Here is a 227,287-nt window from a genome sequence, read left to right on the forward strand (position 1 = left end):
GATGTTGTGGGTCAGTTCCAGTGCCCGAGCGAGACGCATAAAAAAATCCGATGCCAGTACAGGCATCGGATTTTGATTTCTTGCGGCCAAAGGTCAAGCGAGAAGGCTTAACTGATCGGCATTAGCCTCTGGAGCGCCCTTTTTTGGGGGGGACTGTTTTGGAAAGACACGGTCCCCTGTAGGAGCCAGCTTGCTGGCGATGGTCGTTAACGATAAAGCGTGTGAACTGGATAAACGCGGCGCACTTGTGTCCATCGCCAGCAAGCCGGCTCCTACAGGTGAAGATCAACGCTGACTTTTGTAGGCGCTGGCTTGCCAGCGATGGTCGTTAACGATAAAGCGTGTGAACTGGATAAACGCGGCGCACTTGTGTCCATCGCCAGCAAGCCGGCTCCTACAGGTGAAGATCAACGCTGACTTTTGTAGGCGCTGGCTTGCCAGCGATGGTCGTTAACGATAAAGCGTGCTAACTGGATAAACGCAGCGCACTTGAGTCCATCGCCAGCAAGCTGGCTCCTACAGGTGAAGATCAACGCTGACTTTTGTAGGAGCTGGCTTGCCAGCGATGGTCGTTAACGATAAAGCGTGCTAACTGGATAAACGCGGCGCACTTGAGTCCATCGCCAGCAAGCTGGCTCCTACAGGTTTCGTGTGCCATCCGGTCGGCCAATCCCTTAAAGCGCCAACCCTTGTTGCACCACGACAAGCAGATCGGTTTCCGTCAGCGCCACCGCATCCAGCTGCGCGGTGGCCTGCTCGATCGTTTGTAGCCACCAGTGCGTTTCGCCGTGTTCGTCCACGGTGCGCAACAGGGCGAACTCGTTGCCTGCGGAGTGAATCTCGACCCGCCCCTCGCCATCTGCCGTGAAGCGCGCAACCGGGTCAAGGGTGAGGCTGTGTTTGTTGCCGGTGATCACCAACTGGTCGATGGCGTAGTCGTAAGCGTCGCCATCGGGGTGACTTTCGTGAACGTGGGTGGAATTGCGCCGCAGGACCAGGCCAACCTCGGTCAGGGGCAACAGCCACTGTTCGATCCGTTGATACAGCTCGTAGACCTGGCCCGGCCAGGCGTCGATCGCTTGATCCGTGCCGGTCAGCCGGGTCTGTTTCAATTTTGCCGCGAGCTCGTCTGCCTTGCTCATGTCGATTCCCTGTATTGAGGTCTGTTTAATCCTAGCTCGTTGACGCGCAGGCAGCGCTGCCCTGGGTCATGTTTGCCGCACTGCCCGGTGGGTGGGATATCGCTGGACAAGTGGCTGCCCATTTATCATGGATAACCCCGTAAACTACGTCCCACAAAGACTGAGGGCTTTGCGGCGTTGCCCATGCCTTGCCCCGACAGGACTAACTTTTGCCCACACGCTTTAGCCACCCGGACCACACCCCAGTTGTCGCATTGAAACGCATCCCGCTGCGCAAGGCCGCGGTGTTGTTCATTGCCACGGTGTGCCTGTGCCTGTGCGGTTTGCTCTACCTGCAACTGGAACAGTCCCGTCGCCATGACCTGAGCCTGGCGCAAGTGGCGTCTTCGAACCTGACGCGAGCCATGGCGCAGCAAGCCGAAGACACCTTCATGAAGGCCGACCTGGTGCTGACCAGCCTGGTCGACTGGATTCAGGCCGACGGTTTCGGCCCGGCCCAACGACCACGCTTGCAGCAGACCTTTGCCCGGAGGGTGCTGGCGCTGAATCAATTGCACGGCATCCTGCTGTTCGACCAGAAGGGCCAGTGGGTGGTGACCTCGTTTGAAAACCTGCCCCGGGGGGCCGGGGTCGCGGACCGTGAGTACTTCAAGTATCACCAGCAGAACGCATCGTCGCTGGTGCACATCGGCCCGGCCATCCGCAGCCGGGAAAACGGCGAGTGGATCATTCCGGTCTCCAAGCGGATCAACGACAGGAACGGGCATTTCCAGGGCGTGTTGCTGGCCGGCATCAAGATGTCGTACTTCGACCAGTTCTTCAAAAGCTTCGACCTCGACGACAACGGCTCGATGTTTCTCGGCCTGACCGATGGCACGTTGTTGGCGCGGCGACCTTTTGTCGAGGCGCAGATCGGCGTGTCGCTGGCCCAGAGTGAGATATTCCGGAAGTCCCTGCTGCTGGCCACTTCCGGCAATGCGATGTTCACGTCCATCATCGACGGTGTAACGCGCCTCTACGGTTACCGACAGCTGGAGGGGTATCCGCTGGTGGTCGCCGCTGCGTCGTCCACCGAATCCATTCTCGCGGGCTGGTACGACACGGCGTTTCGCTCCAGCCTCATCGTTGCCCTGGTGTTGCTGGGCGTGGGGTTGTTCGGTTGGGTGTTCATTCATCAGGTGCGTGTTGGTGAGCGGGTCGAGTCGGATTTGCGCAGGGCCCAGGAAGCGCTGGAGCTGATCGCCACCCATGACAGCCTGACCGGGCTGGCCAACCGCCGATTGTTCGAGCGGGCGCTGGACATCGAGTTCGGGCGCGGCGCCCGGCAGGCCAGCCCCTTGAGCCTGATCATGCTCGATATCGATTACTTCAAGCGCTATAACGACACCTACGGCCATGTGGTGGGGGATCATTGCCTGGCCGAAGTGGCGCGCGCGCTGAAGAGTTGCTGCCATCGCAAGGCCGATCTGGCGGTGCGTTACGGCGGCGAAGAGTTTGCGGTGCTGCTGCCTGACACCGACCTTCACGGCGCCATGACGATTGCCGAGCAGATCCGTCGCAGCGTCATCGACAAGAACATCACTCACACCGGCTCGCCCAATGGCTATGTGACGGTCAGCCTGGGTTGCTATTCGTTCGTACCCTCGGGCCGTGACAGCATGGACGTGTTTGTCGAACGGGCGGATGCGGCGTTGTATCAGGCCAAGCATTCGGGGCGAAACCGCGTGGCAACGTTGTCGATGGCCGGCGGTGGCGAGGCGTTGATGCGTTCTGATCGTTGAGGTGTTGTGCCTGCCGGTGGTCCGTCTTTCGGGCCCGGCTGGATTGATCGTCTAGAGTTCCGTTAGCTCTGCCGATCCGGGCAGACTCCCTTACGCACGGATGATCGCCAACATGTTGCTACCACCAACATTGACAGCCGTTGCTTTGACCGTTGCAGCCGCTGCCTTATTCCCGCTGTCCAGCCACGCGCAATCGAAAATCTCCGCCGAAGAAGCGCATGCCATTGGCGTAGATGCCTACATCTATTTTTACCCGCTGCTGAGCATGGACATCACCCGCAAGCAATTCACCAACATCGAGCCGGGCAAGGAATTCGGCAAGGGCCCGATGAACATGTTTGTCAGTGTGCCGCAGTACCCGCCGGCTGATTTCAAAGGGGTGGTGCGCTCCAACTTCGACACTTTATATTCGATTGCCTGGCTGGATTTGACCAAGGAGCCGCTGGTGATCGCCGCGCCGGATACCGACGGGCGTTTCTACCTGCTGCCGATGCTCGACATGTGGACCGACGTGTTCGCGTCGCCGGGCTGGCGCACCACGGGCACCGAGGCCGGGCAGTTTCTGGTGACGCCGCCGGGGTGGACCGGTACGGTGCCTGCCGGGATGAGTCATCTGCCGGCGCCAACGCCCTTCGTCTGGGTGATCGGCCGGACCAAGACCGACGGCGCGGCGGATTACGCCGCGGTGCACAAGATCCAGGCCGGCTACACGGTGACGCCGTTGTCCCGGCTGGGCAAGGAGCCTGAAGCCGTCAGCGTGAAAATCGACCCGGCGGTGGACATGAAAACGCCACCGAAGATTCAGGTCGACTCCATGTCGGCGGCCAACTACTTCACTTACGCTGCCGAGTTGCTGAAGGTGAACCCGCCGCATAGCACCGACCAGCCGATGCTGGCACAGATCAAGCGTCTTGGCATCGAAGCCGGCAAGCCGTTCAACATGGACGCGCTGGACCCGCAGATCCAGGCCGCGCTGCAAACGGTGCCGCAGGATGCGCAGGCGTTGATGACCTGGAAAGTGCCGACCCTGGCGCGGGAGGTCAATGGCTGGTCGATGAACACCGACACCATGGGCGTCTACGGCAACTACTACCTCAAGCGCGCCATCGTTACGCAGGTGGGACTCGGCGCCAACCTGCCCGAGGACGCGATTTATCCGCTGAACATCGGCGACAGCAATGGCAAGCCACTCGATGGCGCGAACAAGTACGTGCTGCATTTCAGCAAGGGCGAGACGCCGCCGGTGAGTGCCTTCTGGTCGGTCACCCTGTATGACCCGGAAGGTTTCCAGGTCGGTAACTCGCTCAATCGTTTTGCGGTCAGTAGCTGGATGCCGTTCAAGAGCAACGCCGATGGCTCGCTGGACCTGTATTTCCAGAACGAAAGCCCCGGCAAGGATCTGGAGGCCAACTGGCTGCCGGCGCCTAAAGGCTCATTCAATCTGACCATGCGTTTGTATGGCCCGAAAGCCGAGGCGCTGAATGGCAAGTGGAACCCACCGGCGATCAAGCGGCTGTAAACCCCGGACGACAAAAGGCAGCCAGCGACGGAGTGTCATCGGCTGCTTTTGTTTGTCCAGCTGCCCGTCCCGCCGCCAGCGCCACCTGTTCCACCTCCGGGGGCGCCAGTGCCACCGCCCGCGCCGCTGCCCGGACCATTGACGCCGGTGCTGCCGATTGACGAGCTGGGGCCACGACTGCTGCTGTCGTTACCCGAGGGTTCGCTGGGCCTGTTGTTGTCTGGATGCATGGTTGAGTTGCGGGTGGCGCCCGATGTCGTCCCCGTCGTGACAGTGCCATCGCCGGACGCCGCCAAGGTGGCCAGGGGCAGCGTCGATAACAATCCCGCCAAAAGCAGCGAAGTCATTCTGATGTTCATCATGGTCGTCTCCAGGGGTGAGTCGTTACCTGATGACCGCAGTGGGTCACGAACCCTGTGGGAGCGGGCTTGCTCGCGAAAGCGGTTGGTCATTCAAAAGTGATGTCGACTGACACTTCGCCTTCGCGAGCAAGACCGCTCCCACATAGGTCTCGGCGTCAGCGAACCCCGTCACCGCCCAGCTTCTGCTCAAGGTTGTGCCGCACCTGCGGCCACTCATCGTCGATGATGCTGAAGCGCACGGAGTTGCGCTTGCGTCCGTCGGGCATGATCCGCTCGTGACGCACGATGCCTTCCTGCTGTGCGCCGAGGCGCAGGATCGCGTTGCGCGATGTCTGGTTGTTTTCGTCGGTGGTGAATTGCACCCGCACGCAATCGAGCACCTCGAAGGCGTAGCGCAGCATCAGGTACTTGGCCTCGGTGTTGACGAAGGTTTTCTGCCAGCGCGTCGCAATCCAGCTACTGCCTATTTCAAGTTTGCGATTGATTCGGTCAATTTTCCAGAAGCGCGTCGAACCAATGACCTCACCGGTATCCTTGAGCACGATGACGAAGGGCATGACCGTACCGGTTTCGCGGCCATCGAGGGCTTTTTTCAGGTAGGCGTCGACGGTGTCGGCAGAGGGTACGATGGTGACCTGCAGGTTCCACAGTTCGCCCTCGGCGGCGGCCTGGATCAGCGCGTCGGCGTCGGCGTATTGCAGCGGGCGCAAGCCGATCCGGCTGCCTTCCAGGGGAGTATCCATGAGGTTGATGTTCTCGGTAGGGCGGGCGGATGTGGGGCGTCTATTACGCCGCACCCGGGACCACCGACGCAACCACCGGCACGTGCAGGTGTCACACGTCAGGCACCTCGTCCCCAGGAGTGTCCGTTCATGAAGAAGCTGCGGATCGCCACATTCAACGTCAATGGCCTGCGCGCACGGCTGCCGAATCTGCTGGCCTGGCTTGAGCGGGAAAAACCGCACATCGCCTGCCTGCAGGAGTTGAAGGCGGTGGACAGCGCATTCCCGGCGGCAGAACTTGATGCGGCCGGCTACGGCGCGATCTGGCAGGGTCAGGCGTCATGGAATGGGGTGGCGATCCTGGCACGGGATGCGCAGCCGCTGGAAAGTCGGCGCGGGTTACCTGGCGATGACAGCGACAGTCAGAGTCGTTATCTGGAAGCCGCCGTCCACGGGGTTCTGGTGGGTTGCCTGTACTTGCCCAACGGCAATCCTCAGCCGGGGCCGAAGTTCGAGTACAAGCTGGCGTGGTTCGAGCGGCTGATCCGTCACGCGCAGACGCTTCAAGGCAGCGAACATCCGGTGGTGCTGGCGGGCGACTACAACGTGGTGCCTACCGACCTGGACATCTACAACCCGCGCTCGTGGCTCAAGGACGCCTTGCTGCAACCGGAAAGTCGCGAGTGCTACCAGCGGTTGCTGGACCAGGGCTGGACCGATTCATTGCGGCATTTGTATCCGCAGGATCGGCTCTACACCTTCTGGGATTACTTCCGCCAACACTGGCAGAAAAACTCGGGACTGCGCATCGACCATCTGCTGCTCAACCCGGCCCTGAGTCCGTATCTGCAAGACGCCGGGGTGGACGCGTGGGTACGCAACGAGCCCCACGCCAGTGACCACGCGCCGACCTGGATTCAATTGGCTTCTCGCAAGCGGCGTTGAGTATTTTTATGCCGGGTGATTGGCTAAATCAATTGTCGGCGGCAGTGCCTGATCCCGTATACATAACGGCCACTGGCGGAGCAATCCGCCGCTTGCGTGCAAAAGGATTGAACGATGAGCGAGCCACGTCTGACCGACCGTGCTTTGTATCTGCGCCGCCTGGGCTTCGATGCACCCCCGGCACCGACCCTGGAAACCCTGCGCCAACTGCAACTGCGCCATACCGGCGTCTTCCCGTTTGAAAACCTCACCACGTTATCCGGCGAACCGGTGCTGATCGACTTGCCGTCCATCGAGCGCAAGGTCTTGCACGATGGCCGTGGCGGTTACTGCTACGAACTCAACAACCTGTTTCTGGCCTTGCTGCAAGAGCTGGGTTTCGACGCTCGAGCCATCAGCGGCCGGGTAGTAATGGGCCAGCCGGAAGGCGCCTGGACCGCCCGTACCCATCGCCTGAGCCTGGTGATCATCGACGACGTGCGCTACATCACCGACGTCGGCTTCGGTGGCATGGTGCCGACCGCGCCACTGCTGCTCGATTCCCGCGCCGAACAACTCACCCCGCACGAACCGTATCGCATCGACCTGCATGTCGACGGCTTTACCCTGCGGGCCAACGTTGCGGGCGAATGGCGAGCGATGTACATCTTCGACCTGCAACGCCAGGAAGATATCGATTTTGCAGTCGGTAACTGGTACGTCTCGACCCATCCCGAGTCGTCTTTCGTCAAGCAACTGATGGTGGCACGCACCGGGGAGGGGTGGCGCCGTACGCTCAACAACGGCAGTTTCGCGATCCACCGCATTGGCCATGACAGCGAGCGGCGGCAGGTGGCGGATGTGCAATCGCTGATTGAACTGCTGCACCGTGAGTTTGGCATTCAGGTTCCGGAGCATGGGCAGTTGAACTGCGTGCTCGAACGCTTGGTTTCAGAGCCAAAGTAGGTCTTTCATTGTATGCACTGTAACGGGGCCGAACGTATCGATCGGCCCCGTTTTTGTTTTCAGTATGGTGCTGAAAAATAGCCACCGTCTTCACCGACGCTCCAGTCGTTCCGATGATGCAAACAAGCGGAAGACCCCTGTCATTGCTGGTGGTTACGGCATTTAGTCGATCATCTCCGGCGTCCTGTACTGCATTCAATTGTCCATGCCAGCCAATAGCGGCGCGTTTTTTGCCTTGTGATTGGCGTTTCTGGCAACGCTGCGCCGGTCGTCAGGAAATCCATGGATTCGTATGCAAAAAAGCAGGCAATGGAGTGACATGTTTAAAGGTTTTTCAAGACGTGATTGCCCGCTGGCGCTGGGCTGAATGGCCGTTCGGCCATTATGTGACTGATAAGTTGTATACAACTCTATAGACATTTGTCCTGACTATTGAATACAGTGTGCGCATAACAAAAACCAGGGAACCCCCTACCATGAAAACGCCCCATGTTTCACACCAACGGCCCGAGGACGAAAACCTAGGGATCGGCGCGAATATGGCTTATGGCCTGCAACATGTTCTGACCATGTATGGCGGTATCGTCGCGGTGCCATTGATCATCGGCCAGGCGGCCGGTCTCTCGCCGGCGGACATCGGTTTGTTGATTGCTGCTTCATTGTTTGCGGGGGGGCTGGCGACGCTGCTGCAAACCCTGGGTCTACCGTTTTTTGGTTGTCAATTGCCGCTGGTACAGGGCGTATCCTTCTCCGGCGTCGCGACCATGGTGGCGATTGTCAGCAGTGGCGGGGAGGGCGGGTTTCAGTCGGTGCTGGGGGCGGTGATAGCGGCGTCTCTGATCGGATTGCTGATAACCCCGGTGTTCTCGCGTATCACCAAGTTCTTCCCGCCGTTGGTGACCGGCATCGTGATTACCACCATCGGCCTGACGCTGATGCCGGTAGCCGCGCGCTGGGCCATGGGCGGCAACAGCCACGCACCGGATTTCGGCAGCATGGCGAACATCGGTCTGGCGGCGGTAACGCTGGTGCTGGTGCTGCTGCTGAGCAAGATCGGCAGTGCGACCATCTCTCGCCTGTCGATTCTGCTGGCTATGGTCGTCGGTACGGTGATCGCGGTGTTCCTTGGCATGGCGGATTTCTCGTCCGTGACCCAGGGCCCGATGTTCGGCTTCCCGACACCTTTCCACTTCGGCATGCCGACTTTCCACTTCGCTGCGATCCTGTCGATGTGCATCGTGGTGATGGTGACGCTGGTGGAAACCTCGGCGGACATCCTGGCTGTTGGTGAGATCATCGGCACCAAGGTTGACTCCAAACGCCTGGGCAACGGCCTGCGCGCCGACATGCTGTCGAGCATGTTCGCGCCGATCTTCGGTTCCTTCACCCAGAGCGCCTTCGCCCAGAACGTCGGGCTGGTGGCGGTGACTGGCATCAAGAGCCGCTACGTGGTGGCCACTGGCGGTGCGTTCCTGGTGCTCCTCGGCCTGCTGCCATTCATGGGCCGGGTCATCGCCGCCGTGCCGACCTCGGTACTGGGTGGCGCCGGCATCGTGCTGTTCGGCACTGTCGCGGCCAGCGGCATTCGGACCTTGTCCAAGGTCGACTACCGTAACAACGTCAATCTGATCATTGTCGCCACCTCCATCGGCTTCGGCATGATCCCGATCGCTGCGCCAAACTTCTACGATCATTTCCCAAGCTGGTTCGCGACCATTTTCCATTCGGGCATCAGCTCGTCGGCGATCATGGCCATCGTGCTGAACCTGACCTTCAACCATCTCACCGCCGGCAACTCCGATCAGCAATCGGTGTTTGCGGCCGGAACCGAGCGGGTGCTGCGTTATCAGGATCTGGCGGCGTTGCGTGAAGGGGACTACTTCAGCGAAGGTAAACTGCACGATTGCGACGGCAAGGAGATTCCGGTGGTTGAGGCGGACCACGGGCATGGCGAGCCACGCGCGGTGCATGCGAAAAATAGTGAGCATGTCTGACAACAAGGCTTGATGAACGAGGCCGATTTACCAACAGGTAGATCGGCCTTTTTTTTGTATTCGGGAAATGCATCGGTATCGCTGGTTGTTAACCAGAATAAGAATGTCACCTGGGTATACCGAGTGTTTCGCAGGCAGACTTGATTTAATGCTATTTGTATTAATGTGTTGCTTCGAATTGTGTAAAAAAAATTGCAGCTATTAAGTCTGGTTTCCTACGTGCGGAGTTGAATAATTACATTTCGCTGTTTCTTTTAAGTGGTTAGCATTGTCTGGCAGTTTTCAAGGTCTGCTCTCAAAAAGTTGATAGCTCCTCTCGAAATTGAATGTAATAACTTGGACGTGGAATAATCATGGAAGATATCGAAATTTATAGTCCGGCCAGTCATGAGGGCGCTCAACCTTCGATTGACGTGAATTCAGGGAAGCGTGAGGAGTCGGTTTATCAACCAAGGCTAGTAGTCACGCCAGAGCAGTTGCTGGAAATAAAGCAGTATGTACGGCTTGGGCGAGCGCTACCGACTGAGCGAGAAGAAATAGAGAAAAACCTGGGAGGGGTCATTGATCATCCGAATTTTGGGTGGTTGGAAGTTCAGGATTTGAATGTAAAAGTAAAAGATCACGCTGCTGGGTGGCCTTCTATAGAAAATGGATTGATTCAGGTCGGTAGTGGATTGAGCGGATTAGCAAAGGATCTGGTTAATTTTAGTCAGAATCTGGTCCGCGACATTGAGCAGATGCCCATTGTCGAGCGCCTCAAGCCATATAATGATCTGGAGGTCGAGAGCGCGCCATTCATGGCATTTGACCAGAGCGATGTGGCTATTCATGCGCAGCTTGGGTTGGTGTTCGAAGATCTTAAAGGAAGTGTGGTTGTTGCCAGTAAGCCAACATTGGAATTGAAAGTTGAAATCGAAAATTTCAACAGAGTATTGAATGATAAGCTCATTCCATTGATAAGTGAGAAGGTCGCCAGGCTCGATACCGTTGATTTTGCGATTGATCTTGACAAGTTTCGTGCGGAACTTGATCGTGTTGAAAAAAATATCGATCAGACAAACAAGGAGTTGGTTAAGCATAGTGCGATGCAAATTGTGAAGGGGTTCGATGTTCTTGGGCTGCTTTTGAATACGCTTTTCTCCAGTCCTGAAGAGGCAGTCCTGGGTAAGGCGTTCCTTGAGAGCCAGGAAAAGCTCAATAGTTTCATCATGGAAAAACAGAGGCTGTTGAGCCAAATTGACGGTCAGGAGAAGTTGCCTGGGTTGATTCTTTCTCACAGCAAGTCGCTGGACAATCTATCCGCTCACATGGCGGCTGCCGCAAGGGCGTCGAACGCGTTGGTGTTAGTTTGGAATTCCATCGTGGCCGAGATCGACAGGTCGGCCACTGAATTTTCACTGATAGAGGATGGCGTCAGTCTGATCCGATTTAAGCAGAGTTTCAATCGCGGTATTTCCCCTTGGAGTGAAGTTCAGAATGTGGCTGATGCACTGCTGAGCTCCCTGAGGAAGGCGATCAAGGGTTTTAATGAGCAGAGTACTCTTCAGGAAGAGGGGGTGGTATGAATATGGACGGTGCAGTGATGACTCATGAGCAGCGCATGCCAGATTATTCGTTGATGAAGGCTAATAAAAAGGCTATCAATAAAATTGTTGCTCAACTGAATCTGGATTTTTCCGATTATTTGAAAGCAAAGCTTGGACGGCTTGATCATGCGATCAATGATACGCATGCAAATATCTTTGGAGTGGCAGTGGCAGTAATGCCTATGTTGAGGGAGGCTAATTTCAAGAGTTTCATGATCGAATTTCAGCGGTTGAGCAATGAGCCGGATTTGTCGGGTGATTTGCGAATGAAGACCCTGGAAGGTCTTAAAGCTGATTATATAAAAAGTGTGAATGCCGATGCGGGGAAAATTCGAGGGTTCGCGCTTGCAGTGAATGCTCATCTCATTAGTCTGGACGATATCGATATCCTGGGGGAGGGGCAAAGTGACTCAAGTATTTTGCTTGGATTCGATGAGGATATTGTGAAGGCGCTCAGTGATCTGGACAGGCGGCTTGAAGAGGTTGAGGTGCAATGCAGGATTTTAGATGATTTGATCAGTGTGATAGATGATAAAAACCTGATCGATCACCTGTTGCCATGGATTCCGGATGGCAATTTTTTCAAGAGTTTTGAGATATCTGCTCCGCAGGCTGAGCTAGTGAAAAAAGGATTGGAACTGCTGCGCAAGCTCCTTGAACAGGCTTCTGAATATATAAGGTACACCGAGATGGTGCGGGCCCGAGACGGTTTGCGGATTAAGCGTGCGCATTATTTTGAACAAAAAAATGAGTACCAGAAACTGCAGGCAGATCACGAGATCAGAGTTGATACCTTGCGGCAGGTAAAATCGATAGAAGGCCTGAAAGTCGATTATTTGTATGAAGCCAATACGTTTCTCCGTAACATCAACAACTATGCAAGCCTTTTTGATCTTGCTCCACAGACCACGATCGACAATTTGAAGGTGATCACCGACGCCGCTGTCAGCTTGTCCAAAACCCTTGAGCCAATTGCCTCGGCCTGGCGAACCTAAGAGGCGCCATAGCGAATGCCGAGCCAGATGGTCGGAGTGCGTGAATAACCGGCGATTCATCGTCCACAAAAAAGCCCCTGAGTCTTTCGACTCAGGGGCTTTTTGATGTTGCTGTCTGGCTCCACGACCTGGACTCGAACCAGGGACCCAGTGATTAACAGAGACTTGTTTTGAAATTTAATGAGGCTTCATGAAATTTCAATATCCCTGTTTATCAGGGGTTTTAGGTGTTTTGGCGTTCTTGAAATATCAAAATACTTGGTGGACATTCATTCATTCGTTGAGCAAAGTGTTGAGCAATTATAGGCTGCTCAACGATGGATGGTGTTATGGGTTACAGCGATACAGCTTTGCGCAGCTGGCGTAAGACCGGCGTGATCAAGAAGCAAGGTCAGGAGGTCATAGCGAAAACAATTTCTGAGCCGGCTGGGCCGAAAGGTGCAGGAAGCCTGCTGTTGGAGCGCAGGAGCACGGAAGCTGTCGAGGTCTACCTGGCAATGCGGGTTCGAGGCACTCAACGGCGAATCAAGCTTGGAGGCCTTTTCGACATTGGGGCTGGCGGTCGAGATTTAGGTATTGCGTATTGGCGGGAGGAAGTCGCGAGAGTATCGGGTGAGGTTCGTCAGCATGGCGATATTGATCGCTACGAGGAGCACCTTCGTCAGAGCAAAATAACAATACAAAAGCGTATCGATGCCGAGGCTTCGCGGGCGTCATTAGCAGATCTTTTTGCTGACTATATTGAGGATCGCCGCGATAAAGTATCCGCAGATCAGTTGGCGAAGTTCGAGCGATTTTTGGAAGTCGATCTGCTGGAGCGTAGCGCTTCAATATCCAGACTGAAAGCACGAGATGTTCTTCCAGTGCACGTGCTAGAAATCTTGAGAAAGGCATGGGATCGCAGTGCAAAGGGGCTTGCAGACAAGCAGCGTGCTTGGCTTCACGCTGCATTTGCCTTCGGTCTGAAAGCGGAGTATTCACTAGCTCGCACGAGCGCCAAGACATTCGGACTGACATCTAACCCGGTTGCTCTTCTCCCTAAGGAGTATGTACCCACACCAGGCACTCGTACCCTAACAGATCAGGAGCTACAACACTTCTGGGCTACCATTACCGAGATATCGACAGTCGGACCGGTTATGGCTCGACTCTTTCAGTTCATCATCGCGCTAGGTGGGCAGCGCGTCGATCAGGTAACTCGAGAACCGTGGGAGAGCTATGACTTCGAAGCTCGTACTCTTCGCTTGATCGACGCCAAAGGGAGGGGTGGGGTACGGCGCGTGCATCTAGTGCCTTTGACCGAGCGTGCTCTCGCAATTTTGACAGAGGTTAAAAAGATAACTGGCCAGCACAAATGGCCTTGGACGACCACCGGCCGCTCTCCGATTAACGTGAGCAGCCCCGTTCATGCGGTTTCAACTTGGCTAGACACTGAGTACGGTAAGCTGGATGACAAGAAAATTGAGAAGTTTGGGCCGCGCGATTTGCGTCGGACCTGTAGTCAAATTATGCAGCGCAATGGTGTGGAGGATCGACTAAGCGACCTGCTTCAGTCGCATGGTGTAAGTGGGGTTGTTGCCGATCACTACCGGAACAATCCAGCAGCTTACTTGCCGGAAAAGCTCAAGGCGGTAGAGTTATTTGATGGGGCTTTAGAGAAAATACTCAGTGCGAAGCTCATTGTGGAGTCATCTAGCGGAAAGTGACTACCGTTCGTCGCCGAGCGTAAAATGTTTGACGTTGATCGTATTTGATTAATGGGTCAATGAGGCAATGAGAAAACAAGTGGGGAGTTAACTAAAGGTCTTGTTTTGCAAGGGGGGGCAGGGCTTCCAATCATTTTTTCACCACTACATACTTAAGTTATTGGAAGGTTCTCGAACATTCCTGAAACCTACTTTTCGAATCTTTTTGGTGACTGAGTGAGGTATGTCATGAGTTTGGAACTTATAGATGCGTGGCGCCCTGCATCTTTTTTTTATGGTCGTTATCAAGTGAGTGCGACCACATGGTGGCGCTTAAGTAAAGATGAGGGGTTTCCTGCGCCGATTCGAATTGGTCGGCGAGTACGTTGGAATGTTGCTGAGTGCGATTCGTTCATTACTAACAGAAGTTAGTCGGGACATTACATTTCAATAGTCAGCGTCATAGCTGGCCCGGTCTTGGTCAATCGGTGTGAGTAGCAGGTCTCCGTTATGCGGAACCTACATGGTGGACGCTTCGTGCGTGCAGGTACTCCCCCTGTTGGCCAACCCCTATGCAGGCCGCACCCACTCGGCTCGAGTGGCAAGGAGATACACCATGCAAGCCCAGCACCCCTATCCCCCGCGCCAGCCTGCTCAATCCCCAGGCTCTACTCCAGGTCTCAGGGTTCAGTGCCTGATCAGCTCCGAGGTTCGTGCATGCTGCCTCGGGTTTGAGAGTTTCGACGGAGCCATCGCTGCGCTTGAGCGTGGTGAGCTTGGCCGAGGGGTGTGAGATGAACCTGTTCGAAGGCCATCCAGAGTTCACACCGGACCTCATCAATCGCGCCAGGCGCATCGCCAAGACCCACGGCTACCGGATACTCAAGCCACATGGGCGTATGTCGCTTTATGAATGGGGGCTGGGCGCGTTTCGCCTGATCGACGCTGAGGGCAACATCGCCGCTGGCGATAGGCATCAGCTCACTCCACGCGATGTTGCTCGGCACTTCGGAGAGATCCTGTGAGCCCACTGGCGGCCCTGCGTCGAGATGTGCTCGCACTGACCCCGGCAAACATGTTGATCGTAAGCATGACCTTGCTGGGAGTTCTCGCACTGGCATGCGTGGCGATATTCCCTGAGAGGTTCTTTGCCTGACCTGCAAGCGCGCAGATCGTCGTGACAGACAGAATGCGACATCTTTTGAATCGACATCGAGCCAGCATGAGGATCCACAATGAACCAATTTATTCGCATTGAGGAGGTCGCCACGATGATTGGCGTGTCTCGGAGAACGCTGGAGCGCATGGTCGCTACCGGTAGCTTCATCAAGCCGATCAAGCTGACAGCTCGCACATTGGGCTGGGAGAAGACAATGTTGGAAGAATATCTGAAGGAGCGCCAAGCATGCGCCCAACAATAGTGCCAGACGTAAAAAAACCGGCTGGCGGGCCGGGCTCTTCACTCAAATTCACTTCGGCAGAAACCTCGATGAACCAATCCAATTTGCCCAATGAGATTGGCACCACTACCACAGATGCGCAAGCCATCTTAGCCCCACTGGTCGAACTGATTGATCAATTTCGAAGCGTTCAGCACCTTGGCTATGTGGGGCGTTTCGAGGTAATCGTAGTACGCAGCAAGCCTGAAGAGTTCTCGTGTTCAGATGCCGAGTTCCTACGCGAGGCGATCGTCTTTTGCGGTGGTCAGGACTTGAAATTATGCTGTGCGCGCGGTCCGGACGGACATCAGTTTCAAGTCGTCGGGGCATCACACCGCCTGACAAAAGCGCTCAGGGACAAGCGCTCCGATGGTTTGGGCACAGGTCTGCCAGTCGTGTGGATCTGCCCGGTAACAGGAAGCGCATTTCCGATCAGCTCGCTCGGGCACCTTTTGGATGTGGTCGCCAGCTACGCACATCGTAGCGCTCGCAAGGCGGCGTCCCTATGAATGCCGCCATCGACGATCTGTTCACCACGATGCGTGAGCGCGGTATTGAACCTTCCGGCCAGCTGAAAATGGATGGCACCCTTGAGCGGTTCCACATCCAGGGCGACCGCGTGGGTTCCACCAACGGTTGGGCCAATATCCACCTGGACAAAAACCCAGCCGGCGCCTTCGGTTGTTTTAAACGCTATGGCGACCAAAAGTTTTCATGGAAGTCCAAGCAGCAAACAAAACCCATGACCGCCGCCGAACTGCAACAGCAGCGCGAGGAATGGGCGCGCCGTAAGGCCGAACAAAATGCCGCCACCGCCAAGCGTCACGCTGATGCATCGACGCGCGCCCAGACGATCTGGGACGCCGCCAAACCAGCGGGGGATGACTTCCCGTACCTGGCCCGTAAAGGCGTCAAGGCCCACGGCCTGCGCATTGGTCCTTGGGAATTCATCAACACCGACACTGGCGAAGTCCGCACGCTGACCAATAATGCGCTACTAGTGCCGCTGGGCGACAGGACCCGAAAGATTCACAGTTTGCAGGCCATCCTTCCAGACAAGATCTTGAACAACGGTACCCGCGATAAAGATTACCTAAAGAACGGCGCAAAAATCGGCCTGTTCCACGCCATCGGCAAACCGCACCTGTTTGACGGGCGCCCGGTGTTCATCATTTGTGAAGGCTACGCTACTGGCGCAAGCATTCACGAAGCAACTAATCACCTTGTTTTGGTCTCGTTTGATACAAGTAATCTGATGGCAGTCTCTGAAGCGATCCGCGAAAGCAAGCCCGATGCGATCATCCTGCTGGCCGCAGACAATGACCAGTGGACCACCACCCCGATCAGCAACCCAGGCGTGCACTTCGCCAAGGCCGCGATCAAGGCGGTCAATGGCTTGATCGCGGTGCCTCCCTTTGTCCAAGCCGATGGTGTTCAGGACGAAAAAGGCAAATGGTCTGGCCCGACTGACTTCAACGACCTGGCCCAGCGCGATGGCAACGATGCGGTCGCGGCGATCATCGCCGCCACACTGAACGCCTTACTGGTGCCAGCCAATGAGCCGGAATATATCCCGGACGATATTGACCTGCCGTGGGATGACATGGGCACTCCGGTCGGCTTCGATCAGTCCAACTTGAGCGCCGACTTGCCCCCAACCAGTGAACTGCCGCCGGAAAAGCCGCAGCCACCCAGCACTCCCGAAAAGCCGGGCGATGAAGACCCGCTGACCAACAACGGCTATTTCACCATTCTGGGCTACGACCACGACCGTTACTTCGTGTACGTCCACGGCAAAAACCAAGTCATGGAGTACACGGCGGCCAAATTGTCGACGGCATCGAGTCTGATCGAGCTGGATAGCCTTCAGCACTGGGAGCTGGAATACCCGAAGAAAGGCGGCGGCATCAATGCCTTGGCTGCCGCAGACAAGATCATTCAGCTCGCCCAGCGCCGTGGGATTTACACTCCCGATCGCATCCGTGGCCGTGGCGTGTGGCTCGACAAAGGTCGGCTGGTGTTCCACCTCGGCAATCGCCTCAGCGTCGACGGCGAGGCCACCCGGCTGTCTAGCATCCAAGACTCCCGCTTCGTGTACGAGGCCGGCGGCGCGATGCGCGCACCTGCCGAAGTGGCGTTGACAGACGAGGAGGGCGCATGGCTTGTCGAGACAGCTGAGCTGTACAACTGGGAACAGCGGGGCGCCGGCATCCTGATGGCGGGCTGGGCGTTTCTGGCCCCGATCTGTGGTGCCTTGGACTGGCGGCCTCACGTCTGGATCAGTGGTGAGGCTGGTACCGGTAAAAGTTCGCTGCAGAAGCAGTATCTACTAAGCCTGATTGATAAGGGCTGGGCTCTCAACGCCCAGGGCGACAGCACCGAGGCAGGCATTCGTCAGTCCCTGGGCCTGGACGCTCGTCCGGTCTTAGTCGACGAAGCGGAAACCGGGGCAGAGAATAAATCCCGAATGCAGGGAGTACTGACCCTGATCCGCCAAAGCTCGTCCGAGGGCGGGGCACAAACGTTTAGGGGCACAGTTAGCGGCCGGGCCATGGCCTATCAGGTGCGCTCGATGTTTTGTCTGGTAGCCGTGGCGCCGAACCTGACTCGTGCGACCGACATCGACCGCTTGACTCGCCTAGAGATGGTCAAGGGCGACACCTGGAAAACCAACGGCCTTTCCGACCGCCTGGCTAAGATGGATGCCGACGAGACACTGAGTCAGCGGGTTTTCGCACGAGCCATGAAGATGCTGCGGGTCGTGCGCGAGTCGGCTAAGGTTTTCGCCCGTGTGGCGGGTCAGCACTTCGGCCGCCAGCGTGATGGCGACCAGTTCGGTACGCTGATGGCGGGTGCTTGGTGCATGCAGAAGAGCTACGTGCCTTCCGAGTTGGAGGCCATGGTGATGATCAGAGGTTGCGACTGGGCCGCTCTGGGTGCTGGCATATCGGTCGACGGTAACGATGCTAGGGTCGCGCTGAACGCCATTCTCAGCTCGCACATCAAGGTCGACAACCGTCCCTACAGCGTGGGTCAGTTGCTGGAGATCATCTTCGCCAGGCCACCCACGAACCACTCAGGCGGCCTGCCAAGCTACGAGATGGCCACCCATGCCCTCACCCTGCACGGGATCCGCCTCTCCGATGGAGAGTCACCGCGTCGGCTGCTGTTCTCGATGAACTGCCGCGAGCTGGCGGTGCTGGTCGAAGGAACCGACTTCGAAACCGACTTGATCGGCCGTCTGGCCCGCCTGCCAAGTGCGTGGAAATCTAAGGTCAAGAAGAAGGGCGAGCTAGGGCCAGTCGAGAAGGTCAGGTTTGCAGGTGCTCCGACGCGCTACGTGTCGGTGGCGTTGGATGTGGTCCTCGGCACCGATGAACCAGAGGACGATGGCAAACCATTCTGATCAACAAGCTGCAGAATTGAGCCTGCCTCGTGCGTTTTTTTGCACCTGGTGATCAGCCGTCACCTGGGCAGCGTCGGTGCCACCGAGCAGATCCATGTTGCCGGTGGACAAACAGCTCGCCAGTTGAGCGCATGGCCCTTCGGCAGGGGTCAATCATCAGACTCGGCGCAAAGGCGGTGCAATTCTCATTTGTGTGATTTAGGGGAAGTTTCTGTTCCCACTTCGAGACGTGTTCCCACACCTGTTCCCAACCCATGGGAACGCTGGAGACCTTGTATTACAAGGGATGCGGCGATTTGTTCCCATGTTCCCAGCAATCCTGAGGACAGACCTATACAAAATAAATATATACCCTCCTAGCCAGAAATATAGATAGCATGCTAACGGCATGACTCTCCTATACTTCTATCTGTTTTTTATATGGGAACATGGGAACAGGAGGGTGGAAAAGCCCGTTTTCATTGGGCTTTGGCTGTTCCCATCTCCAAAAGCTGGATGGGAACAGGGTGGGAACATGGGAACAAGCCTTAGGGCAGCAATTGAAAGCCCAGCCACTCACCTGGCGAATGGGGATTTCGCGCTGACCCGAGCCATATGGACACCAGCGGCCCTCTCCACAGAAGTTTTTCGGGTGACAAGGTGACAGCGCTCCCTGGCGTGACGCTACGATCATGGGACGCCCATCGTAGGCCCGCAAGGCCGTAACCATGACCGCCGAAATGCTTGACTTACCCCAACCAATCCAGATCCGCCGCGAGGCCGCACGGACCCTGTACGTGACCACCCCAATGACTCTGGCGGAGATAGCTGCCCAGGTCGATTGCAGTGAACGCACGATGAAGCGCTGGAGCGCTGCTGATGGCGGTTGGAAGAAGGCTGGCGGGCCGAAGTTAACCGAGCGAGCCCATGGGATCGCCGACCGCATGGCAAAGGCTGCAGCGGAGTTGGAGGCCGCCCAGGTGCCGGCAGAGGATCGCCCAGCGGCCATGGCAGAGGCCCGGGAGGATATAGCTGCCGAAGATCGTGCTCAGTTGCTCGTGGCGCACCGAAATCAGCTTAAAGTCGTGGACGGCCTACTAAGCGAGGCGGTTCGATCCAGGAGCGATAACGGAGCTCGGCTGGCCTGGCGAGTGGCCCAGACGCTCGCTATCAAACAACGAGCCGAGCGCTTGGCCTGGGGCCTGGATAATGGTGAGCAGGACCACACCATTGTGATCGAGCGCATCTGACAGCCAACGAACTTCGATGATCCAAGACGATGAGGCCATCAGCGTTTTACACACGCAGGGCCGGTTGCCGTCCTTCGCGACAGGCAAAAAACGACCCATGCCGCCGGTGAGCGTCGGCAGATTAGCTGATAGCTATTTTTCGAGAAAATATAGATCCGGCTATAGGCGGTCATGTGGTTGGCTGCTTGCATATGCTTACCGATGAGTCGATTTGGTAATTATCTTGTATGGCGGCATCTCAAACTTACGGCCTGTTGAAGAAACCAGCAGTCTGGGCAAAGTCGACAAAACGCTTGTTCGCCAGGGATAGGTATTCGTTCGCTCGCCAACATAACCTGAAGCTCATGGCCTGGGCTGGTTTGAACGGCACTCCAACGATCCCCGGCTCGCGTTCCTGTACTGAGCGTAGGAGCGTGGATATCCCCATTCCGTCGAACGTCGCTTTTGTCACAAGGGATACAAAATTGCTTTGCAGTGCAATCCGATAGCTGATGCCAGAGGCCTTGCAGAAGGCATCGAGCAGATGGCGCTGCAGGAATGTCTGATCGAACACCACCATCTCTGCGCCTTGCAACTGATGAGCCTCGAGGTGTGGCTCAGCAGCTAGTGAATGATCCTCCCTCATGCACAGCACCATCTCGTCGTTGCCAAGCAGTACGGATTCCCATGCACTTCCCACTCGGCGAGATTCGAGCAACGCCACGTCGATTTCGCGATTTTCGAGGCGCTGGCTAATCGCGTCCGCGCTGCCTTCGATGTGGAACCGACACCAGCTCATCGCACGGCCGAGGTCGAGAGCACCAAGACCATGATCTCTCGCGTTGAAGCGCAGTTCGACATCAAGCCGGAACGCCTCATCGGCGATACCGCGTACGGCACCGCGCCGATGCTGGCCTGGATGGTGGAGGAAAAAGACATCGAACCGCACGTGCCGGTGTGGGACAAAACCGAGCGCAAGAACGACAGTTTTTCGAGCAACGATTTCCACTGGGATGAAGAGGCTGAGGAATACCGCTGCCCGGTCGGCAACGCATTGCGCAGCGAATGGCGAGCCTTCAAGAACGAGCGCTCACACGTCACCAAAGCCAACACCATCATCTTCCGATCCCGGCAAACCGACTGCGTTGCCTGTCCGATGAAAGCCAAGTGCTGCCCAAACACATCGTTCCGCAAGATTGCTCGCAGCGTCCATGAAGCCGCGCGTGATGTGGCTCGGCGCATCGCAGCGACGCCGGCATATCAGCGCTCTCGCCACGAGTGTAAGAAGGTCGAAATGTTGTTTGCTCACCTCAAGCGCATCCTGAAACTGGATCGCTTGCGGCTACGTGGCATGAGTGGCGCGACCGACGAGTTCACGCTGGCCGGCCGCGGTGCAGAACCTGCGACGGCTGGCCAAACTGACCTCTCAAGGGCCACCGCTCACGGGATAGGTGCGTCTGCACGAAGCAAAAAACCTCAAATTAACCCAATAACCGAGCAGCAAAGGTCAACGAAGCGCCGAAAAACCACGCAACGTGGTGAATAGGTTCTCCAGAGGTGGCCGTGCCTGAGTTCAGGCGAGCTGAAAATCCGACTGTTTCAACAGAATCGGCCGATGGCGGTCGCTCGAGAGTTACTGCATGTAAGGCAGCAGCCTACTCATCCGTGTATCGGATTGCTGTGCCGCTAAAAGTGATCTTTTCCCAGCCCATCGAAGAGCTGACGGTGGTGGCGTAAGCGTTGGCGTTGAGGCCAGTAGCCGTTGCGGAACCGTACGCCGAGCCAGTGCTGTTACCAACCGTTACTTGGCCATAAGGCTTGGTGCCCTTACCGGTTAGTACAATTGCGTTTGCGCCAATCCTTGCGGCTTCTTCCTTCATGGCCGTAATCGCAGCGGCCTCAGTCTTTGCTTTCGTGAAGTAATCATCTGTTGCCGCGACGCCCTCAACCAGCGCAATTACGCTGTGCTTTTTCTGCGGTGGTTCCAGGAGCAGCGAGATCGAGCCTGGGTTTGTGGGGGGTAGCACACCACCTTCACCGATCAAAACGGATGTGCCGCTTGTAGAGCATCCAGTGATCAGAGTCGCGAGCATTAAAATCAACACTTTTTTCATAAAACCTCCCTTGGCCAACTCAAAATATGCCCCGATAACTACTCAGCTGACGAGAACTCACTATAGGAGCTGTCTACCGTTGATTAATTTCGATCTTCTGAGTCGGATCGGGGCTGTATTTTTGACGCTTCAGATTCGGATCACTCAAGGCTAGGCAAAAGAAAAATATCTCTGCTTCCCCACAGCCGCCGTGTAGTGCGCATTCGTTCGCCTGCATATGGTCGAGGAGGATTTCCCTTCCCTGGGACACACAAAACGCGTTCGCCTCCTTCAACGCTTGCCCTTTCGCGGAGGCAGGACCACCGAATGGAACACGCGTTGAAATCGTGTAGGTGTCTGGGCCAACTTTTATGGGGCCAGAGTCAGCACAACCCGCCAACATCGCCACCACCAAAGCACCTACGAACAATTTCATATCGTTCCCTCGTTAAGATGTGGCGAGACTCTATCACCAACGCGAGAGCAGCACGAAAGCCGCGTAGGAGTGGGGATCTTCAGGTTCTTGGTCAGCTCTCTATCTAGGAGAAATGTCGATTCCGAGTGACGGCAATTGGCCGGTTGAATCCACATCCGATAGCCGTCACTCCGGCGTCATCATCACCGCGAGCGTCATCTTGATGAACTCCTCGTTGCGGTCGATCGCATCCAAGGCTCCGCGTACGTTTTCAGCGACATCTACAGCTCCCCTCTGCTCGACCCAATTCGTGAGTTCCATGATGGCGGCTTCTAGGGCGAGTTGGTTTTCATTGATCTTGAAAAGAAGGGAAGGGAGCAAGTCTGAATTGGGCATCGTAATTCCTCAGTGAAAAGGAAAGCGTAGCAGCATGAAAAACTCATCGAGCGAATCGATTGATGGAGGCTGGACACCTGTGTGCAGGGTGATTGGACCGCTGTGATAGTGTTCGGGATTGGAGCCGAAAACGGTTGCTTAAAATTTGCTACAGGGGGTGAGGGAGAAGGTGGAATTTCGTTGTGGTCGACCGGCAGCAGGCGACCCATGCGCCGGTCGTGACCGGTGGAATTTGCGTGATACAAACCTTTGACGTCGTAATTTGGTTAGCAAGTTGAATCCAGCGCGCTTCGTCGTCCTCCTAGTGACTGCACCTACTCTCAGCATCCAAACCTGCATGAGATTAAGTGTAGGTAGACTTAAAAAATATGGTTTGAAGCTCTTACCCCCTGCTAATACATTTCGGTCAACAAAAACAACTCAGGGGTACAGTCTCATGTCGTCGCTTAACGCGCAGTTGGCCACCGTTGACGCTTCCAATCCACGCAACGCGTGCTGGAATGCTTATCGGGAACGAGCACTGGCCGCTGGCCAGGAGTTTATCAAAGCTGTTGATTTGGCTGCGTCGACAATTCGCGAACGTCGCTTCGAGTCAGAAGCCCAAGGACTTGTGACCGACGAAACCATGCAGGCGATGGTCGAGGCCGGCGTGTTCCGCACTTTCACCCCGTTGCAATACGGCGGCTTGGAAGTGGATCCAGCATCCTTCTTCGAAGGCATCATGAAAGTCGGTGAGGCGGACAGTTCTGCCGCGTGGATCGCTGGTCAATTGAACTGCCATGCTTTTGAAATTGCGCTGATGGACAAGCGTATGCAGGATGAGTTCTGGGCGGACGGCCCGGACACTCGTGCCTCCAGCTCATATGCACCGATTGGTAAACCAGAAAAAGTAGAGGGTGGATATTTGCTCAATGGCACCTGGACGTTCTCCAGCGGTGTCGACCACGCGCAATGGGTCATTCTCGGCGGCGGCGCGCGCAACTTCATCGTGCCGATCAGTGACGTCAGTATCGACCACAATAGCTGGGATGTATCGGGACTGAAAGGCACTGGCAGCAAGGCCGTGACCCTCAAAGACGTCTTTGTGCCAGACTATCGTATCCATGAACTGGTCGACACCTACAACGATGCCAACCCGGGTTGGGAGGTGAACAACCGTCCGCTTTACTGGATGTCGTTTCTGGGGATTTTCAACTCGACTGCCACCAACACAGTGATCGGTACCGCGATGTGCGGTGTGAATACCTTCATTGAGCAGTCCCGGGTGCGCCTGACTCGTCAGGGCACGGGCGCGCCGATTGCACAAAACCCCTTCTTGCACCTGAAACTGGCCGACGTACTCACCAAGGTCAACGGTGTGCGTGAGCGCCACCTGAATAACTGGAAAGCACTGTTCGAAATCGCCTGCCGTGGTGAAGAAGCCTCCCCGCTGGAGCGTATGCGCGTGCGTTTCGAGTCGGCCGATGCCAATGCCACCTGCTTCGAAAGCATCGCTTTGCTTTGGCCGATTGCCGGTGCGGCAGCCTCTGCTTCAGACAACATCCTGCAACAGGTTTTCCGCGACCTGATGGCTGCGCGTAACCACGGTTCGGCAGGTCGTGAGCTGGCGGCGGGTCAGTACATCAAGACAATGTTTGGTATGGCGCCGGCACCATTCAGCGATTTCGGCACCTTGGCTTACTACAAGTAAGCCTCGCGGTTGCGCCAGCCTGGCTGCGCGCAACCGTTCCCCATTTTTGCGAGCATGCTCGCGTGCATGCTGCCTAATATCTTGGCCCTCAGCTAAGCAAGGATATCTAAATGACTACTATCAACGCGCTCGCTGCGGATTCTCAGGTAATTGAGCACGGCGATCCGTTGGCCGATGGCCGCGCTTTTCGCCGTTGTCTTGGTCAGTACCCCACCGGTGTGTCGATCGTTACCGCGCGGCATGGAGAAAAGACTGTCGGCATGGCCGTCAACTCCTTTGCCGCCGTGTCGCTTGATCCTGCATTGGTGCTTTGGTCGATCCGTTGTGAGTCGGGTAGCGCGGCGGCCTTTCTGGAAGCGAGCCACTTCGCGATCAGCGTGTTGTCTTCCCGTCAGGTTGAAGTGTCGCAGCTGTTTGGCTCTGGCCATGAGGACCGTTTCAAATTGACCTCCTGGACGGCCGGTATCGGCGGTGCGCCATTGATTGACGGGGCCATTGCGCACCTGGAGTGCCGTTTAGCCAAGGTGTATGAAGGCGGCGATCATTGGATTCTGATTGGTCAGGTTGAGCGTTACACTCGTTCTACTGGAGAACCGCTGGTGTTTGCCCAAGGGCAATACGCTGTTAGCCAGAACCACCCGCAGTTAGCTGCAGCGGCTCGTGCAGCCGGCACCTATGAGCCGACGCGGGAAAATCCGCTATTCACTAGCCTGTTGACCAGCACGAGTCAGCATATGTCACGACTATTCCAGGAACACCGTCAGGCTCTGGGCGTAACGCCGGCCACCTCGCGTGTACTGAACTTCCTGTCTCAAGGCGCGGCCAGCATTGATTCGCTGGAACACGATACATTGCTTGGTCGTGGCGCGATTGAAGATGCCCTCAGCGAGTTGATCAAGCAGGGTTTTGTCGAGGTAAACGCCGGTGAGTACTCGCTGACAGCCGCGGGCCTTGAGAAGCGTCTGGCCTTGACTCAACGGGCCGTTGAGTTCACTGCAGAACAATTGGATGGTATCTCGGATGCTGATCTCGCCGCTGCAACGCGGGTGATGGGCAAGTTATTAAGCAACTGATCCGGCGGTTCGAAAGCACTATTCAACCAGGGCGAAGTGTCCTGGTTTTTTTTGTCTGTGTACTTAGACTGTTTTCCAGATGGCTTCAGTTTGTTGATGACAGTCTTCAGCTTCGCGCATTAACCATTGCTTGAATACACGAACTTTATAGTCGTGTGCCGCACCTGTGGCATGAGTGACGTAATAGCCGCGCGCTGAGGTGAACGTCTGGTTGATGGCCTGCACCAAGCGTCCTGAGTTCAGTTCGGCCTGGAAGAGAAACAGCGGGACCAGTGCAAATCCCATCCCACCCATGGCCGCTTCCGCCAGCAATAGCAATTGGTGAAATCGTGGAGCCAGCGCCAGATCGGGCTGCGCCAGACCATAATGCGTAAAGTACTCTGCCCAGAAGCTGGTATCAGCACTGGCGGTATGGGTCAGCAACGGGCGGCCGAGAAGATCGGCGGGGCTATTGAGTGTTTTAACTGCCTTGAGTTCAGGGGAGCACACCACTCCCATCAGCGTGCCAACTGGCAGTGCTTCTGCGCTTATGCCCGGCCAGTTACCTTTGCCATAACGAATGGTGAGTTGCGATGTTTCGGCATGGGCACCCGATTCGGCTTCGCTGCTTAGTATATGCACGTCAATGTTTGGATGTTTGCGCTGGAAGGCTGGCAAACGAGGCATCAGCCAGCGGATCGCGAACGCTGAGTTCACCACCAGTTGCAGTGCCTGCGCACGCTCTGCCTGTTGGATCTTGCGGGTGGCCGTAGCGATGAGTTCAAGCGCATGACTCACCTCTTTGTAGTAACCCTGGCCTGCCTGCGTCAGGGTGATAAAGCGGCCATTACGGTTGAATAGCTGTAAGCCAAGCTCTTGCTCAAGAGCTTGCACCATGCGGCTGACCGCACCTTGAGTCACGTGCAGTTCCAGTGCTGCAGCGGTGAAACTTTGCAGGCGAGCGGCAGCAACGAAACTACGTACAGCATTGAGGGAGGGTAATCGTTCCATAAATCATAGTACCCAGCCTGCCAGGGTAGGAAAAGCAAAAAGCCCACCCGAGGGAAATCGGGTGGGCCTGTTTAAAAGCGATTTACGCTTAAGTCGGCTGCACTTCCATCTGTGCTTCTTGCTCACGAGCGCGGCCTTCCAGAACCGGGCGTAGATAACGCAAAGAGATGCGCAGGGTAATAAATGCAATCACGCTGGCCACTGAGGTGACCAACATCAGTGACTTGCCCAATGCTTGTTTGTCGGCAAAGACGAAGTCAGTCAACGAGGCGACGATGGTTGGAGCGATACCGGCCGCGATGGTTGCGGTTACAAACATAAAAATCGCGGTGGTCTGGCCGCGCATACGGTTAGGCATCATCAGTTGAAGAGTCGCGGCGATGTACAGCAAGAAGGACACCAGTACCACGTCCACAATGGCGTACAGGCCCATGAACCAGTAGGGGTCCTTCATGCTGAACGCGATGATCGCCAGAGGGGCGGACGTTGCCAGCAACCATGTGTAGAAACGCACGTGAGCATCGGCGACGCCGCGCTTGTACAGCCAGTCGATGATCACGCCTTTGCACAGGATGCTCGAGGCACTGATGATGTTGATTACACCCATGATCGGGGCGTACTCCTTGGGTGACCAACCAAACTCGCGTGTGATGTAGGTCGGTACCCAACTGATCAGGCTTGCGGCTGCAACGGCCGCAAAAGCAAAGCCTACCAGCAAGGTCGTGAATAGCGGTTTGTTCTGGCCCATGTACGCGAAGACGTTGGCGTCGGTTGCCGCAGGCTTGACGTGATTCTTGCGCGCAGGTTCTTTGAAGGTGAAAGCCAGAAGGGCCAGGAGTAGACCTGGCAGGCCAATCATGATCATCGCCAGGCGCCAAGCGGTGACTTCACCGATCAGCGGTAGGGTCATGCCGCCGTGTGCCGCTGCATAGGAAATCACCCAGCCGCCGACGCCAAAGGCGAATGCCGTACCGACTTTTGGCCCCATGCCAAAGATCGACAAGGCTGTGGTCATACGCTCTTTGGGGAATTTATCGGCGATCAGCGAGTACGCAGCCGGCTGGAGGCTCGCCTCTCCGGCACCGACGCCCATACGAGCAGCAAACAGCATTGGGAACCCTTTGGACAAGCCGGTGAGGACGGTGGCGACGGACCAGAAAATGATGCCACCAAACACTACGCCACGCCGCGAGAAGCGATCGGTGGCCCAGCCTAGCGGGTAGCCACAGATGCCGAAGCAGATTGCGAATGCGGGGCCCAACAGCAAGCTGATTTGGAAATCACTCAGACTCAACTCCTGCTGAATCGGAATGACCAGCATGTTGATCACTAACCGGTCCAAAATGGAGAGCACATAAAACATCAGCAGTACACCGACCATCCACCAGGGTTCTATTCGGGACCACAGGCTGGTTTGGCCTAATGGCCTGGATTTGCTGAGCATTTGCTGCCTCCACTATTTTTAGTGTTATGGCCACGCTGGTGGCGTGGCATATGGGATGTGTCGATAACAATCAGAAAAATTTAATGGTGTACTCAGTGGTCAGACGTGTCTCGGTCATGTCGCGAACCCCTGGAACATTGCTGTTGAGTATTCCCTTGTCGAAACGGATGGAGACGTCCTTGAACGGGCCGCTTTGTATGGTGTAGTTAACGGAAACGATCTTCACTTGTTCCGTTTTTGGGCCCTGGACTGTACGGGCGTTGGAGCCCTTCAAATAGATGAGGTTAAGGTTCAGCCCCGGTAGTCCCGCTGCGACAAAGTCATATCCGTAGCGCGCTTGCCAGGTACGTTCGCCGGCCCGGGCGAATTTATTGACCTGAATGTCACTAGTAATAGGTGCGATGCTGCCGTCACCCTGATTCGGCCACACGAAATCGCTCTGGCCTTCAGTATGCTGGTAACCCAGTCCAAAGGTGTGGGCCTGAATCTGGTAGCTGAGCAGGGCACTGGTTAAGCGATTGTCGACTTCGCCCACGGTGACGCCGTTGCCGTAGTAGCCGCTTGCAAGATAGCCCTCTTTTTGCCCGGCAAAGCTGCTGTTCTTGCCATTGCCAGAGCTGTTGTAGTGGCGCAGGTCAGTCGTGAACACTCCATTGCCGATTCGGTGCTTGGTTAGCGCCCCGATCATGTGCTGTTCGTAGAAATTGTCCAATTGGCCGTAGTAGTAGCGCAGAGTAATGTTTTTGTTCAGTGCGTACTCACTGCCGAAGAACCAGAAGTGATTGCTGTCCTGAGGCGTGCCAGGAAGGTTGGAACCGTATACCGCACGATTGTAAGCGTTACCGAATTTACCCCGGGCAGCACTGGAGCCATCAATGGTCATTCGAATGCCATCGCTGGAGGCTCGGCCCTTGGAGCGGTCGAACATCCCCGCCTGCAGGCTCAGGCCTTCTATCTCATTGGAGGTAATCACGGTGCCTTCGAACAACTGCGGAGCGATGCTGCCGGTTGATGCCTGTAGAATTGGCATACGGGGCAAGTGTGCTCCGTAGCGAACTTCGGTTTTCGAGTAACGTATTTTCGGGCTCAGGTACGCCCAGGAAAAATCATCCACCGAGCTTTCATCGCTTTCCCGCGGGAACAGCAGGGCAGGCTGGCGTGAAGAGTTGATATCACCGGCCTTGCCTCCGGAGTCGAGTTTCAGACCCTCGAAAGCCAGTAAGTCGGTACCGAAGCCAACCGTGCCCTCAGTGAAGCCCGACTGGGCATTGAGCATGAAACCCTGTCCCCACTCGGTCATGCGCGATCCTCCCGCACCATGCCCTGAGCGAAAATCATTGTCGTAGTAGAGGTTGCGTAACCGCAAGTTTGCCTGTGCGTCTTCGATGAAGCCTTGAGCTTGAACCGTTTGCACACCGTGCGCAGTCAAAAGCATAAGACCAATGGACGTGTTCAGAGCCACTTTGCAAGCGGCAGGCGAAGATACTGGCATAGTTTTTCTCTTATTTTTGTTAGCTCGGCGATGGGCACAGATGTTCTTTCCCATGCCTTGTTCGGCTTCTCGTCTTGTTTGCGAGTTGCTCGGATATCCAGTATCAAAATCGCCATCGGACAGCGCAACGCAAAGCTGCAAGTCGGTGCACTTGGTGCACAAGATGATGAGTGGCGCGTGCCAGAAACGGGCACTACTGATAAATCTATTGGCCAAGAATTCGAGGCTTTTCAAGCGAGAGTCTTTCGGCGTGATACCTGGGTGTAGATCAGAGGGAGGACCTTGCCTTTGTGAGGGTCAAACGCATGCCGTCGCGCGCGTTTTGCCGAGCGAGTTTTGGGTGCTTCATCTTTGTCCGCAGAGGACGGGTGTGATGGGGGGCCGCTGTAATTTCTTCTGCCACTAACAGTCCGTTGGTGGTGTTCCTTAACCTTGCATGACCTTATTGGAGATAATCACAATGCCGCTTCCACAAGGCCGTTTTCGCCACATTGGCGTCCCTGCATTTGATCCAGATGAACTGGGCAAGTTTTACACCCGTTGGTTCGGGTTTGTTGTCTCTGATACCGGTTCGGGTAAGTCAGATAACGCTCGCGTGGTGTTCATGACTGGCAGCCCGGACGAGCATCACCAAATCGCTTTTGCCAACCTGCGCCGTGAAGGTCATCCGGCCATGCAGCAAATATCTTTTGTCTACGACAGCCTCGAAGAGCTAAAAACCATGGCCGTGGAATTCCACAAGGCCGGTGTTCCGATTCTCCAGCAAAAAGACCACGGCAACACCTGGAGCGTCTACGTTTCTGATCCGGAAGGTAACCGCGTCGAGTGCTATGCCCCTTCGCCATGGTACGTGCAACAGCCGACCTGGTGGGAGATGGATCTGGTGACCGAGTCGGTCGAAGCGGTGTTTGCCCGTACTGAAGACAAGGCCAAGTCGCTGCCAGGTTTCTGTTCACGTGAAGAGTGGCAGGCGCGTATCAGCGCTGGGGTCAAAGCGAACCTCGAAGCTTTCTGATTACATTCACTGCCAAGGCATCAAAAAAACCCACGACCTGTTCAGGCGTGGGTTTTTTTATGGGACGGAGCAGGCCAGCTCGGGTCGCTCGCGTTGTGGCGAGCGGAGCTATTCAGTGCAGGTTCTGGGTGATCTGCGTCACGTCGTCCAGTGTTTCCAAGTTGAGGAGGGCGTTCAGGGCGCGTTGCGCTTTTTCCTGGGGCACGCTCTTGGCGAAGTTGAGGTTGCGCCAGTACTTGTCGATGATCTGTGCCTTGCCCACCGGGTTTTCTATCCAGCCCAGCGGTAACTGGTTACGTTCTGCACGCAGCACGCGGCCGTCCTTGAGGTGCACGACCAGACGGGTCAAGTGATTGGTCAGGTCGGTGGCGGGGAGCATCTTGACCTTTTCGGTCAGGGCCATGACCACCGGGTTGTACACATGCTCATGAGTGTAGTGCTCGATTTCCACTGACTTGTTGAGCATCACGTTGGTCACTGCATAAGGAATGCTGAACAGTGAACGCGCTTGGGTGTCTTGCTCTTTCATGGTCTGGTTGAGGAAGTGCACCAGACGATGGGGCGGCACGTCCATGGTGATCTGCTCGATATCCTCGGCGGCAAACTCATGAGCGCGGACGATATCCAGCGCGCACTCGATCGGGTTGTGGTTGCCGTAGCAAGACGGGTGCAGCTTGTGCATGCCCTTGGCGTAGAAGGTTTTGCCCAGGTCGGCGACCAGGCACTCGGGGAAAGCCTTGACGGAGAACAGGTTGTAATAACCCATCGGGCTTTGCAGCGCATCTTTGACCCCGCCAAAGCCACCTTGCGAGAGCAGGGCCGCGACAACCGCGTTATAGGCGGCCAGTGCGCCCGGTAACTTGAAGCTATCGGCGCCGTCCCAGAGTGACTGGTAAGAGCCGGACATCATGTGCAGCAGGATGCCGTAGGCGTTGACGATTTGTGCTTCATTCAGCTTCATCAGGCGCGCCACCACGGCTAGGGCGCCGAAGGCGTTGGCGGTGCCACAGACCTCAAAGCACTTGTCAAAATTGAACTCCTCAGACACCGCCAGGCGTGCGCCAATATCTCCGCCCAGGATCACGGCTACGATTAATTCCTTGCCACTGGCCCCGAGAAATTCGGCCACGGACAGCGCTGTCGGGTCCGTGGTGCTGCACACGTGGCCGACCATCTTGCCCTGGTTGATGCCTTCTGGTGCCGGGCCGCAAACCTCGAAATCAAACGAGCGCCCGGTCAGGCAGTTGATCAGCGCGGCTTGCGGTAGCGGCAGCTTGTCACCATAGCCCAGCACGGTGGCCTGAGGCGCGCCACCCCAGCTGCGGTAAAGGTTGATAAAGGCGTTATTGCTGGGGGCGCGGTAGCCTGCCACCGAGCAGCCGAGCGCGTCGATCAGTCTGAGTTTCGCCGCTTCGATGGTCTCGCTGTCGAGGTCGTCGTAGCGGGTGTCCAGAATGTGCCGTGCCAACTGATTAATAAGCATGCGAGGTCGCCTTGAGCAATGGTCGTTGTTGTAGTTATGAGCCTGTATAGGCTGTTTGAAACGACTCTATCGGCGTCGGCAAAGTACTGACAACCTTGATGTGGGATCTCGTGCATAGAGTGCACGCAATGCCATTTTTCGATGTTCGATGATAAAAACTCATGCTTATGATCTGTTCGCTATCCCTCGAAGGACGGCCGCTACTGTGTCCCCTGTGACGATGATCACGGGGGCGGGACATTACAAATATAAGAATGGTGAGCTATGAAAACGGATAACAGGTCGTTCCTGAGCCTGTGGGACCATATTGAGCCATGGTGGATGGTACTGGTCCTGCTGATGTTCTATGTCATGTCGATTCTCGATCGATTGGTATTGAACATGTTGGTGGTACCTATCCAGCAAGAGATGGGCTTAAGTGATATGCAAATAAGTCTGATCATTGGTCCGGCCTTTGCCGTGGCCCATGGTTTGTTTGCTTACCCCTTGGGATGGGCCTGTGATCGTTTCTCGCGGCGAAAAGTATTGTTTGGTGGCTTTGTCATCTGGTCGTTGGCGACCGTCAGCGCCGGCTTATCGAAAACCTTTGGTATGTTGTTTGTCAGCCGCGTCTCTGTGGGCGCTGCCGAAGCATCGCTAATGCCGGCGGCGTATTCAATGATTGCCGACCGTGTGCCGCGTCACCGCATGACTACCGCCATGTCGGTTTTTGGCATGGGGCCCAAGTTGGGTAATGCCTTTGCCTTCGGCGTGGGTGGCTGGGTGATTGCCTATACCGCCAGTGTGGGCAGCATGAGCTTTCCGTTGATCGGTGAGATGAGCCCGTGGCGTTCGGCGCTGATCTTGCTCGGCGCCCCGGGTGTGCTGTTGGCGCTGCTGGTGTTCAGTTTCTCCGAACCGCTGCGCCGTGGTGCCAGCGATGTGTCGATTCGCACCCAAAGGGCAGTGGTGCACCTGGGCCAGGTTAGCTTTAAAGACTACGTCACCCAGCGCAAGCTGCTTTATGCGCTGCTGCTCTTAGGTTTTTCCTGCACCACCATGGCCGCCTTGGCGTCATTGTCCTGGGTGCCGACTTACATCACCCGACACTTCGGCCTGAGCCCCAAGGACTATGCGTCGGCTTTGAGCATTGTTTATGCGGTGGGCGCCTTGACCATGATCCTCAAGGGGCTGTTCATCGACTGGATGATGAAGCGTGGCTACAAAGATGCGCACATCCGCTTCTATAGCTTCATTCTGATACTGGCGCTACCGGCCATTGGAATCGCCTTTACCACCGATGACTTTAAGGTGTTCGTGCTGGCGTATGCGGTGCTCGATATCATTTTGCTTAACTCGGTATTCTATGTGTCCGCCACCATCCAATTGATGTCTCCGACGCATTTGCGTGGTCGGGTCATGGGCATGTTTATCCTGGTAGTCGGCACTGTCGCACCGACCCTGTCACCACCGCTGGTGGCCGCCCTTACCCAGTACGTATTCAAGGATCCGGCTCTGCTGGGTTACTCCTTGATCTGTGTCTCGGCAACAGGCGTAGTGCTTGCCATTGGCGTGTTGGGTTTCTCCCTGCGCTACCTGAGGCCGGAAATGGACAAGGTAGCCCGGGAGTATGATGAAGCGGCCGCAGCCGAAGCCAAATCCCAACAAGCAGACTTGCAACCTTCATTAGCGCGTTAAGCGTTCAAACAGCGAGAATCAAAAAACCCGCAACCAGTGCGGGTTTTTACTTTGCACTTATATCGAAAGGCACATGTATTTGATTTCCAGGTAATCCTCGATGCCGTACTTGGAGCCTTCACGGCCCAGACCCGACGCTTTGATGCCGCCGAACGGAGCGACTTCGTTTGAGATCAGGCCCGTGTTGACACCGACCATGCCGTACTCCAGGGCTTCACCCAGCCGGAACACGCGGCTGATGTCACGGGAGTAGAAGTACGAAGCCAGGCCGAACTCGGTGTCGTTGGCGCGTTCGATGACTTCAGCTTCGTCCTTGAAGCGGAATACCGGGGCCAGTGGGCCGAAGGTTTCATCCTTGGACACCAAGGCGTGGTGCGGTACGTCGACCAGGATGGTCGGCTCGAAGAAGCTCCCACCCAGGGCGTGAGGTTTACCACCCAGTAACACACGCGCACCCTTGGCGACTGCGTCATCAATGTGCTCTTGCACTTTAGCCACGGCCTTTGCGTCGATCAGCGGGCCGGTGCTGGTGCCGCTGTGCAGGCCGTTACCGATCTGCAGTTTGGCCACCGCCTCGGCTAGCTTGGTTACGAAAAGTTCGTATACGCCGTCCTGCACATACAAGCGGTTGGCGCAGACGCAGGTCTGGCCGTTGTTGCGGAATTTGCTGATCAGCGCGCCCTCAACGGCAGCGTCCAGATTGGCGTCGTCGAACACGATAAAGGGTGCGTTGCCGCCCAGTTCAAGCGACACCTTTTTAATATCCTTGGCGCACTCAGCCATCAGCTGGCGGCCGATTTCGGTGGAGCCGGTAAAGCTGAGCTTGCGCACGATCGGGTTGCCGGTCAGTTCACCGCCGACTTCGCCAGCGCTGCCGGTGACCACGTTGAACACGCCTGCGGGGAGGCCAGCCCGTTCAGCCAATTCGGCCAGTGCCAGAGCCGAGTAGGGGGTTTGCGAGGCAGGTTTGAGCACCATGGTGCAACCGGCGGCCAGCGCTGGACCGGCTTTGCGGGTGATCATCGCGCAAGGGAAGTTCCACGGCGTTATGGCCGCTGTCACGCCGATAGGCTGTTTGATAACTAGCAGACGCTTATCGACCTGGTGCCCTGGAATGGTGTCGCCGTAGACGCGCTTGGCTTCTTCGGCGAACCACTCGAAGAAGGAGGCTGCATACACCACTTCGCCCACTGACTCATGCAGCGGCTTGCCTTGCTCCAGCGTCATCAGACGGCCCAGATCGTCTTTATGTTCTAGCATCAGCTCGTACCAGCGGCGCAATTTGGCACCACGCTCTTTGGCGGTCAGGGCACGCCAGGACGGCAGGGCGCGGTTGGCCGCTTCAATGGCGCGAGCGGTTTCGGCACGGCCCATTTTCGGCACGCTACCAAGTATCTCACCGGTCGCCGGGTTATTGACTTTGAGGGTCTGGTCGTTGTCGGCATCAGCCCATGCGCCGTCGATATAGGCTTGCTGGCGGAACAGTGAAGGGTCTATCAATTGCATCATCAGACTCCAGCGCGCAGGTATCCCTGCAGATAGAAAAAGTAGTGACAGGCTCGACGTAACGGGGGGGGCGAAGGGTTAATCAGTAGAAGGGTGGCTGCGCCGAGGGACCAGGAAAAAATCTCCTGCGAGGCGATGATATTTCCTGGCGCCAAAGCCAACTTGCCCCGGCACTGAAGACCTGGCCCTTTTGCAGCTGGCCCGCTACGGAGTAAGCCAGCCAGGGGGATTAGCGTTGTTTGAGCAGATCCAGCGCCACGTCGACGATCATGTCTTCCTGGCCACCCACCATGCGGCGGCGTCCCAGTTCAACCAGGATATCCAGGGTCTTGAGGCCGTACTTGGCCGCTGCCATTTCGGCGTGACGCAAGAAGCTGGAGTACACGCCTGCATAACCGAGACCGAGGGTTTCACGGTCAACCCTTACCGGGCGGTCTTGCAGCGGACGTACCAGATCGTCGGCAGCATCCATCAGGCAGTACAGGTCGGTGCCGTGGTTCCAGCCCATGCGCTCGGCGGCAGCGATGAATACTTCCAGGGGCGCGTTGCCAGCACCTGCACCCATACCGGCCAGGCTGGCATCGACACGGTCACAGCCTTCCTCGACCGCGACAATGGAGTTGGCCACGCCCAGGCTCAAGTTGTGGTGGGCGTGCATGCCGGTCTGTGTTTCAGCGTTCAGCATGGCCTTGAAGGCCCGCATGCGGTCACGGATGTCGTTCATGCTCATAGCGCCACCGGAGTCGGCCATGTAGATGCACTCGGCACCGTAGCTTTCCATCAACTTGCCTTGGGCGGCCAGCTGTTCCGCCGGGATCATATGACTCATCATCAGGAAACCGACGGTGTCCATGCCCAGCGAGCGCGCGTATTCGATGTGCTGTCTGGACACGTCGGCTTCGGTGCAGTGGGTGGCCACGCGCACGGAGCGAGCGCCAGCGTCGTAAGCGGCCTTGAGGTCATGAACCGTTCCGATACCGGGCAGCAGCAATACGGTGATCTTGGCATTTTCAATCACATCGGCCGCCGCTTCGATCCATTCCAGATCGGTGTGGGCGCCAAAGCCGTAGTTGAAGCTTGAACCTTGCAGACCATCACCGTGAGTGACTTCAATGGAGTCCACGTTGGCCTGGTCGAGGGCGCGGGCGATGTCCTGCACGTTCTGGATCGAATACTGGTGGCGAACTGCATGGCTCCCGTCGCGCAAGGTGACGTCGGAAATGTAGATTTTTTTGCTTGGATCAAAAATCATGGTCGTGTTCTCAGCCGTTGATCATCGAGATAGCCATACGCTCGGCGGTAGCCAGCGCGGCAGAGGTCATGATGTCCAGGTTGCCCGCGTAAGCAGGCAGGTAGTGGGCGGCGCCTTCAACTTCCAGAAAGATCGAGGTTTTCAAGCCCGAGAACTTGCCGAGGCCCGGAATGTTCAGCGGCGCGTCTTCAGGGATGACGTCAAACTGCACCTTTTGCTTGAGGCGATAGCCCGGCACGTAAGCCTTAACCGCGGCGGCCATTTCTTCGATGCTGGCTTCAACCTTCGCCTGATCGGCGGCTTCAGACAGCACGAACACAGTGTCGCGCATCATCAGCGGCGGTTCGGCCGGGTTCATGACGATGATCGCCTTGCCCTTGGCGGCGCCACCCACGGCTTCAATCGCCTGGGAGGTGGTTTCGGTGAATTCGTCGATGTTGGCACGCGTGCCAGGGCCCGCCGATTTGGAGGCGATCGAGGCGATGATTTCGGCGTAGTGAACCTTGGCCACGCGGGATACCGCAGCGACCATCGGGATGGTTGCCTGGCCACCGCAGGTGACCATGTTGACGTTCAACTGATTCAGGTTCTGTTCCAGGTTAACCACTGGCACGCAATAGGGGCCGATGGCTGCAGGCGTCAGGTCGATCAAGCGGATACCCGGCTTGGCGGCACGCAGCAAGGCGTCGTTTTGCACGTGTGCGCCAGCGCTGGTGGCATCGAAGACGAAGTCGATGTCAGCAAATTCGGGTAAGTTGATCAGCCCTTGTACGCCTTCAGCAGTGGTTGCCACGCCCAGGCGCTGAGCTCGGGCCAGACCGTCGGAATTGGGGTCGATACCGACCATGGCACCCATTTCCAGATATTTGGCGTTGCGCATCACTTTGATCATGAGATCGGTACCGATGTTGCCCGGGCCGATGATCGCGACTTTGAGTTTTTTCATGGTGTTGTTCTCTATTCTCGCGTGGTGCTGATTACTCAGCGCTGAACTGCACGGCGACTTGGCCAATCCCGCTGATCACGGCTTCAAAATGATCGCCCGCCGCGACCGGTACCATCGGGCCCAGGGCGCCGGTCAGAATCACGTCGCCGGCCTTCAGTGGCGTGCCCAGGCGTGCCATGGTCGAGGCCAACCAGGAGGCAGCGTTCAACGGGTGGCCCAGACATTCGGCACCGGTGCCTTCAGAAACCACTTCGCCATTACGGGTCATGCTCATGCGTGCATTGCGCAGGTCGATTCCTTCGAGTCGCCGCGCCGGGCCACCGAGCACAAAGCAGCCGCTGGAGGCGTTGTCAGCCACGGTGTCGACGAAGCGGATGTTCCAGTCTTTAACGCGCGAACCGACAATTTCCAACGACGGCAGCACCCAGCCGGTGGCGGCCAGTACGTCAAGGAAGGTGGTGTCGCTAAACGGCAAGTCGTTATTCAAAACCAAAGCAATTTCCGCTTCGATCTTGGGCTGCATCACGCGGCCTATGGGCACGGTATCGCCGTCGCCGTAGCACATGTCGGCAAACAGGGTGCCGAAGTCCGGCTGATCCACACCCAGTTGGGCCTGGACTTTCTTGTTGGTCAGGCCAATCTTTCGGCCGACGATGCGGCGTCCCTCGGCTTGTGCCACGGCCACGTTCAAGCGTTGAATGGCGTAAGCGGCATCCGCCGACTCAATACCAATCTCTTCACGCAGCGGAGCAATGCCCAAGCCGCTGGCTTCGGCGCTGCGAAGGGCCGCGGCGAGTGATTCTATGTTTTTTTTCGATACGCTCATGTTCACCTCGGATGCCTGACGAGAAGCCTGTCAGGCCGACAACTTATGGATTAGTGGGTCAGGAAGTCGAGCACCAGGCGGTTGAACTTCTCGGCGTGCTCCCACTGCGCCCAGTGACCACATTTGTTGAACACGTGCAGTTGCGAATTGAGGATGCCGGCGTTCAAGCGATAGCCTGTATCGACCGGTACAAAGCGGTCGTTACGGCCCCAAACGATCAGGGTTTCGGCGTTGATTTCATCCAGGCGCGCGCTCTGGTCGGGGAACTGCTTGGGATGCGCCTGGAGGCTCTTGACGAAGCTTTCCAGATGGTCCGGGCGAGCCAGTAGGTTGGTCAGGCGCGCTTGCATCAGGTCTTCGGTCAGGTCGCTGGCGTCGTAGACGAACACGTTCATCATGCGCTTGAGGTTTTCCAGCGTCGGTTCGCGGTACAGCGCGCCGATCAGCTTGATGCCTTCGGTCGGCATCGGCACGAACGAGCTCACGCCGCCGGTGCCGCCGCCCATCAGGACCAGCTTGTCGACGTTGTCCGGGTTGGCCAGGGCAAAGGCCACGGCGCTGTGGCCACCCATGGAGTTGCCGAGCAGGGAGATCTTGTTGACGCCCAGTTGGTCGATCACGGCCTTGACCACGCGGCCGTTGAGCTCGGAGCGCGACTCGGCGCAGACGACCGTGTCGGTCTTGCCCCAGCCCGGGCAGTTGATCAGCAATACGCGAAAACCGGCGTCGATCAGTGGATCGATGTTGCGGTTGAAATTGGCCCAGCCGGTGGCGCCGGGGCCAGAGCCGTGCAGCATGACCACCACGTTTTTACCGTCGCCGATATCGTTGTAATGAATGTTTAGCGTGCGGCCTGCGTCTTCAATGTTAACGAAATGGCTGGTGTTTTCTTCGTTGAAGCGGCTCATCAAAGTGTCCTCTAAATGGGATGCGTAAACCGGTGGGTCCTAACGCAGGCGGGCGCTCAGGGCGCCAAAGCCGGCGATCCACTCCGGGATTTCGCGGTAATAACGGTTGCTGGCCTCGTAAGGGCCAAAGGCTTGAAGGGCGGAAAACGCGGCGACCCAGGTTTTGACTTCGTGCGTGGACTTGCCGGCCCGGGCCGAGAGGTAAGCGTTACTCACACTATCGAGCTCGGCCAGTTCGCCGCGGCTCAACGTGTCAAGGAACTGCTGATCCCACTCGGGGTTGAGCGGGTGCAGCGAGTTCTGATCTTCAACAAAACGCCGTGCCGCTTGAATCACCCGCTGGGTGCGCGCTTCACGTTCATCCTCCGGAAGGACGCGGCCGCTGCCCTTCAGGCGATCCGCCATATGGGCATTGGCGGTGGCCAACTCAGGCACCGGAGGTTGATGCGACAGCCCGCCCGAACCGATGATCAATACGCGTTGGTTCAGAGTTCTCGCCCACTGGCCAATCACCTGGCCGAGTAGGCGTGCGCGCTGGAAGCTCGGTAGCGGAACGGCGACCGAGTTGATAAACACCGGGATCACCGGGCATTTATTTAGCGCACCAAAGAAAAACTCCAGCGGTTGTGCCGCGCCGTGGTCGAGCTGCATATCGTAAGACACCGCGGCATCAACCCCGGACTCGAGCACAAAGCTGGCGCAGTCCTCGGCCAGCAATTGGGGTACGTTGAGATTGCCGGCCAGGGTGCCGAAATCGCCGATGGCGTGGGCACCCATACCAATGCAAAACGACGGCATCACGTCATAGAAAAAGCCATTGTAATGATCGGGCGAGAACAGAATGACCAGCTCTGGATCGAAGGTGGCGATACGTTCACGCGCAGCCTTCACTACCACGTCGACCTCATCCAGCACATCCTGGTTCGGGTCGACATGACCGACCAGCGGGGTGTGCGACAAACACTCCAGCAGCACAGTCATGTCAGGCCACCTCGCTTTGTGCTGGGCTCTTAACGGCCACCGGGGTGGCGCTTAACTTGCTCAGTACTAGCGTGCTGGCCTTGCCCAATGTCTGCGGGATACAGAGGCTGGCGATGAAACGATCAGGACGTAGCACCACCACCGAGGCGGGGTACTGTGCGAACCATGTTTTCAGACTGTTGTTGAAGTCGCCGACACTGATCACCCCTTCCACCCGAGGGCGCTGTGCTTTCAGTTGGACGGCAGGCAGAACCTGGATAAAACGGGTACCCAGTTGCTCGTAGGCCGCGATTTGCTCTTGCGTCAGTCCCCACTTCGGATTGCTGCCCCAAGAAAGCACTGCGAAGTTCGCGCCAATCACTTCATCAAGCAGCACCTTGCGGCCGTCTTCGAGTTCAACTTGCGGCTGAATAAACATACGGCCCACTGGCGAGTTTTTGATCTCGTCACTGACCACCACACCTTTGGTGTATTTGGGCATCGGCTTGAAACGCATTTCCAGGAAGTAGCGCTTAACCGGCGGCAAATAATTGAGCAGCCACGACACGCCGTCACGCAAGGTGCCCTGCCAGCGCTTGGGTGGCGCCAGGACGTGCCCGGCGAGTACAGAAAGATCGATCATCGCTTTTGCGTGATCACGCCGTTCCACTTCATAGGTGTCCAACAAGCTTGGCCCTGCCAGTCCTTTAACGACCAACGCGAGCTTCCAGGCCAGGTTGCTGGCATCCCGCATCCCGCTGTTGTAACCCTGGCCTTGCCATACCGGCATGATGTGCGCGGCATCGCCAGCCAGCAGCACCCGCCCCTGACGGAATTGACCGGCCAGGCGTGCGTTGTGGGTATAGACGCGGCTGCGGATCAGTTCTATGCGATCGGGGTTGGGCAGCACCTTGGCCAACAGCTTGCGCATGTTCTCCGGTTTGCTCAGCTCAGCTTCCGTTTCGCCGGGCATGACCATGAATTCGAAACGGCGCACACCATGAGGCAGGGCGGCGGAGACATAAGGACGCACTGGGTCGCAGCACAGGTAGATATGGGGCGTGCTCAGAGGGTCGTTGGCAATGTCGACGACAATCCACTGATTCGGCGCCGTTTTACCGTCAAAGCTGATGTTAAGGGTGCGGCGTACGTAGCTGTTACCGCCGTCGCAAGCGACCATGTAACCGGCCCGCACGGTTTCTTCGCTACCGTCGGCTTTTTTCATGCGCAGGCTGACGCCATCACCGGTTTGGCTGAAATCGATCAGGTCGCGGGAGAACAGTGTGCGCACGTTGGCAAAGCGCTGCAGGCCTTTGAACATGACGCCGTCTACTTGCGGCTGAATGAAGGCGTTGCGGCGCGACCAGCCGAACTCCTCTGTCATCGGTTGTATGTCGGCGAAGCAACGGCCTTTAGGGGTCAGGAAGCGCATCGCGTGCCAAGGCGTAGTGTGCGGCAGCACCTGATCGACCAGGCCGAACGCCTGGATGGTACGCAACGACTCGTCGTCGATACCAATGGCGCGCGGGTAGTCGATCAAGCTGTCGAGCTTTTCGATCACCAGGACTTCAACACCCATTTGACCAAGGTAATTGCTGATAGCCAAGCCAACGGGGCCAGCCCCTATCACAACGACATCGGCTTGGTAGTCGATGGTTTGCGCGTGAGCGGTAGTTTCGTTGGGGGTTGTTGTCATTTGTGGTCTCCGCCATCGTGAAGTTAAGCTCAGCCGGAATTTTAGGTAGCAAGCTTGTGCACTCCTTGCACCTGATTCAGGTGTTAACCCATAGCTGCATGTGCTGCGCGCTTTAAATAAAACACCGCGTCAACTAATGATTGCCGTTGTTTTTTTGTGTGATCGAGTATAGGAATAAGAAAAAACTGCCAGCAATGGGAAAGCTATTCCGTGTGCACTAAGTGCACATCAGCATGAGGCCGTAAATTCCATGACCCAAGAAAAAGAAACGGAATACAAGGCGGTACGCGGGCTTATCCGTGGACTGGCGTTAATCAATACGCTGAGCCACAGCGGCGGTGAATTGAGCATTAATCAACTGTCACAGCAGAGTGGTTTGCACCGCACGACTGTGCGCCGATTGCTGGAAACCCTTCAACAAGAGGGCTACATACAGCGCAACAGCTCAGACAGTAGTCTTTACCAGCTGACATTGAGGGTGCGTGAGCTGAGCGAAGGTTTTCGTGATGAGCAGTGGATCTCGGCGTTGGCGGCGCCGCTGCTGGGTAATCTTTTGCAGAAGGTGCTCTGGCCTACTGACTTATGCACCCTGGACGGTGACGCCATGCTGATACGCGAAACCACTCATAAATTTAGTCGACTGTCGTTTCACAGTGCGATGGTCGGGCGTCGGCTGCCAATGCTTCATACCTCCGTGGGGCGGGCTTATCTGGCCTTTTGTCTGGATGAAGAACGCGAAAATATTCTGAAACTCTTGGCCGCGCGCGACGATGAGGAGGGCGCGTTGGCCAGAGACCGCAGCTATATCAACCGGTTGGTAGAGCACACGCGAAAGGCGGGTTATGGGGAAAACTATGCGCACTGGCGCTTAGAAAACCGTATTGCGGCTATCGCTCTGCCCATTCACAACCAGGAACATCTCTTGGGCTGTCTCGGTCTGGTCTATATCGCCAAAGCCATGCCTATTCAGGAGGCAGCAAAGCGCTATTTACCCATGATGCGTGAAACCGTTGACCAGATCGAAACGCGCTGGAGGCAGTTTGAGGCGGGTGACCCGTCGGCTTTGATCTTGGCTCCCTAAGACCCTGTGTGCACTTAGTGCACGACATTGTCGTTTTCCGTTGCTTCTGCAAACCGCGATTGGCTACTGTTGAAGCCTGTTTTCAGTGGTACTTGTCTCGATCTAACGAGGCCGTTTCCACTCCAAGAAAATGGTTAGCCCGCTCCTATCAAGGTGCAGAATGAATAATTATAAAAGCGTTTGGAAATATCTGTTTCGAACCCCTCATCGTCTGGATTGGGTTGATGTCAATGGGGTCGGCACTCGTTATATGGAAGCAGGTAAGGCAGGTGCTCCGGTATTGATTCTGCTGCATGGCACTGCCGGCAGCCTGGAAAATTTTTGCGCCAACTATCAAGCCTATGCCGAGCATTTCCATGTGTTTGGTATTGATATGTTGGGCTGCGGGGCCACTGACAAGCCTGACCATGATTACCTGATCGAACACTACGCCGCACATGTAGAAGGTTTTATGCAGGCCAAAGGCATCGGCCGTGCCTCCATTGTGGGGGTGTCGTTGGGGTCTTGGGTGGGTGCAGCCGTTGCACAAACATATCCGGAGCTCATTGAGAAACTCGTCATGGTCGCTCCGGCCGGGATAATTGTTGATGCCGAAGAAGAGCGCCGTGTGGCTGAAGGCGTACGTAAGCGCCGCAGCGTGGCCGCCAGCAGTCCAACGTGGGAGACCGTGCGTGCCGCCATGGGTGGGTTGATGCTCAAGCCGGACGACTTGATCGACGACCTGATCGGTATTCGTCTGGACATCTACCAAGACCCCCGTATGCAGGCCGCCATGCCTCATCTGCTGGCCTTCTGCCTCGGTGGCCAGGATCTGTCCATTGAACAGTGGCGCGCTCTGCAATTGCCCATTCTGAGCATCGCCGCAGTCGAAGCGCCGAATATGTTCCTGCGCAATGCATACGCTATTGCAGAGACCGCACCTAACGTCACTTTGGTGGAAATGCAGGGCTGTGATCACTGGGCACAATTCGAACAGCCTGAGGCGTTCAATAAGATCAGTATTGAATTCTTGCTGGCCTGATCAGGCGTCGTTTGCTTGCCCGAGTTGTGCCAGCGTGGCATTTATTTACCTGATTTAGGACACACCCAGTGAGCCAATGGAATACACGGCCCCGCCTGACTCATGTGGGTATCTACTGTTACCGACTAGACCTGATGGTGCCTTTTTATCAACGTTGGTTCGGCATGTTGATCTCCGACCACGGAATCGCTTCATCCGGTGCTCAGGTGGTTTACCTGACAATAGATGCCGATGAGCACCATCAGATCGCGCTCATCAGTGGTCGAAATACAGCGTTGTCGGCCTTTAACCAGGTGTCGTTCCGCATCGACAGCCTGGAGCAGTTGCTCTTGCTTGCGCGGGAAATGCACGCCGCTGACGTGACGATTATTGAACAGAAGGATCATGGCAACGCATGGAGCTTTTATGTTGCTGATCCAGAAGGCAACCGGCTGGAACTCTATTGCCCAACGCCTTGGCATGTTAGCCAGCCGACCTGGTGGTCGCTGGATTTATTGACCGATGAGCCCGCGATCCTTTTTGCCAAAACCCAGGCCCTTATCCAGGAAACGCCGGGTACACGACTACGTTCCGAGTGGTCCAGTGAAATGCTGGCGAGTTTGAATGCGCGAAGTGTGCCGATGGTGAATGAGAATAAAAAATGACGGATTACCAAAGCATCTGGAAACACCTGTTCCGCACACCGCATCGCTTGGCATGGATCGACGTCGATGGTGTCAGTACGCGTTATCTGGAAGCTGGCAAGCCAGACGCCCCGGCACTCATCCTGTTGCACGGAGCTACCGGCAGCCTGGAATATTTCTGCGCCAACATAGCGCCGTTGGCTGAGCACTTCCGAGTGATCGCCTTGGACATGATGGGCAATGGTCTCAGCGAAGCACCGGATTATCCGTATACCCCCAGCGTGTACCGCCATCACGTACGCGATTTTATGGATGCCATGCAGATCGAGCGTGCCAGTTTCATCGGGGTGGCCCTGGGATCGGCGATTGCCATTCATATGGCTTATCACTTCCCGGAACGGGTCGAGAAGGTGGTGATGGTGTCGCCGGGCGCAATTGTGGTGAATGAGGCCGAAGTCGGCCAGTTTATCTCCGGGGTGAAAGAGCGCCGTGGTGCTGCTACCGAAAGCCTGACCTGGGACAACGTCGAGAAGATCGTTTCGGCACTGTACTTCAATCCAGCAAAGAGTCTGATGCCGGACATGGTCAGCGCGCGCCTGGAGTGCTACCAGGGCGACAATCTGAAAACCCGCATGGCCAACATGATGTCGTCGGCGCAACCGGAACAGTTCTTGAGCCACGACCAGTGGCGCGCCCTGCAAACCCCGATACTGGTTATCGCCGCGGTAAGCATCAAGCACATGTTTGTCGACAATGCGCGAAAGATCGCCGAGATCGCGCCGAACGCCTCGCTGGTAGAAATCCCGGAATGCCGTATTTGGGCGCACTTTGAGCAGCCTGAAGCCTTCCATAGCGCTGCAATCCCATTTTTAACAGCCTGACTATTTCCCGCCCCACCGTTTTGCGGGGCGTAATAAGGATAAGAACCATGTTGAATTCAGCACTGATTATCGAACTGGCCACCGAGCTGCACCGTGCCGAGCAAAGCCGCGTGCAAATCGAACACTTCTCCAAGCGTTTCCCGGAGATGACCGTCGAAGACGGTTATGCCATCTCCCGTGAGTGGGTCAAACTCAAGTTGGCTGAAGGCCGCGTGATCAAAGGCCACAAAATCGGTCTGACCTCGCGTGCCATGCAGATCAGTAGCCAGATCAGCGAACCGGATTTTGGCACTCTGCTGGATGACATGTTCTTCTCCCAAGGCAGCGACATTCCCGTTTCGCGTTTTATTGCCCCGCGGGTTGAAGTGGAGCTCGCCTTTATCCTGGCCAAGCCGCTGAAAGGTCCGAATCTGACCATGTTCGACGTGCTGGCTGCCACTGACTATGTGGTTCCGGCGCTGGAAATCATCGACTCGCGTATCGAACAGTTCGATCGCCACACCAAAGCACCGCGCAAGGTGTTTGACACCATCTCCGACAACGCGGCTAACGCAGGCATCGTCCTCGGAGGTCGCCCGGTCAAACCCGATGCCGTCGATCTGCGCTGGGTCAGCGCACTGTTGTACAAAAACGCCGTGATCGAAGAATCCGGTGTGTCAGCGGCCGTACTGAACCACCCCGCGACCGGGGTGGCATGGTTGGCCAACAAAATCGCAGCTTACGGCGAGAGCCTCGAAGCAGGGCAGGTGGTGTTGGCAGGTTCCTTTACCCGTCCGGTTGGCTGCGTTGCGGGTGACCACATCCACGCTGACTACGGTCCGCTGGGCAGCATTTCCTTCCGCTTTGTTTAAGTCAGGTGAAGCATGAGCCTAGTGCCACGGTTACATAATGCGTTCAAGCAAGCCCTGCGCGACGGCAAACCGCAAATCGGGTTGTGGGTCGGTCTGGCCGATGCGTATGCAGCCGAACTGCTGGGTGGTGTTGGTTATGACTGGCTGCTGATCGACAATGAGCATGTGCCCAATGACCTACGCACGTCGTTGGCTCAGATGCAGGGCATTGCCAGCGCGGTGCATGCGGTTCCTGGTAGCGTTGATAGCCATCCGGTCGTACGTCTGCCGGTGGCCGATGCCACCTTGGTCAAGCAGTACCTGGATATTGGCGCGCAGACCCTACTGCTGCCGATGATCGATACGGCCGAACAGGCTGCTGACGCCGTGAGCTTTATGCGCTATCCACCAGAAGGCATTCGTGGGATGGGCAGCGGAATTTCCCGATCTTCGCGCTGGCACCGCTTTAGCAACTATGTCAGCGAGGCCAACGAGCAGGTCTGTCTGCTGGTACAGGTGGAGACCTGCGAGGCCATCGCCAACCTTGATGCGATCGCGGCTACTCCAGGGGTGGACGGGGTGTTTATCGGTCCGGCGGATCTGTCGGCATCCATGGGTTTCGTTGGCCAAACGTCACACCCACAGGTCTGTGCGGTTATCGACGAGGCTATCGGACGTATCCGTAAGGCAGGTAAGGCCGTGGGTATCCTCTGCGCCAATGAAGAACTTGCCAAACACTACCTTAAGCTTGGCGCGCAGTTTGTTGCCGTGGGCGTCGATACCTCGCTGCTCAACGCCGCCGCCAAAGGTTTGCTGGCGAAGTTCAAAGATGCCGCGCCAACAACACCGGTATCCAGTTCCGGTTATTAAGACGCCGCGGCGCTAAACGCAGGCCACGCAACTCTAATGGTGCGTGGCCTGTTTCGCTTTTACCGACGGTAATAAAACACGCAAAGGTGATAAGTGACCACACAGGCTGTGCTCGACCCTCGTACTGCACGCTTGCTGCCTTGGTTGGTGGCGGTGGCGTTCTTCATGCAAGCATTGGATGGCACTATTCTCAATACCGCATTACCGGTAATGGCCATCGACTTGGGAGAAAACCCGCTGCGCATGCATGGCGTGTTGATCGCCTATCTAATTACCGTGGCCATACTGATCCCGGCTTCGGGCTGGTTGGCAGACCGCTTTGGTAGCCGCAAGATTTTTTACACGGCGATCATGTTGTTTTGCCTTGGCTCGTTGCTGTGCACCCAGGTCGATACGCTGGATTCGCTGATCATTGCGCGCATCATCCAGGCGGTGGGTGGCGCGCTGATGATGCCCGTTGGGCGGCTGGTGGTATTGCGCGCCTATCCGCGCCGCGACCTGGTGAGGGTCATGAGCTTTGTCACACTGCCTGGACTGGTCGGTCCGCTGATTGGCCCAACCATTGGCGGATGGCTGGTGGAGTACGCCAGCTGGCGCTGGATTTTTGCCATCAACCTGCCCATCGGTTTGCTTGGCGCCTACGCCACTTGCAAGCTGATGCCGGATTTTCGCCCAGCCAGGCGTCCGCGCTTTGATGTGGCGGGTTTCGTGTTGTTCGGCGCATTTACACTGTCGATCATTCTTGGTATTGAAAGCCTGTCCCAGGATTCACTACTAGCCCCGGGCTGGCTGCTCGGCATCGCGGTGGCCGCGCTGGCGCTGTATTCGTTGCATGCCTCACGCAGCAAACACCCGCTTTTTGCTCTGTCGCTTTTTCGCCTGCGCAGCTTTTCCGTCGGTATCAGCGGCACCCTGATGTCGCGTTTGGGCAGTGGGGCGATGCCGTTTATAACGCCGTTGATGATGCAGGTGGGCCTTGGCCATTCACCCTCGGTGGCGGGGATGAGCATGATCCCGCTGACCTTGACCGGTATGGCCACCAAACCGTTTATGAGCGGGATGATTCGGCGTTTCGGTTATCGTGCGGTGCTCAGTTGCAACACCCTGGCTCAAGGGGGGCTGATTTGCAGCATGGCATTTGTCGGGCCGCAAACATCGATGTGGCTGATTGTCGCTCTGCTGTCGCTGATTGGTGTCGCTAACTACATCCAGTTTACCGCCATGGGTACCGTGACCCTGACCGAACTGAGTGATCATCAGGCAAGCAGCGGCACCAGCTTGATGTCGGTAACTATCCAACTGTCGATTGGCGTGGCTATTTCGATGGCTGGTGCATTGTTGGTGGCATTTAATCCGGGTGACGGGGCGTTGGCACAACCGAGTGTTATGGATGCCTTCTCCATGGCTTATCTCAGTCTCGGTGCGCTAACCATTATGTCAACACTGCTGTTCCTGCGTTTACCGCGTAAGGTTTAGAAAAAATAAGAGAAAGCACTATGGCTGGGAGGAATCGTGAACACTCTCATTGAAATGGTTATGGAAATAACTTGAACAGTGAATCACCTATGCGGGCACCGTAGATGCATTCAGTGGCTGCTATTGGCCGATTCTGTTGAAAAAGTAGCTCCCCCGTCTGGCCTGCGGCAAAATTCGCGCATCGGCCAACAGGGAAGCACGCAGCATGATGGGACAGTTATCGAGCGGGCAGGAACGGCTGTTTTACTCGTTCAACCTTGAAGATCACATCCCCGCCAATCACCTTCTGCGCAGCATTGATCGGTGTCTCGATCTGAGCGACTTGCGCCATTACCTCGCCGATTTTTACAGCCCAATTGGGCGTCCTTCGATTGACCCAGAGTTGATGATCCGCATGCTGATCGTGGGCTATTGCTACGGCATTCGCTCAGAGCGGCGGTTGTGCGAAGAGGCCCATTTGAACCTGGCGTATCGCTGGTTCTGCCGGTTAAGCCTTGAAGATGAAGTCCCCAACCACTCGACCTTTTCCAAGAATCGACACGGCCGTTTTCGGGACAGCGAGCTTTTTCGCTGACTGTTCAATGAAGTGCTGCGTCGCTGCATGGACGCCGGTCTGGTCAAGGGCGAAGGCTTTGCCGTCGACGCCAGCATCATCAAAGCGGATGCGAGTCGGCAGCGCGGCGTACTGGGAGATGAACAGGTCAACTGGAGCGATCCAGCCCTGAGCACCCGCGCCGTGCGTGAGTATCTGAGGCACTCGATGAAGAGGCTCTGGCCGAAACGCTACCGAAGCGCCTGTCGCTGACGGATCCTCAGGCCCGCTGGACCGCTGCTCCAGGCGGCCCAGCTTTTTACGCTTACTCCACGAATTATCTGATCGATACCGAGCACGGCGTGATCATGGATGTCGAGCCCACACCGGCTCATCGAACCGCAGAAGTCGAGAGCACCAAGACGATGATCGAACGGGTCGAAGCGCAGTTCGACATCAAGCCGGAGCGCCTCATTGGCGATACCGCTTACGGTACCGCGCCGATGCTGGCCTGGATGGTGGAGGAAAAAGACATCGAGCCGCATGTGCCGGTGTGGGACAAAACCGAGCGCAAGAACGACAGTTTTTCGAGCAACGATTTCCACTGGAATGAAGAGGCCGAGGAATACCGCTGTCCGGCCGGCAACGTATTACGCAGCGAATGGCGAGCCTTCAAAAACGAGCGTTCGCACGTCACCAAAGCCAACACCATCATCTTCCGATCCCGGCAGACCGACTGCGTAGCCTGTCCGCTGAAAGCCAAGTGCTGCCCGAACACTTCGATTCGCAAGATCGTCCGCAGCGTCCATGAAGCCGCTCGTGATGTGGCTCGGCGAATCGCAGCGTCACCTGCGTACATGCGCTCTCGCCACGAACGCAAGAAGGTCGAAATGTTGTTTGCCCACCTCAAGCGCATCCTGAAACTGGATCGCTTGCGACTACGCGGCATGAGCGGCGCAACCGATGAATTCACGCTGGCCGCTGCGGTGCAGAACCTGCGTCGGTTGGCCAAATTTACCTCTCAAGGGCCACCGGTTACGGGATAGGTGCGTCTGCACTAAGCCAAAAACCTCAAACTAACCCAATAACAACGCAGCAAAGGTCAACGAAGGGCCGAAAAACCACTCAATGTGGTGAGTAGGTTCTTCGGTGGTGGTCGTGCCTGAGTTCAGGTGATCTGAAAATCCGACTTTTTCAACAGAATCGGCCGTTTTCTGCCAGTCGTGAAGGGTAGAGATCGAACCAATGCTTCCTGGCTGTGGCTGAGCTGGAGAAAGTGTCAAGTAATGACGAACCGACAGCAATGAGCTCACCAGCTCGTGCGACAACATCAAGAGTCTCGTCTTTACCCGGACAGTGGGTGCCGCGCGCCTTTACAGGCGCTGATGCAGCCAATCGCCACACCCTAATACGACGAAAAATAGAGGGCATGGCGCAAAAGTCGCCGAAAAAGGCACTTTGCGATGAGTGCCTTCCATTTGATGGGCGTTAGCATGGGACTAATGGCTTTTTTCGTCTCGAGGTGAGTATCCAAAAGCTTCCTTGAACCGGACGGAAAAAAGCGCCTGGCTGGAAAAACCACAGTTGTAGGCCACTTCCGCAATGGTCGTGGGCCGAGCCTTGTGCAGCGCATTCTCACGCAGAAGCTTTTGAGCGTGCCTGAGCCGAGCAAGACGAAGTTCTCGCCCGAACGTCGTATCGTGAGCCTGGAAAACCTTGTGGACATAGCGGATGGAAACGCGGTGAGCTTGAGCTGCTCGCTCAGGTGCAAGATCCGGGTCGTGAAAGTTTGCCGCGATATACGCCATGACACGGTGAAAGAAGTGATCGATGACCGTTCGTGAATCCACCGCTGCATCGGTCTCCGGTACATCCATCATCAAGAAAGCCAATTCCAGCAATCCTCTCTCCAAGCTCCTGACATGCTCGGGGGAAAGGCAGGAGGCGTTTTCCAATGCTTGCAACGCGAATTGCGTTAGCAGCGGCACAAAACGCGAATTTGCGACGTCGACGCGGCCGCAAAGCGTATCAATTTTCGGACACATCGCCCTGAATTGGTCAGCCGGTATCTTGACCGTTACGTTTCTCGTACCGTTGGGGATATCCATCTGATAGGTTTCTGCGGAATTTAAGACAGAGACCTGGCCTGGCGCAACGTCTCCAAATCGACCCAGGTGTGTGAAATGCTCAGTTTTCAGGGTCGGCATGACTAGCGCGAAAAAATCCGAATCATCGCGTCCGGTATGTACTTTGCGGCGCACAGCCCGTTGCGCATCAGCGGCAAAGCGAGTAATTCCGACCGCGCCGATCTGGGTGGATTCAATGACTCCGCAGAACGATGCCGGGTTGTAGGCCGCCACGTCTATCGGGTAGTAGACATCGCTCATGAAATCCTGCCAGGCAGCAAGACGTCTTTGTGGATGAACCTCGCCCGTCGAGAACCGGGTTATCAAATGTAACGAATCCACACGCCCTCCTAAAAAAATCACTGCCCTAGAAGCTCAAGCAAGCCCTATGCCATGACTTCCAGGCCAGCCTAGTCAGCCATCGGAAGCTCCGTTTCATATTTCGATAATAACCGGTGGATGCCTAAGTCCAGTTAAAGCGGACCAATGGTGCGGAAGCAGAGGTATGCCATGAGCCGTTGCTCAGTAGGTGAGCCGGTTGCGAGCAAAGACCAGACTCGTGCATCCACTCTGCGCACCGTGCACGCTGACGAAAATCTTGGTTCTCTCATGCGATAGATCGCGGGGGGCGGTCCATCGGACGATATCGCTACCGGTACAGGGGGTCAGCGTATCTCCTCCGGACTAACGCTCCGCAACGCGGCCAGGCGCATTTTTGGATATCTGCGCAATCGACTGACAAGCAAGAGAAAAGTATGAACACAACAATAACTACCGCACTGAGGGAATGACCATGCGTACCTCCTCAGATCGCGAAGCTGAATTGGCCGCTTTGTTCCAGGCTCGGTTTTTTGAGCGCCTGCGTGACGACTGCGACTCTGGTGTGATCGGCGCCTACGAACGGTCTCCGCTCGGGCCACACGATGACAAGACTCGAAGGGTCGTGCGTGGGCTAGGCGGGGCGTCTATAGCCGGCAAGGCGATTGTCATTTCGCTGGGTATCGACGGGCCATGGGGCGTCGGGAACATTGTGATTGGAGAGCCAGGCAACTTCGTTCGAAGTCCAGGCATTTTCCTGACTTACGACGATGCATTGCGTCACGTTTTTTCGCTTCGATGCCGAGCCCTTTTCGCTGCCGAGTCGCGCGAAACGGATTCTCAGTCGCATAACGGATGAAATGAGAATGAACCAGGTCAGTCAGCAAATTTTCGGCTATAGCGACGGATTCTCTGTGTCGCCGGGTGAAAGTCTTTCTTTCAAGGTAAGTTGCGAAGGGGTCGCGCGATATGACGCCTCGCTCGTGAAGCTTCGACACGGGTTTACGGGGGAGTCGGGCCCCGGTTTCCTTGAGACGCCTGTTGAGTCGTCGTTCGAAGGAAGCTACGAGGGTATCCAGCATGTGTGCCAGCCGGGCTCTTATGTGGAAATCACTGACACGCAAGGACTTCTGCGATCCCCTAACGGTTTGGTTATTGAAGCCCATGTCTATCCGACACTGCCGCAAGGCACGCGCTCGGGTAACTTCGGGGCCTACCACGTAACGCAGAATTCATTTGAGAGTGATTCGAGTCTACAGGCCATTTTGGGAAACTGGTCCGTGGCAAGTTGTTCTGGCTACGCCCTTGTACTGGAGGAAGGGCGGCCAACGTTTATATGGGTGGCAGATGGTGAGACAAAGAAAGTTTCATTGGCAACGCCACTTATTGCACACCAGTGGTATCGCGTCATAGTCAGTGTCAAATCGGATGCCGGGACGGTCTGCCTGGAGCAGACACCAATTGACAACATCATGAACCGTCTCTCAGCGAGTGCCAGTGCCTTGTGCGCAGAATCACGTACTGTCCCGTTCGGCGTGAGACTGACTGAAAGCCAAGCCCCCTTCAGGTTCGGCACGAGACTGACTGAAAGCCACCCCCCCTTCAGGATCGGGGCGCTGGCCTTTCAGCAAGACGGTCGATGGCTGGCGAATGCAGCCTACAACGGAAAAATAGGTGGAGTCCGCATTCTGCGTCCCTCTCTCGGCGATGCGGCTGTTTCCGAGCTGGCCGCCTGGCACTTTGGCAAGAGCCTTCGTGACGATGGCCTGTTGCTCAGCGATGTTGTAGACGTGTCCGGAAACGGTTTGCATGGACGCTGCTTCAACGCGCCGACACGGGGAGTGGCGGGCCATAGGTTTAAGGGGTTGAGCGACGACTTTCGGCGGGCACCTGACGAGTTTGATGCGATCCATTTTCACGACGATGACATCACCGACGCCCAGTGGCCAACGGCGTTCAAGATTCAGGTCCCAGACGATCTCGCGAGTGGTGTATACGCCGCGAAACTGAGCAGTGCAGGCGTTGAACAATACATCCCGTTTTTCGTCAGGCCGGGACGTCAGAAACGCGAAGTGGCGGTGCTTTTCTCTACGGCGACTTATCTGGCGTACGCCAACGACCGAATAGCCTTTGAAGCCAATGGCGCGGAAATCATCGTCAGTCGGACACCAATCATTGATCGTCAAGATCTGACGCTTCAAGACCATCCTGAATTCGGACGTTCCTGTTATGAAATCCATAACGATGGCTCTGGCGTCGTCTTCGGCAGCACTCGGCGCCCCATCCTGACGCTCAACCCCAAACACCGCGCCTGGTTCCAGGCAGAGGGCGTATGGGGGCTTCCTGCTGATCTCTGCATCGCTCATTGGCTCGACACAATCGGTTGTGAATTCGACGCGCTGACGGATGAAGACCTCGATCGCGAAGGCGTCGACCTGCTCAAGGACTACAAGGTTCTAATCACGGGCAGTCATCCAGAATATGTGACACGCAACGAACTCAACGCGATCGAGGCTTTCACTGGGAACGGCGGACGCTTGATGTACTTGGGCGGAAACGGTTTTTTCGCAACCGTTTCATTTGATCCGGAAGAGCGGCATGTCATGGAGTTGCGCAGGTCAGATGCGGGTACACGCCCCCACGAGTCGCCGTTTGGCGATCGCCGCCACCAGACCTCCGGTGAAATGGCCGGTCTATGGCGCAACAAGGGAAAGGCGCCGCAGCGACTGCTAGGCGTGGGGTTCGCCGCGCAAGGCTTCGACCGCTGCACGTATTACGAACGCCTCACCGACAGCTACGACCCACTCGCCGCATTTGCGTTTGAGGGGATTGGCAGTGACGAGCGCATTGGCGACTTTGGAATCATGGGCGGTGGTGCCGCCGGCGCGGAGATCGACCGGTACGATCCGTCATTAGGGGCCCCACCGGGTGCGCTTGTCCTGGCGACTTCCGGGCCATTGTCGGATGCCTATCTTCTCGCCGCCGAGGACGTCTACGAATCAATCCCTGGCATTGGAGGGACCGAGCAGTCTCGCGTTCGCGCGGACATTGTTCTGTGTCCATTGCCAGGAGGGGGCGGCGTGTTCTCAGTGGGATCAATTGCCTACACCGGTTCACTTTCCCACAACCGTTACGACAACAATGTCGCGCGACTCACCGGCAATGTGCTCAAGCGGTTCCTGCACCCTGAAGCGCTGGACGTCATCATCGATTGCAATTGACCGTCCATTCAAATGCATGAGTGCGGAGCCCGGCCGATGCTTGGCCTCGGGGAGCGGACCATGCTGCGGTGTATACATTGATCGGACCCAAGGGGCAGCCACGCCCGGCTGCTCTTTGGGCGCGACAAGTTCATGGCAATAAAGGCGCCGTGCACTCACACGAAAAGCGCGGTTCGCTGGTTCGATAGTCGACAGTAAGAGGGGCTCCTAAACTGAATTCATCGAACGTCAAAAGACCCATCTTGGTGTTTGAGTGAATAGGTCCTTTCCAGTCCCGATGTGCAAATAACAAAAGCGGTACGCGGTTCCACAGCAAATGCTGGCGACACGCGGCAACCGTAACTAAATAATGTCCGGGTGAAGATCCGGGCCAGTCGTCAAGGGGCAACAAAAATGAGCGATACCTTGGTCGTACCCAATGATAATCGTCAACTCAGCAAAAAACTTTCGCTGACGGACGTCCTTGTCTACGGGTTGCTTTACTTCGTTCCGATTGCTCCTGTCTCTGTCTTTGGAGCGATTCACAACACGTCCAATGGACTGACTGCGCTGACTTATACGCTGGCTGCCATCGCGATGGTGTTCAGTGCAATCAGCTACAGCGAAATGGCGAAACGAATCCCTCTCTCGGGATCGGTCTATTCATATGTGACAAAGGGCACCAATGCCACATTCGGCTTTATGGCCGGATGGGCCATCTTGCTGGACTATCTGTTGCTTCCCGCGTTGCTGGCGGTTCTAGGTGCAGCGGCCTTGCAACCTTTGTTTCCCGGCATCGACAAGGTGGTTTGGTTAGGGATTTTCGTCGCTGTGCCCATGATCGTTAATCTGTTCGGTATCACAGTTAATGTAAATGTGGGAAAGGTGCTGCTGGTCATCCAGCTGGTTGTCCTCTCGATTTTCGTCGTGTTTGCGGTTGGCCTTATTGCCGGAGGAACGGTTTCCAAGGAGCAACTGTTAGCGCCTTTCTATAACCCGTCGCAATTTAGTATGTCCGCCGTGTTTGGCGCCGTACCAATCGCCGCTCTGAGCTTTATTGGTTTTGATGCTGTTTCGACGCTGAACGAGGAGGCCGAGGGGGGCGGTAAAACCGTATCGCGGGCAACGATGTTGTTGCTGGTGATCGTGACCGCGCTGTTCGTTGCGCAAGTCTACCTGGCGTCTGTGTTCGTTCCCCTGGGGTCGAAATATCAGGACGGCGCCGTTGATGTTGCCTTTTACACGGTCAGCACCCAAGTGGTGGGGACGTGGTTCCTACCGGTCATCACTTTGACGAATGCACTGATAGCTTTGCTGGCTAATGCACTTATCTCCCAGGCCACCACGACAAAAGTCATCTACTGCATGGCACGCGATAAAAAGCTGCCTCGTGTGCTCGCCAAACTTAATAAAAATGAAGCACCAACGACCGCGTTATACCTGGTCGCTGCGCTCTCGCTGGTGATTGCCATTGTCGGCAAAGACCAGATTGAGACCATCGTAACGATGGTCACGTTCGGCGCATTGTGTGCCTATGTGATGTTGCATGCTTCTGTCATCGCTTTCTTCAGGGGTAAGACTGATCGCTCGTTCTTCAGACATCTCGTTTCCCCTGTACTGGGTGCGGCCGTCCTCTGCTACGCACTGTTCAGCGCGAACTCGAACGCCCAACTCGTCGGTGTCGCATGGCTCGTACTCGGTGGGATCGTCGCGTGGATTCTGAAAGGCAAGAACTCGTTGGACATACCCGTATAGAGCCTCTCTGTGACTTTAAGGCTGCATGAAAAACCATGTGGCCGATACGCAAACCTGTCGTGACTCCCCAACTGGACGGCTGACTTAGTCAGCAACTTATTGTCCGTTAAATCTAAATTCTTTCTGAGTGCAGGCATCTGGCGCCTGCACTCATTGGAGACGCCTATGCACATTAAAATGCTCATCAACGGCGAATTGGTCGCAGGCGAAGGCGAGCGACTCGCGGTCATGAACCCTTCTCTGGGGACCGCACTAGTGGACATTGCTGAGGCTACGCCCGCGCAGGTTGATTGCGCAGTGCAAGCCGCTGACGCCGCCTTCGAAAGCTGGTCCCAGACCACGCCAAAGGATCGCTCGCTGTTGTTGCTCAAACTGGCTGACCTCATCGATAGCCATGCCGTAGAACTGGCCCGGCTGGAATCGAATAATTGTGGCAAGCCTTACGCGGCAGTCTTGGGCGACGAACTGCCTGGCGTGTCCGATGTGTTTCGTTTTTTCGCGGGTGCGAGTCGGTGTTTGCAAGGCTCGGCGGCGGGCGAGTATTTGCCAGGTCATACTTCGATGATTCGGCGCGATCCCGTGGGTGTCGTCGCCTCGATCGCGCCTTGGAACTATCCACTGATGATGGCCGCGTGGAAGCTGGCTCCCGCCTTGGCGGCCGGCAATACCGTTGTCCTCAAACCTTCCGAACAGACACCGCTGACGGCGCTTAAGTTAGCCTCGTTAATGGTCACGGTTTTCCCTGCTGGCGTGGTCAATGTTGTGTTCGGACGAGGGCCCAATGTAGGCAAGCCGCTCACTACCCACGAGAAAGTTCGGATGGTCTCACTAACGGGGTCAGTGGCCACCGGCAGTCATATCATCGCCGGCACCGCTGACACCGTTAAGCGTATGCATATGGAATTGGGAGGCAAAGCCCCCGTCATCATTTTCGACGACGCAGACATCGATGCGGCTGTAGAGGGCATACGTAGTTTCGGTTTCTATAACGCCGGCCAGGATTGCACCGCAGCCTGCCGGATCTATGCGCAAAAAGGCATTTACGCTCGCCTCGTTGAAAAGCTCGGCATCGCCGTATCCAGTATCAAGTTTGGTCTTCAGGATGATCCTGAGACTGAGCTGGGGCCTCTGATCACCCAACAGCACTTGGACCGCGTTGTCGGCTTCGTGGATCGAGCACGGTTACTGCCACACATAGAAGTCGTGACGGGCGGGAAACGCGTGGAAGGTTCCGGTTACTTCTTCGAGCCCACGGTACTTGCCGGCGCGCGGCAAGACGACGAAGTGGTGCGCCGGGAGATTTTCGGCCCGGTGGTTTCCGTGACCGAATTTGAAGACGAGGCGCAGGCACTTTCTTGGGCAAACGACTCTGATTATGGCCTGGCATCATCGGTGTGGACCTCTGACGTAGGGCGAGCTCACCGTCTTGCGGCGCGCCTGCAGTACGGCTGCACTTGGGTCAATACCCATTTCATGCTGATGAGCGAGATGCCACACGGTGGTGTAAAGCAATCCGGCTACGGCAAAGACATGTCGATGTACGGATTGGAGGATTACACCGTGATTCGCCACGTGATGGTCAAGCACTGACCGAACGGTGGCGCCGACTCTGCGGCCACACGAATGCTGAAACGCACAAGCGCGCAGTCTTGCTTCTGCAGGCTGCGCGTAGTGCCAACGCCGAGTAGGTGGAAGCACTTATCTGACAGACAAAACATATTGTTCATCCATGAGGCAGTCCCATGTCTATTCGCTTGAAGATCGTGCTTTTATCCGGGCTCTGCCTGATCGGGGTGATGGGCCTGATCGTCGGCATGAATCTTTATCAAAGCAATCTGAACAAGCAGATGATCAGTCAATCCAGCAGCCAGATGCTGACCGGCAGTGGCGAGAACCTGCTACTGGCAAAAGCTGCTGAGCAGGCTGCGAATTTACAGAAGACCTTCGGTACCGGCCTGACCGTCATCACTGCTCTGGCCGACGAGGCGAACGATTTGCGCAATATTGCAAACCATCGTGGACTAACAGCCGCAGCACTGCGGGAAGAACTCAATCAAAGCATCAAGACCACATTCGAGCGCAATCCCGGAGTGCTGGGTGTATGGCTGGTCTATGAACGTAATGCCTTAGATGGAAAGGACGCCGAGTTCGCCCATGATACGGCCCGTGCGTCGAATGAGTCGGGGCGCTTCGCCAGTGCACCGGTCAGGTGATGAGCCTGCAGATCAACGAGAGCGACCTTGGCAGGGCTTGCCGCCCAGATCGGCACCAAAGCAGACCATAGCTACAAGGCCTTCATTGACCACCAAGACGAGGAAAACGCACAAAATTGCAGCAGCAATGCGCCACTTGTCACGAAAGCCGTGATCAGTCGAAAAACGCCGACCAGTCGCCCTCGAACCCTTTGTGCAAACAGCGTCGGCCAATGCATACCCGCATCATGCCTTCGCGGCCACCTTCTCCGACCAGAACGCGTGATAGGCGTCCCTAGTTCGCTGCACCCCGGCCCGGCGTTGCTCCACCAGTTGGGCGGGGCTTAGATCCAGGAGGCTAAGCCCACGGCGTTCGAGCTGGCCAAAGTAGCGGTTATCGGCGCCGTTACAGAAGTTGCAGGCGCAGACGATGTACGCCTCTTCATCGCGCTGTGGGTGGCCCTTAGGTAGCAGGTGATCCCACGACATCGCCGCCCAGGCATCGAAGGACGCCGTCCCATCGAGTCCGCAATACACACACTTGAAACCGTCACGCTGAAGTACCTTGAAGGCATAACCGCGCAGGCTATCACTGTACTTTTTCATGTCGCCACCTCGCCAAACATCGAAAAGTCGCCCTCGAACCCTTCTCTAAACATATGCCGATTTCTGCCTGTAGCGTCCGACTGATAACGACCCAAGGGAGTCGGTAAGCTGAGCCAAGGTAAGCGATGGGCTGCGCATGTATCTCCCAAGAGCTCTTGATTGCTATCTGGTTCTTGGGTCTGCTCTCAGACAGTTATCAACAGGAGAGATGTTGCTTTGATGGTGATCCGCATTGATCGCGGCATTAGCCATTGTTGCGGTATTCCTATCAATCTGTATGAGTAATTTGTTGTTCGAGTACATCAGTATCCACAACGCATGAAGAGGAACTACGAACAAAAACATCAGGATCAGCCCGACGAACCCGAACAATAGATAGGACCCTGGTGATGCAATCGAGATGGTTGCCGCGCCAAGTCCTAGGCTTACACCGGAGCCGGTATCACGAAAATACGCTAATGCAATACCACCAACGACTCCTAGCAGCATGGACAGCCAGATGTGCGCGAGCACGATAACCTGCATCGTTTTGATGATTAGTGAATTCATAGCAAGCCCCTATCAATCGCATTACCTCGTGATCGTGAGGAGAAGTTTTACAGAGGGTGCGGTTGCCGGCCTTTCATTAGGCGACAGCGCGTTTTCAGTTCATGACAATACATAACCTTCGATCTGATATTTCATATGAAGGTGCCAAAGTCAGTTCTGCGGGCCAACCCCGATCTCCGGACGTACCGTGCCTTTATCAGCGTTGTTGAAATTTGCTGCTGAGGATAGAGAAGTGCGAAATTCTGATCGTCAGCTATTGGCCGTTCTCTACCGGTCACCGCCACAAAGCGTGGTGGTCAAACTTGATGCAAATGGTTGGTCAGGTCGAATGCAAATGAATGGACAAGTTTGGGCAATTATCTAGTTCAAAAGGTACACCCTGAGACCCATGTACCAAGCAATGTAGTTAGACCAGCTCAAAGGTGTTGCTCAAATTTGAGCTATGCCACATATTATGATCCACACATTACGAGCCAGGTCGGGGCAACATGGCAGTCATCGGGTACATCAGAGTCAGCACGGGCGAGCAGAGCGTCGAGTCTCAGCGTCACAACATAGAGCAATTGCACAAGGTCGAGGAGTGGTTTGCGGACGAGGCCGTGTCCGGTGCGGTGCGGGCTGCTGACCGGACGGGGTTTGCCAAACTGCTCGGCTATGTGCGCAAGGGCGATACCCTGATCGTTGGCGCCGTCGACCGCCTTGGGCGCGATACGCTGGACGTGCTGGCCACCGTCGAAGTGTTACAGAAGAAGGGCGTGGCGATTATCAGTCAGCGCGAGGGCTTCGACCTATCCACGCCAATCGGCAAGGCCATGCTGACCATGCTGGCGGCTGTGGCCGAGTTGGAGCGCTCCAATATTAAGGCCCGGCAGATGGCGGGCATTCAGCGCGCGAAGGCAGAAGGCAAGGCCCTGGGTCGGGTAAAGACCATCGACGACAATCAGGTTGTCGCCTGGAGGAAGGATAACGGGGCCAGCATCGCCGCCACGGCTGTGCAATTCGGGATATCTGTTGCGAGTGTGAAGCGGGCATGCCGGCCGGCTGTCGCTACCCTGTAGCGCGCTTGGCCTCGTGAAATGTACTAGGCCAGTCAGCAAGGGCGGTAGCAGTGCAGGTTTAGATTACGCGTCGGTTGAGCATGCAGCTAGCCCTCTAGCTGCTATACCCAGCGCTCCGGACTGAATAGCATCGAGCACCAGGCTGCCATGCGGGTGGGTGTGCCTTTCACAGCGCCAAAGCGCATGCACATACCGACGCACTTCAGCCGGAGGCATCTGACCCAGCCGCTCGGCTGGCCGCGAATGGATGCCAGCCATATCGAACCCGTCCGCAGATAGATCACCGTGCACTAGCTGCAGTGCGTAGGCCTCGTTCAGTGCAGCGTCGTACTCCGGCAGGGAAAACCATGCATCCAAGGAAATTGCGTGCCCAGTTGCGCGAAAGGCCGTCTCAAGCTTGCGGATCGTTTCCGCATAACAGTTCAGCGCCTTGCTGTCTGGCAGCGGCGGAAGCTTGCCCTTCTCCCTCATACTCGAACCCCTGCAAATAGTCGTGGTGTGTACTTAGGCACCCATTGGGCGCTCAAGGTCTGGACAGTAAGTGAGGTAATTGCTCGCTCAAGCTTCTAGCATTTGATGGAGATTACAAATTGGCGCATCACCGACTTACCGCTCCGGATATTCATGCATCTCGCGCAGTACGTCGATGGATGGGCGTACGGTTATCTCGGCATTTTTGAGCAGAATCGAATAATCTCAGCACCGGGATTGACGCCCATCTGACTTGTTGGCCACCTCTGCCTGACCTCAACCATTCCCCGTCCCCTTATCGAGACCCGCTGAATGCCGCAGTTCGTCCAAAATGGCCCCAACATTCCCGAAAGCTTGCTGCAGGCGCACGAAGAGGGGCGCGTGGTGTTCTTTTGCGGTGCGGGCATCTCCTACCCTGCACGCTTGCCGGGATTCGGGGGGTTAGTGGACAAGCTGTATAGCGAGTTGGCGCCGTTCCCGAGTGCGGTGCAGCAAGCGGCAATCAAGTCCCAGCAGTACGACACCGCCGTGGGGCTGCTTGAGGCAGACGTCGGGCGCGAGAAAGTTCGGCGGACTATGGCTGACATTCTCACTCCGGACCTGACCTCGCCCAAGGCCACTGCAACCCACCAAGCGCTTTTGAACCTGGGCAGGACTCGCGAAGGGCGCATGCGGTTGATCACTACCAACTTCGACCGTTTGTTCGAGGAGGTGATCGCCACGGCGCCCTATCCGGTCCACCCCTTTCAAGCACCACTGCTGCCCGTGCCAAAAAATCGGTGGGACGGGATGGTGTACCTTCACGGGCTACTGAGCAAAGCTCCCACAGAGGGTGAACTGAATCGTCTGGTGATTTCCAGCGGTGATTTTGGCCTGGCCTACCTCACTGAGCGGTGGGCCGCACGCTTCGTCAGCGAGCTGTTTCGCAATTACACCGTCTGTTTCGTTGGATACAGCATCGCTGATCCAGTGCTTCGGTACATGATGGATGCCCTTGCTGCTGATCGTCTGCTTGGCGAGTCGCCGCCGCAGATGTACGCCTTCGGCAGTTTCGCTAAGGGCAAGGAGGAAACTCGCTCCAACGAGTGGAAGGCCAAGAACGTCACACCGATCCTCTACATGGAACACAACCGTCATGCCTATCTGCACAAGACCCTGCAGGCATGGGCGGCAACCTACCGCGACGGTGTGCGCGGCAAGGAACGCATCGTCGTTGAAAGCGCGATTGCTCGCCCTCTGGCAAGCACTACACAAGACGACTTCGTCAGCCGACTACTCTGGGCGCTGAGTGATCTTAACGGCCTGCCAGCCAAGCGCTTCGCCGAGCTTGAACCGGTGCCTTCGCTGGATTGGCTGGAGCCGCTGAGTCATGCGCGCTTCGGCCATATTGACCTGGGGCGTTACGGTGTTCCACCAAAGTCCGGAGTTGATGTAAAACTCGCCTTCAGTTTGCTGTCCAGGCCCACGCCGTATCAGCTAGCCCCTCTCATGACCGTCGCAGATGCTGGCGCTCGCGGCAGTGAGTGGGACAGCGTGATGAGAGAGCTGGCCAGGTGGTTAATCCGTCATTTGAATGACCCAAAACTGGTGCTTTGGCTCGTCAATCGCGGAGGCCGCTTGCACGACGAGATGGGAGTGTGGATTGAGCATCGCTTGGAGGAGTTGGCCAATCTGGAGCGCGAGGGAAAAACGGACGAGTTGGCGCACATTCGTGCTGGTGCCCCCAACGCAATTCCCGGCCTCTGGATGCGTACCCTCTGGCGACTATTGCTCCGCGGGCGCGGTAAGACCTGGATCCGCGAACTGGACCTATACCGTTGGCGCGATCGGTTTCTTCACGATGGGCTCACCAACGCCCTGCGCATGGAACTGCGGGATTTACTGACGCCACGCGTTTCGCTGCGTGAGCCGTACCGTGTTGGAGTCGAGGAAGATGAAGGGCAGGAGCCGGAGCGCCTCAAGGATTTGGTTGAATGGGAAATTGTGCTGTCGACGGAGAACGTCCATTCCAACCTGAAGGATTTGTCCAGAGACGAACGCTGGAATGGAGCACTTCCTGGGTTGCTCACCGATTTCACTGGCTTGTTGCGAGACGCACTCGATCAGATGCGAGAGCTGGGGGGCGCTGATGACAGGAGTGACCGCACCTACATCCAGCAACCATCAATCGATGTGCATCCACAGAACAACGAGTACAACGAATGGACGGCGCTGATCGACCTGACGCGGGATGCCTGGCTGGCCACGGCCGCGGTTTCACCGGCGCGTGCAGCCCTCGAGGCAGAAGTCTGGTGGACCACCCCGTATCCTGTCTTCAAGCGCCTAGCTTTTTTTGCTGCAACGAAAGGTGATGTCATAGACAGCCGCCGAGCGCTTGACTGGCTGTTGGCGGATGGTCACTGGTGGATTTGGTCATCGGAGACCGAGCGTGAATCCACACGTTTGCTGGTTGCCTTGGCGGAGAAAGGCGATCCTGCGATGGTTCTGGAACTTGAACAAGCGATTCTCGCCGGTCCGCCTAGCACAATGTTCTATGAGAACACTGATCCTGAGCGGCTGGCTCGTATCCTGGAGCGGGAAGTTTGGCTACGGCTGGCAAAGGTCGCCGGCGCCGGTGCCACGTTGAGCACGGAGGGGCAGCAGCGCCTGGATACGCTCAACCAACAAAACCCAGACTGGGTTTTAGAGCCAGATCAGAGAGACGAGTTTCCTTTCTGGACAGGAGGTGACGATGAGTGGCGAAAATTCACTGCCACACCACGCCGACGCCGTGAACTGATCGAGTGGTTAAAACAGCATCAAGAGAATGACTACTTTCAACATGACGACTGGAGGGAGCGTTGCCGCGATAATTTTGCAACCACGGCCTGCGCTTTGTGGGCACTGGCGCAAGAGGGTGTTTGGCCGGCTGGTCGTTGGCGCGAGGCGCTACAGGCATGGTCTGAGGGCAAGCTCGTCGCCCGTGCCTGGCGATACATGGCCCCCGTTTTGTCTGGGACCCCGGATCTTGCCCTGGAACCGCTTACCCACGCTGTGAGCTACTGGCTGAGTACCATCGCGAAAACTTTTGTGGGCCACGAGGAGGAATTTTTCCTTCTCGGGCATCGTGTTCTGGAGCTGCACAGCCGCGACGGCAGTGACACGGACGACCCTGTTGGACGTGCCATCAATCATCCCGTGGGGCAAGTCACCGAGGCGTTTCTCGATTGGTGGTATCGGCAGTCTTTGCAGGATGGGCAAGGATTGCCTGTAGAGATTAAACCCACGTTTACAGAGCTCTGCGACACGAACATCGAAAAGTATCGTCATGGACGTGTCTTGCTCGCGGCCCATGTGATTGCACTGTTTCGGGTTGACCGTGAATGGGCCGTGGAACACCTGCTGCCACACTTTGAGTGGTCGCTATCGGAGCAGGAAGCTCGCGCGGTTTGGGACGGGTTTCTGTGGTCGCCCCGCCTATATCGCCCTCTTATGGAGGTGCTGAAACCTGCGTTTCTGGACACAGCCCGCCATTTTGTTGCATTAGGCAAGCACGGCGGGCAATACGCCTCCCTTTTGACCTTTGCCGCACTGGACCCGGGCGACACGTACACGTCCTCCGAGCTTGCGGGTGCCATCCGAGCACTGCCTGCAGAGGGGTTGCAGTACGCAGCAAATGCGCTGGTTAATGCACTGGAAGGGGCGGGTGATCAGCGTGCCGACTACTGGGCGAACCGCGTGGCTCCCTATATCAAAAACCTTTGGCCAAAGAGCCGGGACCTCATGTCGCCGGCGATTGCGCAAGTCATGTCACGGTTATGTGTTGCAGCGGACGACGCATTCCCTGAGGCGTTGGAGATGCTTCGTGCGTGGCTACAACAACTGGCACATCCTGATACCGCGGTGCGTATGCTCAATAGGTCCGGACTCTGCGCGAAATTCCCTGAACCGGCCCTGGATTTTCTGAGCCAGGTGGTTGGTGAGCAAACCCAGTGGCTGCCGAACGAGCTATCCACATGTATGGACGTAATCCGGACCGCTGCGCCAGATCTGGAGGCGGATATTCGCTACGAACAGTTGCTGATACTCCTACGCATGCGTGGGCGGGGATGACAAAGACAGAGGACGAGGGGCTGAAGTCGATCTACAGGGTTCACTGAATCTTCTTACAACCGGCCGGAGAGTTGGGCGGGGCATGTCACCGGCCGAATAATCCGGCCGGGTGGAGGAATCTTCCCATTTTCCCCTGCTGCTTTGGGCAGGGCTTGCGCTTTATTTGGTGAGCATCTGCTGGATGCCCGGCAGACCGCAACGGGTTATGCGTCCGTTGGTGGTGGCAAACCCAGATCTGACCGGTGCTGATCGACATCGAATGTCTGATGGCCGTCCGGTTGTGACACGCTTCGATTCCCCGCAGTAGCCCACACCAGACCTAACGATTTGTGTTGCCTCAGCCAGTAAGTGATCCGCCCGTTTTGAGACGGAGTATTCACCGGCGTGGCATGCACATCCGTGAAGGTGTCGCCTTCGCGAGCGATATGCTGGCCTTGATATGGGCCGTCAATTACCGGCAAGCGCTCTGTAACGTCCCGTTCAAACGTAGTCATGACTTCTCCTGGAGTTTTGCCGCGCACGGTTTGATCCTCATCGCTGCCGGGAGCTTAGCCTCGATTGACAATCTTCGATATGCCCAAGCGATGACATGGCGCTGCCATCATGAATCCCATTGTTGACCTTGCTGCAGTTCGAGATGAAGTTGCGCGAGCCGGTTGAGACGTGGCTGGCGGATGATGTGCGTGGATCGTTTACCGGGCGTTGATCGATAACGAAGGGGTGACGGACCTATGTTAGAACTGGCTGGCGCTGTACCAATCGTAATAACCAGACGGCGCCACCAACGAACACTCCCAATAAGCAGCACCCTGATAGCGAGCTCAAGACGGAAAACCGATGAAGAACGAGAAACTAAAGTGGGCGCGCGAGCCCAACCTGGAGGGGCTGAGCCAGTTACAGCGAGATCATGTGATGCGCGTCTTTCCTGAAACGCGAGCGACGATGGCTGATTACCTTCGTCAAGGCGTTGACTTGTACATCTATCGACAGGACGAAGTGCCGGAGGTGCCACCATTTGCGCTTGCGGTCGTGCAGGATCCTGCCTACTGGATAGAGTGTGTCGAATCCGAACGTTCTGCACTGGCTCTTGCGGCTAAGCTGGGACTGAATGTCGCCAGCGTAGATCCACCGGCACCTTGTGGTAGGAAACAACTCTGATCTGACTATGTCTGGGTCCACTGGCCCGTCGATGGATTTTTCTGAAGTCAGTGGGCGGTAACAAGTAGGTTCTACTTGGGCGCATAGTCACCCTGGATGACGTGGGCACCGAGTACAACCATAGTACGCTGTGCATTGCGGAAGATTGGATTGTTGCCGGGGTCTCAGATCTGGCGCACATCCCTTCCAGCTTCTCCGGTACCCTCTGACTACGTACGGGCATCGCGTGAGCCGCACAGGCGGCATAGGACATGACATCAAAGGAGGGGAGCGTGGTACGAATTCGCAAGGTCGAGATCCAAAACTTCAGGTCCATTCGGGCGCTGACCTGGCAGCCATCGCCAGGTTTGAATTGCCTGATTGGTCCAGGAGATAGCGGCAAAAGCACGATTCTGGATGCCATCGACATCTGCCTGGGGGCCCGGAGAAACGTATCGTTCGGGGACACTGACTTCTATCGACTGGATGTCACTCAACCCATACAAATCACCTTGACGCTTGGGGCGTTGCCCGACGCACTGAAAGACCTAGATGCTTACGGGCATTACCTGCGCGCTTACGACCTAGCGACAGGCATAGTGGAAGAGGAGCCACGGCAAGGAGCAGAGACCGTACTAGTCCTTCGACTCACAGTGCACAGTGACCTTGAGCCGGCCTGGACACTGGTCTCGGCTCGTGCGCAGGCACTGGGGCTGGAGCGCAACATCGCCTGGAAGGAGCGGGTAGCCCTGGCACCTGCCAGACTGGGCACCTATGCCAGTTCAAATCTGTCGTGGAATCGCAGTTCCGTTCTCAATCGGCTATCGGAGGAGCGCCCGGAACTGACGGCTGAATTGGCTAGGGCCGCGCGCGAAGCAAGGCTCAACTTTGGCGACCAAGCCGGAGCGCAGTTGCGCAATACGTTGCAGACCGTGACCAAAACGGCGACGAGCCTGGGTGTTCCTGTTGGCGGAGCGGTCCAGGCGCTGCTAGATGCCCAGGCGGTCTCCATCGGCGATGGCGCGATTTCTTTGCATGACGCTGCGGGGGTACCTTTACGAGCCCTGGGTACCGGCTCATCCCGGTTGTTGGTCGCTGGCCTGCAACGCGAAGCGGCGCAACGCGCATCTATCGTGCTGGTCGATGAGGTGGAGTACGGCCTTGAACCTCACCGTCTTACTCGGCTGCTGAATTCGCTTGGTGCAAAGGATAATCTTGCGCCGCTGCAGGTATTCATGACGACGCATTCCCCTGTCGCGGTGCGCGAGCTCAGCGGCAACCAGATTTTCGTGGTCCGAAAAGCCCCCGATGAAGTGACATACGTCCTGCCTGTGGGTGTGGCCGACGACGTACAGAGCACGGTCCGCGCCGACCCGGAGGCATTTTTGGCGCGTAATGTCATCGTATGCGAAGGGGCGAGCGAGGTTGGTTTTATCCGCGGATTGGACCACTTTTGGACCTCCATTAACGGGCGTTCGATGCTGGCGTCGGGTACAGCCTATGTGAACGTTGGCGGCGGGGAACCTGACCGGTGCTTCGTCCGTGGTCTGGCCCTGCGGCGCCTGGGGTACCGAGTGCTAGTCCTCGTCGACGCTGACAAGCCTCCAACTGACGCGGTCGTCCAGGCCTATGCAGCGGCCAGAGGGGAAACCATGACCTGGCGAGTGGGGCGGGCCCTGGAGGACGAACTTTTCCTCAGCCTGCCCGATCCCGCCATCGACGCCCTGCTTCAGAGAGCGGTTGAACTGGTCGACGAGGATTTGGTGGCCGCCCACATCCAATCGCATTCGCAAGGGGCCATCACGCTCGCTGGCATTCGCGCGCAGCGCCTTGCTGGCACTCCATACACAGCGGAAGTGCGCCAAGCCCTCGGCTTGACCTCGCGCCATCGCAAGAACGGCTGGTTCAAGTCCGTCACCAAATTCGAAGACGTGGCCAGGGATATTGTCGGCCCCCATCTTCCCGCCGTGGAAGCCGGCTTTGCTGCGCTGGTCAATCAGTTGTACAGGTGGGCCCATGCCTGAGCATGACTTGCTGGCCGTCCGCTTGGGCACCATTACGGCACCTGCAGGCTGTGGCAAAACACAGATTATCGCCGACACCCTGACCCAGCATGCGGGCCGCAAACCGGTACTCATCCTCACGCATACTAATGCCGGGGTAACCACGTTGCGTCTGCGGATGCAGCGCGGAAATGTCCCGTCATCGGCGTACCGCATCGCCACGCTCGATGGATTTGCTATGCGCCTGGTGAGCTTCTTTCCGGCGCGCAGCGGCCTACCGGCTGCTACCCTGGAGTTGAGAAACCCCGGTGGCGACTATCCCGCTATCCGCCTGGCGGCGCTCCATCTGTTGCAAGGCGGGCACCTCAATGAAACGTTGGCAGCCACGTATGCCCACCTTATCGTTGACGAGTACCAGGACTGCAACCTGGTGCAGCACTCCTTGGTCACGGCGCTGGCCACCGTGTTGCCAACCTGCGTCCTTGGCGATCCGATGCAGGCCATCTTCGGCTTTGGCGGCAACCAGTTAGTCGACTGGAATGCGCATGTGCTGCAGCAGTTTCCTCCGATCGGCGAGCTCAACCGACCCTGGCGATGGATTAACGCCGGGACGCCGCAATTCGGCCAATGGCTGTTGGACTGCCGGCGCGTCCTCCACGCAGGCGGCAGTGTCGACCTGCGGCAGGCGCCTCCCGAGGTCACATGGATTCAACTGCAGCCCGCCACCGCCGAACGCCAGCGCCTGGCCGCGGCGTTGACGCGCTCGGTGACCCCGGAGGGCCAGGTCCTGGTCATCGGCGACAGCCGCAATCCCCGAGGACGTCGACAGATGGCCAGCCAAACCCCTGGGGCCACCGCGGTCGAGCCCGTGGATCTTGCGGACCTCACCAACTTTGGCCTCACGTTCACCTTGGAAGCGCCCGATGCCGTCACGCGGCTGGTCCACTTTGCTGCTGAAACGATGACGCAGGTCGGCGTCTCCGCTCTCTTGCCGAGATTGGACAGCCTGCGTAGGGGCACCGCGCGTACGCCGCCGACGCCCACCGAAGTAGCGCTCGTGACCTTCGCGGCCACGCCTACGTACCCACTGGCCGCAGACGCACTACGTGCCTTGATGCGTCAGGACAATGCACGGGTGTATCGCCCCGACGTTCTGTATGGCAGCCTGCGTGCTTTGCAGATGGCCGCCGGGGGAAACTGCACCTTCTCCGCTGCCACCGTTCGCGAGCGGGAGCGCAATCGCCACGAGAGTCGGCAGCTGGCTCGCCGCGCGATAGGCAGCACCCTGCTGCTCAAAGGCTTGGAAGCCGAGGTGGCCGTCATCCCGTCCCCTGAAAACATGGATTCCCGGCATCTCTACGTCGCCCTGACGCGCGGGTCTTCCAGGCTCGTCGTGTGCTCGGCAACGTCGGAGCTGGTGCCACAGCGGGGTTGAGCGAAAGCTGCAGCCCCCAATTATTCGGGTGTCCGAGCGGATGACGACCTCGGTCATCACATCTTCTTTTGTCACGGCATCTGCCAATCATCGTGACAAAACGTGCTGGTCAAATCTGATGCAATCAGTGGTCTGTACGAATGCAAATGACTGGTCAGGTCGGATAGAACGGTTGGTCAAGTGGAGTGCAATTTCGCAACAAAAGAAAGCTCGCACGGCGGGCTTGTGAGTGGAGCTGCTTTTCCTATCGGCATGGATACTTTTCGGAGAGCGCAGCAAGCGACACTACAAGACGCGGATCACCTATCACTGTTGGTCGCCTTTTGATGTACTCAAGCACGACTTGCGCTAGACCAGCAGGATTAACTTGGCCTTGCGTGCAAACTTGGGCATTTGCAGGCACAACGCGATTTAGAATCGGTGCTGTCTCTGCAAGTGCACCGAGGTATCCAATACAGGCTCCAGCTTCCGCAGCAGCACCAATACCGCTCGGCTTGGCTGTTGAACCTTGTGGTACGGAGCTGCAGTTTTTCACCAGCCATTGGGTATCTAGGACGTCTGGAGCCAGTTCAACAGCTGATACCGCACAAGGTGAAACCAGCGCAAAAATTGTTAGAAATGCAGCTTTAAAACCTATTTCCATGTCGATCGTTCCTGCATTATTCGCGGACTCAAAATGGGCGTCCTCCTATTGCCTTGGCCCAGCGTTTGTCGACTGGGCTTGTGGTGTAACTGGTGCGGATTTCCTGGAGTTCAGGCTCATTGGCTGATGTCTTGGGATGTATCTGATCGATGCTTCAAGTGATGCTGCAACAATGCCATGCACTGGCACTAAACCTGCTGCGCGACGCTATGATCGATGGCGAACAGGACCTTCGACGTCCCGTAAAACGTAAACTCCAGCAGCTCAAGGTTCCCCTCTCTGGCAATACGGTAGAAAAACACGTCCGGGTTGGGGCCATGGCGTTCGGCTCCGACCGCATCGAGCATTTCTTCACCTTCGCTCATGACCCGGTTCAACAGAACGTTGAGCTGTAAGCTGTTCCCGAGCAACGTGAAGTTCGTCAGCGAAGACAGCTTTGTCGTGAGCTTGGCATTGTGATGGCGAAAGTAAATTGCGCGAGCATTCATCTCCAGCACGCCCATCAGCCGCACCATGTCGACTTTAAAAGCCAAGGTCTGAGTCCATTCGTCCTTATCCAGATCATGAACTTTCACCTGCACCGCACTACCGGCCAGAGATTTGGTAAGTCGATTATTAGACGCAATCGACTCTTGAACCTTGGTCTGAAAGTAGTGATCAGCCACCTCGTTCAGTCCGAAGGACATTGGCAAGATGTGCATCAGGTACTGATCATCGGCGGATTTGTCGCCGTTGTGCTCGTCGCACGCTGGCACGACGATCAAGTTCACCCGCTGGTCTTTGCCGTTGAGGGAGTACTTTTGTGCTGGAAAAAGGCAGCGAGGCGGAGCGTGTTCACGTGTCGTAGCAGGTTTGCTGCACATGTAGCAGGTGTTGGTCATCGTCACTTCCTTGATCAGTGGACACGAACCCGCGCCTTGGTACTGCAAAGCCCGCAATAATGGCGGGCTGACGGTATGTGAATTCACATCGGAAACAGATCGATAGCCTCAATCTTCGTGGTCGTCTTTTTCTTGTGATACTCAGATCGGGGGGGCAGCTTAGATGAGGTATAAGACTCGAGGTACTGCTCAACGGCTGAGTACACCGACAGGAAGAACAGTTCCAGCGCACTGATCGCGGACCCTTTCTGGTCTTCATAAAAATACGAGAGATACCCCATGCCATCCCGGTCAAAAATGACATAACCCTTTTCCAGGTGATACGACGGGTATAGGCCGGTTATCACGTCCGGAAGGTCATGGTAGGTGTCGTGATCGAACTCTTTGCGACTCCCGGGATGCTCATAACTGTCAAAGTGGTCTCCGACGGTTTCAAGCTTCGGAGCATTGAACATGAACAGGTAGGTCCGAGCCTGCAATTGCAATTTTGCAAATGACTGGAAGTACGTGATCACCTCGTGAAAACGAGGCTTGTCGATCGAGGTTTTTACTTCGATCAGGGCGATCACGGACTCGGCAGGAACGACAACAACATCACCAGCCCGGAAGAACGGGGCATACCGATGCGAGTCATAGATCAGGATGTCGCACTGCTTGGAGAGACCACCGTCGGGGGTGATGATGAACCCCTGCTCAACACTGACCGCACCTGGCAGATGTTCTTGGAGGAACTCGCGCAGCACTGCCTCAGCCAGCGCCCCGGTCGTAGGGTTGTGCTTTGTGATGTACACCTTGGCTTGAGCAATCTTACTGTGCAGTTGCTTGGTCACATGATCAAAGTATTGACTCATATCGGAGAACGTCCTGTAGTCATGTGAATTTTCCTATGATTCCGTCCGCTCCCTGCGCAGCGAACTGATTGCCTTGAATTGGCTGATTCCGACTGACCCACGCTCGTTCCTAGCTTTTGATCCAGGCCTAGTCAGGAGTGTCTCAACCGCGGGTCGTGGCGCTTCATAGATCTGAAACGCGTTGTATTCGGCATCGAGCAACACCAGCAGAACCGTATCAAAGGGCTGGTTTAAGTCGATCGAACCGACCCGGCCACCTCGAAGTCGAGGATTGGGGAAATATCGACCCTTGATTTGAATCTTGAGAGTCACCCCATCCCTTGTTTCAGTCGCGTCATAACCGGCTTGCCTGGCAAGCTCCAATTCGAGATCTAGAATCCGAGCAGCCTCGTATTCTGCCACCTCACCAGTAACGCCCAGAGGCTTGCCAGTGAGATGGTAGTAGCGCCTGGCAAGCACCTTGGCCTTTCGAAGGATCTGGTAAACCTCATCGGTCGCATCCATGCTCTTTTCCTAGACAGTTCGCTATCAAGTCACGAGCGTGATGTAGTGCAGTGCCGGCAAGCCGGATTCGCTATCAGAAATCTCGTCAGGTTCCTGGCTGATGAACTGTTTGGCCACCCTGTGCGAGCGCTCGTTATCTACACCGATAATGGCTTCAAGGTAAAAGCCAGGCTCCGACAGTTCGGCTTCCAACAGTCCTTTAAACTCTTTCAAACTGCTGGAGAGGACGGCCTTGGCTAGCCCCTGACCACGGAAGGGAATCGCAACGGTATAGCCCACACCAAAACAGCGTTTGCCTTCGTTTGGCTCAGCTTCAATGTAAGTGGCCATGGCCTTGACCTGGCGGCCTACGATCATTGCGTAAGTCAGCCGAATGGTGTCAGGAGTCGGCTTATCACGAAGAAAATAAAGCTCGCGCTGTGTCTTGCAACGCTTGGGCTTGATAGTGCCGCTGAGCAGCGCCTTTTGAAAACTGATCAGCCCTATGTGAGGGTCGGTAATCGCTGGCATGTGAGTTCTCCTACTCGGACCTGAGGATCGAAAAGCGTCCCTCTCTTACTGCTTCAGCCCCACAGGTGCGGGGCTTGGGCCTTACAGGGTCATGTCCTATCAGAAGCGTGCCGGCGGACTGACTGTCTGCTGAAAACCGCCACCTTCCGACAACTGGCTCGGCACCTTGAGTACATCGCTTACAGCTCGGTCCTTTTCCTGAGTCAGTTGCACTGTAATCGCAGAACCGATCAAATCATTTTCAACCAGTGCGGTCAGATAGCCCGTCACCTTCGATATCGATGTCATTCTGGTGCCCATCAAATGATTCTCCGCACAATATCGCCAAGCCGCGCCGGGGCGCTCTCGCACAGCCTCTTAACCGCCTCAAGGCTCTCAATCTCCAGTATTTCGCTGATGTTTCGCAAGTCGATGCCCCGACGCTTGAGCTTGACGGCAAGCGTCCGACGCCCTGACTGCGCACTGGCCCCCTCGATCCCAGCAAGACCGAACAGCCGCGTATAGAGTCGGCTGAGTTGGTTCGCGCTGTAGTACGTTTTACCGTCGCGCCGCTGAGCGCTGATCTTTTTCCTATCATTCGCTTTGGTCAACGTCGCCAACAACTTTTGACCTCAAATGGGCTTGTTTTTTGACCACGCGGAAGTAGTAGATCAGCGTCAACGGGGAGGCGATAACTACACTCATTATCAAAGCTGCTGGTAACGCGAGCACAAGCCTACTCGGGAAATCGAACTGCCCGCCAACCACCATCGCCATGAAAATGGCAACATAAAAAGCTACCTTCCCGAAGTAATCCCGTAACCACCATCCTTTAGTATCTTTGCGACCAAACCGCAGAACGAACCAGCCAAAACCGAAAATTACTGCTGTCGCCAGAAGTGTTGCAATCATTCTCCCCGCTCCATTTCCTATACTTCAGACCGCGCCCAGCGCAGTCTGCTGATCGCTTTGAATTGACTGATACCGACTGAGCCACGTTCGTTTCGAGCCTTTGACCCAGGCCTTGTCAGTAACGCCTCAACCGCAGAGCGATCCGCTTCAAAAATCTGGAAAGCGTTGTAATCCGCATCGAGAAGAACCAGTAAAACTGTATCGAAGGGTTGCCTTAAATCGATTGATCCCACTCGACCGCTTCGCATTCGTGGGCTGGTGAAATACCGCCCCTTGATTTGAATTCTGACTTTCAGCCCATCTCTCACTTCTGTCGCGTCGTACCCAGCTTGCCTAGCCAGTTCCAACTCGACGTTGAGGTGCCGAGCTGCCTCGTACTCTGCGATTTCGCCAGTCACACCCAGCGGTTTGCGAGTGAGTTGGTAATAACGGCGAGCCAAAACCTTGGTGTCTCGAAGGATCTGGTACACCTCATCGACGTCCTCCATGCGATTTTCCTATGTCGGCGGTATTACCGAACAGTACATTGGTCCGGAGTAGTCGATTGGCCCGCCATTAAGCTCCTCAACCATCCGATTTTTTGCATCCATCCAGTCTTGGAAGACGCTGGCACGGTCGTGAATGAGAGGGTGATTCTCAACAGATGCTGCAAGCAGAAAAGCGATAGCCTGGCCAGCTTCCACACACACCAGTAAGGCATGGTTTACGTGCCAGCTATTTCGACCGTAAACACCTACCAACGAAAAACCATGAAGACCATCCCCCATGGGACCCATGTCCTCTATATGATCAATCACAGATTTACGATTCGGGTGCGCACCGAAGTCTATTGAGGCGTCGTAATGCGCAAGCACGTACTCGGCCATAACTGGATCAATTTTCCTCAATTCATTAGCCGCATTCTTTGCAGTAAAAGTTTTCCGACATTTCTGAAGTGAGCTTTCTGAATGGTGGCGGCTTATCCAAACATCTGCTTTAGCCTCGTCACAGGCAATGAGAAACCCATAGCACGCTGATTCGAGCGCGGCACGTGCAATCGGATACGTTGACACTACATGTCCCGAAAGCGCCTGACGCACTGCGCTTAATATCAGCGTGTACGAGTTCATTGCTAGCAGACCGACAACTGGGTTCACCTCAAAGCTGTGTTCGAAGATCTCTCGATGGAATATCTGGTCCATCTGGTCTACCAAGAACATCAGCTGTGGTGGTTCTGCCGTATGATCCTTTGCGCTCTTTAAGGTGGCTGCCAAGTAATCTTGGAGCGTTCCGGCGTCGATTTTCAAAGGTCTTTCCTGGAACAGTTCAATTGTTGGCCGGGGTGGCATTCAGGCAGTTCGCCAAGGCCTCCCCGGCATTGGTCAACAGGTACTCACCAAACAGCGTCTGAATCATCAGACCACGCTTCACTAACGCGTCACACGTCCGCACGCGAGACGCATGGGACACAGGCCCATGGACTCCGAAGTCGTCGTAGTCATGTCCAAAGCCCATGCTCTTGAGCACATTCGCCATCGGCACGCTGAGTCTTGTGGTCATGGTCGATTTTCCGTGCTAGTCACGATTGATCAGATTCAACTTCTTGTTGTGCATATGTTTACTGTCCTGCTCCTATGGCCACGACCCCGATTTTTAGGCCAGGGCTTGGTGGGCGGCGGTCGATCTTGCCGTTAACGCATAGTATCCATGTACCCGAAATGGTACTTCCGAATCATCTCAATGGTTATTTCTGCCCTTTGGGGAACAGGGAAAAAGGTGTCACTGATCTGAGCAAAATATCGCTTCGTGATATCCATGAAATGCTCTGGCATGCCAGGGTGAGCAAGATTTTTGAACACCGCCCCTTTTTTGAATTGCGCCTCTAGGTATACCGAAACCCTCTGAAGCCGACGCTGCCAGTCGTACGGATACACGTCTTTCATGTCATCCCCAAGTGGCTCAACCGGCTGGATTAACGCAGTCCCGTGGGCGAGCACATTTCGCAGAACAAACAAGACGTCAATACCCTCCATCACTTCTTTAGGGATGGTTGCGTTCATTGGGGCGCCAAGGTACGCGGAGCTCGCCTCTGTTAATTTTTGCCACGATCCTGTGCTCTCCAAATCACGGAGAAATTTGGCAAGGAGGCGGTCCGGAGCCGTGTGCTCCGTCAATCCGGCAGCTACGTTCCGCTCAATGACTTTGTTCAAGTCATCGGTAACTCGTTCTGTAAGGATCGTCCGCATGGTTCCTTCAACGATCGACGCGTTGAGGATAAGCAGCGCAAAACCATGCTGATAGCTGTAACGCTCATGGGGTTCCTGTCCTGGTACGGTTGCGGCATTGCGTATCGCTGCTTTATGCGCGCGCGCAGAAGCCTCGTATGCAAGCAGAAGTGAGGTCGCTGTCTCCCAGCCCCGATAATTGCTCATATCAGTCCTTCGCAAGTGAGGTGCGAAAGCCGCCCTCCGGTACTGCCGAAGCCCCGATGAAGGGGCTGTGTGATTGGCAGTGAATTTCCCTCAACTTGCGACCTAGCGCGAACCACTGTTGCATTCAGCCTAGCTCTGACGTTCGTCAATTGCCCTTGCAGTAGTTGTAAAGTTGGGTAGGCACAATGACTTCTTTGTTCAGGAAATCGATCAACTCCTGACCGCCAGTACGGTTGCCGAGGTCGTAGTCACGGTTGCCTTGGATGTGTGCGGAATCCATTGCATACGTAAAGCCATTTTTCTCACCCATTATGTGGACGTGGCCGCCGACGATGAATGCTAAGGTTTTGCTGTCTTCCCCGTATCCGGGAAGTTTGAATGCCTGCATTGCTGCCGTGAAAGCACCGCTCAAATATCCACGAACAAATGGACAGAAAAAAAGCTCGTCGAAACCAGGTAGCTCACGTGCTCGGTCAAATTGCAGGTCAATGATGAATGCAGCAACGTCAATCGCACATTGAGTTTTTTCGTCTATTTTCGGCTGAGCTTTCGGCCCAATTTTTTTCTTCCAGAACGCCATATCCATTCTCCCCAATGAAACAGTTCAGGTTCATCCCGCAGGGGGCGGGCTTGTGGGTGCAGCGGCCTTTCCTCAACCTTCAGACTGCTTGGCAATTGGGCGACCTGACCATACTTTGTAGAGGAAGAAAGCTGCCGCGAATATGGCACAGCCAATCCCCATACTTTCCGAACGGAAGCCGAGAGATTTGGCTATGTTGCCTGCCCCAAATCCAACCAGAATTACGATTGCCAATGGCAGAAATGACTTCCATTTAGACATGCCCTATTCCTTCGCCTTGCGCGGAAAGCGCGCCCTTACACGTCCTCGGCCCCGCACGATGGCCAGGCTTCGGGTGTACCTGGGCGGTCAATTCGTAGACCTCTCGACCATTTACAAAGTCCCACACCTTGCGGGCAACCATTTTCAGCACCTCCTAAGCAACCAAAATGGCGAATAGCCAAATGACGTATTTGAGCCCGGCCATTAGCGGGCCGTCGCTTTGCTGCACGCTTAATTCGAAGTACAGCTGCTTTAGTTCCGGAGTCAGCGTCATGGCTTTTTCCTTCAACAGATCAGTTAGCGTCGAAGTCGGCAGCAATAATCGCGTCTTGCACGGCATCGTCATTATCAAACATTTGCCCCGCGAGGGGCTTCTTCAAGTAAATATAGGATACTGAAATATCCTTTTACTGGCTTGCACCTTCCATTGCCTGTACTTGAAGAGAGATCTGTGTTTGTTCAATTCTAGAAGAATACTTGTTCATAATTTCGCTCAGTTTGTCTTTGCCTAGCTTAGAAATAATGGCTTGTGTTTCTTTCCCTGTCTCTATCGATTTAGCCTCTAGAACATCAACACTAGACTTCCCATGGATAAACTCAAGCAGATAACTCGCTCGTTCATCAAGCAATAGTTTGAGGGCGGGTGAGTTTGTGGAAAGCTCAGAAAGCAAGAAATGACCTACATAGTCTACCTTTAATGCCCACATCGCGTCCTTGCCAGTTTTGGCGCTGGGAACAATTTCTTTGTCGACTTTCATTCTAAGTGAGGAATTAAGCAGAATAAGGACGGGGGTCTGCTCTTTTTTAGGTAGGACACGCACCCATGCTGATGTGACACTCCAAGTCTCAGAATCTTTCTGTGTTGCTGCTGACGCAGTACACATCATGAATGAGATAGAGATAAACGCAGCAATCTTAAAAAAAACCACCTTGCCTACGTGTACTTTCATGCGTTCCATCCCGGGATTGGCTGGCGGGAATTTTAACCGCCAGATGAGCGGACATACCAGATGTGGTGGTACGAGATTTTACTATCATTCGCTTTGGTCAACGTCGCCAACAACTTTTGACCTCAAATTGGCCTGTTTTTTGACCACGCGGAAGTAGTAGATCAGCGTCAACGGGGAGGCGATAACTACACTCATTATCAAAGCTGCTGGTAACGCGAGCACAAGCCTACCCGGGAAATCGAACTGCCTGCCAACCACCATCGCCATGAAAATGGCAACATAAAAAGCTACCTTCCCGAAGTAATCCCGTAACCACCATCCTTTAGTATCTTTGCGACCAAACCGCAGAACGAACCAACCAAAACCGAAAATTACTGCTGTCGCCAGAAGTGTTGCAATCATTCTCCCCGCTCCATTTCCTATACTTCAGACTGCGCCCAACGCAGTCTGCTGATCGCTTTGAATTGACTGATACCGACTGAGCCACGTTCGTTTCGAGCCTTTGACCCAGGCCTTGTCAGTAACGCCTCAACCGCAGAGCGATCCGCTTCAAAAATCTGGAAAGCGTTGTAATCCGCATCGAGAAGAACCAGTAAAACTGTATCGAAGGGTTGCCTTAAATCGATTGATCCCACTCGACCGCTTCGCATTCGTGGGCTGGTGAAATACCGCCCCTTGATTTGAATTCTGACTTTCAGCCCATCTCTCACTTCTGTCGCGTCGTACCCAGCTTGCCTAGCCAGTTCCAACTCGACGTTGAGGTGCCGAGCTGCCTCGTACTCTGCGATTTCGCCAGTCACACCCAGCGGTTTGCGAGTGAGTTGGTAATAACGGCGAGCCAAAACCTTGGTGTCTCGAAGGATCTGGTACACCTCATCGGCGTCCTCCATGCGAATTTCCTTTAATCGGACGCTAATCCCATGTGCATGACATACCACGCACCGATGTCCATACAACCTTCCCCAACATAACGGCCGCCCAGACGACGAAGAAAACCCTGCTTAGCTTCCTCCGTGGACAGCCTCAACCAAGGGCTATCGTCGCCATACGAGACCAAGAGCTGTCCATTTGGTGCACGCTCGGCTTTGTATTGAGCGAACTCTGTTTCACCGTCAACGGCTTCATGGAGGGCGTACACGTCCTCTACGTCCGTCTGCACAGCGCCATCGAGCCATTCGTCAAAATCGGTCAGTGTGAGCCTAGCCATTGTTGATTTCCTCAAGTTCTCGGGGGCAAAACCTCACCCCTGGACGGACATTTCAATATCAATGCTGACTAGCGGAAAGAGTTACCGATATCACTATGCCAGTGCAAGCTCGAAAGCACGACGGATAACCTCGATGTCAACAGTTAGATACGGCTTGCTGTGATCGAGGCAGGCATGACCGAGGATGGTCTGTACCGTCTCCACGTCGCCGGTCGCAGCCAGCACCTTTGCCGCCAGAGATCGCCTGCCACTGTGTGACGAACCCTGCTTGATACCGGCCTGCCGGTAGAGCCGACTGATCGTCTGCTGGAGCGAATCACAGGCACGGTAAACCTCCGGACCGCTGTCCAATTGACGATGTTTAAACGCAAGTTCAAACGCTTGGCCCTTGTGTGTGGTAACCAGCTTTGAACCTGGGCACAGGCCCCCGATATTCATCAGCACCGGACAGGCCCCACCGGCGTAGCAAGCGAACCGCGATCCAGCCGTCCAAGGCGGCAAGGCATCGAGCATGTGTCAGGTATACATTGCGGGGTCGGCAGCCCTTGGTGATGTCTGGTCGTAGATACACCTTGGACTTAATAGCTCCGCTGGGGTACAGCACGTCTGCGACCTTCAGCAAGGCCAGTTCGGTGACGCGAATCCCAGTGGTGTGTGTGAGCCATAAAAGCATCACGTCGCGCTCTGGCAGACGGCCAGTAACAGATGCAACGCGGATCAAGTGTTTGAATTGCCCTGGACGAAGGGATGCTGCGCGGCGGATGGGTGTAGTCATAGGGTTCTCTGTCAGGATTGATGACGAATCGCGGACGATCCTGAGAGAGTTTGCAACGGGCCTCCTGAATAGCTTACAGACCCGCGTGCCGTGGCGTTCACGGAAAATCGTTCCCCACTCGGTCGGGCTGATGGGCCGAATGCGCCTTACACACGATTATCCGAATAGCCCGAAGACGCTGCCGGCCAAGCAGCCAAAAAAGCGACTGCTAAAGGACATGACCGAGCTTCACCACGCGCTGGACGAAGCTGTCATCGCCGGCAAGGTCACGGGCACCGATGTCGGGGACATCTGCCACCAACTCTCCGCTAGCCAGGAGCTGCCGGATGACTTGGCGGCCAGCTAGCGTCAGCCCTCAAGAGCAAGCGCACGCTGTTAGCTCAGTCGTGATTTTAACGTGGTCACGCCATCACGGCGTGATCACCGAGATATGACTTTTGAACACCCCAAAAACCCCAAAGCAGCGCCAGAGAGTGCGTCGAGACAGCCTGAAAACCGCTGGGATAACCCGAATGACGCTGTCCCTGGACAATGCCACCGCCAAGATCCTGCGATCGCTGGCAGTTGAGCACAAGGTGACCCAGCCCGAAGTACTTAAGATGGGCATGCTGCTGACCCGCAAAGCCCTAATGGCGACTGAGGAACACCAAGGAACTCTTAGCACTTCACTCGCACCTGCGATCGCAATGGATGCCCAAGGTAATGATTGGCCGCCAATGCGTGCATCAGAAGCTCGGGCCATCAGACTCGGCCTAGCTGTTGAGGCGCATCCATGAGTACGTCGCCTCAACCCTGTGCCGATGGAATCGAGTACCTGCAGTGGGTGCCGGGCAAGCGACATTTCCGTTGCGAGAAGCTGAGCGCCTCCATGAGCAGCGACGACTGCTCTGGTCGGTACACGCGGTCCATTGCCGGTGATGAGCGGACATCGGCTTGCCGCTTCTGCCCGATCGGAGCCGTGCACGCTGGCAAAGTCGACCCCCTCCAGGCCGCATCGTCTTCGGCCAAGATCAAGATCACGAGACATCCGGATCAGGGTACCAGATGCACTCGCTGTGGCCGCTCCGATCTTCGGCTCATCCATGCTAGTGGCGACATCTGTGTGAGCTGCTGGAACCGGCAGCGCGAGTGGAAGCTTGGCAGGGATGCCAGAGGGAAGGCTCCAAAGACATACGTGCCGCTCCGTGCACGTCGCGTCGGCATTATCGTCAATGGTGAGCCTGGCTATCGGCTGGTTGCCGAAACTCAGAATGACGCCGAGGCACTGGCTAGGTGCGTTCGAGAGATGCCAGACGGCTTGGCCTTTCACGATGAACATCCAGGGGTCGCCGCTTGGAACAAGCAGGCACTATGTTTCGAGTATCGTGACCGTGTTGACCCGAGCAGAGTTTTGCTTGAGCTGAAAGATGGCAACCGGCTGCATTTTGTCTCAGTGAAAGCAAGCAGCCTGCGACAAGGGGAGGTGGCTGCAATACCAAGCATGCCTACGGTGCGAATGAGTGTAAATACGGCGGCTGTATGGTTTGATTTGGATCAGGATGGAGATGGAATGGCGGTTACCTCCGAGTGGCGACCGCAGGCGATTGTCTGTTCGACTTGCTGCATTGCGCAGATCCAGGCCCGTCGTTTTGCCGGAGTTGTTGAGTGTCGGTGCCCAGCTTGCGGATCTTTGTCGACTGGACGTTCACGAAGAGCCAGCACTAGGGCGTCAGGCTTAGTGAATGCCGCACGCGGAGCCCGATCAGTCTAATTGCACTCACTCATACTCAGCGTCGAAGACTCAGGACAGGGGAGGGGGCGCTAAATGCTTCAAAGCTCAAGTGTTGAGCAATGTGTTGAGCAGAAATAAAAAAGGCCAGCTAAGCGCTGGCCTTTTTCGTTTATTTACTGGCTCCACGACCTGGACTCGAACCAGGGACCCAGTGATTAACAGTCACTTGCTCTACCAACTGAGCTATCGCGGAATGGCGCCTATGTTACTGATTCAAAAAGAGAAGTCAAGCATCGAATAGCAAATGGACGGATTCATGGGGACGGGCGGTGGTTTAGTGGTCATTGGCGGTTACCAGAATCGCACCAGAGGTCTACCATGGCCGTCCGGAAGTGGTGACACGCGCTGCCGGCCACTACGCCGAAAAGGTACGCGCCATGAATCATTTGAAACTCACACCTCGACATTCCGCGGTGCACCCATGAGCGTCGCTCAGATCAGCCTGCCCAAAGGTGTCGGCCCCCATGCCGAAAAGTTGTTCGACGCCATCACCCAGGCCAGCACCGTTGAAGAACTGAACCGCGCGGGCGGCAAGGCTGAAGGCTTCGTTCTCGGGCTGGAAAGCACCAAGGCGATCAAGAGCCAGATCGCCGAATCGCTCTACGTCGCTTATGACGATGCGGCCAGCCAGCGTGCGAATGAGCTGGCTTAACCGCCGAAGGTAATCGTGCCAAGCATCAGTTTGGCATACAGCATCGTGGCGCCCAGTTGCACCAGCCACAGGGCCAGGCCGCCGAGGAATACACCGGCGGCCACTTGCATCACCAGGTTGTTGCCGCGTTTGGCCGGGGTGCGCGGGACGAAATGGTCCAGCTCATCGCGGTCGGCGCGTAGGTCATCGTTTTTCATTTGAGTTCTCATCGGAATTACAGAGTGTACGCATAACCTGTGGGAGCGGGCTTGCTCGCGAAAGCGGTGGCACATTCGGCATCAATGTCACAGACAGATTGTCTTCGCGAGCAAGCCCGCTCCCACATTTTGACTTGTGTGGAGTTTAGAGGGCTGCGTCGTTGCTTTGAAAATTATCTGAAGCGAATGAAAAACGGGAAGCCACATGGCTTCCCGTTTTTCATTTCAAGGCCGGATCAGATGACCTGGACGATAGCGTCCGTCACCACCTCGATGTTGCTCTGGTTCAGCGCAGCCACGCAGATGCGGCCGGTGTCCAGGGCGTAGATGCCGAACTCGTTGCGCAGACGGTGAACTTGCTCAACCGTCAGGCCGGAGTAGGAGAACATGCCGCACTGACGACCGACGAAGCTGAAATCGCGCTGAGGCGCTTTTTTGGCCAGCAGGTCGACCATCTGGGTACGCATGCCACGAATGCGCAGGCGCATTTCGGCCAGTTCGGCTTCCCACTGGGCGCGCAGTTCCGGGCTGTTCAGCACTGCAGCAACAACGCTGGCACCGTGAGTCGGCGGGTTGGAGTAGTTGGTACGGATCACGCGTTTGACTTGCGACAGCACGCGCGCGCTTTCTTCTTTCGATTCGCTGACGATCGACAGGGCGCCGACGCGCTCGCCGTACAGCGAGAACGATTTGGAGAACGAGCTGGAGGCGAAGAAGGTCAGGCCCGACTCGGCGAACAGGCGCACGGCAGCGGCGTCTTCGTCGATGCCATCACCGAAACCTTGATACGCCATGTCGAGGAATGGCACGTGGCCCTTGGCTTTAACCACTTCCAGGACGTTTTTCCAGTCTGCCGGGCTCAGGTCCACGCCGGTCGGGTTGTGGCAGCAGGCGTGCAGCACAATGATCGAGCCGTTTGGCAGCGCGTTCAGGTCTTCCAGCATGCCGGTACGATTCACGTCGTGGGTCGCGGCATCGTAGTAGCGGTAGTTCTGCACCGGGAAACCGGCGGTTTCGAACAGCGCGCGGTGGTTTTCCCAGCTTGGGTCGCTGATCGCCACAACGGCGTTCGGCAGCAGCTGCTTGAGGAAGTCGGCACCGATTTTCAGAGCGCCGGTACCGCCGACAGCCTGAGTGGTGATGACGCGGCCAGCGGCGAGCAGTGGCGAATCATTGCCGAACAGCAATTTCTGCACAGCCTGGTCGTAGGCGGCGATGCCGTCGATAGGCAGGTAGCCACGGGAAACGTGTTGAGCGGCGCGAATCGTTTCGGCTTCGACAACGGCGCGCAGGAGTGGAATTCGCCCCTCCTCGTTGCAGTAAACACCGACCCCCAGGTTGACCTTGTTGGTACGGGTATCGGCGTTGAATGCTTCGTTGAGGCCCAGGATTGGATCGCGTGGTGCCATTTCGACAGCGGAGAACAGGCTCATTATTGCGGCGGCTCTGAATGGAGAGTGGAGGGACGTGTCGCGCTCCAGCCGAATGCACTAGAGCGGTGCACAAACGGGGAGCTAGTATAGAGGCCATCCGCGATCAATGGCGACAGGCGATTCGGCTTTTAAGGTATGTTTTTCCGATTATTTTTCGACCGTTAGTCGAATGGCGTCGGCAAAGGTTTTGCGCGATGTAGGACGTTTACCTTGAAAGGGCTGGCAATCGGCTCCACATTGAGCACAATCCAGTTTTTTCCTCGGGAGACATCGGTCGTTTGCGGTCTTTCTCGTTCGTGCCTGATCCAGAGGTTTTTCATGTCTGAATTCCAGCTAGTCACCCGTTTCGAGCCCGCCGGCGACCAGCCGGAAGCCATCCGCCTGATGGTCGAGGGCATCGAGGCCGGGCTGGCGCACCAGACGCTGCTTGGTGTGACCGGTTCGGGCAAGACGTTCAGTATCGCCAATGTGATCGCCCAGGTGCAGCGCCCAACCCTGGTGCTGGCGCCGAACAAGACCCTGGCGGCGCAGTTGTACGGGGAGTTCAAGGCGTTCTTTCCGAACAACGCGGTGGAATATTTCGTTTCCTACTACGACTACTACCAGCCTGAAGCCTACGTGCCGTCCTCGGACACCTTCATCGAGAAAGACGCCTCGATCAACGACCACATCGAACAGATGCGTCTGTCGGCGACCAAGGCATTGCTTGAGCGCAAGGACGCGATCATCGTCACCACGGTGTCGTGCATCTACGGTCTGGGCAGCCCGGAAACCTATTTGAAGATGGTGCTGCACGTGGATCGCGGCGACCGGCTCGATCAGCGCGAATTGCTGCGACGCCTGGCCGACCTGCAATACACCCGCAACGACATGGATTTTGCCCGTGCGACCTTCCGCGTGCGTGGCGATGTGATCGATATCCACCCGGCGGAATCCGATTTCGAGGCGATCCGCATCGAGCTCTTCGACGATGAGGTGGAAAGCCTGTCGGCGTTCGATCCGCTGACTGGCGAAGTCATTCGCAAACTGCCGCGCTTCACCTTCTACCCGAAGAGCCACTACGTGACGCCTCGAGAAACCCTGATGGGTGCCGTGGAAGGGATCAAGGAGGAATTGAAGGAGCGCCTGGAATACCTGCGCTCCAACAACAAACTGGTGGAAGCCCAACGCCTGGAGCAGCGCACCCGTTTCGACCTGGAGATGATCCTCGAGCTGGGTTACTGCAACGGCATCGAAAACTACTCGCGCTATCTGTCCGGTCGCGAAGCCGGCGCGCCGCCGCCGACGCTTTATGACTATCTGCCGGCCGATGCCTTGCTGGTGATCGACGAATCCCACGTCAGCGTGCCGCAGGTTGGCGCCATGTACAAAGGCGACCGCTCGCGCAAGGAAACCCTGGTCGAGTACGGTTTCCGCCTGCCTTCGGCCCTGGACAACCGGCCGATGCGTTTCGATGAATGGGAAAGCATCAGCCCGCAGACGATTTTCGTCTCGGCGACTCCCGGAAACTACGAAGCCGAGCACGCCGGGCGCGTCATTGACATGGTGGTACGTCCGACCGGGCTGGTGGATCCACAAATCGAGATCCGCCCGGCACTGACCCAGGTCGACGACTTGCTGTCGGAAATCACCAAGCGCGTCGCTCTGGAGGAGCGGGTGCTGGTGACCACGCTGACCAAACGCATGGCCGAAGACTTGACTGATTATCTGGCGGATCACGGCGTGCGCGTGCGCTACCTGCACTCGGACATTGACACCGTGGAGCGGGTCGAGATCATCCGCGATCTGCGCCTCGGTACTTTCGATGTTTTGGTGGGGATCAACCTGCTGCGCGAAGGCCTGGACATGCCGGAAGTGTCGCTGGTGGCGATCCTCGATGCCGACAAGGAGGGTTTCCTGCGATCCGAGCGCTCGCTGATCCAGACCATCGGCCGCGCGGCGCGTAACCTCAATGGCCGGGCGATTCTGTATGCCGACCGCATCACCGGCTCCATGGAGCGCGCGATCGGGGAAACCGAGCGTCGTCGTGACAAGCAGATTGCCTTCAACCTGGCCAATGGCATCACGCCAAAAGGCGTGTTCAAGGACGTCGCCGACATCATGGAAGGCGCCACCGTGCCCGGTTCGCGGAGCAAGAAGCGCAAGGGCATGGCCAAGGCCGCCGAGGAAAACGCCAAATACGAAGCGCAATTGCGCTCGCCGGGCGAGATCGCCAAGCGTATCAAGGCGCTGGAAGAGAAGATGTACCAGCTCGCTCGTGACCTGGAGTTCGAAGCGGCGGCGCAGATGCGCGACGAGATTGCCAAGATGCGCGAGCGCCTGCTGACGGTCTGAACTTTGCGGTGGGTGTGCGGGCCTCTTCGCGAGCAAGCCCGCTCCCACAAGGTTCAGTGTGATCCCTGTGGGAGCGGGCTTGCTCGCGAAGGGGGCAGTATTGGCGCCGCAATTTTTGACTAGTGCGCCTCACCCGCCTTCAACCCCTCCGGCAGCTTCTTGGTCAGCAACACCGCCACCATGCTGATCCCCAGCGCAATCCCGACGAAATGAAACGCATCGTTATAGGCCATGATCGACGCCTGTTGGTGGGCGATCTCGCTGAGCTTGCCCAGTGCCGCCGTTTCGTTGCCCAGTCGGTCAGCCAGCGAGGCGATCCGTTCAGCCACCTGCGGATTGCTTGGCACGATGGCTTCGCGCAAGTAGTCAAAGTAAACCTTGGTCCGCGCATCCAGCAGCGTGGCGAGCAGGGCGATGCCGATGGCGCCGCCGAGGTTGCGCAGGATATTGAACAGGCTCGATGCCGATCCCGCATCCTGGGGCAGGATATAGGAGGTGGCGATCAGCGAGATGGTCACCATGATCAGCGGCTGGCCCAGTGCGCGGATGATCTGGATCTGATTGAACTGCGGCCCGGCAAAGTCCGGGTTCAGCACCCCTGAAGAGAAACTCGCCAACCCGAACAAGCCGAATCCCAGGGTGCACAGCCATTTCGGCGAGATGAACTTCATCAGCTTGGGCACCAGCGGAATCAGAAACAGCTGGGGCACGCCCATCCACATGATCACTTCGCCAATCTGCAAGGCGTTGTAGTTCTGGATCTGCGCCAGGTACAGCGGCAACAGATAGATCGAACCGTACAGCCCGACCCCCATCCCGACGCTGGAAATACTGGATAATCCGAAGTTGCGGTTGCCGAGGATGCCAAGATTGATCAGAGGGTTGGGCTTGGAAAACTGCACGATCACAAAGGTGATCAGGCTGACCAGCGCGATGCTGCCAAGGGTCACGATCAGGTTCGATTCCAGCCAGTCCTTGCGATGGCCTTCCTCGAGAAACACCTGCAAACAGCCAAGCCCGACGCCGAGGGTGAGAATGCCGGTGTAGTCGGTGCTTTTCAGCAGTTCCCAGTGCGCTTCTTTCTTCTCCAGGCCGTACATCAGGCCGGCGATCATGATCAGGCCGGGCGGGATGTTGATGTAGAAGATGTACTCCCAGCCCCAGTTTTCCGTCAGCCAGCCGCCGAGTGTCGGGCCGATGGAGGGGGCGAAAGTGGCGGTCATGGCGAACATGGCCATGCCCTTGGCGCGGTGGTGTTCCGGCAGTTTGATCAGGGTCAGGGTGAATGCCAGCGGAATCAGCGCGCCACCGGTAAACCCTTGCAGGGCGCGGAACACGATCATGCTCTCCAGGCTCCACGCCATGGAGCAGAGCAGGGACGCGAAGAGGAATCCGAGGGACACCCACACTGCCAGGCGTCGTGCCGAAAGCAACTGCACCAGCCAGGCGGTGAGGGGGATCATGATGATTTCCGCCACCAGGTACGAGGTGGAAATCCACGAGCCTTCTTCCAGGGTTGCCGACAGCGCGCCCTGGATATCCTTGAGCGAGGAGTTGGTGATCTGGATGTCGAGCACCGCCATGAAGGCGCCGAGCATCACGCTCATCACCGCGATCCAGTCCCGCCGGGTCGGTTCGCCGACCGGGCGGATCAGTTGATCACCGGCCATCGTCAGCGGCGTCTTTGCTGCTCACTTTGGTGGTGACTTCTTCAGGGGCGTCCTTGATGTTCACCTTGGCGGTCACCGACATGCCCGGGCGGATCTTGCCGCGCAGCGGGTTGTCGGCGGCGAAGGTCAGTTTTACCGGAATCCGCTGCACGACCTTGGTGAAGTTGCCCGTGGCATTGTCTGGCGGCAACAGGCTGAACTGCGCGCCCGAGGCGGCAAACAGGCTGTCGACCCGGGCCTGGATCGGTGTGTCGCTGTAGGCGTCGAAGGTCAGTTCGGCTTTCTGCCCGGGTTGCATGTGGCCGATTTGGGTTTCCTTGAAGTTGGCCTGAATCCAGATGTCCTGGTCCGGAACGATCGACAGCAAATACGCGCCGGCCTGCACAACCTGGCCTTCGCGGGCGGCACGCTGGCCGATCAGGCCGCTGATGGGCGAGTGGATTTCAATGCGGGTCAGGTTCAGCTCGGCTTGCGCCAGGTCGGCCTTGGCATTGGCGATCTGCGCGTCGAGGCGCTTGATCTCGGCGGTCAGCGCGTTGACTTGCTGGCGCTGGCCCTGGGCATCCGCCTGGGCCTTGACCAGTTGCGAACGGGCAATGTGGTTGTCGGCGGAGAGGGTGGTCACCCGTTCTTCCGAGACATAACCCGGCTTGCGCAAGGTCTCGGCACGGGTCAAATCAATCTGCGAACGGCCCAGGCTGGCCTGGCTTGACGCTACTTGCGCTTCGCTGGAGGCAATCAGGCTGGCTTGCTGGGTCAGTTTGCTCTGGGCTTGCAGGCGTTCGGCTTCGCGGGTGGCGAGGGTCGCGTTGGCGCGGTCGACAGCGAGGTGGAAGTCATCGCCTTCGAGTTTGATCAGCAACTGACCCTTCTCGACATGCTGGTTGTCCTGCACCATCACCTGATCGATGCGCGCGCCCAATTGGCTCGACACGCGGGTGATCTCGCCCTGGACATAAGCGTTGTCGGTGCTTTCATAAAAGCGCCCCTTGAAGAACCAATGGGCAAACAGGCCCCCGGCAATCAGCAGGACAATCATCAGGAACGTGAAGAGGCGGCGCTTGAGTTGGGCAGGCATGGGGCAAACTGTAGTCGAGAAATTGTAAGGGAAGGTATCAGCAGGCAAATCTGGCATACAGCCGATAAACGGTAAATGCTGTCGGCTGATATTCGCCCATTCACCCCCTCATACGGGTGTTCCAGACGCAACCTTGGCTTAAATGCCCTGTTCACTGGAGCGGGGCGGGTGTCGCCTGTTACCATTCCGCTCTTGTTTGATGTTCTGTTTGAACTTCGCTTTTTATTCTTTTCGAGACATGCCATGACCACCGTCCGCACTCGCATCGCGCCATCGCCTACCGGGGATCCCCACGTAGGTACCGCCTACATCGCCTTGTTCAACTACTGCTTTGCCAAGCAGCACGGCGGTGAGTTCATCCTGCGGATCGAAGACACCGACCAACTGCGTTCGACCCGCGAGTCCGAACAGCAGATCTTCGACGCCCTGCGTTGGCTGGGGATCGAGTGGAGCGAGGGCCCGGACGTCGGCGGCCCGCACGGTCCGTACCGTCAAAGCGAGCGTGGCGATATTTATCAGAAGTATTGCCAGCAGCTGGTAGAGCTCGGTCATGCCTTCCCGTGCTTCTGCACCGCCGAAGAGCTGGACCAGATGCGCGCCGAGCAGATGGCCCGTGGCGAAACCCCGCGTTACGACGGCCGCGCGCTGCTGCTGTCGAAGGACGAAGTCGCCCGTCGCCTGGCCGCTGGCGAACCACACGTGATCCGCATGAAGGTGCCGAGCGAAGGCGTCTGCGTGGTGCCGGACATGCTGCGCGGCGACGTCGAGATCCCGTGGGACCGCATGGACATGCAAGTCCTGATGAAGACCGACGGCCTGCCGACGTACTTCCTGGCCAACGTGGTCGATGATCACCTGATGGGCATCACCCACGTATTGCGCGGCGAAGAGTGGCTGCCATCGGCCCCGAAGCTGATCCTGCTTTACGAGTACTTCGGCTGGGAACAACCGGAGCTGTGCTACATGCCGCTGCTGCGCAACCCGGACAAGAGCAAGCTGTCCAAGCGCAAGAACCCGACCTCGGTGACGTTCTACGAGCGCATGGGCTTCATGCCCGAAGCGATGCTCAACTACCTGGGCCGCATGGGTTGGTCGATGCCGGACGAGCGCGAGAAGTTCTCGTTGCAGGAAATGGTCGACAACTTCGATCTCAAGCGCGTGTCCCTCGGCGGGCCGATCTTCGACATCGAAAAACTGTCGTGGCTCAACGGCCAGTGGCTGCGTGACCTGCCCGTGGAAGAGTTCGCCGCACGTGTGCAGAAGTGGGCGCTCAATTCCGAATACATGATGAAGATCGCGCCGCACGTACAGGGCCGGGTCGAAACCTTCAGCCAGGTCGCACCGCTGGCCGGGTTCTTCTTTGCCGGTGGCGTGAACCCGGATGCCAAGCTGTTCGAATCGAAGAAACTCTCGGGCGATCAGGTTCGCCAGTTGATGCAGTTGATCCTGTGGAAACTGGAAAGCCTGCGCCAGTGGGAGAAGGACAGCATCACCGCGACCATCCAGGCGGTGGTCGAGTCCCTGGAGCTGAAGCTGCGTGACGCCATGCCGCTGATGTTCGCCGCGATCACCGGCCAGGCCAGCTCGGTCTCGGTGCTCGATGCGATGGAAATCCTCGGACCGGACCTGACCCGTTTCCGTCTGCGCCAGGCGATCGACCTGCTGGGCGGTGTGTCGAAGAAAGAAAACAAAGAGTGGGAAAAGCTGTTGGGCGCTATTGCCTGATCCCGCTGGGTCGGACCTGTAGGAGCCGGCTTGCTGGCGAAGCGACCTTGCAGCCTGCATCAATCTTGCGGCTGCTATCGTTGGCAAGCCAGCTCCAGGTGGGGAAAACCCCGTTTTTTCGGGGGAAGGGCGGTAAGTGATTGTTATGTCGGCAAAAAATTTTGAAAAATTTCAAAAATAAGTTTGACAGACTTTCGATACGCCCTTAAGATTCGCCCCGTCCTCAGCGATGACATCGAAGATGCATCAACGATGAGGGGCTATAGCTCAGCTGGGAGAGCGCTTGCATGGCATGCAAGAGGTCAACGGTTCGATCCCGTTTAGCTCCACCAATTTACACTTCAAGGCCTGGCCACACCGGCCTTGAAGCGATCAACACTCAGCGTTGATCAGTTGTATAGAAGGGTTTGCGTCCCCTTCGTCTAGTGGCCTAGGACACCGCCCTTTCACGGCGGTAACAGGGGTTCGAGTCCCCTAGGGGACGCCAGTTTTACAGAAGTGATGTTGCAAGATGTCACTCCGCCGCGAGGCGAAAATCCGGGGCTTTAGCTCAGCTGGGAGAGCGCCTGCATGGCATGCAGGAGGTCAGCGGTTCGATCCCGCTAAGCTCCACCAATTTTACAGTTCAAGGTCTGGCCACACCGGCCTTGAATCGATCAGCACTCAGCACTGATCAGTTGTATAGAAGGGTTTGTGTCCCCTTCGTCTAGTGGCCTAGGACACCGCCCTTTCACGGCGGTAACAGGGGTTCGAGTCCCCTAGGGGACGCCACGATTACCCGCTCTGCGGGATTTTATAAGGGTCATTCAATTATTGAATGGCCCTTTTGTTTGCCTGGCGTTTGGCCAAATTCCCCCCCATTTCAAAAAACTGTTCTTCAGACCAGCGGTCACAGCCATGACTTGCTAAAATTTATTATGAGAATAATATTTCAATCGTAATATTCGGAGGCAACGATGAACGATAAAAAAGCTCAGACCCGCGAACGCATCCTCAAGGCTGCCAGCGCCGCGCTGATTCAGCGCGGCCCGGCCGAGCCAAGCGTGGGCGAAGTGATGGGCGCGGCGGGCCTGACGGTCGGCGGCTTCTACGCACACTTCGAAAGCAAGGACGCGATGATGCTCGAGGCGTTCAGGCAATTGCTCGGTCATCGCCGCGACCTGATTGCCGACATGGACGCGCAGTTGACCGGCGAAGAGCGCCGCGCTCTGGTGGCCGCGTTTTACCTGTCGCGCAAGCATCGTGATTCCTCCGAATCGGCCTGTCCGATCCCGGCTTCGGTCGGCGAATTGGGGCGGCTGCCGGACGCGTTTCGTGTCGCGCTGAATGAGCATGTGGAAATGATGGTCGCGCAGTTGGCGTCCAGTCCTGAAGAAACCGATAAAGCCCTGGCCGATATGGCCTTGATGGTGGGTGGGCTGGCTCTGGCGCGGGCGCTTGGGCCGGGAGAGTTGTCCGATCGATTACTGCGCGCCGCCAAATCGGCAGTGCGTTGACCTGAAGGCTGCGGCCTGAGGAGAATGCGATGAGCGCGTTAAAGTGGGTTCGTGGCGTTAATGGCACCTTGGGCTGGTTTGCCCCGAAACTGGTCGCTAGCAAAATGCGGCTGGCCTTCATGACACCGCGGGATCTGCCGCCCCGTGACTGGGAACTGCCGCTGTTGGCGAGGTCCGAGCGGATCACCTTGCGCTTCGGCCTCTCGGCGTTGCGTTGGGGGCAGGGTCCGGCAGTGTTGCTGATGCACGGTTGGGAAGGGCGGCCAACGCAGTTCGCCAGCCTGATCACCGCGCTGGTCGATGCCGGTTACTCGGTCGTGGCCCTGGATGGTCCGGCCCATGGTCGCTCACCGGGCAGCGAAGCGAATGTGGTGCTCTTTGCTCGGGCCATGCTTGAAGCGGCCGCTGAACTGCCACCCCTGCAAGCGGTCATCGGCCACTCCATGGGGGGTGCCAGTGCCATGCTTGCGGTGCAGTTGGGCCTGCGCACGGAAACCCTGGTCACCATTGCCGCCCCGGCGCGAATTCTGGGTGTGTTGCGTGGGTTCGCGCGTTATGTCGGGCTGCCACCCAAAGCCCGCTCGGCGTTCATTCGCCAGGTCGAGAAAGACGTCGGCATGCGCGCCTCGACGCTGGATGTCGCCCACTATCAGCTCGATATGCCCGGCCTGGTCGTCCACGCCGAAGATGACCGGATGGTATCGGTCAAGGAGTCTCAGCTGATCCACGAAGCCTGGTTCGACAGCCGTTTGCTGCGCCTGGAAGACGGTGGACATCAGCGGGTGCTGGCTGACCCTCGGGTGATCGAAGGCGTGTTATCACTGCTGGCCGGTCGCCGACTGCAATCGCGCCAATCGGCCTGAGCTTCCGTTACACTGCCCCGGTCGAATCGAAATGACCGGGAGTGGGGCATGGGCTGGGATCGGGAAACGCCATTTATCATTGATCTGCAAGTGGACGCCGAGGACATTGACGGGCTGGGGCACGCGAACAATGCGGTCTACGTGACCTGGCTCGAACGCTGTGCCTGGCGCCACTCACAACGCCTTGGCCTGGACCTGGTCGAATATCGGCGGCTGGACCGGGCGATGGCGGTGGTGCGTCACGAGATCGATTACCTGGCGGCAGCCTATGAGGGCGATGAGTTGCAATTGGCGACCTGGATCGTCGATTGGGATCAGCGCCTGAGAATGACCCGGCACTTCCAGCTGATCCGCCCCAGCGACAATGCAACGCTGCTGCGTGCGCAAACCACGTTTGTCTGCATCGAGCTGTCCAGCGGCAAGCCCAAGCGCATGCCGACGGAGTTCATCGAAGGCTATGGCCCGGCGATCCGGGCGCAGGAGTTGGTACAACCCTGAGCTCATGTGGGAGCGGGCTTGCTCGCGAAAGCGGTCTGTCATCAACGGTGATGTTGGCTGATCCACCGCCTTCGCGAGCAAGCCCGCTCCCACAATGGATCTGCGATGTTCTGCAGATTTTCTCTGAACCCAGTAAACTGCCGCACGTTTTTCCTCGAGTGTGTTTTTCATGCAAATTGCTTTGGCGCCCATGGAGGGGTTGGTCGACGACATCCTGCGCGATGTGTTGACCCGCGTGGGTGGTATTGACTGGTGCGTGACCGAGTTCATTCGGGTCAACGACCAGTTGCTGACACCTGCCTATTTCCACAAGTTCGGCCCGGAGTTGCTCAACGGTGCCCGGACGGCCTCCGGTGTGCCGCTGCGTGTGCAACTGCTCGGTTCCGATCCGGTGTGCCTGGCGGAAAATGCCGCGCTGGCTTGCGAGCTGGGTTCCGAAGTGATCGACCTGAACTTCGGCTGCCCGGCCAAGACCGTCAACAAATCCCGGGGTGGCGCGGTATTGCTCAAGGAACCCGAGCTGCTCAACCAGATCGTCGAGCACGTCCGTCGTGCCGTCCCCGCGCACATTCCGGTCACCGCCAAGATGCGCCTGGGCTTCGACAGCCCGGATGGTTCGCTGGTGTGTGCCACGGCCCTGGCCGAAGGCGGCGCGGAACATATCGTGGTCCATGCTCGGACCAAAGTGGACGGCTACAAGCCGCCGGCGCACTGGGAGTGGATTCCGCGGGTGCAGGACGTGGTCAAGGTGCCGGTGTTCGCCAATGGTGATATCTGGAGCGTCGAAGACTGGCGTCGTTGCCGCGAGATCAGCGGCGTGCAAGACATCATGCTCGGTCGTGGCCTGGTTTCACGCCCCGATCTGGCCAGGCAGATCGCCGCTGCCCGGGCCGGTGAAGAGGTCGTGGAGATGACCTGGAACGAGCTGCTGCCACTGATCCAGGACTTCTGGTTGCAGGCCAAGGCGCAAATGACGCCACGCCAGTCACCGGGTCGCCTGAAGCAATGGCTGGCAATGCTGACCCGCAATTATCCCGAGGCGGTAGAGCTCTTTACCGTCCTGCGGCGTGAGACCGAACTGGATAACGTCTCGCGCTTGCTGGGGCTGCCGGTGGCGGAGGCGGCCTGAAGTTTTCTAAAAAAACAGAAAATAATCTCTTGAAATGCAATCAGCGGTCTCTATCTAAGGGGGACGCGATGCCGAATTCGGGTCGCGGAGACAAAAAAACTTGCTGATTGTTTTCAGGAGATTTGAACCATGAGTACTGCTTTTTCCCTGGCCCCACTGTTCCGTTCCTCGGTAGGTTTCGACCGTTTCAACGACCTGTTCGAAACCGCCCTGCGCAATGAACCAGGCAGCACCTACCCACCCTACAACGTGGAAAAACACGGTGACGATCAATACCGCATCGTCGTAGCCGCCGCCGGTTTCCAGGAAGATGACCTGGAACTGCAAGTCGAGAAGGGTGTGCTGACCATCAGTGGTGGCAAACGTGACGCCAACGAGGGCGTGACCTTCCTGCACCAGGGCATTGCCCAGCGTGCGTTCAAGTTGTCCTTCCGTCTGGCGGACCACATCGAGATCAAGGCTGCTGACCTGCGCAACGGTCTGTTGAGCATCGACCTGCTGCGGGTGATTCCGGAAGAGGCGAAAGCCAAGCGCATCCCGATCAACGGGGCGCAAAAACCGGCTCTGCAACATTGAGTCGGAGCAAGAAAAAAGGGCGCTAATGGCGCCCTTTTTTGTGCCTCTAAAGCGCTACTTCAGCAGTTTTTGAAACTCCTCCACCGGCAATGGCCGGCTATGTAAATACCCCTGGTAGAAGTGACAGTCCAACCCCTGCAAGAACTCCAGCTGCTCCGCTGTTTCCACCCCTTCGGCAATCACTTTCAAATCCAGGCTGTGGGCCATGGCGACGATGGCGCGGATGATCTCGGCGTCGTTCGGGTCGCTGGTGGCGTCGCGGATGAACGACTGGTCGATTTTTAGGGTGTCGACCGGCAGGCGCTTGAGGTAGGTCAGCGAGGAATAGCCGGTGCCGAAGTCGTCCATGGCGAAGCTCACGCCGAGTTTTTTCAGGCGGCGCATTTTGTTGATGGTGTCTTCCAGGTTCTGGATCACGATGCCTTCGGTGATTTCCAGTTTCAGTAAAGTACAGGGCAGTCCGTAGGTGGCGAGGCTGTTTTCGACCCGTTCGACGAAATCGTTCTGGCGGAACTGGCGCGGGCTGATGTTCACGCACAGGCTGAATTTGTAAGGATTCACCAGGCCGTCGTCGATCAGTTGTTTGAAGGCCTGGCAGGCTTCGTCGAGGATCCAGGTGCCGACCTCCAGAATCAGTCCGCTGTCTTCCAGTACCTTGATGAACTCGGTGGGTGATTGCGCGCCGAGGTCTGGGTGATTCCAGCGCACCAGGGCCTCGGCGCCGACGATGCGATCGCCCCGGGCGTCGACCTGGGGTTGGTAATGCACGCGAAACTCGCCCCGGGAAAGGGCCAGGCGCAGATCGGTCTCCATGCGCAGGCGTTCGCTCGCGGCCTTCTGCATGGTGTTGTGGTACATCTGCGCGGTATTGCGGCCCGAGTCCTTGGCGCGATAGAGCGCAATGTCGGCGCGCTTGAGCAGGTCGGTCGGGGTCGAGCCGTGATCGGGAATCAGTGCAATGCCGATGCTGGGCGTCACTTGCAGGCGCTGGCCGTCGAGGAACATCGGTTCGGACAGCAGTTCGCGGATGGTGTCGGCCACTTCGCGAACCTGATCGCTGACCTCGCTGCGCGTGCCTTCGAGGCCGCTGAGCAGCACCACGAATTCGTCACCGCCCAGGCGCGCAACGGTGTCCTCCATGCGCACGCTGGCCTCCAGGCGCGCGGTGATGATTTTCAGCACCGTATCGCCCACCGGGTGCCCGAGGGAGTCGTTGATGTGCTTGAAATGGTCGAGGTCGAGAAACATCAGCGCGCCGCGCAGGTTATGCCGCTTGAGCAGGGCGATCTGCTGGCTCAGGCGATCCATCAGCAGGGCGCGGTTGGGCAGGTTGGTCAGGGGGTCGTGGTAGGCCAGGTGGCGAATCTGCGCTTCGGCGTTTTTCAGCAGGCTGACGTCTCGTGCGGTCAGCAGCAGGCAGGCTGTTTCGTTGAGGGTGATCGGCTCCACCGACACTTCGACGGTGAGCAGTTCGCCGCGCTTGTTGCGCCCGAGCATTTCCTGGTGATGAACCCGCCCCTTGATCTGCAATTCCGCCAGCAGCGCCGAGCGTTGTTTTTCTTCGGCCCAGATCCCGACCTGATACACCGTGCGGCCCACCACTTCTTCGGCGCGGTAACCGGTCAGGCGGCAGAAACCGTCGTTGACCTCCAGGTAGCGTCCGGTGTCGCGCTCGGTGATGGTGATGGCGTCGGGGCTGGAGTGGAAGGCCTTGGCGAATTTCTCTTCACTGGCCTTGAGCGCCGCTTCCGAGCGCTGTTGCTGGGTGATATCGCGCAGCGTGGTGACGATACAGGGCTGGTCGCCGACGCTGATCTGGCGGCTGGAAATCACGCAGGTCAGGACCTGTCCGTCCTTGTGCTGGACGAGAATGGCCACGTTGTTCAGGCCTTGTTCGCGGATCACTTGTTCGATCCGTCGCAGGCTTTTCGCCGAAGCGTCCCACAGGCCTATTTCATCGGCGCTGCGGCCGATCACATCGGCGGTGCTCCAGCCGAAGGTCTGGGTGAAGCTGGAGTTGATTTCAATGAACTGGCCAGAGTCCTGGTGGGTGACGCAGATCGGATCGGGGCTGACCTGGAACAGCGTGGCGAATTTTTCTTCGGAGGCCACCAGCCGTTGTTCGCGCTCCACCTGGTCGGTGATGTCGAGCAATGTGCCGGCCATGCGCACCGGCACGCCGTTGTCATCGCGGTAGAGGCGGGCGCGGCTTTCCAGGTAGCGCGAGCTGCCGTCGGCCAATTGCACGCGGTAGGTCAATTGGTAGTTGCCGGCCGGGCCTTCACGCAGGCTGCGGTAGGCATCGCGCATGGTGTCGCGTTCTTCGTCGGGCACGCCTTCGAAGAATTCGTCGAAGGACTCGTGGAAGGGTTTGGCGTCCAGGCCATGCAATTGGGCGGCCCGTGCCGATCCGTAGAGCATGCCGCTGGGAATGTGCCAGTCCCAGGTACCCAGTTGCGCCGAGTCCAGGGCCAGGTCGAGGCGTTCCTGGCTGTCCTTGAGTGCGTGTTCGGCGACTTTGCGTTCGGTGGTGTCGAGGAAGGTGCTCAGTAGATAGGGCTGGCCTTCGAGCTCGACCTTTTGCGCACTGAGGATGCCATCGTGGATCTGGCCATTGCTGGCGCGAAACTGCACTTCCATGCTGACCAGGTCGCCTTTGGCTTTGGTCGCCTTGACCAGGTCGGCCCGTTGCTCGGGGTGCACCCACAGCCCCAGTTCCAGGGTGGTGCGGCCAATCGCATTTTGCACCGGCCAACCGAACAGGCTTTCGAAATACTGGTTGGCTTCGGTGATCAGGCCATCTTCCTGACGGGTCAGCAGGACCATGTTCGGGCACAGGTGAAACAGGGTGGCAAAGCGTTTTTCCGAGCTGCTCAGCGCCTGTTCACGCTGGCGCTGGTGAGTGATCTCGCGGATCACACCGATCATCCGTGGCCTGCCGTGCTTGTCCGGCAACAGGCTGCCGCTGATCTCCAGCCAGTGCAGGCTGCCATCGGGCCAGCGGATGCGGTGGTGCATCGCTTGCTCCAGCGGCGCGCCAGCGATGACCGCATGGAACGCGCGAACGGTTTTCGCGCGATCTTCCGGGGGCAGCAGGTCGAGGTACTCCAGATCCGCTGGCAATGGTTTGCGGGGGTCGAAGCCGAACAGCGCCTGCGTACCCCGGGACCAGCTGATCTGCCCGCGCTCGATGTCCCAATACCAGGCGCCCAGGCGCGCGCCGTTGAGCGCGGCCAACAATTGCGAGGCACTCTCCCAGCTCTGTTCGGAGTTTTTCGGGTCAAGTGCCTGTATGCGCGGCATTGGCGGAATACGGTCAACAGATTTGGGCATTGGCAAGCCTTAGGCTGAATGGGCGTTTTGTACAGGGTTTCGCGGCTCTATAGGAGTAGCACAAGTTAGCCTTGAGTCCCTGGCGGATCGAGTTGAGCGTCCAGCAGGGCCATGAAAGCCCGGGCAGCATTCGACAGCGTCCTTTCCGTGTGCAGGATATAGCCTAGCTGGCGAGTGAGCTGTATGCCTGGCAAAGGTATGCGCGCCACCTGATCGTCGAGCATGGTGCGCGGCAAAACACTCCAGGCCAGGCCGATCGAGACCATCATCTTGATGGTTTCCAGGTAGTTGGTGCTCATGGCGATGTTTGGCGTCAGGCCCTGGGCTTCAAACAGGCGCTGCACAATATGGTGGGTAAAGGTATTGCCGCCGGGGAAGACCGCCGGGTGTCGGGCGATGTCCGCCAGGCTGACCTTGCCATTGTTGAGCAGTGAGTGCTCCGGGGCGACCACGAAATCCAGCGGGTCGTCCCACACCGGGGTGGCCTTGACCAGTGCATGGGGTTCCGGTGCCAGGGTGATGACCGCCAGTTCGGCGCGGCCATGGAGAATTTCCTCGTAGGCGACTTCCGAATCGAGAAACTGGATATCCAGCGCCACCTCGGGATAGCGGCGGGTGAACTCCCTTAATAAAGGAGGCAAGCGGTGCAGGCCGATGTGGTGACTGGTGGCCAGGGTCAGACGACCGGTCACCTCGCCGGTGAGGTTGGTCAGGGCGCGGCGCGTATCATCGAGGACATTCAGAATCTGGTAGGCCCGCGGCAGCAGGGCGCGCCCGGCCTCGGTCAAGCCCACTTCACGACCCAGGCGATCGAACAGTCGCACCTTCAATTGCTGCTCCAGCCCGGCGATGCGTTTGCTGATGGCGGGCTGGGTCAGGTGCAGCCGTTCGCCAGCGCCGGAGAAGCTCCCGGTCTCGGCGATGGCAATAAAAGCATTGAGGTTGGCCAGGTCCATGGTCGTATTCCAGTTGGTTATCCAAAGCATAAAAAATATGAATTTGAGTTATTTAATGTAACCCCATAGGATCAGCCTCACAAGCCAAAGGGTTATTGAACATTTCAAGACCCGGGGCATAGAAACAAGCTGATGAGGAACCGTCTGATGGCCGGCAAAACGCTCTACGACAAGCTCTGGGATTCGCATTTGGTCAAGCAGCGCGACGATGGCTCTGCGCTGATCTACATCGATCGTCACATCATCCACGAAGTGACCTCGCCGCAAGCCTTCGAAGGCCTGCGCCTGGCCGGGCGCAAGCCATGGCGTATCGATGCCAACATCGCGACCCCGGACCACAACGTACCGACCACGCCGGAGCGCAAGGGTGGCATCGATGCCATCGTCGACCAGGTCTCGCGCCTGCAAGTCCAGACCCTCGATGACAACTGCGATGAATACGGCATCGTCGAATTCAAGATGAACGACATCCGCCAGGGCATCGTCCACGTCATCGGCCCGGAGCAGGGCGCCACCTTGCCGGGCATGACCGTGGTCTGCGGCGACTCCCACACCTCGACCCACGGCGCATTCGGCGCATTGGCTCACGGTATCGGCACTTCCGAGGTCGAGCACGTGCTCGCCACCCAGTGCCTGGTCGCCAAGAAAATGAAAAACATGCGGGTAGCGGTCGAAGGCCAATTGCCTTTCGGTGTGACCGCCAAGGACATCGTGCTCGCCGTGATCGGCAAGATCGGCACCGCCGGCGGTAACGGCCACGCCATCGAATTCGCCGGCAGCGCGATTCGCGAGCTGTCCGTGGAAGGCCGCATGACCATCTGCAACATGTCCATCGAAGCCGGCGCTCGGGTAGGCCTGGTGGCTGCGGACGAAAAAACCGTGGAATACGTCAAGGGCCGTCCGTTCGCTCCGAAAGGCGCGGAATGGGACCTGGCCGTCGAGGCCTGGAAAGACCTGGTGACTGACGCTGATGCCGCGTTTGATACCGTGGTTGAGCTCGATGCCGCGCAAATCAAGCCGCAAGTCAGCTGGGGCACCTCGCCGGAAATGGTTTTGGCGGTCGATCAGAACGTGCCGGATCCTGCGAAGGAAATGGACCTGGTCAAGCGCGACTCCATCGTCCGCGCCTTGAAATACATGGGTTTGACCGCCAACCAGGCGATCACCGACATTCAGCTCGACCGTGTGTTCATCGGTTCCTGCACCAACTCGCGGATCGAAGACCTGCGTGCTGCTGCGGTGATCGCCAAGGGCCGCAAAGTGGCCTCGACCATCAAGCAGGCGATCGTGGTGCCGGGCTCGGGTCTGGTGAAGGCGCAGGCCGAATCGGAAGGCCTGGACAAGATTTTCCTCGAAGCCGGTTTCGAATGGCGTGAGCCGGGCTGCTCGATGTGCCTGGCGATGAACCCGGACCGTTTGGAAAGTGGGGAGCATTGCGCGTCGACTTCCAACCGTAACTTCGAAGGCCGTCAGGGTGCCGGTGGCCGTACTCACCTCGTCAGCCCGGCCATGGCCGCCGCCGCCGCCGTGAACGGTCGTTTCATCGACGTCCGTGAATTGATCCAGGGAGCGCAGTAAGCATGAGAGCATTTACCCAACATACTGGTCTTGTCGCGCCTTTGGATCGTGCCAACGTCGACACCGACCAGATCATCCCGAAGCAGTTCTTGAAGTCGATCAAGCGCACCGGTTTCGGTCCGAACCTGTTCGATGAATGGCGTTACCTGGATGTGGGGCAGCCGTACCAGGACAACTCCAAGCGTCCGCTGAACAAGGACTTCGTCCTCAACGCCGAGCGTTACCAAGGCGCCAGCGTATTGCTGGCCCGTGAAAACTTCGGTTGTGGCTCCAGTCGCGAACACGCGCCATGGGCGCTGGAAGAGTACGGTTTCCGCAGCATTATCGCGCCGAGCTATGCCGACATCTTCTTCAACAACAGCTTCAAGAACGGCTTGCTGCCGATCATCTTGAGCGATGCCGAAGTCGATGAGCTGTTCCAGCAGGTCGAGGCCAATCCGGGCTATCAGTTGCAGGTTGATCTACAAGCCCAGACCGTGACCCGCCCTGACGGCAAGGTGTTGAGCTTTGATATCGATGCCTTTCGCAAGCACTGCCTGCTCAACGGCCTGGACGATATCGGCCTGACCTTGCAGGACGGCGATGCGATTGCGACGTTTGAAGCCAAGCATCGCGCGAGCCAGCCGTGGTTGTTTCGCGACGCGTGATTGATCCGATATTTCGGTAGACAGGGCCGGCCTCTTCGCGAGCAAGCCCGCTCCCACATTGGATTTGTGGCGTATACACAACCCCTGTGGGAGCGGGCTTGCTCGCGAAGACGGCAGCTCAGACGACACAAGGCTAAACCCCAAAAAGGAAGTCCCCATGACCAGCACCGCCCAGCACACCCAGGTAGTCCAGAAGCAATTCGGTGAACAGGCTTCGGCCTACCTGAGCAGCGCCGTACACGCTCAAGGCACTGAATTCGCGCTGCTACAGGCTGAGGTGGCCGGGCAGGGCGAGGCACGGGTGCTGGACCTGGGCTGCGGCGCCGGTCACGTGAGTTTTCATGTGGCGCCGTTGGTCAAGGAAGTGGTGGCTTACGACCTGTCGCAGCAGATGCTCGATGTAGTGACCGCTGCTGCCGTCGACCGTGGCTTGAGCAACGTTTCCACGGTCAACGGTGCCGCCGAGCGCCTGCCGTTCGCCGATGGCGAGTTCGATTTCGTCTTCAGCCGCTATTCGGCGCACCATTGGAGCGATCTCGGCGTGGCGTTGCGGGAAGTGCGCCGGGTGTTGAAACCGGGCGGCGTGGCGGCATTCATCGATGTGTTGTCACCGGGTAGCCCGCTGTTCGACACTTACCTGCAAAGCGTCGAAGTGCTGCGCGATACCAGCCATGTGCGCGATTATTCCGCAGGCGAGTGGTTGCGCCAGGTCAGCGAGGCGGGGCTGCACACGCGCAGCACCACCCGCCAGCGTTTGCGCCTGGAGTACACCAGTTGGGTCGAGCGCATGCGCACACCTGAAGTGATGCGCGCCGCGATCCGTGCTTTGCAGCAGTCGATGGGCAATGAAGTACGCGAATATTTTGAGATTGAGGCCGATGGCTCGTTCAGTACCGATGTACTGGTCCTGATGGCTGAACGATAAGCGCTGAGCGCTGGATTTTTTCCGGGAGCGCCCAAGCGCGCACCGACTGATGACATGAGGAAAGCATGAGCAAGCAGATTCTGATTCTCCCAGGTGACGGTATTGGCCCGGAAATCATGGCCGAAGCGGTCAAGGTTCTGGAATTGGCCAGCGACAAGTTCGCATTGGGTTTCGAGCTGAGCCACGACGTAATCGGTGGCGCCGCCATCGACAAGCACGGCGTGCCGCTGGCTGACGAGACCCTGGAACGTGCCCGCGCGGCCGACGCCGTGCTGCTGGGTGCCGTTGGCGGCCCGAAATGGGACGCGATCGAACGTGACATCCGCCCTGAGCGCGGCCTGTTGAAAATCCGCGCGCAACTGGGCCTGTTCGGCAACCTGCGTCCGGCGATCCTGTACCCGCAACTGGCCGAGGCTTCCAGCCTGAAAGCGGAAATCGTTTCCGGCCTGGACATCCTGATCGTTCGCGAACTGACCGGCGGCATCTATTTCGGCGCGCCACGTGGCACCCGTACCCTGGAAAACGGCGAGCGTCAGTCCTACGACACGCTGCCGTACAGCGAAAGCGAAATCCGCCGTATCGCCCGTGTCGGTTTCGACATGGCCATGGTCCGCGGCAAGAAGCTGTGCTCGGTGGACAAGGCCAACGTACTGGCGTCCAGCCAGCTGTGGCGTGAAATCGTCGAGGAAGTGGCCAAGGATTACCCACAAGTCGAACTGAGCCACATGTACGTCGACAACGCCGCCATGCAGCTGGTGCGCGCACCGAAGCAGTTCGACGTGATCGTCACCGACAACATGTTCGGCGACATCCTGTCCGACCAGGCCTCGATGCTCACCGGTTCCATCGGCATGCTGCCGTCGGCGTCCCTGGACACCAACAACAAGGGCATGTACGAGCCGTGCCACGGTTCGGCGCCGGACATCGCGGGCAAGGGCATTGCCAACCCGCTGGCGACCATTTTGTCGGTGTCGATGATGCTGCGTTACAGCTTCAACCAACAGGCCGCGGCCGATGCCATCGAGAAAGCCGTCAGCCTGGTGCTGGATCAGGGCTTGCGCACCGGCGACATCTGGTCGGCCGGTTGCACTAAAGTCGGTACGCAGGAAATGGGTGACGCAGTAGTCGCCGCGCTGCGGAATCTGTAATCTCTCGGGCCCGCTACCAAATTCAAGACAAGGTAGCGGCCCACATTTCAAGAAGGTGTAGTTGCGATGAAACGTGTAGGTCTGATCGGTTGGCGCGGCATGGTCGGTTCCGTGCTCATGCAGCGGATGCTGGAAGAGCAGGATTTCGATCTTATCGAGCCGGTGTTTTTCACCACTTCCAATGTCGGTGGCCAAGGCCCGTCCGTGGGCAAGGACATTGCTCCGCTCAAGGACGCTTACAGCATTGAAGAGCTGAAAACCCTCGACGTGATTCTGACCTGCCAGGGTGGCGACTACACCAGCGAAGTCTTCCCCAAGCTGCGCGAAGCCGGCTGGCAGGGTTACTGGATCGACGCCGCTTCCAGCCTGCGCATGCAGGATGACGCGGTCATCGTCCTGGATCCGGTCAACCGCAAGGTCATCGACCAGCAGCTGGACGCGGGCACCAAGAACTACATCGGCGGCAACTGCACCGTCAGCCTGATGCTGATGGGCCTCGGTGGCCTGTTCGAAGCTGGCCTGGTGGAGTGGATGAGCGCCATGACGTATCAGGCGGCCTCCGGTGCCGGCGCGCAGAACATGCGTGAACTGATCAAGCAGATGGGCGCGACCCACGCCTCTGTCGCTGATCAACTGGCCGACCCGGCCAGCGCGATCCTCGACATCGACCGTCGTGTGGCCGAAGCCATGCGCAGCGACGCGTACCCGACTGAAAACTTCGGCGTACCACTGGCCGGCAGCCTGATCCCGTGGATCGACAAGGAACTGCCGAACGGCCAGAGCCGCGAAGAGTGGAAGGCCCAGGCCGAGACCAACAAGATCCTTGGTCGCTTCAAGAGCCCGATCCCGGTCGATGGCATCTGCGTGCGCATCGGCGCCATGCGCTGCCACAGCCAGGCGCTGACCATCAAGTTGAACAAAGACGTGCCGATCGCTGATATCGAAGGGCTGATCAGCCAGCACAACCCTTGGGTCAAGCTGGTGCCGAACAGCCGCGAGACCAGCATTCAGGAGCTGAGCCCGAACAAGGTCACCGGCACCCTGAACATCCCGGTTGGCCGTCTGCGCAAGCTGAACATGGGTTCGCAATTCGTCGGCGCGTTTACTGTCGGCGACCAATTGCTGTGGGGTGCGGCCGAACCGCTGCGTCGCATGCTGCGGATCCTGCTCGAGCGTTGATCGATTGATGCAATGAAAGAACCCGTGCCTTGAAAGAGGTGCGGGTTTTTTTATGGGAGTTGTGTCGCCAGTCAGGTCGCCATCGCCAGCAAGCCGGCTCCTGCAATGATGAAATTACTCACGCGTGTAGGAGCCGGCTTGCTGGCGAAGGCGATCTCATCGGCGCCGCATAACCCCCTGCAGAAATTGCCTGTGTGTCACTCACCCGGTAAAGTGCCGCTCCCCCCGTTTCGCCAGAGGTCAAACCATGAGCCAGTCCATTGATATTGCCGTGATCGGCGCCACCGGTACTGTCGGCGAGACACTCGTGCAGATTCTCGAAGAGCGCGATTTCCCGATCGGCACCCTGCACCTGCTGGCCAGCAGCGAATCAGCCGGCAGTTCGGTGCCGTTTCGCGGCAAGAACGTACGGGTGCGGGAAGTCGATGAGTTCGACTTCAGCAAGGTGCAACTAGCATTCTTTGCCGCCGGCCCGGCGGTTTCCTTGAGTTTTGCTTCCCGCGCGACAGACGCTGGTTGCTCGGTGATCGATCTTTCCGGTGCCTTGTCGGCGGAAAAGGCGCCGCAGGTCGTGCCTGAGGCCAACGCCCAGGTGCTGGCCGGCTTGAAAAAGCCCTTTCAGGTCAGCAGTCCAAGCCCGTCGGCCACCGCGCTGGCGGTAGTGCTCGCGCCATTGATGGATTTGCTCGATCTGCAGCGCATCAGCCTGACCGCCAGCCTGGCGGTATCGGCCCAGGGCCGCGAAGCGGTGAGTGAGCTCGCCCGGCAAACTGCCGAGTTGCTGAATGTGAGGCCGCTGGAGCCGAAATTCTTTGACCGGCAGATGGCCTTCAACCTGCTGGCCCAGGTCGGCACGCCGGATGAGCAAGGTCATACCCTGCTGGAAAAACGCCTGGTGCGCGAACTGCGCCAGGTCATGGCGCGACCTTCGTTGAAGATTTCCGTCACCTGCATTCAAGCCCCGGTGTTTTTTGGCGATAGCTATAGCGTGACCCTGCAGTCCGCGAGTGAAATCGACCTGGCGAAAATCAATGCGGCCCTGGAAGACGCACCCGGCATCGAGCTGGTGGAAGCTGGCGATTACCCGACGCCGGTGGGCGATGCGGTGGGGCAGGATGTGGTCTACGTCGGTCGGGTTCGCCATGGGATCGACGACCTGTCGGAACTTAATTTGTGGCTGACGTCAGATAACGTACGCAAAGGCGCGGCGCTCAACGCTGTGCAGTTGGCCGAGTTGTTGATAAAAGACCTGCTGTAAAAGATACTTTGCAACAATTTGTCGAATGATTCCGGGCGAGCCTATGCTTGCCGCAGTGCCGAAGGCGAGCCGCTTTGCGGGGCTTTGCCGGGCATCAATGAAATGACCGCGCGCGACGACCCTCGCCGTTGCGCGCAATGCCTTACGGCAGCGGCTATCAATACCTTCTCGCTGGCCGAGGAATGTTCAAACTAAGGATGAGCTAATGGTTCAAGTTCGCAAACTGGTGTTAGCAATAGCGGCCGCCTCGGCGCTGTCCTCCGGTATGGCGCATGCCCTCGGGCTCGGGGAGTTGACCCTGAAATCGACGCTCAACCAGCCGTTGGTGGCGGAAATCGAGCTGCTCGATGTCAAGGATCTCACGGCTGCCGAACTGGTACCGAGCCTGGCTTCGCCGGAAGATTTCGCCAAGGCCGGTGTCGACCGCCAGGCGTTTCTCAATGACTTGACCTTCACCCCGGTGCTGAACGCCAGCGGCAAAAGCATCCTGCGCGTGACCTCCAGCAAGCCACTCTCCGAACCCATGGTGAAGTTCCTGGTTCAGGTCATGTGGCCCAATGGCCGTTTGCTGCGCGACTACAGTGTGCTGCTCGATCCATCGAAATTCTCCTCGCAAACCGCCGAGGCGGCCGCGCAGCCCGCACCGAATTCGACCGTCGCTGCGCCGGTTACCGGTGCGACCAAGCCGTCCCAGTACACCACCACGCCGCGCGATACCCTGTGGGAAATCGCCGCGAAGGCGCGTAATGGCGGTTCGATCCAGCAAACCATGCTCGCCATCCAGGCGCTGAACCCGGACGCCTTCATTGACGGCAACATCAACCGCCTGAAAACCGGCCAGGTGTTGCGCATGCCGGACCAGGTGCAGAGCACCGGCCTGCCGCAACCCAAGGCCATTGCCGAAGTGGCCGCACAGAACAAGGCCTGGCGTCAGGGTCGCCGGTATGTGGCGAAACCCGGGGCAGGGCAGCAACAACTCGACGCGACCAATCGCGCTCGTACCGATGCCGCTCCGACTCAAGCGACCAGCGACAAGCTGAGCCTGGTGTCTGCCGAATCCGGCAAGAACCGTGGCAAAGGGGTTGCCGGCGATGCCAAGGCCCTCAGCAACAAGCTGGCGGTGACCCAGGAGAGTCTCGATACCAGTCGTCGAGATAACGCTGAACTGAAAAGCCGCGTGGCCGATCTGCAAAGCCAGATGGACAAGCTGCAGCGCCTGATCGAACTGAAGAACAATCAACTGGCCAAGTTGCAAACCGAGGGCGCAAATGGCGCACCAGCGGCTGCGGCAACGCCAGCAATGTCGGCCGAGCTGACACCCAACCCTGCAGCGCCTGCCCCGGCAGACGCTGCAGCGATGGCGCCAGCGCCCGAGGCAACTCCGGCACCGGCCGAGAAACCCGTCGAGGCGACACCTGCGGCATCCGACGATCGGAAATTCAATGAGTTGCTGACCAATCCGGTACTGCTGGGCCTGGTGGGTGGCGGCGCGGTGATTCTGCTGCTCCTGCTGCTGTTGCTGGCGCGTCGTCGCAAGGCCCAGCAAGAAGCCGAGAAGCATCTGCGCATGGCGCGTGCCCTGGCTGAAGAGCAGCCGTTCTCGACGGATCTCGACCTGCCGGAAAGCAGTTTCGAAGGCCTGGAAGTCCCGGCACCGAGCGTGAAGCTGGCGACAGCACCGGCAATGGCACCAGCGCCAGCCCCCGCACCGGCGCCGGTCATTGCTCCGGTGGTGATGACCACGCCGATTGCCGCGCCATTGGTGGCGCCGGCTGCCGAGCGTTCCGACGACGTGCTGGGCCAGGCTCAGTCGCACATCGATGCCGGTCGTTTGAACCAGGCTGCCGCGTTGCTCGAAGACGGCGTCAAGCGAGAGCCGCAGCGCAGCGACTTGCGCCTGAAGCTGATGGAAGTCTACGGCCAGCAAGGCGATCGCGATGCGTTCGTCGGTCAGGAGCGTAAGTTGGTGGCCAATGGCGACAACTACGCCCAGGTTGAAAAACTCAAGAGCCGCTTCCCGGCCATGGCGCTGGTGGCTGCTGGTGGCATCGCCGCAGCCGCCGCTGCTGCCGAGCTGGACGCGCAATACGTCAAGGATCTGCTGCTTGACGAGCCGCCAGCACCGGCGCCGGCACCAGAACCAGCACCGTTCGAAGACGACCTCGACAGCGCCTTCGACCTGAGCCTGGATGATCTGGATGCGATTACGCCTGTGACGCCTGCGCCAGCACCGGAGCCCGAAGTGACAGCGCTGGCGGATCTGGACGAGTTCCCGCTGGATGACGATCTGAGTTTCGGCTCGGTGTTGCAGCAACAGACTGAAATCAAGGAAAACCTCGACGATCTGTCGGACTTCGATCTGGATCTGGATCTTGGTGCAGAGCCGTCGCCGGCGATACTGGCTGAAGACGATTTCCTGCTGGATCTGGATGAGGGTGTGAAGGATTTTCCGGTCGCTGAAGCCCCGGCCGTTCCCGAGGTTGCGCTGGATGATCTGGAGTTGCCAGCCGATTTCGATTTGTCGCTGGCCGAGGAAATGCACACGCCGGATGTGTCGGACACGTTCGCGGCAGAGCTGGATGATGTCAACGCCGAGCTGGAAAGCTTGTCCAACAGCATCGGTGAGCCGACCTTTACCGAGGCTGACGCCGCCCTCGATGGCGATGATGACTTCGACTTCCTCTCGGGGACTGACGAGGCCGCCACCAAGCTCGACCTGGCTCAGGCCTATATCGACATGGGCGACAGCGATGGTGCCCGCGACATCCTCAATGAGGTCGTGAGTGAAGGTAATGCCGAGCAGAAGAGCGAAGCCCGGGAAATGCTTTCGCGCCTGGGTTGAGTGATCGGTAGGTTGTAAAAAAAGCGGCAGCCCATTGAGGCTGCCGTTTTTGTTTGGCCGGTGATGCGTTGGTGTCTGCGAAATTGCTATCGCGGGCAAGCCCGCTCCTACAGGTTATGTGGGCGACATAAATCACCGTAGGAGCGGGCTCGCCCGCGATGAGGCCGGAACAGTCAATGGAGATCCCTCTGGCATCCCCGCCCGGCGGCCTTATAATGCCCGCCTTTGGTACATCAGCAGGCTGTCCCTCCTTGGCAAATATAGATAACCCGGCCGCCGAAATGGCAGCCGACGGCTTTTTCCGGATCGCGCTGGGCGTCGAATACAAAGGCTCGCGCTATCGCGGCTGGCAGCGCCAGGCGTCCGGGGTCCTCACCGTGCAGGAAACCCTCGAAAACGCCTTGTCCAAAGTCGCCGACTCACCCGTTTCTCTGATGTGCGCCGGGCGTACCGACGCCGGGGTGCATGCCTGCGGACAGGTGGTGCATTTCGACACCCAGGTCGAGCGCTCGATGAAGGCCTGGACCATGGGCGCCAACATCAACTTGCCCCACGACGTCAGCGTCAGCTGGGCCAAAGTCATGCCAGGGCATTTCCATGCGCGGTTCAAGGCCATTGCCCGGCGTTATCGCTACGTGATCTACAACGATCAGATCCGCCCGGCGCACCTGAACGAAGAAGTGACCTGGAACCACCGTCCGCTGGACGTCGAGCGCATGGCCGAGGCCGCCCGGTATCTGCTCGGCACCCATGATTTCAGCGCATTCCGCGCCGGCCAGTGCCAGGCCAAGTCGCCGATCAAGGAACTGCACCACCTGCGCGTCACCCGCCACGGCAAGATGATCGTGCTGGATATTCGCGCCAGCGCCTTCCTGCATCACATGGTGCGCAACATTGCCGGCGTGCTGATGACCATTGGCGCCGGTGAGCGTCCCGTGGAGTGGATGAAAGAGGTGCTGGAGAGCCGCATTCGCCGCACCGGTGGCGTGACGGCGCATCCGTTCGGTCTGTATCTGGTGCAGGTCGAGTACCGTGACGAGTTCGAATTGCCCGAGCGTTACATCGGTCCACACTTCCTGACCGGCTTCTCGGAACTTGGCGGCTGACGCCCTCGAATGCTTTTGTTACCATCCGGGACTTCCCCGGATTTGTCTTGGAGTTGTGTCGACATGTCAGCCGTTCGCAGCAAGATCTGTGGGATTACCCGCATAGAAGATGCGTTGGCAGCCGTCGAGGCCGGGGCGGATGCCATCGGATTTGTGTTCTACGCCAAAAGCCCCCGTGCGGTGACGTTCCAGCAGGCGCGCTCGATCATCAAGGCGCTGCCGCCGTTCGTGACCACCGTGGGCCTGTTCGTCAACGCCAGCCGCTGCGAATTGGGTGAACTGCTCGATGCGGTGCCCCTGGACCTGCTGCAATTTCACGGCGATGAAAGCGCGGCGGATTGTGAAAGTTGGCACCGCCCGTACATCAAGGCGCTGCGGGTCAAGGCGGGTGATGATATCGCCGCGGCCTGTGATGCCTATGCAAGTGCCAGCGGAATCTTGCTTGATACCTATGTCGAAGGCGTTCCCGGAGGAACCGGTGAGGCCTTTGACTGGTCATTGATACCGCAAGGCTTGAGCAAGCCGATCATTCTGGCCGGCGGTCTGACACCGGATAACGTCGCCGAAGCGGTTGCGCGCGTTCGGCCTTATGCCGTGGATGTCAGCGGCGGGGTAGAGGCGAGCAAGGGCATCAAGGATCACGCAAAGATTCAGGCATTTATCAAAGCGGTACGCGGTAGCACCTGTTGATGTGACGGCTGGCAGACTGCCGCCGTCCACTGCACTGTACAAAGCGGATGCACTGCACACTGCAGGCAGATCCGGGGGTTTGTGGTTGCACGCAGGTCATGTTTCGCGCTGACCGTGGCAGTCCATCGACCGTCGCCGCACACATGAATTTAGCGCTAGGGCATACACGGGGCTGCGAACCAGAGCGTTCGGGCCGCCGGTACTGGAGAAAGAAAGCATGAGCAACTGGTTAGTAGACAAACTGATCCCTTCGATCATGCGTTCCGAGGTCAAGAAGAGCTCGGTGCCTGAAGGTCTTTGGCACAAATGCCCGTCTTGCGAGGCTGTGCTGTATCGTCCGGAGTTGGAAAAGACCCTGGACGTTTGCCCCAAGTGCAACCATCACATGCGTATCGGCGCTCGCGCCCGCATCGACATCTTCCTCGACGTTGAAGGCCGTACCGAACTGGGTGCAGACCTGGAGCCGGTCGACCGTCTGAAGTTCCGCGACGGCAAGAAGTACAAGGATCGCCTGACCGCTGCACAAAAGCAGACCGGTGAGAAAGACGCGCTGGTTTCCATGAGCGGTACTTTGCTGGGCATGCCGATCGTGGTGTCGGCGTTCGAATTCTCCTTCATGGGTGGTTCGATGGGTGCGATCGTCGGTGAGCGCTTTGTTCGCGCCGCCAACTACGCCCTGGAAAAACGTTGCCCGATGGTCTGCTTCTCCGCCTCCGGTGGTGCGCGGATGCAGGAAGCGCTGATCTCCCTGATGCAGATGGCCAAGACTTCCGCGGTGCTGGCGCGCCTGCGTGAAGAGGGCATCCCGTTCATCTCCGTGCTGACCGACCCGGTCTACGGCGGCGTTTCCGCCAGTCTGGCGATGCTGGGCGACGTGATTGTCGGCGAGCCGAAGGCGTTGATCGGTTTTGCCGGTCCGCGTGTGATCGAGCAAACCGTGCGCGAAAAACTGCCGGAAGGCTTCCAGCGCAGCGAGTTCCTGCTGGAGCACGGTGCTATCGACCTGATCATCGACCGTCAGGAGCTGCGTCCGCGCCTGGGCAACCTGCTGGCGCAAATGATGGGTCTGCCGACGCCGAAGTTCGTGGCTGCACCCATCGAGCCGATCGTGGTTCCACCGGTACCTGCCAGCCTATGATCCAACGTACCCTTGGCGAATGGCTCGCCTACCTTGAGCAGTTGCACCCTTCAGCCATCGACATGGGGCTGGAGCGGTCGCAGCAGGTAGCGTCCCGCATGGGACTGGGCAAGCCGGCGCCTCGGGTGATTACGGTCACCGGGACCAACGGCAAGGGTTCCACCTGTGCGTTCGTGGCGTCCTTGCTGCGGGCCCAGGGCTTGAAAGTCGGGGTTTACAACTCCCCGCACCTGCTGCGTTACAACGAGCGGGTAACGGTCAATGGCGTCGAAGCCACGGATGCCGAGCTGTGCGAGGCCTTTGCCGCGGTAGAGGCCGGGCGCGGCGATACTTCCCTCACGTACTTCGAAATGGGCACCCTGGCGGCATTCTGGCTGTTCCAGCGCTCGGGCCTCGATGCGGTGGTGCTGGAAGTCGGTCTGGGCGGTCGCCTGGATACGGTCAATGTGGTGGATGCCGACATGGCGCTGGTCACCAGTATTGGCGTCGACCATGCGGATTACCTGGGTGATACCCGAGAGTCCGTGGCTTTCGAGAAGGCCGGTATTTTCCGTCAGGGCGCTCCGGCGCTCTGCGGCGATCTGAATCCTCCACAACCCCTGCTGGACAAGGCGCGCGAGCTCAATTGCCCGTTTTTCCTGCGTGGGCGCGATTTTGACCTTGGTGTGACTGATCACCACTGGCAGTGGCGCGGTGTCGATGCGCAAGGGCGTGTGGTCGAGTTGCGCGACCTGCCGCTGCTTGATCTGCCGATGGAAAACGCAGCGCTGGCGTTGCAGGCTTACCTGCTGCTCGGGCTGACTTGGGTGGATGCGCAGATTATCGAAGCGCTGCGGGCTACGAAGGTGGTCGGTCGCCTGGATCGTCGCGAGATCGAGTGGCAAGGCAAGCGTTTGAATTTATTGCTGGATGTGGGGCATAACCCACATGCGGCGGAGTACCTGGCCCGTCGCCTGGCCAGCCGCCCACCGGTCGGCAAGCGTCTGGCGGTGTTCGGGCTGTTGGCGGACAAGGATCTGGATGGTGTTGTCGGCGAATTGAATGCTAGTGTCCAGCACTGGGCTGTCGCACCACTGGATTCGCCTCGGGCGCGTCCGGTTACGGACCTGCACGATGTGTTGCAAGGTCTTGGTGCTTCGGTCACGTCATACGAAAGTGTGGCGGCTGCCCTGGAAGGGCAGTGCGCACAGGCTACGAGCGACGACGAAATCCTGTTGTTCGGATCATTTTATTGTGTCGCCGAGGCCCTTGAATGGCTGGCCCGGCGCTCCACGGAGGACGCGGCAAATGGCATTGCTGGATAAGGCATACAAACAGCGCATGGTTGGCGCCCTGGTGTTGGTCGCGCTGGCGGTGATTTTTCTGCCGATGCTGTTTTCCCGCCAGGACGAACAGCGCCAGGTGACGGTCGAAGCGCCTTCGGCTCCGCAGGCGCCTGCGATGCCCCAGGTGCAGGTCGAGCCCGTGGTGGTGCCCGAGCCACAAGCCTTGCCTCAGGAACCCGTGCCGAGCGATGACGAAATCGCCCAGCAGGAATCGGCGGTGCCAGCTGCGCCGGTGGCTGCAGTGCCAGCAGCCAAACCGCCTGCACCCGCGCCGGTCCCGGCTCTGGCGGCCAAACCTGCAACAGCGCCTGCCCAGCCGATCACCGCGGCACCGGGCAAGCCGGACACCACGCAAAGCCGTGTCGACGCCAATGGCCTGTCTGTCAGCTGGTCGGTGCAACTGGCCAGCCTGGCGAATCGTGAAAGCGCGGAAAAACTTCAGAAAACCCTGCGCAGCCAGGGTTACAACGCCTACATCCGTACCGCCGACGGCAAAAACCGGGTGTTTGTCGGGCCGCTGATCGAGCGCGCCGAAGCCGACCGGCTGCGTGACTTGCTGAACCGCCAGCAGAACCTCAAGGGCTTTGTCGTGCGCTTTCAACCGGAGCGTGGCTAAAACTATCGCCCCGATATGCAATGCACTGACAATCGCAGCTTACCGATAAGCATGGGCTCTGCTAAAATGCGCCGCCTTATCCGTCTGTAGGCTGCACTGTGCCATTTACCTGGGTTGACTGGGCGATCGTAGCAATCGTCGCCATCTCCGCATTGATCAGTCTGAGCCGCGGCTTCGTCACAGAAGCACTGTCGCTGCTGACCTGGATCATCGCAGGGGTCGTTGCCTGGATGTTCGGTGGTTCACTGTCCGAGTACCTCGGTGGGTACATTCAAACGCCATCAGCCCGTATAATCACGGGCTGTGCCATCATGTTTGTCGCCACTTTAATCGTAGGCGCCATGATCAATTATCTTATCGGCGAACTGGTTCGCGTCACCGGGCTCTCCGGGACCGACCGATTCCTCGGCATGGCCTTCGGCGCCGCGCGTGGCGGGTTGCTGGTGGTCATTGCCGTCGGGCTGTTGAGCCTGGGGCCGGTACAGCAGGACGGGTGGTGGAAAGAGTCACAGCTCGTGCCAAAATTTCTATTGGTCGCCGACTGGTCCAAAAACCTGATCCTCGGGTGGAGCAGTCAGTGGCTTGCCAGCGGAATCAGCGTACCCGCTGATATTCCGTTCAAGGAGCAACTCTTGCCGACGGCCAAAACGCCTCAGTGAGTGGTGCTCAGTTCAGATCCATTAAGTAGGGGTTGCGTCGCATGTGTGGCATCGTCGGTATCGTCGGTAAGTCGAACGTCAATCAGGCGCTGTATGACGCGCTAACCGTCCTCCAGCACCGCGGCCAGGACGCTGCCGGTATCGTGACCAGTCATGATGGCCGGTTATTCCTGCGCAAGGACAACGGCCTGGTGCGTGACGTGTTCCAGCAGCGTCACATGCAGCGCCTGGTCGGTCACATGGGCATCGGCCATGTGCGTTATCCGACCGCGGGCAGCTCGACCTCGGCCGAAGCTCAACCGTTTTACGTCAACTCGCCTTACGGCATCACCCTGGCGCACAACGGTAACCTGACCAACGTTGAACAGCTGGCCAAGGAGATTTACGAATCTGACCTGCGCCACGTCAACACCAGCTCCGATTCGGAAGTGCTGCTCAACGTGTTCGCCCACGAACTGGCCCAGCGCGGCAAGTTGCAGCCGACCGAGGAAGATGTGTTTGCCGCGGTCACCGACGTGCACAACCGTTGCGTCGGTGGCTACGCCGTCGTGGCGATGATCACCGGCTACGGCATCGTCGGTTTCCGCGACCCGCACGGCATCCGCCCGATCGTGTTCGGCCAGCGTCACACCGATGAAGGCGTCGAGTACATGATCGCCTCGGAAAGCGTTTCCCTGGACGTGCTCGGCTTCACCCTGATTCGCGACCTGGCGCCAGGCGAAGCGGTCTACATCACTGAAGAGGGCAAGCTGTACACACGTCAGTGCGCGACCAACCCGTCCCTGACCCCGTGCATCTTCGAACACGTCTACCTGGCGCGTCCGGATTCGATCATCGACGGCGTATCGGTCTACAAGGCCCGCCTGCGCATGGGTGAGAAACTGGCCGAGAAGATCCAGCGCGAGCGTCCGGATCACGACATCGACGTGGTCATCCCGATTCCGGACACCAGCCGCACCGCCGCGCTGGAACTGGCGAACCACCTGGGCGTGAAGTTCCGCGAAGGCTTCGTGAAGAACCGCTACATCGGCCGGACCTTCATCATGCCGGGCCAGGCCGCGCGGAAAAAATCCGTACGGCAGAAACTCAACGCCATCGAGCTGGAATTCCGCGGCAAGAACGTGATGCTGGTGGATGACTCCATCGTTCGCGGTACCACGTGCAAGCAGATCATCCAGATGGCCCGCGAAGCCGGTGCCAAGAACGTCTACTTCTGCTCCGCGGCGCCAGCGGTTCGCTACCCGAACGTCTACGGCATCGACATGCCGAGCGCTCACGAACTGATCGCCCACAACCGTTCGACCCAGGACGTGGCTGACCTGATCGGTGCCGACTGGCTGATCTATCAGGATCTGCCTGACTTGATCGAAGCGGTCGGTGGCGGCAAGATCAAGATCGACAAGTTCGATTGCGCGGTGTTCGACGGCCAGTACGTCACCGGCGACGTCGACGAGGCTTACCTGAACAAGATCGAACAGGCACGCAACGATGCCTCCAAGGTCAAGACGCAGGCAGTCAGTGCGATCATCGACCTGTACAACAACTGAGTAATTACCGGCCCTGAGGGGCCGGTTTTGTATCCGGCTTTTAATTTACGAGAATAGGGAAAGGAGTGACAGCATGAGTCAGGATTGGGATGCCGGTCGGTTGGACAGCGACCTCGAAGGCGTAGCGTTCGATACCCTGGCCGTACGTGCCGGTCAGCACCGTACGCCGGAAGGCGAACACGGTGATCCGATGTTCTTCACTTCCAGCTATGTATTCCGCACCGCTGCCGACGCCGCCGCGCGTTTTGCCGGGGAAGTACCGGGCAACGTTTACTCGCGCTACACCAACCCGACCGTGCGCGCCTTCGAAGAGCGCATTGCCGCGCTGGAAAGCGCCGAGCAAGCCGTGGCCACCGCAACCGGCATGGCGGCCATCATGGCCGTGGTGATGAGCCTGTGCAGTGCTGGCGATCACGTATTGGTGTCGCGCAGCGTGTTCGGCTCGACCATCAGCCTGTTCGAGAAGTACTTCAAGCGTTTCGGCATTGAGGTCGATTACGTGGCCCTGGCGGATTTGTCCGGCTGGGACGCGGCGATCAAGGCCAACACCAAGCTGCTGTTCGTCGAGTCGCCGTCCAACCCGCTGGCTGAGCTGGTCGACATCGCCGAACTGGCGAAAATCGCTCACGCCAAAGGCGCGATGCTGGTGGTCGACAACTGCTTCTGCACCCCGGCATTGCAACAACCGCTGAAAATGGGTGCGGACATCGTCGTGCACTCGGCCACCAAGTTCATCGACGGCCAGGGTCGTTGCATGGGCGGCGTGGTCGCCGGTCGCAGCGAGCAGATGAAAGAAGTGGTGGGTTTCCTGCGTACCGCAGGGCCGACCCTGAGCCCGTTCAACGCCTGGATCTTCCTCAAGGGCCTGGAAACCCTGAACCTGCGGATGAAGGCGCATTGCGCCAACGCCCAGCAACTGGCCGAGTGGCTGGAGCAGCAGGACGGTATCGAGAAAGTCCATTACGCTGGCCTCAAGAGCCATCCGCAGCACGAACTGGCACTGCGCCAGCAGAAGGGCTTCGGTGCGGTCGTCAGTTTTGAAGTGAAGGGTGGTAAAGAGGGCGCCTGGCGCTTTATCGATGCCACGCGGCTGATTTCGATCACCGCCAACCTGGGTGACAGCAAAACCACCATCACCCATCCGAGCACCACGTCCCATGGTCGTTTGGCACCGCAAGAGCGTGAAGCGGCGGGCATTCGCGACAGCCTGATCCGCGTTGCGGTTGGCCTGGAAGACGTGGCGGACCTGCAAGCCGATCTGGCGCGCGGTCTGGCTGCGTTGTGATCGAGTTGTCGGTGCCGGCCACCGGTTCGAATGGCCGTGTAGCCCTGGTGACCGGTGCTGCGCGCGGTATCGGCCTGGGGATCTCGGCCTGGCTGATCAGCGAAGGCTGGCAAGTCGTGCTGACGGACCTGGATCGGGAGCGCGGTTCGAAAGTGGCGAAAGTGCTGGGCGATAGCGCCTGGTTCATCGCCATGGATGTCTCGAATGAAGGGCAGGTCGCGCTGGGCGTGGCCGAGGTGCTCGGCCAGTTCGGGCGCCTGGATGCGCTGGTCTGCAATGCCGCGGTGGCCGACCCGCACAACATCACCCTGGAAAGCCTGGATCTGGCGCACTGGAATCGGGTGTTGGCGGTGAACCTCAGTGGGCCGATGTTGCTGGCCAAACACTGTGCGCCGTACCTGCGCGCTCACAGCGGTGCCATCGTCAACCTGGCCTCGACCCGGGCCGGGCAGTCGGAGCCCGACACCGAGGCCTATGCGGCGAGCAAGGGCGGTTTGTTGGCCCTGACTCACGCATTGGCCATCAGCCTTGGCCCGGAGATCCGGGTCAACGCGGTCAGCCCTGGCTGGATCGACGCCCGCGACCCCTCGGTGCGGCGTGCCGAACCATTGACCGAAGCCGATCATGCCCAGCATCCGGCGGGCAGGGTAGGGACGGTCGAGGATGTGGCGGCGATGGTGGCCTGGCTGCTGTCGAGGAATGCCGGATTTGTCACTGGCCAGGAATTCGTGGTCGACGGCGGCATGACCAAGAAGATGATTTACAGCGAGTAGATCGGTTCTTTCCTCAGGCATTGATGTTGAATGCACCGCCGTCTTCGCGAGCAAGCCCGCTCCCACATTGAAATGCGATCCACTGTGGGAGCGGGCTTGCTCGCGAAAGCGGTTTGACTGTTGCTGATGCTGTTGCGATTGACTTGATTTTGTCTTTTTCAGAAAAACTTCAATCCTGCTATTGACTTAGGTTCGCTACCTGCGTAAATTTCGCGGCCTCGGAGATGCAAGCGGGTGATTAGCTCAGCTGGGAGAGCGTCTGCCTTACAAGCAGAATGTCGGCGGTTCGATCCCGTCATCACCCACCACTTCCGAGATACTTGCGAAAGCAAGAGGTAGGCTGAAATGCCTCCACCGACGCGCAGCGGTAGTTCAGTCGGTTAGAATACCGGCCTGTCACGCCGGGGGTCGCGGGTTCGAGTCCCGTCCGCTGCGCCATTATTTACGAAGCAGATTTCGATCTGGTTCGCGATTGAAAAGCACCGAAGCTTTCAATCACACGAGTTACTTGGACGAAAGTCCAAAGCGATACGCAGCGGTAGTTCAGTCGGTTAGAATACCGGCCTGTCACGCCGGGGGTCGCGGGTTCGAGTCCCGTCCGCTGCGCCATATCTGCCCCGAGGCCCACTGAACGCCTTGGAGCTACGAAGAAACCGCTGGTTACTTCGAGTCGATAGCAAAGACCCTGGTCGAAAGACCGGGGTTTTTTGTTTGTGCGATTTAAGTTTTTGCGACCCATTCTGCAGGAGCGAGCAAGCGCGCTCCTGCACAGTTGTTGGTATCTGGCAATCAGCCTTGCAAATACACCGCATGAGTATGGGTGTACTCATACAACCCATGCTTACCATCCGCACCACCAATCCCCGATTTGCGCACACCGGCATGGAAACCCTGCATCGCTTCGAAATTTTCGCGATTGACGTAGGTTTCGCCAAAATCCAGCTCACGCATCGCCTGCATGGTTTTGCTTAGGTCGCGGGTGTAGATCGACGAAGTCAGGCCATATTCGCAGTCGTTGGCCATGGCGATGGCTTCGTCCAGGTCATCGACGATCTGGATCGGCAACACCGGACCGAAAATTTCTTCGCGCATGATCTCCATGTCGGCACGGCAACCGGCCAATACGGTGGGCTGGAAATGGAAGCCATAGGGCAGGTCGGCAATCTGTCCACCGCTGATCAGGCTGGCGCCCTGGCTCAACGCGTTGCGGACCTTGCGGTTGACGCTGTCCAGGCCCTGGCGATTGATCAGCGGACCCATTTCGACATCAGGCTGCGCAATCGGATCGCCGTAGCGGGTCGCGCTCAGGGCCGCGGCGATGCGCTCGATAAATTGATCCGCCACCTTGCGCTCGACGTACACCCGCTCGGCGCAGTTGCACACCTGCCCGCTGTTGATGATCCGCGAATCGCGGATCGCCCTCACCGCAAGGTCGAGGTCTGCATCCGCCAGCACAATGGCCGGCGCCTTGCCGCCCAGCTCCAAATTGAGCTTGGTGATGTTTGGCGCGGCAGCGGCCATGATCCGCGAGCCAGTGTCGACGCTGCCGGTGAAGCTGATCATGTCCACACCTTTGTGCGCGCTCAGTGCCGAGCCCACTCGACCGTCACCGCAAACCACGTTGAATACGCCGGCCGGCAAGTCGGTTTCGGCCACCAGTCGGGCGAATTCGAAACAATTGTTCGGGGTTTCTTCGCTGGGCTTGATGACGATGGTGTTGCCGGTCAGCAGGGCCGGGGCCATCTTGCGGGCGATCAGGAAGAAGGGGAAATTCCACGGCAGGATCCCGGCCACCACGCCCAACGGTTTGCGGAACAGGAAGATGTTTTCGTTCTGGCGGTCGCTGGTGATGATTTCGCCTTCGATGCGCCGGGCCCATTCGGCCATGTAGTCCAGGTAGTCGGCGGTGAAGTTCACCTCGACTTCCGCCAGGCCACTGATCTTGCCTTGTTCCAGGGTGATGGTGCGCGCGAGGTGCGCAACGTTTTCCCGCAGCTTGGCCGCAATGCGGCGCAAGTAACCGGCGCGCTCGTTCGCCGGTTTGCGTGCCCAGTCCTTTTGCGCGGAGCGGGCGGCAGCGAGTGCGCGGTCGACGTCTTCGGCGGTCGAAGCCGGGACTTTCGACAGCACGGCTCCGGTGGCCGGGTTGATCACATCGAGGTGGGCAGTGCTGGCCACGAACTGGCCGTTGATGAAGTTTTCGTAAACAGGCACGGACGGCATGGTGCGACTCCTTGGCAGATCAGTAAGTGCGTGACGGTGCTTGAGCGCTGGCGGGTTCGCGATAGCGGGCGAGGGTGGCCATGGCGCCTTGGCGTAGCAAGCTGATGTCGATGGCCACCGCAATGAACTGGCAGCCCCAGCGCTGGTAGCGGCGTGCGTCTTCTTCGTTGGGGGCGAGAATCCCGCAGGCCTTGCCCGCCGCCAGCGTGGCGTTCACGGCATGTTGAATCCGCTCCTGGACTTGCGGGTGGCCGGGGTTGCCGGCATGGCCCAGGCCGATCGACAAATCCGCCGGCCCGATAAACACCGCATCAACGCCCTCGACGGCGGCGATCGCTGCGACGTTTTCCACGCCGGTGCGCGATTCCACCTGCACGATCAGGCACAGTTGTTCGTGAGCGGTATTGAGATAGTCCGGCACGCCGTCCCAGCGGGTGGCACGGGTCAGTCCACCGCCGACTCCGCGAATGCCGTGGGGCGGGTAGCGCATGGCGCGCACCAGTGCCTGTGCCTGCTCGGCGGTTTCGACCATCGGGATCATCAGCGTCTGCGCGCCGATATCCAGCAATTGCTTGATCAGGTTGGCGTCACCATTCACCGCGCGCACCACCGGCGCGGTCGAGTAAGGCGCCACGGCCTGCAACTGAGCGAGTACGCCGGGCACTGTATTTGGCGCGTGCTCGCCATCGATCAGCATCCAGTCGTAACCGGTGGTGGCGACGATCTCGGCGGCGTAGCCGGTGGCGAACCCGGCCCAGATTCCGTACCGGGTTTCGCTGTAGTTCAGCGCGGCTTTAAACGCGTTTTGCGGCATGTTCATGTCCAATTCCTTTCTCAGCGGTTGTACGGCCGGTGAAGTTGGCATTCCGGGTTGAGGGTCACGCCGAAACCTGGCTGGTCGAGTGCCGACAGGCGCATGCGGCCATTGACCGGCACCGGTTCGCCGAGCAATTGCGGATGGAACATCGGCACCACTTCGTCGGCCTTCGGCGCCATCATCAGGAACTCGGCGAACGGGCTGTTATGCCGGGTGGCGACGAAGTGGTAGCTGTACACCGACGAACCGTGAGGGATGACCAGCGCGTTGTGGGCGTCGGCCAGGGCGGAGATCTTCACCAGTTCAGTGATCCCGCCGCACCAGCCGACATCCGGCTGGATGATGTCGCAGCAACCCATCTCCAGCAGCATGCGAAAGCCCCAGCGCGTGGCTTCGTGTTCGCCTGTGGTCACCAGCATGCCCTTGGGTACGTTGTTGCGCAGGGCCGCGTAGCCCCAGTAATCGTCAGGCGGCAGGGCTTCCTCGATCCACTTCAAACCGTATTCGTGGGCGCCGACCGCCAGTTTGGTGGCGTAGTTGAGGTCCAGGCTCATCCAGCAATCGAGCATCAGCCAGAAGTCCGGGCCGACGCGTTCGCGCATGGTCGCCAGTTCTTCGAGGTTCTTGCGCAGGCCTTCCTCGCCTTCGGCCGGGCCGTGGTGCAGTGGCATCTTGCCGCCGATGAAGCCCATTTTCTGCGCCAGGTCCGGGCGGGCGCCGGTGGCGTAGAACTGCAATTCGTCACGCACCGCTCCGCCGAGCAACTGGTGCACGGGCTCCTGGCGGATCTTGCCGAGCAAGTCCCACAGTGCCAGGTCGACGCCGGAAATCGTGTTGATGACGATGCCCTTGCGCCCGTAATACAGGGTCGACTGGTACATCTGGTCCCAGATTTTTTCGATGTCGGTGACACGAGCACCTTCGAGGAAGCGCGCAAGGTGCTTCTCGACGATGTAGGCGGCAGGCTCGCCGCCCGTGGTCACGGCAAAGCCGACGGTGCCGTCGCTGGCTTCGATTTCCACCACCAGGGTGCCGAGCACGTTGATGCCGAAGGTGCGGCGACTCTGGCGGTACTCCGGGTATTTGCTCATTGGCGTGGCAATGTGATCGTCGATCCAGTGGCCGTCGGCTTGGTCGTGATAATCCGCGCCGCCGCCTCGCAGAGTGAAAGCGCGGACGTGTTTGATGGTTGGAATGCCCATGGTGTGATTCCTTTTGTTAAACGGCGGTCAGGTTTAAACGGTGGCCGGTTTGTTCGAGGCTTTATGGCCGGGCGCGCGTATGCCCAGCACCAGCAACGCGGCGATGACGGTGGTAGCGGACAGCACGTACAGGCCTGCTGCCGGGGAATGGAAGGCGCCTTCGGCCCAGTTCTTCAGCACCGGGGCGATGAAGCCGCCGAGGGCGCCGAACGAGTTGATCAGGGCAATCCCGGCTGCGGCGGCGCTGCCGGCGAGGTAGCTGGAGGGGAAGGTCCAGAACACCGGTTGCACGGCGATGAAGCCGGAGGCGGCAAAGCACAGGGCGATGATCCCTAGCAGCGGGTTGCTGAAGGTCACCGAGCAGGCGATCCCGGCGGCGGCCATGAGCAAGGTCAGGCAGGCAGTGCGGCGACGTTCGCCGGTGCGGTCGCTGTAGCCGGGGATCAGGTAGGCGGCGATCAATGCGCAAATCCATGGAATCGCGGTGACCAGTCCGACCATCAAGCCGACCTTGGTGCCGAGCAATCCGCCAACTTGAGTCGGCAGGTAAAACACCACACCGTAGACGCTGGCCTGGATCAGCAGATAAATCAGGCACAGGTACAGCACCGAGGGTTGGCAAATCACGTTGAGCAGGCTACGGCCGTGGTTCTGTTTATGGCTGTCTTCCTGATCGAGCAGGCTCTGTACTTGCTGGCGTTCCTCGACGGTCAGCCACTTGGCATCGGCCGGGCGATTGTCCAGGTACCAGTAGGCCCAGATGCCCACCGCCGTGGCCATCAAGCCTTCAACAGCGAACAGCCACTGCCAGCCATGGAAACCGGCAAAGCCATCCAGTTCCAGCAGCAGGCCGGACAGCGGACTGCCGAAGATGAACGCCAGCGGCGCACCGAAGTAGAAGAAACCCATGGCCTTGCCGCGCACGGCGCTGGGGAACCAGTAGGTGAGGTAGAGGATCACGCCGGGGAAGAAGCCGGCTTCGGCCACGCCCAGCAGGAAACGCAGGACGTAGAAGCTGGTTTCGCTGTGGGCGAAGACCATGGCGGCGGAGACCAGGCCCCAGGTGACCATGATGCGGCACATCCACAGGCGCGCGCCGACGCGGTGCAGGATCAGGTTGCTTGGCACTTCGAGCAGTGCGTAACCGACGAAGAACACGCCGGCGCCGAAGGCAAAGGCGGCGTCGCTGATGTTGGTATCGGCCTGGAAGGCTTGCTTGGCGAACCCGACGTTGGCGCGGTCGAGGAAGGCCATGATGTACATCAGCAGGAGAAACGGCAGCAGCCGCCAGGAAATTTTGGCGAGCAGAGGCGCGGGTAGAGTCTTCATCGCAGTTTTCCTTTGGTAGGGCATTTGTTCTTATGGGGAAGACTGTACGGCCGCTGATCGATGCGTTACAAATCGAATCTAGCTCACAACTGATACCTTCAGGGTATCGATAAAAAAGGCCCGCCATGACCACGCCGACCATCTCTCGCAGCTTGCTCAATCGCCTGCGCTACAAGCATCTGCACATGTTGGTGACGCTCAGCACCAGCCAGAACCTGCATCGCGCTTCGCAAAGCCTGAACATGTCGCAACCGGCGGCAACCCGCATGCTCCATGAGATTGAAGACATGTTTGGTTGCGACCTGTTCGAACGTTTGCCTCGGGGCATGCGCCCGACGGCGCTGGGCCAGGAACTGATTCGCTTCGCCGAGGCGGCCATCAGTGGCCTCGACCGCTGCGCCGAGGACCTGATGGCGCGGCAGCAGGGTGGCTACGGCTATCTGTCCATCGGCACCATCATGGGCGCGGCGCCGGGGCTGGTGATGGATTCGATCGCCGAAATCAAGTCGCTCAATCCGCAGTTGCGGATTCGCATCATGGGCGACACCAGTGACCAGGTGATCCAGTTGTTGGAGCAGGGGCGCATCGACCTCGCCATCGCCCGGCGCAATGCCGCCACCGACAGTGAGCATTATGTCTTCGAGCAACTGGGCAATGAGCGCCTGCTGGTGGTGGTGCATGCCGGCCACCCGCTGGCACGGCGCAAAAAACTGGACATGGCCGAGTTGGTCAACGACTGGCCGTGGATCCTGCAACCGGAAACCAGCCCGGCGCGCATCGGTCTGGATCAGGCGTTGCAACGCCTGGCGTTGCCGTTGCCGGCGGACATCATCGAGTGCAGTTCGGTGTACTCCATGCAGCAACTGATTCAACTGACCGATGCGATCATGGTCCTGTCGGAAACCGCATTGCGCGACTATCTTAAAATGGGCTTGGTGGTGGCGCTGCCGGTCGAGCTGGATGTGCAAATGGCACCCTTCGGGCTGCTGTTGCGCAAGGGCGAGCACATCAGCCGGGAGTTGGGGTTGTTCATCGATCTGCTGCGTCGAAAAGTCGCGGTTTTTTGATTCCTTGGTCAGTTTTTAGTTTTCCGCAAAGGCATAAGCCTATAAACTTAACCTTTCGGTCAGCTTTGCACTGTCAACAACAGCCCTTTGCATCGTCGAAAAGGGCCTCTGCAAGACTCGAGATTTCCAGAACATAACCAGAAGGGCGGACCCCATAACCGCCCAGAGGATGATCCATGTCCAACCGTGATATATCCCGGCGCTCGTTCCTTCAGGGCGGGCTGGTAGCGGGTGTGAGCGTGACGCTCACGCCATTGAGCAGCCAGGCGCTGGCCGCCTTGATGGAGAACAGCGTGACCGTGCCGTCCGAGCAGTGGCTCGGCAACAATGGCAAGGCGCGCGCCCGTAACGATGCCTTGTCCAAGGTCTGCGGCAGCAAGGTCTTTGCCCGCGATATCCGCGCCAAGGACATGCCGGGCTGGCCAGAGCAGCAAGGCCACGCCATGCTGCTGAAAACCATCAAGGCCGACCACATTTTTGCCGGCATCGACCTGTCGTGGCTCGATGCCGGGTTGCAGCCGGACCGCATCGTCACCGCCGAAGACCTGGTCAAGGACGGTATCGTGTTCCCTGAGGAGCACGCCCCGGATCCACTGCTGCCGGCCGGCAAGGTGCCGATGTTCATCGGTCATCCGGTGGCGATCCTGATCTGGAACGACTTCGAGCGCTTCCGTCAGGCCAAGAACCAACTCAAGTTCAATGACAAGGCAATCCGCTACGGCGAGAAAGTGCCGTTCTACGAAGGCGATCCCTACGGCAGCTTCCGCTACGTGCGCGTCGGCGGTGCGACCTCGGCCGACGAAGACGAGTTCGCCAGCCTCAAGGACTCGATCCTGTTCCCGATGCTGAAAAACCGTCGTCCGGTTTGGAACTCCCAACCGAACCTGCACGGCAATCTGACCGAGCGCGGGTTGTTCTACGCCGACCGCATGAAGCAGCAGATCGATACGCCACCGGATAACTGGCTGGTGTTCGACGAGCGCTACAAGACCCCGTCGATCGAGCCGGCCGCCCTGGAGCCGGACAACGGCAACGGCTGGTACGACCCGGCGACCAAGACCCTGCATTTCGTCGTCGCCACTCAGTGCCCGCTGGAAGCCGCGACCGAAACCGCGAAGATGATCGCGCCGTCGCGTTTCGGCCTGGCCAACCTGAACATGCACCCGGGTTACACCGTCGGTTACGGCTCGAAAGACCACAACATTTTCGTCTACTACGCTGCATTGGCGGCGTTGTACGGCGCCGGTGTGCCGGTGCGCCTGGCCAACGACCGCTACGAGCAGTTCCAGAGCGGCATCAAGCGTCACCCGTTCGACATTCGCTACCAGTTGGCGGTGGACAAGAACGACTACAGCTTCAAGATTTTCCGCTCCGAGATGAGCGTCGACGGCGGCGGGCGAATCAACTACAGCCCGTCGGTGGCTGCGGTGGGCGCCACGGCTGCACAGTCGATCTACTACATGCCGCAGAACGATCTGCAGGTCACGGCCTATCACTCCCGCGCCGTTGAAGCCGGGTCGATGCGTGGCTACGGCACCCTGCAGAGCATGGCCGCGACCGAGATGATGGTCGACGAAATTGCCGATCGCCTCGGTGTCGATGCCATCGAACTGCGCCGCAAGAACGCACTGCGCTCGGGCATGAAAAACACCCAGGGCGCGATCCCGGCCGGTGCCTTGCGCCTGCACGAGATTCTCGACAAGGCGGCCGTCCACGACACCTGGAAAAACCGCGCCGCGATCAAGCAGCAACGCGAAGCCGCCGATCCGGATAACTGGTACGGCATTGGTTTTGCCATCTGCCAGAAAGACTTCGGCACCGGTTCCGAAGCGCCGATGGCCAGCATTGAATTCACTGCCGAAGGGCGCATCAGCCTGCGCCACATCGGTATCGAAATCGGCACTGGCATGTCCACTTCGCAGGCGATGGTCGTGGCCGATTTCCTCGGTCTGCCGGCGCACGAAGTGAAGACCGGCGAAACCGAGTGGAAAGAGTTGCAGCTGGTCAGCGGCGGCAACCCGTACATCATGAGCCAGGCCGAGCAGGACAACTTCCTGCGCAATCCGCGCTGGGTCGGCAAGGTGGCTTCGGCTTCGTCGGCCACCAACTCGGCGTACTACTTCAGCCACGCCACCCGTGAAGCGGCGCGTGTGCTGTTCAACCACGGCTTGTGGCCGGCGGCCATGGAAATCTGGCGACAAGGCCCTTACGGCGGCCAGGCCAACCCCTACGTGGTGCGCCGCGAAGACGCCCATTGGGTCGACGGCAAGCTCACCGCCAACGGTATGGAGCCACTGCCGTTTGCCATGTTGGCCAAGCGCGTTCACGAGCGTGGCCTGGTGAGCGGCGCCACCGTGCACGGTTTCAACCGCTGGAGCTGGGCCGAGGCCGAGTTCAGCATCGACGGCGTGCGTGAGCGTCTGCCGCTCGACGGCCTGGCCGTGAAGTATGGCGACGGTGCCCCGAGTGCGAAGAAGGCGCAGATGAACAGCGCCGGTTTCCATCTGCTGGACCGCCAGGGCATCGCCTACCCGGCGACCCAGCTGAACAACGCGGCGGTGACTTACTACAGCCCGGTCGCGACGCTGGTGGAAGTGAAGGTCAACAAGGGTTCGAACGAAGTGTCGGTGCTCAACCACCACTCGTGGGTCGAGTGCGGTCGGGTGCTGGTGGAAGAACTGGTCAAGGGTCAGCTCGAAGGCGGCATCGCCATGGGCATCGGTCATGCGCTGATGGAAGAGATGCCGCTGTACGAAGGCGGGCCGGGGGAGGGTGACTGGAACTTCAATCGTTATCGCCTGCCGATGGCGCGTCACGTTGCGGTGTGGAAACAGACGGCGGACATCCTGCCGCCACTGTCGCCAAGCGACCCGTCCAAGGGCATCGCCGAGGTGGTGATGATCCCGGTGGTCGGCGCCATCGGCAACGCCGTGGCCCATGCCATCGGTAAACGTGTCCGCGACCTGCCTATCACTTCTGCACGCATCAAGGAGGCCCTCAATGGCTAACCGTCCGCTTCAACTGACCCTCAACGGTCAATCCGTCGGCCCGGTGGACATCCCTGATGACCTGCCGATGATCGACTACCTGCACGAGTACAAGAACCTCACCGGTTCGCGCCTGGGCTGCGGCCAGGGCATCTGCCACGCCTGCGTGGTGATCGTCGACAACCCCGACGGCACCAGCGAAGAAGTGCGCACCTGCATCACCGGCGCGCACTATTTCGAAGGCAAGAAAGTACGGACCATCGAAGGCCATGCGACCCGCGACGAGCAGGGCAAGGTCACCGAGTTGAACCCGATCCAGCAGCGCTTCGTCGATGAATTCGCCTTCCAGTGCAGCTACTGCGCACCGGGTTTCGTCAATGCCGCGACCGTGCTGGTGGAAAAGCTGCAGCGTCAGCCGATCGTCAAGAGCCAGCTGGAAAAAGTCATCGAGGACAGCCTCGGTCATCACATCTGCCGTTGCACCGGGTACGTGCGCTACTACAGCGCCACCCGCAACGTGCTGACCGATCTCGGCCTGGTCAAGGAGGGTTAAGCATGAAGCTTCTACTTAGCCGTCTGGCATTGGCGGTTGGTCTGGCTGCGCCTGTGGTGGCAGCTCACGCCGATGATGCGCAGGTCAAGCAAGGCGAATACCTCGCCCGAGCCGCCGACTGCATGGCCTGCCACACCGCACCGGGTGGCGCGCCCTATGCGGGCGGCCTGCCGATCGTGTCACCGTTCGGCACGATCTACGGCACCAACATCACCCCGAGCAAAGAGCACGGCATCGGTCTGTACAGCGACGACGAGTTCTTCGCCGTGCTGACTGAAGGCAAGCGCCGCGATGGCGCCAACCTGTATCCAGCGATGCCGTACACCTCGTATCACCTGATCCCGCGTGCGGATTCCGACGCGATTCACGCCTACCTGAAAACCGTCGAGCCGATCGAGCGCGCCGCGCCGGTCACCAGCCTGAGCTTCCCGTTCAACGTGCGCCTGGGCCTGATGGGCTGGAACATGATGTATGGCAAGGACGTGAAGCTTGCGCCTGCCGAAGGCAAGAGCGAAGCCTGGAAGCGCGGCCAGTACATGGTCGACGTGCTCGGGCACTGTGGCGAATGCCACACCCCACGCGGCTTGCCCGGTGCGATGCAGATGGACAAGCGCATGACCGGCGGCATTCTCAATGGCTATCTGGCGCCGAGCCTGCTGGCCACTGACCTGGCGGCCCGTGGCTGGAATCATCAGGACCTGAGCTCGTTCCTCAAGCACGGCATGAGCGCCCAGGGCACGATGTTCAACGAGATGTTCCCGGTGTTCCACAACAGCACCCAGGGCCTCAGCGATCCGGACCTGGCCGCCATGGCGACCTTCCTGCTCGGCGATCAGCCGCCCGCGGCGAAAGTGCTCACCGAAGTGCCGTTGGACAAGCTGAGCCCGAGTGCCCAGCGCGGCCGTCAGGAATATTTGAATGTCTGCGCCGGTTGCCACGCGCCAGGTGGCGAAGGCAAGCCGCACATCGCCGTGGCCATGCGTGGCAATACCACGCTGCGCCTGGAAGACCCGCGCAACCTGGTGCGGGTGATCGACGACGGTATCGGTGAGCAGAAGTTCTCCGGTTTCGAGCACATGCAACCGATGCCGGGGTTCGTCAAGAAGTTGAGCGACGAGCAACTCACGGACCTGCTGAACTACCTGCGTCAGGGCTGGGGCGGTCAGCCGAATGATCTGGCGGTAAACGACGTGCAGAAGCTGCGGGCCGATGCGCCGCCGCTCGAGCACAAGGCCCACTGATATGCAGCATCTCGATCTGCAAGTGGTGCGCCGGGCGCTGGAGTGGTCGGTGGCCGGTCAGCGCATCTGGCTGTGTACGGTGCTGGCCACTTACGGCTCGGCACCGCGCGCACCGGGTTCGCTGCTGGCGGTGAACGTTGAAGGGCAATGGATTGGCTCGTTGTCCGGTGGCTGTGTCGAGGAAGACTTTCTCGAGCGAGTCGCCGAGGGCGCGTTTGAGCAGCCAGTCAGCGTTGTTCGTTACGGCGAAGGCGACGACCCACGCTCGCGCGTCAGCCTGCCATGCGGCGGGGTGCTCGATGTGCTGGTCGAGCAGCTGGAGGCCGAATGTGACGTACAAGCGCATCTGCGCGAGCTGGAGTCGGCACTGTTGGGCCGGCGTCGGTTGATCCGTGAAGTCGATCTGCAAAGTGGTGCGCGCAGTCTGTTCGATGATCGTGAGCAGGGTGTGCGTATCGAGCGCGAAATCGACCGGGTGCGCGTGCGCGTCGGTGCGGCCCAGCGCTTGCTGCTGGCCGGCTACTCCAGTGTCGCCCAGGCCTGTGCGGAGTTTGCCGTGGGCCTGGGTTTCGAGGTGATTCTGTGTGATCCGCGGGACGAAGTGCTGGAAGGCGTCGTGCTGGAAAACGTAGAGATTCGTCGCCAACTGCCGTCGGTGTTCATCGCCGATGGTGGTTGTCACAGCGACACGGCGGTGGTGGCGTTGACCCACGATCCACGTATCGATGACCTGGCGATGATGGAGGCGGTGCGCACCGAGGCGTTCTACATCGGCGTGATGGGCTCCATGCAGACCTCGCAAAAGCGCTTCGAGCGCTTGCGGCGCATTGGTGGTCTGGGGGATCTCGAGTTGGGGCGGATTCACGCACCCATCGGGCTGAATCTGGGCAGCAAGACGCCTGCGGAGATTGCCCTGGCGGTATTGGCCGATATCCTGCGGATTCGCAGCGGTATCCCACGAGATCGTCTCTAACCCCACAACATCTTTTGTTTTCTGCAACTGAAAGGGCCGCATCCAGTGTAATGCTGTTCACTGTAGGAGCGAGCTTGCTCGCGATGGTCGTTAACGATAACGCGTATTTACTGGCTAAACGCGGCGCTCTTGAGTGCATCGCGAGCAAGCTCGCTCCTACAGGCATTACGCATCCAGCGGCCCTTTTTGCATCTGTGGGTTACATGCCGAACCTGTCGCGCAATCCGTAATACCAGGCACCCAGCGCCGCGAACGGCGTACGCAGCATTTGTCCGCCGGGGAACGGGTAGTGGGGCAGGTCGGCAAAGGCGTCAAAACGCTCGGCCTGGCCGCGCAGGGCTTCGGCCAGCACCTTGCCCGCCAGGTGCGTATAGGTCACGCCATGGCCGCTGCAGCCCTGGGAATAGTAGATGTTGTCGCCCAGGCGCCCGACCTGAGGCAGGCGTGACAGGGTCAGCAGGAAGTTGCCGGTCCACGCGTAATCGATCTTCACGTCCTTGAGCTGCGGAAATGCCTTGAGCAGCTTCGGTCGAATGATCGCTTCGATGTTCGCCGGATCCCGCGCACCGTACACCACGCCACCACCGAAGATCAGGCGCTTGTCGCCGCTGAGGCGGTAGTAGTCGAGCAGGTAATTGCAGTCTTCGACGCAGTAATCCTGAGGCAGCAGGGTCTTGGCCAGTTCTTCGCCCAGTGGCTCGGTGGTAATCACTTGAGTGCCGCAAGGCATCGACTTGGCGGCCAGCTCCGGCACCAGATTGCCCAGATAAGCGTTGCCGGCAACGATGATGAATTTGGCCCTGACCTTGCCTTGCGGCGTGTGCACGACCGGGTTGGCGCCGCGCTCGATACGTACGGCTGGCGACTGCTCATAAATCGTCCCGCCCAGGGATTCGACCGCAGCAGCTTCGCCCAGCGCCAAGTTGAGCGGATGAATGTGCCCGCCACTCATGTCGAGCATGCCGCCGACGTACTGATCGCAGGCGACCACCTCACGAATGCGGCGTTGATCCATCAGCTCGAGCTGGGTATGACCGAATCGCTCCCAGAGGCGCTTCTGCGACTCCAGATGACCCATCTGTTTGGCGGTCATGGCGGCGAATACACCACCGTCTTTCAAGTCGCACTGAATGTTGTATTTGGCGACCCGCTCACGAATGATCCGGCCACCTTCAAAGGCCATCTGCCCCAGCAATTGAGCCTGCTTGGGGCCGACCGTGCGCTCGATGACATCAATGTCGCGGCTATAGCTGTTAACGATCTGCCCGCCATTACGCCCGGACGCCCCGAAACCCACCCTCGCGGCCTCAAGCACCGTGACCTTGAAGCCGTTCTCCAGCAGAAACAGGGCAGAGGACAGCCCCGTATAACCGGCGCCAATCACACAGACATCGGTCTCGACGTCATCCTGCAACGCCGGGCGCGGCGGAACCGCATTGGCCGATGCGGCGTAGTAGGACTCGGGGTAGGGAGTGTTAGCCATCCGGCAGCCTCTGTTTAATATATTTTACGAGTGCATTGATCCTACCCGAGTTGAAAATCGCCCGCCAGCCACCCGGAAAATCTTCTTTGCAGCGGCAAAATTAAATATTTTGCATATTCATAGGGTTAGCGCGAAAAAAGGTGTTGACACCCCTCCGGAATTCCGTAGAATGCCGCCTCACAGCAGGCACGTAGCTCAGTTGGTTAGAGCACCACCTTGACATGGTGGGGGTCGTTGGTTCGAGTCCAATCGCGCCTACCAAACAAAATCCGCTCTGCTGGGCGGTCTGGAAGGGCTCACCGAAAGGTGGGCCCTTTTTTGTTGTCTGGTGTTTGGGCAAACGACTACTGCGCTAGATCTTCAGGTCGGCTTTCACCTTCATGTAAACCACCGCGTCATCACCGTGCCGTGTCCTTGAAGGGTGTCCTGGAGCCCCGGCGTTTGGGGGGATGCAACCCAAAACTTAGGGTCAGCGAACCCCTTGTTGGGGGATTTTTCACGACTCGAACAGAGCGTTTTAGCGCAATCACCGGGCCTGGACTTACCTATGCCAAATGGCTTGGATTTTGCTCAGGTGCTCTTACTCAAGCATTCTTTGAATGCGGTATCCGGAGAATCGAGCCATGTGGGCAAAAACTCTGCTTCTCGGCGTGGTGTTTGGAATCGGGATCGTTACTAGCGGCCTGGCGACCAGCATGATCCTGATTTGGTGCGAGTTGTGTTAACCACCGTCCCTTCTGCTTCAGGCAGCAAGTCACTCTGGCGCCATGAGCACCGCAAGCGTCATCTTGATGAACTTCTCATGCTTGTCGATGGCTTCGAGAGCTACGCGCGCGTTGTCGGCGACATCGGCTGATCCTGCGTGCGACGATTACTGAGCGGATACCTGACAACCAGGGTTTGCCGAGTAATCGTTCAGATCGTCGCCTGCCTCGATGGAAGTCAGTGGGCAAAGGCCGCTGCAAGGCCGTGATGCCCCTCCTGCACTCCCGCAATCAAATGCAGTGGGATGTTCTGCTGTACTTCAATGGACGGTACCTCGAAGCTTCCTACAATCTGGAGGTGTCGCTCGCTCAGTTCAGTCGACTCTGCTGCCTTTTCCTTAGCCATTCGCGCGTGGTTCATTGCGATTTCGTTGAGCGTTGACACGTTACATCTCCCGGTGACTGACCAAGCGTATCGCTGGAGTCCTTAAGCATTGATTGAATGGCTGCAGCGTCAGAATTATGTCGTTCCCGCGCTGCTACGCGCGATCTCTGCAATCCTCAAGCCACGGACCCAGGGGAACTCCTCGTAGTGTTTTCACAGGCGACGAATGGCGGGTCACTGTCGATGGTGGTCCGGATTCTTTGCCATTCAGGCGTAAACTGGTGGGGCTGCCTCATTGAAAGGAGCCGCCTATGAACGTCGATCAAATCAGCAAGCAGGCATCTGTGGACAAGGCCGTCTGGGACCAATATTTCTGCGCTGCATTGATTGCCGAAAGCAATCTGACAGCCCCGGTTGTGGGTGGTGCTACGCACGAAGACAGGCAGAACCTGTTGATCGAGAGGGCCAGGGCGCTGGCCGACAAAATGATGGAAAACCGGAAGTAACCAGAGCCCAGCCATCGCGCTGGGCTCTTTGCATGCGGGGGTGTTCCGATGCCGGTGATGTGCGTGTTGCGGTTCAAGCGATCAGCTCTACCTTGCCGCTCGCCAGGCGATAGACACCTCCCACGATCTTCAGCAGGCCCTTGCTCTGCGCATCGGTCAGCAAGGGTGAGGCCTGTTTCAGGCTGTTGACCGAATTTTTGACGTTCTGCGCGGTGGCGTTTTCCATCAGGCTCCCGGGTTGCTTGAGCACTGCCTCGATAGCCGACTTGAGTGCATCGGTCAGCTTCGGAATATGGCCGGGGAAAACCGTCTTGTCCTTGACGGCCTTGATACCGGCCTCGATAGCGCCGCAGCTTTCATGACCGAGTACGAGAATCAGCGGCGCGCCAAGCACGGCAACCCCGTATTCAAGACTGGCCAGGCCTTCCGGGGTCACGAAGTTGCCCGCGACGCGGATGGAGAAAAGATCGCCTCGCGCGGTATCAAACGCATATTCCGGGGCGATCCGCGAGTCAGAGCAGCTCAGTACTGCCACGAACGGATTTTGACCGGACACCAGGGCCTCTCGCTCAGCCTTGAAGTCATGCGTCTTGGAAGTGCCGTTTACATATCGCTCATTGCCCTCCATCAGTCTTTTCAATGCCATATCGGGACTGATTGCATTTTGAGGTTTTGGTGGGGCTGTCGCTTTTTCGGCTGCCTGGATGAGCTTGCCGGGCAGTGTGCCGGTCAGCAGCAGGGCGCCTGCGCTCAATCCGGCAAATTGAAGAAAACGACGACGGCCTGTTGTGTTTGAAGCAGAGCTTGAATCACATGATTCACACATGATTTTGTTTACTCAGTTCAATGCGGTGAGAGTGAGTTGCGGTTGGGGCTGGTGTTGCCACGGACGCTCGAAACCAGCGCAGTGGAGTTTAGTTGGTCTGTCATATTGTGTACCGGACTTTGTCCGCAGGTGCCGTGCAAGCTGTCACTTCATGGGCTACTACTGACTGGCTCACACACATTCGACCTGGCAGGAGTTTCTCGATGCTCACTCACTGGTTTCTGGCGGCGGTTCATCTTCTGGCAATGGCCTTGGGATTTTGGGCGGTGCTGGTTCGAGGCACGGCTTTGCGGCGCCTGGCCGATGGGGCCGCAGAAGTGCGTAGTGTTTTGATGGCGGATAATATCTGGGGTATTTCAGCGGTCGTTTTGCTGATCAGCGGGGGGATGCGCGCCTTTGGCGGGTACGAGAAAGGCGCCGACTATTACCTGCACCAGCCGCTGTTTCATCTGAAGATGACGCTGTTCGTGCTGATCCTGCTGCTGGAGATTGCGCCAATGGTGACGCTGATCAAATGGCGGATAGCGCTTGCCCGTAAAGTGTCTGTCGATACCGGCCGTGCGAAGCTGTTTGCACGGATCAGTCATGTCGAGGCGCTGTTGCTGCTGTTGATGGTGGTGGCGGCGACTGGCATGGCGCGAGGCGTGATGTTTGGTTGATCACGCAGCGAACGCATCCTTCCTTGGGATAAACCGGAAAAGTCTGACAGCCAGGGCATTGAGCTTGCCGCTAGTATCGAACCCCTTGTGGATTGCAGGGCAGAGGCGATGCTGAATCTTTAGCCAGCCGTGGTTCCAGACTGAACGGGCTGGCTAGTGACTGCAGCAGGATTCAGGATTGCGGCTTTTCCGGAGCGGTCAGGCCGGCCTGAATACGCTGGTAAATTTCTTCACGATGCACTGCAACGTCCTTCGGAGCGTTGATGCCGATCCTGACTTGCTGGCCGCTTACGCCCAGGATGGTGATCGTAATGTCATCACCGATATTAATGCTTTCACCGACTTTGCGGGTGAGTATCAGCATGGTCTTCTCCTTGATTGCTTTGTGGGGCACCTGATTCGGACAGTGCAGAAGTCGGTGGTATGTATAGATTAGTGCGAAGTCTCAGAGTTTGGGTGCCTCTTTCTGACGCGCAGATGTGGCATTAATTCCCAAGGCGTAACTATACAGAGGCCGCATCCATGATTCTCGTTGTTTTGAGCCCATTTTACGGCTCTCGTGAAGTATTCATGGATGTTAAAATCCCCGCTTTAAGCATTTAGAGGGAAGCGCCGTGCACAAAATGGTCTTGGTATTCGCGATATTGGCACTGGCGGGATGTGGTGAGGGCAACAGTGTGGATGCACCGAAGCCCAAACCGGCCATGGCCACCGTGCCGGCGCCGGTGTCCGGCCCACAATGGGATCTTGAAGTGCGAGGTGAAACCCCTCAGGCGGTCAGCGATTTGAGTGGCTGGCTGATCGAGCATAGTTTCATGTCGAGCATCCTCAAGGAAAATGGCAATACGCGAATCCTGATGGGGCCGTTCAATTCGAAAGCCGAGGCCGAAGCCAAACAGGATGAAGTCCGTGCGGCGCTCACTCGCGCCAAGAAACAGAACATCGAATTGCTGGTGCTTGAGCGACCGGCCGCTCAATAACATTCAGTGGCGCAGACGTCAGAGCAACTAAAAAGGCCTCGGGGTTCAGCCCCGAGGCCTTTTTTGTTTCGGGTATTGCGCCTGGATTCAGCCGCAGGCCTTCATGTCTACCGGGCCGACAAACTCGTTGCCGCGCCCCATGACGCACCCCACGCTCTGGTTGCGTTGGCGTTCCCAGGCCTGGACCGGATAGGTTTTGTCCCAGGCTTCGTACAGTTGCCGATCCTGTTTCGACAGGCGCAAACCATACTGTTTGCTCATGTAGAAGTAGGTCCGGGCGATCATGCCGCGAATGGAAGGGCGGGGCATGACTTTCTTGGCCTTGAAGTCGATCTGGGTCAGGCATGAACCATACTGCCCAGACTGTTCGGGCAGCCAACCGAAACTGAAGTTGCTGCGATCGCCATTGACCTCGCCAATGCTGGGCACCAGGTTGTGCAAATCAGCTTCGGCCTTCTGGTAAACCGGATCGTAGCGGGTGCAGTTCTTGCGACCGCCCTCTTGCCAGCACTGGCGTTGATGGCCGATCTGCCAGGCCGGAACGATATGCTCCCACTCGATGCGGGATGCACGCTTGGCATTTTTACGCGGCACATAGCCGCAGGCGGCCAGGTTCACCTGGTTGCCGGTGTACTTGCAGCCACAATAAAACTCGGTGGATTGGGGGGCGTAGAGCTTCCAGGCGACCTTTTTCGCTTCAGTGAAGGTGCGCGGAGCATCGGCTTGCGCGCCCATGACAAAAAACACAAACAACAAAGCAAACCAGCGGGCACTCATCGACTCAATCTTCCTTCGGCACAACCCAGAAAATCTGCACGCCGCCATCGTCGCGGTAGGCGAGGGTGACGTTGTCGTTCTCGTCGATTTCTTCCAGCAAGCGTTCCCATTCATCCACCGGCTCGTCAGGCAGGCGGAAGATCAGTGCTGCCCGGGCCTTTTGTGCGGTGGGGGAGTTGATGATTTTCTGAACGCGCAGGCCCATGCGTACATAGGTGTCGGGAGAGGTAGAGGTGGTGTCCACAGGATTATCCTTATTAAGCTGTACGTGCATACAGTATTTAACTGTACGCCATTTCGCAACTGCTTAAAAATCAAGAGAATCCTCTGACAGCGGTTTACTGCATTTGGCGTAAGGCGAAGGAAGTTTTTTGTCAGATCGAGCGGCGCCACTCGCCAGGGCTGGCGAATGGCGCACGGGGTGCCCGGCCGGATCGGTCGGGCGAGGGTGAATCAGTATTCCCAGAACATCCGCTGCAGCTCTTTGCTGTCATTGGTCTTGGTCAACGCGACCATCGCCAGGATCCGCGCCTTTTGCGGGTTCAGATCGTGGGCCACGACCCAGTCGTATTTGTCGTCAGGCTGTTCGGCGTTGCGCAATACAAAGCCGCCGGCGTTGACATGGGAGGAGCGAATGATCTGCACGCCGTCCTTGCGCAGGGCTTGCAGGGCAGGGACCACTCGCGACGATACCGAGCCATTGCCGGTGCCGGCGTGGATGATGGCTTTGGCGCCCGATTGAGCGAGGGCTTTGTAGGCGGTATCGCTGACGTTGCCGTAGGAGTAGGCGATCTCGACGTCAGGCAGGCTCTTGATGGTCTTGATGTCGAATTCGGAATCCATGGTGTGGCGCTTGGCTGGCAAGCGGAACCAGTAGGACTTGCCTTCTACCACCATGCCCAACGGACCCCAGGCGCTTTTAAACGCTTCGGTCTTGATGTTGATCATTTTGCTGACGTCGCGACCCGACTGGATTTCATCGTTCATGGTCACCAGTACGCCCTTGCCCCGCGCATCTTTACTGCTGGCCACGGCCACCGCGTTGTAGAGGTTGAGCATGCCATCGGCGGACATCGCAGTGCCCGGGCGCATGGAGCCCACGACGATGATCGGCTTATCGGTTTTTTCCACCAGGTTCAGGAAGTACGCCGTTTCTTCCAGGGTATCGGTGCCGTGGGTGATCACGATGCCATCGACGTCGTTGCTGTCGGCCAGTTCGGCTACGCGGCGGCCCAGTTGCAGGAGGTTTTCGTTGGTGATGCTTTCGGAAGCGATTTGCATGACTTGTTCGCCGCGAACGTTCGCCAGTTGGCTCAGTTCTGGAACGCCGGCGATCAGCTGTTCAATGCCGACTTTCGCTGCTTGATAGGTTGCGCTGTTGGCGGCGCTGGCCCCTGCGCCGGCAATGGTGCCACCGGTGGCGAGAATCACCACGTTGGCCAGTTTCTGTTGGGTTTCGGCTTCTTTGGCCTGTAGGGCGGTAGGCAGAAGCAGTAGCAGGGCCAAGGCGCCCGGAACAAAGGTCTTGAATGCAGATGTCATTATTTTTCTCTTCTAGTTGTGAGACGGTGCAGATGCAGGTTCATCTAGATGCGCCCCGGGCGAATCTGAACGCCGGAGGTATGAGGAGAAGAGCAGGATCTGTACCAGTAACACCCTGAATCGAAAAACACGCCTAACTTAATGATTTGTAATGGTATTGCAGTTTGTGTCCGGAGGCGGTTTCCGCTCCTGACGTCCGGATTGCCGAACATGTGTGTCTTTTGCGTTCGGCTCTCCGAAAAGGATGGCAGTCCTGTTTAAGATTTAAACGCGTCAAATCGTCGTGAACGACTCAAGAAAAGCGCTAGTCGGTCGATGCTCCTTCAAGGGATCTATTTCTGCAGGAGCTCACATGTCGTTATCTATTGGCTTCCCGAATGCCGCGGGTATCACTATCGGGGGGACGTCTGCGGCGACCATTCGTGCTGTGGGCGACGCGACAGGGGATACGGCTGCCAACGCGCCGGGTGTAAAGGAAGGCGACGGCACCCAGGTTAAAACCGCTCCGGTAGGCCTGGGAGAAAGTGCCGGTGCATCGGCCGAATCGGAAACGAGCGATAACACCAGCGTGGCGGTGAAGGTCTTGCTCAAGCGCCTGAAGGAACTGCAACAGCAATTGCGTGAGCAACAGCAGCAACTGGCGCAGGCCCAGGCAGCGTCCTATCCGACTCCGGAAGCCAAGACCACCGCGGTAGCGGCCATTCAGGGGCAGGTTGCCGAAACCACCGGTGCCATCCTGCAAGTGAGCGCGAGTCTGATCAAGGAGCTGACCAAGGGTTCTGGCACGGGATCGGTGGTCAACACTACGGCATGAGATGCATGCCGTTTTTTCGCTGAACATCTCTGAAAGCACTTTTCAGGTCGTTGACAAATACCGGCAGGGTTCGCATAGTTTGGTTCACGCAAACGTTTGCGCGAGCCACGCTGATGGCATTCCATCACTGTGGGTCGTGAAGCTTACGCCAGCGCAAGCGTTGCTCACAATAATCATAAGATCGGAGTGAACCCATGAAGCTGCCATTCGCTGGACGTCTTCTCGCTGTCGCTATGCTGGCTGCCGCATCCGCTGCATTGCCTGTCTCTTCAGCCTTCGCTGAAACCACTGAAAAACCGAAAGTCGCCCTGGTCATGAAATCCCTGGCCAACGAGTTCTTCCTGACCATGGAAGACGGCGCCAAGGCCTACCAGAAAGATCACTCCGGCGAATTCGACCTGATCTCCAACGGCATCAAGGATGAAACCGACACCGCCGGCCAGACGCGGATCGTCGAGCAGATGATCCTGGCCAAGGTCAATGCGCTGGTGATTGCGCCGGCAGACTCCAAAGCCATGGTGCCGGTGATCAAGAAAGCCATCGATGCCGGTATCACCGTGATCAACATCGACAACCAGCTGGACCCCGCCGTCGTCAAAAGCAAGAACATCAATGTTCCGTTCGTAGGCCCGGACAACCGCAAGGGCGCGCGGCTGGTGGGTGATTACCTGGCCAAACAACTGAAGGCCGGTGACGAAGTCGGCATCATCGAGGGTGTGTCCACCACCACCAATGCCCAGCAGCGCACTGCAGGTTTCAAGGATGCGATGGAGGCGGCGCAGATCAAGGTCGTGTCCCTGCAATCCGGTGACTGGGAGATCGACAAGGGCAACAAGGTGGCCGCGTCGATTCTCAGCGAATACCCGCAAACCAAGGCCCTGTTGGCTGGCAATGACAGCATGGCGGTTGGTGCAGTGTCTGCGGTGCGCGCCGCGGGCAAGGCCGGCAAGGTGCAAGTGGTCGGCTACGACAACATCAACGCCATTCAGCCGATGCTCAAGGATGGTCGGGTGCTGGCCACCGCAGACCAGTTTGCGGCCAAACAGGCAGTGTTCGGCATCGAGACGGCATTGAAAATTCTCAAGGGCGAGAAGGTCGACGGCGGCGCCAATGGCGTGATCGAAACGCCGGTAGAGCTGGTCACCAAATAACCTTTTGGCGACGCAACGGCGCTCGTCCAGCTGGACGGGCGCGTGGAGAGTTTTTATGTCAGCTTCCACTCCGAACGCTGTCCTTTCGGTCAGCGGTATCGGCAAGACCTACGCCCAACCGGTATTGAGCGGCATAGACCTGACGCTCATGCGCGGTGAAGTGCTGGCTCTGACCGGCGAGAACGGGGCGGGCAAAAGCACGCTTTCGAAGATTATTGGCGGGCTGGTCACGCCGACCACCGGCCAGATGCAGTTCCAGGGGCAGGACTATCGCCCGGGGAGCCGGACTCAGGCTGAAGGCCTCGGTATCCGCATGGTCATGCAGGAGCTCAATCTGCTGCCGACCCTGTCAGTGGCGGAAAACCTGTTTCTCGACAACCTGCCCAACAGCGGCGGCTGGATCAGTCGCAAACAGTTGCGCAAGGCTGCCATCGAGGCCATGGCCCAGGTCGGGCTCGACGCCATTGACCCGGACACCCTGGTCGGCGAACTGGGCATCGGTCACCAGCAAATGGTGGAGATCGCCCGCAACCTGATTGGCGATTGCCATGTGCTGATTCTCGATGAGCCGACGGCGATGCTCACTGCGCGCGAAGTCGAAATGCTGTTCGAGCAAATCACTCGCCTGCAGGCGCGTGGCGTATCGATCATCTACATCTCCCACCGTCTCGAAGAGCTGGCGCGGGTGGCTCAGCGCATTGCCGTGCTGCGCGACGGCAACCTGGTCTGTGTCGAGCCGATGGCCAACTACAACAGCGAGCAATTGGTCACGCTGATGGTCGGCCGCGAGCTCGGCGAACACATCGATATGGGGGCGCGCAAGATTGGCGCTCCGATGCTGACGGTCAAGGGCCTGACCCGTGGCGACAAGGTCCGTGATGTGTCGTTCGAAGTCCGTGCCGGGGAGATTTTCGGGATTTCCGGTTTGATCGGCGCGGGGCGCACCGAGTTGTTGCGCCTGATCTTCGGTGCAGATATCGCCGACAGCGGCACGATTGCCTTGGGCGCGCCGGCGCAAGTCGTCAGCATTCGTTCGCCGGTCGATGCGGTAGGGCACGGCATTGCGTTGATCACTGAAGATCGCAAGGGCGAAGGCCTTTTGTTGACGCAGTCGATCGGCGCCAATATCGCCTTGGGCAACATGCCCGGCATCTCCAGCGCCGGCTTTGTCGACAACGCTGGCGAGAACGCCCTGGCCCAGCGTCAAATCGACGCCATGCGCATTCGCAGTTCCGGCCCGGCACAGTTGGTGTCTGAGTTGTCCGGCGGCAATCAGCAGAAGGTCGTCATCGGCCGTTGGCTGGAGCGCGACTGCTCGGTGCTGCTGTTCGACGAGCCGACCCGCGGCATCGACGTCGGCGCCAAGTTCGATATCTACAACCTGCTCGGTGAGTTGACCCGCCAGGGCAAGGCGCTGGTGGTGGTCTCCAGCGACTTGCGCGAGCTGATGCTGATCTGCGACCGGATCGGCGTGCTCTCGGCAGGAAGCCTGATCGATACATTCGATCGCGACAGTTGGACCCAGGATGAGTTGCTCGCCGCTGCTTTTGCCGGCTACCAAAAACGTGATGCGCTGCTGAACGAAGCCGCGCCTAGGGATCTTCCATGAAAACCGCTTCTTCCGCCGGCAAACACAGTGGCAACTTCTACGGCCTGGGCACCTACCTGGGGCTGGCGGGGGCCTTGTTGGCGATGATCGTGCTGTTCTCGGTGTTGAGCAGTCACTTCCTGTCGTACGACACGTTCAGCACCCTGGCCAACCAGATTCCGGACCTGATGGTGCTGGCGGTCGGTATGACCTTTGTGTTGATCATCGGGGGCATCGATCTGTCGGTCGGCTCGGTGCTGGCACTGGCGGCCTCGACCGTCAGCGTGGCGATACTTGGCTGGGGCTGGAGCGTTCTGCCCGCAGCGTTGCTCGGCATGGCCGTCGCGGCGCTCGCGGGCACCATCACCGGTTCGATCACGGTGGCGTGGCGGATACCTTCGTTCATCGTGTCCCTGGGCGTACTGGAAATGGCTCGCGGGGTGGCGTACCAGATGACCGGTTCGCGTACGGCCTACATCGGCGATGCGTTCGCCTGGTTGTCCAATCCGATCGCCTTCGGCATCTCACCCTCGTTCATCATTGCGTTGCTGATCATTTTCATCGCCCAGGCCGTGTTGACCCGCACGGTGTTCGGTCGTTACCTGATCGGTATCGGCACCAACGAGGAGGCCGTACGGCTGGCGGGGATCAATCCGAAGCCTTACAAGATCCTGGTTTTCAGCCTGATGGGGTTGCTCGCCGGTGTTGCGGCGTTGTTCCAGATTTCTCGCCTGGAAGCTGCCGACCCGAATGCTGGTTCCGGTCTTGAGTTGCAGGTAATCGCAGCCGTCGTGATCGGCGGGACCAGCCTGATGGGCGGGCGCGGTTCGGTGATCAGCACGTTTTTCGGCGTCCTGATCATTTCTGTACTGGCCGCGGGGCTGGCGCAGATCGGGGCAACCGAGCCGACCAAACGCATCATAACCGGCGCCGTGATCGTGGTGGCGGTGGTGCTGGACACTTATCGCAGTCAACGCGCAAGCCGGCGGACCTGAGTCATGGCGACTATCAAAGATGTGGCAGCCCTTGCCGGCATTTCCTACACCACGGTGTCCCATGTGGTGAACAAGACCCGTCCGGTCAGTGAAGAAGTCCGGATCAAGGTCGAAGAGGCGATCAAGACCCTCGATTACGTCCCCAGCGCGGTGGCCCGTTCTCTTAAGGCCAAGACCACGGCGACCATCGGCCTTTTGGTCCCCAACAGCCTCAACCCGTATTTTGCCGAACTGGCCCGGGGTATCGAGGATTACTGCGAGCGCAACGGTTACTGCGTCATCCTGTGCAACTCCGACGATAATCCGGACAAGCAGCGCAGTTACCTGCGTGTGCTGCTGGAAAAACGCATCGACGGCCTGATTGTCGCCTCGGCTGGTGGCGACAGCGGTCTGGCTCAAGGCCTCAAGGGCGTGCGCACGCCCATGGTGATTGTCGACCGTGGACTGGACGGTGTCGATGCGGACCTTGTGCGCATCGACCATGAATACGGCGCGTACCTGGCGACCCGGCACCTGCTGGAACTGGGCCACCGGGACATCGCCACGATCAGCGGGCCGGAAAACACCAGTGTGGCGCAGATGCGTCTGGCGGGTTATTGCCGGGCCCTGAAAGAGGCGGGCGTCGAAGTCTCTTCCGGGCGCATGCTGGCAAGTGATTTCACCAGCACTGGCGGTTACAGCGCTGCCGCGATTTTGCTGGAAAGCCATCCGCCTACTGCCATTTTTGCCGCCAACGACATGATCGGCATCGGCGTGCTGCGAGCTGCCGCCGAGCGCAATATTCGCGTACCGAGCGAGTTGTCGGTGATCGGCTTCGACGATATCCAGATGAGTCGGTATGTCTATCCGTCGTTGACCACGGTCGGGCAATCAATCCTGCAGCTCGGCGAAATGGCTGCCGAAGTGCTTTTACGACGGATCGCCACGCCGGGTCTGGCGACCGATCAGCGGATCGTGACGCCGAGTATCGTCATCCGTGAATCGACGGCGCCGCTGGCCGGCGTGTTTACCCAGTTCCGTTGAAAACAGGACGCCGCTAAATCAACAGCGTCGCCGAAACAGAATCGATGAGTAGCAATGTATGTCAGCAAAAGTAGTGGTGATTGGCAGTTTGAACATGGACCTGGTGACCCGTGCGCCGCGCTTGCCCAAGGGCGGTGAAACGCTGATTGGTCATTCGTTTGCCACCGTCTCCGGCGGCAAGGGCGCCAATCAGGCCGTGGCTGCGGCGCGGCTGGGAGCGCAGGTGTCGATGATCGGCTGCGTGGGTGACGATGCTTATGGTGAGGCGCTGCGCGGGGCGCTGTTGGCCGAACAGATCGATTGTCAGGCGGTCAGCACCGTTGAAGGTTCCAGCGGCGTGGCGTTGATTGTGGTCGACGACAACAGCCAGAACACGATCGTCATCGTCCCCGGTGCCAACGGTGAGCTGACGGCTGAAGCCATTGACCGTTTTGATTCGGTCATACAGGCGGCGGACGTGCTCATCTGTCAGCTGGAAGTACCTGATGCCTCCGTTGGCCATGCGCTCAAGCGCGGTCGCGAACTGGGCAAGACGGTCATCCTCAACCCCGCGCCGGCCAGCCGTCCCTTGCCAGTGGACTGGTACGCGTCGATCGATTACCTGATTCCCAACGAGAGCGAAGCGTCGGCGCTGAGCGGAGTGTCCGTGGACTCCCTGGAATCCGCGCAAACCGCGGCGACCAAGCTGATTGCCCTGGGCGCCGGTAAGGTGATCATCACCCTTGGTGCGCAAGGTTCGCTGTTTGCCGATGGCCAGCGTTTCGAACATTTCCCCGCGCCCGTCGTGCAGGCTGTCGACACAACGGCGGCCGGCGATACATTCGTGGGCGGTTTCGCTGCGGCGCTGGCAGCGGGCAAGGATGAAGTGCAGGCAATCCGCTTCGGGCAAGGGGCTGCGGCGCTGTCTGTCACCCGTGCCGGCGCGCAACCGTCGATTCCCGCCTTGAGCGATGTGCAGGCGTTTAAAAACCAATGAAAAAGACACCACTGCTCAACATTGCTTTGTCGCGGCTGATTGCCTCATTGGGGCATGGCGACATGGTCGTCATCGGGGACGCCGGTTTGCCGGTTCCTCCAGGCGTTGAATTGATCGACCTGGCCTTGACCCATGGCATTCCGGATTTTGTCAGCACCTTGAAGGTGGCGCTCAGTGAGATGCAGGTCGAAAGCCATGTGCTGGCTCAGGAGCTCTTCGATAAAAAACCGTCGGCCCTGGTCGCGCTGGAAGAGCTGAACGGCGAAGGCGCATTGGGGCGACGTGAAGTGCTCACCCATGAACAATTCAAGGTCTTGAGCCGACAAGCGAGAGCGGTTGTTCGTACAGGCGAGTGCCAGCCGTACTGCAACATTGTGCTGGTAGCCGGCGTAACGTTTTAACTGGTTGTCCGCGTTTTGATGTCCCATGCACAAGGAGTTCGCCGTGTATCGCTATGCTCAAAAACTGTACCCACTGCTCCGGAGCCTGCTGCTTTTGTCCCTGATTACTGCATCGAACGCCGAGGCGTCAGAAAAAATCGACCTGATCATCGACACCGATCCAGGGGCTGACGATGTCGTCGCCCTGTTATTCGCGCTGGCGTCGCCGGATGAGCTGAATGTCCGGGCATTGACCACCGTTGCCGGCAACGTTCGCCTGGACAAGACCTCGCGCAATGCGCGACTGGCCCGGGAGTGGGCGGGGCGCGAAGAAGTGCCGGTCTATGCGGGCGCGCCAAGGCCCCTGATGCGCACACCCATCTACGCCGAGGACATTCATGGCATGGAAGGGCTCTCGGGCATTGCCGTGCATGAGCCCAGGAAAGGCCTGGCCACGGGCAGTGCCGTGACTTATCTGATCGATACCCTGAAATCGGCCAAGCCTCACAGCATGACTATCGCCATGCTCGGCCCGCAGACCAACCTGGCCCTGGCGCTGATCCAGGAACCGGATATCGTCCGGGGCATCAAGGAAGTGGTGGTCATGGGCGGCGCGCACTTCAATGGCGGCAACATCACGCCGGTAGCCGAGTTCAATCTGTTTGCCGATCCGCAGGCCGCCGAAGTGGTACTCAAGAGTGGCGTGAAGCTGACTTACCTGCCGCTGGATGTGACCCACAAGATCCTTACCAGCGAAGCGCGCCTGAATCAAATTGCCGCGCTGAACAACAACGCCAGCCGGCTGGTGGGCGACATTCTCAATGAATACATCAAGGGCGACATGGAACACTACGGCATCCCGGGTGGGCCGGTGCATGACGCCACGGTGATCGCTTATCTGCTCAAGCCGCAATTGTTCAGCGGTCGCTCGGTCAACGTGGTTGTCGATAGCCGCGAAGGACCAACCTTTGGACAAACCATCGTCGACTGGCATGACGGCTTGAAAGCACCAAAGAATGCCTTCTGGGTTGAAAGCGGTGATGCCCAGGGCTTTTTCGATCTGCTGACCGAGCGCCTGGCCCGCCTGAAATAAGCGTCAAGCCCCGCAGGTGCCTGCCTGCGGGGTTCACTCCCGGCCGCTGAGCGCTTCGGCCTTTTGGTCTGACAAATGCTTCTCGAAAATCTGCTCGATGAACGATTGCGCGGCTTCGGTTCCAATATCCCTGACCAACAGGTCGATACCGATGATGGCAAGCTCCTCCGTGCTGCCTGGACTGTAGGAGCTGTGGCCGTCCTGCCACTTGGCCTTGATGTCAGCGTCGATGCTTACGGTGGTCATGGTGGCACTCGTGAGGTCGGGGAAGTCTGAGTGCCGAGTTAACCATTTTGCGGGGCTTTTGACACGCCGACTTAGGCGGCAAAGGTGGGCTATGCGACACTTGGTCTTTGACGAATATTCAGGGAATGCGCCGTGCAGATCGATTTGAACTCTCCAGATGACCTGACCCTTGAGGCCGTGCGTCAGTTGCTGGCCGGCGCCAGTGATGATGAGCACACCCAATTGCGGGTCACCCGAGGAGGCATTGCCTATATTTCCTCGGGTGTCGTGGGCGGTACCGATATCGACGGCTTGTTGTTTCGTCTGGAAACCTGGGCCAAGGGCTCCGGTTATGTCGGGCTGGTCGCGGCCAGCGATGAAGTCTGGGTCATGCAAATCTTCAATGCCTTGAAGGAGAACTGGCCCAATCCGCCTTACGACTATATCGACGTCTATTGAGCGTCGTTCATATTCAGTCACGATTCAGTGATTAAGGGGAGGGCGCTGCTCAGGCAAAATCGCGGTTCGTCCGGATTGCGGGCAGGGTGCTAGCGCTGCCGGTGAAACCAAACGCCAGTCTGGTTGTCGCACGATCTCAGCTTAATCATTGAATAAGGAGGCTTCATGCCTTGGAAGCTCGCGTCATTGGGTACTTTGCTGGCCGTTGCCACGCTGGCCGGTTGCAGCACTACCTCTACGGAGTCGGCAACCTCTGATGTTGCGACGACTGACTCGGGTCACAGTCGTTGTGAGGCAAAGGCTGCCGAGTTCACTATCGGCAAACAGGCATCGCCGCAACTGCTTGAGCAGGCGCGTACCCGCGCAGGAGCGCAAAGCGCACGGTTCCTGCTGCCAACCGATATGGTGACGCTGGAGTACCGTTCCGATCGCCTGAACCTGAACACCGATGCCAGCCGGATAGTGACCCGCGTCAACTGCGGCTGATCGTTCGTTTTTGTTCCGGCCATAAAAAACCCCGTCACATGGACGGGGTTTTTTTAGTGCGCCTGGAAATTACTCTGGGCGAACTTGAGCAGCTTGCATACCCTTTTGGCCTTTCTCAGCCACGAAGGAAACAGTCTGGCCTTCTTTCAGGCTTTTGAAACCGTCGCTTTCGATAGCTTTGAAGTGTACGAACAGGTCGTCACCGCCACCTTGAGGAGTGATGAAGCCGAAGCCTTTTTCATCGTTGAACCATTTAACGGTGCCGGTTTGGCGATTAGACATGGTGTATCTCCAAGAAACATATATTTTCAGTAGTACTGTGCTGCTCAGGCCAACTGGGCACACCCGGGTATCATAGTCGAAATGTTCGGTTTGGGACCCCCCCGGGCGAGCTGTTTGCCGATCAGTCGTGGTTTTTTTATATCTTTAAATGGCTGGAGGCCCCGTTTTATAAGGCCTCTGGCCGAAAGTAAAGGTGATAAAAAAAGCTGTAAAACCTGCATAAAATGTACGGAATGGGCTGTTTTGGGGACTTTTTGCCAGTAAAACAGGGTTTGAGAACGCAGGTCTGTGCTTAATTTTTGGCTTTGTTCTCAGCCTTGCAGGCTGCAATTTGGCTAAACGCTTTCTGTTTCAGGGCGTCACTGGCTTTGTTATCCATCAATGCCTGGATGTCGCTGGCCGGGAACGACTTGATCGCATCGGCACCACAAGCGCAGTGGGCCTTGGCCGCAGCTGGACCGATTTGTTCCGCAGCCGCAGGAACACACTGAGACATGTACTTCTCGCGTTCACCTTTTGGCCATTCGGCGTGGGCGGCCAGCGGCAGCAGCAGAACGATTGGTGCGACAACAGCGAATAAACGATTCAGATGCATGCCAAGATGCTCCTTTGAGGTCAATGTCTTGTTATCTGAGCGCTAACGCGCGGCTCAAGTTCATCACTCTGGCATAAAAACGCCTGATTTGCCGCGTTGGAAAGCCTCTGCGCAGCTACCACCGTTCATCTGTGCTAGCATGCCCCGCTCGGGCGTTTGCAGGCTCCGACGGACCTTCAGTCCCGGTAGCGGCAGATGCGCGATTAACCCTGATTTGAATCCCAGTCACTCTGGTTCGGTTTTCCGGTTGGCCGCAAGGCTCCTGCCGCTGTAAGGCAGGCGTTCGTCATTGAATGGCCTGGACCGGATCTTGTACTGGCTCATCCCAACCCACGTGACCTTTGGTAGGGGTCACCACTAGGAGAGGAGGCGCCATGCCAACTATTACTCTTCCCGACGGCAGTCAACGTTCATTCGATCACCCGGTTTCCGTAGCCGAGGTCGCCGCATCTATCGGTGCAGGCCTGGCCAAGGCCACCGTTGCTGGCAAGGTCAATGGCAAGCTGGTCGACGCCAGCGACATCATCGACAGCGACGCGTCGCTGCAAATCATCACGCCAAAGGATGAAGAGGGGCTGGAGATCATTCGCCACTCTTGCGCCCACCTGGTTGGCCACGCGGTCAAGCAGCTGTACCCGACCGCCAAGATGGTCATCGGCCCGGTCATCGACGAAGGTTTCTATTACGACATCGCCTTCGAACGTCCTTTCACTCCGGACGACCTGGCCGCCATCGAACAGCGCATGCAGCAACTGATCGAAAAAGATTACGACGTGATCAAGAAAGTCACTCCGCGCGCCGAAGTGATCGAAGTGTTCAAGGCCCGTGGCGAAGACTACAAGTTGCGCCTGGTCGAGGACATGCCGAACGAACAGGCCATGGGCCTTTACTATCACGAAGAATACGTCGACATGTGCCGCGGTCCGCACGTGCCGAACACGCGCTTCCTGAAATCCTTCAAGCTGACCAAGCTGTCCGGCGCCTACTGGCGTGGCGATGCCAAGAACGAGCAATTGCAGCGCGTCTACGGCACCGCATGGGCGGACAAGAAGCAACTGGCTGCTTACATCCAGCGCATTGAAGAAGCCGAAAAACGCGACCACCGCAAGATCGGCAAGCGCCTGGGCCTGTTCCACACCCAGGAAGAGTCGCCGGGCATGGTGTTCTGGCACCCGAACGGCTGGACTTTGTACCAGGTGCTCGAGCAGTACATGCGCAAGGTTCAGCGCGACAACGGCTATCTCGAAATCAAGACGCCGCAAGTCGTTGACCGCAGCCTGTGGGAGAAATCCGGGCACTGGGCCAACTACGCCGACAACATGTTCACCACCCAGTCGGAAAACCGCGACTACGCGATCAAGCCAATGAACTGCCCTTGCCACGTGCAGGTGTTCAACCAGGGCCTGAAAAGCTACCGCGAGTTGCCGATGCGCCTGGCCGAGTTCGGTGCCTGCCACCGTAACGAGCCATCGGGTGCCTTGCACGGCATCATGCGCGTGCGTGCGTTCACTCAAGACGACGCCCACATCTTCTGCACCGAAGAGCAGATGCAGGCCGAGTCCGCTGCGTTTATCAAGCTGACCATGGACGTCTACGCCGATTTCGGCTTTAAAGACGTCGAGATGAAGCTGTCCACTCGTCCGGAAAAACGCGTCGGTTCCGACGAACTGTGGGATCGCGCCGAAGCGGCATTGGCTGCAGCCCTTGATAGTGCTGGCTTGCCGTACGATCTGCAGCCGGGTGAGGGGGCCTTCTACGGTCCGAAGATCGAATTCTCGCTGAAAGATTGTCTTGGTCGGGTCTGGCAGTGTGGTACCCTGCAGCTCGATTTTAACCTGCCAGTGCGTCTGGGAGCCGAATACGTCTCCGAAGACAACAGTCGCAAGCACCCGGTGATGTTGCACCGGGCGATCCTCGGGTCCTTCGAACGTTTCGTCGGAATCCTGATCGAGCACTACGAGGGTGCATTCCCGGCGTGGCTTGCTCCGACCCAGGCAGTGGTGATGAATATCACCGACAAACAAGCGGATTTCGCCGCCGAGGTTGAAAAAACCCTCAACGAAAGCGGATTCCGTGCCAAGTCTGACTTGAGAAATGAAAAAATCGGCTTTAAAATCCGCGAGCATACTTTGCTCAAGGTTCCTTATCTCTTGGTTATCGGAGATCGGGAAGTCGAGATGCAGACTGTCGCTGTGCGTACTCGTGAAGGTGCTGACCTGGGCTCGATGCCCGTCGCCCAGTTCGCTGAGTTTCTCGCGCAAGCGGTTTCCCGGCGTGGTCGCCCAGATTCGGAGTAATTATTATTAAGCGTGAAATGAGACAAGATAAACGAGCTGCACCGAAAGCCCCGATCAACGAGAATATCTCGGCCCGCGAGGTTCGGTTAATTGGTGCTGAAGGTGAACAGCTTGGGATTGTGTCAATTGAAGACGCGCTTCTTAAGGCTGAAGAGGCCAAGCTGGATCTGGTGGAGATTTCCGCCGATGCAGTACCACCTGTTTGCAAACTGATGGACTACGGCAAATCGATCTTCGAAAAGAAGAAGCAGATTGCTGCGGCCAAGAAAAACCAGAAGCAGATTCAGGTTAAAGAAATCAAGTTTCGTCCAGGGACGGAGGAAGGGGATTACCAGGTAAAACTGCGCAACCTGGTACGTTTCCTGAGTGACGGGGACAGGGCCAAGGTATCCTTGCGATTCCGCGGCCGTGAGATGGCCCACCAGGAGCTGGGGATGGAACTCCTCAAGCGAGTTGAAGGTGACTTGCTCGAGTACGGTTCGGTCGAACAGCATCCTAAGATGGAAGGACGCCAGCTGATCATGGTCATCGCCCCGAAAAAGAAGAAGTAATCAACAGGGCACGGCAGGCCTTCTGATTATGTTTATCAACTGAATGCGGAGTATCCGAACATGCCAAAAATGAAGACCAAAAGTGGTGCTGCTAAGCGGTTTCTGAAAACTGCTAACGGTATCAAGCACAAGCACGCTTTCAAGAGCCACATCCTGACCAAAATGTCGACCAAGCGTAAGCGTCAACTGCGCGGTAGCAGCTTGCTGCATCCGTCTGACGTGGCAAAAGTCGAGCGCATGCTGCGCCTTCGTTAATTTTAGTCAAGAATAGAGGAAGTAACTCATGGCTCGTGTAAAGCGTGGCGTCATTGCCCGTAAGCGTCACAAAAAAATTCTGAAACTTGCTAAAGGTTACTACGGCGCACGCTCCCGCGTATTCCGTGTTGCCAAGCAAGCGGTAATCAAGGCAGGCCAATACGCCTACCGTGACCGTCGTCAGAAAAAACGTCAGTTCCGCGCTCTGTGGATCGCTCGTATCAACGCTGGTGCTCGTATCAACGGTCTGTCCTACAGCCGTTTCATCGCCGGCCTGAAAAAAGCGTCCATCGAGATCGACCGTAAGGTTCTGGCTGATCTGGCAGTGAACGAAAAAGCGGCGTTTGCTGCGATTGTCGAGAAAGCTAAAGCCACCTTGGCTTAAGTACCCCCGACAGTCACCCGGCCTCGCATCTGTGGGGCCAGGTGTTAAACGTCATAAATAGGGGAAGAGCCTTCAAGCTCTTCCCCTATTTTGTATCTGGAGTCTGTACATGGAAAACCTGGATGCGCTCGTCTCGCAAGCTCTAGAGGCTGTGCAAAGCGCTGAAGATATCAATGCCCTGGAGCAAATCCGGGTTCACTACCTTGGCAAGAAGGGTGAATTGACTCAGGTGATGAAGACCCTGGGGAATTTGCCGGCAGAAGAGCGTCCGCAAGTCGGTGCGCTGATCAACGTTGCCAAGGAGCGTGTCACAGAGGTTCTCAATGCGCGCAAGGCGTTGTTTGAAGAAGCCGATCTGGCTGCCAAACTCTCCGCCGAGTCCATTGACGTGACCCTGCCTGGCCGTGGTCAGACCTCCGGTGGTCTGCATCCGGTTACCCGCACTCTGGAACGCGTCGAACAGTTCTTCACCCGTATCGGCTACGGCATCGCCGAAGGCCCCGAGGTCGAAGACGACTATCACAACTTCGAAGCACTCAACATCCCAGGCCATCACCCGGCCCGGTCGATGCATGACACCTTCTATTTCAATGCGAACATGCTGTTGCGCACCCATACCTCGCCGGTACAGGTCCGCACCATGGAGTCCAAGCAGCCGCCGATCCGCATCGTCTGCCCAGGCCGCGTATACCGCAGCGACTCCGATATCACCCACTCGCCGATGTTCCACCAGGTCGAAGGCCTGCTGGTCGATCGCGACATCAATTTCGCCGACCTCAAGGGCACCATCGAAGAGTTCCTGCGGGTGTTCTTCGAAAAAGAACTGGCCGTGCGTTTCCGTCCTTCGTACTTCCCGTTCACCGAGCCATCCGCTGAAGTCGACATGGAATGCGTGATGTGCAGCGGTAAAGGCTGCCGCGTCTGCAAGCAGACCGGTTGGCTGGAAGTGATGGGCTGCGGCATGGTTCACCCGAACGTGCTGCGCATGTCCGGGATCGACCCGGAAGAGTTCTCGGGCTTTGCCTTCGGCATGGGCGTTGAGCGTCTGGCCATGCTGCGTTACGGCGTGAACGACTTGCGTCTGTTCTTCGACAACGACTTGCGGTTCCTCGCGCAATTTCGCTAGTCGTAACGAATTCTTAGGAGAGCAGGATGAAATTCAGTGAACAATGGCTGCGTGGCTGGGTTAGCCCGCAGGTAAGTCGCGACGAGCTGGTTGCTCGTCTGTCGATGGCCGGTCTTGAGGTCGATAGCGTTACGCCGGCCGCCGGTGTTTTCAGTGGCGTGGTCGTTGGCGAGGTGCTGAGCACCGAGCAGCACCCGGACGCCGACAAGCTGCGCGTGTGCCAGGTCAGCAACGGTTCGGAAACCTTCCAGGTGGTTTGCGGTGCGCCCAACGTGCGCCCGGGCCTGAAGATTCCTTTCGCCATGATCGGTGCCGAGCTGCCAGGCGACTTCAAGATCAAGAAAGCCAAGCTGCGTGGCGTTGAGTCCAACGGCATGCTGTGCTCGCAATCCGAGCTGCAGGTCGGTGAAGGCAATGACGGCCTGATGGAGCTGCCGGCCGATGCGCCGGTGGGCGAAGACTTCCGCGTTTACCTGGACCTGGAAGACGCCAGCATCGAGGTCGACCTGACCCCGAACCGTGGTGACTGCCTGTCCCTCGCCGGTCTGGCTCGTGAGGTCGGCGCGCTGTACGCCGCTCCGGTGGTCCGTCCGGTGGTGGCTGCGGTGCCTGCCGCGCACGACGAAGTACGTTCGGTAGAAGTGCTGGCGCCGGCCGCGTGCCCGCGCTACCTCGGTCGTGTGATTCGTAACGTTGACCTGTCCAAGCCTACGCCGCTGTGGATGGTAGAGCGTCTGCGTCGCGCGGATGTGCGCAGCATCGACGCTGCCGTCGACATCACCAACTACGTGATGCTTGAGCTGGGTCAGCCACTGCACGCCTTCGACCTCGCCGAAATCAACGGAGGCATCCGTGTGCGCATGGCCGAAGAGGGCGAGAAGCTGGTGCTGCTCGACGGCCAGGAAGTCACCCTGCGTAGCGATACGCTGGTGATTGCCGATCATTCCCGCGCACTGGCAATTGCCGGCGTCATGGGTGGCGAGCACAGCGGTGTCTCCGCGACCACACGCGATGTGTTCCTGGAAAGCGCCTTCTTCGACCAGATCGCCGTAGCCGGCAAGGCCCGTTCCTATGGCCTGCACACCGATGCATCGCATCGCTATGAGCGTGGCGTGGACTGGCAACTGGCCCGCGAGGCCATGGAGCGCGCGACTGGCTTGCTGCTGGACATCACCGGTGGTGAAGCAGGTCCGATCATCGAGACCGTCAGCGAACAGCACCTGCCGAAAATTGCTCCGGTCACCCTGCGTGCCCAGCGCATTACCCAGATGCTGGGCATGGAAATGGATTCGGCTGAAGTGGAGCGTCTGCTCAACGCTTTGGGCCTGACCATTACTGCCGACGGAGCAGGGCAGTGGCGTGTAGAAGTGCCAAGCCATCGCTTCGATATCAGCCTGGAAGTCGACCTGATCGAAGAGCTGGCACGCCTGTACGGCTACAACCGTTTGCCGGTTCGTTATCCGCAAGCGCGCCTGGCGCCGCAAGCCAAGGCAGAGGCGCGTAGCGACCTGCCAGAACTGCGCCGCCTGCTGGTTGCCCGTGGTTACCAGGAAGCCATTACCTACAGCTTCATCGATCCGAAACAGTTCGAACTGTTTAATCCGGGTGTGGAGCCGTTATTGCTGGCCAATCCGATTTCCAACGACATGGCCGCCATGCGTTCGTCCTTGTGGCCAGGTCTGGTCAAGTCGCTTCAGCACAACCTGAACCGCCAGCAGGATCGCGTGCGCCTGTTCGAAAGTGGCCTGCGTTTCGTGGGTCAACTCGAAGGCCTGAAGCAAGAACCGATGCTGGCCGGCGTGGTTTGTGGCAGCCGTCTGCCGGAAGGCTGGGCGCAAGGCCGCGACACCGTCGACTTCTTCGACGTCAAGGCTGACGTGGAAGCGGTGCTCGGCTTCGCCGGTGCCCTGGATGCATTCACTTTCGTACCGGGCAAGCACCCCGCGCTGCACCCGGGTCAAACCGCGCGCATCGAACGTGATGGTCGTCTGGTCGGCTTCATTGGCGCGATCCACCCCGAATTGTCGAAAACCCTCGGTCTCGACCGTCCGGTCTTCGTCTTCGAACTGGTTCTGGCGGAAGTAGCGTCGGGCAAAATGCCGAAATTCCACGAGTTATCGCGCTTTCCTGAAGTGCGTCGTGACCTTGCACTGATTGCGCACAAAGACGTTGCAGCCACGGCTGTACTGGACGTAATCCGTGAAAATGCAGGCGAATGGCTGACAGACCTCAGGCTATTTGACGTGTATCAGGGTAAAGGCATTGATCCTGATAGAAAAAGCCTCGCAGTCGGCTTGACCTGGCAGCATCCATCGCGCACTCTTAATGACGATGAGGTGAATACCGCAACGCAAAACATCCTCACCTCGCTCGAACAAAGGTTGAACGCCACGTTAAGGAAGTGACGTATGGGGGCTCTGACGAAAGCTGAGATGGCGGAACGTCTGTATGAAGAGCTGGGCCTGAACAAACGGGAGGCCAAGGAATTGGTCGAACTGTTTTTTGAAGAAATCAGGCACGCGCTCGAAGACAACGAACAAGTCAAATTGTCCGGTTTCGGCAATTTCGACCTTCGGGACAAACGCCAGCGGCCTGGCCGCAATCCGAAAACGGGGGAAGAAATCCCGATCACGGCTCGCCGTGTGGTCACCTTTCGTCCAGGGCAGAAGTTGAAGGCCCGAGTTGAGGCTTATGCTGGAACCAAGTCATAACGACGAGCTCCCCGTCATCCCGGGCAAACGCTACTTCACCATTGGTGAAGTCAGCGAACTGTGTGCGGTTAAACCACACGTGCTGCGCTACTGGGAGCAGGAGTTTCCTCAACTCAACCCTGTCAAACGCCGCGGAAACCGCCGGTATTATCAGCGCCAGGACGTGCTGATGATCCGGCAGATCCGCGCGCTCCTTTATGATCAGGGGTTCACCATCGGCGGAGCGCGCCTGCGTTTGTCCGGTGATGAAGCCAAAGACGACACCACCCAATACAAGCAAATGATCCGCCAGATGATCGCCGAGCTCGAAGATGTTCTGGTGGTACTCAAGAAATAAATTCCTGCTTTTAAATACTTCCAGTTTTCAAAAGCTTGCGATATATTCTTGAGCGTTCCTCGAGAAGAGGAACAGGTTTCACGCCTAGTCGGGGCGTAGCGCAGTCCGGTAGCGCACTAGCATGGGGTGCTAGGGGTCGAGTGTTCGAATCACTCCGTCCCGACCATTTATTTCCAAGAAATCCAGTCACTTAGCGGTGACTGGATTTTTTTATGGCTCATCGTTTTTTCGAGGTACTTATTTTTGCCCCACTTTTTGCCCCACTGAAAGGCCAAAAGGGCTTTTTTTGTCTGCTGCCAACTCAAAGCAAGCGCCCCAAACAAGTCGGGGTGTTTGCTAAGGCTTTCATCAGTGTGTTTTCACATATTCTGTTTGGGCGATTTCTTCACGGCAACATCAACCGCCAACTGTCAGTGATCTCCCGACCAATCCGCTTCAGTCTGGAGACCCTGGGCACTCCGGGGCGAAGCCTTTCCACCACTCAGGTCGATCAGGTTGCTGCTGATAGGTCTGCACCTGATCAGCCGCGCTGCCCAGTAGTTGCTCGACGCTCAGACCTCGCTTGACGACATATTCATCCAGTTCGCGTACAGCGCGAGACAATACGTCATAGCCGCCAGTGAACACCGCCGAGGTCATCTCTGTGGCGCAGGCCCCGGAAAGCAGAAAGCGCGCGACGTCCAGCCCGGTGCGAGCGCCATTGGTGGCGATCAGCGGGTAATCATCGCCCATGGCTTTGCGGGTCATCATCAGCCAGCGCGCGGTCAGTGGAAGTGCCCAACCGCCGCCTATTGCGGCACTGGTTCCGAGCAGGGGCAGGCCGGTGTCCAGGTCCGGCAGAAAGCCCATAAACCGTCCCATCATCACGACACTGTCGGCTCCGCCCCTGCGTGCGGCCTGAGCCAGACCGACGACGTCCTCGCTCTGCCCGGTGAGCTTGATCCACAGCGGTAATGTCGTCGCCCGCCGGATACGCGAGACAATGGCTTCTATGCGTGCTGCGCCCCGCTCAAGGACGATGGCGCCCTTGGCTGCTTCTTCACCGTGAGGTGCGCCAATGTTCAGCTCCAGCACTCGCAGGCCCGCCTGTTCGATCTGCCGGGCGTACTGCGCGCATTGTTCAAGGTCACTGAGGATCAGGCTGGGAATGACATAAGCATCTTGCTGTCGAGCCTCCAGGTCCAGCTTGGCCAGCTCCTCGAGCCATTCGGTAAAACCGCGTTGCACCAGGCCTGAGCGCCCGAACAGGCTAGCATCGGATGGCGGGGAAAAGTCCCACGGCAAACGATTCCAGTTCGAGTCCAGTAACGCATAGTCCGTCTTGTCCAGTTGGTGTTTGGCGGCTTGCGATTCGTTGGTGGATTTGGCGACCACCGCGCCTGCTCCAGTGGCGAGGGCGGCGCGGATGGCATCGCGAGTCATGGTCTGCTCGCCAGCTCCGCAGAAGACCGGATTCTTAAAGGACAGTGGTCCAATCTGTGTGGTTAGTCGCGTCATGACCGGGTGCTCACAGGTTCATCAAGCGGGAAGCGTTGCCGGAGGTCAACTTGCGAATATCCTCGTCGCTGTATTTCAGATCCAGCAGTTGGCCAATCACATTACGAAAGCCCTCGGCGATGCTTGGATTGCCTTGCTGACCCAGGTCAGAACCGAGAATGGTCAGGTCCACGGTTCCCGCTTCGATCACTTGTCGCAGGAATTGATCATCGTAGAATTTGAATTTCGACCCGGGTACCCACATGCACATGGAGTGCTCCATGTAGACGCCCTCGCTGGCCAGTTGGCGCATGTCATCGAGCGTGGCATCGACCACGTAGGTCGGATGATTGACCAGCAGTCGTTTGACACCGCGTTTGCGAGCTTCTTCAAACAGCGGCCAGATCTCCTTGATGTTGAGGTGGCCGGCCGACAGGACCACATCTTCTGCGGCAATCAGGTCGAGGATCGCTTTGACTTCTTCCTTCAGGCGGCCATCGTCATCGAGCACGGTCAAAGGGATCGGCTGCAGCATGCGTTGGGTGGTTTGCGGAAATTTTTCGGAGAATTTCTCGTCCTGATGGTGATGGGCGATGTGGTTGGCGGAAGAAAATGTTGGCATCCAGACCAGCTTCGCACCCAGCTTCAGGCCGTGCTCGACCGCATGGACGTTGAGCCCGCCGACCGAGTTGTTCAGCGGCACGCCTGACAGCATGTGTACATCAAGCTCGCTGAAGTGTTTGTTCAGCAGGGTCGTCACGGGTGTACAGCTGTAATAGTGGTCTTTGAGCAGCACTGCCTTTAAACCGGCCTCGCTGGCTTCGCGCATGGCTTCAACATGGTCGCAGTAGCGCGGCATGACCGAGGGGCCGCTGTGGCAATGCAGGTCGATGGCGCCGTGCATGAGGCTGTCGATATGAGCCTGGCGTTCTTCGTTGACGGGTGTATTGACGATAGCGTTCATGGAATTACCTCTTGTAGTTATGCAGGCGGCTCAGCGGACCAAACTGTGGAAATGGCGCACCTGTTGAGTCCAGCCAGTTCGCAGCACTGCCTGATCCGAGCCCAGAATGAAAAAGCGCATCCCCTGGTTGCTGAAGCGCTCCAGGTCTTCGCTGTTGGCGACAAAAATCCCGGCGGCCTTGCCGGCTTGCCGTGCAGCCTCGATCACGCGGTTGACGGCGGACTCGACGCGTGGATCATCGAGTGTGCTGGCACCCAAGGACACCGCGAGGTCGGCACGTCCGACCAGCAGGCAGTCGATCTGCTCGACGCTGGCAATCGCCGCCAGGTTGTCGAGTGCCGCGCGGTCTTCGATCTGGGCAATGATCGCGTGGCGACCATCCTCGTCGGCCATGTGTTCAGCAAGGTTCGCGCGGCCATAGCGGCCGGCCCTGGGCGAGTTGGAGAAACCCCGGCTGCCGTTGCGATATCGGCTTGCCTGCAATACCTGGCGTGCCTGCGCCGCATCGACGATATGCGGCAACACCAGGCCGTCGGCGCCCAGGTCCAGCGCCTGCAACAGCGTGGTGGGGCGGTCGTCAGCGACGCGCACCAGACCGGCCACTTTCGCCGCACGACAGGCCAGCAGGCCACGATCAAGGCTGGCTTGATCGAAGGGCGCGTGTTCGGCATCCAGCACCACGGCATCCAGCATGCAGTCACCGGCGATCTCTACCACCGCATGGCTCGGCGTCTTGATGAAGGTGCTGATCAGTGACTGGCCGGCACGCAGTCGGGACGAGAAGTTCATGGCTGTTTTTGCCCGGCGTTGGCGAATTCGCTGGCCTGGTATTCGATCAGGTGCCGGTAGTCGTCACGGATCGGCGAGAACACGTCGAGGTTCATCACCACTTCGTCACCGATCGGTTCGGCGTAGTGCACCACATGGGGCGGTATGCGGATCATGCTGCCCGGGCCACCTTCGACGACGTCGTTACCCAAGTGAAAGCGCACGCGTCCCTGCACGATGATCACTAGCTGTTCAAAGGTGTGGCTGTGGGGAAAAACATCCATGCCCGGGGTTAGCCAGTTCATCACGCATAGCGTGTCATCACCACGGAACGCTACGCGCTCGACGCCCTTGCGGACGGTTTCGCGAGGCAGGTCATCCCAGTTATGAAGCAGTGCATTGGCAATACTCATCAGATCGCACCTTTGTTTCTTTTGTAGGAATAGTATTTCGCTGAGAGATAAAGCTAACGCGCTCCATATTAAATGGTCAAGCGACTTTTTCGCCTTGACACCCACGCTTTTAGACTCCTAGGATTGCGCTACACAGAGAAATATCATTTCTTTCAATGAAACCAAATTTATTCAATTTGCCAAAGGTGCTTTCTACATGCGAGTTATCGAATCCCTGCTGATTGACGGTCAATGGTCTGCCGGCAGCCACGAGCGCCAGGCCGACGTGTTCAACCCGGCCTCCGGAGAGTTGATCGCCAAGCTGAGCCTGGCCACGACCGGCGATCTGGATCGCGCGCTGGCGGCGGCACAACGTGGCTTTCAGCTGTGGCGCAAGACTTCGGCTTACGAGCGTTCGAAAATCCTGCGTCGGGCAGCGGATCTGGTGCGTCAACGTTCGGATGAAATTGCGGCGCTGATTACCCTGGAACAAGGCAAGCCGCTGGCGGAAGCCAAACTTGAAGCCTTCGGCGCTGGCGATCACATCGATTGGTACGCCGAAGAGGGGCGCCGCGCTTACGGTCGAGTGATTCCACCGCGCGCCCGAGGAGTCCGGCAGACCGTATTGCGCGAGCCTGTGGGGCCGGTAGCGGCTTTCAGTCCCTGGAACTTCCCGGTCAGCCAACTGGTGCGCAAGATTGCCGGTGCACTGGCTGCCGGTTGTTCGATCATTGCCAAAGGCCCGGAGGAAACCCCTTCATCCTGCATCGAGTTGTGCCGCGCGTTTCAGGATGCCGGCGTGCCTGACGGTGTCCTGAACCTGGTGTTTGGCGTACCGGCCGAAGTGTCCGATTACCTGATTCGTTCCGAGGTCATCCGCAAGGTGTCGTTCACCGGTTCGGTGCCTGTTGGACGGGCACTGGGTGCGTTGGCGGGGCAGTACCTCAAGCGCTGCACACTGGAACTGGGCGGGCATGCACCGTTCATTGTCTGCGATGACGTCGACGTCAAGGCTGTGGCGGCGCTTGGGGCGGGCCTGAAATTCCGCAATGGTGGCCAGATCTGTGCCTCGCCTACGCGTTTCTATGTGCAATCGGCGGTATATGAGCAGTTTATTGATGCTTTCTGCGCGGCCGGTGCCGCGATCAAGATCGGCGATGGCCACGATGCCTCGACGCAACTGGGCCCGTTGGCCAATCCACGCCGGGTTGCCGCCGTACAGGAATATGTCGATGACGCGTTGGCCGTCGGCGCACAACTGGTGTTGGGTGGCAAAACCGCCGAAGGCGCTGGCTTTTTCTATCCTGCGACGGTGCTGACCGATGTGCCGGAAAACGCACGGGTGATGAACGAAGAACCGTTCGGCCCGATCGCCTCCATCGTCCGTTTCGATAGCGTTGAAGAAGTGATCGAAAAGGCCAACGGCTTGTCTTTTGGGCTGGCAGCGTTCGTGTTCACTCGATCGATCCAGCGCGCAACGTTGCTGACGGATGAGCTGGAGTCGGGCATGGTTTCCATCAATCACTTCGGCCTGGCTGCACCGGAAACACCGTTCGGTGGGGTCAAGGACAGCGGTTATGGCAGCGAGGGCGGCAGTGAAGGGCTGGACGCGTACTTCACCACCAAATTCGTCAGCCAGATCGGCTGAACAGGACCGCCCACCACCGAGAACAATGCCCATGCAAACCTTCGATTACATAGTGGTCGGGGCCGGTTCCGCTGGCTGTGCCTTGAGCGCACGGCTGGCAAGCGCTGGCAAGCAGGTGCTATTGCTTGAAGCCGGACCGGCTGACAACCATCCGTACATTCACATTCCCGGCACCTTTATCCGGGTTCACGGCTCCCGGCGTACCTGGATGTATCGCACCGAACCCGAGCCTTTCGTCAATCAGCGCCAGGTCTTTATTCCACAAGGCCGCACGCTAGGAGGCGGCAGCTCGGTCAACGCGATGATTTATATACGCGGCCAGGCACAAGACTATGACGATTGGCAGGCCAATGGTTGTCCCGGGTGGGGGTGGCAGGACGTTCTGCCGGTGTTTCGCCGTTGCGAAACGAACGTCCGATTAGGTGGTGCCTTGCACGGCCAGAATGGCCCGCTGAACGTCAGTGATGCTGGTCACCGGCATGCCTTGAGCCGCGCATTTGTGAGGGCCGCGGTTGAAGCAGGGGTGCCCGCGACGGATGACTTCAACGGCGCAAGACAAGAGGGCGCCGGCTTCTATCAAACCACCACGTCGCACGGTCGGCGCGCCAGCTCGGCGGTGGCTTACATAAAGCCTTTGCGCAACAACCCAAACCTCAAGGTGCTCACCGAGACCCATGTCACTGAACTGCTGTTCGATGGCGCTCGGGTCACGGGAGTTCGGGCCATGGATCGTGAAGGCGTTGCGATCAGGTTTGCTGCCCGTGCAGAAGTCATTGTCAGTGCCGGAGCGATCGCTTCACCCAAGCTTCTGATGCTGTCGGGGATCGGGCCGCAGGCTCATCTGGATGAAATGGGCATTGCAATGCGCGTTCACTCGCCGGGCGTGGGCGAGAACTTTCAGGATCACCTCAGCGCTTCGGTGTATGCGCAAACACGTGAACCCGTCAGCTTGCTCGGGCATGACCGGGGCTTGCGTGCGTTGGGGCACGGGCTCAAGTACCTGGCCAACCGTTCGGGTCTGCTTAGCTCCAATGTTGTCGAGAGCGGTGCTTTCGTCGATGCCACCGGTTGCGGTCGGCCGGATGTGCAATTTCATGTGGTGCCAGCGCTGGTCGGCGATATCGACCGGTTGCCGCCCAGTGGCCACGGTATCTCGATCAACCCCTGCGCCTTGCGGCCTCGCTCGCGCGGCCAACTGCGCCTGAAAAGTGCCGATCCAATGCAAGAGGTGTCGCTGAAGGCCAATTACCTGAGTGATGCGCACGACCTTCGGACCATGGTCGCAGGCGTTAAATTTGCCCGGCGTATCCTGCGTGCACCAGCGCTTGCCAGCGTTGTGGAAAAAATGCTGTTGCTACCTGATCACGACGACATTCCAGATCATGTGCTGGAGGACTACGTGCGCAGTGTTGCAAAAACCGTGTTCCATCCTGCGGGAACCTGTCGCATGGGGATGGATGCCAACGCAGTCGTCGGGCCCGATCTTCGGGTGCATGGCGTGCAGGGGCTGCGCGTCGCCGATGCGTCGATCATGCCGACTATCGTCAGCGGCAATACCAATGCTCCCTGCATCATGATCGGTGAGCGGTGTGCCGATTTCATTTTGGGGAACGCCGCGTAGTCAGTCCAACCCCAACACCTCTTCGCATGCACAACAATTACAAGAGTACAGCGATGAACCTCATATCCCGCAGCACCTTCGACAATGAACAGGACAGCCTGCTCTACAACCGTATCGCGTGGCGCATGTTGCCGTTCCTTTTCGTCTTGTATGTGGTCGCCTTTCTGGATCGCGTGAACGTTGGATTTGCCAAGCTGCAGATGTCGGCCGACATCGGTTTGAGCGATCTTGCGTTCGGTTTCGGCGCCGGGGTTTTCTTCATCGGCTACTGTCTGTGCGAGATACCCAGCAATATGATCCTGCAGCGTGTCGGGGCGAGGTTCTGGATCACCCGGATCATGATCACCTGGGGGGTGCTGTCGATCTGCATGATGTTCGTCAAAACGCCAACGGCCTTTTATATCCTGCGCTTTCTGTTGGGCATGGCAGAGGCCGGGTTCTATCCAGGGGTCGTGCTGTACATGACCTACTGGTTTCCTTCCTATGCGCGCTCCCAGGGCATGGCCTGGTTCAATCTGGGCATTGCGATGGCCGGTGTTCTGGGCAGTCCGCTGTCCGGCTGGATCATGCAGACATTTGCCGGCGTAGCGGGCATGGCGGGCTGGCAATGGTTGTTCTTGCTGGAGGGAATTCCAGCGGTACTGCTGGGTATCACGGTGTTCTTTTACCTGGACGATCGACCTGGCAAGGTGCACTGGCTCAGCCCTGAACAGAACACTCGTGTGGTGCAGCAACTGGCGGCTCAGCGCCAGCAGCATGAGGCGGCGGGGGCTGGCCACAACTTCCGGGCGGCATTCGTCAACAAAGATTTGTGGTGCCTGATCTACGTGAACTTCGCATTGCTGTGCGGCACCTATGGGGTGTCATTCTGGCTGCCGCAGATCGTTCAGGGGCTTGGGGTGAAAAGCCTGTTTCATACCGGGTTGATCGCCGCCATTCCTTTCGCGGTGGCGTCGGTCGTCATGGTATTGGTCAGCCGCCACTCGGATAAACAACGTGAGCGACGTTGGCACGGTACGCTGTGCAATCTGGCTTCTGCCTTCGGGCTTGCAATTGCGGCGTACTTCCATGATCAGCCGGTGTTGTCGCTGGCAGGGCTGAGTCTGGCCATGTCTGGCGGCCTGGCGGGTTTCTGTGTGTTATGGGCGCTGCCCGGTGTACTGCTCACCGGGACCGCGGCCGCGGCAGGTATTGCCCTGATTGCCACTGTCGGGAATCTGGGCGGCTATGCCAGTCCGTTCATGATGGGCTGGGTCAAGCAGAGCAGCGGGCATCTGGAATATGGCCTGTATGCGTTGGCCGGCATGACGCTGATCGGGGCGCTGGTGATGTTTTCAATTAAGCCTCCAGGCGCTGTGGCCGTTAAAGGATTGCCTGAACTCTCGAACATCTGATATCGCAGAACAACACAAGTGTTTCGGCAGGAGATACAATCGGGCTTTTCCAGTTATCGACTCGAGGTGACCTCTTGGAACAGGATGACGAAAAGCCCACCACCGGCCCCGTACTGCTGGAATCGGTGGAAATGGTGTTCCGTCTGCTCGATGAGCTGACCGCTGCACGCCGCCCTTTGGGGGTGACTGAACTGGCTCATCTGCTGCAAACCGCCAAACCGAGAACCTACCGGCATCTGGCCTCGATGCGTCAGCTGGGCATCCTCGAACAAGATCCCGTCAGCGAGAAATACCTGCTTGGGGCTCGCCTGGTCGCCTACGGTGAGGCGGCAGGTGAGCAGTTTGACCTGCGGGCCATTGCTGATCCTTACCTGACACGTATTCGCGACGCCACGGGGCAAACGGCACTGCTGGCGGTCGCCACTCATGACACTGCGCTGGTGGTGTCGTGTGTCGAGTCCAAAGCCAATGTGTGCATTTCGGTCAAGCCTGGTAACCGCGTGCTGCCCTATTGCTCGGCACAGGGGCGCACCGTGCTCGCTTTCGCCGATGCCGCCAGCCAGCAACGGGTCATGCGCCGCAAGATGCCGGCTCTCACCGAGCGCACCCTGCACGATCCCGAGTCGCTCACCCAGCGTCTGGAACTGATTCGCCAACGGCTTTATGACGATGCCGACGGTGAAGTGACCATGGGTATCAATGCGCTGTGCTGTCCGATCTTTCGCGAGAACGATGTGATTGTCGGCACGATTGGGATCGTGGGTCCGAGCGCGGCGATTCCTTCGCCACCACCGGCCGCGATGCTGCGCGAGTTGCAATCGGCAGCGGCCGAGATCAGCGAGCGTTTGCATGCAGGGACCTACCAGCGTTTGTGATGAGGGGGATGTCAGGAAAGCGCAATGAAAAACAGGCCTGCAATGCAGGCCTGTTTTTTATTGCTGTCTTGCGGGGATGAGGTCAGGAGCGCCGAGTCGCTGCGCGTGACAGCAGCAACAGCAGGGCGGCAAACAGCACCATGACGGTTGCCGCTGAAAGCAGGACCGGGCTCAACGCTTCTCGAGCGGTAGTGAACATCTCCCGAGGCAGGGTCCGCTGATCAGGCCCGGCGAGGAATAGAGTCACCACCACTTCATCCAGAGAGGTGGCAAAGGCGAACAAACCTCCGGACACCAGGCCTGGTGAAATCAGCGGCAATGTCACTTTGCGCAGCGTCACCCAGGGTGTCGCACCCATGCTGGCGGCTGCCCACAACAGCCGCTGATTCAGACCGCCCAGCGCGGATCCGACGTTGACCACCACAAAAGGCACGGCCAGGGTGGTATGCGCCAGAATCAACCCCAAGTAGGTTCGCGTCAGCCCGGCATTGGAAAACACAAAATACATGCCCACGCCGACGATGACGGCCGGCACGATCATGGGGGCGATCAACAGCACTTCGATGAAGCGTTTGCCGGGCATGGCCGGGTGTCGCAAACCAAGCGCCGCCAGCCCTCCCAGGACCACAGCAAGCGCGGTACTCGCCAGAGCCACTGCAAAGCTGTTGAACAACGCACTCAGCCATTGCGAGGAGGAGAAAAAGTCCTCATACCAGCGCAGCGTAAAGTGACCCAGAGGCAGTGACATGTAGCGGCTGTCGCTGAACGACAGCGGCAATACGATGAGAATAGGCAGCAGCAGGAAGGCCAGTACCAGACAGCCACTGAGTGACACGCCGAGGTTGCCGAACCAGGCCATCGGCCCGTTATTTGGATTGCGGATCATCACTTCGCTCCTGTACTGCGACGGGCAAGATGCGCCTGAATGAGGTAGAGCAGGGTGGTTGCTACCAGCAGCACCAACCCCAACGCCGAAGCCAGTCCCCAGTTCAGTGTGCCGGTGGTGAATTGGGCAATGTAGAAACTGATCATTTGATCGGCCGGTCCACCGAGCAATGCGGGCGTGATGTAGAAGCCCAGCGTGACGATGAAGACCATCAATGCCCCGGCTGCCAGCCCAGGTAGAACCTGTGGTAGGTACACCTGGAAAAACACCCGCAACGGGCGAGCCCCCATCGAATAGGCCGCCTGTACCAGCAGGCGATTGCAACTGGACATGGCCGCAAGAAGCGGGAACACCATGAACGGCAGCATCACGTGAACCAGAGCCAGAATCACCCCGAAGCGGTTGTACAACAGGTGCAACGGACTGTTGATCCATCCCAGCTTCAACAGCATGGCGTTGACGATCCCCTGATCCTGCAACAGCACCATCCAGGCGGTCGTGCGAACCAGGATCGACGTCCAGAACGGCAGCAGGATCAGTAGCAACAGCGCGTTGCGGGTCTTTGGCGTTCGACGATCGAGAAACACGCACAGCGGGAATGCCAACAGCACACAGACCAGCGTCGTGATGGCGGCGATGCCAAAGGTGCGTCCGAGGATCGAGCGATACAGACCGGCTTCATCCTTGGCGACCAGGCCCTGCTGGTAGTCGTGTTTCATGTCCACGGCGGACAGCAGGTGGTAAGTGCCGACGGGTCCTGAGGCACGCTTGAAGGTTTGCCAGGTGGCATTTTCCAGCCAGCGCGGATCGAGCTTTTGCATGCCTGCACTGCTGCCGTCCAGATCGGCGGCCTCGCGTTTGGCGGTCATCAGCAAACCACGCAGTTCCGGTGCCTCGTAGGCCAGGCGCCGGGCCGCCGCTGCCAGGTCACGGGGCGACACGGCCTTTAGGTCCTGTACCAAAGGCTTGAATAAGCGCTCGTCCGGGGCAGAGATGCCATCCCAGTTTGCAACGGCAGTGGCCGTCGCAGGCATGGCTTGAGGCAGCTCGCTGTCAGCGACAGCGCGCCACAATAGTGTGCCGATCGGACCGACGAAGGTCAGGACGAGAAACACCACCAAGGGTGCCAGCAGGCCGTAGGCGCGCCAGAGGGCGCCGCGATCCTTGCGGGTGACCACCGGTGATGAGGCATTGATTACGATTGCACTCATGTCTATTTACTCGATCCGGATCACTGGGCCGACCAGGCGGTCCACTTGGCATTTAGTTCGTCGATACGGTCAACCCAGAACTTGTCGTTGAGCACCAGCACGTTGGCGCTGTTCTGCGGTGCGCTTGGGGAGTCAGCGAGCGCCGCCGGGTCAGTTTCAGCGATGCCTTTGACGGAAGTGATCCCGGTCGGCTGCAGGCTTGGCCATTTCTTCTGGTTTTCAGCTTTTCCCATCACATCCAGCAGGCCGTAGGCTTTGTCGACGTTCGGCGAGTTGGCGAGGATCACCCAGCTGTCCATGGTTTGCAGCGACTGATTCCACACCAACCCGAACGGTTTGTGATCCTGGTGGATAGCGTTGGTCACCCGCCCGTTATAGGACGTGGTCATGCTCACTTCACCAGACGCGAGCAATTGCATCGGTTGGCCGCCCGCTTTCCAGAACAGCAGCTGGCTTTTGATCGTGTCGAGTTTTTTGAACGCGCGTTCTACGCCGCCCGCCGAGTTGAGGATTTTGTAAACGTCGGCCGGTGCAACACCGTCGGCCATGAGGGCGATTTCCAGATTGCCCTTGGGACCCTGGCGCAATGCGCGTTTGCCAGGGAAAGTCTTGGTATCGAAAAAGTCACTCCAACCTTTGGGCGCACGGCTGGCCTTGCTGGTGTCGTAGCTCAGCACGAAGTTGTAGACTGCGCTGCCCACACCGCATTCGCTGACCGCGCTGGGGATGTAGTTGTCTTTGCCGCCAATACGTTTGAAGTCCATCGCGACGAAAAGCCCTTCACCGCAACCCAGCTGAAGGTCTTCGGCCTCGACTTGAACCACGTCCCAACCACTGTCAGCGCCTTCGGCGTGAGTTCTCAACAAGCCGATACCGCCTTCCCAACTGTCATCGATGACTTTGTTGCCGCTGGCCTGGCTGTACGGTTCGAAGAAGATCTTGCGCTGCACATCCTGATACGCGCCACCCCAGGAGGCCACGGTCAGGTCTCTGGCCTGAGCGGTTCCCTGGAGCAGGGCGAGCCCGCACAAAACGAAGGTGAGACTGCGAACGGAGCATGGATTGAACATGATGTGACTCCCAGACTTTTGATTTAGTTGTGGTCGGCAGTGGTGACGTAACAGATCGACGCGGTGTTGTTTTTTTGGGGGAGCGCTCAGCGCAAAACCATTGCCTGTGCAGCGGGCAACGCCAGCCTTACGCTTTCACCGGGCAGAGGCGGCGCCTGGCCCAGGCTTCCCGGGTTGTAAGTCATCGACAGTTCGCAGCCATTGATCATCACCAGGCGCAGCTTGCAATGGGCGCCATGGAAGATGCTGTCGACGACACAGGCCTGAATCGCGGCTTCGCCGGGTGCGGCCAGTCGCAAGTTCTCGGGGCGAATCGCCAGCGCTGCCGGGCTGCCTGCGGTCAGCTCGGGATCGGCGCAAAAGGCCTCGTGGACCGTGCCCGTTTCGGTCAGCCGGATCCGGGCGAGATTGTCCGAGACACTGACCAGAACACCCTCCAGCACATTGGTCTCACCCAGAAAATTGGCCACGAAGCGAGTGGCGGGTCGGTTGTAAATGGTTTCCGGCCGGTCGATCTGGGCGATCTTGCCTTCGTTGAACACGGCCACGCGATCAGACATGGTCATGGCTTCGTCTTGATCGTGGGTGACGTAGACAAACGTAATGCCCAGCTGTTTGTGGATGGCTTTGAGTTCCAGCTGCATGTGCTCACGCAAGCCTTTGTCGAGGGCGCCCAACGGCTCGTCCATCAGCAGGATGCGTGGGCGATACACCAGCGCCCGGGCGAGTGCGACACGTTGTTGCTGGCCGCCGGACAACTGCGCCGGGTTGCGGTCCTCGAAGCCTTCCAGGCGCGCCAGTGCCAACGCCTCCTTGACCCGAACCCTGGCTTCGGCGGCCGGTATTTTGCGCAGGTTGAGGGGGAAGGCGACGTTCTCGGCCACGCTCATGTGCGGGAACAGGGCATAGCTCTGGAAAACCACGCCCATGTCGCGCTTGTAGGCCGGCAGTTTGCTGATGTCGTTGCCGTCCATGAGGATCCGGCCACGGTCTGGCGCGTCAAAACCGGCAAGCATCATCAGCGTGGTGGTCTTGCCCGAACCGCTGGGGCCGAGCAAGGACAGAAATTCGCCCTGGCGGATGTTTAAGTCGAGGTTGTCGACGACCCAACTGCGTTCGTCATAGGTCTTGTGTACACCTTCGAACCGAGCCAGTACCGGACGTTGCGCTTCGGCTGCTGCGATGTCGTCGGGCAATGGCATAGGCACCCTGGTTAATGCGCGGCTGGAGTGTGCGGTCATGGCCGGATACCCGCGAGGACTTCATCGAGTGCCTGGGCCACTGCCTTGAGAATAGTCTGGATCTGATCGGCATCGACGATCAGCGGCGGCGCCATCACCAAGGTGTCGCCCAGGGCACGCAACAAGATGCCGTTGCGTTGCAGCACGTCGCTGACTTTACTGGCCACTTTGAGCTCGGCGGGGTAGGGCGCACGGGTCTGCTTGTCGGCGACGAACTCCAATGCCGCCATCAGCCCGATGCCGCGTGCCTCACCTACCAGCGGGTGATCGGCAAAGGCTTTGATGCCCGCCTGAAACGCCGGGGCAACCTCGCAAACGTGCTCGACGATATCCAGTTCGTCATACATGCGCAGTGTTTCCAGCGCCACAGCGGCGGCCACCGGATGCCCGCCATAGGTGTAACCGTGACCGAGGCCGCCGAGCGTGTTGCTCTGATCGGCGATGACCTGATAGATCTGGTCGCTGAGCAATAACGCCGAGATCGGCTGGAACGCGGCGGACAAACCTTTGGCACAGGTCAGCATGTCCGGCTGGATACCCATAGCCTGACAACCCCAGTAGTAACCGGTACGGCCGAAGCCACAAATCACTTCGTCGGCCACCATCAGAATGTCGTACTTGCGCAGTACCGCCTGGACCTTGGCGAAGTAGCCGGCTGGCGGCACGATCACGCCGCCGGTGCCCATTACCGGTTCCGCAAAGAATGCGCCAATGGTTTCAGGGCCCGCGTCGAGAATGGCTTGCTCCAGTTCTTCGGCGAGGCGGGTGGAGAACGCTTCTTCGGTTTCCTCTGGCAGGCCTTGGCGATAGAGGTGTGGGCAACGCACATGGATGACATCGGCCAGAGGCTCGCCCCAACCTTTATGCATGTTCGGCAAGCCGGTAAGGCTGGCGGCGGCCAGGGTGGTGCCGTGGTAACTGCGTTGCCGGGCAATCAGGCGTGTCTTGCCCGGCTTCCCCAGCGCAATGTGGTAGTAGCGCACGAACTTGATCGCGGTATCGATCGCTTCCGATCCTGAACTCTGGAACACCACTTTGCCCAGGCCCGCCGGTGCGTGAGCAATCAGTTCGGCTGCCAGGTCGGCAGCGGGTCCATGGCTACGGTGCGCGAATGTCTGTTGATAGGGCAGCTTCAGCATCTGTGCATACGCCGCTTCAGCCAGACGTGGCTGGCTGAACCCCAACGTTGCACACCACAGGCCAGACATGCCCTCGATATAGCGCCGGCCTTGCTCGTCGAATACATAAATGCCTTCGCCATGCTCGATCAACAGTGGACCCAGCTGTTCGTGCAATCGCAGATTGGTCTGCGGGTGAAGGTGGTGGGCGATATCTCGCTTGGCCAGGGCCGAATCACGAGCGGTCATGACGTCATCCTCTTCAATCAGTGTTCATTCGTATGCGTATGCGGTACGTGGTTTCATTTTTACGACTATTGGCGTTAGTCGTCAAATGTTTTGTGTGTCGCTGTTAGCAATACTGTTTCTCTGAGAGAAAAACAATTGAGCTGTTTTTGTTAAGGGAAATGGCATTTATATGTAAATCAGTGGCTTATGTTGCGATTGTGTTGAACGGAGCGCGGGTATACCCAGTGCGACGAATATTCATGGGCTCAGGGTTGTTGCTGGGACATATAGACTTGTATCGTTTCGCCTACGCGAACACGGTGCTTTTTTGATTTACAGCACAAAGCCTGCCAGCTCGACTCTGGCTTCGATGAATTGGGTGGACGGAATCAAACATGAGCGACGATGCAGGGAAAGGTGGGGTCAGATCGGTGCAGCTCGCCCTTGACGTGCTTGAGCGGGTGGCAAGCGCGGGGGAGGAGGTCGGGGTCAGCGAGCTGGCCGTACAGCTGGGAACGACTAAAGGCTCGGTCTTCAGGCACCTGAAGACCCTGGTGGAACGCGGTTACTTGAGTCAAAACCCGCAGACCTCAAAGTATCGACTGGGCATCCAGGCCTATGTACTCGGGCAGGTGGCGGCCAGCGGGATCGACCTGCTGAGTGCTTCCGCTGACGCCATTCGAGATCTGCGCGACGAGTTGGGATTGACGGTGGTCCTGTCGGTGCTGCAAGCGCGCCGTTTAATGGTGGTGGAAACGCTGTTGGGCAAATCCACGCTTGAAATCGGTGTGCGTATCGGCACTGAACTGCAACTGCATTGCAATGCTCAGGGCAAGGTGGCTTTGGCTTTCGCCAAGCAATTGAGCATGGATCAACTGCCGGGCGAGTTGCCCGCCATCACGGTCAATACGGTGACCGACCGCGCCGTCCTGGCGCGTCAGGTCGCCGAAGCCAGGTCTCAAGGGTGGGCATCTGCCATCGAGGAAGAAACCCTGGGCATTTCCGCTATCGCTGCACCGATATTAGGCATCAACGAGGAATTTATCGGCACGGTGGCGCTGGTGGCGACCGTGCAGAATATTTCCCGTGAACTGGATCCTGAGCAGATTCGGGCGTTGAAAAAAGCCGCGTTGCGTGCGTCATGGAATCTGGGGTTCAAAGGCGAGTTTTGAAGGACGAAGCCTTTAGCTGTCGATTCGTCGACGTGCGTCATGTACACGAACTCACTGGCGAGCTGGCGCCGGGGTCACCTTGGACGGGTATAGGCCGATCTTCCACTGCTTCCTACTATGGGGTCATGTTCAATGCCCCCTGGGGTAACAGGAAGCCTGAGTCATGGCGATCGACAGCAACGATTTTTCACGCCTGAGCCCCGAAGCTCGCGTATTTCTCGAGCGTACACATGGTCACTTCATCGATGGGCAATGGCAGTCGCCCGCCGCCAGCATTGCAGTGCTCGATCCTTCCAGTGGTCAACAGATCAGCGCCATTGGCGCAGGAAGTGCCGCAGATATAGACGGCGCCGTGCAGGCTGCTCATCGCGCCTTCAATCATCCTTCCTGGCGCGGACTTGCAGCACTGGATCGTGAACGCCTGATCTTGCGCCTTGCCGATTTGATCGAAGCCAACATGGCACTTCTGGCTCAGGTCGAAAGCGTCGATAACGGCATGCCGTTGGGGTTTGCCGAAATCAACGTGGGCGGCGCCGCGGGTGTTCTGCGCTATATGGCCGGCTGGCCTTCAAAGATTGTCGGCGATACGGTCGATGTGAAGATGCCGTTTCCCGGTAGTCAGTTTTTCGCCTACACCGCCCGTGAAGCGGTGGGGGTGGTCGGTGCCATCGTGCCGTGGAACGTACCGTTGATGATGGCGATCTGGAAGCTTGCGCCAGCGCTGGCGGCGGGTTGTACGGTGGTACTGAAACCGGCTGAAGATGCCTCACTGACGGCATTGATTCTGGCCGATCTGATTCAGCAAGCCGGCTTTCCCAACGGCGTGGTCAATATCGTGACAGGCTATGGCGTCGAGGCCGGTGAAGCGCTGGTACGGCATCCCTTGGTGGCGAAGATCTCCTTCACCGGATCCACCGAGACTGGCAAGTACATCAATCGTCTGGCCACTGACAGCTTGAAGAAAGTCACCCTCGAGCTGGGTGGAAAATCGCCAACGATTGTGTTCGATGACGCGGATCTTGCGCAGGCCATCAGTGGCGCTGCCAATGCGATTTTCACCAACTCCGGGCAGATCTGTGTGGCTGGTGCGCGTTTGTACGTGCAACGACGAGTGTATGAACAGGTCTTGGAGGGTGTCGCTCGACAGGCCGACAGCCTGCAGCTCGGCGCTGGTCTCAATGCGGGCAGCCAGATGGGGCCATTGATCAACGCTCGTCAACTCGAAAGAGTGCAAGGCTACGTACAACGGGCAGTGCAGGGCGGCGCTAGCCTGGTGACACAAGGGCGCGACCCACAAGGCGAGGGCTTCTTTGCGGCGCCTGCGGTTCTCGCAGGTATCAAGCAAGGGGATGACCTGGTGCAGCAAGAAATCTTCGGCCCGGTCCTCGCTGTATTGCCATTCGATGATCTCGAAGAAGCGGCGGTGCTTGCCAATGACACGGCGTACGGTTTGGCAGCCAGTGTCTGGAGTCGCGACTTGAGTCGCGTTCATCGGCTTATTCCTTTGCTCAAGTGCGGCAAGGTATCGGTCAATACCGAAGGCTTCCCTTATCCGGCGCTGCCGGAAGGCGGGACCAAGCAATCCGGATTTGGCCGTGATCTTGGCCGAGAAGGCCTTGATGGCTATCTGGAGAGCAAAACCGTACTGGTTCGGGTTTCCTGATCAGTTCGGGCTCTGTCGGAGGTTTGCCTATGCCGCATTTCATTGTCGAGTACAGCGCCAATCTGGAGCACGAACTGGACCTCGATAGGTTGTTCGCCAACGTTCATCGCCAACTGATCGCCATGCCACAGTTTCCCACCGGCGGTATCCGCAGTCGGGCAAGGCGCATCGAGCATTATTGCTTTGCCGATGGCTTGGGCGATTACGCCGGAGTTCATGTCGAACTCAAGCTCAGTGCCACCCGCCCGCAGGCTATGCGTGAGGAGATCGGGCAACGCATTTTCGCCACGCTTGAGGCGCATTTTGCTGATCTGCAGGCGCGTCGCTTTCTGGCGTTGTCGATGGAAGTGGGGCTGTTTCATCCAGGTTCGTTCTTCAACTCAAACAATTTGCACGCGCTGTTCGAGCATCCCTGAGGTGAGAGTGCGCGGTTGAACTCTGCCTGCCCCGAGTGAATCGGGAAGGGCTGCCTTTTCAATGTCTGGAGTTAGAATCATGAAGCTTGCGTCACTGAAATCCGGGCGCGATGGCCAACTGTTAGTGGTTAGTCGCGACCTGAAGCTGGCAGTCATCGTGGGTGCGAGAGCGCCCACTCTACAGTTCGCACTGGACCACTGGGACTCACTGGAAGCGCCGTTGCGCGAGTTGTATGACGGGTTGAATAACGGTCAGGTCGAAGGGGCTTTTGCCCTTGATATGACGGTGTTGGGCGCGCCACTGCCACGCAGTTATCAGTATCTGGATGGAGCCTGCTACCTCAGCCATATTCAGCGCAATCGCGCCGCGCGTGGCGAGACCTTGCCCGCAGACCTGCTGGAAAAACCGCTCGTCTATCAGGGTATTTCCCACGGCTTCATGGCCTGGAATGATCCTATCCGCTTGCCAGACGATGGTATGGGCATTGACTTTGAAGCGGAGATTGCCGCTGTCACCGGCGATGTACCCATGGGCGTCTCGCCAGAGAATGCGACGAGCTACATTCGCTTGTTTGTGCTGCTCAATGACGTTTCGTTGCGTGCCCTGATTCCCGCCGAACTCAAACGCACCTTCGGTTTTGTTACCAGCAAATCGGCGTCCACGCTGGGGCCAATCGCTGTCACTCCCGATGAACTAGGGGAGTTGTGGGACGGCAAACTGGTGTCCGGGAAAATGAAGTGCTGGGTTCGCGGAGCGCTTTTCGGTGATATCGAAACCGGTATCGACACGCCTTTCCACTACGGCCACATGATTGCTCATGTGGCTCAAACCCGAGACTTCGAGCCCGGCACTCTGGTCGGACTGGGTACAGTTTCCAATGAAGATGACAGTGTCGGCTGCGGTTGTATCGGTGAGTGGCGAGCGCTGGAAACCATCAAGACCGGGCAAGCCTCGACCTCGCTGTTGAAGTTCGGCGAGCGGGTCAGGATCGAGCACTTTGACCGCCACGGGCAATCGGTTTTCGGGCCCATCGATCAGGTTGTTGCACAGCGCAAAATCAACTGATCCAGACATCTAAATACTGAATAGGGAGCTCCGCATGCTCTGTAAAAGTCTTCATCACGCCGCATTCCGTTGTAAAGATGCCCGGGAAACTGTCGAGTTCTACACAAACGTTCTCGGACTGAAATTCATTCACGCGATGGGCGAAGACCATGTCCCGTCAACGGGCGCCTACAGCCCGCACATCCATATTTTTTTCCAGATGGAAGACGGCAGCTGCATCGCCTTTTTTGAACTTCCCAACGACCCTGGGGCGCTTTCCGGGCGTGATCCCGAAACGCCGGGCTGGGTCCAGCATTTCGCTTTTCGGGTCAAGGATGTCGAAACCTTGCTGCAGGCCAAGATTGATCTGGAGTCCAAGGGCGTCAATGTGTTGGGTCCGGTCAATCATGATGACTTTCTGCTTTCGATCTACTTTTTTGACCCTTCGGGGCATCGCCTGGAGCTGGGAGTACACACCTCGACCCCGGAAATGGATGAGGCATACGAACGTGAGGCCCAGGCGATATTGATGCATTGGGACGGGCGCCATAACTGGTCCGAACGAGAGCTCATTTTCGGCGCGACTCACGGTTACAGCCGCTAGTCTCAAACCCATGGCACTTTTGTAAGATTGGCAGGCCCCTTCAGCCATTGTGCGCAAGGGGCTTTGCTCATTGAGGAGTTTTTCCATGTTGATGTCCCGCGCCCAAGTCAGCACGCCCTTGGCAACCCGCTGCCTGACCCGTCTTTGCCGCCACTGGAGTCATAAGTTTATCGTCAGTTTCGATGAGACACGGGGCGATATTTTTTTTGACCCGTCTCGTTGCCTGCTGGAGATCAATGACGATGGCCTGCTTATCACCCTTCATGCCCCTGACGTTACGCAACTGGATGAACTGGAGCCGGTGGTGGCTGATCACCTGCAACGGATGGCCGCTGAGGAGCTTCTGAGCATCAGTTGGCAACGCTGATTTTTTGATAGCCAACCCGACGGGCGCCTCAATAGGCGCCCTTTTTTTTGGGGGGGCTTTTTCCTCTGTAGGAGCGAGCAGGCTCGCGAAGAACCCGAGAGCGCCGCGGGGTGTCAGGTCCCCAGCGTTATCGTTGACGACCATCGCGAGCATGCTCGCTCCTACAGGATCGGCGTTCTTGTTTCCATGTTTCCTGGGATTGCGTGAAGAACCTTTTTGCACAGCTGGCGAATTTGAAGCGCTGAGCGTCACCCTTCAAGGTGACGTTAGATGAGCCGCGTGAGCGTAGCTTTCAATTGTAGCGAGTCGGTGAAAACAACATTCCGAGATTTCCGACTGCCTGCACTGAGGGTACGTCCATGAACCACAAGTTTTCTTTGAGTATCTGCGGTTTATTGGCCGGGGTTGTCCTGGCCAGCAATGCTTCGGCTCAGGTCACCCTGGTGTCTTGGGGGGGGATTTTTCAGGATGCGCAACGTGAAGTGTTCTTCGACCCCCTGCGGGCCGAGGGCTTGAAAATTAATGAGGACAGTTGGGACGGCGGCATCGGTATCTTGCGTTCAAAGATCATGGCCGGCGACTCCGGATGGGATTTGGTCCAGGTCGAGCCCGAAGAGATGGTGCTGGGCTGTGAAGAGGGGCTGTATCAACCGCTGGACTTTGCCCGTATAGGCAAACCTTCGCAGTTTATCCCGGGGGCCGCGAGCGAATGCGGTTTGGGCGCAAACGTCTACAGCATCGTGATTGCCTACGATGGCAACGTGCTGAAGGCCGGTCCTCAATCCTGGGCTGACTTTTGGGACGTGAAGAAATTTCCTGGCAAACGGGCGCTGCGTCAGGGACCAAAAATGAACCTGGAATTCGCCCTGATGGCCGATGGTGTCGCACCGGACCAGGTCTACTCCGTGCTGAGTACTCCACAAGGTGTCGATCGTGCCTTTGCCAAGCTTGAGCAGCTCAAGCCGAACGTGATCTGGTGGTCGGCCGGCAACCAGCCGATGCAACTGCTCGGCTCCGGCGAAGTCGTCATGACCACGACTTACAACGGCCGTGTATTTGCCGCCAATGAGTCAGACAAGCGCAACTTCAAAGTGGTCTGGAATGGCGGGATTTTCATGGTCGATTCCTGGGTGCTGCTCAAGGGCAGCAAGAACCAGGACGATGCGTACCGCTTCCTCAAATATTTTGGCGATGCCCAGAATCAGGCGCGATTCCCGCTGAAAATACGCTATGGGGTGGCGAATAAAGACGCCAATCAGTTGATTCCAGCCGATATTCAGGCCCAGTTGCCGAGCTCGCCCGAGACCCTGGCCAAGTCTGTTCCCTTCAATGCCGAGTATTGGCTGGAAAACATTGACTCACTCACCGAGCGATTCTCTGCATGGTCGGCGAAATGACGGTCGTTAACTCGCGCAATGCCACCTCCGGGGTGATGGCTGGCGCTGCCGAATCGGGCGCCTGGGCGTTGCGCAAAAGCTGCCCTCAATTGCGCCGACGCCAGTGCATGGCATTGCTGCTGATCGCCCCGTTGTTCCTGTTCCTGTTGGGCACTTTCATCCTGCCGTTGAGCGGCATGCTCAAACTGGCGGTGGATGACCGGGAAACCGCCACGTTGCTGCCGCGCACATTGTCAGCCTTGCAGGCGTGGGATCAGCGGTCTTTGCCCTCTGACGCAGCGTATGAAGCGCTGGTGGCTGATTTGCGTCAGGCCCAGGAGGACAAAACGGTCGGCACTATCGCGCGGCGTCTCAACTATGACACGCCGGGGTTGCGAAACCTGATCAGCAATAGCGCGCGCAAGTTGTCGACTGTCCAGGCGGGCAGCGGCAACGGCCAGCAGCGTTTGCTGGCGGCCGATCCGCAATGGAGCCAATTGGAGCCCTGGACTGCCATCGAGCGTGCCCGTGGGCCGGTCACCAGCCTTTATTTGCTGACGGCACTGGACCTTAAGCGCGACACGCAAGGCCAGATTGCCCGGGTTGACGCGGAGCAATCGAACTATCTGGACATTCTCGCGCGCACGTTCGGTATTTCGTTATCCGTGACCTTGATCACGTTGTTGCTGGCGTTCCCGGTGGCGCAATACATGGCCTCTGCACCACCGCGCATGGGCGCGATCATCATGTTGCTGGTGCTCCTGCCTTTCTGGACCTCGGTACTGGTCCGAACCATGGCGTGGGTGGTTGTGCTGCAGGGCAATGGCCTGATCAACAATCTTCTGCAAACCCTGGGTGTGATCGAGAATCCGCTGCACATGCTTTACAACCGCACCGGCGTTCTGGTGGCGCTCAGTCATGTCTTGTTGCCCTACATGATCCTGCCACTGTATGGCGCCATGCGCGCGGTCCCAGCTGCACAAATGCGCGCGGCAGTGTCGCTCGGCGCCGGCCCGGTCATGGCTTATCGCAGGGTGTACTTGCCGCAATTGCTGCCGGGTATCGCAGCGGGTTCGTTGCTGGTGTTCATTCTTGCCCTTGGCTACTACATCACACCTGTGTTGATTGGCGGTCCGAATGATCAATTGATCAGTTACTACATCGCCTTTTACACCAGCGGCACCATCAATTGGGGCTTGGCGGCGGGGTTGGGCATGGTCCTGCTCATCGCAACGCTGGTGCTTTATCGGGTTTATGTCGGCCTGGTTGGCGTACAGCGAATCGGTCGTTAGGAGAACGTATGCAAAGCACTCTGTTTTGGCGCTATTTCAACCGCTGCGCAGCGTGGGTGGTGCTGGTGTTTCTGATGGCGCCCATCCTGGTGATCATTCCGTTGTCTTTCAACGGTGGCAGCTTTCTCAGCTATCCATTGGATGGCTTGTCATTGCGCTGGTATCAGCAGGTGTTTGACTCGCCTCAATGGCTGTTTGCACTCAAGAACAGTTTGATGATCGGGGTCGCCAGTATGGGCCTGGCAACGGTGCTCGGTACGCTGGCTGCGCTGGGACTCAATCTTGCGGACTTTCGCATGAAGGCCCTGTTGATGGCGGTGCTGTTGTCGCCAATGATCGTGCCCACGGTGATCACGGCCGTCGGCATCTACTTTTTGTTCTCCACGCTCGGATTGGCCAGCACTTACCTCGGTATGGTGCTGGCGCATACCGCCTTGGCGACGCCTTTCGTACTGATCGCGGTCAACGCCACGCTGCAAGGGCTTGATCGAGGTTTGCTGCGGGCGGCAGCGAGCCTCGGCGCCGGTCCGATCCGTACGTTTTACCGAATCACCTTGCCGCTGATTCTTCCAGGCGTGGCCAGCGGTGCGGTGTTCGCCTTTGCCACTTCGTTCGATGAGGTGGTGGTGTCATTGCTGCTGTCGGGACCGGAGCAGCGCACTTTGCCCCGAGAGATGTTTTCCGGCGTGCGCGAAAACCTCAGCCCATCTATCACCGCCGTGGCGTTCCTGCTCACGCTGTTGTCGACCCTCTTTCTGCTGACCCTTGGCTGGTTGCAACGCTATGCCGTGCGCATGGCGGGGGACAGTGCGGTTTCCAAGGCTTGATTCTGGTTGCGACAGGTTCGCGGCCACCCTGCAATTCACCCGAGAGCGTGTGATCTCATGTCGAAGAATAATGATACCTACGTCAGGTTCGCTGGCGTGAAAAAAAGCTATGACGGCCAAAACCTGGTGGTCAAGAATCTCAATCTGAATATCCGCGAAGGCGAGTTCATGACGCTGCTCGGTCCCTCGGGCTCAGGTAAAACCACCTGCCTGATGATGCTTGCCGGTTTTGAAACCGCCAGCGAAGGGGAGATCTATCTGGATGGTCAACCGATCAGCCGTATAGCGACGCATAAACGCAACATCGGCATGGTGTTCCAGAACTATGCCTTGTTCCCGCACATGAGCATCGCCGACAACCTGGCGTTTCCCTTGCAGGTCCAGCGTCTGGATAAGGCCGAAATTCGCAGCCGGGTAGGGCGTGCCCTGGAGATGGTGCACCTGCAGCACCTGGCGACACGTAAGCCGGCTCAGCTCTCCGGTGGTCAGCAACAGCGGGTAGCAGTGGCACGTGCATTGATCTTCGAGCCCAAGCTGGTGCTGATGGATGAGCCGCTGGGAGCGTTGGACAAACAACTGCGCGAACAGATGCAATATGAAATCAAGCGATTGCACAGCCAACTGGGCATCACCATGGTCTATGTCACACACGATCAGGGCGAGGCATTGACCATGTCTGATCGAGTGGCGGTCTTCAACGATGGTGTGATCCAGCAACTGGCCAGTCCGGGCGATCTTTACGAACGCCCCGCGAACGCCTTCGTTGCGCAGTTCATCGGCGAGAACAATCAACTCAAGGGCATCGTTCAGAGCATGCATGGCGAGCGCTGCGTCATTGCCATGGATACCGGTCAACAGATCAACGCCATGAGCTCACCCGGACTGAAGACCGGGCAGCGTTGTTGCCTGGCGCTGCGTCCAGAGCGGGTCAGCTTTCTCGAGCCGGGGATTGAACTGAGCAACAACTTTGAGGCAGACGTTTGCGAAGTGATCTACCACGGTGACCATCTGCGTACCCGCGTCAGGTTCTGTGGGCACGATGACTTCATCATCAAGATTCCCAATGTTCAAGGGCTGGTTCCCACCTTGCCGGGTCACCGCGTGAGGATCGGCTGGCACCTGCAGGATTGCCATGCGCTTGGCGTCTGAAACAGAGCTTTTTTGGCTGATGGCTCACCCCTTGAGGGTAGATACACAGAAGGCATCAGACCCTAGATTCAGGATCAAGGAACACACACGGCTGTGTGTCCTCTCCCAAATGAATGACCTGGAGTGGCAGCATGAACAGTAACAACAATGCCTGGCTCAAAGAACACAACACCGTGCACTTGATGCACCCGATGCAAGATCCGAAAGCACTGCATGAAAACCGGCCGTTGATTATCCAGTCCGGTAAGGGCGTACACATTACCGACATCGACGGGCGCCGTTTCATCGACTGTCAGGGTGGGTTGTGGTGCGTCAATGCCGGGTATGGTCGTCGCGAAATCATTGACGCAGTGACCAGGCAGATGGAGGAGCTGGCCTACTATTCGTTGTTCCCGGGCAGCACCAACGCACCGGCCATTGCACTGTCGCAGAAGTTGACGGAAGTGGCCGCCGAGGAAGGCATGGTCAAGGCATCGTTTGGCCTGGGTGGCTCCGATGCAGTGGAAAGCGCACTGAAGATCGCGCGACAGTACTGGAAACTCGAAGGACAACCCGACAAGGTCAAATTCATCTCGCTGTACAACGGCTATCACGGCCTTAATTTTGGCGGCATGTCTGCGTGTGGTGGCAATGCCTGGAAAAGCAGCTACGAACCCTTGATGCCGGGTTTTTTTCAGGTTGAATCACCACACCTGTACCGCAACCCCTTCACCAACGATCCAGAGGAGCTTGCTGAGATCTGCGCGCAGATCCTCGAACGGCAAATCGAAATGCAGGCCCCCGGCACCATTGCCGCGTTGATCGCCGAACCGGTCCAGGGTGCCGGCGGCGTCATCGTGCCCCCTGCGTCCTATTGGCCGCGCTTGCGCCAGATTTGCGACAAGTACGACATTCTGCTGATCGCTGACGAGGTGATTACCGGCCTTGGTCGCAGCGGTTCGTTGTTCGGCTCCCGTGGTTGGGGCGTCAAACCGGACATCATGTGCCTGGCCAAGGGCATCAGCAGCGGTTACGTGCCACTGAGCGCAACCCTGGTCAATTCACGTGTCGCCCAGGCCTGGGAGCGAGATGCCGGTTTTACCTCGGTTTACATGCATGGCTACACCTACTCCGGGCACCCCGTTTCATGCGCTGCAGCGCTCGCTGCGATCGATATTGTGCTGGATGAAAATCTCGCAGAAAACGCGCGAGTGGTTGGCGACTATTTCCTGCAGAAGCTGCTGACGCTGAAAGAGAAACACCGGGCCATCGGCGATGTGCGAGGCAAAGGGTTGATGCTGGCGGTCGAACTGGTCAAGGATCGTGCGACCAAGGAACCGTTCGGCCCCGCTGATGCGTATCCGTTGGCCATCTCTGAGGCTTGTGTGAGCAATGGCGTGATGATTCGCACCATCGTCAACAAATTGATCATTTCGCCACCGCTGACCTTCACTAAAGAACACGTCGACGAAGTGGTCGAAGTGCTCGATCGCGCGTTTGTTGCCAACCCCTGGTAAGCCACTGCCGACCAGCATTTACGGATGCTGGTCATTTTTCGTCTGTCTCAAGTGTGAGTGCTTCCATGAATTCAACGCTGGAAATGGCGAATGACCTTCGCCGACGTTTGTCGAGCCTCGATGACGCCAGTCTCGATCTACTGTTTCGTGAAGGGCGCAGCCACAATGGTTGGCACGCGCGCCCTGTCAGCCAGTCGCTCCTCGAAGAACTGTGGGCGTTGGCTCAGTTTGCGCCGACCTCAGTTAATTGCATGCCCGCAAGGTTGGTGTTCGTTACCAGTGATGCTGGCAAGCAGCGCTTGCAACCATGTTTGAGCCCAGGCAACGTCGAAAAAGTGCTGAGTGCACCAGTGACCGTGATTATCGGCTTTGACATGGACTTCTGGCAGCAGTTACCCAGGTTGTTCCCGCATGCGGATGTGCGCGATATGTTTCGCAACGACCCCGTGGCGAGTGAAGAGTGCGCTTTGCGCAACAGTTCCCTGCAAGCGGCCTGGTTGATGCTGGCTGCCCGTGGGTTGGGACTGGATTGCGGGCCGATGTCGGGATTCGATAGTCAGGCAGTAGATGAGGCATTTTTTGCTGGTAGTACAGTGCGCAGCAATTTCCTTTGCAACCTTGGATACGGCGATGCAAGCAAGTTGCATCAACGCTTGCCGCGTCTGTCTTTCGATGAGGTTTGTACATTCGCTTGATGGGAGATGCGATGGCAGTGCCCGCTGATGACGGCGGGCACTGATTCTTTGATCAGTTCAGGTTCCGTGATCCATCCATGTTGTCGTAATAACGAGCGAACAGTTCGTTCTGGCAGGAAATGCCAAGCTTGGCATAGGCCCGCTTACGATGGGTCGCCACGGTATTTATTGAGATCCCGAGATTCAAACCGATACCCATGGTGGTATATCCCAGCGCGATGGACGCGCAGATCTGCGCTTCGCGTTGGGTCAGGCCTCCAGCGGCCTTGAGCAACGTGTTGCGTAACTCTTCATACATTCTTTCCCTGCGTTCCAGGCTCAATTCTGCCGGTTTTGTTTCTGGTGTTTCCTCGCGGTGCCTGAGCTCTAGCATTTGCGTGTGCTTGCTCAACGTCTGCGCGAGGAAGCCGCCCAGATACTCGAGCCGCAGACTGTCCTCATGAACAAAGTCTCTTTGCTCATCACTGCGGTAAAAACTGCAGTAAAGCGTGCGGTCACCGACTGACGTCACCAAGGCGAGTTCCTGGCGCACCAGTGCGTCGTGATAAAAGCGCCGACGGTAGCCCTGGTCGCGGATATGTGCGGGTGAAACGCAACGTACCAGCAACGGCTGATTCGGGGTCAAGGCGGTTTGCCCCAAGGTGATATTCGGATCGCGCCGAAAGGCTCCCTCCGTATATTCCTGTGCGAGGGTGCGAGTCACGTTGCGGGCCTGGCTGTGCAGCGCCTCGGCAACGAGGCAGTGAGGATTACCCCGTTGATCGAAGCTGAATACGGTGCACTGGTCCACGTTCAATTGGTCGTGGCAAAAACTGAAGAAATCCTGCGAAAAATGGTTGTTGCCAATTCCGCCGACCAGGTTTGCCATTTCATTCATGCCGGGGATCATGCTGGGTTCTCCTCATGCAGAACTGTTGTTGTTCTGTCTGGATGTGGCCGGGTGGTTATTGCTGATGCAAGTGTGCAGACGCAATACACGCATTCTTGAAATGAAGGCATAAACCAGGCCATGAACGCCGCGAATCGAGCTTCCTGCGCAGGCTCCAGGCAAATTGTCCTGTTTATGGCGACAGCTTCAGGGAAAAACCCTGATCAGGCTGTGACGCCCGCCAATGGCGGGCGAAAGCTGCCCCGGGATCTACTGACTATGGGTGTTATTGCACCCAATTCGGGCACTGCATAGCGGGGACTCGGGGTGGCCTGGCACGATCCACACTTTCCATTTGCGGGCGTCCAGGCTGGTAACATTTAAGCTGCTCGATCGGTAACACTTTTCAGGGTCTGCCGTACTCAGGTAAGCCCAAGTTGGCGAATGGCAAAGTCGCGCAATCGGTTTTTCTGGATCTTGCTCGATCCGGTCATGCCGATGCTTTCGAAGTCTTCGACAATGCACAGGTAGCGCGGCACCTTGAAGTTGGCACAGCGTGCTTTGCAGAAAGCGATCAAGTCTTCGCTGCTGGCGACGGCACCCTGCTTGAGGGTGACATAGGCCGCAGGGACTTCTCCCAGTCGCGGGTCGGGCACGCCGATCACTTGGGCTAACTCGATAGCGGGGTGTTTGAGCAGCACCTGTTCGACTTCCAGTGGCGAAACATTCTCGCCACCGACGCGGAACATATCCTTGAGTCGACCGATGAACTGCAAGCGTCCGTCCGCCGACAGCGTGCCAAGGTCTCCGGTATGCAGCCAGCCCTCGCGCAAGGTGGCGGCTGTCTGGTCGGGCAGCTTGTAGTAGCCCTTCATCAGGCTCCAGCCGCGCGCGCAAATTTCACCCGGTTGGTCTGGCGGCACTGGTTGACCGCTTACGGGGTCTCGAACCTGAATGTCCAGACCGTTGTGGGTGGTCATGGAACCATTGAGACGCAAATCCAGAGGTTCACGGTAATCGGAAAAGACCAGATTCGGTGAAGCTTCCGAGAGGCCGTACGCATTGCAAATGTCCTTCGCGCCCATCTTCTCGACGACGTCATGGAGGATCTGCGGGCTGGCAGCCGCCCAGCCGCCGCGAAGGCACAGACGATGGGTGCCGAAGCCGGACTCGGCCAGCATCATCAGAAACATGGTGTCGTTGCCCGAGGTCAAGGTGCACCGCTCGCGCTCCATGATCGCCAGTGCCTGAGCCGGATCGAACGTCGCGGCGGTGACCAGGGTGGCGCCGTGAACCAGCGCGACCAACAATGACATGGTGCTGCCGGCCACATGATAGAACGGCCGTGGACTGAAGTAGCGATCCTCCGGGCGCACGCCCATGCGAACGGCCACACATTTGGCAATCCCGAGCATCGAGGCATGGCTGAGCATGACCCCTTTCGGAAAAGCGGTGGTTCCCGAGGTGAACTGGATCAACAACGTATCGTCGGGATCGACCTGCGTGCGTGCTGCCGCCAATTCAGCGGGCTGGACATCGGCGCCGAGTTGAAGGAAGCCGGCCTCGCTCAATCCTGCTTGGGGTACGCGTTGACCAAATACCACCAGATGCTGCAAGAGCGGCAGATTGTTCCCCGGCAGCGTGGTGTTTATCGCCGGTTCGACATCCCCGAGCATGCCGACGAAGTCAATCTTGTCGAGGAAGGTATCAACGCAGAACAGTGCGCGAACATCTTCGTGGTCCAGGCCGTAGCTGAGCTCCTCACTGCGAAAGCGCGTGTTGAACGGTACGCACACCAGACCGAGCGAAGCCGCTGCGTACCAGAGCACCGCCCATTGCACGGAGTTGCCCATCAGCAGGCCGATATGCTCGCCTCGTTGCAGGCCCAGCCCGAGCATGGCGCGAGCCGTGTTATCTACCTGCTCAAGAAGCTGGCGATAACTCATGCGGCCGTCTTCGGCAATCAAGGCGTCGTTGTCGGGGTAGTGCCGGGCAACGTCACTCAATACTGTCCAAAGGGGACCGGGCAGCGGGGAAGTCGATACAGTCATGGGGATTCCTCAGACGAAAGATGTCATGCCGGCACGCCAGGTGCCTTCGGTCAGGTTGTCCTCGATGGCGAGGATCTCGTGGGCCAGGGCGCCAAAGCGACTGTCATCGGCGCCCTTGTCGATGGTGCGTTTGGCACTGCGGATGGCATGAGTGGGAGCCGAGGCGATCTCCCGTGCCAAGCTATGGACATAGTTGTCGAACTCAGCGTGAGGCAGCACCTGATTGACCAGGCCAATGGACTTGGCTTCCTCGGCACTGACTTCACGCCCGGTGAACATCAGTTCTTTTGCGATGCGCCTGCCAACGATGCGTGGCAGCCGTTGTGTGGCGCCGACGGTGCCCCAGCGTGCCTCCGGGTAGCGGAAGCTGGCTTGGTCACTGGCGACGATGAAGTCGCAGGCGCTGGCAATTTCGCAGCCGGAGCCCACAGCCGGGCCCTGGACTACCGCAATCACCGGTATCGTCAGGTCTTCCAGTGCGGCATACAGGGCGAAGGCCTTGATGCGTCGAGCGCGGATCTGGTCTTCATCCATGTCCTTGCGTTCCTTGAGGTCGGCACCGGCACAGAACACGGGTCCATTGGCGCGCACCAGCAGCACGTGAATATCGGTGCGCTTGTTGACTTCCCGGATAGCCAGGTGCAATTCAAGGCACAGTTGAGTGTTCAAGGCGTTGCGTGCCTGCGGGCGATTGAGGGTCAGGGTGGCGATGTTTTGCGCCACCGTGAGGCAGGCAACTGTGGTCAGATCGGGCTGAGTCATTTTTATACCGCTCCGGAGCGATGCAAGGCGTTGATGTCTTGCGAGTTGTAGCCAAGGTCTTGCAGCACTTTGTCGGTGTGTTCGCCCAGCAAAGGCGGGCGGTTTGCCGTGGGGTTGTCGTAACCATTGAACTGAAATGGCAACTGAATGGCCGGGAAGCGCCCGCTCTCAGGATGTTCGAAGTCGGCAAACACACCGCGTGCACGCAAGTGCGGGTCGACGACTACCTCGTCCAGGGTTTTCAGCGGCCCGGCAGGTACACCCGCCGCGTCACAGGCAGCGCAGAGTTGATCTCGGGTCAGCAGGGCGATGGCGTCCGTCAACATCGCCATCACTTCATCGCGGTGCAATACACGGCCACTGTTGTGTTGCAGGCGCGGATCAGATCCCAACGATTCCAGACCAAGCAGAGCGCAGAGTGGATGCCAGTGCTGATCGGCCCCGGTAATGTGTACATAACCGCCATCGGCACATCGGAAACTGGCCGACGGGACACGGCCAGGGTGCTCGGTGCCGAGACGCTCAGGCACTTCATCCAGCGCAAAGTAACGGGCGGCCGCCAAGGCCAGCAGACTGATTTGGCCGTCCAGCATGGAGAAATCAAGGTAGGCGCCCGTGCCTTCTTTTTGCCTGCCCTGAAGCATGGACACGATGCCCAGTGCGATCCACAACCCGGAGCTGAGGTCTGAGACCGGAATTCCGGGTTTCACCGGGCCGCCATCTTTCTCGCCGGTGAGACTCATGATTCCGCTCATGGCCTGAAACACGGTGTCGTAACCCTTGCGACTGGCATATGGTCCAGTCTGGCCAAACCCGGTGCAGGAGACGTAAAGCAGGCGCGGGTTGAGTGCTTTGAGCACTGGCCAGTCCAGGCCGTATCGCTTGAGTGTACCGACCGGGAAATTCTCCAGGATCACGTCGGCTTCGCCGGCCAGTTTGCGGACTATTTCCTGGCCTTCGATTGTGCGCAGATTGACCGTGATCGATTCTTTACTGCGATTGAAAGCATAGAAATAGGCACTGCGTTCACGCCCCAGCGCTTCGGCCTGTGCATCCTCGTCGAGGTAATCAACGTTGTCGTCAGCCTGACGCACAAAAGGCTCATAGCCTCGGGTCTCGTCACCATCGACGGGTTGTTCGACCTTGATCACCCGGGCGCCAAGTTCAGCGAGAATCATCCCGGCAAAGGGGCAAGCCAGGACGCGCGCCAACTCCACAACCGTTACACCTTCCAAGGGTTTCATGCTGGCGCCTCCGTTTGGCGAAAGGCACGCATCTGGGCATTCAATTGCTGACCGATCTTCAGACCTTCGCTGAAGGGCAGTTCGGTGACCCGGTGGAAGATGCTCTTGGTGGCCTGCATTGCCTGCAGCGGATGACTGGCGATCTGCTGAGCCAACGCTAGCGCCTCGCCAGGCAGGTCGGCGTCGGCCACAACCCGGTTGATCATGCCCAGTTGCCGAGCTTCCTGAGCATCCAGAGTGCGACCGGTGGCGACCAGATCAAAAGCAGCCTTACGCCCGACATGTTCAACCAGCCCGGCCATGACAATTGCGGCGACGATCCCGTGCTTGACCTCTGGATAACCGAACCGAGCGCTTTCGCCAGCCAGCGCCAGATCGCAAGACAAGGCGAGCCCGCTACCGCCACCCATGGCGTAACCGTTGACGGCGGCGATCACCGGTTTACTCATCTGCTTGACCAGCCCTTGCAGTTCGGTGGTCAGCGCAGCGCGACGTTCCACCAGCGATTGATTGTCCGGGGTCAGCACCTCGAACTCTCGGGTGTCGGCCCCCGCACAGAAACCACGGCCGGCACCGGTGACGATCACCACTCGAACAGACGGGTCGGCATCGGCATCCTTCAGGGCCTGGACCAATCCCTCGGTGAGTGCGAAGTTCAAGGCATTGAGTTTGTCCGGGCGGTTGAGCGTCAGCGTCTGTACGCCATCCCGGGTTTCACGCAAAACGACCTGATGTTCGGTCATATAAAGTGCTCCTGTCAGGGCTGCATGGCGCGCAGGCGGGCGAGGGCCTGTTCGAGTTCTTCGACGAGTGATTGCATGATTGCTGCGGCGGGCAGCAGTTGATGGATCAGCCCGGCACTTTGTCCGGCTTCGACTTTGCCGTTGCTGACATCGCCGTCGAATGAGGCTTGTTTCAAACTGGCCGAGGCCAGCAATGAGGCATAGGCGTCGGGGGCAGCCTGTGGCATGCCGTCGCGCTCGGCCTGTTCAACGCGTTCGGTAAAGGCATTGCGCACGCTGCGCACCGGCAGTGCGCCGCGACCGACCAGGACGGTGTCGTCGATGTCGGCGTCTAGTACTTTTTGCTTGTAGGCGGGATGCAGGAATGCTTCCTCCGACAGCATGAAGCGTGTGCCTAACTGCACGGCGTCCGCACCCAGGGCGAGCAGCGCGGCAATGCCATATCCGTCGGCGACTCCGCCGCCGGCTACGAGGGGGCAGTCGACTTCCTGCAACACGCGCCGCACGTTGACCAGCGTGCTCACTTCATTGGCCGGCGGATGTCCACCGGCTTCACTGCCAACGACGACCAGCCCATCGACCCCGGCCGCAGCGGCCTTGCGTGCATGTTCGACAAATGCGACGACGTGAAGCCAGGTCGCTCCGTAGTCCTTGAAGCGTTGCAAGTGAGCTTTCGGCGAACCTTGGCTGGCAATGATGACCGGTACTTGTTCGGCCACCAGCAAGTCCAGTACTTCGTCGGCGCCCTTGCGGTACAGCGGGATGTTCACCGCGTAGGGTTTGTCGGTCAGCTCACGCACCTGGCGGAGCGTTTGGGCAAGGTCGGCCAGACGCATCGGTCCTGCGGCGATCACTCCCAGGCCACCGGCATTGGACACGGCGGCGGGCAGGGCGGCGCAACTGGATGCCCAACTCATGCCTGCCTGAATGATCGGGTAGCGGATGCCGAGTAACCGGGTCAGGCGGGTGTCGATCGACATGCTTCATTCCTCATCATCATTCTCCGGACTCAGGTTGTACGGATTGTTTTTCTTGAGTTCGCCGTAGTACTCGAGGCTGTTGTTGTAGACGCGATGCATCAGTTCACGCAGTTGCTTGAGCTCGCTAGTCGACAGGCCGCTCAACATGCGTTCGTTCCGCTCGTTGGAATCATCGAGAATTCGGTCGACCATCTCCTTGCCTTCCGCACTCAGGCAGAGCAGTGCACTACGCCCGTCCTCCGGATTAGGTTGACGCTCGATCAACTCTCGCTTGGTCAGGTTGGTGACGATCCTGCTCATCTGGCTTTTCAACACGCTGGCATGCTTGGCGACTTGAACCAGCGGCGCCTGGCCGAGGTAATCGAGAATCGCCAGAGTCCGCCACTCAAGCACCGTAATGGCGAAATGCTGAGGAATGGTCATCGCTGCGATACGACTCGACAGGCCGGCCAGACGCTGCAGCTGAACAGAGAACAGGTCGCGCATATCCGTAGTGATTTCAGGTTCTCGAGCGGCGGCTGCTGTGGTTTTTTTCATAAGGCACCAAAGGCTATCTGGGGAAAGGAATTAGCCTCTCATTGTTCGGGAGTGCAGACCTGAGCTCAACCGTTGAAGCGTGATTGCTCGCGCAATAACGCCAGACTGCCATCCAGCCCCTTGGAGAAGGCTGCAAGCACCAGGTCGACTTCGCTGTCAGTGATGATCAACGGTGGTGCGAACACCACGCTGTCGTTCAGCGAACGGGCAGTCACACCATTGGCTTCGGTTTGCTGAGACACGCTCAAGCCGACTTTCCACTCTTTGGGGAACGCGGCCTTGCTGGCTTTGTCTGCCACCACCTCGACGCCCCACATCAGGCCGGCACCGCGTACTTCGCCCACCAGCGGATGGTCGGCCAGTTTGCGCAGGCCTGCACCCAGGCGTGCACCGACTTGCTGGGCGTGCGCCGGGAGTTGGCGCTCTTCATAGATATTCAAACATTCCAGTGCAACGGCCGCCGGGACCGGATGGCCGCCATAGGTAAAGCCGTGACCGAAGATGCCGATTTTCTCGCTCTGGCTTTTCATCGCCTGATACACCGGCTCGGAAATCAGCAGTGCGGAAATCGGCAGATAGGACGCCGAGAGTGCCTTGGCGCAGGTAATCATGTCTGGCTGCAGGCCGAAGGTTTGCGAACCCCACCAATTGCCGGTACGACCGAAGCCACAGATGACTTCGTCGGCGACCAGCAAGATGTCGTGGCGCTTGAGAACCTGTTGGATTTTTTCGAAATAGCCGGCGGGCGGGGTGATCACGCCTCCGGTGCCCATCAGCGGTTCGGCGAAAAATGCGCCAATCGTATCGGCACCTTCGCGCTCAATCAGGGTTTCCAGCTCTGCTGCCAGGCGGGTGGAGAACGCTTCTTCGCTTTCACCCGGCAGACCCTCGCGGTAGTAGTGGGGGCAGGTGACATGCAGGAAACCGGGCAGCGGCAGGCCGAAGTCCTGGTGCAAGTGTGCAAGGCCGGTGAGGCTGGCACTGGCAATGGTTGTGCCGTGATAAGCGCGATTACGGCTGATGATTTTGCGACGTTGTGGCTGGCCAATGGCGCTCCAGTAGTACCAGACCAGTTTGATCGCGGTGTCGTTGGCTTCAGAACCTGAACAAGCGAACAACACTTTGGACATTGGCACCGGTGCCAGCGAGATCAAGCGTTCTGCCAACTGGATCGCTGGTTCGGTCGAGCGGTGCGCAAAGTTCTGGTGATAGGGCAGTTGCTTCATTTGCCGCAACGCGGCTTCTTCCAGGCGCGTCTCGCTATAACCCAGCGCGGCACTCCACATGCCCGACATGGCGTCCAGATACTGCTTGCCTTGGTCATCCCAGGTGTAGATGCCCTCACCACGGACCATCACGGTCGGACCGACCTTTTCGTGGTTGGCCAGGTTGGTCTGGCTGTGGATGTGAAAAGCGATGTCGCTGGCGTGTAATGAGCGTGACATGGCGGTACTCCGTTCGGGTCGTGCGACTTGCGTCGTGGGTGCAATTGTTGTTGATGGGGTGGCTTCAATATGGTTGACAATGTGAATCATGTGGTTCATGTTGTCAACTATCTTCTGGTGCTTCAAACGGAAGATGAGCAACGACCGGGGACACGGTCGAGCTGATGGAAAGCTGCGCTAAGGTTTGATCTTTATCTCTGCCTAATAACAAGTCAGCGCTCAGCGGGCGCTAGAAACAGGAGATGGAAAATGTTCGACACCCTGAAGTTTTCAGCAGTAAGGCGACATGTGTTGGCGGTTGCGGGCGCAGCGTTGATCGCTCCGCAGGTTTGGGCGGCCGATCCGTCTACAGTGACCGTCGCAGGCTATGGTGGTGGTCTGCAGGATGCATTGATTGCAACGCTGTGGAAGCCAGCGGCAGAGAAGGCTGGGTTGAAGCTGCGGACCGAGTCGCATGACGGACAACCGGCTGTACGACTGCAAGTGCAATCTGGCAAACCCGCCTGGGATGCCATTCATATCGGCGCCAATGACTGTGCGGCATTGTCCAAGCAGGGGATGCTCGAACCCTTGGACTACTCCGTGATCGATGCCAAAGGCATACCTGAACTGGCGCGGGACAAGAACTGGATCGCTACCAACAGCTATTCAGTGGTCATGGGCTGGCGCACCGACAAATTCAAGGTCGGCCCGAAGAACTGGAAAGAGTTTTGGGACGTGAAGAAGTTTCCAGGTCGTCGTGCGCTTTCCGTCGCACCGGATGAAATGCTTGAAGTGGCCTTGCTGGCCGATGGCGTGCCGCGCGATCAACTCTATCCCCTGGATATCAAGCGTGGCCTCGCTTCGCTGGAAAAGATCAAACCTTACGTCGTTGTCTGGTGGACCTCCGGTGCTCAATCCGCGCAACTGATCAAGGATGGCGAGGTCGATCTGATCGCGATCTGGAGCAGCCGTGTCGATTCTGTGGTGAAAGACAAAGCACCGGTGGCCTATACCTATGAAGATGGCCTGCTCGGTTATGGCTGCATGGCCATCCTCAAGGGCGCCGGGAATGCGCCGGGGGCGCAGAAGCTGATTGCCAATTCCGTATCTGCGCCGATTCAGGCCCGAATTCCGACCATGATGGGCTACTACGGCCCGACCAATAGCCTGGCTTTCGATCAACCTGGTGTTCCGGCCGATGCACTGAACAGCTCCAACATGTCGCCCGACAACAGAGCCAAGCAGGCGCTGATGGACCCTCGCTGGTGGGGCGACCATGTCACAGATGTTCAGGAAGACTACAAAGAGTTGATCGCACGGTAATTGGTTTTTTTGGAGGTCGGAGTTATGCAAGGCAATATTGCGATTCGGGATGTCTATAAAGGTTACGGATCATTTACTGCGATCGATCATGTATCCCTGGACGTCAACCCTGGTGAGTTTCTTACCCTTCTCGGCCCTTCAGGGTCGGGGAAAACGACCTTGCTCAATGTGCTGGCCGGCTTCATTCGCCCGGACTCGGGAAGCATCAAGGTCGATGGCGTAGAGTTTTTGGATTGTCCGCCACATAAACGGGATATCGGCATGGTGTTTCAGAACTATGCGCTGTTCCCGCATATGACCGTTGCAGAAAACGTTGCTTATCCCTTGCGTTTGCGCAAGGTCAGCGGTGCGGAGCGAACCCGTCGGGTCAAGGCCTCCCTGGAAATGGTGCAGATGGACCATCTCGGTGAGCGCGGCATTCATCAGCTTTCAGGTGGTCAGCGTCAGCGTGTCGCGCTAGCCAGGGCCATGGTGTTCGAGCCGAAAATCATGCTGATGGACGAGCCGCTTTCAGCACTCGACAAGAACCTGCGCGAGCACATGCAACTTGAGCTCAAGCGCCTGCATGCCCGATTGGGGATGACCACGATTTATGTCACCCACGACCAGAAGGAAGCATTGACGCTCTCCCATCGCATTGCGGTGTTGAACAAGGGCAAACTGGCGCAACTGGATACCCCGGACGCACTCTACGAGCGCCCCCTTGATCGTTTTGTCGCGGGTTTCATTGGCGAGAGTTGTTTTTTTCCCGTGGAGGAGAGTGGCGATGCCGTCCTGTTCCAGGGACGGGCGCTGAAACTGCCGTTGGGCACGGCGCTCAGACATTCGCAGCGCCGAGTGCTCATGGTGCGACCTGAGCGCCTGCAATGGCAGGCTCCGGCGGATGCCAGCGCGATGAACCGGATCGATGCGGTAGCACGCGACGTGGTGTATCAGGGCGACAGTTATCACGTCGGTCTGGTGTTACCTGACGGTAGCGAGCTCACGGCTCGCCATCAAAAGGGCTTTCGTGATGTCGCGGTACCGACACCCGGTGCTGCGGCTCAGCTATGGCTGCATGCCGAGGACACCTTGCTGGTGACGGAGGGCGCATGAATGCCGATCTTCCCCCTCGTCAAAAGCTCCAGAGGGTCACGCCCATGAAACAAGTCAGTCTTTCCGCTCGCACCGACGGCGCTACCATCGGAGGCGAAGACCCGATGGTCCATCGCCTGGCGATGGCCGAACTCAAGGAACGCTGGGCGCTGCTTTCCCTGACGTTGCCGGGCTTCATTCTGGTGTTCGTGGTGTTGGCGGTGCCCTTGGGGTGGCTGTTCTGGTTGTCGGCCTTCGACAGCAGCGGTGCGCTGACCCTGGACAATTACCTGCGTTTGCTAAGACCTGTGTACCTGAGCAGCTTCATCATTACCTTTCAGATGGCGTTCTGCGTCACGCTGATTTGCGTGCTGCTGGGATATCCACTGGCGTACCTGCTGTCGCAACTGCCCGAACGCGCCAGCCAGATCTGCATGGCTTTCGTATTGCTGCCGTTCTGGACTTCGATTCTGGTTCGTACCTACGCCTGGTTGGTGTTGTTGCAGCGCCAGGGGATCATCAATAACTGGTTGCTCGATCTGGGCCTGATCCATGAGCCACTGGCGCTGGTGAACAACTTCTTCGGAACCGTCATCGGCATGGTCCACGTCATGTTGCCGTTCATGGTGCTGCCGCTCTACGACAAGATGAAAAACATTGATCCGTTGTTGATGTCGGCAGCGGCCAATTGTGGCGCCACACCGGCCCAGGCGTTTCGTCAGGTCTTTCTGCGATTGTCGCTGCCTGGACTGGCTTCGGGTATCACGCTGGTCTTTGTGATTTGCCTGGGCTTTTACCTGACACCGGCATTGTTGGGCGGTGGCAAGGTGTCGATGTGGTCGATGAAGATCAGCGACACCATTGCCCTGTACGGTAACTGGGGCGCCGCGAGTGCACTGGGAGTGGCCTTGCTGGTCGCCACGGTGTTGATCCTCTGGGGCATGCGCAAACTGTTCGGGCTCAACGAACAAGGGAGGAACGGCTGATGTTCAAGCTCAATCAAGCGGTGACGCCGACGCAGATTACCCATGCACACCGGCTCTGGTTATACGTCCTGGTCGGGTTGATCCTGTTGTTCTTGATCATTCCATGCCTGATTGTGATCCCGATGTCGTTTTCCGCCTCGCAGTACCTGGAGTTTCCGCCACGGGAGTGGAGCCTGCGGTGGTACGAGGCTTATCTGGGATCGCCGGAATGGATGATGGCGACCTGGGTCACGGTGAAAGTGGCGGTGATGTCGACCTGCATCGCTACGGTATTGGGGACGCTGGCAGCCTATGGCCTGTCGCAAGTACGCGGTGGCGCGGCGAAGCTGGTCAATAGCCTGATGATGCTGCCGATGCTGGTGCCAATCATTCTGGTGGCGGTGGGTGTGTTTTTTGTCTATTCGCGTACAGGTCTGAACAATTCCATCACCGGCCTGGTGCTGGCGCATAGTGTGCTGGCGATACCTTTTGTGCTGATTGCGGTGGGCAATGGTCTTCAGGGGTTCGACATGAATCAGGAAATGGCCGCACGCAGCCTGGGTGCTTCACGTCCCTGGGCCTTTCTGACGGTGACGCTGCCGCAGCTGCGACTATCGATCTGTTCCGGCGCGCTGTTTGCCTTCATCGCGTCATTCGATGAGGTGGTCATTGCGCTGTTCATTGTCGGCGGCGAAAGCTCCACGCTGCCCCGCCGGATGTTCGCCAATATCCGCGATCAGATCGATCCGACCGTGGCCGCGGTATCGACCTTGATGATTGTCCTGTCGATCCTGCTACTGGTGGCGATGCAGTACATCAAGAGCCTGGAGCGTCGTCAGCAGCATTGATGCGGTTCATGCCCTGTCGACATGTCCCTTTGGAGACATAGGCAGTTGACGTTGTGCATCCGAAGATGACGTTCGGGGAATTTGCCCTGAACGAGACATTGGAGGATCACCGCGTGGACAGACCGATAACATCAGCGCCGACGGCGGCCTTTACCCCGTCAGGGATCAGCTATCAAAGTGTGGAAAGCGGTTACTTTGAACAACGTCGCCTGCAACGTCATGCAGGCTTTTTCACCTTGCTGATTCTTGGCGTCGGGGCGGTGGTGGCGGGTCAGTACTCCGGTTGGAACCTGGGCTTGGCACAAGGCTTCGGTGGCATGGCTTTAGCCTTGCTGATCATCGCCGTGATGTACCTGTTTCTCTGCTCGTCAATCGGTGAAATGGCGGCTGCGCTGCCGCACACTGGTGGTGCCTACTCCTTTGCTCGTACCACGATGGGGCCTTGGGGCGGATTCAGCACCGGGCTTGCGGAGAACATCGAATTCATTCTGGCCCCGGCCGGCAACATGTTTTTCATGGGCGCCTATCTGACTGCCATTTTCGGTACCGGACCCGAGTGGCAACCTGTCTGGTGGGTGGTCGGGTATGCCTGCATGTTGCTGTTGTCGAACCGGGGCCTGGGGGTGTCGATGCGCGCTGTCGTGCTCATCACGCTGGCGGCAGTATCGGTGTTGGTGGTGTTCTTTATCGCGGCTTACCCGCATATGGATTTCGCCTGCAAGGCCTTGAACCTTGCAACTGACGCAGCTGGAAAGCCGATTGAATTGGAGGGCGGTAACGGGCCATGGCTGCCGTTTGGCCTTACAGGCGTCATGCTTGCGTTGCCGTTCGCCGTTTACATGTTCCTGGCCATTGAGCAATTGCCGCTGACTGCCGAGGAGTCGCACAACCCGACCCGCCATTTGCCGCTGGCATTGGTCTGGGGCACTGTGATTCTTGCGGTACTGGCGCTGGGCGTGTTGTTTTTCAGTGCATCGATCGGCGGCGGCAGCTTTTTCATGAGCACTTCGTCAGAGCCGTTGCTCGATGGCTTCAGGGGGCTGTTCGGGCACACCGCGAGCAAGCTGTTGTCAGCGGTGGCAGTGCTGGGTCTGGCGGCGTCGTTCCTGGCGGGAAGCTTTGCCGCGGGACGCAATATCTATTCGTTGTCTCGCGCCGGTTACCTCCCGACAGGGCTGTCGGTGACGCACCCGACCCGCAATACCCCGAACATTGCTTTGGCCACCGGGGCTGCGGCTGCATTGAGTATCCTGATGCTGTGCTGGTTCACCTTCGGCAAGGATAACAACCCGTTGATGGGCGGGATCCTGGTGAGCATGATCGTGTTCGCCGGAATGATTTCCTACATCTTGCAAAGCGTCGCCTATATTCGTTTGAAGCGCTCCTTTGCCAGTTTGCACCGGCCTTATCGCAGTCCTTACGGGACATTCGGTGCGGTAGCGGTGATCGTGATTGCATTGGCGACGCTGATTTATCAGTTTCTCGATCCTCTGTACAAATGGGCCGCACTTGCTGCTGCCTGCTGGTGCCTGGTCGGGATGGCCTATTTTGCTTTCTACCGTCGTCATCGCCTGGTGTTGTCACCTGAAGAAGCATTCGCCGTGAGTGGCGGCCGTGAAGGAAATCCGCAATGAGTACAGTCAAACAATTGCAAGGCAAGGGCCGTCTGGCCGGTAAAGTGGCCATTATCACCGGCGGCGCCGGTGGATGCGGCGCTGCGGCAAGCCGGCTGTTCGCGGCGGAAGGGGCCAAGGTAGTCATTATCGACTTGAATGGCGACGCCGCCGTCAATCTCGCGACGCAAATCATTGCCGATGGCGGTCAAGCGCTTGGGGTGGGTGCCGATGTATCGCAAGCCGCCCAGGTGCGTGAAGCCGTTGCGCGCGGGCTGGCTGAATTTGGCCCGGCGGATGTGCTGTTCAACCACGCCGGCACGTTGATCGTAAAACCCTTTCTGGACGTGCAGGAGCATGAGTGGGACTGGCTTTTGGCGGTCAATGTCAAAAGCATGTACCTGGTGACCCAAGCGGTGCTTCCACAAATGCTTGCCAAGGGGGCCGGCAGCATCGTTTGCACCTCGTCGATTTCCGCGCAATACGCGACCCCGGGGGAGGTCGTGTACAACGCGAGCAAGGGCGCTTGCCAGATGTTCGCACGCGCCATAGCCGTCGAGTTTCGTGACCGGGGGATTCGCTGCAATGCGGTCGCACCGGGGTTTATCCGCACCCCTCACGGCGAGCGGGAAATGCGCGACTTGCAGGCCATGGGCGTGGATGCCAGTGAAGAGGCGATCAGCCTGCAACAGGGCCGTCTGTGCGAGCCTGAAGAGGTGGCCCGCGCAGCACTGTTTTTAGCCAGCGACGAGGCATCATTTGTAAGTGGTACGCAGCTGTTCGTGGACAACTGTTTTTCCGCTGTCTGAGTCATCCGTGGCAGGAAATGTGCTTGTTTTTTATCGCTGGATTCAGGGTGCGCCTATGCGGTTCGGCGCACCGGATAAAAACAAGGAGATGGCATGGCAACTTCAGTTTCGCAGCCTGGGTGTGGCATGGAGGCCACGCCTGTTCTTGGCACATGGCACGCGGCGACGCCCGGTTTGGTTGCACAATTGCAGTGTGATGGCTTTACCCCACAGTTGGACGAAGCTCTACAGGCTCTGGTGATTTTCGACCAGAGCTGTGTGCTGTTTTACCCGTCCGGTGGTTCGCCATTGTTACTTCACGACAACCTGCAAGGCATTTCCGAGCCAGGAGCGATGCACAACTACCTCAACGGTACTTACTTGCTGGACCCGGTCTACACGGCCTGCGCGCATGGCCAGGCTACAGGCCTGTACCGCATGAGCGAACTGGCTCCTGACGCCTTCTTCGAAGGTGATTATTTCAATTCGCCGGATGTACATCCCTGCATCTCGATGCAGTCGGGCACGTTGTCCGAAGAAATCGTGTTCATTTGTGCTTTGCCAGGCATCGGCCATCTGGCCTACTCATTGATGCGATTGAATGCCTCTGCGAAGTTTTCACCTGTGCAGATTGAGGCTTTGCAAAACTGTCAGGCGATGGTCGCTGTGTTGTTGCAACGCCACTACCAGGGCGTTGGTGCTCAGGTCGATGACAGTGCGCTGGCTTTGAGAGAGCATCTGAACAGCGCATTTTCGCGTTTCGCCGCCGACCAACTGACCCCGCGCGAACAATTGATCGTCAGCATGATCCTGCGCGGTCACTCCAGCCTGTCGATCTCGCTGCACCTTGGCATCGCTGAAGGCACGGTGAAGAATCACCGCAAGCACCTGTATTGCAAGCTCGGCATTTCCAGCCAGTCCGAATTGTTTCATCTGTTCGTGAATTTTGTACTCAGTCACACAGCGAGTATGCCGCTCGCCATTGCAGGTAGCGCGATACAGTTCCAGGAAGCATTTGCCAGTTAAGGCGCCTGGGATTTACCCGCTTTTTGCGATGAATTCAGCGACCAAAAAAAAGCACGGACAGAGGTCCATGCTTTTTTTATTCTGTCCGGATGCTGACAGGTCACTCGAGGTAGATGGTCTTGGCCGAATCGTACGCCGGTGCATCGAAGCTGATGAACAGCGCCGATTGCTGACCCTCGACGTAATACTTGTGTGGGACATTCTGCGGGATGGAAACGTAATCGCCGGTCTTCAGAATGCGGTCCTCGGTCGGGGTTACGACCCGTGCACTGCCGCTGAGAAGGATCAGTGAATGATCGGCGTCGGGATGGCTATGGTTTTTTAACTCGGAGAACATTTCTACAAGATTCACGCGCTTCTCCGGCGTTTTTATCAGCGTCCAGCCTCGGTCACTGGGATCATTCCAGCCGGGAGGACTGGTCATCACTGATTGTTGTTTCTTGACGACGGGAGTGGGGCCGGAACTGTTTGTCGAGAAATCAGCAGCGGTGGCCTTTGCCATGTCGATGGTGGGCACATCAAAACCCAGTAGCAGGACTTTCTCCTGGTTTTGCGGGGTCATCTGGTAGGCCTGGCCGGGAGGAATCGCCACGTAATCGCCTGCTGTCGCGGTGACTTCCCGGTCAGCGAAATGGAACAGCACGGTGCCCTGCAAAACGATCAGCGTGCGCTCGCCGATGTCATGGCTGACAACCGGCGATTGTTGGTCGAGCTGGACCAGCGTGGTACGTGACGATGCGGTTTTGTGCATTTCCCAAATCTGCTGGCCGAGCAGGGTTTCGTTCGCCGGGCCCCTTATCAAATCGTCCCGTTCAACCAGCAGCAACTTATCACTGGCGAAGACCGGTGTTGAAAGCAAAAGCACCCCACAGATCAATCGGGTTTGCCGCGCAACAGTGTTGAGACTGAGCATTTCTACACCTCTTCGTTGGATGATGTCGTTTGGGAAACAGTGGTGGGCAACAGTGGATTCAACCCACTGCGCAGGACCCGGCTATGCAGTTCACGGCCAAGCGCGGCTTCGCATTCGGCGGCGACGTCGAGCAGGCGGTCCAGGTCTATACCTGTGCGTACGCCCATCGATTCCAGCAGGTTGACCCAGTCTTCGGTACTGACGTTGCCGGTGTGTCCGCCGCCATACTTGACCTTGGCCGGATGGCCGCCGACACCACCGAAGGCGCAGTCGTACCAGGTGACCCCAGCTTCGAGCGCGGCGACGTAATTCACCAGCCCGGTCGCGCGAGTGTCGTGGAAATGAGCAATCGGAGTGATCTCGGGAAAGGTCGCAAGCACGGCACTGAACAGGCGCTTGACGCTCTGCGGCGTCGCGACACCGGTGGTATCGCCAAGGGTGACGAACTTCACGCCGCGCTTGGCAAACTGCTCCACATCCGCCAACACGCTGGCCTCGCTGACGCGACCCTCGAACGGACAACCAAAAGCCACGGATACAGTACCGATCAAGCGGAATTGATTGAGGGCCTTTTCGGCCATCTGCTGAATATTGAGCCATTGATCTGCACGGCTGCGCTTAAGGTTTTTCAGCGAGTGCGACTCAGAAGCGGACACCAGTAAACTGATTTCATTTGCGCCATGCCCGGCAGAGAGGTCGCCGACAGCTCGCTCGACGGCTCGCACGTTGGCGCAGGTCGCTTTGTAGAACACGCCGGCCCGACGCTGCAGGGTCGCCAACAGAGAACTGGCATCGGCAAATTGCGGAATCACGGCAGGATTGGAGTAGGACGTCGCCTCGACCCTCTGAAAGCCGATTTCGGCGAATCGCTCCACCAATCGGCGTTTTGTGGGTGTGGGCAGAAAGTTCGGTTCGTGCTGCAGACCGTCGCGGGCGAAGCATTCACACAGAGTGACGTCTCTCATTGGGACCCCTGAGGTGGTAACGGAACATGGTTGACATGGTGAACTAAATTTACGAGTATATGGTTGATAGTGTCAACCTGTTGCTGCGTATTTCGTTACCGCTCATGCGTTGCCGATACCTTTGCAATCGCTTGTGTTCAATACCCATTTGCGAGGAAAGATCCATGTACACCGACCTGTTGTTTTACATCGACGGCCAATGGACTGCCGGCAGCGCTGGCAACACTGCAGCTGTGATCAATCCTTCGACGGGCGAGACGCTCGGGCAATTGCCGATAGCTTCGAATGAAGATCTGGACGCCGCATTGGCAGCGGCAGCGAGCGGCTTTGGGATTTGGTCCACGACATCTGCCTACGACCGTTCAGGCATCTTGCGGCGAGCGGCTTTGCTGGTACGTGAACGCCACGCGCTGATGGCAGAGTGCATGACGCTGGATCAGGGCAAGCCAATGGCGGAGTCGACCATGGAAGCCAAAAGCGCGGCCGACCACATTGAGTGGTATGCCGAAGAAGGGCGACGCGCCTATGGCCGCATCGTGCCTTCACGCAATGCGGCGGTACGCCAGCTGGTGGTGCGCGAGCCAGTCGGTCCGGTAGCCGCTTTTACACCGTGGAACTTCCCGATCAATCAAGCGGTACGCAAAATAGCAGGGGCTCTGGCTGCTGGCTGCAGCATCATCATCAAGGCGCCAGAGGAGGCTCCGGGAGCAGTGATCGAGCTGGTGCGCTGTTTCCACGATGCGGGTGTGCCCAAGGGCGTGCTGAACCTTGTGTTCGGTAACCCAGCGCACATCTCCGATTACCTGATCAGGTCACCGATTATTCGAAAAGTGTCCTTTACCGGCTCGACTGCCGTAGGTCGACAACTCGGTGCCCTGGCCGCGACACACTTGAAATTGACGACCATGGAATTGGGTGGGCACGCGCCGTTTATCGTCTGCGAGGATGCCGATGTAGAGGCTGCCGCCGCATTGGCCTGCACCCTCAAATTCCGCAATGCCGGACAGGTCTGCGCTTCACCCTCGCGCTTCTATGTGCATGACGCAGTATTTGATCTTTTCTCTCGGCGATTCACCGAACTGGCGGGACAGCTCAAGGTGGGCGACGGTTTCGACCCAACCAGCCAGATGGGGCCACTAGCTAATGCTCGACGCTTGATGATGGTTCAAGAGTTGATCGCCGATGCCCGTGACCTCGGTGCCAAGGTGCTGACAGGCGGAAGCCGGATCGGCAGCACGGGCCATTTTTTCCAACCGACGCTATTGACCGACCTGCCGGAGCAGGCGCGTCTTCTCAATGAAGAGCCTTTTGGTCCGGTGGCGCCATTGTTGCGTTTCAATGATCTGGACAGCGTGATAGCGCAAGCCAACAGTCTGGAGTACGGGCTGGCGGCGTTTGCATTCACCCGGTCATTGAAGACCGCGACTGAGTTGGGTAATCGCCTGCAAGCCGGGATGGTTTCGATCAACCACTTTGGTTTGGCCCTGCCGGAAACGCCATTCGGTGGCATCAAGGCCAGCGGTCACGGCAGTGAGGGCGGAACTGAAGGTCTGGATGCCTATCTGACGACCAAGTTCATTAGCCAGGTAGGCGTCTGAAATTAATGGGCTTTTCTGCTAAATGTCAGGGAGGCTAATCCCTGTATTTTCCGAGTTGTCGAAAGACAGCCCCATGACCGCTCAGTCCACGAAAACGGGGCGGTCATGGGTTTTGAAAAAAATGGCCATGTCTGGTGTGGAGTGACCCAGGCCTTTCTGGACGCACTTACTGCCGGATTAACCGCTATCAGTAGCGAATCATCACTGACTTGAGCTCGGTGTAGTCATCAATAAACGCACTGCCAAACTCGCGCCCCACACCTGAGGATTTGTTACCTCCGAAGGGCACCGCGGGATCAAGCATTGTGTGCATGTTCACCCACACCGTCCCGGCGTTGATCGCAGGCACCATGCGCAGGGCCTTGCTCAGGTCGTTGGTCCAGAGGCTGGCACTCAAGCCGTAAGGCGTGTTGTTCATCAACTCCAGCAGTTCTTCTTCGGTGTCGTAAGGGAAGAAGGTCGCAATCGGGCCGAATGTTTCTTCGTTGAGCAGCGTGTCGTTGACGCTGTTGGCGAGAATCACCGTCGGTTCAACGTAGCAGCCTGGGCCGTCGATCAGGTTGCCACCGTGAATGATGGTGTTGTTTTCGGCGCGGGCCTTGGCGAAGTACTCGCCGAGTTTCAGCTGATGTTGGCGATTGGTGACCGGGCCGAATTCGGTGAGCTCATCCAGTGGTGAGCCGATGTTGAGCGTGCTCAAGCGTTGGGCCAGTTTGTCCATGACCGGATCGATCTGTGAACGATGGACGAAGAAGCGTTCGGCGGCTGCACAGATTTGCCCGGAGTGCAGGAACCCGGCTTCGATGATGCCATCGGCGGCCTTGTCCAGATCGACATCGCGCAGGAAGCCAGCAGAGTTTTTGCCACCCAGTTCCAGCGTTGCGCGGGTCAACCCGGCGCCCATGGCACTGCGGCCGACGGCAATGCCGGTGGGAACGGAACCGGTAAATGAAACCTTGTCGGTTCCGGGGTGTTCGATCAGTCCCTTGCCCACCAGACCACCGCCCGTCAAAACGTTCAGTGCACCTGCAGGCAAGCCCGCTTCGACGGCCAATTCGGCAATTCGCAGGATGGTCAACGGCGTGAATTCACTGGGTTTGATGATGATGCTGCAGCCGGTCACCAGCGCCGAGGCGAGTTTCCAGATGGCGATCATGGTAGAGAAGTTCCACGGCACGATGCCGACTACCACCCCGACGGGTTCGCGAAGGGTGAAAGCGGTATAGCGTTCGCCAGCGAAGGAGGGCAGTGACGGGGTGATGGTCTGGCCGCTGATCTTGGTTGCCCAGCCAGCGTAGTACCGCAGAAAGTGTGCGGCCTGGTCGACTTCGAAGGCCCGGGATATCTGGATGATCTTGCCCGATTGGCAGGTTTCGATCTGCGCCAGTTCTTCGCGGTTCTGCTCCAGCAGGTCGGCCAGTTTCAACAGCACGTTGCCACGGATTGCCGGTGCCACTTGGGACCATTGCTTGAAGCCGCGGTTGGCCGATTCTACGGCCGCATCGACATCGGCCGGGTCTGCGTCGGCGACTCGGGCGATGACCAGGCCGGTGGCAGGATTGATCACCTCCAGTGTCTGGCTGGAATGACTCTGAACGTAGCCACCGTCGATGAACAACGCATGGTTTCGACTCAGGAAGGCTTCAACTTGAGGCAGCAACGGGATATCGCTCATGGGGTTTTCCTGATGGCGAACAAAGAAAGCCCCGAGACTAATCCATGGGTCTCAGGCTGGCTTGACTGAGCCTGCCCAAGCCTATGTCTGTGGCTGCCAAAGCCATTCCAGGCCTTGGCGTATTGTCTTTGAAAAGTACAATCTTGGCTCTGGAAGGTGCATTTTCTGCTGGCATGGTGAACGCCATACTGGCCCTGCATCCAGCGCTACTCGTCGATTCGGGTAGTTGGCCGGGTATCCAATAATAAGCAGGGCCATCCATGAAAAAGCCAAACCCGCTCCTTGAAGACCTCAAGTCCATTCTGCCGGCCATCGCTGCCAATGCCTTCCAGGCTGAACAGGATCGCAAGGTCCCCGACGAGAACATTGCGCTGCTCAAAAGCATCGGCATGCATCGGGCCTTTCAGCCGAAGAAGTTCGGGGGCATGGAGATATCGCTGCCGCAATTTGCCGACTGCATCGCGTTACTCGCGGGCTCTTGCGCCAGCACCGCCTGGGCCATGAGCCTGCTCTGCACCCACAGCCATCAATTGGCGCTGTTCTCGGCCGAACTGCAGCAGGAAGTCTGGGGCGACGACCCGGATGCCACGGCCAGCAGCAGTATCGCCCCATTTGGGCGTACCGAAGAAATCGACGGCGGCGTGTTGTTCAGCGGCGAAATGGGCTGGAGCAGCGGTTGCGATCACGCCGAGTGGGCGATCGTCGGGTTCCGCCGCAAGAATGCTGAAGGCACTCAGGACTACTGCTTCGCGGTACTGCCGCGCAGTGATTATCAGATACGTGACGACTGGTTCGCCGCCGGCATGAAAGGCAGCGGCACCAAGACCTTGATCATCGACAACGTGCGGGTGCCGGAACATCGCATCCAGAAAGCCAAGGACATGATGGAAGGCAGATCCGCAGGTTTCGGCCTGTACCCTGACAGCAAGATTTTTTACTCGCCGTATCGTCCTTACTTCGCCAGCGGTTTTTCCACCGTGAGCCTGGGTGTTGCCGAGCGGATGCTTGAGGTGTTCCGCGAAAAGACCAAGACCCGCGTGCGTGCCTACACCGGTGCGGCGGTCGGTGCGGCGACTCCGGCGTTGATGCGTCTGGCCGAGTCGACTCATCAGGTGGGCGCTGCCCGGGCCTTTCTCGAGAAGACCTGGCAGGAACACGCCGAACACAGTGAGCAGCAACGCTATCCAAGCCGCGAGACCCTGGCGTTCTGGCGGACCAATCAGGCCTATGCCACCAAAATGTGCATCCAGGCCGTGGACCGGTTGTTCGAAGCCGCTGGTGGTAACGCCTGGTTTGAACAGAACGAGATGCAGCGGCTGTTCCGTGATTCGCACATGACCGGTGCCCATGCCTACACCGACTATGACGTCTGTGCGCAGATTCTTGGCCGCGAGCTGATGGGCCTGGAACCTGATCCGAGCATGATCTGAGCCCGCCTCTCATAACAACAATCAGGACGGCTCATGGAAGCCGTCCGGGAGTCTTGCATGTCTGATAACAGCGTTTGCCAAGCCACTGAAACCACTTTCGACCCACGGGCCTTTCGCCGGGCATTGGGCAACTTCGCTACTGGCGTGACCGTGGTCACAGCCGCCACCGCGTCCGGACGCAAAGTCGGGGTGACCGCCAATAGCTTCAACTCGGTTTCCCTCGATCCGCCTCTGGTGTTGTGGAGCATCGATAAACGCTCCAACAGCCACGAGGTGTTCGAGCAGGCCAGCCACTTTGCGGTCAACGTACTGGCGGCAGACCAGATTGATCTGTCGAACAATTTCGCCCGCCCCAAGGAAGACCGCTTCGCCGAGATCGAATACGAATCAGGGGAGGGCGGCTCGCCGGTATTCGCCGATTGCTCGGCGCGCTTTCACTGTGAGAAGTATCAGCAGGTAGACGGTGGTGACCACTGGATCATGATCGGCAAAGTGGTGGCCTTCGATGATTTCGGTCGCTCGCCGTTGCTCTATCACCAGGGCGCCTATTCGATGGTGCTGCCGCACACCCGCATGACCAAACAAGATGGCAGTCCACGCCCTACTAGTCATTTCCAGGGGCGGCTCAGCCACAACCTGTATTATCTGATGACTCAGGCGGTGCGGGCCTACCAGTCCAGCTATCAGCCCCGGCAGTTGTCTACTGGCCTGCGCACCAGCGAGGCGCGGATGCTGATGGTGCTGGAAAGTGATGCCGGCTTGAGTGCAAACGAACTGCTGCGGGAAGTGGCGATGCCGGTTCGGGAGATTGATGAGGCGGTGGCCAATCTAAAACGCAAGGGATTGGTTAACGATGATGATAGTCGAGTGCGGCTGACCACTGCGGGTATCGAGCAGACCGACGATCTTTGGTCTATTGCACAGGAGCAGCAGGACAAGGTGTTCGCCGATTTCAGCGACGAACAGATCGAAACCTTCAAGGCCGTATTGAAGACCCTGATCAGGCAGTGTTAAGCATTGTCGAAATGCACTATACGGCGCCTCAGGGCGCCGTTTTTCGTGTGCGCCCAACCGGGTCTCAGTTTCGTGTGGGAGGGGTTCAGGAGCTGCGCGGAGCAGCTCCCGAATGGCATCAAAACGGCACAGCTACCGTGAGTTGGCTGTAGACGTTGGTGCCATTGCCACCCACCTGGTTACCGCCATTGCTTGCATCTTTATCAGGCTTATACAGGCCAAGCAGTGGGGTGATGATCAGGTGTTCGTTCGCAGCCCATTCGGCGTACATATCCAGTTCACGGCCATCGAGGTTCAGTGCGTCGTTCTTGTGCAGCGTCTTGAAGTCGAAGAACAGGGCGCCGACAGTCACCGCGTCGACGGGTTTGACCTTCAAGGCAACATGTTGGATTGACGTATTGCTATTGAAGGGGCCCGAGTAGTTGGCGGCGACTTCACCCTGGAACCAGGTGCCATAGCCGCGACTGAACCCATTGAACATCGAATCCCAGTCTTTCGAATAGCGGCTGTAGCGGTAAGTGACGTCGGGCGACCAGGGCAGGTCGGCGAAGGTGTAGCCTGCTTCGGTGTACCAGGCTTTTTCCGGCCCGGCGTCTTTATCCTGCCAGGCATATTCGAAGGAAAAATGCGCGTGTTCGATGCCGGCATTACCCGCTCCGCGCAGGCTGTAGATGTTCATGCCGTCACGCTGTTTCTGGAAGTCGCTGGCGAAGCGGTCATCGACGTCGATGCCGTGAATGTAGGTCAGGCCCAGAGTACCCGGTTCCGCTGTGTACTCCAGGGTTCCAGCAGCCATTTCGGTGTTGGCCTGGGAGCGATTGTCGGACTTGATCCACATCATGCTGCCGTGTACTCCGTCCTTGCCTCCCAGGCGCACAACGGCAGTCTCATCGAATGCATGGCGAGCAGCCAGGTAATAGGCCCCTCCGCGATTGAGCTTGCCGTCGGCAGGTCCCTTGCCAAAATTCAGGCCGTCGTCGTTGATGATGAAACCGTCGCCCAGCGTAATGACCTGGCGTCCAAAGGACAGGTCAACGCCATCCTTGCCCAGAACCGGAAAGAGTTCGCCTGAGCGCCATCCAGCAAACGCTTCATCGAATTTCGTGGTGCGTTCAGTACCGTCGGTTATTCCCGCTGCATCGCCATCACCCCATGTGCCGGAACTCACCAGATTTGCCGTGCCATACACGCTGCCTGCGCCCCCCAGGGTTTGATCAATACTCAGCCCATACTTGATGAAGCCTTCGCGCCAACTGGAGCCGCCGGTGGTGCCGTCATAGTTTTTGCGGCTGTTGAACAACCCGTAAACAGCCAGAAAATTACCAGTCACCTTAGTGTCATTGTCGGCGTAGAACTCGTAGGCGTTGGCTGATGAGTGTGTGATCAGGAGTGCAGCACCCAAGCTGACAGCGGCGGGCAGTGATCGTGTTTTACGCATGTGCTCCATTGTTACGTTCCCCGGTATTGTTGGACAGCCAAATGGTCGAGGGCGCATTAGGGCAATCGTAAAAGGGCCAAGTCTTTCACCTGCGTGCCACAGAATTGACCCTGTCAGCCAGGTAATACGCCTTGGCAGGCAGCAACAAAACCGTCGGCAGACATGGGCAAGACGATGAGGGCGAGAGGGGCGCAAAGTGATTCTGCACACGAAGCCGATTTGATCAGGGACTGGCTGGGGAAGGCGTAAACGCCGGCTCCTTGAACGGCTTAATAATTCCACTAAGAAATCCGCTTTTGAGGATCCGCACCATGTCGATCAATGACAGGCTCACAGAACACCTGAAACGAGGTAGCGTTGGTTTTCCCACCGCGTTAGCCAGCACCATTGGCCTGATCATGGCCAGCCCGGTCATTCTCACGGCCACGATGGGTTTTGGAATTGGCGGCAGCGCTTTTGCGGTGGCCATGCTGATCGCGGTGGTCATGATGCTGGCCCAGGCAACCACCTTCGCTGAGGCCGCCTCGATCCTGCCGACCACCGGTTCGGTCTACGACTACATCAATTGCGGTCTGGGACGGTTCTTCGCAATCACCGGCACGTTGTCGGCGTACCTGATCGTGCATGTGTTTGCGGGCACCGCTGAAACCATTCTGTCCGGGGTCATGGCGCTGGTGAACTTCGAGCACCTCAATACACTGGCGGAGTCTGCCGGTGGTTCCTGGTTGCTCGGCGTAGGATTTGTCGTTGTGTTCGCCATTCTCAATGCCTTCGGCGTCAGCGCTTTCGGCAGGGCGGAGATCATTCTGACCTTCGGCATGTGGACCACGTTGATGGTGTTCGGGGTACTGGGTTTGATCGCCGCGCCGGCAGTGCAACTGGATGGCTGGTTCGGGGTGTCGTTGGTGGGCACGGACCTGATCACAATTCTGTCGCTGGTGGGCATGGCGATGTTCATGTTCGTCGGTTGCGAGTTCGTCACCCCGTTGGCGCCGGACTTGCGCAATTCGGCCAAGGTCATGCCCAAGGCGATGATTTTGGGATTGTTGAGTGTTGCCACCTGCATGTTCATCTATGGCGCCGCGATGAAGCGCCAGGTCGAGAACGTACTACTGGATGCCGCCACAGGCGTGCATCTGCTCGACACGCCCATGGCCATCCCGAAATTTGCTGAGCAGGTCATGGGGCATGTCGGCCCGTTGTGGCTGGGGATCGGCTTTCTGTTTGCGGGCGCAGCGACCATCAACACGCTGATGGCAGGTGTGCCGAGAATTCTCTATGGCATGGCAGTGGATGGTGCGTTGCCCAAGGTGTTCACCTACTTGCACCCACGCTTCAAGACGCCGCTGCTGTGCATTCTGGTGGCGATGCTGATTCCGTGCTTGTACGCCTTTTGGTTGGGTGGCAATACCGACAACATCATGAACCTGGTATTGGCCGCGGTCTGCGCGTGGAGTTTTGCCTATCTGCTGGTAACGCTGTCGGTGGTCAGCCTGCGGATTCGCCGTCCTGATCTGCCACGGGCCTATCGCTCGCCTTTCTTCCCATTGCCGCAGATTCTTTCCAGTGTCGGCATCTTGCTGGGCATGTGGTTCATCACGCCACCTGGAATGAACCCTGCCGATATCTATGTGCCTTTCGGGGTGATGCTCGGCATTGCGGCTGCCTATGCGCTTTTCTGGACGTTGGTGGTGCAGAAAGTCAATCCATTCAAGCCGGCTACCGTTGAAGAAGTGCTGGCCAAGGAGTTTTCCCATGAGCCTGGCAAACATCACAACGGTTATCTCGACCATGCTGCAAAAACTGTCTGAATCATTCAGCGCACGACGTGCCCCGAACGGCTACAGGCCCGGAGTAACGCTTGAGTACTTGCGGCGCAATCTGGGTGTGGCGAGTTTTGCTTCCATGGGCCCGGCCGAGGCAGTGTTTTTTCTCGGAAAGAGCAACCTTCAGGTCGATATTGTCGAGCGCACGGAATCCCAGCTGCTGATGCATCTGGTGATGACTGAGTTTTCTGTCAGGGTGCCTGCCACGGAGCAGGGCAGTGCCCACTTTGATCTGCACCACAGCGGGTCAATTCGACGGACAGGGCTGGTGTGTAAACAACGCACGGGAGCACCTGAGTTGCTGACCAGGCTCCAGGTTCGGTTGCAAGAAGACCCAGTGTTGCATCAATCGCTGATGTCGCTGGATTTCAAGCGCCTTCAGCTCACTCTGGACGGGCATGAATGGCGCGTTCGATTGGAGCATATGGGCGGTAGCGAGGTGGTCAACCGGATGCCGTCATTCCGGCGTTACATCGCCTTGAGCGGCGTGCAGCGTGATGTGCTGTTGAATGTTCTGATGGGCCTGCAACGCACATTACGCACGCTCTAATTTGAGATTTGGCATCATTAATGCCTCTGCAATCGGCACCCTGTACTTGTTGCGCACATATAGATAACATGTTAACTATCGCACAACAAAAACAATAAGCCATTGTGGAGATACCATGAGCATCAATGAGTCTACGCAATATGGATTGGAAACCTGGACGCGTGATCTGCGAGCGGCGTGCGGTCATTTCGATACTGAATTGGCTTACAACCGATCGCTTTTCATCGGCGAGGTTTCCAAGCGGTCCCAGGACCGTCTCTCCCTGGCAAACCTGCGCACCAATGCAGGTTTGATCAGGCGCGAACGGCCTAACGCCGACCACGATAATGATCAGCATTGCTTTCTCGTGAGCCAACGCAGTGGCTATTGTCAGATTGCGCAGAATGGCCAGGTCATTCAGCTGGCGCCGGGCGATATGTTGCTCATGGACTCGACCGGCTCGATTGAGATAACCCCGTTCGGGTTGATCGAACATGCGTCCCTTTCTCTGTCACGCAATGAGGTGTGCAAGCAACTGGGAAGCGGGTCGAAAACCTTTGGCAAGATTTCTTCCAGCAAGGCCTGCGGCCGAATGCTCCATGTGCTGATGGACCAACTGTGCCGGGAGGGCCTGGATGGCCAGGACTCCATTGGCGAAGGCGAGGCCCTGCAATCGGCGTTCGTTTCGTTGCTGGGTTCCGCATTCGAAACGGACAACGCGCCGGGTGACAGCAGTGCGTCCTTGCAGGGTAACAATCTGCGCAGCTACGTTCAGAAAGTCATCGATGAGTCCCTGACTCAGCCTGGCCTGAGCCCCGTGGGTCTGGCCAGTCGATTGAACATTTCCGTTCGCCATCTGTATCGTTTGTTTGAAGAGCAGGACGACAGTGTCTGCCGTTACATTCAGCGTGCGCGGCTCAAACGCAGCGCTGATGATTTGACTAATCCATTTCTAAAAAGCGAGTCGATCACCTCTATTGCCTACAAGTGGGGTTTTACCGATTCAGCCCACTTCAGCCGGTCGTTCAAGAAGCAGTTTGAGCTGTCGCCCAAGGACTTTCGCTCGACGCATCTACAGCAGGCGGTAGGGGCGGCGTAGGTCGTGAAGTCTCTACGACATTCGACTCGAGATTAATGTTAATAAATTAATTGACTGGCGTTCGATTGAGTTCAGGATAAAGTTTTCGAGCGCCAGGAAAGGTCATGATTTCTTCAGCCAGCGGTAACCAATCCAATGCGTAGTTTGTCATCTCTCATGCGCTGGTCGATGTCAGGGAATCCTGCGACATGAAGCCACTCACCCCTTCGGCCGCCAACATTTGCGCCGTCGCTGTCGAACATTTTGCCGATCATGGTTACGACGCTTCATCCCTCAACGAGATCGCCGTCATGGCCGGCATGCGAAAGGCATCGCTTTACGCGCATTTCAGCAGCAAGGATGCCTTGTTCGAGAGGGTGTTCAAGATTGCACTCGGACATGAACAGCAGCATGTCGCGGCTTGCTTTGAAGAAGAGGGCGGGCGCGCAGGAGTGCCCGGTCAACTGCACGTCGAGTGTTTGATTGGACGCTATGAAGCATCGGCGCACCTGCGATTTCTATTGCGCACCGCCTACTTTCCTCCAGCAGATATCCGTGCCGTCATCACGCTTGGATTCGAGGCTTACCTGGCGCAGATTCGCCAGTATTTTCAACGCGCAACGCGGGACCGGTACACATGGACGGCGGCTCATCCCGAGCAACTTGAGGTGTTCTGCGACGCGTACCTTGGCATCGTCGACAGTCTGCATGTGGAGCTTATCTATGCAGCGCCGCAGACATACGTAAAACGGCTCGCAGCCTTGTTGCGAGTCTTCAGTGATTCACTGTCGATGCTCGAAGGTGCAAGCCGTGGCTGAACATGAATGTCAGGTTTTTGCTGCTTGGTGAATCGATGCAATCACACCTCGGGCAAGGTCGATCCACCATCCACAACGATTGTCTGCCCAGTGATGTAGGCCGCCAGATCAGACGCCAGAAAGAGCATGGCCCCTGCAATATCTTCCGGTTTGCCAAGACGACCCAACGGAACCCGGCTTGCGATGTCGTCGTTGACCTGGCCGTCGCCAAGATTGTCCATGGCAGGCGTGGCGATCATGCCTGGCTCGACCCCATTGACGCGCACCTTATTGCCAGCAAGCTCCAAAGCGGCATTTCGAATAAACCCGTTAACCCCGGCCTTCGACGCCGCATAGTGGCTGAGCCCCGGATAGGCTACCCGTGGCCCGGTCACTGACGAGGTCACCAATACGCAACCGCCACCCTGACGCTGAAACATCGGCAAGGCCGCCTGGGTCAACCAAAACAGCGCCGAGAGGTTGACTGCCAGCGTGCGCTCAAGAATGGCAGGGGTGATCTCGGCGAATGGCGTCAACGGAAAGTAACCGGCGTTGTGGATCAGAATATCCAGGCGACCCCAGTCTCGTTCCAACCGCTGAACCTGTTCGAACACAGCCGTAGCATCGGCCAGGTCAATCTCGGCGGCCTCAACCCGGCACGCTCGCGCAGTCAAGTCCGCCGCGAGTGCCCGAGCCTGTGGCAGACGCAGGTCAGCGATCATCACTCGCGCTCCGCGCAATGCGAAAGCTTCGACGATTGCCCGGCCGATTCCTTGTGCGCCACCGGTGACCAGCACCGTTTTCCCGCTGAAATCGAAGTCTTCAGGCATTGGCGTTCTCCATGTGAGCGTAGGCCAGGGTCGGTACATCGACGATGCTCGAACCACCGTCGGCAACCAGGGTTGCTCCGGTAATGATCGAAGCGTCGGGGCTGGCCAGGAAGCGGCAAACCCTGGCGATCTCTTCGGCACTGGCGGGACGTCGTAAAGGCACGTCAGCGCAAACCCGGGCATAGGCTTGCTGTAGCGTGTCGCCATAGAGACTCATCAACGGCTGCATTTCTTCGTCGGCCATCGGGGTAGTGACCCAGCCTGGACACACAGCGTTGACGCGTACGCCGCGCGGCCCGTAGTCCCTGGCCATGGAGCGATTGAGCCCGAGCAGTGCATGTTTGGCAGTGGTGTATCCACACACTTCGGGGCCGGCGGCCAGTGAGGCAATCGAGCCAATCATCACAATGTTGCCGGCACTTTCGATCAGCAACGGCAGGCAAGCGCGGGCGCTGTAGAACGCGCTGTCCAGATTGCTACGCAACGAGGCTTCCCAGATTTGCGGGCTAGTCTGCGTGGCGCTGCCCACCCCATGACCACCGGCACAAGCGAGCAGCACATCAAGTCGACCGTAACGCTCACGGATCTGCGTGATAAACCCATCCCAGGTATCTGCACAGGCAGCATCGCCGATCAGAATCAGACCGCCGGTTTCCCGGGCGACCTGTTCCAGTGGCTCGCGGCGCCGACCGATCAACACCAGATTGGCGCCTTCGCCTGCGTACAGTCGGGCGCAGGCGGCACCGATGCCGGTTCCTGCACCGGTAATGACAACCGTGCGTGGCTCAGGCATCGGGATACTCCGTGCGGTTGAGGACCTGGCAGTAGGAGCTGACCGGGAAGTTCGACAGTTCGTCGAAGGACGAACCGGCATAACCGAAGATTTTTCCGTCGCTGCGGTGCTGTTGCAGGTCGATCAACACCAGGCCGAGGGTCGGGATGATCTTTTCGCGCCAGACGAACAGATACAGCTGATCGGCAATCTTGTAGTAGTGGCAACGATCGGTATCACACAAGCCTTGCTCGACGCCCTTGAGGCACTGCCAGGAGTAGAACTGATCATTGAGGTAGATGTGTTCGTAGACTTCGCTGGGGCTGTAGCGATACAGGTTGCGCAACCCGGTCAGTTCCCGGGTCGGGGCGTGTGGGCATTGGCCTTCCTGCCATGGGCGGTCGAGGCTGCCGTGGAGGAAGTCTACTTGCACCGACGTCAAGGCCTTGCCGGCCAGTGCGCGACTGTAAAGCCCTTCCTCGGTTTGCGCTTGGGCTGGCATGCGTCCGATCACGGCGGTGAACGACGACGTAGCGGTGTCCACTACCAGGCTCACGGACCAGGCTTGATCGGCTTCGCGTTTGATGAAGTCGACGAGATACAGGCCCGGCCTAACAGAAGTGGCCCTGTACGCAGCGGATCCACTGGAGTGACCGTCGGCGGCTTTCCAGTGCAGCAGCTGCGCTTCAAAACGATGCTCGATCTGCCAGCCGTTGGCGAAGTGCAACGTGAAGGTCTTGCCGTTGAGATCGGCGAGGTTGGGCAGGATAAAGGCTTCTGGGGCGAATCCGTCAGCGAGGGCACCTACGGTGATCCAGTCAGAATTTGTAGTCATTGCATGGCTCCGGTTGTGTAATCGACAACCTGGATCATGCCGCCCGAATACTGACTCGCCTATCAACCAGATGGTTGAACCGGCTTATAAAAATAGCGCTCCCACCAGTTCAGTACGGCTGGTTACCCCGGTCTTGCGGAACAAGTTGATCAAGTGAGTCTTGATGGTTGGCAAACCGACTTCCAACTCCTGGGCCAGTTGCTTGTTGCTGGCACCCTGACTCAACAACAGTGCGATCTGGCGCTCTTTAGGTGTCAGTCCGATCAGCGAGTTTTCATGCGGTTGCATATTGGCTACGGCCATTTGTAGCAACGACTGCAAGGCATTGAGCTGGGCTAATTGAGCGGGGGTGAAAGCGCCTTGCGCGGCCGTGCGCAGCAACGAAATCGCGGCCTTAGGCTGGCCTGCACGATGAGCGAGAACTTCGACTACATCGACTACGCCGTAGCGTTGCAGGAAGTCCCGATAGCGACGGCTGTCCCGCGCGGGCTGTCGAGCCATGGCCAGACCCAGAGGCACCACCGTCAAGCCACTCGACAGGCAATTGCGTGGTTGTAGCGGGTCGTATTGGCGGTAGTTGTCCAGATAATCGCGATGCATTTCGCCACTCATGCCGTGCAACTGAAAGTCACGGGCTTGCAGTTGGCGGTCGACACAATAGAACGCGGCCTGACTGGCCGGAACGAGTTGAGTGAAAGCCTGCAGGCAGTGGCCGGCGACTTCCTGAGCAGGGATGGCGTTCATGGTCAGCAACCCTCGCCAAAAAAAGCTGCCGGCAGAAACCGGCAGCGGGGATCGATCAGACGACAGCGAAATAATGCTTCACGAAGCTTTCGCTGACAACTTCCCAGAGCACCGGGGTGCCTTTGTTTACGAACCAGCTGTCGCCAGCCGCGTAGCGGGTGCTCTGCCCAGTGGATTCGTCCGTCAGAACCACTTCGCCTGTGACCACGGTCGCTTGTTCGGCAAATGGATAAACCATCCGGAACTTGCCCTGGGTCGTGCCGAAGTAAGCACTGCTGATCGGGTCGGTCGGCGCACCGAAAGTCATTTTCCCGAAGGCTTTGACTTCGCCTTCGAGGATTTCTGAACCGAGGTCAGCGACAGTGCCCCAGGCATCGAGCTCGGACAGTTGGATGTCTTTCTTGAGGGTGGTAATAGGCATGGCAGTTTTCCTGTGATTGAAAGGGTCGGGATCAACGGCGACCGTTGAAATAGCCCGAAAGTTGATGAAGGCTTTTGCCTGCTGTCAGCAGCAAGGGCCGGATGTGATCCTTGCCCATGATCTGCGCATGTTTGACCGAGCTGATCAGGTCATAACGAGAGGATCCTTCGCTCATGCCCTCAGCCAATATCTTGCAGATGATATGGCTCGGCGTGACGCCGAAGCCGGCGTAACCCTGAACATAAAATGCGTTTTTGCGGCCGCTGAGTGTGCCGATCTGCGGAAACAGGTTGGCACCCGTTGCCATAGGGCCACCCCATGCCAGGTCGATTCTCACGTCCTTCAGGTACGGGAAAATTTTCAGCATGAGGTTGCGGTTCCATGCCTTCAGATCCTGAGGGATGTGCTCGACGAGGGGCGTCGCGGCACCGAACAGCAGGCGGTTTTCATTGGTGACACGGTAGTAGTCGATGACCGGACGAATATCGCTGTAGGCGCCGCGTATCGGGCTGATGCGGTTGATCATTTCGTCCGACAGCGGTTCGGTCATTAATTGGAAGGCGTAGGTGTTCAGCGTGGTCTTGTGCAGCTCGGGCTCCAGTTTGTTGAGGAAACTGTCACAGGCCCAGAGCAACTTCGAGGCCTTCACCGAACCCCGGCCGGTGCGCACCGTGATGCGCTCGCCATAGCTGACTTCCAGCGCCGGGCTGTGTTCGTAGATGCGCGCACCGTGCCCGACCAGCGCCTTGGCTTCGCCCAGCAACAGATTCAATGAATGTACGTGGCCACCGCCCATGTGCAGCAACGCACTGGTATAGGCGTCGGAGCCGATGATCTGTTTGACCTCGGAGCCCGCCATGAAGCGGATTTCGTCCTTGGTATTGATCGACTTGAAGTCCTTCTCCCAGGCACGCAGGGTATTTTCCTGGCGGGCGTTGAAGCCCATGTAGCCGTAGCCGTTGCAGAAGTCCGCATCGATCGAGTATTTGGCGATTCGGTCCTTGATAATGCCAGCACCCAGCTCGCTGATTTCAAAGATCTCGCGCAGCCCTTGCTCGCCGACCTGGGGCTTGATCTTCTCCAGGTCGTGACCGATACCGGCCATGATCTGTCCGCCATTGCGGCCAGTGCCACCGAACCCCAGATATCGAGCTTCGAGCACCACAATGTTGGTGATGCCTTTTTCAGCAAGTTCCAACGCGGTATTGATGCCGGAAAAGCCGCCGCCAATCACCACGACATCCGCTTCCACATCCTGTTCGAGCGTGGGGAAACTCAGGTTGTATTTTTTGGTTGCCGAGTAGTAGGTAGGCGTTTCGATATTGATCATGGCGCAGCCTGGAAAAGTGAAGGGAAACTCAACTGCAGGGCTTGCAAGAAGCTCTGTACCTGTTGAGGTGTATTAACTGCCTTCCGACCGGTAGGTGTCTTGATCCTCTATGCCGCCGGTTTTGATCGTGGCTGCCAAGGCCCGGATACATCGACATCGGCGCAGTGCTGGAATATAGTTCACATATTAATAATCATCGAATTCGAACCCATTCAATGCCCAAGTCGCGCCCATCATTGACACTCACATTGCTCCAGGCTCGCGAAGCCGCGATGGGGTTTTTCCGTCCCTCGTTGAATCAACACGGCTTGACCGAGCAGCAGTGGCGGGTGATTCGGATCCTGAGTCAGCACGATGAACTGGAGATCAATCGCCTGGCTGAGCTGGCCTGCATCCTCAAGCCGAGCATGACCGGTGTGCTGGTGCGCATGGAGGCGGCCGGCATGGTAGAGCGGCGCAAGGCGCAACAGGATCAACGCAGAGTGCTGGTAAGGTTGGCGCAGAAGGGCGAGGCTTGCTTCAACTCGATGAGCCAGAGCATGGAAGCGAACTATCAGCGGTTGCAGGCGGGGTTTGGCGAGGAGAAGTTGCAGACGCTACTGACGTTGCTCAACGAGTTGAAAGCGCTCAAGCGTTAATCAGCACCAGTCCCCAGCAATGCGCTGGGGTGGTTGGTGATTGTCATACAGGCATTCCAGGTTTGGTCGATGCCGTCAGTACACGCCACCGGAACTGGTAGGCACAGGACCCTCCTTGAATGTGGCAGCCAAGGTTTGCAGGCCACGCATCAAGACGGTGGTGTCAACGCCCACTGCAACAAACGCCGCACCCAGTTCGATGTAGCGCTTGGCCAGTTTCTGGTCCGCGCTGAGAATGCCGGCCGCTTTGCCGGCCTTCTGGATGCGCAAGATGGCGTCCTCGATAGCAGCCTGCACTTCAGGATGCCCCGGGTTGCCGCGGTAACCCATCGAGGCACTCAAATCCGCCGGCCCGATAAACACGCCGTCGACCCCGTCTACTGCCGCAATGGCATCCAGATTGGCCAGGCCCTCGCGATTTTCGATCTGCACGAGCAGGCACATTTGTTCGTCGGCTTTGTCGAGGTAGCCTGGAATGCTGTTCCAGCGCGACGCGCGTGCCAGTGCACTGCCGACACCGCGAACACCGTTGGGTGGATAGTGGATTGCTCGAACCAGCTCCCGTGCCTGGTCCGCGTTTTCAACCATCGGTACCAGCAACGTCTGCACACCGATATCGAGCACTTGTTTGATCAGTGCCGTGTCGCCGATGACCGGGCGAATCACCGGATGGCTGGGGTAGGGCGCCACGGCCTGAAGCTGGCCGAGCATCCTGCGCAGATCATTGGGCGCATGTTCGCCATCGATCAAAAGCCAATCGAATCCGGCGTTGGCGGCCAACTCAGCGCAGTAGGCATCTGCCAGACCAAGCCAAAGGCCGATCTGCGCTTCACCGCTTTTCAGGCGAAGCTTGAAGGTGTTGATGGGCATGTCCATTGTGGAGGCCTCCAATCAAACGAAACGACAGGCAATCGAGCCCAGCATGTCGTAATCGACATGGAAGGTATCGCCAGGGTTGGCCGCCACAGGGCGGGTAAAGGAACCACCGAGGATGATCTGCCCTGGCTGCAGGGTGACGTCGTAGGCCGCCAGTTTGTTCGCCAGCCAGGCCACGCCCTTCGCCGGGTGGTTGAGCACCGCTGCGGACACTCCGGATTCCTCGATCACGCCGTTGCGGTAAAGCACCGCGGGCACTTTGCGCAGGTCGATCTCCGTGGGACGCACGGCACGGCCACCCATGACCACGCCAGCGTTGGCGGCATTGTCGGAAATGGTATCGAACACTTTGCGGGTCACTTTGCTGTGCGGATCGACCTGCTGGATGCGCGCATCAATGATTTCCAGCGCCGGTATTACCCACTCGGTGGCGTCCAACACATCAAAAACCGTTACGTTCGGGCCTTTCAGGGGCTTGCCGATAATGAACGCCAATTCGACCTCAACGCGCGGGACGATAAAACGCTCGAACGGAATGTCAGTGCCTTCTTCGAAGAACATGTCATCGAGCAGTGCGCCGTAATCCGGCTCGGTGATGTTCGAGGACACTTGCATCGCCCGGGAGGTCAGGCCGATTTTGTGCCCGACCAGTTTGCGGCCGTCCTTGATCTTTTGCGCCACCCAGGCACGTTGAATGGCGTACGCATCTTCGATGGTGATATCTGGATGGTCCAGGGAAAACTGACGGACCTGCTCGCGTGTACGCTCGGCCTGGTCGAGGCGGGCGGCGGCTTGCTGAATGAGTTGTTGATCAAGCATGACAATGATCTCTTACTGAGGATTGACGATGGCGGCCTGGGTGCGCAGCACCAGAAAACCACCGAGAGCGATGAGCAGTGCCAGGACGTACAGCGCCAGGCTGGAACTCTGTGTTGTGTCGCGCATCCAGCCGATCAGATAGGGCGCGAAGAACGATGCGATGCTGCCAAAGGAACTGATCAGGGCAATGCCTGCGGCCTGGGTGCTGTTGGACAGGAACGCCGGGGGCAGTTGCCAGAACATCGGTAGCGCGGCGCTGGCGCCCATGCCGGCGACGATCAAGCCTCCCAGCACCAGGGGCGGGTCAGTGGGGGCGAGCCCGGCGACGGCGATACCGGCAGCAGCCATCAGCAGTGGCACACAGAGGTGCCAGCGGCGTTCGCGCTGACGATCGGATGAGCGTCCGCAGCCAATCATGAAGAAACAACCGGCCAGGTAAGGCACGGCACTGAGTAGGCCGACCTTGCCGTCGCTGCCGATCCCGGCACCGTGAATCAGTGTTGGCATCCAGAACGCCAGGGTGTTGACCGCCAGCATCACCGCGAAATACACCGCCACCAGCAGCCAAACTTGCGGGTTCCGAAGGATGGCAGAAAACGATGTGATCGATTTTCGGTGTTCTTCCCTGTTCAGTTGTTCGCGCAGTTGCTGCTTCTGCTGCGTCGTCAGCCACCGGACTGTCTCGAAGCTGTCCGGCAAGCATTTGAGGACTACGAGCCCGAGCAGAATGACCGGCAACCCTTCAATGACGAACATCCATTGCCAGCCGCGCATGCCGCCAAAGTCGTGGAAGTGTTCGAGAATGCCGCCTGAAAGAGGACCGCCGATGACACCGGCCATGGGCACGGCGATTGCGAATAATGCAGTGATTTGCGCTCGACGACCGGCGGGATACCACCGGTTCAGGAACACCAGAATGCCTGGGAAGAAACCCGCCTCGGCCACCCCGAGCAAAAAGCGCAGGACATAGAATTGCGCAGCGCTGTCGATCAAAAACATGCACGTGGACAACGCTCCCCACACCACCATCAGCGTGGCAATCCAGCGTCGCGGGCCGACGCGATCAAGGGCCATGTTGCTCGGTACGCCAAACAGCGCGTAGGCAACGAAGAACAGCCCGGCGCCGAAGCCATAGACCGTGTCGCTGAAACTCAAGTCAGCGCTCATCTGCATCTTGGCAAAGCCAATGTTGATCCGGTCGAGGTGGGCGAAGAGGTAGCAGATCAACAGCAGCGGCATCAGGCGCCAGGTGATGGTGCTGTGAGTGTGGTCGTGTGCATCGGTGTCGAGGGTGTCGGCGGTATTGGCTGTGCTCATGGTTTTATACTTTTTGTCTGAGAGGCCGTTGAAACGAAAGGTGGTTTGCCTTAACGGGCCTGAGCCTTTAGAAAGGCGTGCACGTTGTTTTCCTTGAAGTTGAGCTGCTCGTGCAGTTCGATCATTTCAAATGACAATGCCAGCAGGCGCTGGGCCTGTAGGTCGGCGAAGTGCCCGGTGATCACCTCAAACAGTTGTTCCGCGACTTTTTGGCGGGTGGCCAGGTCGCGGCCATGGCCAACCTTCAAGGTCATGTGCACGAAGGCGTAGTCATGCTTGCCGTCGGCCATGCGCCAGGTGTCCAGGCGTACGCCTCGGCTGCGGATGCCGCCCAGTGGAAACACGCCGCTGTCGCCCAGTGTTTGGTGGACTTTTTCGAACAGGCCAGGCAGGTCGGCTTGCTGTTCAATGTTGTCGGTGTACTCAGCAATGAAGTGGGGCATGAACGGCTCCTTGCGGGCCGCGCGGGAATGCCGTGCGGCCGGACGGGTTAAACGGGGAAAATGGCGTTGATCTGGCCGGTGCCCGAGCTACCGAAGGGCTCGGTAATGATCTCGGCAGGCTTGTTGTAGTCAGCTCCGCCGAGCAAGCCGAGGAGCATGGCGGTGTCATGCATCTTGCCTTCGCCGAAGCAGTGCTCGGCATAGTCCGGGAGCATGGCGCAGAACTCTTTCCATCGGCCCTGGCGCCAAAGCTCCACTACGTGCAGATCGACTTGTTTATCGAATTCACGGGTCCAGTTATGGATATTGGCTTCGGCATTGCGGTCGTCGGAAAAGCGGTGCGAGAGTGATCCTGAGGCCAGCACCAGTACTTTGCGGTCACTCTTTTCGATCGCTCGGCGTACGGCGGCACCGAAGGTGAAGCTGTCTTGCAGGCGATGCCAGGCACACCAGGCGGCAATCGAAACGACATTGAATTTCTGTTCTTGCGGTACGCCCATGTGCATGTAGCGCATCGGCACCAGGGTTCCGTATTCCAGCTCCAGGCTCGGGATGTTGTGGGCCAGGGTGCGCACATCGGCAGCGTTGGCTTCAGCGGCGATCAGCTCGCCCAATTCAGGGCAGCCCGGGTACTCGTACTCCATGTTTTTGATGAAGTGCGGCAGTTCGTTACTGGTGTAGACACCTTTGAAGTGTTCGCCACCGTTGACGTGGTAAGCACTGTTGACCAGCCAGTGCACGTCGAACACCACAGCGGTGTCTGCACCCAGTTCACGGGCGCGACGGCCGATTTCCTTGTGCCCTGCAATCGCCGCTTCACGACAGCCATGGTGCTTGCCGGGAAGCTCCGACAAATACATCGAGGGTACGTGGCAGATTTTCGCAGCCAGGACGACTTCGCCCATGATGATTCTCCTGAAATTGTTGTTATGCGGTTCAACTCGGCGTTAGGTGAAACCGCGAAGGGCTAATGCGCGGCCCCTTGCGGGTTTCAGCAATCGGTAGTGCGTTTACAGGCCCCAGCGTGGAATGTGATGGCTGCCCATCGAGATGCAGACGTTTTTGATCTCGGCGAACACTTCGAAGCTGTATTGGCCGCCTTCACGCCCGGTGCCGGAACCCTTCACACCACCGAATGGCTGACGCAAGTCACGCACATTCTGACTGTTGATGAACACCATGCCAGCCTCGATACCATAGGCCAGACGATGCGCCTTGCCGATGTCCTGGGTCCAGATGTAGGACGCCAGGCCATACTCGGTGTCGTTGGCCAGTTGCAGGGCTTCGGCCTCATCCTTGAATGGAATCAGGCACACCACCGGGCCAAAGATTTCTTCCTGGGCAATGCGCATCTTGTTGTTCACATCGGCGAACACCGTCGGCTGGATGAACTGGCCCTTGGCGAGGTGCGCAGGCAAGTTGGCCGGACGCTCCAGGCCGCCAGCGAGGAGGGTGGCGCCCTCTTCGATACCGATCTTGATGTAGCCGGTGACCTTGTCGTAATGGGCCTGGGTGATCATCGAGCCGACCTGGGTTTTCGGATCTTGCGGGTCGCCAACGATCAAGCGTTTGGCGCGAGCGGCAAATTCGGCGACGAACTGCGGATAAACGCTTTCCTGGATGAAGACCCGGCTACCGGCGGTGCAGCGTTCGCCGTTCAGCGAGAAGATGGTGAACAACGCCGCGTCCAGCGCGCGTTCCAGGTCCGCGTCTTCGAAAATCAGCACCGGCGACTTGCCGCCCAGCTCCATGGAGTACTTTTTCAAGCCTGCGGTCTGCATGATCTTTTTGCCGGTAGCGGTGCCGCCGGTGAAAGAAATCGCACGTACATCGGGGTGCCGAACCAGCGCATCCCCCGCTGTGGCGCCATAACCCTGAATGACGTTGAGGACACCGTTGGGAATGCCCGCTTCGACGGCCAGGCGACCCAGTTCATTGGCGGTCAATGGCGACAGTTCAGACATTTTCAACACAGCGGTATTGCCCAGTGCCAGGCACGGCGCGGTCTTCCAGGTCGCCGTCATGAACGGCACGTTCCATGGCGATACCAGGCCGCAAACACCCACTGGTTGATAGAGGGTGTAGTTGAGCATCTGGTCATCGACCGGGTAGCTGTGCCCGTCCATGCGCGTGCAGACTTCGGCAAAGAAATCGAAGTTATGCGAAGCGCGCGGAATCAGTACATTTTTGGTCTGGTGAATCGGCAGGCCGGTATCGAGGGTTTCCAGTTCGGCCAGGTGCGGCACATTTTGCTCGATCAGCTCGCCAAGCTTGCGCATCAGGCGGGCACGTTCCTTGGCGGGCGTGCCGGCCCATTTTGGAAACGCTTCCTTGGCCGCCGCTACAGCTTGAGCGACTTCCTCGGCACCGCCGCTCGCCACTTCACCGATAGCCTCACCGGTGGCCGGGTTGTAGTTGACGAACACGTCTTTGCTTTCGACCTCACGGCCGTTGATCCAATGTTTGATCATGGTGCTCAAGCCTCTTTCCGGGCGGAGAAGAACTCCGCTTCGCTGACAATTCGATTAACCAGGCGACCTACGTCTTCAACTTCCACAATCACTTCATCACCTGGTACCACATCAGCCAGGCCTTCAGGCGTGCCGGTTGCGATCATGTCGCCGGGCTGCAGGGTCATGAAGCTGGACAGGTATTCGATCAAGTAAGGGATGTCGAAAATCATGTCCTTGGTGCTGCCTTCCTGGCGCAGTTCACCGTTGATCCAGGTGCGCAGCTTCAGGTTGCTCGGGTCCGGGACGTCGGCGACGTCGACGATCCACGGGCCGACGGGGGTCGTGGCGTCGCGGTTCTTCACCCGCAGGTTGGGCCGGTAGTAATTTTCGAGGTAGTCGCGAATCGCGTAGTCGTTGCACACCGTGTAACCCGCCAGGTATTCCAGGGCGTCTTCACGTTTGACGTTGCGTGCCGGCTTACCGATGACGGCAACGAGCTCGCACTCGTAGTGCATGTAGGCAACGTTATCCGGACGCCAGGTCACTTGGTTGTGGCCGGTGTAGGTGCCAGGCGATTTGATGAATGCCAATGGCTCGGTGGGCGGCTTGAAGGCCAATTCTGCGGCGTGATCGGCGTAGTTCAAACCAAGGGCAAACATGCTGCCAGTGGCGGGTGGCAACCACTGCACCTGATCTTCAGTCAGCAGGCGGCCGTCGGCCAGGCGTACGGTGTTGTTGTCTTCGACATGGACGAGGTGAACCTCACCTTCAAAGCTTATACGGGCGTGTTTCATGGAGGCTCCTGTTACTCGGCCACGATGTGGTTGACGAGACGGCCAAGGCCGCCGATTTCGACTTCGACGGTGTCGCCGGGTTGAACATCGACACGGCCTTCCGGCGTGCCGGTAATCAGCACATCACCTTCATGCAGCGTCATGAATTCACTGATCTCTGCAATCAGTTGAGGAATGTTCCGAACGAAATTGGCGGTGTTGTTTTGCTGGCGAATTTCGCCATTGACGTAGAGCGTGATGGCCAGGCTGTGCGGGTCGGCAAACTGAGCGGTCGGCACCAGTTCAGGCCCGATGGCACAGAAACCATCACGGCATTTGGCTTTGACGGCGGGGCGGTAGTAGCTGTCTTCCGGCAGGCTGAATTCATTGACGATGGTGTAGCCGGCCACGTGGTCGAGTGCTTGCGCCGCGTTGACGCGGCTTGCACTCGTGCCGATGACCACGGCGAGCGACGGTCCAGGCTGCAGACGTTCGCCATTGCCTGGGTGCACAACCTTGGCGCCATGCTGATTGCGCGTGTTAGGCGTCTTGATAAACAGCACAGGCTTCACCGGCGGCTTCTGATAAGGCGGCTGTTCGAATTCGGCGAGGCGCTGCTTCAGCAGTCCCTGATAGTTCAGCGCGACACCAAAAAGGGTGCCGGTCGCGACGTCATGCAAGGCACGGCTCATGCTTTTCTCCTGGGAGAGCCCTGAGGGCCCATGATTTTGTTAATGTGTTAACAGTTATAATTAATATGTTAACTATCGTCAAGCGTGTCAGACTGGTTGTGCAGTGGTTGCCACAGCCAATTCGGTGCAGGATGGAGGCGACTGCAATGCATGAATCAGAATAAAAACGAGTAGCCAGCAATGACTGACCGTCAACCGATCCCGAACATCAACATTGGCCAGGTGTACGACCAGCGCTACAGCGACGCTGAAGTCCATTACGACAAGCTGGGTAACCTGGCGGGTTTCTTCGGCCGCAACATGCCGGTGCATCGGCATGACCGGTTCTTCCAGGTTCACTATGTGAAAAGCGGCACGGTGCGGGTGTATCTGGACGACCAGCAATACGTGGAGTCCGGGCCGATGTTCTTCCTGACGCCACCGACCATCCCCCATTCCTTCGTGACCGAGGCCGACAGTGACGGGCACGTGTTGACGGTGCGTCAGCAACTGGTGTGGCAATTGATCGACGCCGATCCCAGCCTCGCGCCTGCTGGGGCGCAGTTTCCGGCGGTGTGTGTCGCGCTGTCTCGCCTTGGGCCGGAATACGCCGCTGAGGTGCGCCGTCTTGAATATCTGTTCGAGGAACTGAGTGAGGAGGTCGTGACTGAGCGCCCGGGACGCAGTTCTGCCCTCGACGGCTTGACGCGATTGCTCATGATCAGTCTGCTGCGACTGTGCCCTAACTCGTTGAAGGCTTCGCCAGCACGGCACGAAGACCTGAGAATCTTCCACCGCTTCAATGAATTGATCGAAGCCCACTACCAGCAGCACTGGCCTTTGTCGCGTTACGCTGAAGGCATCGGGGTTACCGAAGCACGACTCAACGATGTGTGCCGACGAATTGCCGACCTGCCTTCCAAGCGCCTGATCATGGAGCGCCTGATTCAAGAAGCGAAACGACTGTTGTTGTTTACCGGGGGCTCTGCCAATGAAATCTGCTATCAGCTCGGGTTCAAGGATCCGGCCTACTTCAGTCGATTCTTCCAGCGCCACGTGCAGTTGACACCGGGGGAGTATCGCCAGCGCCAATCGGGTTTGCGTTGAACAGGGCATAGGCTTTTTGGCTTTGGTCGGG

The 227,287-nt window shown here is 58.1% G+C and carries 211 protein-coding genes, 10 tRNA genes and 5 pseudogenes; 128 read left to right on the forward strand and 98 right to left on the reverse strand.

From position 1 onward, the window contains the following. Nucleotides 1–674: 674 nt before the first annotated feature. Nucleotides 675–1,142, reverse strand: a complete 468-nt coding sequence (locus KGA88_RS16380) for a hypothetical protein (RefSeq protein ID WP_110663317.1) — start codon at nucleotides 1,140–1,142, stop codon at nucleotides 675–677. Nucleotides 1,143–1,351: 209 nt separating this feature from the next. Between KGA88_RS16380 and KGA88_RS16385 the strand changes: the two genes are divergently transcribed. Both KGA88_RS16385 and KGA88_RS16390 read left to right on the forward strand, forming a co-directional pair. Further along, nucleotides 1,352–2,923: a GGDEF domain-containing protein gene (locus KGA88_RS16385; protein WP_223592661.1), complete on the forward strand. Its 1,572-nt coding sequence runs from the start codon at nucleotides 1,352–1,354 to the stop codon at nucleotides 2,921–2,923. Between the two features lie 112 nt (nucleotides 2,924–3,035). Then, nucleotides 3,036–4,442, forward strand: coding sequence for a DUF1254 domain-containing protein (locus KGA88_RS16390; protein ID WP_223592663.1), 1,407 nt, complete (start codon nucleotides 3,036–3,038; stop codon nucleotides 4,440–4,442). 35 nt (nucleotides 4,443–4,477) lie between these two features. Here the strand turns inward: KGA88_RS16390 and KGA88_RS16395 are convergent, their stop codons facing one another. Both KGA88_RS16395 and KGA88_RS16400 read right to left on the reverse strand, forming a co-directional pair. Next, on the reverse strand, nucleotides 4,478–4,804 hold the full coding sequence (locus tag KGA88_RS16395; RefSeq protein ID WP_223592665.1) for a hypothetical protein: 327 nt from the start codon (nucleotides 4,802–4,804) through the stop codon (nucleotides 4,478–4,480). 155 nt (nucleotides 4,805–4,959) lie between these two features. After that, nucleotides 4,960–5,547, reverse strand: coding sequence for a GNAT family N-acetyltransferase (locus KGA88_RS16400; protein WP_110661316.1), 588 nt, complete (start codon nucleotides 5,545–5,547; stop codon nucleotides 4,960–4,962). 129 nt (nucleotides 5,548–5,676) lie between these two features. Between KGA88_RS16400 and KGA88_RS16405 the strand changes: the two genes are divergently transcribed. The 11 genes from KGA88_RS16405 to KGA88_RS16455 all read left to right on the forward strand — a co-directional run bounded on the left by KGA88_RS16405 (nucleotide 5,677) and on the right by KGA88_RS16455 (nucleotide 19,750). Further along, nucleotides 5,677–6,471: an exodeoxyribonuclease III gene (locus KGA88_RS16405; protein ID WP_223592667.1), complete on the forward strand. Its 795-nt coding sequence runs from the start codon at nucleotides 5,677–5,679 to the stop codon at nucleotides 6,469–6,471. A gap of 114 nt (nucleotides 6,472–6,585) precedes the next feature. Next, nucleotides 6,586–7,416, forward strand: a complete 831-nt coding sequence (locus KGA88_RS16410) for an arylamine N-acetyltransferase family protein (protein WP_223592669.1) — start codon at nucleotides 6,586–6,588, stop codon at nucleotides 7,414–7,416. A gap of 476 nt (nucleotides 7,417–7,892) precedes the next feature. After that, a complete protein-coding gene (locus KGA88_RS16415) occupies nucleotides 7,893–9,410 on the forward strand; it encodes a nucleobase:cation symporter-2 family protein (protein ID WP_223592671.1) in 1,518 nt (505 codons plus the stop codon). Between the two features lie 353 nt (nucleotides 9,411–9,763). Then, a complete protein-coding gene (locus tag KGA88_RS16420; protein WP_110659569.1) occupies nucleotides 9,764–10,975 on the forward strand; it encodes an alpha-xenorhabdolysin family binary toxin subunit A in 1,212 nt (403 codons plus the stop codon). Further along, nucleotides 10,972–11,991 carry an alpha-xenorhabdolysin family binary toxin subunit B gene (locus tag KGA88_RS16425; protein ID WP_223592673.1) on the forward strand — a complete coding sequence of 340 codons (1,020 nt, stop codon included), beginning with the start codon at nucleotides 10,972–10,974 and terminating at the stop codon, nucleotides 11,989–11,991. Before KGA88_RS16420 ends, KGA88_RS16425 begins: the two co-directional genes overlap by 4 nt. Before the next feature lie 329 nt (nucleotides 11,992–12,320). Continuing rightward, nucleotides 12,321–13,697 (forward strand): site-specific integrase, encoded by a 1,377-nt coding sequence (locus KGA88_RS16430; protein WP_223592675.1) that lies wholly within the window; start codon nucleotides 12,321–12,323, stop codon nucleotides 13,695–13,697. Nucleotides 13,698–14,470: 773 nt separating this feature from the next. After that, nucleotides 14,471–14,701 carry a hypothetical protein gene (locus KGA88_RS16435; RefSeq protein ID WP_223592677.1) on the forward strand — a complete coding sequence of 77 codons (231 nt, stop codon included), beginning with the start codon at nucleotides 14,471–14,473 and terminating at the stop codon, nucleotides 14,699–14,701. A 210-nt stretch (nucleotides 14,702–14,911) separates the two neighbouring features. Beyond that, nucleotides 14,912–15,097 carry a helix-turn-helix transcriptional regulator gene (locus KGA88_RS16440; protein WP_223592679.1) on the forward strand — a complete coding sequence of 62 codons (186 nt, stop codon included), beginning with the start codon at nucleotides 14,912–14,914 and terminating at the stop codon, nucleotides 15,095–15,097. Beyond that, nucleotides 15,082–15,624: a hypothetical protein gene (locus KGA88_RS16445; RefSeq protein WP_223592681.1), complete on the forward strand. Its 543-nt coding sequence runs from the start codon at nucleotides 15,082–15,084 to the stop codon at nucleotides 15,622–15,624. Before KGA88_RS16440 ends, KGA88_RS16445 begins: the two co-directional genes overlap by 16 nt. Continuing rightward, entirely contained in the window at nucleotides 15,621–18,521 is a 2,901-nt protein-coding gene (locus KGA88_RS16450) for a toprim domain-containing protein (RefSeq protein WP_223592683.1), read from the forward strand. Before KGA88_RS16445 ends, KGA88_RS16450 begins: the two co-directional genes overlap by 4 nt. Before the next feature lie 707 nt (nucleotides 18,522–19,228). Then, a complete protein-coding gene (locus KGA88_RS16455; protein WP_223592685.1) occupies nucleotides 19,229–19,750 on the forward strand; it encodes a DUF1804 family protein in 522 nt (173 codons plus the stop codon). 244 nt (nucleotides 19,751–19,994) lie between these two features. On the opposite strand, the pseudogene KGA88_RS16460 reads toward KGA88_RS16455, so the two are convergent. Continuing rightward, nucleotides 19,995–20,507, reverse strand: a pseudogene (locus KGA88_RS16460) (LysR family transcriptional regulator substrate-binding protein); the annotation flags it as partial. Between KGA88_RS16460 and KGA88_RS16465 the strand changes: the two are divergent. Further along, nucleotides 20,505–21,180: pseudogene (locus KGA88_RS16465) on the forward strand (transposase); the annotation flags it as partial. The pseudogenes KGA88_RS16460 and KGA88_RS16465 overlap by 3 nt on opposite strands. 204 nt (nucleotides 21,181–21,384) lie before the next feature. Here KGA88_RS16465 and KGA88_RS16470 read toward each other — a convergent pair. The 3 genes from KGA88_RS16470 to KGA88_RS16480 all read right to left on the reverse strand — a co-directional run bounded on the left by KGA88_RS16470 (nucleotide 21,385) and on the right by KGA88_RS16480 (nucleotide 22,633). After that, the gene (locus KGA88_RS16470) at nucleotides 21,385–21,843 is read right to left on the reverse strand and encodes a hypothetical protein (protein WP_223592689.1); all 459 of its coding nucleotides are present in this window, start codon (nucleotides 21,841–21,843) and stop codon (nucleotides 21,385–21,387) included. 73 nt (nucleotides 21,844–21,916) lie between these two features. Then, nucleotides 21,917–22,258, reverse strand: a complete 342-nt coding sequence (locus KGA88_RS16475; protein ID WP_110661027.1) for a hypothetical protein — start codon at nucleotides 22,256–22,258, stop codon at nucleotides 21,917–21,919. Nucleotides 22,259–22,423: 165 nt separating this feature from the next. Continuing rightward, nucleotides 22,424–22,633 carry a hypothetical protein gene (locus KGA88_RS16480; RefSeq protein ID WP_150782939.1) on the reverse strand — a complete coding sequence of 70 codons (210 nt, stop codon included), beginning with the start codon at nucleotides 22,631–22,633 and terminating at the stop codon, nucleotides 22,424–22,426. A gap of 337 nt (nucleotides 22,634–22,970) precedes the next feature. On the opposite strand from KGA88_RS16480, the gene KGA88_RS16485 reads away from it, so the two are divergent. Both KGA88_RS16485 and KGA88_RS16490 read left to right on the forward strand, forming a co-directional pair. Continuing rightward, entirely contained in the window at nucleotides 22,971–24,323 is a 1,353-nt protein-coding gene (locus KGA88_RS16485) for a hypothetical protein (protein ID WP_223592692.1), read from the forward strand. A gap of 110 nt (nucleotides 24,324–24,433) precedes the next feature. Next, complete coding sequence (locus KGA88_RS16490) at nucleotides 24,434–25,396, forward strand: flavin reductase family protein (RefSeq protein ID WP_223592693.1); 963 nt, start codon at nucleotides 24,434–24,436, stop codon at nucleotides 25,394–25,396. A gap of 63 nt (nucleotides 25,397–25,459) precedes the next feature. On the opposite strand, the gene gcvA is transcribed toward KGA88_RS16490, so the two are convergent. The 3 genes from gcvA to KGA88_RS16505 all read right to left on the reverse strand — a co-directional run bounded on the left by gcvA (nucleotide 25,460) and on the right by KGA88_RS16505 (nucleotide 29,556). Continuing rightward, nucleotides 25,460–26,386, reverse strand: a complete 927-nt coding sequence (gcvA, locus tag KGA88_RS16495; RefSeq protein ID WP_223592695.1) for a transcriptional regulator GcvA — start codon at nucleotides 26,384–26,386, stop codon at nucleotides 25,460–25,462. Between the two features lie 88 nt (nucleotides 26,387–26,474). Then, entirely contained in the window at nucleotides 26,475–27,830 is a 1,356-nt protein-coding gene (locus KGA88_RS16500; RefSeq protein WP_223592698.1) for an MFS transporter, read from the reverse strand. 70 nt (nucleotides 27,831–27,900) lie between these two features. Beyond that, nucleotides 27,901–29,556, reverse strand: a complete 1,656-nt coding sequence (locus KGA88_RS16505) for an OprD family outer membrane porin (RefSeq protein WP_223592700.1) — start codon at nucleotides 29,554–29,556, stop codon at nucleotides 27,901–27,903. A gap of 226 nt (nucleotides 29,557–29,782) precedes the next feature. Between KGA88_RS16505 and KGA88_RS16510 the strand changes: the two genes are divergently transcribed. Then, complete coding sequence (locus tag KGA88_RS16510) at nucleotides 29,783–30,337, forward strand: VOC family protein (protein WP_223592702.1); 555 nt, start codon at nucleotides 29,783–29,785, stop codon at nucleotides 30,335–30,337. 112 nt (nucleotides 30,338–30,449) lie between these two features. Here the strand turns inward: KGA88_RS16510 and KGA88_RS16515 are convergent, their stop codons facing one another. Continuing rightward, entirely contained in the window at nucleotides 30,450–31,820 is a 1,371-nt protein-coding gene (locus KGA88_RS16515) for an MmgE/PrpD family protein (RefSeq protein WP_223592704.1), read from the reverse strand. A 264-nt stretch (nucleotides 31,821–32,084) separates the two neighbouring features. On the opposite strand from KGA88_RS16515, the gene KGA88_RS16520 reads away from it, so the two are divergent. After that, complete coding sequence (locus KGA88_RS16520; RefSeq protein WP_223592706.1) at nucleotides 32,085–33,497, forward strand: MFS transporter; 1,413 nt, start codon at nucleotides 32,085–32,087, stop codon at nucleotides 33,495–33,497. Nucleotides 33,498–33,554: 57 nt separating this feature from the next. Here the strand turns inward: KGA88_RS16520 and gabD are convergent, their stop codons facing one another. The 7 genes from gabD to KGA88_RS16555 all read right to left on the reverse strand — a co-directional run bounded on the left by gabD (nucleotide 33,555) and on the right by KGA88_RS16555 (nucleotide 41,591). Next, nucleotides 33,555–35,003, reverse strand: coding sequence for an NADP-dependent succinate-semialdehyde dehydrogenase (gene gabD / locus KGA88_RS16525; protein WP_223593063.1), 1,449 nt, complete (start codon nucleotides 35,001–35,003; stop codon nucleotides 33,555–33,557). A 229-nt stretch (nucleotides 35,004–35,232) separates the two neighbouring features. Beyond that, complete coding sequence (gene dmpG, locus KGA88_RS16530; RefSeq protein ID WP_223592708.1) at nucleotides 35,233–36,255, reverse strand: 4-hydroxy-2-oxovalerate aldolase; 1,023 nt, start codon at nucleotides 36,253–36,255, stop codon at nucleotides 35,233–35,235. Nucleotides 36,256–36,265: 10 nt separating this feature from the next. After that, the gene (locus KGA88_RS16535; RefSeq protein WP_223592717.1) at nucleotides 36,266–37,201 is read right to left on the reverse strand and encodes an acetaldehyde dehydrogenase (acetylating); all 936 of its coding nucleotides are present in this window, start codon (nucleotides 37,199–37,201) and stop codon (nucleotides 36,266–36,268) included. A 31-nt stretch (nucleotides 37,202–37,232) separates the two neighbouring features. Beyond that, nucleotides 37,233–38,027 (reverse strand): 2-keto-4-pentenoate hydratase, encoded by a 795-nt coding sequence (mhpD, locus tag KGA88_RS16540; protein WP_223592719.1) that lies wholly within the window; start codon nucleotides 38,025–38,027, stop codon nucleotides 37,233–37,235. Between the two features lie 50 nt (nucleotides 38,028–38,077). Then, on the reverse strand, nucleotides 38,078–38,935 hold the full coding sequence (locus KGA88_RS16545) for an alpha/beta fold hydrolase (protein ID WP_223592721.1): 858 nt from the start codon (nucleotides 38,933–38,935) through the stop codon (nucleotides 38,078–38,080). Nucleotides 38,936–38,974: 39 nt separating this feature from the next. After that, entirely contained in the window at nucleotides 38,975–39,916 is a 942-nt protein-coding gene (locus KGA88_RS16550; RefSeq protein WP_223592725.1) for a 3-carboxyethylcatechol 2,3-dioxygenase, read from the reverse strand. A gap of 1 nt (nucleotide 39,917) precedes the next feature. Continuing rightward, a complete protein-coding gene (locus tag KGA88_RS16555) occupies nucleotides 39,918–41,591 on the reverse strand; it encodes a bifunctional 3-(3-hydroxy-phenyl)propionate/3-hydroxycinnamic acid hydroxylase (protein ID WP_223592727.1) in 1,674 nt (557 codons plus the stop codon). 250 nt (nucleotides 41,592–41,841) lie between these two features. Here KGA88_RS16555 and KGA88_RS16560 point away from each other — a divergent pair, with 250 nt between their 5' ends. The 8 genes and pseudogenes from KGA88_RS16560 to KGA88_RS16595 all read left to right on the forward strand — a co-directional run bounded on the left by KGA88_RS16560 (nucleotide 41,842) and on the right by KGA88_RS16595 (nucleotide 49,951). Beyond that, nucleotides 41,842–42,672: a DNA-binding transcriptional regulator gene (locus KGA88_RS16560; RefSeq protein ID WP_223592729.1), complete on the forward strand. Its 831-nt coding sequence runs from the start codon at nucleotides 41,842–41,844 to the stop codon at nucleotides 42,670–42,672. Nucleotides 42,673–42,832: 160 nt separating this feature from the next. Then, a complete protein-coding gene (locus KGA88_RS16565) occupies nucleotides 42,833–43,693 on the forward strand; it encodes an alpha/beta fold hydrolase (RefSeq protein WP_223592731.1) in 861 nt (286 codons plus the stop codon). A gap of 68 nt (nucleotides 43,694–43,761) precedes the next feature. Next, on the forward strand, nucleotides 43,762–44,337 hold the full coding sequence (locus KGA88_RS16570) for a VOC family protein (RefSeq protein WP_223592746.1): 576 nt from the start codon (nucleotides 43,762–43,764) through the stop codon (nucleotides 44,335–44,337). Further along, complete coding sequence (locus tag KGA88_RS16575; RefSeq protein WP_223592749.1) at nucleotides 44,334–45,197, forward strand: alpha/beta fold hydrolase; 864 nt, start codon at nucleotides 44,334–44,336, stop codon at nucleotides 45,195–45,197. The genes KGA88_RS16570 and KGA88_RS16575 overlap by 4 nt, the downstream gene beginning before the upstream one ends. A 47-nt stretch (nucleotides 45,198–45,244) precedes the next feature. Beyond that, entirely contained in the window at nucleotides 45,245–46,048 is an 804-nt protein-coding gene (hpaH, locus tag KGA88_RS16580; RefSeq protein WP_223592752.1) for a 2-oxo-hept-4-ene-1,7-dioate hydratase, read from the forward strand. 12 nt (nucleotides 46,049–46,060) lie between these two features. Next, on the forward strand, nucleotides 46,061–46,897 hold the full coding sequence (locus KGA88_RS16585) for an aldolase/citrate lyase family protein (protein ID WP_223592759.1): 837 nt from the start codon (nucleotides 46,061–46,063) through the stop codon (nucleotides 46,895–46,897). Nucleotides 46,898–46,990: 93 nt separating this feature from the next. Further along, complete coding sequence (mdtD, locus tag KGA88_RS16590; protein ID WP_223592761.1) at nucleotides 46,991–48,373, forward strand: multidrug transporter subunit MdtD; 1,383 nt, start codon at nucleotides 46,991–46,993, stop codon at nucleotides 48,371–48,373. Between the two features lie 205 nt (nucleotides 48,374–48,578). Further along, nucleotides 48,579–49,951 (forward strand): annotated as a pseudogene (locus tag KGA88_RS16595) (transposase). A 30-nt stretch (nucleotides 49,952–49,981) separates the two neighbouring features. Here KGA88_RS16595 and KGA88_RS16600 read toward each other — a convergent pair. Together KGA88_RS16600 and KGA88_RS16605 are read right to left on the reverse strand one after the other, a co-directional pair. Next, a complete protein-coding gene (locus KGA88_RS16600; RefSeq protein WP_223592764.1) occupies nucleotides 49,982–50,236 on the reverse strand; it encodes a hypothetical protein in 255 nt (84 codons plus the stop codon). A gap of 168 nt (nucleotides 50,237–50,404) precedes the next feature. After that, the gene (locus KGA88_RS16605; protein ID WP_223592773.1) at nucleotides 50,405–51,373 is read right to left on the reverse strand and encodes an AraC family transcriptional regulator; all 969 of its coding nucleotides are present in this window, start codon (nucleotides 51,371–51,373) and stop codon (nucleotides 50,405–50,407) included. 842 nt (nucleotides 51,374–52,215) lie between these two features. Between KGA88_RS16605 and KGA88_RS16610 the strand changes: the two genes are divergently transcribed. The 4 genes and pseudogenes from KGA88_RS16610 to KGA88_RS16625 form a co-directional block, all read left to right on the forward strand. Beyond that, on the forward strand, nucleotides 52,216–54,570 hold the full coding sequence (locus tag KGA88_RS16610) for a N,N-dimethylformamidase beta subunit family domain-containing protein (RefSeq protein WP_223592776.1): 2,355 nt from the start codon (nucleotides 52,216–52,218) through the stop codon (nucleotides 54,568–54,570). A 393-nt stretch (nucleotides 54,571–54,963) separates the two neighbouring features. Beyond that, entirely contained in the window at nucleotides 54,964–56,304 is a 1,341-nt protein-coding gene (locus KGA88_RS16615) for an APC family permease (RefSeq protein ID WP_223592784.1), read from the forward strand. Between the two features lie 165 nt (nucleotides 56,305–56,469). Beyond that, nucleotides 56,470–57,894 (forward strand): gamma-aminobutyraldehyde dehydrogenase, encoded by a 1,425-nt coding sequence (locus KGA88_RS16620; RefSeq protein ID WP_223592786.1) that lies wholly within the window; start codon nucleotides 56,470–56,472, stop codon nucleotides 57,892–57,894. 152 nt (nucleotides 57,895–58,046) lie between these two features. After that, a pseudogene (locus KGA88_RS16625) lies at nucleotides 58,047–58,502 on the forward strand (chemotaxis protein); the annotation flags it as partial. A 240-nt stretch (nucleotides 58,503–58,742) separates the two neighbouring features. Here KGA88_RS16625 and KGA88_RS16630 read toward each other — a convergent pair. Together KGA88_RS16630 and KGA88_RS16635 are read right to left on the reverse strand one after the other, a co-directional pair. Continuing rightward, entirely contained in the window at nucleotides 58,743–59,102 is a 360-nt protein-coding gene (locus KGA88_RS16630) for an HNH endonuclease (protein ID WP_223592789.1), read from the reverse strand. Nucleotides 59,103–59,264: 162 nt separating this feature from the next. Next, nucleotides 59,265–59,651 carry a hypothetical protein gene (locus KGA88_RS16635; protein ID WP_223592792.1) on the reverse strand — a complete coding sequence of 129 codons (387 nt, stop codon included), beginning with the start codon at nucleotides 59,649–59,651 and terminating at the stop codon, nucleotides 59,265–59,267. Between the two features lie 488 nt (nucleotides 59,652–60,139). Between KGA88_RS16635 and KGA88_RS16640 the strand changes: the two genes are divergently transcribed. Together KGA88_RS16640 and dsr1 are read left to right on the forward strand one after the other, a co-directional pair. Beyond that, nucleotides 60,140–60,709, forward strand: a complete 570-nt coding sequence (locus KGA88_RS16640; protein WP_223592795.1) for a recombinase family protein — start codon at nucleotides 60,140–60,142, stop codon at nucleotides 60,707–60,709. 783 nt (nucleotides 60,710–61,492) lie between these two features. After that, nucleotides 61,493–65,272, forward strand: coding sequence for an anti-phage defense-associated sirtuin Dsr1 (dsr1, locus tag KGA88_RS16645; protein WP_223592804.1), 3,780 nt, complete (start codon nucleotides 61,493–61,495; stop codon nucleotides 65,270–65,272). 203 nt (nucleotides 65,273–65,475) lie between these two features. Here the strand turns inward: dsr1 and KGA88_RS16650 are convergent, their stop codons facing one another. Beyond that, the gene (locus tag KGA88_RS16650; RefSeq protein ID WP_223592806.1) at nucleotides 65,476–65,766 is read right to left on the reverse strand and encodes a hypothetical protein; all 291 of its coding nucleotides are present in this window, start codon (nucleotides 65,764–65,766) and stop codon (nucleotides 65,476–65,478) included. Nucleotides 65,767–66,109: 343 nt separating this feature from the next. Between KGA88_RS16650 and KGA88_RS16655 the strand changes: the two genes are divergently transcribed. From KGA88_RS16655 to KGA88_RS16665, 3 genes are all read left to right on the forward strand, one after another. Next, on the forward strand, nucleotides 66,110–66,430 hold the full coding sequence (locus tag KGA88_RS16655; RefSeq protein WP_223592808.1) for a hypothetical protein: 321 nt from the start codon (nucleotides 66,110–66,112) through the stop codon (nucleotides 66,428–66,430). Nucleotides 66,431–66,702: 272 nt separating this feature from the next. Further along, on the forward strand, nucleotides 66,703–68,433 hold the full coding sequence (locus KGA88_RS16660; protein ID WP_223592818.1) for an ATP-dependent nuclease: 1,731 nt from the start codon (nucleotides 66,703–66,705) through the stop codon (nucleotides 68,431–68,433). Then, complete coding sequence (locus KGA88_RS16665; protein ID WP_223592820.1) at nucleotides 68,426–69,847, forward strand: UvrD-helicase domain-containing protein; 1,422 nt, start codon at nucleotides 68,426–68,428, stop codon at nucleotides 69,845–69,847. The genes KGA88_RS16660 and KGA88_RS16665 overlap by 8 nt, the downstream gene beginning before the upstream one ends. 244 nt (nucleotides 69,848–70,091) lie before the next feature. Here the strand turns inward: KGA88_RS16665 and KGA88_RS16670 are convergent, their stop codons facing one another. The 19 genes and pseudogenes from KGA88_RS16670 to KGA88_RS31585 form a co-directional block, all read right to left on the reverse strand. Further along, a complete protein-coding gene (locus tag KGA88_RS16670; protein ID WP_223592822.1) occupies nucleotides 70,092–70,490 on the reverse strand; it encodes a Rap1a/Tai family immunity protein in 399 nt (132 codons plus the stop codon). Between the two features lie 188 nt (nucleotides 70,491–70,678). Further along, complete coding sequence (locus tag KGA88_RS16675) at nucleotides 70,679–71,371, reverse strand: hypothetical protein (protein WP_223592824.1); 693 nt, start codon at nucleotides 71,369–71,371, stop codon at nucleotides 70,679–70,681. Between the two features lie 83 nt (nucleotides 71,372–71,454). Continuing rightward, complete coding sequence (locus tag KGA88_RS16680; protein WP_223592834.1) at nucleotides 71,455–72,222, reverse strand: DUF6602 domain-containing protein; 768 nt, start codon at nucleotides 72,220–72,222, stop codon at nucleotides 71,455–71,457. Nucleotides 72,223–72,255: 33 nt separating this feature from the next. Further along, on the reverse strand, nucleotides 72,256–72,726 hold the full coding sequence (locus KGA88_RS16685; protein WP_223592836.1) for a DUF6998 domain-containing protein: 471 nt from the start codon (nucleotides 72,724–72,726) through the stop codon (nucleotides 72,256–72,258). Between the two features lie 24 nt (nucleotides 72,727–72,750). Further along, nucleotides 72,751–73,236: a GNAT family N-acetyltransferase gene (locus KGA88_RS16690; RefSeq protein WP_223592838.1), complete on the reverse strand. Its 486-nt coding sequence runs from the start codon at nucleotides 73,234–73,236 to the stop codon at nucleotides 72,751–72,753. Between the two features lie 99 nt (nucleotides 73,237–73,335). After that, nucleotides 73,336–73,536, reverse strand: a complete 201-nt coding sequence (locus KGA88_RS16695; protein WP_223592840.1) for a hypothetical protein — start codon at nucleotides 73,534–73,536, stop codon at nucleotides 73,336–73,338. Then, nucleotides 73,536–73,835 carry a hypothetical protein gene (locus KGA88_RS16700; protein WP_223592842.1) on the reverse strand — a complete coding sequence of 100 codons (300 nt, stop codon included), beginning with the start codon at nucleotides 73,833–73,835 and terminating at the stop codon, nucleotides 73,536–73,538. Before KGA88_RS16700 ends, KGA88_RS16695 begins: the two co-directional genes overlap by 1 nt. Next, nucleotides 73,810–74,127: a hypothetical protein gene (locus KGA88_RS16705; protein ID WP_223592845.1), complete on the reverse strand. Its 318-nt coding sequence runs from the start codon at nucleotides 74,125–74,127 to the stop codon at nucleotides 73,810–73,812. The genes KGA88_RS16700 and KGA88_RS16705 overlap by 26 nt, the downstream gene beginning before the upstream one ends. A 17-nt stretch (nucleotides 74,128–74,144) precedes the next feature. Beyond that, nucleotides 74,145–74,615: a DUF6998 domain-containing protein gene (locus KGA88_RS16710; protein WP_223592846.1), complete on the reverse strand. Its 471-nt coding sequence runs from the start codon at nucleotides 74,613–74,615 to the stop codon at nucleotides 74,145–74,147. Between the two features lie 9 nt (nucleotides 74,616–74,624). Continuing rightward, nucleotides 74,625–75,413, reverse strand: coding sequence for a hypothetical protein (locus tag KGA88_RS16715; protein ID WP_223592849.1), 789 nt, complete (start codon nucleotides 75,411–75,413; stop codon nucleotides 74,625–74,627). 19 nt (nucleotides 75,414–75,432) lie between these two features. Continuing rightward, the gene (locus tag KGA88_RS16720) at nucleotides 75,433–75,666 is read right to left on the reverse strand and encodes a hypothetical protein (RefSeq protein WP_223592851.1); all 234 of its coding nucleotides are present in this window, start codon (nucleotides 75,664–75,666) and stop codon (nucleotides 75,433–75,435) included. A gap of 131 nt (nucleotides 75,667–75,797) precedes the next feature. After that, complete coding sequence (locus KGA88_RS16725; RefSeq protein WP_223592860.1) at nucleotides 75,798–76,538, reverse strand: hypothetical protein; 741 nt, start codon at nucleotides 76,536–76,538, stop codon at nucleotides 75,798–75,800. Nucleotides 76,539–76,683: 145 nt separating this feature from the next. Next, nucleotides 76,684–77,118 carry a hypothetical protein gene (locus KGA88_RS16730; RefSeq protein WP_223592862.1) on the reverse strand — a complete coding sequence of 145 codons (435 nt, stop codon included), beginning with the start codon at nucleotides 77,116–77,118 and terminating at the stop codon, nucleotides 76,684–76,686. A gap of 72 nt (nucleotides 77,119–77,190) precedes the next feature. Further along, the gene (locus KGA88_RS16735) at nucleotides 77,191–77,379 is read right to left on the reverse strand and encodes a hypothetical protein (RefSeq protein WP_223592865.1); all 189 of its coding nucleotides are present in this window, start codon (nucleotides 77,377–77,379) and stop codon (nucleotides 77,191–77,193) included. 407 nt (nucleotides 77,380–77,786) lie between these two features. After that, nucleotides 77,787–78,329 carry a hypothetical protein gene (locus KGA88_RS16740; protein WP_223592867.1) on the reverse strand — a complete coding sequence of 181 codons (543 nt, stop codon included), beginning with the start codon at nucleotides 78,327–78,329 and terminating at the stop codon, nucleotides 77,787–77,789. Between the two features lie 84 nt (nucleotides 78,330–78,413). Then, nucleotides 78,414–78,731 carry a hypothetical protein gene (locus tag KGA88_RS16745; RefSeq protein ID WP_223592869.1) on the reverse strand — a complete coding sequence of 106 codons (318 nt, stop codon included), beginning with the start codon at nucleotides 78,729–78,731 and terminating at the stop codon, nucleotides 78,414–78,416. 17 nt (nucleotides 78,732–78,748) lie between these two features. Then, entirely contained in the window at nucleotides 78,749–79,219 is a 471-nt protein-coding gene (locus KGA88_RS16750; protein ID WP_223592872.1) for a DUF6998 domain-containing protein, read from the reverse strand. 11 nt (nucleotides 79,220–79,230) lie between these two features. Beyond that, on the reverse strand, nucleotides 79,231–79,536 hold the full coding sequence (locus KGA88_RS16755) for a hypothetical protein (protein WP_057402048.1): 306 nt from the start codon (nucleotides 79,534–79,536) through the stop codon (nucleotides 79,231–79,233). A 93-nt stretch (nucleotides 79,537–79,629) separates the two neighbouring features. Next, a pseudogene (locus tag KGA88_RS31585) lies at nucleotides 79,630–80,311 on the reverse strand (tyrosine-type recombinase/integrase). A gap of 217 nt (nucleotides 80,312–80,528) precedes the next feature. On the opposite strand from KGA88_RS31585, the gene KGA88_RS31440 reads away from it, so the two are divergent. Both KGA88_RS31440 and KGA88_RS16765 read left to right on the forward strand, forming a co-directional pair. After that, complete coding sequence (locus KGA88_RS31440) at nucleotides 80,529–80,657, forward strand: hypothetical protein (protein WP_263296158.1); 129 nt, start codon at nucleotides 80,529–80,531, stop codon at nucleotides 80,655–80,657. Between the two features lie 166 nt (nucleotides 80,658–80,823). Continuing rightward, nucleotides 80,824–81,087 carry a hypothetical protein gene (locus KGA88_RS16765; RefSeq protein ID WP_223592878.1) on the forward strand — a complete coding sequence of 88 codons (264 nt, stop codon included), beginning with the start codon at nucleotides 80,824–80,826 and terminating at the stop codon, nucleotides 81,085–81,087. A gap of 1,112 nt (nucleotides 81,088–82,199) precedes the next feature. Here KGA88_RS16765 and KGA88_RS16770 read toward each other — a convergent pair. Further along, a tRNA-Asn gene (locus KGA88_RS16770) sits at nucleotides 82,200–82,275 on the reverse strand. A gap of 228 nt (nucleotides 82,276–82,503) precedes the next feature. On the opposite strand from KGA88_RS16770, the gene KGA88_RS16775 reads away from it, so the two are divergent. Further along, a complete protein-coding gene (locus tag KGA88_RS16775; RefSeq protein WP_110659571.1) occupies nucleotides 82,504–82,734 on the forward strand; it encodes a hypothetical protein in 231 nt (76 codons plus the stop codon). On the opposite strand, the gene KGA88_RS16780 is transcribed toward KGA88_RS16775, so the two are convergent. Both KGA88_RS16780 and KGA88_RS16785 read right to left on the reverse strand, forming a co-directional pair. Then, complete coding sequence (locus tag KGA88_RS16780; protein ID WP_110659572.1) at nucleotides 82,731–82,931, reverse strand: hypothetical protein; 201 nt, start codon at nucleotides 82,929–82,931, stop codon at nucleotides 82,731–82,733. The two genes, KGA88_RS16775 and KGA88_RS16780, sit on opposite strands and share 4 nt — an antisense overlap. A 236-nt stretch (nucleotides 82,932–83,167) precedes the next feature. Further along, nucleotides 83,168–84,364, reverse strand: a complete 1,197-nt coding sequence (locus tag KGA88_RS16785; RefSeq protein ID WP_110659573.1) for an amino acid aminotransferase — start codon at nucleotides 84,362–84,364, stop codon at nucleotides 83,168–83,170. A 318-nt stretch (nucleotides 84,365–84,682) separates the two neighbouring features. Between KGA88_RS16785 and uvrB the strand changes: the two genes are divergently transcribed. After that, nucleotides 84,683–86,698, forward strand: coding sequence for an excinuclease ABC subunit UvrB (uvrB, locus tag KGA88_RS16790; protein ID WP_223592880.1), 2,016 nt, complete (start codon nucleotides 84,683–84,685; stop codon nucleotides 86,696–86,698). 119 nt (nucleotides 86,699–86,817) lie between these two features. Here uvrB and KGA88_RS16795 read toward each other — a convergent pair whose 3' ends face one another. Both KGA88_RS16795 and KGA88_RS16800 read right to left on the reverse strand, forming a co-directional pair. After that, nucleotides 86,818–88,308, reverse strand: a complete 1,491-nt coding sequence (locus tag KGA88_RS16795; protein ID WP_223593065.1) for an MDR family MFS transporter — start codon at nucleotides 88,306–88,308, stop codon at nucleotides 86,818–86,820. Nucleotides 88,309–88,357: 49 nt separating this feature from the next. Then, a complete protein-coding gene (locus tag KGA88_RS16800; protein ID WP_223592882.1) occupies nucleotides 88,358–89,446 on the reverse strand; it encodes an HlyD family secretion protein in 1,089 nt (362 codons plus the stop codon). Between the two features lie 243 nt (nucleotides 89,447–89,689). Here KGA88_RS16800 and gltX point away from each other — a divergent pair, with 243 nt between their 5' ends. From gltX to KGA88_RS16850, 10 genes are all read left to right on the forward strand, one after another. Further along, nucleotides 89,690–91,171 (forward strand): glutamate--tRNA ligase, encoded by a 1,482-nt coding sequence (gene gltX, locus KGA88_RS16805; protein WP_223592884.1) that lies wholly within the window; start codon nucleotides 89,690–89,692, stop codon nucleotides 91,169–91,171. A 256-nt stretch (nucleotides 91,172–91,427) separates the two neighbouring features. After that, nucleotides 91,428–91,503 (forward strand) — tRNA-Ala (locus tag KGA88_RS16810). A gap of 79 nt (nucleotides 91,504–91,582) precedes the next feature. Further along, a tRNA-Glu gene (locus KGA88_RS16815) sits at nucleotides 91,583–91,658 on the forward strand. Between the two features lie 52 nt (nucleotides 91,659–91,710). Further along, nucleotides 91,711–91,786 (forward strand) — tRNA-Ala (locus tag KGA88_RS16820). Between the two features lie 80 nt (nucleotides 91,787–91,866). Next, nucleotides 91,867–91,942 (forward strand) — tRNA-Glu (locus KGA88_RS16825). A 185-nt stretch (nucleotides 91,943–92,127) separates the two neighbouring features. Beyond that, nucleotides 92,128–92,667 (forward strand): TetR/AcrR family transcriptional regulator, encoded by a 540-nt coding sequence (locus KGA88_RS16830; RefSeq protein WP_110659875.1) that lies wholly within the window; start codon nucleotides 92,128–92,130, stop codon nucleotides 92,665–92,667. A gap of 29 nt (nucleotides 92,668–92,696) precedes the next feature. Then, entirely contained in the window at nucleotides 92,697–93,530 is an 834-nt protein-coding gene (locus tag KGA88_RS16835; protein WP_110659876.1) for an alpha/beta fold hydrolase, read from the forward strand. A gap of 48 nt (nucleotides 93,531–93,578) precedes the next feature. After that, the gene (locus tag KGA88_RS16840; protein WP_110659877.1) at nucleotides 93,579–94,028 is read left to right on the forward strand and encodes an acyl-CoA thioesterase; all 450 of its coding nucleotides are present in this window, start codon (nucleotides 93,579–93,581) and stop codon (nucleotides 94,026–94,028) included. A 169-nt stretch (nucleotides 94,029–94,197) separates the two neighbouring features. Then, nucleotides 94,198–95,157 (forward strand): tRNA dihydrouridine synthase, encoded by a 960-nt coding sequence (locus KGA88_RS16845; RefSeq protein ID WP_223592886.1) that lies wholly within the window; start codon nucleotides 94,198–94,200, stop codon nucleotides 95,155–95,157. A 129-nt stretch (nucleotides 95,158–95,286) separates the two neighbouring features. Then, nucleotides 95,287–95,733, forward strand: a complete 447-nt coding sequence (locus KGA88_RS16850; protein WP_223592896.1) for an Hsp20 family protein — start codon at nucleotides 95,287–95,289, stop codon at nucleotides 95,731–95,733. Between the two features lie 54 nt (nucleotides 95,734–95,787). On the opposite strand, the gene KGA88_RS16855 is transcribed toward KGA88_RS16850, so the two are convergent. Together KGA88_RS16855 and KGA88_RS16860 are read right to left on the reverse strand one after the other, a co-directional pair. Beyond that, nucleotides 95,788–99,066, reverse strand: coding sequence for a PAS domain S-box protein (locus tag KGA88_RS16855; RefSeq protein WP_223592899.1), 3,279 nt, complete (start codon nucleotides 99,064–99,066; stop codon nucleotides 95,788–95,790). A 65-nt stretch (nucleotides 99,067–99,131) separates the two neighbouring features. Continuing rightward, entirely contained in the window at nucleotides 99,132–100,022 is an 891-nt protein-coding gene (locus KGA88_RS16860; protein WP_110659881.1) for a LysR family transcriptional regulator, read from the reverse strand. A gap of 147 nt (nucleotides 100,023–100,169) precedes the next feature. Between KGA88_RS16860 and leuC the strand changes: the two genes are divergently transcribed. From leuC to KGA88_RS16955, 19 genes are all read left to right on the forward strand, one after another. Further along, on the forward strand, nucleotides 100,170–101,600 hold the full coding sequence (gene leuC, locus KGA88_RS16865; RefSeq protein ID WP_110659882.1) for a 3-isopropylmalate dehydratase large subunit: 1,431 nt from the start codon (nucleotides 100,170–100,172) through the stop codon (nucleotides 101,598–101,600). A gap of 2 nt (nucleotides 101,601–101,602) precedes the next feature. Further along, nucleotides 101,603–102,247, forward strand: a complete 645-nt coding sequence (gene leuD / locus KGA88_RS16870) for a 3-isopropylmalate dehydratase small subunit (protein WP_110659883.1) — start codon at nucleotides 101,603–101,605, stop codon at nucleotides 102,245–102,247. A gap of 157 nt (nucleotides 102,248–102,404) precedes the next feature. Next, nucleotides 102,405–103,172 (forward strand): class I SAM-dependent methyltransferase, encoded by a 768-nt coding sequence (locus KGA88_RS16875; RefSeq protein ID WP_223592901.1) that lies wholly within the window; start codon nucleotides 102,405–102,407, stop codon nucleotides 103,170–103,172. Nucleotides 103,173–103,237: 65 nt separating this feature from the next. After that, the gene (gene leuB, locus KGA88_RS16880) at nucleotides 103,238–104,320 is read left to right on the forward strand and encodes a 3-isopropylmalate dehydrogenase (protein ID WP_085722986.1); all 1,083 of its coding nucleotides are present in this window, start codon (nucleotides 103,238–103,240) and stop codon (nucleotides 104,318–104,320) included. Between the two features lie 66 nt (nucleotides 104,321–104,386). Next, nucleotides 104,387–105,499, forward strand: coding sequence for an aspartate-semialdehyde dehydrogenase (asd, locus tag KGA88_RS16885; protein ID WP_110662242.1), 1,113 nt, complete (start codon nucleotides 104,387–104,389; stop codon nucleotides 105,497–105,499). 247 nt (nucleotides 105,500–105,746) lie between these two features. Further along, entirely contained in the window at nucleotides 105,747–106,757 is a 1,011-nt protein-coding gene (locus KGA88_RS16890; protein ID WP_110662243.1) for an aspartate-semialdehyde dehydrogenase, read from the forward strand. 205 nt (nucleotides 106,758–106,962) lie between these two features. Beyond that, nucleotides 106,963–109,599, forward strand: a complete 2,637-nt coding sequence (locus KGA88_RS16895; RefSeq protein ID WP_223592904.1) for a FimV/HubP family polar landmark protein — start codon at nucleotides 106,963–106,965, stop codon at nucleotides 109,597–109,599. 281 nt (nucleotides 109,600–109,880) lie between these two features. Further along, a complete protein-coding gene (gene truA, locus KGA88_RS16900; RefSeq protein ID WP_223593067.1) occupies nucleotides 109,881–110,705 on the forward strand; it encodes a tRNA pseudouridine(38-40) synthase TruA in 825 nt (274 codons plus the stop codon). Nucleotides 110,706–110,768: 63 nt separating this feature from the next. After that, nucleotides 110,769–111,395 carry a phosphoribosylanthranilate isomerase gene (locus tag KGA88_RS16905; RefSeq protein ID WP_110661807.1) on the forward strand — a complete coding sequence of 209 codons (627 nt, stop codon included), beginning with the start codon at nucleotides 110,769–110,771 and terminating at the stop codon, nucleotides 111,393–111,395. 217 nt (nucleotides 111,396–111,612) lie between these two features. Next, on the forward strand, nucleotides 111,613–112,533 hold the full coding sequence (gene accD / locus KGA88_RS16910) for an acetyl-CoA carboxylase, carboxyltransferase subunit beta (protein ID WP_110661806.1): 921 nt from the start codon (nucleotides 111,613–111,615) through the stop codon (nucleotides 112,531–112,533). Beyond that, nucleotides 112,530–113,837, forward strand: a complete 1,308-nt coding sequence (gene folC, locus KGA88_RS16915) for a bifunctional tetrahydrofolate synthase/dihydrofolate synthase (RefSeq protein ID WP_223592906.1) — start codon at nucleotides 112,530–112,532, stop codon at nucleotides 113,835–113,837. The genes accD and folC overlap by 4 nt, the downstream gene beginning before the upstream one ends. Then, nucleotides 113,821–114,474, forward strand: a complete 654-nt coding sequence (locus KGA88_RS16920; RefSeq protein WP_223592909.1) for an SPOR domain-containing protein — start codon at nucleotides 113,821–113,823, stop codon at nucleotides 114,472–114,474. Before folC ends, KGA88_RS16920 begins: the two co-directional genes overlap by 17 nt. Nucleotides 114,475–114,572: 98 nt before the next feature. Then, nucleotides 114,573–115,133: a CvpA family protein gene (locus KGA88_RS16925; protein WP_110661803.1), complete on the forward strand. Its 561-nt coding sequence runs from the start codon at nucleotides 114,573–114,575 to the stop codon at nucleotides 115,131–115,133. Nucleotides 115,134–115,174: 41 nt separating this feature from the next. After that, on the forward strand, nucleotides 115,175–116,680 hold the full coding sequence (purF, locus tag KGA88_RS16930; RefSeq protein WP_095943671.1) for an amidophosphoribosyltransferase: 1,506 nt from the start codon (nucleotides 115,175–115,177) through the stop codon (nucleotides 116,678–116,680). A gap of 73 nt (nucleotides 116,681–116,753) precedes the next feature. Beyond that, nucleotides 116,754–117,965: an O-succinylhomoserine sulfhydrylase gene (locus KGA88_RS16935; RefSeq protein ID WP_150715390.1), complete on the forward strand. Its 1,212-nt coding sequence runs from the start codon at nucleotides 116,754–116,756 to the stop codon at nucleotides 117,963–117,965. Further along, nucleotides 117,962–118,738 (forward strand): SDR family oxidoreductase, encoded by a 777-nt coding sequence (locus tag KGA88_RS16940; protein ID WP_110662772.1) that lies wholly within the window; start codon nucleotides 117,962–117,964, stop codon nucleotides 118,736–118,738. The genes KGA88_RS16935 and KGA88_RS16940 overlap by 4 nt, the downstream gene beginning before the upstream one ends. A gap of 232 nt (nucleotides 118,739–118,970) precedes the next feature. Next, a tRNA-Val gene (locus KGA88_RS16945) sits at nucleotides 118,971–119,046 on the forward strand. Nucleotides 119,047–119,099: 53 nt separating this feature from the next. Further along, nucleotides 119,100–119,176 (forward strand) — tRNA-Asp (locus tag KGA88_RS16950). A gap of 94 nt (nucleotides 119,177–119,270) precedes the next feature. After that, nucleotides 119,271–119,347 (forward strand) — tRNA-Asp (locus tag KGA88_RS16955). Between the two features lie 180 nt (nucleotides 119,348–119,527). Here the strand turns inward: KGA88_RS16955 and aldA are convergent. The 4 genes from aldA to KGA88_RS16975 are packed head-to-tail and all read right to left on the reverse strand — an operon-like array spanning nucleotide 119,528 to nucleotide 124,309. Further along, nucleotides 119,528–120,961 (reverse strand): aldehyde dehydrogenase, encoded by a 1,434-nt coding sequence (gene aldA / locus KGA88_RS16960; protein ID WP_223592911.1) that lies wholly within the window; start codon nucleotides 120,959–120,961, stop codon nucleotides 119,528–119,530. A gap of 19 nt (nucleotides 120,962–120,980) precedes the next feature. Then, nucleotides 120,981–121,781 carry an aldolase/citrate lyase family protein gene (locus KGA88_RS16965; protein WP_223592914.1) on the reverse strand — a complete coding sequence of 267 codons (801 nt, stop codon included), beginning with the start codon at nucleotides 121,779–121,781 and terminating at the stop codon, nucleotides 120,981–120,983. A gap of 14 nt (nucleotides 121,782–121,795) precedes the next feature. Continuing rightward, entirely contained in the window at nucleotides 121,796–122,980 is a 1,185-nt protein-coding gene (gene rhmD / locus KGA88_RS16970) for an L-rhamnonate dehydratase (protein WP_008067008.1), read from the reverse strand. A gap of 33 nt (nucleotides 122,981–123,013) precedes the next feature. Then, nucleotides 123,014–124,309 (reverse strand): MFS transporter, encoded by a 1,296-nt coding sequence (locus tag KGA88_RS16975; protein ID WP_110656694.1) that lies wholly within the window; start codon nucleotides 124,307–124,309, stop codon nucleotides 123,014–123,016. Between the two features lie 125 nt (nucleotides 124,310–124,434). Here KGA88_RS16975 and KGA88_RS16980 point away from each other — a divergent pair, with 125 nt between their 5' ends. The 5 genes from KGA88_RS16980 to KGA88_RS17000 all read left to right on the forward strand — a co-directional run bounded on the left by KGA88_RS16980 (nucleotide 124,435) and on the right by KGA88_RS17000 (nucleotide 131,130). Beyond that, nucleotides 124,435–125,376 (forward strand): LysR family transcriptional regulator, encoded by a 942-nt coding sequence (locus tag KGA88_RS16980; RefSeq protein WP_110656693.1) that lies wholly within the window; start codon nucleotides 124,435–124,437, stop codon nucleotides 125,374–125,376. A 176-nt stretch (nucleotides 125,377–125,552) separates the two neighbouring features. After that, entirely contained in the window at nucleotides 125,553–128,384 is a 2,832-nt protein-coding gene (locus KGA88_RS16985) for a xanthine dehydrogenase family protein molybdopterin-binding subunit (protein WP_223592916.1), read from the forward strand. Beyond that, nucleotides 128,377–128,916 (forward strand): (2Fe-2S)-binding protein, encoded by a 540-nt coding sequence (locus tag KGA88_RS16990; protein WP_007982256.1) that lies wholly within the window; start codon nucleotides 128,377–128,379, stop codon nucleotides 128,914–128,916. The genes KGA88_RS16985 and KGA88_RS16990 overlap by 8 nt, the downstream gene beginning before the upstream one ends. Nucleotides 128,917–128,918: 2 nt before the next feature. Then, a complete protein-coding gene (locus KGA88_RS16995; RefSeq protein ID WP_223592924.1) occupies nucleotides 128,919–130,157 on the forward strand; it encodes a cytochrome c in 1,239 nt (412 codons plus the stop codon). A 1-nt stretch (nucleotide 130,158) separates the two neighbouring features. Beyond that, nucleotides 130,159–131,130 (forward strand): XdhC family protein, encoded by a 972-nt coding sequence (locus tag KGA88_RS17000; protein ID WP_223592927.1) that lies wholly within the window; start codon nucleotides 130,159–130,161, stop codon nucleotides 131,128–131,130. A gap of 199 nt (nucleotides 131,131–131,329) precedes the next feature. Here KGA88_RS17000 and KGA88_RS17005 read toward each other — a convergent pair whose 3' ends face one another. After that, nucleotides 131,330–132,613 carry an NAD(P)/FAD-dependent oxidoreductase gene (locus KGA88_RS17005; RefSeq protein WP_110656683.1) on the reverse strand — a complete coding sequence of 428 codons (1,284 nt, stop codon included), beginning with the start codon at nucleotides 132,611–132,613 and terminating at the stop codon, nucleotides 131,330–131,332. Between the two features lie 184 nt (nucleotides 132,614–132,797). Between KGA88_RS17005 and KGA88_RS17010 the strand changes: the two genes are divergently transcribed. After that, nucleotides 132,798–132,874: transfer RNA gene (locus tag KGA88_RS17010), tRNA-Val, on the forward strand. Nucleotides 132,875–133,555: 681 nt separating this feature from the next. On the opposite strand, the gene KGA88_RS17015 is transcribed toward KGA88_RS17010, so the two are convergent. Continuing rightward, on the reverse strand, nucleotides 133,556–133,762 hold the full coding sequence (locus tag KGA88_RS17015; protein WP_110656682.1) for a hypothetical protein: 207 nt from the start codon (nucleotides 133,760–133,762) through the stop codon (nucleotides 133,556–133,558). A gap of 251 nt (nucleotides 133,763–134,013) precedes the next feature. On the opposite strand from KGA88_RS17015, the gene KGA88_RS17020 reads away from it, so the two are divergent. Further along, complete coding sequence (locus KGA88_RS17020; protein ID WP_110656680.1) at nucleotides 134,014–134,208, forward strand: hypothetical protein; 195 nt, start codon at nucleotides 134,014–134,016, stop codon at nucleotides 134,206–134,208. A 73-nt stretch (nucleotides 134,209–134,281) separates the two neighbouring features. On the opposite strand, the gene KGA88_RS17025 is transcribed toward KGA88_RS17020, so the two are convergent. After that, the gene (locus KGA88_RS17025; protein WP_110656678.1) at nucleotides 134,282–135,034 is read right to left on the reverse strand and encodes a carbonic anhydrase; all 753 of its coding nucleotides are present in this window, start codon (nucleotides 135,032–135,034) and stop codon (nucleotides 134,282–134,284) included. Nucleotides 135,035–135,237: 203 nt separating this feature from the next. Here KGA88_RS17025 and KGA88_RS17030 point away from each other — a divergent pair, with 203 nt between their 5' ends. Then, on the forward strand, nucleotides 135,238–135,693 hold the full coding sequence (locus KGA88_RS17030; RefSeq protein ID WP_110656676.1) for a DUF2214 family protein: 456 nt from the start codon (nucleotides 135,238–135,240) through the stop codon (nucleotides 135,691–135,693). Between the two features lie 172 nt (nucleotides 135,694–135,865). On the opposite strand, the gene csrA is transcribed toward KGA88_RS17030, so the two are convergent. Next, nucleotides 135,866–136,057, reverse strand: coding sequence for a carbon storage regulator CsrA (gene csrA, locus KGA88_RS17035; protein ID WP_007975691.1), 192 nt, complete (start codon nucleotides 136,055–136,057; stop codon nucleotides 135,866–135,868). A gap of 250 nt (nucleotides 136,058–136,307) precedes the next feature. On the opposite strand from csrA, the gene KGA88_RS17040 reads away from it, so the two are divergent. Beyond that, nucleotides 136,308–136,673 (forward strand): SPOR domain-containing protein, encoded by a 366-nt coding sequence (locus KGA88_RS17040; protein ID WP_223592929.1) that lies wholly within the window; start codon nucleotides 136,308–136,310, stop codon nucleotides 136,671–136,673. Nucleotides 136,674–136,760: 87 nt separating this feature from the next. On the opposite strand, the gene KGA88_RS17045 is transcribed toward KGA88_RS17040, so the two are convergent. The 3 genes from KGA88_RS17045 to KGA88_RS17055 form a co-directional block, all read right to left on the reverse strand. Beyond that, complete coding sequence (locus KGA88_RS17045; RefSeq protein WP_110656672.1) at nucleotides 136,761–137,450, reverse strand: endonuclease; 690 nt, start codon at nucleotides 137,448–137,450, stop codon at nucleotides 136,761–136,763. A gap of 4 nt (nucleotides 137,451–137,454) precedes the next feature. Then, on the reverse strand, nucleotides 137,455–137,724 hold the full coding sequence (locus KGA88_RS17050) for a DUF1654 domain-containing protein (RefSeq protein ID WP_110656670.1): 270 nt from the start codon (nucleotides 137,722–137,724) through the stop codon (nucleotides 137,455–137,457). Nucleotides 137,725–137,903: 179 nt separating this feature from the next. After that, entirely contained in the window at nucleotides 137,904–138,992 is a 1,089-nt protein-coding gene (locus KGA88_RS17055; RefSeq protein ID WP_110656668.1) for an asparaginase, read from the reverse strand. Nucleotides 138,993–139,344: 352 nt separating this feature from the next. Between KGA88_RS17055 and KGA88_RS17060 the strand changes: the two genes are divergently transcribed. The 8 genes from KGA88_RS17060 (at nucleotide 139,345) to KGA88_RS17095 (ending at nucleotide 147,012) form a co-directional block, all read left to right on the forward strand. After that, a complete protein-coding gene (locus tag KGA88_RS17060; RefSeq protein ID WP_223592931.1) occupies nucleotides 139,345–139,806 on the forward strand; it encodes a hypothetical protein in 462 nt (153 codons plus the stop codon). 194 nt (nucleotides 139,807–140,000) lie between these two features. Next, nucleotides 140,001–140,957 (forward strand): sugar ABC transporter substrate-binding protein, encoded by a 957-nt coding sequence (locus KGA88_RS17065; RefSeq protein ID WP_057715547.1) that lies wholly within the window; start codon nucleotides 140,001–140,003, stop codon nucleotides 140,955–140,957. Nucleotides 140,958–141,012: 55 nt separating this feature from the next. Next, nucleotides 141,013–142,566, forward strand: a complete 1,554-nt coding sequence (locus KGA88_RS17070) for a sugar ABC transporter ATP-binding protein (protein ID WP_223592932.1) — start codon at nucleotides 141,013–141,015, stop codon at nucleotides 142,564–142,566. Further along, nucleotides 142,563–143,540, forward strand: coding sequence for an ABC transporter permease (locus KGA88_RS17075; protein WP_223592935.1), 978 nt, complete (start codon nucleotides 142,563–142,565; stop codon nucleotides 143,538–143,540). The genes KGA88_RS17070 and KGA88_RS17075 overlap by 4 nt, the downstream gene beginning before the upstream one ends. Nucleotides 143,541–143,543: 3 nt before the next feature. Next, nucleotides 143,544–144,563 carry a LacI family DNA-binding transcriptional regulator gene (locus KGA88_RS17080; protein ID WP_110656661.1) on the forward strand — a complete coding sequence of 340 codons (1,020 nt, stop codon included), beginning with the start codon at nucleotides 143,544–143,546 and terminating at the stop codon, nucleotides 144,561–144,563. A gap of 58 nt (nucleotides 144,564–144,621) precedes the next feature. Beyond that, nucleotides 144,622–145,539, forward strand: coding sequence for a ribokinase (gene rbsK / locus KGA88_RS17085; protein ID WP_223592937.1), 918 nt, complete (start codon nucleotides 144,622–144,624; stop codon nucleotides 145,537–145,539). Further along, nucleotides 145,536–145,940, forward strand: a complete 405-nt coding sequence (rbsD, locus tag KGA88_RS17090; protein ID WP_223592939.1) for a D-ribose pyranase — start codon at nucleotides 145,536–145,538, stop codon at nucleotides 145,938–145,940. The genes rbsK and rbsD overlap by 4 nt, the downstream gene beginning before the upstream one ends. Before the next feature lie 43 nt (nucleotides 145,941–145,983). Continuing rightward, nucleotides 145,984–147,012, forward strand: coding sequence for a nucleoside hydrolase (locus tag KGA88_RS17095; protein ID WP_223592941.1), 1,029 nt, complete (start codon nucleotides 145,984–145,986; stop codon nucleotides 147,010–147,012). Nucleotides 147,013–147,045: 33 nt separating this feature from the next. Here KGA88_RS17095 and KGA88_RS17100 read toward each other — a convergent pair whose 3' ends face one another. After that, nucleotides 147,046–147,258, reverse strand: coding sequence for a hypothetical protein (locus KGA88_RS17100; RefSeq protein ID WP_110656653.1), 213 nt, complete (start codon nucleotides 147,256–147,258; stop codon nucleotides 147,046–147,048). A gap of 132 nt (nucleotides 147,259–147,390) precedes the next feature. Between KGA88_RS17100 and KGA88_RS17105 the strand changes: the two genes are divergently transcribed. Beyond that, nucleotides 147,391–147,696, forward strand: a complete 306-nt coding sequence (locus KGA88_RS17105; protein WP_110656652.1) for a hypothetical protein — start codon at nucleotides 147,391–147,393, stop codon at nucleotides 147,694–147,696. A 165-nt stretch (nucleotides 147,697–147,861) separates the two neighbouring features. Beyond that, a complete protein-coding gene (locus tag KGA88_RS17110) occupies nucleotides 147,862–148,182 on the forward strand; it encodes an I78 family peptidase inhibitor (RefSeq protein WP_223592943.1) in 321 nt (106 codons plus the stop codon). Between the two features lie 69 nt (nucleotides 148,183–148,251). Here the strand turns inward: KGA88_RS17110 and KGA88_RS17115 are convergent, their stop codons facing one another. After that, the gene (locus tag KGA88_RS17115; protein WP_003179963.1) at nucleotides 148,252–148,464 is read right to left on the reverse strand and encodes a cold-shock protein; all 213 of its coding nucleotides are present in this window, start codon (nucleotides 148,462–148,464) and stop codon (nucleotides 148,252–148,254) included. A gap of 292 nt (nucleotides 148,465–148,756) precedes the next feature. Continuing rightward, complete coding sequence (locus KGA88_RS17120; RefSeq protein ID WP_110656648.1) at nucleotides 148,757–149,059, reverse strand: hypothetical protein; 303 nt, start codon at nucleotides 149,057–149,059, stop codon at nucleotides 148,757–148,759. A gap of 374 nt (nucleotides 149,060–149,433) precedes the next feature. Here KGA88_RS17120 and thrS point away from each other — a divergent pair, with 374 nt between their 5' ends. The 9 genes from thrS to KGA88_RS17165 all read left to right on the forward strand — a co-directional run bounded on the left by thrS (nucleotide 149,434) and on the right by KGA88_RS17165 (nucleotide 156,887). After that, entirely contained in the window at nucleotides 149,434–151,356 is a 1,923-nt protein-coding gene (gene thrS, locus KGA88_RS17125) for a threonine--tRNA ligase (RefSeq protein WP_110656646.1), read from the forward strand. Then, on the forward strand, nucleotides 151,356–151,907 hold the full coding sequence (gene infC / locus KGA88_RS17130) for a translation initiation factor IF-3 (RefSeq protein ID WP_172435341.1): 552 nt from the start codon (nucleotides 151,356–151,358) through the stop codon (nucleotides 151,905–151,907). The genes thrS and infC overlap by 1 nt, the downstream gene beginning before the upstream one ends. 60 nt (nucleotides 151,908–151,967) lie before the next feature. Next, a complete protein-coding gene (gene rpmI, locus KGA88_RS17135; RefSeq protein WP_002553160.1) occupies nucleotides 151,968–152,162 on the forward strand; it encodes a 50S ribosomal protein L35 in 195 nt (64 codons plus the stop codon). 28 nt (nucleotides 152,163–152,190) lie between these two features. Then, a complete protein-coding gene (gene rplT / locus KGA88_RS17140) occupies nucleotides 152,191–152,547 on the forward strand; it encodes a 50S ribosomal protein L20 (RefSeq protein ID WP_007905879.1) in 357 nt (118 codons plus the stop codon). A gap of 109 nt (nucleotides 152,548–152,656) precedes the next feature. Next, nucleotides 152,657–153,673 carry a phenylalanine--tRNA ligase subunit alpha gene (gene pheS / locus KGA88_RS17145; protein WP_007992477.1) on the forward strand — a complete coding sequence of 339 codons (1,017 nt, stop codon included), beginning with the start codon at nucleotides 152,657–152,659 and terminating at the stop codon, nucleotides 153,671–153,673. Nucleotides 153,674–153,699: 26 nt separating this feature from the next. Next, a complete protein-coding gene (gene pheT / locus KGA88_RS17150; RefSeq protein ID WP_223592953.1) occupies nucleotides 153,700–156,078 on the forward strand; it encodes a phenylalanine--tRNA ligase subunit beta in 2,379 nt (792 codons plus the stop codon). A gap of 3 nt (nucleotides 156,079–156,081) precedes the next feature. Beyond that, nucleotides 156,082–156,384, forward strand: a complete 303-nt coding sequence (gene ihfA / locus KGA88_RS17155) for an integration host factor subunit alpha (protein ID WP_002553164.1) — start codon at nucleotides 156,082–156,084, stop codon at nucleotides 156,382–156,384. Next, the gene (locus KGA88_RS17160; RefSeq protein ID WP_003179985.1) at nucleotides 156,365–156,721 is read left to right on the forward strand and encodes a MerR family transcriptional regulator; all 357 of its coding nucleotides are present in this window, start codon (nucleotides 156,365–156,367) and stop codon (nucleotides 156,719–156,721) included. Before ihfA ends, KGA88_RS17160 begins: the two co-directional genes overlap by 20 nt. An 89-nt stretch (nucleotides 156,722–156,810) precedes the next feature. Then, a tRNA-Pro gene (locus tag KGA88_RS17165) sits at nucleotides 156,811–156,887 on the forward strand. Between the two features lie 269 nt (nucleotides 156,888–157,156). Here the strand turns inward: KGA88_RS17165 and KGA88_RS17170 are convergent. From KGA88_RS17170 to KGA88_RS17185, 4 genes are read right to left on the reverse strand one after another with little or no spacing between them, the layout of a single operon-like run. Beyond that, nucleotides 157,157–158,218: a dihydroorotate dehydrogenase gene (locus KGA88_RS17170; RefSeq protein WP_223592955.1), complete on the reverse strand. Its 1,062-nt coding sequence runs from the start codon at nucleotides 158,216–158,218 to the stop codon at nucleotides 157,157–157,159. A gap of 10 nt (nucleotides 158,219–158,228) precedes the next feature. Further along, nucleotides 158,229–159,161: a DUF6282 family protein gene (locus tag KGA88_RS17175; protein WP_223592957.1), complete on the reverse strand. Its 933-nt coding sequence runs from the start codon at nucleotides 159,159–159,161 to the stop codon at nucleotides 158,229–158,231. A gap of 30 nt (nucleotides 159,162–159,191) precedes the next feature. Continuing rightward, entirely contained in the window at nucleotides 159,192–159,950 is a 759-nt protein-coding gene (locus tag KGA88_RS17180) for an HpcH/HpaI aldolase family protein (protein WP_223592959.1), read from the reverse strand. Beyond that, nucleotides 159,947–160,342: a cupin domain-containing protein gene (locus KGA88_RS17185; protein ID WP_223592961.1), complete on the reverse strand. Its 396-nt coding sequence runs from the start codon at nucleotides 160,340–160,342 to the stop codon at nucleotides 159,947–159,949. Before KGA88_RS17185 ends, KGA88_RS17180 begins: the two co-directional genes overlap by 4 nt. Nucleotides 160,343–160,538: 196 nt before the next feature. Here KGA88_RS17185 and KGA88_RS17190 point away from each other — a divergent pair, with 196 nt between their 5' ends. From KGA88_RS17190 to KGA88_RS17205, 4 genes are all read left to right on the forward strand, one after another. After that, entirely contained in the window at nucleotides 160,539–161,969 is a 1,431-nt protein-coding gene (locus KGA88_RS17190) for an NAD-dependent succinate-semialdehyde dehydrogenase (RefSeq protein ID WP_223592970.1), read from the forward strand. A 31-nt stretch (nucleotides 161,970–162,000) separates the two neighbouring features. Then, complete coding sequence (locus KGA88_RS17195; protein ID WP_223592978.1) at nucleotides 162,001–163,590, forward strand: GMC family oxidoreductase; 1,590 nt, start codon at nucleotides 162,001–162,003, stop codon at nucleotides 163,588–163,590. A 53-nt stretch (nucleotides 163,591–163,643) separates the two neighbouring features. Then, nucleotides 163,644–164,984, forward strand: a complete 1,341-nt coding sequence (locus KGA88_RS17200; RefSeq protein ID WP_223592980.1) for an MFS transporter — start codon at nucleotides 163,644–163,646, stop codon at nucleotides 164,982–164,984. Nucleotides 164,985–165,058: 74 nt separating this feature from the next. After that, nucleotides 165,059–165,859, forward strand: a complete 801-nt coding sequence (locus KGA88_RS17205; protein ID WP_154910110.1) for an IclR family transcriptional regulator — start codon at nucleotides 165,059–165,061, stop codon at nucleotides 165,857–165,859. Nucleotides 165,860–165,941: 82 nt separating this feature from the next. Here KGA88_RS17205 and KGA88_RS17210 read toward each other — a convergent pair whose 3' ends face one another. From KGA88_RS17210 to KGA88_RS17230, 5 genes are all read right to left on the reverse strand, one after another. Continuing rightward, nucleotides 165,942–166,742, reverse strand: a complete 801-nt coding sequence (locus KGA88_RS17210) for an ABC transporter permease (RefSeq protein ID WP_411740852.1) — start codon at nucleotides 166,740–166,742, stop codon at nucleotides 165,942–165,944. A gap of 2 nt (nucleotides 166,743–166,744) precedes the next feature. Beyond that, entirely contained in the window at nucleotides 166,745–167,956 is a 1,212-nt protein-coding gene (locus KGA88_RS17215; protein ID WP_223592997.1) for an ABC transporter permease, read from the reverse strand. A gap of 20 nt (nucleotides 167,957–167,976) precedes the next feature. Next, nucleotides 167,977–169,026, reverse strand: coding sequence for an ABC transporter substrate-binding protein (locus KGA88_RS17220; protein WP_223592999.1), 1,050 nt, complete (start codon nucleotides 169,024–169,026; stop codon nucleotides 167,977–167,979). 86 nt (nucleotides 169,027–169,112) lie between these two features. Beyond that, complete coding sequence (locus KGA88_RS17225) at nucleotides 169,113–170,228, reverse strand: ABC transporter ATP-binding protein (protein WP_223593002.1); 1,116 nt, start codon at nucleotides 170,226–170,228, stop codon at nucleotides 169,113–169,115. A 35-nt stretch (nucleotides 170,229–170,263) separates the two neighbouring features. Then, on the reverse strand, nucleotides 170,264–171,634 hold the full coding sequence (locus tag KGA88_RS17230) for an aminotransferase (protein WP_223593004.1): 1,371 nt from the start codon (nucleotides 171,632–171,634) through the stop codon (nucleotides 170,264–170,266). Nucleotides 171,635–172,008: 374 nt separating this feature from the next. On the opposite strand from KGA88_RS17230, the gene KGA88_RS17235 reads away from it, so the two are divergent. The 12 genes from KGA88_RS17235 (at nucleotide 172,009) to KGA88_RS17295 (ending at nucleotide 183,715) form a co-directional block, all read left to right on the forward strand. Beyond that, nucleotides 172,009–172,785 carry an IclR family transcriptional regulator gene (locus KGA88_RS17235; protein WP_223593007.1) on the forward strand — a complete coding sequence of 259 codons (777 nt, stop codon included), beginning with the start codon at nucleotides 172,009–172,011 and terminating at the stop codon, nucleotides 172,783–172,785. A gap of 163 nt (nucleotides 172,786–172,948) precedes the next feature. Next, a complete protein-coding gene (locus tag KGA88_RS17240; protein WP_223593009.1) occupies nucleotides 172,949–174,448 on the forward strand; it encodes an aldehyde dehydrogenase family protein in 1,500 nt (499 codons plus the stop codon). A gap of 29 nt (nucleotides 174,449–174,477) precedes the next feature. Continuing rightward, complete coding sequence (locus KGA88_RS17245) at nucleotides 174,478–174,864, forward strand: 5-carboxymethyl-2-hydroxymuconate Delta-isomerase (RefSeq protein WP_223593011.1); 387 nt, start codon at nucleotides 174,478–174,480, stop codon at nucleotides 174,862–174,864. 79 nt (nucleotides 174,865–174,943) lie between these two features. Then, nucleotides 174,944–175,930 carry a fumarylacetoacetate hydrolase family protein gene (locus KGA88_RS17250; protein ID WP_154910118.1) on the forward strand — a complete coding sequence of 329 codons (987 nt, stop codon included), beginning with the start codon at nucleotides 174,944–174,946 and terminating at the stop codon, nucleotides 175,928–175,930. Nucleotides 175,931–175,964: 34 nt separating this feature from the next. After that, a complete protein-coding gene (locus tag KGA88_RS17255) occupies nucleotides 175,965–176,513 on the forward strand; it encodes a VOC family protein (protein ID WP_154910119.1) in 549 nt (182 codons plus the stop codon). 85 nt (nucleotides 176,514–176,598) lie between these two features. After that, nucleotides 176,599–176,880 carry a DUF2218 domain-containing protein gene (locus KGA88_RS17260; RefSeq protein ID WP_223593013.1) on the forward strand — a complete coding sequence of 94 codons (282 nt, stop codon included), beginning with the start codon at nucleotides 176,599–176,601 and terminating at the stop codon, nucleotides 176,878–176,880. A 359-nt stretch (nucleotides 176,881–177,239) separates the two neighbouring features. Next, nucleotides 177,240–178,277 carry an ABC transporter substrate-binding protein gene (locus KGA88_RS17270; RefSeq protein ID WP_223593015.1) on the forward strand — a complete coding sequence of 346 codons (1,038 nt, stop codon included), beginning with the start codon at nucleotides 177,240–177,242 and terminating at the stop codon, nucleotides 178,275–178,277. Continuing rightward, nucleotides 178,274–179,548: an ABC transporter permease gene (locus KGA88_RS17275; RefSeq protein ID WP_223593017.1), complete on the forward strand. Its 1,275-nt coding sequence runs from the start codon at nucleotides 178,274–178,276 to the stop codon at nucleotides 179,546–179,548. Before KGA88_RS17270 ends, KGA88_RS17275 begins: the two co-directional genes overlap by 4 nt. Nucleotides 179,549–179,556: 8 nt before the next feature. Continuing rightward, nucleotides 179,557–180,375, forward strand: a complete 819-nt coding sequence (locus KGA88_RS17280; RefSeq protein ID WP_154910122.1) for an ABC transporter permease — start codon at nucleotides 179,557–179,559, stop codon at nucleotides 180,373–180,375. 57 nt (nucleotides 180,376–180,432) lie between these two features. Beyond that, nucleotides 180,433–181,524, forward strand: coding sequence for an ABC transporter ATP-binding protein (locus KGA88_RS17285; RefSeq protein ID WP_223593019.1), 1,092 nt, complete (start codon nucleotides 180,433–180,435; stop codon nucleotides 181,522–181,524). A gap of 131 nt (nucleotides 181,525–181,655) precedes the next feature. Next, complete coding sequence (locus KGA88_RS17290; RefSeq protein ID WP_223593021.1) at nucleotides 181,656–183,020, forward strand: aminotransferase class III-fold pyridoxal phosphate-dependent enzyme; 1,365 nt, start codon at nucleotides 181,656–181,658, stop codon at nucleotides 183,018–183,020. 65 nt (nucleotides 183,021–183,085) lie between these two features. Then, nucleotides 183,086–183,715: a malonic semialdehyde reductase gene (locus KGA88_RS17295; RefSeq protein ID WP_263296161.1), complete on the forward strand. Its 630-nt coding sequence runs from the start codon at nucleotides 183,086–183,088 to the stop codon at nucleotides 183,713–183,715. 52 nt (nucleotides 183,716–183,767) lie between these two features. On the opposite strand, the gene KGA88_RS17300 is transcribed toward KGA88_RS17295, so the two are convergent. The 8 genes from KGA88_RS17300 to KGA88_RS17335 form a co-directional block, all read right to left on the reverse strand. Continuing rightward, a complete protein-coding gene (locus tag KGA88_RS17300) occupies nucleotides 183,768–184,604 on the reverse strand; it encodes a helix-turn-helix transcriptional regulator (RefSeq protein ID WP_154910125.1) in 837 nt (278 codons plus the stop codon). A gap of 401 nt (nucleotides 184,605–185,005) precedes the next feature. Then, entirely contained in the window at nucleotides 185,006–186,634 is a 1,629-nt protein-coding gene (locus tag KGA88_RS17305) for an AMP-binding protein (RefSeq protein WP_223593023.1), read from the reverse strand. Nucleotides 186,635–186,643: 9 nt separating this feature from the next. After that, nucleotides 186,644–187,396, reverse strand: a complete 753-nt coding sequence (locus tag KGA88_RS17310) for an enoyl-CoA hydratase/isomerase family protein (protein WP_154910127.1) — start codon at nucleotides 187,394–187,396, stop codon at nucleotides 186,644–186,646. A gap of 2 nt (nucleotides 187,397–187,398) precedes the next feature. Beyond that, nucleotides 187,399–188,640: a CaiB/BaiF CoA transferase family protein gene (locus tag KGA88_RS17315; RefSeq protein ID WP_154910128.1), complete on the reverse strand. Its 1,242-nt coding sequence runs from the start codon at nucleotides 188,638–188,640 to the stop codon at nucleotides 187,399–187,401. After that, nucleotides 188,637–189,383 (reverse strand): enoyl-CoA hydratase/isomerase family protein, encoded by a 747-nt coding sequence (locus KGA88_RS17320; RefSeq protein ID WP_154910129.1) that lies wholly within the window; start codon nucleotides 189,381–189,383, stop codon nucleotides 188,637–188,639. The genes KGA88_RS17315 and KGA88_RS17320 overlap by 4 nt, the downstream gene beginning before the upstream one ends. Nucleotides 189,384–189,397: 14 nt before the next feature. Beyond that, entirely contained in the window at nucleotides 189,398–190,363 is a 966-nt protein-coding gene (locus KGA88_RS17325; protein ID WP_154910130.1) for an NAD(P)H-dependent flavin oxidoreductase, read from the reverse strand. A gap of 3 nt (nucleotides 190,364–190,366) precedes the next feature. Next, on the reverse strand, nucleotides 190,367–190,900 hold the full coding sequence (locus KGA88_RS17330; protein WP_154910131.1) for a MarR family winged helix-turn-helix transcriptional regulator: 534 nt from the start codon (nucleotides 190,898–190,900) through the stop codon (nucleotides 190,367–190,369). A 65-nt stretch (nucleotides 190,901–190,965) separates the two neighbouring features. Continuing rightward, nucleotides 190,966–192,345 (reverse strand): aspartate aminotransferase family protein, encoded by a 1,380-nt coding sequence (locus tag KGA88_RS17335; protein WP_154910132.1) that lies wholly within the window; start codon nucleotides 192,343–192,345, stop codon nucleotides 190,966–190,968. Between the two features lie 249 nt (nucleotides 192,346–192,594). Between KGA88_RS17335 and KGA88_RS17340 the strand changes: the two genes are divergently transcribed. From KGA88_RS17340 to KGA88_RS17370, 7 genes are all read left to right on the forward strand, one after another. After that, the gene (locus tag KGA88_RS17340) at nucleotides 192,595–193,650 is read left to right on the forward strand and encodes an ABC transporter substrate-binding protein (protein WP_223593026.1); all 1,056 of its coding nucleotides are present in this window, start codon (nucleotides 192,595–192,597) and stop codon (nucleotides 193,648–193,650) included. Further along, complete coding sequence (locus KGA88_RS17345; protein WP_223593028.1) at nucleotides 193,651–194,745, forward strand: ABC transporter ATP-binding protein; 1,095 nt, start codon at nucleotides 193,651–193,653, stop codon at nucleotides 194,743–194,745. A gap of 44 nt (nucleotides 194,746–194,789) precedes the next feature. After that, nucleotides 194,790–195,710, forward strand: coding sequence for an ABC transporter permease (locus KGA88_RS17350; RefSeq protein WP_154910134.1), 921 nt, complete (start codon nucleotides 194,790–194,792; stop codon nucleotides 195,708–195,710). Then, a complete protein-coding gene (locus KGA88_RS17355; protein ID WP_154910135.1) occupies nucleotides 195,710–196,537 on the forward strand; it encodes an ABC transporter permease in 828 nt (275 codons plus the stop codon). The genes KGA88_RS17350 and KGA88_RS17355 overlap by 1 nt, the downstream gene beginning before the upstream one ends. Nucleotides 196,538–196,650: 113 nt before the next feature. Beyond that, a complete protein-coding gene (locus KGA88_RS17360) occupies nucleotides 196,651–198,171 on the forward strand; it encodes an amino acid permease (RefSeq protein ID WP_223593032.1) in 1,521 nt (506 codons plus the stop codon). Next, nucleotides 198,168–198,959 (forward strand): SDR family NAD(P)-dependent oxidoreductase, encoded by a 792-nt coding sequence (locus KGA88_RS17365; RefSeq protein ID WP_154910137.1) that lies wholly within the window; start codon nucleotides 198,168–198,170, stop codon nucleotides 198,957–198,959. The genes KGA88_RS17360 and KGA88_RS17365 overlap by 4 nt, the downstream gene beginning before the upstream one ends. Nucleotides 198,960–199,052: 93 nt before the next feature. Then, entirely contained in the window at nucleotides 199,053–199,964 is a 912-nt protein-coding gene (locus KGA88_RS17370) for a helix-turn-helix transcriptional regulator (protein ID WP_154910138.1), read from the forward strand. A 100-nt stretch (nucleotides 199,965–200,064) separates the two neighbouring features. Here the strand turns inward: KGA88_RS17370 and KGA88_RS17375 are convergent, their stop codons facing one another. Continuing rightward, nucleotides 200,065–200,877: a cupin domain-containing protein gene (locus tag KGA88_RS17375; protein ID WP_154910139.1), complete on the reverse strand. Its 813-nt coding sequence runs from the start codon at nucleotides 200,875–200,877 to the stop codon at nucleotides 200,065–200,067. Nucleotides 200,878–200,879: 2 nt separating this feature from the next. Next, a complete protein-coding gene (locus KGA88_RS17380) occupies nucleotides 200,880–201,842 on the reverse strand; it encodes a hydroxymethylglutaryl-CoA lyase (protein ID WP_154910140.1) in 963 nt (320 codons plus the stop codon). A gap of 164 nt (nucleotides 201,843–202,006) precedes the next feature. On the opposite strand from KGA88_RS17380, the gene KGA88_RS17385 reads away from it, so the two are divergent. Next, on the forward strand, nucleotides 202,007–203,440 hold the full coding sequence (locus tag KGA88_RS17385; RefSeq protein ID WP_154910141.1) for an NAD-dependent succinate-semialdehyde dehydrogenase: 1,434 nt from the start codon (nucleotides 202,007–202,009) through the stop codon (nucleotides 203,438–203,440). 187 nt (nucleotides 203,441–203,627) lie between these two features. On the opposite strand, the gene KGA88_RS17390 is transcribed toward KGA88_RS17385, so the two are convergent. Further along, complete coding sequence (locus KGA88_RS17390) at nucleotides 203,628–205,115, reverse strand: aldehyde dehydrogenase family protein (RefSeq protein WP_154910142.1); 1,488 nt, start codon at nucleotides 205,113–205,115, stop codon at nucleotides 203,628–203,630. Between the two features lie 260 nt (nucleotides 205,116–205,375). Between KGA88_RS17390 and KGA88_RS17395 the strand changes: the two genes are divergently transcribed. Both KGA88_RS17395 and KGA88_RS17400 read left to right on the forward strand, forming a co-directional pair. After that, a complete protein-coding gene (locus KGA88_RS17395; RefSeq protein ID WP_154910144.1) occupies nucleotides 205,376–206,545 on the forward strand; it encodes a p-hydroxyphenylacetate 3-hydroxylase oxygenase component in 1,170 nt (389 codons plus the stop codon). A 57-nt stretch (nucleotides 206,546–206,602) separates the two neighbouring features. Further along, the gene (locus KGA88_RS17400; RefSeq protein ID WP_154910145.1) at nucleotides 206,603–207,559 is read left to right on the forward strand and encodes a p-hydroxyphenylacetate 3-hydroxylase reductase component; all 957 of its coding nucleotides are present in this window, start codon (nucleotides 206,603–206,605) and stop codon (nucleotides 207,557–207,559) included. Between the two features lie 118 nt (nucleotides 207,560–207,677). On the opposite strand, the gene KGA88_RS17405 is transcribed toward KGA88_RS17400, so the two are convergent. Further along, on the reverse strand, nucleotides 207,678–209,006 hold the full coding sequence (locus KGA88_RS17405) for an alginate export family protein (protein WP_154910146.1): 1,329 nt from the start codon (nucleotides 209,004–209,006) through the stop codon (nucleotides 207,678–207,680). A 302-nt stretch (nucleotides 209,007–209,308) separates the two neighbouring features. Here KGA88_RS17405 and KGA88_RS17410 point away from each other — a divergent pair, with 302 nt between their 5' ends. The 4 genes from KGA88_RS17410 (at nucleotide 209,309) to KGA88_RS17425 (ending at nucleotide 213,248) form a co-directional block, all read left to right on the forward strand. Next, nucleotides 209,309–210,808 (forward strand): APC family permease, encoded by a 1,500-nt coding sequence (locus KGA88_RS17410; RefSeq protein ID WP_223593034.1) that lies wholly within the window; start codon nucleotides 209,309–209,311, stop codon nucleotides 210,806–210,808. Next, nucleotides 210,753–211,373, forward strand: a complete 621-nt coding sequence (locus tag KGA88_RS17415; RefSeq protein ID WP_223593036.1) for a DUF3156 family protein — start codon at nucleotides 210,753–210,755, stop codon at nucleotides 211,371–211,373. The genes KGA88_RS17410 and KGA88_RS17415 overlap by 56 nt, the downstream gene beginning before the upstream one ends. A gap of 115 nt (nucleotides 211,374–211,488) precedes the next feature. Then, on the forward strand, nucleotides 211,489–212,451 hold the full coding sequence (gene feaR / locus KGA88_RS17420) for a transcriptional regulator FeaR (protein WP_154910148.1): 963 nt from the start codon (nucleotides 211,489–211,491) through the stop codon (nucleotides 212,449–212,451). A 188-nt stretch (nucleotides 212,452–212,639) separates the two neighbouring features. Then, entirely contained in the window at nucleotides 212,640–213,248 is a 609-nt protein-coding gene (locus KGA88_RS17425; protein WP_154910149.1) for a TetR/AcrR family transcriptional regulator, read from the forward strand. Nucleotides 213,249–213,289: 41 nt separating this feature from the next. On the opposite strand, the gene KGA88_RS17430 is transcribed toward KGA88_RS17425, so the two are convergent. From KGA88_RS17430 to KGA88_RS17455, 6 genes are all read right to left on the reverse strand, one after another. Further along, nucleotides 213,290–214,057, reverse strand: coding sequence for an SDR family oxidoreductase (locus tag KGA88_RS17430; protein WP_154910150.1), 768 nt, complete (start codon nucleotides 214,055–214,057; stop codon nucleotides 213,290–213,292). Beyond that, nucleotides 214,050–214,850 carry an SDR family NAD(P)-dependent oxidoreductase gene (locus tag KGA88_RS17435; protein ID WP_154910151.1) on the reverse strand — a complete coding sequence of 267 codons (801 nt, stop codon included), beginning with the start codon at nucleotides 214,848–214,850 and terminating at the stop codon, nucleotides 214,050–214,052. The genes KGA88_RS17430 and KGA88_RS17435 overlap by 8 nt, the downstream gene beginning before the upstream one ends. Then, the gene (locus KGA88_RS17440) at nucleotides 214,843–215,664 is read right to left on the reverse strand and encodes a molybdenum cofactor biosynthesis F family protein (RefSeq protein WP_154910152.1); all 822 of its coding nucleotides are present in this window, start codon (nucleotides 215,662–215,664) and stop codon (nucleotides 214,843–214,845) included. The genes KGA88_RS17435 and KGA88_RS17440 overlap by 8 nt, the downstream gene beginning before the upstream one ends. Before the next feature lie 84 nt (nucleotides 215,665–215,748). Next, nucleotides 215,749–216,408, reverse strand: coding sequence for a helix-turn-helix transcriptional regulator (locus tag KGA88_RS17445; protein WP_154910153.1), 660 nt, complete (start codon nucleotides 216,406–216,408; stop codon nucleotides 215,749–215,751). A 55-nt stretch (nucleotides 216,409–216,463) separates the two neighbouring features. Then, the gene (locus tag KGA88_RS17450) at nucleotides 216,464–216,829 is read right to left on the reverse strand and encodes a cupin domain-containing protein (RefSeq protein ID WP_223593038.1); all 366 of its coding nucleotides are present in this window, start codon (nucleotides 216,827–216,829) and stop codon (nucleotides 216,464–216,466) included. A gap of 31 nt (nucleotides 216,830–216,860) precedes the next feature. Beyond that, the gene (locus KGA88_RS17455) at nucleotides 216,861–218,159 is read right to left on the reverse strand and encodes an NAD(P)/FAD-dependent oxidoreductase (RefSeq protein WP_223593040.1); all 1,299 of its coding nucleotides are present in this window, start codon (nucleotides 218,157–218,159) and stop codon (nucleotides 216,861–216,863) included. Between the two features lie 215 nt (nucleotides 218,160–218,374). Here KGA88_RS17455 and hpaR point away from each other — a divergent pair, with 215 nt between their 5' ends. Continuing rightward, a complete protein-coding gene (gene hpaR, locus KGA88_RS17460; protein WP_154910156.1) occupies nucleotides 218,375–218,797 on the forward strand; it encodes a homoprotocatechuate degradation operon regulator HpaR in 423 nt (140 codons plus the stop codon). A 75-nt stretch (nucleotides 218,798–218,872) separates the two neighbouring features. Here the strand turns inward: hpaR and hpaI are convergent, their stop codons facing one another. The 8 genes from hpaI to KGA88_RS17500 form a co-directional block, all read right to left on the reverse strand. Further along, nucleotides 218,873–219,673: a 4-hydroxy-2-oxoheptanedioate aldolase gene (gene hpaI, locus KGA88_RS17465; RefSeq protein ID WP_154910157.1), complete on the reverse strand. Its 801-nt coding sequence runs from the start codon at nucleotides 219,671–219,673 to the stop codon at nucleotides 218,873–218,875. Between the two features lie 15 nt (nucleotides 219,674–219,688). Next, on the reverse strand, nucleotides 219,689–220,492 hold the full coding sequence (gene hpaH, locus KGA88_RS17470; protein ID WP_223593042.1) for a 2-oxo-hept-4-ene-1,7-dioate hydratase: 804 nt from the start codon (nucleotides 220,490–220,492) through the stop codon (nucleotides 219,689–219,691). A gap of 12 nt (nucleotides 220,493–220,504) precedes the next feature. Next, nucleotides 220,505–221,809, reverse strand: coding sequence for an MFS transporter (locus KGA88_RS17475; protein WP_223593044.1), 1,305 nt, complete (start codon nucleotides 221,807–221,809; stop codon nucleotides 220,505–220,507). A gap of 50 nt (nucleotides 221,810–221,859) precedes the next feature. Next, nucleotides 221,860–222,252: a 5-carboxymethyl-2-hydroxymuconate Delta-isomerase gene (locus KGA88_RS17480; protein WP_154910160.1), complete on the reverse strand. Its 393-nt coding sequence runs from the start codon at nucleotides 222,250–222,252 to the stop codon at nucleotides 221,860–221,862. 47 nt (nucleotides 222,253–222,299) lie between these two features. Beyond that, nucleotides 222,300–223,157: a 3,4-dihydroxyphenylacetate 2,3-dioxygenase gene (gene hpaD / locus KGA88_RS17485; RefSeq protein WP_154910161.1), complete on the reverse strand. Its 858-nt coding sequence runs from the start codon at nucleotides 223,155–223,157 to the stop codon at nucleotides 222,300–222,302. Between the two features lie 105 nt (nucleotides 223,158–223,262). Beyond that, nucleotides 223,263–224,723, reverse strand: a complete 1,461-nt coding sequence (gene hpaE / locus KGA88_RS17490) for a 5-carboxymethyl-2-hydroxymuconate semialdehyde dehydrogenase (RefSeq protein ID WP_223593046.1) — start codon at nucleotides 224,721–224,723, stop codon at nucleotides 223,263–223,265. A 5-nt stretch (nucleotides 224,724–224,728) separates the two neighbouring features. After that, the gene (locus tag KGA88_RS17495; RefSeq protein ID WP_154910163.1) at nucleotides 224,729–225,499 is read right to left on the reverse strand and encodes a fumarylacetoacetate hydrolase family protein; all 771 of its coding nucleotides are present in this window, start codon (nucleotides 225,497–225,499) and stop codon (nucleotides 224,729–224,731) included. Between the two features lie 11 nt (nucleotides 225,500–225,510). Beyond that, nucleotides 225,511–226,170: a fumarylacetoacetate hydrolase family protein gene (locus KGA88_RS17500; RefSeq protein ID WP_223593056.1), complete on the reverse strand. Its 660-nt coding sequence runs from the start codon at nucleotides 226,168–226,170 to the stop codon at nucleotides 225,511–225,513. A 180-nt stretch (nucleotides 226,171–226,350) separates the two neighbouring features. Between KGA88_RS17500 and hpaA the strand changes: the two genes are divergently transcribed. Continuing rightward, on the forward strand, nucleotides 226,351–227,256 hold the full coding sequence (gene hpaA / locus KGA88_RS17505; RefSeq protein WP_223593058.1) for a 4-hydroxyphenylacetate catabolism regulatory protein HpaA: 906 nt from the start codon (nucleotides 226,351–226,353) through the stop codon (nucleotides 227,254–227,256). The last annotated feature ends 31 nt before the right edge of the window (nucleotides 227,257–227,287 follow it).

This window comes from Pseudomonas sp. A-R-19 (assembly GCF_019956575.1).
Classification (GTDB): domain Bacteria; phylum Pseudomonadota; class Gammaproteobacteria; order Pseudomonadales; family Pseudomonadaceae; genus Aquipseudomonas.

Bases quoted from the DNA above. Each gene is read 5' to 3' on its own strand.
- KGA88_RS16380 (WP_110663317.1), bottom strand. From the start codon at position 1,142: ATGAGCAAGGCAGACGAGCTCGCGGCAAAATTGAAACAGACCCGGCTG.
- KGA88_RS16390 (WP_223592663.1), top strand. From the start codon at position 3,036: ATGTTGCTACCACCAACATTGACAGCCGTTGCTTTGACCGTTGCAGCC.
- KGA88_RS16395 (WP_223592665.1), bottom strand. From the start codon at position 4,804: ATGATGAACATCAGAATGACTTCGCTGCTTTTGGCGGGATTGTTATCG.
- KGA88_RS16400 (WP_110661316.1), bottom strand. From the start codon at position 5,547: ATGGATACTCCCCTGGAAGGCAGCCGGATCGGCTTGCGCCCGCTGCAA.
- KGA88_RS16405 (WP_223592667.1), top strand. From the start codon at position 5,677: ATGAAGAAGCTGCGGATCGCCACATTCAACGTCAATGGCCTGCGCGCA.
- KGA88_RS16410 (WP_223592669.1), top strand. From the start codon at position 6,586: ATGAGCGAGCCACGTCTGACCGACCGTGCTTTGTATCTGCGCCGCCTG.
- KGA88_RS16415 (WP_223592671.1), top strand. From the start codon at position 7,893: ATGAAAACGCCCCATGTTTCACACCAACGGCCCGAGGACGAAAACCTA.
- KGA88_RS16420 (WP_110659569.1), top strand. From the start codon at position 9,764: ATGGAAGATATCGAAATTTATAGTCCGGCCAGTCATGAGGGCGCTCAA.
- KGA88_RS16425 (WP_223592673.1), top strand. From the start codon at position 10,972: ATGAATATGGACGGTGCAGTGATGACTCATGAGCAGCGCATGCCAGAT.
- KGA88_RS16430 (WP_223592675.1), top strand. From the start codon at position 12,321: ATGGGTTACAGCGATACAGCTTTGCGCAGCTGGCGTAAGACCGGCGTG.
- KGA88_RS16435 (WP_223592677.1), top strand. From the start codon at position 14,471: ATGAACCTGTTCGAAGGCCATCCAGAGTTCACACCGGACCTCATCAAT.
- KGA88_RS16440 (WP_223592679.1), top strand. From the start codon at position 14,912: ATGAACCAATTTATTCGCATTGAGGAGGTCGCCACGATGATTGGCGTG.
- KGA88_RS16445 (WP_223592681.1), top strand. From the start codon at position 15,082: ATGCGCCCAACAATAGTGCCAGACGTAAAAAAACCGGCTGGCGGGCCG.
- KGA88_RS16450 (WP_223592683.1), top strand. From the start codon at position 15,621: ATGAATGCCGCCATCGACGATCTGTTCACCACGATGCGTGAGCGCGGT.
- KGA88_RS16455 (WP_223592685.1), top strand. From the start codon at position 19,229: ATGACCGCCGAAATGCTTGACTTACCCCAACCAATCCAGATCCGCCGC.
- KGA88_RS16470 (WP_223592689.1), bottom strand. From the start codon at position 21,843: ATGAAAAAAGTGTTGATTTTAATGCTCGCGACTCTGATCACTGGATGC.
- KGA88_RS16475 (WP_110661027.1), bottom strand. From the start codon at position 22,258: ATGAAATTGTTCGTAGGTGCTTTGGTGGTGGCGATGTTGGCGGGTTGT.
- KGA88_RS16480 (WP_150782939.1), bottom strand. From the start codon at position 22,633: ATGCCCAATTCAGACTTGCTCCCTTCCCTTCTTTTCAAGATCAATGAA.
- KGA88_RS16485 (WP_223592692.1), top strand. From the start codon at position 22,971: ATGAGATTAAGTGTAGGTAGACTTAAAAAATATGGTTTGAAGCTCTTA.
- KGA88_RS16490 (WP_223592693.1), top strand. From the start codon at position 24,434: ATGACTACTATCAACGCGCTCGCTGCGGATTCTCAGGTAATTGAGCAC.
- gcvA (WP_223592695.1), bottom strand. From the start codon at position 26,386: ATGGAACGATTACCCTCCCTCAATGCTGTACGTAGTTTCGTTGCTGCC.
- KGA88_RS16500 (WP_223592698.1), bottom strand. From the start codon at position 27,830: ATGCTCAGCAAATCCAGGCCATTAGGCCAAACCAGCCTGTGGTCCCGA.
- KGA88_RS16510 (WP_223592702.1), top strand. From the start codon at position 29,783: ATGCCGCTTCCACAAGGCCGTTTTCGCCACATTGGCGTCCCTGCATTT.
- KGA88_RS16515 (WP_223592704.1), bottom strand. From the start codon at position 31,820: ATGCTTATTAATCAGTTGGCACGGCACATTCTGGACACCCGCTACGAC.
- KGA88_RS16520 (WP_223592706.1), top strand. From the start codon at position 32,085: ATGAAAACGGATAACAGGTCGTTCCTGAGCCTGTGGGACCATATTGAG.
- gabD (WP_223593063.1), bottom strand. From the start codon at position 35,003: ATGCAATTGATAGACCCTTCACTGTTCCGCCAGCAAGCCTATATCGAC.
- dmpG (WP_223592708.1), bottom strand. From the start codon at position 36,255: ATGATTTTTGATCCAAGCAAAAAAATCTACATTTCCGACGTCACCTTG.
- KGA88_RS16535 (WP_223592717.1), bottom strand. From the start codon at position 37,201: ATGAAAAAACTCAAAGTCGCGATCATCGGCCCGGGCAACATCGGTACC.
- mhpD (WP_223592719.1), bottom strand. From the start codon at position 38,027: ATGAGCGTATCGAAAAAAAACATAGAATCACTCGCCGCGGCCCTTCGC.
- KGA88_RS16545 (WP_223592721.1), bottom strand. From the start codon at position 38,935: ATGAGCCGCTTCAACGAAGAAAACACCAGCCATTTCGTTAACATTGAA.
- KGA88_RS16550 (WP_223592725.1), bottom strand. From the start codon at position 39,916: ATGACTGTGCTGCTGGAGTGTTTGTCGCACACCCCGCTGGTCGGTCAT.
- KGA88_RS16555 (WP_223592727.1), bottom strand. From the start codon at position 41,591: ATGACAACAACCCCCAACGAAACTACCGCTCACGCGCAAACCATCGAC.
- KGA88_RS16560 (WP_223592729.1), top strand. From the start codon at position 41,842: ATGACCCAAGAAAAAGAAACGGAATACAAGGCGGTACGCGGGCTTATC.
- KGA88_RS16565 (WP_223592731.1), top strand. From the start codon at position 42,833: ATGAATAATTATAAAAGCGTTTGGAAATATCTGTTTCGAACCCCTCAT.
- KGA88_RS16575 (WP_223592749.1), top strand. From the start codon at position 44,334: ATGACGGATTACCAAAGCATCTGGAAACACCTGTTCCGCACACCGCAT.
- hpaH (WP_223592752.1), top strand. From the start codon at position 45,245: ATGTTGAATTCAGCACTGATTATCGAACTGGCCACCGAGCTGCACCGT.
- KGA88_RS16585 (WP_223592759.1), top strand. From the start codon at position 46,061: ATGAGCCTAGTGCCACGGTTACATAATGCGTTCAAGCAAGCCCTGCGC.
- KGA88_RS16600 (WP_223592764.1), bottom strand. From the start codon at position 50,236: ATGTTGTCGCACGAGCTGGTGAGCTCATTGCTGTCGGTTCGTCATTAC.
- KGA88_RS16610 (WP_223592776.1), top strand. From the start codon at position 52,216: ATGAACCAGGTCAGTCAGCAAATTTTCGGCTATAGCGACGGATTCTCT.
- KGA88_RS16615 (WP_223592784.1), top strand. From the start codon at position 54,964: ATGAGCGATACCTTGGTCGTACCCAATGATAATCGTCAACTCAGCAAA.
- KGA88_RS16620 (WP_223592786.1), top strand. From the start codon at position 56,470: ATGCACATTAAAATGCTCATCAACGGCGAATTGGTCGCAGGCGAAGGC.
- KGA88_RS16630 (WP_223592789.1), bottom strand. From the start codon at position 59,102: ATGAAAAAGTACAGTGATAGCCTGCGCGGTTATGCCTTCAAGGTACTT.
- KGA88_RS16635 (WP_223592792.1), bottom strand. From the start codon at position 59,651: ATGAATTCACTAATCATCAAAACGATGCAGGTTATCGTGCTCGCGCAC.
- KGA88_RS16640 (WP_223592795.1), top strand. From the start codon at position 60,140: ATGGCAGTCATCGGGTACATCAGAGTCAGCACGGGCGAGCAGAGCGTC.
- dsr1 (WP_223592804.1), top strand. From the start codon at position 61,493: ATGCCGCAGTTCGTCCAAAATGGCCCCAACATTCCCGAAAGCTTGCTG.
- KGA88_RS16650 (WP_223592806.1), bottom strand. From the start codon at position 65,766: ATGACTACGTTTGAACGGGACGTTACAGAGCGCTTGCCGGTAATTGAC.
- KGA88_RS16655 (WP_223592808.1), top strand. From the start codon at position 66,110: ATGAAGAACGAGAAACTAAAGTGGGCGCGCGAGCCCAACCTGGAGGGG.
- KGA88_RS16665 (WP_223592820.1), top strand. From the start codon at position 68,426: ATGCCTGAGCATGACTTGCTGGCCGTCCGCTTGGGCACCATTACGGCA.
- KGA88_RS16670 (WP_223592822.1), bottom strand. From the start codon at position 70,490: ATGGAAATAGGTTTTAAAGCTGCATTTCTAACAATTTTTGCGCTGGTT.
- KGA88_RS16675 (WP_223592824.1), bottom strand. From the start codon at position 71,371: ATGACCAACACCTGCTACATGTGCAGCAAACCTGCTACGACACGTGAA.
- KGA88_RS16680 (WP_223592834.1), bottom strand. From the start codon at position 72,222: ATGAGTCAATACTTTGATCATGTGACCAAGCAACTGCACAGTAAGATT.
- KGA88_RS16685 (WP_223592836.1), bottom strand. From the start codon at position 72,726: ATGGATGCGACCGATGAGGTTTACCAGATCCTTCGAAAGGCCAAGGTG.
- KGA88_RS16690 (WP_223592838.1), bottom strand. From the start codon at position 73,236: ATGCCAGCGATTACCGACCCTCACATAGGGCTGATCAGTTTTCAAAAG.
- KGA88_RS16695 (WP_223592840.1), bottom strand. From the start codon at position 73,536: ATGGGCACCAGAATGACATCGATATCGAAGGTGACGGGCTATCTGACC.
- KGA88_RS16705 (WP_223592845.1), bottom strand. From the start codon at position 74,127: ATGATTGCAACACTTCTGGCGACAGCAGTAATTTTCGGTTTTGGCTGG.
- KGA88_RS16710 (WP_223592846.1), bottom strand. From the start codon at position 74,615: ATGGAGGACGTCGATGAGGTGTACCAGATCCTTCGAGACACCAAGGTT.
- KGA88_RS16720 (WP_223592851.1), bottom strand. From the start codon at position 75,666: ATGACCACAAGACTCAGCGTGCCGATGGCGAATGTGCTCAAGAGCATG.
- KGA88_RS16725 (WP_223592860.1), bottom strand. From the start codon at position 76,538: ATGAGCAATTATCGGGGCTGGGAGACAGCGACCTCACTTCTGCTTGCA.
- KGA88_RS16730 (WP_223592862.1), bottom strand. From the start codon at position 77,118: ATGGCGTTCTGGAAGAAAAAAATTGGGCCGAAAGCTCAGCCGAAAATA.
- KGA88_RS16735 (WP_223592865.1), bottom strand. From the start codon at position 77,379: ATGTCTAAATGGAAGTCATTTCTGCCATTGGCAATCGTAATTCTGGTT.
- KGA88_RS16740 (WP_223592867.1), bottom strand. From the start codon at position 78,329: ATGAAAGTACACGTAGGCAAGGTGGTTTTTTTTAAGATTGCTGCGTTT.
- KGA88_RS16745 (WP_223592869.1), bottom strand. From the start codon at position 78,731: ATGATTGCAACACTTCTGGCGACAGCAGTAATTTTCGGTTTTGGTTGG.
- KGA88_RS16750 (WP_223592872.1), bottom strand. From the start codon at position 79,219: ATGGAGGACGCCGATGAGGTGTACCAGATCCTTCGAGACACCAAGGTT.
- KGA88_RS16755 (WP_057402048.1), bottom strand. From the start codon at position 79,536: ATGGCTAGGCTCACACTGACCGATTTTGACGAATGGCTCGATGGCGCT.
- KGA88_RS31440 (WP_263296158.1), top strand. From the start codon at position 80,529: ATGACCGAGCTTCACCACGCGCTGGACGAAGCTGTCATCGCCGGCAAG.
- KGA88_RS16765 (WP_223592878.1), top strand. From the start codon at position 80,824: ATGACGCTGTCCCTGGACAATGCCACCGCCAAGATCCTGCGATCGCTG.
- KGA88_RS16775 (WP_110659571.1), top strand. From the start codon at position 82,504: ATGAGCGTCGCTCAGATCAGCCTGCCCAAAGGTGTCGGCCCCCATGCC.
- KGA88_RS16780 (WP_110659572.1), bottom strand. From the start codon at position 82,931: ATGAAAAACGATGACCTACGCGCCGACCGCGATGAGCTGGACCATTTC.
- KGA88_RS16785 (WP_110659573.1), bottom strand. From the start codon at position 84,364: ATGAGCCTGTTCTCCGCTGTCGAAATGGCACCACGCGATCCAATCCTG.
- uvrB (WP_223592880.1), top strand. From the start codon at position 84,683: ATGTCTGAATTCCAGCTAGTCACCCGTTTCGAGCCCGCCGGCGACCAG.
- KGA88_RS16800 (WP_223592882.1), bottom strand. From the start codon at position 89,446: ATGCCTGCCCAACTCAAGCGCCGCCTCTTCACGTTCCTGATGATTGTC.
- gltX (WP_223592884.1), top strand. From the start codon at position 89,690: ATGACCACCGTCCGCACTCGCATCGCGCCATCGCCTACCGGGGATCCC.
- KGA88_RS16830 (WP_110659875.1), top strand. From the start codon at position 92,128: ATGAACGATAAAAAAGCTCAGACCCGCGAACGCATCCTCAAGGCTGCC.
- KGA88_RS16835 (WP_110659876.1), top strand. From the start codon at position 92,697: ATGAGCGCGTTAAAGTGGGTTCGTGGCGTTAATGGCACCTTGGGCTGG.
- KGA88_RS16840 (WP_110659877.1), top strand. From the start codon at position 93,579: ATGGGCTGGGATCGGGAAACGCCATTTATCATTGATCTGCAAGTGGAC.
- KGA88_RS16845 (WP_223592886.1), top strand. From the start codon at position 94,198: ATGCAAATTGCTTTGGCGCCCATGGAGGGGTTGGTCGACGACATCCTG.
- KGA88_RS16850 (WP_223592896.1), top strand. From the start codon at position 95,287: ATGAGTACTGCTTTTTCCCTGGCCCCACTGTTCCGTTCCTCGGTAGGT.
- KGA88_RS16855 (WP_223592899.1), bottom strand. From the start codon at position 99,066: ATGCCCAAATCTGTTGACCGTATTCCGCCAATGCCGCGCATACAGGCA.
- KGA88_RS16860 (WP_110659881.1), bottom strand. From the start codon at position 100,022: ATGGACCTGGCCAACCTCAATGCTTTTATTGCCATCGCCGAGACCGGG.
- leuC (WP_110659882.1), top strand. From the start codon at position 100,170: ATGGCCGGCAAAACGCTCTACGACAAGCTCTGGGATTCGCATTTGGTC.
- leuD (WP_110659883.1), top strand. From the start codon at position 101,603: ATGAGAGCATTTACCCAACATACTGGTCTTGTCGCGCCTTTGGATCGT.
- KGA88_RS16875 (WP_223592901.1), top strand. From the start codon at position 102,405: ATGACCAGCACCGCCCAGCACACCCAGGTAGTCCAGAAGCAATTCGGT.
- leuB (WP_085722986.1), top strand. From the start codon at position 103,238: ATGAGCAAGCAGATTCTGATTCTCCCAGGTGACGGTATTGGCCCGGAA.
- asd (WP_110662242.1), top strand. From the start codon at position 104,387: ATGAAACGTGTAGGTCTGATCGGTTGGCGCGGCATGGTCGGTTCCGTG.
- KGA88_RS16890 (WP_110662243.1), top strand. From the start codon at position 105,747: ATGAGCCAGTCCATTGATATTGCCGTGATCGGCGCCACCGGTACTGTC.
- KGA88_RS16895 (WP_223592904.1), top strand. From the start codon at position 106,963: ATGGTTCAAGTTCGCAAACTGGTGTTAGCAATAGCGGCCGCCTCGGCG.
- truA (WP_223593067.1), top strand. From the start codon at position 109,881: ATGGCAGCCGACGGCTTTTTCCGGATCGCGCTGGGCGTCGAATACAAA.
- KGA88_RS16905 (WP_110661807.1), top strand. From the start codon at position 110,769: ATGTCAGCCGTTCGCAGCAAGATCTGTGGGATTACCCGCATAGAAGAT.
- accD (WP_110661806.1), top strand. From the start codon at position 111,613: ATGAGCAACTGGTTAGTAGACAAACTGATCCCTTCGATCATGCGTTCC.
- folC (WP_223592906.1), top strand. From the start codon at position 112,530: ATGATCCAACGTACCCTTGGCGAATGGCTCGCCTACCTTGAGCAGTTG.
- KGA88_RS16920 (WP_223592909.1), top strand. From the start codon at position 113,821: ATGGCATTGCTGGATAAGGCATACAAACAGCGCATGGTTGGCGCCCTG.
- purF (WP_095943671.1), top strand. From the start codon at position 115,175: ATGTGTGGCATCGTCGGTATCGTCGGTAAGTCGAACGTCAATCAGGCG.
- KGA88_RS16935 (WP_150715390.1), top strand. From the start codon at position 116,754: ATGAGTCAGGATTGGGATGCCGGTCGGTTGGACAGCGACCTCGAAGGC.
- aldA (WP_223592911.1), bottom strand. From the start codon at position 120,961: ATGCCGTCCGTGCCTGTTTACGAAAACTTCATCAACGGCCAGTTCGTG.
- KGA88_RS16965 (WP_223592914.1), bottom strand. From the start codon at position 121,781: ATGAACATGCCGCAAAACGCGTTTAAAGCCGCGCTGAACTACAGCGAA.
- rhmD (WP_008067008.1), bottom strand. From the start codon at position 122,980: ATGGGCATTCCAACCATCAAACACGTCCGCGCTTTCACTCTGCGAGGC.
- KGA88_RS16975 (WP_110656694.1), bottom strand. From the start codon at position 124,309: ATGAAGACTCTACCCGCGCCTCTGCTCGCCAAAATTTCCTGGCGGCTG.
- KGA88_RS16980 (WP_110656693.1), top strand. From the start codon at position 124,435: ATGACCACGCCGACCATCTCTCGCAGCTTGCTCAATCGCCTGCGCTAC.
- KGA88_RS16985 (WP_223592916.1), top strand. From the start codon at position 125,553: ATGTCCAACCGTGATATATCCCGGCGCTCGTTCCTTCAGGGCGGGCTG.
- KGA88_RS16990 (WP_007982256.1), top strand. From the start codon at position 128,377: ATGGCTAACCGTCCGCTTCAACTGACCCTCAACGGTCAATCCGTCGGC.
- KGA88_RS16995 (WP_223592924.1), top strand. From the start codon at position 128,919: ATGAAGCTTCTACTTAGCCGTCTGGCATTGGCGGTTGGTCTGGCTGCG.
- KGA88_RS17000 (WP_223592927.1), top strand. From the start codon at position 130,159: ATGCAGCATCTCGATCTGCAAGTGGTGCGCCGGGCGCTGGAGTGGTCG.
- KGA88_RS17005 (WP_110656683.1), bottom strand. From the start codon at position 132,613: ATGGCTAACACTCCCTACCCCGAGTCCTACTACGCCGCATCGGCCAAT.
- KGA88_RS17020 (WP_110656680.1), top strand. From the start codon at position 134,014: ATGAACGTCGATCAAATCAGCAAGCAGGCATCTGTGGACAAGGCCGTC.
- KGA88_RS17025 (WP_110656678.1), bottom strand. From the start codon at position 135,034: ATGTGTGAATCATGTGATTCAAGCTCTGCTTCAAACACAACAGGCCGT.
- KGA88_RS17030 (WP_110656676.1), top strand. From the start codon at position 135,238: ATGCTCACTCACTGGTTTCTGGCGGCGGTTCATCTTCTGGCAATGGCC.
- csrA (WP_007975691.1), bottom strand. From the start codon at position 136,057: ATGCTGATACTCACCCGCAAAGTCGGTGAAAGCATTAATATCGGTGAT.
- KGA88_RS17045 (WP_110656672.1), bottom strand. From the start codon at position 137,450: ATGAGTGCCCGCTGGTTTGCTTTGTTGTTTGTGTTTTTTGTCATGGGC.
- KGA88_RS17050 (WP_110656670.1), bottom strand. From the start codon at position 137,724: ATGCACGTACAGCTTAATAAGGATAATCCTGTGGACACCACCTCTACC.
- KGA88_RS17055 (WP_110656668.1), bottom strand. From the start codon at position 138,992: ATGACATCTGCATTCAAGACCTTTGTTCCGGGCGCCTTGGCCCTGCTA.
- KGA88_RS17060 (WP_223592931.1), top strand. From the start codon at position 139,345: ATGTCGTTATCTATTGGCTTCCCGAATGCCGCGGGTATCACTATCGGG.
- KGA88_RS17065 (WP_057715547.1), top strand. From the start codon at position 140,001: ATGAAGCTGCCATTCGCTGGACGTCTTCTCGCTGTCGCTATGCTGGCT.
- KGA88_RS17070 (WP_223592932.1), top strand. From the start codon at position 141,013: ATGTCAGCTTCCACTCCGAACGCTGTCCTTTCGGTCAGCGGTATCGGC.
- KGA88_RS17075 (WP_223592935.1), top strand. From the start codon at position 142,563: ATGAAAACCGCTTCTTCCGCCGGCAAACACAGTGGCAACTTCTACGGC.
- KGA88_RS17080 (WP_110656661.1), top strand. From the start codon at position 143,544: ATGGCGACTATCAAAGATGTGGCAGCCCTTGCCGGCATTTCCTACACC.
- rbsK (WP_223592937.1), top strand. From the start codon at position 144,622: ATGTCAGCAAAAGTAGTGGTGATTGGCAGTTTGAACATGGACCTGGTG.
- rbsD (WP_223592939.1), top strand. From the start codon at position 145,536: ATGAAAAAGACACCACTGCTCAACATTGCTTTGTCGCGGCTGATTGCC.
- KGA88_RS17100 (WP_110656653.1), bottom strand. From the start codon at position 147,258: ATGACCACCGTAAGCATCGACGCTGACATCAAGGCCAAGTGGCAGGAC.
- KGA88_RS17110 (WP_223592943.1), top strand. From the start codon at position 147,862: ATGCCTTGGAAGCTCGCGTCATTGGGTACTTTGCTGGCCGTTGCCACG.
- KGA88_RS17115 (WP_003179963.1), bottom strand. From the start codon at position 148,464: ATGTCTAATCGCCAAACCGGCACCGTTAAATGGTTCAACGATGAAAAA.
- KGA88_RS17120 (WP_110656648.1), bottom strand. From the start codon at position 149,059: ATGCATCTGAATCGTTTATTCGCTGTTGTCGCACCAATCGTTCTGCTG.
- thrS (WP_110656646.1), top strand. From the start codon at position 149,434: ATGCCAACTATTACTCTTCCCGACGGCAGTCAACGTTCATTCGATCAC.
- rpmI (WP_002553160.1), top strand. From the start codon at position 151,968: ATGCCAAAAATGAAGACCAAAAGTGGTGCTGCTAAGCGGTTTCTGAAA.
- rplT (WP_007905879.1), top strand. From the start codon at position 152,191: ATGGCTCGTGTAAAGCGTGGCGTCATTGCCCGTAAGCGTCACAAAAAA.
- pheS (WP_007992477.1), top strand. From the start codon at position 152,657: ATGGAAAACCTGGATGCGCTCGTCTCGCAAGCTCTAGAGGCTGTGCAA.
- pheT (WP_223592953.1), top strand. From the start codon at position 153,700: ATGAAATTCAGTGAACAATGGCTGCGTGGCTGGGTTAGCCCGCAGGTA.
- ihfA (WP_002553164.1), top strand. From the start codon at position 156,082: ATGGGGGCTCTGACGAAAGCTGAGATGGCGGAACGTCTGTATGAAGAG.
- KGA88_RS17160 (WP_003179985.1), top strand. From the start codon at position 156,365: ATGCTGGAACCAAGTCATAACGACGAGCTCCCCGTCATCCCGGGCAAA.
- KGA88_RS17170 (WP_223592955.1), bottom strand. From the start codon at position 158,218: ATGACGCGACTAACCACACAGATTGGACCACTGTCCTTTAAGAATCCG.
- KGA88_RS17175 (WP_223592957.1), bottom strand. From the start codon at position 159,161: ATGAACGCTATCGTCAATACACCCGTCAACGAAGAACGCCAGGCTCAT.
- KGA88_RS17180 (WP_223592959.1), bottom strand. From the start codon at position 159,950: ATGAACTTCTCGTCCCGACTGCGTGCCGGCCAGTCACTGATCAGCACC.
- KGA88_RS17185 (WP_223592961.1), bottom strand. From the start codon at position 160,342: ATGAGTATTGCCAATGCACTGCTTCATAACTGGGATGACCTGCCTCGC.
- KGA88_RS17190 (WP_223592970.1), top strand. From the start codon at position 160,539: ATGCGAGTTATCGAATCCCTGCTGATTGACGGTCAATGGTCTGCCGGC.
- KGA88_RS17195 (WP_223592978.1), top strand. From the start codon at position 162,001: ATGCAAACCTTCGATTACATAGTGGTCGGGGCCGGTTCCGCTGGCTGT.
- KGA88_RS17200 (WP_223592980.1), top strand. From the start codon at position 163,644: ATGAACCTCATATCCCGCAGCACCTTCGACAATGAACAGGACAGCCTG.
- KGA88_RS17215 (WP_223592997.1), bottom strand. From the start codon at position 167,956: ATGAGTGCAATCGTAATCAATGCCTCATCACCGGTGGTCACCCGCAAG.
- KGA88_RS17220 (WP_223592999.1), bottom strand. From the start codon at position 169,026: ATGTTCAATCCATGCTCCGTTCGCAGTCTCACCTTCGTTTTGTGCGGG.
- KGA88_RS17225 (WP_223593002.1), bottom strand. From the start codon at position 170,228: ATGCCATTGCCCGACGACATCGCAGCAGCCGAAGCGCAACGTCCGGTA.
- KGA88_RS17230 (WP_223593004.1), bottom strand. From the start codon at position 171,634: ATGACCGCTCGTGATTCGGCCCTGGCCAAGCGAGATATCGCCCACCAC.
- KGA88_RS17235 (WP_223593007.1), top strand. From the start codon at position 172,009: ATGAGCGACGATGCAGGGAAAGGTGGGGTCAGATCGGTGCAGCTCGCC.
- KGA88_RS17240 (WP_223593009.1), top strand. From the start codon at position 172,949: ATGGCGATCGACAGCAACGATTTTTCACGCCTGAGCCCCGAAGCTCGC.
- KGA88_RS17245 (WP_223593011.1), top strand. From the start codon at position 174,478: ATGCCGCATTTCATTGTCGAGTACAGCGCCAATCTGGAGCACGAACTG.
- KGA88_RS17250 (WP_154910118.1), top strand. From the start codon at position 174,944: ATGAAGCTTGCGTCACTGAAATCCGGGCGCGATGGCCAACTGTTAGTG.
- KGA88_RS17255 (WP_154910119.1), top strand. From the start codon at position 175,965: ATGCTCTGTAAAAGTCTTCATCACGCCGCATTCCGTTGTAAAGATGCC.
- KGA88_RS17260 (WP_223593013.1), top strand. From the start codon at position 176,599: ATGTTGATGTCCCGCGCCCAAGTCAGCACGCCCTTGGCAACCCGCTGC.
- KGA88_RS17270 (WP_223593015.1), top strand. From the start codon at position 177,240: ATGAACCACAAGTTTTCTTTGAGTATCTGCGGTTTATTGGCCGGGGTT.
- KGA88_RS17275 (WP_223593017.1), top strand. From the start codon at position 178,274: ATGACGGTCGTTAACTCGCGCAATGCCACCTCCGGGGTGATGGCTGGC.
- KGA88_RS17280 (WP_154910122.1), top strand. From the start codon at position 179,557: ATGCAAAGCACTCTGTTTTGGCGCTATTTCAACCGCTGCGCAGCGTGG.
- KGA88_RS17285 (WP_223593019.1), top strand. From the start codon at position 180,433: ATGTCGAAGAATAATGATACCTACGTCAGGTTCGCTGGCGTGAAAAAA.
- KGA88_RS17290 (WP_223593021.1), top strand. From the start codon at position 181,656: ATGAACAGTAACAACAATGCCTGGCTCAAAGAACACAACACCGTGCAC.
- KGA88_RS17295 (WP_263296161.1), top strand. From the start codon at position 183,086: ATGAATTCAACGCTGGAAATGGCGAATGACCTTCGCCGACGTTTGTCG.
- KGA88_RS17300 (WP_154910125.1), bottom strand. From the start codon at position 184,604: ATGATCCCCGGCATGAATGAAATGGCAAACCTGGTCGGCGGAATTGGC.
- KGA88_RS17305 (WP_223593023.1), bottom strand. From the start codon at position 186,634: ATGACTGTATCGACTTCCCCGCTGCCCGGTCCCCTTTGGACAGTATTG.
- KGA88_RS17310 (WP_154910127.1), bottom strand. From the start codon at position 187,396: ATGACTCAGCCCGATCTGACCACAGTTGCCTGCCTCACGGTGGCGCAA.
- KGA88_RS17315 (WP_154910128.1), bottom strand. From the start codon at position 188,640: ATGAAACCCTTGGAAGGTGTAACGGTTGTGGAGTTGGCGCGCGTCCTG.
- KGA88_RS17320 (WP_154910129.1), bottom strand. From the start codon at position 189,383: ATGACCGAACATCAGGTCGTTTTGCGTGAAACCCGGGATGGCGTACAG.
- KGA88_RS17325 (WP_154910130.1), bottom strand. From the start codon at position 190,363: ATGTCGATCGACACCCGCCTGACCCGGTTACTCGGCATCCGCTACCCG.
- KGA88_RS17330 (WP_154910131.1), bottom strand. From the start codon at position 190,900: ATGAAAAAAACCACAGCAGCCGCCGCTCGAGAACCTGAAATCACTACG.
- KGA88_RS17335 (WP_154910132.1), bottom strand. From the start codon at position 192,345: ATGTCACGCTCATTACACGCCAGCGACATCGCTTTTCACATCCACAGC.
- KGA88_RS17340 (WP_223593026.1), top strand. From the start codon at position 192,595: ATGTTCGACACCCTGAAGTTTTCAGCAGTAAGGCGACATGTGTTGGCG.
- KGA88_RS17350 (WP_154910134.1), top strand. From the start codon at position 194,790: ATGAAACAAGTCAGTCTTTCCGCTCGCACCGACGGCGCTACCATCGGA.
- KGA88_RS17355 (WP_154910135.1), top strand. From the start codon at position 195,710: ATGTTCAAGCTCAATCAAGCGGTGACGCCGACGCAGATTACCCATGCA.
- KGA88_RS17365 (WP_154910137.1), top strand. From the start codon at position 198,168: ATGAGTACAGTCAAACAATTGCAAGGCAAGGGCCGTCTGGCCGGTAAA.
- KGA88_RS17370 (WP_154910138.1), top strand. From the start codon at position 199,053: ATGGCAACTTCAGTTTCGCAGCCTGGGTGTGGCATGGAGGCCACGCCT.
- KGA88_RS17375 (WP_154910139.1), bottom strand. From the start codon at position 200,877: ATGCTCAGTCTCAACACTGTTGCGCGGCAAACCCGATTGATCTGTGGG.
- KGA88_RS17380 (WP_154910140.1), bottom strand. From the start codon at position 201,842: ATGAGAGACGTCACTCTGTGTGAATGCTTCGCCCGCGACGGTCTGCAG.
- KGA88_RS17385 (WP_154910141.1), top strand. From the start codon at position 202,007: ATGTACACCGACCTGTTGTTTTACATCGACGGCCAATGGACTGCCGGC.
- KGA88_RS17390 (WP_154910142.1), bottom strand. From the start codon at position 205,115: ATGAGCGATATCCCGTTGCTGCCTCAAGTTGAAGCCTTCCTGAGTCGA.
- KGA88_RS17395 (WP_154910144.1), top strand. From the start codon at position 205,376: ATGAAAAAGCCAAACCCGCTCCTTGAAGACCTCAAGTCCATTCTGCCG.
- KGA88_RS17400 (WP_154910145.1), top strand. From the start codon at position 206,603: ATGTCTGATAACAGCGTTTGCCAAGCCACTGAAACCACTTTCGACCCA.
- KGA88_RS17405 (WP_154910146.1), bottom strand. From the start codon at position 209,006: ATGGAGCACATGCGTAAAACACGATCACTGCCCGCCGCTGTCAGCTTG.
- KGA88_RS17410 (WP_223593034.1), top strand. From the start codon at position 209,309: ATGTCGATCAATGACAGGCTCACAGAACACCTGAAACGAGGTAGCGTT.
- KGA88_RS17415 (WP_223593036.1), top strand. From the start codon at position 210,753: ATGAGCCTGGCAAACATCACAACGGTTATCTCGACCATGCTGCAAAAA.
- feaR (WP_154910148.1), top strand. From the start codon at position 211,489: ATGAGCATCAATGAGTCTACGCAATATGGATTGGAAACCTGGACGCGT.
- KGA88_RS17425 (WP_154910149.1), top strand. From the start codon at position 212,640: ATGAAGCCACTCACCCCTTCGGCCGCCAACATTTGCGCCGTCGCTGTC.
- KGA88_RS17430 (WP_154910150.1), bottom strand. From the start codon at position 214,057: ATGCCTGAAGACTTCGATTTCAGCGGGAAAACGGTGCTGGTCACCGGT.
- KGA88_RS17435 (WP_154910151.1), bottom strand. From the start codon at position 214,850: ATGCCTGAGCCACGCACGGTTGTCATTACCGGTGCAGGAACCGGCATC.
- KGA88_RS17440 (WP_154910152.1), bottom strand. From the start codon at position 215,664: ATGACTACAAATTCTGACTGGATCACCGTAGGTGCCCTCGCTGACGGA.
- KGA88_RS17445 (WP_154910153.1), bottom strand. From the start codon at position 216,408: ATGAACGCCATCCCTGCTCAGGAAGTCGCCGGCCACTGCCTGCAGGCT.
- KGA88_RS17450 (WP_223593038.1), bottom strand. From the start codon at position 216,829: ATGCCTATTACCACCCTCAAGAAAGACATCCAACTGTCCGAGCTCGAT.
- KGA88_RS17455 (WP_223593040.1), bottom strand. From the start codon at position 218,159: ATGATCAATATCGAAACGCCTACCTACTACTCGGCAACCAAAAAATAC.
- hpaR (WP_154910156.1), top strand. From the start codon at position 218,375: ATGCCCAAGTCGCGCCCATCATTGACACTCACATTGCTCCAGGCTCGC.
- hpaI (WP_154910157.1), bottom strand. From the start codon at position 219,673: ATGGACATGCCCATCAACACCTTCAAGCTTCGCCTGAAAAGCGGTGAA.
- hpaH (WP_223593042.1), bottom strand. From the start codon at position 220,492: ATGCTTGATCAACAACTCATTCAGCAAGCCGCCGCCCGCCTCGACCAG.
- KGA88_RS17475 (WP_223593044.1), bottom strand. From the start codon at position 221,809: ATGAGCACAGCCAATACCGCCGACACCCTCGACACCGATGCACACGAC.
- KGA88_RS17480 (WP_154910160.1), bottom strand. From the start codon at position 222,252: ATGCCCCACTTCATTGCTGAGTACACCGACAACATTGAACAGCAAGCC.
- hpaD (WP_154910161.1), bottom strand. From the start codon at position 223,157: ATGGGCGAAGTCGTCCTGGCTGCGAAAATCTGCCACGTACCCTCGATG.
- hpaE (WP_223593046.1), bottom strand. From the start codon at position 224,723: ATGATCAAACATTGGATCAACGGCCGTGAGGTCGAAAGCAAAGACGTG.
- KGA88_RS17495 (WP_154910163.1), bottom strand. From the start codon at position 225,499: ATGAAACACGCCCGTATAAGCTTTGAAGGTGAGGTTCACCTCGTCCAT.
- KGA88_RS17500 (WP_223593056.1), bottom strand. From the start codon at position 226,170: ATGAGCCGTGCCTTGCATGACGTCGCGACCGGCACCCTTTTTGGTGTC.
- hpaA (WP_223593058.1), top strand. From the start codon at position 226,351: ATGACTGACCGTCAACCGATCCCGAACATCAACATTGGCCAGGTGTAC.